Origin of the sequence: Rouxiella sp. WC2420, from assembly GCF_041200025.1 — a bacterium.
Lineage (GTDB): Bacteria > Pseudomonadota > Gammaproteobacteria > Enterobacterales > Enterobacteriaceae > Rouxiella.
In genome coordinates this window covers 3,726,921-3,957,606 of sequence record NZ_CP165628.1, presented here as the reverse complement: position 1 = coordinate 3,957,606, position 230,686 = coordinate 3,726,921, and the positions used below count along the sequence as shown (strand labels likewise).

Sequence of the window (230,686 nt, the reverse complement as noted above, 5' to 3'; positions counted from 1 at the left end):
GCCGCCTTCGCTAACCCCGGTCACTTACTTGTGTAAGCTCCCGGGGATTAGCTCAGTTGCTGCCTTGTTACACCGCGAAATCTACAAGGTATTGAATACCTATATCTTTCACGCTCTAACTTCGTACGCCGCCTTCGCTAACCCCGGTCACTTACTTGTGTAAGCTCCCGGGGATTAGCTCAGTTGCTGCCTTCCTGCACCGCGAAATCTACAAGGTATTGAATACCTATATCTTTCATGCTCTAACTTCGTACGCCGCCTTCGCTAACCCCGGTCACTTACTTGTGTAAGCTCCCGGGGATTAGCGTGGTGTGCCGTGAAAGGTATGGGTAGAAGGGCCAAGAAGTGGTAGACTTCGCGCCCCGACTTAATCAGTGACTGCTTCTATGACCGACATCAAACCAAAAGATCCCCTTCACGGCGTTACGCTGGAAAAACTACTCACCGAGTTGGTGGAAAATTTTGGCTGGCTCGCGCTGGCGGGGCAGGTGAATATCAACTGTTTCAAGAGTGATCCCAGCATTAAGTCCAGCCTCAAGTTTTTACGCCGGACGCCGTGGGCACGCAAAGAAGTTGAAACGCTGTATCTGGATTTTGTCGAGGGATTGCTAAAGCCGGATATGAGCCCGATGAGTAAAAGACGCACCGCGCCTGCATCTGCGGGTAAGCCTGCTGCGGGTAAAAAAGTCAGCAGCGCCAAACCTGCTGCCGACAGTCCGTGGAACAATCATCCGCTGCTTAAAAAAGACGATGCTGATAAAGCGTAGGTTCTCATTAAATGGAGCCTGGGCGCGGTGGTGAAATCACCAAAGCGCCTGAAAAAATACCAGCCGCATCACTATTATTTTGTGTGTTTGACCTTACCCCATGCGCTGAAGCGCTTCTTCCAGCGCCATTCTCAGCAGCTCTCTGTCGTGACGATAGGGCACGTCCAGTGCTTCAAGCGGTCGTTGGATAATCAATCTGCTGCTGGCCTCACCAAGATGAGTACCAGGCCCGACGATAGCGGCAGTGATTGCCGGTCGGCCAATCTGCTTTTCTATCATATTCAGCTTGTCTTGCAGATTCAGCGACGCGGCAGCCGGGCTTAACTCTTTGCCGAGATTGCTGACATAAACTATGTGCGCTCGGCTGCGGCGCAGTTCGGTGGTCAAATCTTTCAGTAGCAGCAACGGCATCAGGCTGGTAAAGAAGCTGCCCGGTCCGATGACAATTAAATCCGCCTCGGCAATTGCATCCAATGCCTCTTTTGTTGCGCTGACATGTGGCTCAAGCATTAACTGACGCGGTATTGTGCAAAGCTTGTCGACCGCCACTTCGCCATGAATCAAATTACCTTCAACATCAATGGCCGCCAGATCCACCGGATCTTCCGACATCGGGATCAGTTCGGCGTCGACTTTAAGTAAACGACGAACCAGATTCATCGCTTCAAGTGGGCGCACGCTGAGGCTATCGAGTGCGCGGAGGATAAGATTCCCCAGATTATGGCCATCCAGCTCGCCGCTGCCGCTAAAGCGGTATTCAAACATCGCCGACGCCACGCTGGGTTCGGTGATAAGCTGGTTAAGGCAGTTACGCATATCTCCCCAGGCGATACCGCCGACCGAGCGGCGAATTCTTCCCGTCGATCCACCATTATCAGTGGTGGTAACAATCCCGGTAAGCCGTGATCCCAATGTCGACAGCGAGGACATTACCCGCCCCAGTCCGTGGCCGCCGCCTAACGCGACTACCCTATCTAAATCAGCCAACGCCCTATTGCGCATAATTCCTCTTCATCCTTGACGCCAAAGCTGGGTTACTTTGCTTTATCTTCCCCGCTTACATACTGATGTAATTCACGGGAATGCTAAATCTTGCCGCTTTATGTGACGTCAATATTTCGGTAATTGTCATGGTCTGGCGTTTTAGACACTAACGACAACAACGTGATAACTGATTCGACCGTTAAGGCCTTTGATTTGTTCCAACCTTTAAATACTGGAACCTAAGGCAATAAGATGCGTTATATGTATCAATGTAAAAAATAGTTTCTGAAACAATTTTACCTAATTTTTCGTTAAGTTGTTATCAATCATATCGCTGAGATCGTTAAGTAAAAGGCGCTTGATTTTATGGGTTATTTTGAAGCTATTTAACGAAAAATTCGTTGTATATCCATATACATAGCGAAGAAGCTCCTTGGCGTTAAGGTTTTTACGGCGCTACAATAGTATTCAACCGCGTTCTTGTAGGCTTTGGCTGACAAGAATTGAACTCCTAGCCTTGGTACCTAAGTTTTTTGCCGCCGCGCTTTCTGTTGCTGGCAATAAATACGGTGCCCTGGCCGTGGCTTTACGTCACCAGGGTGCAGGGTAGAAATGCCCGCATCTTCCCGTATTTGGAAAGGTGTTAACAAGGTGCAACAACTAACTGACGCATTTGCGCGCAAGTTCTATTACTTGCGCCTATCGATCACTGACGTGTGCAATTTCCGTTGCACGTATTGCCTGCCCGACGGCTATAAACCTCATGGTCACAACAATAAAAGCTTCCTGTCACTCGACGAAATTCGCCGAGTCAGCCGCGCTTTTGCCCATCTTGGCACTGAAAAAGTTCGTTTAACCGGCGGCGAACCTTCGCTGCGTCGCGATTTTGCCGAAATCATCGCTGCCGTTCGCGAAAATCCCCAGATTCGCCAACTTGCCGTGACCACAAACGGGTATCGCATGGCGCGTGACGTCAAAACCTGGCTTGACGCGGGGTTGACGGCAATCAATGTCAGTGTTGACAGTCTGGATGCGCGTCAGTTCCACGCCATCACCGGGCAAGACAAATTTCGCGAAGTGATGAACGGTATTGATGCTGCCTTTGAGGCGGGTTTCGCCAAGGTGAAAGTCAACGCCGTACTGATGCGCGACATCAATCATGCCAGCCTGCACACCTTCCTTCACTGGATCAAAGATCGTCCGATTCAGCTACGCTTTATCGAGCTGATGGAGACCGGCGAGGGCGGCAGTCTATTCCGCAAACATCACATTTCCGGTGAAGTAATCCGCCAACAGCTGGTTCAACAGGGCTGGACATTAATGGGCCGCAGCCGCAGCGACGGCCCGGCGCAGGTCTTTACCCATCCTGATTATCTCGGTGAAATCGGCCTGATTATGCCTTACGAAAAAGATTTCTGCGCAAGTTGCAATCGCCTGCGGGTGTCTGCTCTGGGCAATCTGCACCTGTGCCTGTTCGGTGAGCAGGGGATTCCATTGCGAGATCTGTTGGCTGATGATTTGCAGCAGGATGAGTTGATGACGCGGATTCAGGGAGGGTTGAGCCTTAAAAAGCAGACTCACTTCCTGCATGACGGCAATACCGGTATCACCCAGAATCTTTCATTTATTGGCGGCTAAACGCCCAGGAAAACCCCGTTATGAGCAAAGGTAGCAGCGAATTTATCGCCATTTCAGTCGCCATTTTGACCGTGTCCGACAGCCGTACCGAAGCGGAAGACAGTTCTGGGGAATACTTGCGTGAGGCGGCCATTGAAGCCGGGCATCATGTTGTCGACCGTCAGGTAACCAAAGATAATCTGTATCAGATCCGCGCAATTGTATCCCAGTGGATCGCCGACGAGCAGATTGGCGCGGTGCTGGTGAACGGAGGCACAGGATTCACTACCGGTGACCATACTCCGGAGGCGCTGAAACCCTTGTTCGATCGCGAAGTTGAAGGTTTTGGCGAGCTGTTCCGCATGGTTTCCTATGAAGATATCGGCACCGCAACGATTCAGTCACGCGCGCTGGCCGGCATGGCCAATCAGACAGTGATTTTTGCCGTGCCTGGCTCGACCAATGCCTGCAAGCTGGCTTGGGAACATATTATTTCGTCCCAGCTTGATGCGCGTAATCGTCCTTGCAACTTTATTTCTCACGTAAAAAAGTAAAACCAAATTATGTCTACACTGACGCATATTAATGCCTCCGGCGACGCTCACATGGTTGACGTGTCCGGCAAAGCCGAAACTGTTCGCGAAGCGCGCGCCGAAGCGTTTGTCTCGATGGCAGCCAGCACGCTGGAGATGATTATCAAAGGCGATCACCACAAGGGTGACGTGTTTGCCACCGCGCGTATTGCCGGTATTCAGGCTGCTAAAAAGACCTGGGATCTGATTCCGTTGTGCCATCCTCTGCTGTTGACCAAGGTTGAAGTCAAGCTGGAAGCGCAGCCGGAATTTCATCGCGTGCGCATCGAAAGCCTGTGTCGTCTGTCAGGCAAGACCGGCGTGGAAATGGAAGCCTTAACCGCCGCCTCTGTTGCCGCGTTGACTATCTATGACATGTGCAAAGCGGTGCAGAAAGATATGGTTCTCGGCCCTATCCGTCTGCTGGAAAAAAGCGGCGGTAAATCCGGCGACTTCAAGGCGGAACAATGATCGATATTTTGTTCTTTGCACAGGTTCGTGAGCTAATTGGCACTGGCAGCCTGCAGATTCCCGCCGAATTTTCCAACGTGGAAACCTTGCGTCAGGCACTGTCGCAGCGCGGCGATCGCTGGGCGCTGGCGCTGGAGTCAGGCAAACTGCTGGTGGCAGTGAATCAGACTTTGGTTGAACCTAATCACCCGATTAAGGCTGGTGATGAAATTGCCTTTTTCCCACCGGTAACCGGAGGCTAATTGATGCAGGCGACACGAATCGTGGTTGATGCGGCGCCGTTTAGCGTCGGGGAAGAATACCAGTGGTTGGCTCAGTTAGACTCTGACGGCGCGGTGGTGACCTTTACCGGCAAAGTGCGGAATCACAATCTTGGCGACAGCGTTAGCGCGCTGACGTTAGAGCATTATCCTGGAATGACGGAAAATGCGTTGGCTGAGATTGTCGAAGAGGCGCGTCAGCGTTGGCCATTACAGCGAGTGAGCATTTACCACCGTGTCGGCGCGTTATTTCCCGGTGATGAGATAGTATTTGTCGGCGTGACGAGTGCTCATCGCGGTATGGCGTTCGATGCCACAGAATTTATCATGGATTATCTCAAAACTCGCGCGCCGTTCTGGAAACGTGAAGCCACTGAGCAGGGCGATCGATGGGTTGAATCTAGAGAGTCTGATAAAACCGCCGCCAGTCGCTGGTCCTCTCCTTCCTCTTCGTCCTAGGCACTGTAGCGGCGTTGGCTTCACTCGTTCGCCCGAATCATTGACTTGAGTAAGCTCATCGGGACTCGCTCCTTTTGCCGCCTTGCTACAGCACCTATGACTTTGAGGAGCACGGGTTTGCCGCCAGGCACCTTAGCGGTGTTGGCTTCACTCGTTCGCCCGAATCATTGACTTGATTAAGCTCATCGGGACTTTCGCTCCTTTTGCCGCCTTGCTATAGCACCTATGACTTTGAGGAGCACGGGTTTGCCGCCAGGCACTGTAGCGGCGTTGGTTTCACTCGTTCGCCCGAATCATTGACTTTAGTAAGCTCATCGGGACTTTCGCTGCTTTGTAAACCAACTGTTTACTGGTAACAGCTGTAACACCCAGCGGCTGGAATTTATGATAGTCTTAGGTTACCGGTAGGCTGCATGTTCAGCCTTGTTTTTGCCCTCCATGTAAGAGGTAAGCATCATGGATCGATATCCACGCTCTAATGGTTCAATCGTTGAACGCGCAAACAGCGGTATCCAGGCCTATATGGCTCAGGTATACGGCTGGATGACCTGTGGCTTGCTGCTGACGGCTTTCGTGGCCTGGTACGCGTCACGCTCACCTGCAATCCTCGGTTTTATCTTCTCAAGCCAAATTACCTTCTTCGGCCTGATTATTTTACAGCTAGGTTTGGTTTTCGTTATTTCCGGTATGGTCAATCGCCTGAACGGCACCGTCGCGACAGGGCTGTTTATGCTCTATTCCGCGCTGACCGGGTTGACAATCTCAAGTATTTTTATCGTTTATACCGGCTCTTCGATTGCGGCGACCTTTGTGGTTGCTGGCGGTATGTTCGGGGCGATGAGCCTTTATGGTTACACCACCAAACGCGATTTAAGCCGCATGGGCAGCCTGCTGTTTATGGCGCTGATCGGTATTGTGCTGGCGTCGGTGGTGAACATCTGGCTGAAAAGCTCGGCGTTGATGTGGGCAGTAACTTATATCGGTGTCGTGGTATTCGTTGGTCTGACCGCGTATGACACGCAGAAGCTGAAAAATATGGGTGAGCAGTTGTCGGTGAATGATAAAGACAACTTCCGCAAATATTCCATTGTCGGAGCGCTGACCCTGTATCTCGATTTTATCAACCTGTTCCTGATGCTGCTGCGTATTTTCGGCAACAGAAGATAAGTTGATTTTAAGCCCTAACCCTAGTTTTCATGGGTAAGGGTCCAGAAGAGGGAGCTGCAAGCACGATGCCTGCCGCTCCTTTTTTTTGACCCGTATTTTATACGCTAATTTTTAAAGCTATTTATTTCACCAGATAGTCAAGCGCCAGCTCTACCGGCTGTGTTGCTCGGGTGTCCCATTGGCGAACCATCAATGGCAGCAGCCCGGTATAGCGGCCGGAAGGTAAGTGGGTGTTGTCTTGTCGTAAAGCATAAACGCTGCCGCTGGTGAAGTTATTCACTCCTGGTCGTGCTTTTTTACATGCCGAGCTGTTCATCGGCGTCCAATTTCCTCGCGCCGAGACCACAACGGTGCAGCTGTTGATCAACCCTGCGCGTAAATTAAGTACGAATTTTTTACCGGTTTTTTGATTGACCACCTCTGCCACCAGCGGGGTCATTCCCGCGTAATCCCCGTCCTGAAAAATGTTATCAATCGGAGTCTCTGCCAGCGGGCCTTCACCAGGACGTACCGCGGTGATTCCGCTGCGGAAATTGTCCGTCTCGATGAGCTTAACCAGCGCGTTCTCGCCGGTTGATCTCAGCGTTTTTTTCACCACGGTATGCTTTTGATTGAAGGGAGATTTCTGCGGTTGGTAATGGCTATATTGATAATGCAGCATCTGATTGGCAATCAGCTTGCCATTGCTCTTGACCGCGATAGGCAACCAGCTGACCACGCTGTTGTCTTGAGGAACACTGGCGGCATTTTCCTGTGGGTCGATCCAGACTCTCAGCGTGGTGGCACCAGACTTGCTGCAGGTTTTTTCAAGATTACTGACATCGCAGGCGTTTTGCTGAGCCAGCCGGAAGATGACAGGCACCTCTTTGCCCAGATTATCCTGCGCTACTGATTTCAGTAGCGAATATCCAGACTTATGGGTGAACTTGCGCCCTTCGACCAGAGGGGAAAAGCTGAGTTTGCTGGCTTTGAAACTCAAGGTTTGTGGCGAGGCAAATGCTGCAAAATCGCGGTAATCTTTTTTGACATGCCCGGTACCTATTACAGCAGTTTCAGGCTCGATTACCATGTTTTGGACATGGGACAGAATATAGTCGCCGCGTATGCCTTCAGATCCTCGATCTTCTCCAAGCCGAGCGTTCATTCCTACAACTTTGTCATCCAGCATTGAGAATAATGGGGATCCAGAGTTACCCCCAGCTGATTCGCAGTTTGATGCATAGTTGTCAGGTCCAAAATCAGATGAGCGATTAATAGTACAATCTTTCCCTTTATAATCGACAAGCATGGCCCTTTTTTCTCGCTGTACCGGGTCTGGAAGGAGATTGCCATCTGGATCTGTGTGAAAAACATCTTCTTTATACAAGCCGTGGCCAATCAGGCTAACGCGTTCATTAATCGGGTGACGAGCCGATAGCGCCAGTCCGCCAAAAATCGGTTTAATGGCGGCTTCGCGATATTCCAGAGGATCAAGCCTCAATAAAGACCAATCGTGTTCCATGCCGGTAGCACTGGTTGCCAGCAGGCGGTCGAGTTTTATTTTGATAATCTCGGTCAATGTGGCTGTGGGGTCAGATTTAGGCTCACACTCTTTAGTTTGATAATTAAACCACATTGATTGACCTGGAATGAGCCCGACTTTTTCTTCAGGCTTCCCGCCTACAACGTGGTGATTGGTGATCACTGCATTACCGGTACCCAGTAACCAGCCGGTTCCGCCATTAAACTTTTTGGTGACCAGCATGCCTATAGCATCACTGAGTTGGTAGAGTTCTGGATGACTGTTTTTGAGGCAGGAAACCGAGCGGCGGTGAGAGAAATCCATCTCGCTGTGAATTTTTGGGGGAAGGCTCACTGCATAACCGGCAAGAATGGCGCTGTCGCCTTTGCCGGGCGTTGCTCCCTGTGGGTAGACAACCCGGACTATCGCGGTGTCGCCATTAATCGCCACGGCATTAAAGAAGCCGTAACGTTTGAATATCGCAGCCAGTTCCTGTGAGGTATAGCGATGGGCCTCGCTGCGCGACGGGGAAGAAACTTCCAACACGGCGCCCTGACTCAATGAAATTTTACTAAAGGTCAGAGTTATCGTGGTGCCTTCCATGTGCCTGACTGACGCCTGCGCCGCGTTATCGGCCGCCAGTTCTTTCACCAGATCGCGGGGTGCGAGCGGTTTATCTTCCACGGCATAAGCCGTTGTCTGCTTGCTGGCCGGGCTCGCTAAAGAGGGCGGGTGTGCGATCGCCTGACCCGAGGTCAGCGCCAATACAATCGCTGTGGGAATTGCCTTCATCATCCAGTTATTTTTCATCTTAAACTCCTTTTAAAAACAAGGTAATAGTCGTTATTCGGTTGCCCGGAACTTTGCCTGAGAACAACGACTGTTTTTATGCTCGAGACCTGTTTTTGATAAAAGGGAGAAAAGTTGTTTTTGATTAACTCCTGGCATTAAGAAAGGCGATAAAGATGACATTTATTAAGTATAAAAAAAGGGCCCGTCAGGCCCTTTAGAATTCACTATTATTGCTGTTACTTTATTCGCACGCCGGTGGTTGGCACTTTTCTAAAACTCCACCAAACCTGCGCCGCATTTAACAGTACGAGAATGGCGGTGACCAGAAACACCCAGCGGAAACCGAGCATTGCCGAGACGCCGGAACCAATTAACGGACCCGCAACGTTACCCAGGTACATAAATGACTGGTTATATCCAAAGATGCGGCCTGTCACCTGATCGCTGCTGTATTTTACCAAAAGCGCCTGAACCGCGGGCATTAATGCTCCATCGCCGAATCCTAGCAGGAAACGCAGAATGCCTAGCTGCACAGGGGTGGTGATGGTTGCCATAAAGCAGAACAGAATAAAACAGAACACCAGCGCGGCGATCAGCACCCGATGTGCGCCGATGCGATCGCCAAGCTTGCCGAGCTTGGGGGCGGCAAGCAGAGCAGAAATCCCCGGCACCGCCGCGATCACGCCGCTGATAAACGCGATGTTGTCGCTGTTGCCGGAAAGATTGCGAATAAACAGGGTCAGAATCGGGCTGATGGAACCATTCGCCAGCTGAATCATCATGGTGGTGACAAACAGACTTATCATTAGCATCGGATAAGGCAGCGAGCTGAATACTGCTTTTCCGCTGAGGCGATTGGCTTTAGATATCGGGACCACGCGTTCTTTAATCAGAAACAGGGTGATCAGGAAGCTGATAAACAGCAGCCCGGCGGTGACGAAAAATACCATCCGCAGTCCAAGATGGTCGGCCATAAAACCGCCCAGTAAAGGGCCGATAATCACCCCGGCAACTTGTCCGGTAGACAGTGTTCCCAGCGCCCACCCGCTTTTATCGCGCGGTACCTGTGAGGCGACCAGCGCCATGGCATTGGGGATATAGCCGGAGGTTAGACCCATCAGGGTGCGAAAGATAAACAACTGCCAGACGTTTTGCGCAAAGCCCTGTAAAACCATGACAATTGCCATGCCCAACGCGGCGCGCAGCAGCATCAGCTTGCGGCCTTTACGATCGGCCAGGCTTCCCCACAGTGGTGCAACGCAGGCAGAAACCAGGAAAGTGCCGCTAAACACTACGCCAGACCAGATGCTCAGCGCTTCGTGGTCGTGGACGCCCAGTTGTTCAACATACAGCGGAAGAAAAGGGAGGATTTCACTCATCGCCAGACCAGTAAAGAAGCAGCCAAGCCATACAGAGATTAAATTAAGTTTCCAGGTTTCCATTTTGACGGCGATGCCTTAGGGATGAAATAGTTAACCATGGGAATCATAGCAAGCTAATCCTTTCGACGACGTATTAAAAGTGGCGTGTTTTCATTGAAAAGCCAATTTTACGATGCTGTATCAGGCAGAGGCGATTATGCCGAACAAAATATCGTGCTTATCGATTTACTCCGACTCATTTACAGCTTGAATCATATAAATGCGCGCGTTGACAGGTTATCTGTTAGAATCCTCGCAACTGGCGCACTGCAGTTTGTGCCGAATCCTCGTGGTAATGCCTCATTTGCCTCGTCTGATCATCCACTCTTGAAACTGCACCGAACCTGTTCGGGTTAGAGTGGATTGGAGTTTTTCCCTATATGTCATTTGATTCTCTCGGCCTGAGTGCCGACATTCTGCGTGCTGTTGAAGAGCAGGGCTATACCTCACCTACGCCTATTCAACAGCAGGCAATTCCTGTTGTGCTGCAGGGCCGTGATTTGATGGCAAGCGCACAAACCGGTACTGGTAAGACCGCTGGTTTTACTCTGCCTGTTTTGCAATTGCTTCTTAACACGAGCGTTCCGATTCAGGGACGTCGCCCGGTTCGTGCGCTGATCCTGACTCCAACCCGCGAATTGGCGGCACAGATCGGCGAAAACGTGACGGCTTACAGTAAACACCTGAAGCTGCGTTCGCTGGTGGTGTTTGGTGGTGTGAGCATCAATCCACAAATGATGAAACTGCGTGGTGGTGTCGATATTCTTATCGCGACACCAGGTCGCCTGCTGGATCTGGAACACCAGAGAGCCGTTGATTTATCTCAGGTTGAAATTCTGGTTCTGGACGAAGCCGACCGCATGCTCGACATGGGCTTTATTCACGATATCCGTCGCGTACTGGCTAAACTTCCGGCCAAGCGCCAGAACCTGCTGTTCTCCGCAACCTTCTCCGACGAAATCAAAGGGCTGGCCAGTAAATTGCTGACTAACCCGGCTTCTGTTGAAGTTGCGCGTCGCAACACCGCTTCTGCACAGATTGAACAAAGCGTGCATTTCGTTGACAAGCGTCGTAAAAGAGAGCTGCTGTCACAAATGATTGGCACCGGCAACTGGCAACAAGTGTTGGTCTTCACCCGCACCAAGCACGGCGCCAACCATTTGGCTGAACTGCTGAACAAAGATGGCATCACTGCCGCTGCGATTCACGGTAATAAAAGCCAGGGCGCTCGTACTCGCGCATTGGCCGATTTCAAAGCCGGCGGCATTCGCGTATTGGTGGCGACTGATATCGCTGCTCGTGGTCTGGACATCGACCAACTGCCGCACGTTGTTAACTATGAGCTGCCAAACGTGCCGGAAGATTATGTGCATCGCATCGGTCGTACCGGTCGCGCAGAATCTACCGGTGAAGCGATTTCACTGGTTTGCGTAGACGAACACAAACTGCTGCGTGATATCGAACGTTTGCTGAAGCGCGAAATTCCACGTATTGCACTGCCAGGCTATGAGCCGGACCCTTCTATCAAAGCTGAGCCGATCGTTAACGGTCGTCAGGGCAGCGGTGGCGGTCGTGGTGCTCCACGTCAGGGCGGCGGCGGTCAACGTTCTGGCGCTCCGCGTCAGGGTGGCAACGGTCAGCGCAGCGGCAACGGTTCAGGCGAAAGCCGTCCAGCACGTCCAAGTCGTGGCAGCGCGGCCAATGCGGGCCAGCGTCGTTCAGGCGCGAATGCTTCTTCAGCAGGGCGCAGCCGTAAGCCTTCAGGCGAATAATTCAGCCTACCGATGATTGGGTTAACTTGATGCCCTATCTGGTGATCTGAAGATTGAAGCCCTCTCTCGAGAGGGCTTTTTTGTGCCTGTGGATTTGCAAAATAATTAGAGCCAAATCCGATAGGCGCAGCGCCTGGCGCCTTGCAGGATATGCTCGGTGCGCTCCACGTTGGCGTCCAGAGTTTGGCTAAATACTTCACGTTCCGCCCGACAAAATCCCTGACAGGTAGTTGCAGCCGCGCAAATCGGGCAGTGATTTTCTATCAGCAGATAGCTGTCGTCCTGCTGTTTTTCCCATCCTGCCATATAGCCTTCGCGCGTGCGGATCGCTGCCAGTCGGCCGAGTTTTTCCTCAAGCGAATCCGCACCCTGCATCGCCTGCTGATAAATTTTCAATGTTTCAGCCTCTCGGATTGAAATCAGCTGATTCAGTGCATCTTCGCCCAGCGAGGAGCGGATCATTCTGAGCAGTTGAACGGTTAAATCGGCATGCGTATCAGGAAAACGGGCATGTCCCGCGTCGGTGAGTACCCAGTACTGCGCGGGCCGTCCCACGCCTTGCGTTATAGCCTTATTTTCGACCAGTCCTTCTTTTGCCAGCTTCACAAATTGCTGCCGCATGGCTTCGCCAGTGGTGCCGAGGATCTTGCCCGCGTCACTGGCCTGCAGTTCGCCACGGGTTTTAAGCAGCATCAATAGCCGCTCGGATACACTCTGTTTTACACTCTCTGAATTTTCCAAGTCTTTGCTTGACATATTGGTTGTTCGGGTCCTAGATTAAGCAGGAATTATTATTCCAAGTGAAAACTTGTTTTAATGTAGGCTAATCACCCCGGGAGTGCAATCCCGCTGTGATGATCGATGAAAAGGATGCCAGCAATGTCAGAAAGTCACAGTGGATGGGGCAGTTTATTTACTGCCGAGAATCGAGGCAGCGCAATTACCTTGAGCACCGGCGTCGCGCTTTATGCCACCAACAGTTATATCGTGATCACAATCTTGCCGTCGGTGGTGCTGGATATCGGCGGAATGGCCTGGTACGCCTGGAATACCACGCTGTTTGTGATAAGTGCCATTATGGGCTCGGCGTTGTCTGCGCGATTGCTGAATAAATCTGGGCCACGCTGGGCCTATCTCAACGCGACGGCAATTTTTATGCTTGGCGCAGCTATCTGCACCGTGGCGCCTTCGATGCCAATACTGCTGTTGGGCAGGGCGATACAGGGTCTAGGCGGAGGATTTTTGTTTGCACTTTCGTATGCAATGGTCAATCTGGTGTTTCGGGAAGAGCTTTGGCCGCGAGCGATGGCGCTGATATCGGCAATGTGGGGGGTTGCTACGCTGGTAGGGCCTGCGGTCGGTGGGATATTTGCCGAGCTGCACGCCTGGCGCTATGCCTTTGGCCTATTGTTACCGGTTACCCTGTTGTTTGCGGTGTTGGTATGGAAAAGCCTGCCTGCTCGCCAGCATAAACCGGCCCCAGCCGAACCTCTGCCGCGATTACAGCTGGTGCTGCTCGCAAGTGCAGTACTGGCTATCTCGGCGGGCAGCCTGTCGCCGCACGGGTGGGTCAATTTTTCAGGGATTGCCGCGGCCATTGTGCTGGTGCTGTGGCTACGAAAAAGAGAATTCAGTCGCTCTGTACGCCTGTTGCCGCGCAACGCCCTGTCATTCACATCTCCGCTGTGCGCGCTGTTTGCCACCATGTCATTGTTGATGATTGGCATGGGCTACGACATTTATGTGCCGTATTTGCTGCAACATCTGCATGGGCAAACGCCTCTATTGGCGGGTTACATCACAGCCGCTGCCGCCGCTGGATGGACTGTCGGCGAAATGTGGAGCGCCGCCTGGAGCGGTAAACGAGCTTCGGCAGCGATCAAGGCCGGACCGTTGATCATGTTGCTGAGCTTGCTTTGTCTGCTGGTTTCGCTGCCGCTAACGGTTGGCGCAGCCTGGCTGCACATGAGCGGTATCGTGATAGGGCTGAGCTTGCTGGGCTTTGCGACCGGACTTGGCTGGCCGCACCTGCTGACTCGCGTTTTGCAGCAAGCCGAGGCACAGGATAAAGAAAAGGCCGGAGCATCGATTAGCGTGGTGCAATCCTTTTCTGCGGCAATGGGCACCGCGCTGGCGGGAACCGTCGCCAACCTTGCCGGAATCAACTCGGTGGGGGGAGTGCAGGGAGCAAGCCAGGCTGCATTGTGGCTATCGCTGATGTTTTTACTCGCCCCTCTGGCCGCAATAATCACCGCGCGACGGGCCACGCGAGAACAACCGGTGCGAACCCAGCAAGAAAGCCTCAACTATAAGTAAGCTGGCCATTGCCTTGGCGAGCCGTTCGCCCGTATGATTGCGCGTCATTTTTAAGGGTAGAACGGCTATGCGAGTATTATTGGCTCCGATGGAAGGCGTATTAGATCCGTTGGTGCGCGAGCTTTTGAGCGAAGTTAACGATTACGACCTTTGTATCACCGAGTTTTTAAGGGTGGTCGATATGCTGCTGCCGGTAAAGTCGTTTTATCGCCTCTGCCCCGAACTGTTAAATAATAGCCGCACGCCTTCGGGCACACGGGTTCGCGTCCAACTGCTGGGGCAATATCCGCAGTGGCTGGCGGAAAACGCTGCCCGCGCTGTCGAGCTGGGTTCCTGGGGCGTTGACCTCAACTGTGGTTGCCCGTCGAAGACGGTTAACGGCAGCGGAGGAGGGGCAACTTTGTTGAAAGATCCCGAGCTTATTTACCAAGGTGCGAAGGCCATGCGCGAGGCGGTTCCTGCGGACTTACCCGTGACAGTTAAAATACGTCTGGGCTGGGACTCTCTGGCACAAACGCTGGAAATTACCGACGCGGTGCAACAGGCGGGCGCTACCGAGCTTACCGTCCATGGGCGTACCAAGGAAGACGGTTATAAAGCCGAGCGAATTAACTGGCAGGCGATTGGAGAGATCCGTCAACGGCTTAGCATTCCGGTGATCGCCAATGGTGAGATTTGGGATTATGCGAGCGCACAAAACTGCATGCAGGTTACCGGCTGTGATTCAGTGATGATCGGGCGCGGAGCACTTAACGTGCCGAATCTGAGTCGAGTAGTGAAATACAACGAGCCGAAAATGCCTTGGCCCGACGTCATTACCTTACTCAAGAAATATACCTATCTGGAAAAGCAGGGTGACACAGGTTTATATCACGTAGCCCGTATCAAACAGTGGCTAGGATATTTACGTAAAGAATATTCCGAGGCGACTGAGGTATTTACTCAAGTTCGCGCACTCAATACTTCCAAAGATATTTCGTTAGCCATTCAGGCATTATAAATTTAGGCCACCCTCGGGTGGTCTTTTTATTGGTGTTGTGAATATATAAAATACTAATCAATTACAGTAAATATCAATATTTTAAATTCCTTAATATTTTAATCTCATCATGAGATTTTTATTTTACTCTGTTAACGTTTCATCTTCGGATTAATAACCCAAGGATGAGGTGATGACGCGACGTCTGGCAAAAATGGGCGATAAAACCACCCATGGACATATAATTAGCGCCTCCTCAAGCGTTTACGATGAAATGAAGGCGCTGGTCCGCACTGGAGATAAAGCCTGGTGCCAAGAATGCAAAGGCAGCTTTCAAATTGTCGGGACATATTCCGGCTGGATAGATGAATACATGCTGGTAGGAAATGGGGATCGCGTTGCCTGTCGATGCAAAAGCAATCAAGTTTGGGCGACGTCCGGCTATAGGGGAGACAGTCAGGCTGCGGCTCGTGCTGTGCCTGTTCCACAAAAAGAAGCCGCGCCGCTGCAACATGCGCAAGCGGCAAAAAAATCCCCGCAAGTTGTTGAGCAAGTTTCATCGCCACCGCAGCCACTGCCGCTGCCCGCGAGGATCTATGAAACTCAGCGCCAGATGGACGACTACGATGCGGACGATATGCGCTATGGTGATTTAACCGAGGAGCAACTAAAAAAAGATTTTGGATTAATTCACATCTCGCCGCATGTTGATCCGTTTGAAGGGGTGAAGTTTATTCCCTATGGTTCGCATCCTTCTCCCTATCCTATTGCATCGGCCAGGCAAAGTATCAGTCTGGAAACCAGCGCCGAAATGCTTTTTGACGAGTTTAGAAGTTTGTCTGACATGTTCTCGTGGACCGGTGAGTATAAAGGATTGATACGAAAAATGATTACCCATATGCAGTATGGCGATGGTAAACCTTTTTCGGATCCGTTATTGGATAAGGCTATGAAGGAACAGATTTTAAATGATAAATCGGAAGGGAGTACATTATTAAAGATTAAGGAAGTGCTGTCAGAAAATATAACCGCTACCAATAATTACTACCCATTAACAGCCAGGTTTAAATTTAAAGAAGCAATTAATAGAGATGCTAAGCTTCCTATGTTTGACGATGCAATCGACCGTATAAATGGTTTAGGAATAAGCGTGCATGACACGTGGGCAACGCATATTACTTTACAGTCTTTGCAGATTAATGGCGATAACTTTGAGGCAGAGGTTCACTATCATATTCAAGACCATTTTGGGCTGGACAACGAAGATATTAGGCACTGGCTTTATCAAAACGTGAGCATATTCTCCATATGGTTTATTCTCCAGCGTTGGGATAGATTTGCATTCAGGCCTTTTGTTACAGAAATAAATGTGATGGTAAAAATAAAAGGAATTAGAGGTGAGTAAATTAAAAAAACTATTATTAATTTTTGTAATTGCTTTTCTTTGCCTAATTTGGAGGATAACACGGCCGGTAGAAATTATTGCTGTGCACGATGGAAATACTTTATTGGTTAAAAATTTCCCATTGTTTAAATATCAACAAATTTCATGGTGGGAAAATAATAAAAAAAATATTCACGAGAAATACAAAATACCTTCATTATACAATGATGGATCTTATATGGTATTTATCTTGAATTATGGAGAAGGGTATAGAGTTGATAGAAATACCGATCAGGATTCAGATCTACTTTGTTTTGAAGATATGAAAGTCGCTGCCAACTGTATTGAAAAAGATCCTCTTTTCATGGTTCATAGAGCATCTGCTTCAAGAGTCTATTATCATTAAGATTTCTAAAACGGGTTCACAGATAAAAAGACCAGCTTTCTACAACAACCCTTTCATTAGATAAATTAATTCAGTGATAAACGCACAAGAGGCAAAAAATGAAGAAAATGAAAGTTTTAGCAGCAATTATTATGATTTCATTTTTGTGTCTAATATGGAAATTTACACGGCCGGTGGAAATTATTGCTGTGCACGATAGAAATACTTTGCTGGTTAAAAATTTTCCATTGTTTAAATATCAACAAATTTCATGGTGGGAAAATAATGAGAAAAAAATTTATGAAAAATATAAAATCCCTTCACCTGATGCCTATGGCCAATACATGGTGTTTGTTTTGAATTTTGGGAAAGGGTATAGAATTGACAGATGGGTTGATCAAGATTCGAATTTACTTTGTTTTGAAGATATGAAAGTAGCGGCCAACTGTATTGAAAAGGATCCTCTTTTTAGGGTTGATAGAACATATATGTCAAAAATCTATTACTACTAATTTTTCTCTAACCGTTTAAGAAATAAATGTTAATGCTCCGCAAAGTATCATAAAAGTAATTCTATAAAATTTTGAAGTGCGTCTTGAGTGGCATACAGGATGTGCAGCCTAGCTTACTTTAATTATCACTCTTAGAATCGTAGTGACTTGTCCCATTATCCGATAGTTTATGAAGGAAAAATTTATTACCGGTAATTTCTACAAGTTGATTGATAAAGTTAATAACCAGCAAGAGGGCTGCTTCTAAATGGAGTTTATTACAGCTTAATCAAAAGGAAAGGATGATGACACGACGTCTGGCAAAAATGGGCGATAAAACCACCCATGGACATATAATTAGCGCCTCCTCAAGCGTTTACGATGAAATGAAGGCGCTGGTCCGCACTGGAGATAAAGCCTGGTGCCAAGAATGCAAAGGCAGCTTTCAAATTGTCGGGACATATTCCGGCTGGATAGATGAATACATGCTGGTAGGAAATGGGGATCGCGTTGCCTGTCGATGCAAAAGCAATCAAGTTTGGGCGACGTCCGGCTATAGGGGAGACAGTCAGGCTGCGGCTCGTGCTGTGCCTGTTCCACAAAAAGAAGCCGCGCCGCTGCAACATGCGCAAGCAGCGAAAAAATCCCCGCAAGCTGTTGAGCCAGTTTCATCGCCACCACAGCCGCTGCCGCTCCCCGCGAGGATCTATGAAACTCAGCGCCAGATGGACGACTACGATGCCGACGATATGCGCTATGGTGATTTGACCGAGGAGCAACTAAAAAAAGATTTTGGGTTAATTAACATCTCGCCGCATGTTGATCCGTTTGAAGGGGTGAAGTTTATTCCCTATGGTTCGCATCCTTCTCCGTATCCTATTGCATCGGCCAAGCAAAGTATCAGTCTGGAAACCAGCGCCGAAATGCTTTTTGACGAGTTTAGAAGTTTATCTGATATGTTCTCGTGGACCGGTGAATATAAAGGATTGGTACGGAAAATGATTACCCATATGCAGTATGGCGATGGAAAACCTTTTTCAGACCCGTTATTGAATAAGGCTATGAAGGAACAGATTTTAAATGATAAATCGGAAGGGAGTACATTATTAAAGATTAGGGAAGTTTTAACCAACGGCATTGATTATGAAAAAGGTTTTTATCCAGCCGAAGCCAAATGGATATTTATAAAGAAAATAAATGAACAAACAAACCTGCCAAAATTTAACAATTATTTAAATTACATAAATGGATTAGTGATCAGTGTTCATGATATTTGGTCAGCTCATATTACGTTAGAATCATTGACAGTAACTGGAAAAAAATTTCATGCAGTAATTGATTATCGTATCCAAGATCATTTTGGTCTAGATAACACTGACATAAATCATTGGATTTATAATAAAGTAAATATTTTTAATATTTGGTTTGTTTTACAACGCAGTAGCAAATTTGGTTTCAAGCCTTTCATTACTGAAATAAATATTAAAGTGGATGTTTATGGTGAAAAGGATGTTTAAATTCAAGACTGTTGTAATTCTTATAGTTATACTGTTTTATTCTTTTATATGGAAGGTTGGACAACCTGTAGAAATTGTTGCTACCCATAATAAGAGTGTGATTTTAGTTAATAACTTCCCTTTCTTTAAAAGTTGGCAGATTAATTGGTGGGAAATTAATAAAGAAAAAATACATAAAAAATATGGAATTCCAGAAACCTACAGAGATGGAAGTTTTGGTGTTGTAATTCATGATTTCGGTAATGGCTACCGTGAAGATCGGTGGATTGATCAGGATTCTGACCTACTTTGTTTTGATGATATGCAAATGAAAAAAAATTGCATTAAGAAAAAAATTCTTATGACCATAAATAAGTATAAAGAAAGTAAAATATATTACAGGTAAATTTTTATATTTTAATTAACCCCAGTAAATACACCAAATTCATCAGATTTAAGAGTGTAAAATAATACATGTAAAAACATCTTTGAAAAAAATCACCTTTTTATAAATGTTAAATTGGAGGTAAATAGTGAAAATAAGATTGAGATTTGCGTTTATTTCACTATCGAACTATATAAATTTATTACATTACTTGACAGTTAGTTCGGCCTAGAGATATTTTTGCTATTCATTAGTGATTACCTTATTTTTAAAATGGTTCTCATTTTTAAAAATAGGAAAGATCTTGATGGTAAAGAAATTATGGAATACCGGTTGTAAATAAAAACGGAAACTGTAGTTTTTTTTATTTTGGTATTAGTGATGGGTTTAGGATTGATAGTGGTTAGGATCAAGATTTTAATCTGCTCAGCTTTGAGGGGTTGAAAGAAAAACATAATTGTATCGATCAAGATTCTCTTCATAATTTTTTTGGTGCTCCAAATGCAAAGCTGTATTATAGGTGATTTTTAACTAAATCCATTATCGTATCCAAGACCATTTTGGTCTCGATAACGATGATATAAGGCACTGGCTTTATAGCAAAGTAAATATATTTAATCTAAGGTTTGTACTTCAACGCTGGGATAAATATGCAGTCAAACCTTTCATTACTGAAATTAACGTCGTTGTAAAAATACAAGGGGTAAGACATGAAAAAAATTAAAGTTGCTGCAGCAATCAGTTTAATTGCTGTTTCTCTTATAGTATGGAGAATAAGTCGGCCGGTGGAAATTATCGCTGTGCATGACGGAGATACTTTATTGGTTAAAAATTTCCCATTGTTTAAATACCAACAAATTTCATGGTGGGAAAATAATAAAAAAAATATTTACGAGAAATACAAAATACCTTCATTATACAATGATGGATCTTATATGGTATTTATCTTGAATTATGGAGAAGGGTATAGAGTTGATAGAAATACCGATCAGGACTCCAATCTACTTTGTTTTGAAGATATGAAAGTAGCTGCCAACTGTATTGAAAAGGATCCTCTTTTCATGGTTCATAGAGCATCTGCTTCAAGAGTCTATTACCATTGAAGCATTTTCAATACCGCTTAAGACAAAAATGCCCAATGCTCAGCACCAGGCGTTTAAAGTATAAATCTGACCGGCCCCATATTAGGCCAGTCATTCTACACGGTTTAGAAGTGCGTATTGATCGACATATAGGCTGTGCGACCCGACTCGTTGTAAGTATATGCTCCAGCACCGTAAAGATATGCACCAGTAGTAGTGTTCCCTGTTGTCTGCGCATTGCCTTCGCGGAAGTGGCGTTTATCCAGCAAGTTATCGATTCCCGCCGTGATATCGACGTACTTATTCACGGTATAAGTCGTGCTTAAACCAAATAGCGCGTAAGGACTGACTGCCCAGGTTTCGGAACCCGTAGCGTCGTCGCCTTTATAATTATATTTTTTAGGTTTTTGTTTACCGTACCAGGTCATGGTCCCGCTCACTGACCAATTTTCTCGAACCTGCCAATCTACCGTCGAATTAATCGTGAATTTGGGGATTACCGACAAATAGTCATTGGTGGTCTTATTCTTGTTCTCAATATTATAGGTGAAGTTATTTTGCATGGTTATGTTCTGGCTAATCGGGAAATTAAATGTTCCCTCAATACCTTGGACCACCGATTTCGGCACGTTTTCCCATTTATAAACATCTGAGGTCCCGTTTGAATATTCCGCCGAATAACCCGCCTCAATCTTGTTGTGATAATCATTGCGATAGTAAGTCAGACCGGCCTGAACATCTTGGTGATGATATTCAATACCGATCTCCTTGTTGACGCTGGTCTCGGCTTTAAGATTTTTATTACCCTGTAGGTAACAAGAACCGGCGCTGGCGTAACAGCCTTGCCCGTTGCTGTAGAGTAAATAGTTAGGGTTAGTCTGATAAAGGTTAGGCGCTTTATAAGCTCGGGCAATACCCATTTTTAAGGTGAAATCACTGCCCAGACCTTGAGACAGGTTCAGTGATGGACTGAAGTTTTTGCCGGTAATGCTTTGATAATCAAAACGCAGTCCCGGCGTCACGGTGGTTGAGTCGGTGACTTCAATATTGTCTTCGGTGAACAGTGAATAGATATTTGCAGATGAGTAAGGGCTGCGGCCGGTGCTGCTCAGGCCTTCTACCGTTCCGCCTTGCGCGGTTTGTGTATCGGAGATCGGGTCTTTCATCGTTTGATGATTCCACTCGGCCCCGAAGGTGGCAGTCTGGTGGAAATAAAGCTCAAGCGGGATATTAACCTCGGTGTGCGCGTTTACGTCACTGAGATCAATGGTCGAATACCCTTGATTAGTCGTGCTAAAAATCCCCTCGGTGCCACCGGCAAGACCTTCATTTAGGCGTTTGTTGCGGGTGCGTTCGTACTGGATATAGTTGGAGGTGGTTACGCCATTGTCCCATGCACCGGTGTGCTTCAGGTTCAGGGTTTGACGATATAACACGTTGGTTTCTTTGCCATAGTTTGCGCTGACCAGCGCATTGGTGTTGGTGTTCTGTGTATCTCCCGCGTAGAGATTTCCCTGACGGCTAAATCCGGCAGAAAGCTCTAAAGACTGCATGGGCATAAATTCCCAACGCAGGACGCCGTTAATGTCTTTATTAATTACGCCTTCACGACCCGCGGGGACACTGGAGGCATAAGTGCCGGTGCGCGGGGCTTCGTGGCTGGCATTGATGTTTTGCGCATCGGCCTGAGTTTTAGACCAGCCGCCGTAAAGCTTAAAGGTCAGGTTGTCGGTGATACCGCCAGAGAGACTGGCGTTAGAACGCTTGGTTGCGCCTTCGCTTTTATGTTCTGGAGCATTGAAATAGGTATTGAACGAGCCGTGCAGATCCTGGGTAGTCGGCTTGGTGATGATGTTGATTACACCGCCCGCAGCACCACTGCCATAACGCGCCGCTGCGGGCCCGCGGATCACCTGAATGCTTTGCACCATTTCAGGTGGAACCCAATCGGTGTCACCTCGGCTGTCACGCTCGCCGCGCCAGCCGTAGCGCACCGCATTTTTACTGCTTACCGGCATACCGTCGATCAACACCATGGTATTTTCTGGGCCCATGCCGCGAATATCAATCTGGCGATTGTTGCCGCGCTGGCCGCTGGTTGAGTTACCGGTCAGATTCACTCCCGGCATGGTACGGATAATCTCAGAAAGATCGCGTGCGGGTGGGTGCTTTTTGATTTCATCTTCAGTGATTACTGAAACACCTGGCGCCTGCAAGGTCTGCTGCTTCGCGGTTACGGTAATGGTATCGCCAGGCTCTTGATCTTGTTTATTTTTCTTGGCAGCTGCAGGGTTTGATTCACTGTCTTTGATGCTACTGATTTGTTCGGCTTGAGATATTGATGGTAAGAGCACGCTAAAAGAGGTCACTGAAAATAGCGTCACCTTGGTATAAAACAGGATATTTTTCATAATAATAGCAGACCATTCCGTTGCTTATAATTAGTGCGGCTGTGTTAAAAATTAAATTTATAGGGATGAATTTTTTTTGCGCATGAGAATGCTATCAATAATGATTATCGTTATCAATGAAATGTTATGTAGAGTTTTGAGTGTTTTAGATACGAAATGAGAAATCTAAATGAAAATTTGTGTAACTAGTTGTGTTTTTCTGAGGGCGTTGGTTTCTTTTTTAATAGAAATTTACAGCTAGGGCAGTGAAAATTACACTGCCCCAATTTTGCAAGAAGAGGGGTGAGATTAATGAGTGGAAGTTTGCGGTTCGATTGGGCTTTCTGAAACTGCGTTAATTTTTTCCAGTGATTTACCTTTGGTTGTTGCGCCAAAGATAACCACGATCAACACGCCGGTCAGCAAAATCGTGGTCGTCATGGTAAATACGCCTGCAAAACCCAACGAGGCCGAAAATACCCCGATGATAGTCGGTGCCATGATGCTGCCAATACGGCCAAAGGCGCTGGCAAAACCGCAGCCTGTTGCGCGAATAGCAGTAGGGAAGCTCTCTGGCGTGTAAGCATACAAGCCGGCATAGGCGCCATTCAGAAAGAATGACAACACCGCAGCGGATGTAATGATCGACACATGGCTGCCCGATTGGCTAAGAAACCAGGCGCTGATCGCACCGCCTATCAAATACAGCGCGATGGTGTGCTTGCGATCCAATCGATCGGAAAGCAACGCCGCCGAGAAATACCCCGGAATTTGCGCGATATAAATGATAATCGAAAATTCAAAACTCTTGGTTATCGTGAAGCCTTTGGCAATCAGTAGCGATGGGATCCAGGCAAAGAATCCGTAATAGCAGAAAGTCACCACAAACCAGATCAGCCAGATTACAATAGTTTGCTTGCGCATCGAGGCAGTAAACATCATGCCGACAGACTGTAAGAATCCTAGTGGCGCACTACGCGTTTCAACCTCGGCGGCTGCCGTCGAGAAGGGGATGGCAGGCAGAGGTCGCCCAGTCGAACGTTCAACTTTTTTCTCCAGCGTGGCAATGACTTGCTCGGCTTCTTTGACTCGACCGCGATTAAGCAGAAAGCGCGGCGATTCCGGTAGACTACGACGCCACCACAGTAGCATCAGGATCGGCAGTGCGGTCATGACCTGCGCCCAGCGCCAACCTTCATCAAATGAAGGCACAATAAAGCGACCGATCAGCGCTGCACCTACAAATCCAAACGAGAAAAAGCCCGCCAAAGCGCCGATAAACCAGCCGCGTTTTTTAGGTGGGATAAATTCGCTCAGATAAGGGGCGATAATAACGCTTTCTGCGCCGACGCCGACCCCTGCCAATACGCGGGCAATCAGGAAGCTCGGGTAGTTAGGGGCTATGGCGGCAAATATCGTCATCACACAGTAAATGGCCAAAGCCCAGCACATCACGGATTTGCGGCCAATGCGGTCACCGAGATATCCGGCCATTAGCGCGCCAAACAATACTCCAATTGGCGTGGCGGATCCTACCAGGCCAAGCTCGGCGCTGCTAAGGCCCCAGACGGCGTGAACGGCGGGCATTAAAAAGGCGATAATGGCGATATCCATGCCGTCAAAGGTGTAGCCAAGGCCGCCGATGAACAGCAGGAAATAATGGGGCGCGCTCAAGGGTAAGCGGTCTAAACGTTGTAACAATGACATAGTGGCGATCTCACGGGTAGGAGGGGACTGCCTGTACAAGGCAGCCGAAGCTGCCCTGATGCCTTAATTGCAAAAGATTAGTGCGACAATAAACCGCTATCTTTAACCACTTCACCCTGACGAATAATCAGCGGTATATGTTTTCCCTGGCCGCTGAGTAAACGGATATCGCTGAGCGGACAGCCGTCGATCACAATCAGGTCTGCACTGGCACCCACTTCCAGACAGCCAATTTCACCCTCCATCCGCAGCAGTTTTGCCGCCAGACTGGTTGCGCTGCGGATCACTTCCTGAGTTGGCAGTACCCGAGATCGGATCTCGAACTCTTCTGACTGATGCACGTGCATATCACCCAGCAGATCACTGCCATAGGCCATTGGCAGTCGAGCTTCATACATGATTTTCAGGCTATCAAGGCCTGCGAGACGGACGTCGTCGATTTTAGCTATCGAGTCAGGCTGTAAACCGTACTGCGCGCCTTCAAGTTTTAACATTTCATAAGTGACCAGCGTCGGGCAGGCCATCGCGCCTTTCGCCGCTGCGTGGGCGGCGGTAGCCGGTGTGATCAAGTTGCAGTGTTCGAGAGAAAGTACCCCGGCATCTACCGCGCGACGAATGGCTTCATCGGTGTAAAGGTGGGCGCTGACATAGGTCTTTGCGTTGCTGGCTTCTTCAACGACGGCCTCTAGCTCAGACACCGAGAAGCTCAAAAATTCAATAGGATCGCTAGGTGACGAGACGCCACCGTTTGCCATTATCTTGATGAACTGGGCACCGCCTTTAATCTCTTCACGCGCGGCGCTGCGAACTTCATCGACGCCGTTACAGACACGTCCCAGGGCACCCAGTTTGTCGGCATAGAAATCAACATTGCGACGATCAAAACGGCCGCGATAGTCGGTGTGCCCGCCGGTTTGTGACAGTGCTTTGCCGCAGACCACCAAACGCGGGCCATTGATCAGTCCCTCTTCCTGTGCCTGTTTCAGGCCATAGTCCGCGCCGCCGACGTCACGGACAGTGGTAAAACCGCGCATCAGCATTTCGTTCATCAGTTTTGAGGCACGAGCAGTGACCAGTGAATCAGGCAAAAGGGCATTGACGCCGAGGTTGGCGCTGCTGGCGACGACGTGCACGTGGCAGTCGATTAATCCTGGCATCAGCGTCTTGCCCGCCAGATCGATAACGATTGCGTCAGTGGCGTCGATAGTGTCTGCCGAGACCGCAGCAATGCGCCCGTCGCGGATCAACAATTGATGATTTTTTAAAGGCTGATCGGCATTGCCGTCGACCAGATTGGCATTGATAAAAAGGATTGCGTTAGTTGAGGATGTCATAGTCTTAGCGCTCTCGCCTATCTTGGGGTTGTGATTAAATAACTGAAAAATATCTAATATTATTTTTTTAATTGCCTGCTTATTCTATGAACAGGCTTTTGCAGCATCGGTTATCTGTTTGAAATAATGAAATGAAAAAGGCGCATGCCGCCATGCGTCAGAGGAATGAGGAGACACGGCAAAATTAAACATGCGTTATTGATATTATCGCTTGAGCATTTTTTGCTGATATAAAGGTGTCTGGACGCAATTTAACCATGAGACGAGCAGTGACTATCGTTAACTATATCTCCCGTCGTTACCTGACAACATTTGCTTCGCTGTTGCTGATTGCCGTAAGCGGTTTATGGAATCCATTACCTGCGGCATTGGCTGCGATTCAACCGATTGCAGCCCCGGCAATGACCATCGTAAAGCCGGTAATCGACTGTGCCGATCTGGCCAATGTTGACCTCTCGGCTATTGGCGGAGCAGGCAGCAAAATCATGTCAGTCAGGGAAGTGGTTAAAGGCGATATTTTTTGCGAAGTTAAAGGTCTGCTCAAGCCAACCATCAATTTCACCGTTTTATTGCCGATTAACAGCTGGAGTCAAAGATACTTACAGGTGGGCTGCGGCGGGCTGTGTGGGCGAGTATTGCTGCAGCTAGACGGCGCGGCAGGATGCAGGCCGCTTGAAACTAGCGGCTTTGTCATTGCCGCAACCGATATGGGCCACGTCACTGGCGAGGCAAACTTCGGCAATAATCCGCAAAAAAGACGCGACTTTGCCTATCGCAGCGTACATCTCACCAGCGTTGCGACCAAACAGCTTATTACGACTTACTATGGACGAGCAGCGGCTTACTCTTATTTCAGCGGGTGTTCTGACGGGGGGCGTGAAGCATTAGTCGAGGCGCAACGTTATCCCCACGATTTCAACGGGATTATCGCGGGTGCGCCGGTTAACAACTTTCAGGTGCACAAAGCGTTGGATCACGGCTGGGAAGCGGTTTCCAATACCGATGCCAGCGGTAATGCCATCATTACCGCGCAACTTTTGCCGCTGATTCACCAGGCAGTCTTGCAGCAGTGTGATGCACAGGATGGTCAAAAAGACGGCCTGATTGCTGACCCGCAAAGCTGTCATTTTGATCCGTCGGTATTGAGCTGTGCCGATCTCAGCGCGGATAATATTGCCGGTGAAGACTGCCTGTCGGAACTGCAAATTAGTGTGCTGCGCAAAATTTATGGCGGCCCGCGAGATAGTGTTACTGGTCAGCGCTTGACGGCGGGCGGCCCATTGCCGGGCTCAGAGCTTGGATGGGCAGGACTCTTTGTGCCGAGGAAAACTGGCGATCTGAATTACAGTCAGGGGGTGGCGCTGTCGACGTTGAAATATCTTAATTATGAGAAAAATCCACCGGCTAGTTTCACGCTGAAAGATTTGAAGTTCAATCAACAGACGCTGGCCGAGCTGATTAAGCTGCATCCGTTGTACGATTCCAGCAACTCCAGCCTGCAGGCGTTTTATGCTGCGGGCGGCAAACTGATTCTATGGCACGGCTGGGCCGACCCAAGTATCACTCCACTTAACACGTTGGCCTATCACCTCGCAATCGGGCAAACCATGGGCACAGTCGAGCGTGATAAATTCGAACGCCTTTATATGCTGCCCGGTGTATATCATTGCTCCACCGGGCCTGGGCCTAGCCAGATTGATTTCCTGACGCCGATGCTTGAATGGGTTGAACAGGGCAAGGCACCCGATGCGCTGGTTTCCTATCAAACGGTGCCGGGGCAGAAAAGCAAAATTGTCACCAAGGCTTTGCAAGGGGATATGCGTCTCGAATACGTTGCCGAAGGTGCGCCTTCAAGACCGGTTTTCCCCTATCCAGACTACGCGGTTTACAGTGGTAGAGGAGATGAGGGGCAGGCGGCGAGCTATTTGCGAAAACGACTGGCGACCGTGCCGACCCGCTATCCGTGGTTGGGTGATAAAATGTTTACGCCATATCAGGTGATGAATTAAGGGGCTGAAAAGGTGAAAGGCCCTCGTACTCAAGCAACCAACGTTTAAACAGTTTTGTGGCGCGGTTTTCGTGGCGTTGCTGCGGCGTAACCAGATAAAAGCCGCCGCCCTGTTGTGCCGATGCCGCACAGGCGCGAACCAGACTGCCCTGTTTCAAGGGGCGATCGATAATGCGCTTCCAGGCCAACGCAATGCCAACCCCTTGAATTGCCAGCTCAATCAGCGGAGGGTAATGATTAACGCGTAAGGTGTTGCTTAAGTTAATGGGCGGCAATCCGTTGAGGTCCAGCCATTCCTGCCAGCCAATCCACTGGCGCTGTGCATCTTCAAGAACCAGTAAGGTTTCCTGCGCTAACTCCTGCGGTGAAAAGGCTTCTTTACCTGCAAGATATTCTGGTGAACACACCGGGAATATCTCCTCGTCAAACAAACGAATAGTATCAAAATGAATAATATTGCTTTGCTTGAGGTAATACATTCCAACGTCAAATTCAAAGCTGGAGAGGGTGCTAATACCGTCGCGCATAATCAGGTTAAAACGAATATCGGGATAAGCCTGACGAAAAGCGCTAAGCCGCTCGGGGATCCAAAATTGCGCAATGCCGGATGAGCAGGCGAGATTAATCTCATTCTCTCCTGCGTGCTTCATCACTCTGGCAGTTGCGTCTGCGCACTCTTCCAGCAGGTAGCGCACCCGATGCAGATAACGCTCACCGGCGGTGGTCAAAACCAGTCCGTTGTGTTGCCGCAGCATCAGGGTTCGCCCCAAAGACTGTTCGAGTGTGGCTATCTGCCTGCTGACTGCGCTTTGAGTCAGGTTGAGTTCTTCGCCGGCACGGGTAAAACTTCCCAGTCGAACGGTGGCTTCGAAGGCGACCAGAGTATGTAAAGGAGGAAGGGGGGATAACGCCATATTACTGTTCTTTTTATTGTGCAAACATGATTGGTAATATGAGCAAGATGATTTAACCGGTCAATCTCTCTGGCTGTTCCTGCCAGTAGATTTTCTTATACTTGCGTGTGGAGTCTACGTTGTTGAGGTTGGTGCAGTCGCTATGAAAGTGTTCACTTACCCGCAAACGCAGGGCACATCTGATGCAATAACTATCTTGTGACAGACTTTGTCACAAATGCGCCCAGTAAATCCGAGTGCGCGGAGCATTTTACTCCCTTATAATTCGCCAGCAGTATTCGCCGTTATATTAATGACAACTTTTTTAAATACAGAGCAATGCATGTGAAAATCCGTCTTTTGGTACTGAGCTTTTTAGCCCTCAATGCAAGCATGATGATGCCTGTCGATGCCATGGCTGGCAGCAAGACGCCGGTTGTCGCTCCTTTAGTTCAAATCGCTTCTGGCAGTGCCATGGTGGTTGATCTCAAAACCCATGAAGTGATTTATTCGCGCGATCCCGATCAGGTCAGGCCGATTGCCTCCCTGACAAAACTGATGACGGCGATGGTGACTCTTGATGCCAAGCAGCCGCTCGATGAAGTGATCTCGGTTGATATCCATAATACTCCCGAGATGCGCGGCGTGTTTTCCCGCGTCAAAGTAAACAGTGAAATTACTCGCCGCCAGATGATCCAGCTGGCTTTAATGTCTTCTGAAAACCGTGCCGCGGCCAGTCTGGCTGCACACTATCCGGGTGGTTACGACGCGTTTATTCGTGCGATGAATGCCAAGGCGAAAGCGTTGGGGATGACGCACACTCATTACGTTGAGCCGACCGGTCTTTCCATTAATAACGTATCTACGGCGCGTGATTTGACTCGCCTGCTGATGGCAACCCGAATGTATCCGCTGATCGGTGAGCTGAGCACCACTCAGGAAAAAACGGCAGTGTTTAGCCATCCGGCCTACGCGCTACCGTTTCGCAATACCAATCATCTGATCATGAATAATAAGTGGGATATTCAGGTGACCAAGACCGGTTATACCGATGAGGCGGGGCATTGTCTCGCGATGCGTACCGTAATTAACGGTAAGCCGGTAACGCTGGTGGTATTGGACGCGTTCGGCAAGTTTACCGCTTTTGCCGATGCTTCAAGGCTGCGTACCTGGATGGAAACGGGCAAGAGCGTGCCGGTGCCGCAAATAGCTAAAGTTTATCGCAAAGAGAAAGACCAGCGACGCACTGAGCCCACAGTAGAGCAGGCCACCGACTAATAGAAGACAGGTCGAAATATCCACCCGGCAGAGCCCAACGCCGGGTGGATATTTTCTGAGAAAAACAGGTAGAGGTAATCAGAGAGGAAACGTTAGAAGATAAGTTTAAATACGCCCGTTATGGTCAGCAGACCAACGATAAAGATAATGGCAATAATCCATAGAAAGATTTTCATATTTTCTCCTTGAGTAGGTACGCCGCAGAATAAGCATCGCTAATTCAATGATATTCATTACTCAAGTATAGTTCCTGTCTGTAAAAATTCCTTTCAAGCCACAAATTTACGCGACATCACTTCAGGCCGTTTCAGGTGACATTGCCGCGCGCAGCCCACACTGCGGGCTGGTCAACGGGATCCCAAATTGCGTGAGATTCGCCGCTCCTGCCATCGAAGCCTGGGCTAGCACTACCACTTCGGCACCATTTTGATAAGCCTTGTCTGCGGCAGCGGCAATCAGTTGCAAATATCCGGCGCTGTTCCCCTGTTTGAAACGCTCCCAGGCCTCGGCGACCCATGAAAAACTGATATCAGCCTCTCTCTCGCCCTGAACGTCAGCAAACAGCTTTAAGGTGGGGCCTTTTGTCGTCTCAACGGCATACAGCACGGAAATGTGCCCCTCTGCGGCCAGCGCGGTTTCAGCCAATGCCAGGTCGACGCGCAGCATACGCACCGACGTCTGTTTTGCCGCATCTTCCGCCGCCGGGCCTAACGTCGAGCAGGTCAACAAAACCACCTCGGCGTCTTCGGCAAGCTGCAGGAGAGTCTCAACCGTTTGCTGACGGATACTTTGTGTCAAACCTCCCGCCATCTCGCAAGCCTGCAATAAATCCTCTCTGACATGATGGCGAAGATACTCCGCAGGAATATTCAGCTCGACCGCCGCAGCTTTAAATACGGCAATATTGCTTTCGGCGGTGTGCAGTAAATGGATCCTCATGAGCGCTCCCTGAAAGTCGTTTTATTAAATGTAATGTGCCTCACAAAGGTAATCGATTTTTCCCCGTGGAAGTGGTTTTTTTGTCAGTTAATGCTATCCCTTTTTATAGGGGTTTAAGACCGCTCAAGTCAGATGTATTATTTGGTTCGTTTAATGGCGCAGTAAAATAAAGGTCTTTTGTTTAAGTGCCGTTTAAATACCCCGATATTGCCTGTTTTGTGCACTTCCGAGCTGTAAACAAATGTTATTTACTATGAGCGCATTTTTCGTGGTTATTAATTAATTGAATTTAAAGTATTTTTTAATGTACCGCTTGGTACGAAATTAATTACTTTCAGCTAACATCTCCGTATAATCTTTTTCACATTTTTCGGGCCCTTTTTTAGGTCCCGGCATTTACTCGTCATGTAATGTGCGTAACCAGGAGAAATATCGTGAAACGCAGACATTTTCTGACTTCCCTCGGTGTGTTGTTAGTCAGCACAGCCCTGAAAGTCAAAGCAAAAATCATCTCAGGCGGAATGCCATGGGTTGTCCATGCCGTCAGGCCACCTAAGCCGGTTGTTGCCGGTGGCTGGTTGTTCTTCAATCCGCTGGAGGTCGCGACGATAGAAGCTATCGCCGATCGCATAATTCCTGCAGATGAGCTGAGCATTGGCGGTAAAGAGGCTGGATGTGCGGTGTTTCTTGACCGCCAGTTAGCCGGTGATTACGGCAGCGCGGTTAGCGTTTATCGCCTTGGCCGTTTTGTTGAGGATGGTTTACCGCAGGCGGGCCCACAGTATAAAGACGTCCCTTCAGAACGTTATCGCCTGGGTCTGGCCTCAATCAATGAAGCTTCAAAAGCACGTTACAGCGGCAAAACATTCAGTGAGCTGACCGCAGAGCAGCAGGATGATTTTCTGAGCAAAATAGAAACCGGTGACGTTCCTCTGGCTGGTGTCAACGGCAAATTCTTCTTTGCCCAGCTGATCCAGAACATGCGTGAAGGCTTCTTTGCCGACCCGATTTATGGCGGCAACAAGGATATGGCGAGCTGGAAAATGCTTGGCTTCCCGGGTGCGCAATATGACTTCCGAGACGTGATCGACCGTCGTGGTGAAGACCTGCACATCATCCCTGTGAGCATGGTCAGTAACTACAAAAAATCATAAAAAGCCGGTCATCGAGCGGGCATTAGATTCACCTGGAGAGAATTTATGAGCAAAGTAAGAGAGAAGGTCGACGCGGTTATCGTCGGTCTCGGTTGGGCAGGTTCGTTGATGGCTAACGAACTGACACAGGCTGGTTTAAACGTTGTCGCAATTGAGCGTGGCTCCTGGCGCGATACCAGCACCGATTTCCCAACCACTATCGATACCGACGAACTCCGTTTCATCAGCCGTCGTGCAATTTTGCAGCCGACCGCTGTCGAAACCATGACCTTCCGTAATAACCCGATTCAACAAGCATTGCCGCTGCGTGAGTTCAATACTTATCAGTTCGGTATGAACGTTGGCGGTGCTGGTACGCACTGGAATGCCATGACCTGGCGCTTCCTGCCGAACGACTTCCAGACCTATTCCAATACTGTAGAACGTTATGGTAAGCACAAGTTCCTGGAAGGCATGCAGGTGCAGGACTGGGGCGTCACCTATAACGATCTCGAACCGTTCTATGACAAATTCGAACGTTTTGCCGGTACTTCAGGCAAAGCCGGTAATATCAAAGGCGAGAAAATCGACGGTGGTAACGTCTTCGAAGGTCCGCGCAGCCGTGATTATCCCCTGCCTGCACTGAAGCGTACTCAGCTGTCGATGATTTTCGACAAGGCGACCCGCGAGATGGGCCTGCACCCATTTGCAGTGCCTGCCGGTAACACTTCTGGCGCGTATACCAACACGCTGGGCATCAACATGGCGCCGTGCACCTACTGCGGTTATTGCGAATTCTTCGGCTGTGGTAACTGGTCCAAGAGCAGCCCAAATGCCTGTATCTTGCCTGCGGTAATGCAGCGTCCAAACTTCTCGGTGATCACTGATTCTGAAGTACTGCGCGTTAACAAAGCGGCAGACGGTAAAACCGCGACCGGCGTAACCTTTATCGGCAGCGACGGCGTAGAATGGGAACAACCAGCAGATATCGTGGTTATCTCGGCTTATCAATTCGATAACGTCCGCCTGATGTTGCTTTCCGGCATTGGCCAACCTTACAACCATGCAACCGGTGAAGGTGTGGTAGGCCGTAACTACGCCTATCAAACGATTTCGGGTGCTGGCGTATTCTTCGAAAACGAAAATCTTAACCCATTCATCGGCGCGGGCGCTTTGGCGCAGGCGGTTGATGATTACAACAGTGATAACTTTGACCACACCAACCACGATTTCATCGGCGGCGGCGTGGCACTGGTTCACTCCACCAACGGTCGTCCAATCACCTTGTCAGGCGCGGTCCCTCCGGGCACACCAAAGTGGGGTTCCAAGTGGAAGCAGGCAGCCAAAGACAGCTACCAGAACTACAACTCTGTTTATGTGATGGGCAACAGCTATCCACATCGCGACGTGTTCCTCGATCTGGATCCAGAATATAAAGACCGTCACGGCCAGCCTCTGCTGCGTGTGACCTTTGACTGGATTGAAAACGACAAGCGTTCCGGTAAATTCATGGCCGACCGTTCAGTTGAAATCGGTCACGCAATGGGCGCTAAAACCGTGGTTCGTCAAGAACCTACCGCTGCACCATTCTCTCCGATGGATAACCTGTCATCGCACACAACCGGCGGTGCATGTATGGGCGATGATCCGAAAACCAGCGCGGTTAACCGTTATCTGCAAAGCTGGGATGTGCACAATGTCTTCGTATGTGGCGCATCGGCATTTGCCAACAACGGCGGTTACAATCCGACCGGTACCGTTGGCGCACTGACCCTGTGGGCGGCTGAGGCTATCAAGACTCAGTATCTGAAATCTCCTGGTCCATTGGTGAGGGTGTAAGCATGGGCGTTAAGAAGACGATAGCTTCGGTAGTTGGCGTTGTTGCTGTGGTTGGACTGGGATTTGTCGGTTATAAAACCTGGCACAACGCCCATCAAACTTACTCTTTCCAGGCACCGGTTTCTACCGGCATGACGGGTCAAACGGCTATCGAACGCGGTAAGTATCTGGCGCAGGCCGGTGACTGTGTGGCCTGTCATACGGCACCGGGCGGCAAACCGTTCGCTGGTGGATTGGGGCTGAGCACGCCGTTTGGTGTGATTTATGCAACCAACATTACTCCGGATAAAGATACCGGGATTGGTGGCTGGACCGATCAGCAGTTTATGGATGCAGTGCGAAAAGGTAAGGGCGTTCACGGAGAGAATCTGTATCCGGCGATGCCTTACAACGTTTATACCCAGGTAAGCGATGCCGATCTGAAAGATCTGAAAGCCTATCTGGATAGCGTGCCTGCGGTGCATTACGACGGTCCTAAAACCGACCTGCCATTCCCGTATAACATCCGCCTGATGATGTTTGGCTGGAACCTGCTGTTCCTGGATAACGCACCGTTCAAAGCCGATCCTAAACAGTCGGATCAGTGGAATCGCGGCGCATATCTGGTTGAAGGACTGGGTCACTGTACTTCGTGTCACACTGCTAAAAACCTGCTGGGCGCTGATAACTTTGGCGTTCACCTGCAAGGGTCGCAGCTCGAAGGCTGGCTGGCTCCGGAAATCACCGGTAATACCCGTCAGGGCGTTGGCGCGTGGAGTAACGATGAGTTGGTAGATTACCTGAAAACCGGTGCTAACGACAAAACCGTGGCAGCAGGCCCAATGGCTGAAGCGGTACACAACTCTCTACAACACCTGAACAAGCAGGATCTGACGGCAATTGCTGTTTATCTGAAGAGCTTGCCGGGCAGCAAAGACGAGACCCAGACGCTGGTTAACACTCAGGACGTAATGGCGCGAGGTAAAGACATCTACCTGAGCAACTGCGCGGCCTGCCACCAGTCTAACGGTGAAGGCGTGCGCAACATGGTGCCAGCACTGAAGGGAAATAACGCATTGCAGGCCGAAGCTCCAACCAACGTGTTGCACGTTATTATGGTTGGCGCGCAGGGCGCAGCAACGGACAGCAACCCAACCAGCGCAGCAATGCCTGAGTTTGGCTGGAAGCTGACCGACCAGCAGGCGGCGGATGTCAGCACCTACGTGCGTAACAGCTGGGGCAACGCGGCTCCAATGGTTACTGCAGAGCAGGCGGCGGACGCGCGCAAACTGCTTAAAGGTGATGCAGCACTGCAAAATCCAGCAACTAAGTAAACGCTGGAACATAATGGAAAGGCTCCCGAGGGAGCCTTTTTTATTGAAAAAAAACGGGTGCTTAAGAATCTACGCCAACAACGTTCAACAGACGGGAGCGAACCCCCGCCGTTGAGTCGCATTATCTCACAGTATCGCAAGATAATAATGCCGCAACCTCCCACAATCCATTCTTGATACTTATTTCACAAAGCGATTTCTCGGTTATTGCCGCGTGCAATATCCATGAAGTACAAATTGCGATAACTATCAGAACAGCTGCTATAGGTTTATAAGGCATTAGTGCCTCCTTCTACTTGTTTTTAAGTAAAAAAGGCGCTACCTTTACGTTCTTGGGTGTAAAGATGGCGCCCCGAATTAACTAATAATTATTCGGGGCTCTTCTCTTTCTGGTCTTTACAAACTCATCCATTCTTGCAACAGATAATCCGTTATTAGAATAGTTAATAAAACATGCTCAGACCTGATCGATTCTGAGCACCCGCACGAAGTGTATCAGCCTTTTAAAAGCGCACCCAGGAAAATAACAATAAAATCATAAGTTTAGTTTTAATTAATGTGATTTTTTTATATATTTTAATTTCGAGGTTAAAAAATAGGATTTAAAAAAATAAAAATCCTTCTTTCAAGTTAAAAGATGTTTTTTAATTCCATAAATATAATTATCGATTTAAGTAATTCATCTGCCTTAATGCCTCGTCTAGTTTTTTTGCTCCATAAGTCAATTATCTTAGATAAATTTTTGTCTTGATGTTTTAATAATTAGAAAAGTGTCAGCCTCATGGATTGAAGCCAAGCTTCCAAAATTTTTAATCTGCTTTATAAATAGATTAAGTATAAAATTAGTAAAATAACTCATTAAACTTAGTTGGAGTTTGGAGTTTGGAGTTTGGAGTTTGGAGTTTGGAGTTTGGAGTTTGGACGGGCAAGCCATAAATTGATGTTGAGTCATGCGATTTTTTTGTCTGACTTGGTGTAAACCGCCTAAATGATTAGTATTTTCCCACTCAGCTTCCACTTTTAGAAAACATTTTTCCCACAGCTCGCACCTATACCACGACAGGCTATACTTGTTTATAAGGTCGCCACCTTTTTATCTCTGTCGCAAGTGAGAATTTACAGAGCGAAAGGATTTAAACGGGCCGCTGTAGGCGACTGGCAGCGGGCAAGGGGGTGTATCATGGTAAATCATGTCTGGGGACTAATGTCTCATCCAGGTCCCGAACTGCAACGCATTCAACGTGAACATGAAACGGTTTCGCACGTCTATTCTCATCATGTCCTGCTGATGGCAGCCATTCCCGTGGTGTGTTCATTTATAGGCACAACGCAGATCGGATGGAATTTAGGTGATGGGCAAAATATGCAAATCTCCTTGCTCACATCAGCATCTATCGCCGTAGCTTTTTATGTATTAATCCTTTGTGCCGTAGCGCTAATGGGCCGAATCATCTATTGGATGGCGCGTAGGTACGAAAGTCGGCCCAGTCTGAACAGCTGTATCGTGTTCGCGGGCTATGTGGCAACACCGATGTTTCTCAGCGGACTCGTCGCGTTGTATCCACTGGTCTGGCTGTGCCTGTTTGTCGGGCTGATAGGCCTGTGTTACAGCGGTTATCTGCTGTATCTCGGGATCCCCAACTTTCTGGAAATTGACCATCGCGAAGGCTTCCTGTTCTCCAGCTCAACGCTGGCTATGGGGGTTCTGGTGCTAGAGTTTCTACTGGCGCTGACGGTTATCATGTGGGGATATGGTTCACGGCTTTTCTAAATGAGGACAAATTATTAACGCATTAACTGAAGCTCTATAAATCCCCGTCCGGTACTCGCCAGTCGGGGATTTTTTTATCCTGCGATTTAGCCCTGCCAATCTTTTAACTTGCTGGTTTTACCAATTCCAGGATTAAAACTGTTGGTGGGATCGGCCTGCTGATAAAACTCTCGCAGATGCGATTTGGCCATATAGAGATGGCCGACATTGTGTTCTGCCGGATACTCGGCCCCTTTGGCATCAAGGATTTCCAGCATTTTGTGCTTCAGAGCCTTGCTGTCTGCGCCTTTCTTGACAATATAATCCTGATGGAAAACGTGACACATAAAATGCCCATAATAGAGTTTTGCCACCAGTTGCTGGTCAATCTCTGGCGGAAGAACCTCAAACCAGTCGCGATCGTTGCGGCGCAGGGCAATATCCAGCGCCAGAATATCCTCTACCTCTTTATCATGAACCGCGTGATAACGAACCGCTGCTCCTGCCGCCGCAAAGCGATGCAGAAATGCTTTCTTGCCCTCGTCTGCACTACAGACAAAAAAGTCGCCGTCGCGGTCGGCAAAAAAGTGGGTCAAAAAGTTTTGTGCTTCTTCGATACCCGCGCCAGACATTTTCAACAACAGGTGGTGTTCATAGCGATCACGATATTTTTTCATTCGCGGCGGCAGATGATTGGGCAAGGCCCGGCTCAGGCACTGCATCACGCGATCGCTAAAGTTTGACGGCAAAAACGGCACTTTATTGGCTTTAGCGTCAAACTTTCCTTTAGCCGTGAACATGTCCGGCATTTTATCGGTGCCGAGTTTATCGATCATGATAAAAGTGTCTTTACCGTAAACCTCGGTGATATCAAAGATATCGCGATGCATATATTCACCGGCAACCGGCAGGTTATTGAATTCAGAAAGAATACTGCGGCGCAAATCGGTCAATACTGCAGTATTGTCGGTTCCGATATAGAAAACCTGCTGCTGTGCTTCCGCCTCGAAGGTATCTAGCCTGACGGCAAAGATGGCGCGTTTTCCTGCGCAGCCCGAAGCCTCATACAAGCGGCGATGGTCAGCATTAAAGCGCGAGGGGGTATCGGCATCAACGTCGCGCACCCTCTCGGCATATTCATGGTCAGAGGCTTTCAACTCACTGTATTCGATATCAGCCTCTGTATATTCTGCATTCTCAAGACGAGTCAGGATCTCCTGCGGAGAATTGCCAAGGTGAATACCTAGATGATTAATAAGCTCGAGATTGCCCTGCAGGTTTATTTGCGCGTAGAGCGCCATTTCAGTGTAGGCCGGACCACGTTTTATCAGCGAACCGCCAGAGTTATTACAGACTCCGCCAACTACCGATGCGCCAATGCACGAGGAGCCAATCACGGAATGCGGTTCTCGTCCCAACGGTTTCAGACGTTTTTCCAGCTCATATAAAGTACTGCCCGGGAAACCGATTATCTGCTTGCCCTCATTAATTACCTGAATACCATTTAGCTTAAGGGTGCTGAAAATAACGATGTCACGGTCATAACCCTCCCCGCTGGGTGTCGAGCCTTCAGTCAGCCCAGTATTGGCTGCCTGCATAATAACGATTTTATCGGCCTCGACGCAGGCCTGCAGTAATTGCCATTGTTGCAGCAACGTTTGCGGAAATACCACGGCCAGTGCTTTTCCACCACCAGAACGGAATCCTTTACGGTAGCGTTCGGTTTGACTTTCCGAGGTCAGGACATGGCGATTACCTACAATCGACTTGAGTTTTTCCAGAAATGCGCTGTTATCGGCTGGCGTTGACTGTTGCTGAAATTTCATTCTGCCTCCCTGTCATTATTGTCGGCACTCGGGCCGCTATCTGCCATTAATCATAGGCGTTGTTTCTACATTAGGCAGTAAGCATGCCCGATATCAATATTTTAAGGTCATCTTTCAGCCATCAAAGCATCATTAATCTGTCACAGAAGTCGCGCTTAATGGACGACAGAATCTGTAAGCAACCGGAGACAGCATAATGGCGCAAGCTCAACTTAAGCTGGCACAGGCTGAATATCCTCAGGCCCAGCCACAGCATCAGAATAAAGTGTTAGACGTGAAAGGTCTGGTTAAGTCCTACAAATCCGGGACGCGCGTACTTAATGATATTAATTTCGAACTGCATGCCGGCGAATTTGTTGCGGTAATTGGTCGCTCGGGCGCGGGTAAATCAACTTTATTGCACGTACTTAATGGAACTATTCCTCTAAGTGAGGGCAGCGTTGTTTGCCATTATGACGGCGGAGACAAACAAGAGCTGGCAGGTTTGACCGGCAAGGCCCTGCGTCGTTGGCGGGCTGGTTGTGGCATGATTTTTCAGGATTTCTGTCTGGTACCTCGTCTAGACGTTTTAACTAACGTGCTACTGGGTCGTCTGAGCCAGACATCAACCCTGAAGTCTTTTTTTAACCAGTTTGATGACGAAGACCGTGCTCGCGCCATTTCTTTGCTCGAATGGCTCAACATGCTGCCGCACGCTCTGCAACGCGCCGAGAATCTGTCGGGCGGCCAGATGCAGCGCGTGGCTATCTGCCGTGCGCTGATGCAAAACCCGAGAATTTTGCTGGCCGATGAGCCGGTTGCCTCGCTGGATCCGAAAAATACTCAGCGAATTATGAATGCTCTGAAAAAAGTTAGTGAAGATAACATTGCCGTGATGGTGAATTTGCACTCGGTTGAGCTAGTAAAAGATTTCTGTACCCGAGTGATTGGTATTGCCCACGGCGAAATTATTTATGACGGACATCCAGATTATCTAACCGATTCTATTTTACACAAACTCTATGGCGAAGAAAGTGAAGCGGTAAACGCATAATTCACCCAACTATAAAAGGTTAATAATAAATGAAGAAGCTATTACGTCTGGCGGTATTTGTTGCAGGGTCAATGGCAGCAATGAATAGTATGGCCGCAGATGCACCAAAAGAATTAAATCTGGGGATTCTTGGTGGCCAGAATGCCACACAGCAAATCGGCGATAATATGTGTGTAAAGCAGTTCTTTGATAAAGAGCTGAATGTCGATACCAAATTACGTAATTCGTCTGACTACTCTGGAGTTATTCAAGGGCTGCTGGGTGGGAAAGTCGATATGGTATTAAGCATGTCACCTTCTTCTTATGCCTCGGTTTATTTAAATAATCCAAAAGCGGTGAGCATTGAAGGTATTCTGGTCGATGATACCGACCAGTCACGTGGTTACCACTCGGTAGTGCTGGTTAAAGCTGACAGTAAGTATAAAAAAGTTGAAGACCTTAAAGGCACCGCATTTGGCTTTGCCGATCCGGATTCAACGTCGGGTTACCTTATCCCGAATGCCGCCTTCAAGAAAATGTTTGGCGGCACGACTGACGATCAGTACAACCATTTCTTCTCAAGTACCACTTTCTCTGGCGGCCACGAGCAAGATATTCTTGGCGTGCTGAATGGCCAGTTTGCCGGTGCAGTAGCCTGGTCATCAATGATTGGCGATCCGTCAACGGGGTATACCTCGGGTGCTTTTGGCCGCATGATGCGCATGGACCATCCAGACCTGATGAAGCAAATCCGCATCATTTGGGAGTCACCATTGATCCCGAACGGTCCAATTCTGGTCAGCAACTCTTTACCCGCCGATTTTAAAGCTAAAGTCGTGGCGGCTATCAATAAGCTGGATAAAGAAGATCACGCCTGCTTTGTCAAAGCCGTGGGTGGCAACCAGCACATTGGCCCTGCGAGTATCGCTGATTATCAACAGATCATCGATATGAAAAGAGAGCTTACTCAAGGTAGTCGCTAATATCCTTTATCTTTAAGCCGCTAAGGTGTTGGCTTCTTTATTCGCCCCGGTCACTTATTTAATGTAGTTACCGGGGACTCGTTTAGTCGCCGCCTTCTGGCTACCTGTAATCCATGGGATATAGGCAATAACTTATCTGCTCATATCTTAATAAGATTAACTTAAGTAGTGATAATAACTTTCTCCGCCATTAACTTGTGGAAGCCTTATTTTGAATACAGAATTTCACCATTATTACCAGCAAATACGCAGCAAGCAAAAACGTGAGGCGCTGATATGGTCTGGCTTGATGTTGGTCCTTTATTTATGGGCGGGGAGTATTTCCGAGCTTAATCTAAAAACTATTATTGTCAACGCGCCGCATTTCTTCGATTACATCGGTCAGACTGTGCCGACATTACATTGGGACGTTCTGTTTGCCGATGGCCATACTAAAGGCTCTTTTGCTTACTGGGGCTATCGCCTTAATATTCAGTTACCGCTGATTTGGGAAACCATCCAGCTGGCTTTTTCTTCGACAATTCTGTCGACCTTATTATCCGTGGTGCTGGCATTTATCGCCGCTAACAATACGGATTCGCCAAAATGGCTTAAATTTAGCGTGCGAACCTTTGTTGCTTTCTTGCGTACCATGCCAGAGCTTGCCTGGGCGGTGATGTGTGTAATGGCGTTTGGGATTGGTGCGATTCCCGGTTTTATTGCCCTGACTCTGCACACAGTTGGCAGTCTGACCAAACTGTTTTATGAATCGATTGAAACTGCTTCAGACAAACCGGTGCGTGGTTTAAAAGCCTGCGGTGCGGGCCGTTTGCAAAGAATGCGCTATGCGCTTTGGCCACAGGTGCAGCCAATATTTCTCTCTTACAGCTTTATGCGTCTTGAAATCAACTTCCGCCAGTCAACTATCCTTGGTCTGGTCGGGGCCGGTGGAATAGGGCAGGAACTGATGACCTCAATCAAGCTGGACCGGTACGATCAGGTTAGCATGACCTTATTGCTGATTATTCTGGTGGTGTCGATTATGGATTACGCCTCCGGCAAACTGCGCAAGCGCGTCGTAGAAGGAACATTCTGATGCTGACAGATTCGTTGAATACCGCAGCGGTGGAAAGCATGAAACAGCAACATCCGCATCTTTTTGCTGCCCAGCGGCGTTATCTGCGTTCTCTGGCGATTGCAGTATCCGCTATCGTGCTTTATTACCTGTTTTTCTTCCACTTTTACGGCATTGCCTTGCCACAGTTTGCTCGAGGCTGTGCAGATATTGGCCAATACTTCTTGCGGATGTTTGTCTGGCAGAACTTCTCCCAGTGGCCACTGATGTATTACTTCACGCAAATCGCTATCACCTTGGCAATTGTATTTGCCGGCACTGTCACCGCCTCATTTTTGGCACTGCCACTGTCTTTCCTGGCGGCTCGCAATGTGATGTCGACTCCAGTGTTACGACCTATCTCACTGATAATTCGCCGTATTATGGATGTTCTTCGCGGGCTGGACATGGCTATATGGGGCTTGATTTTTGTTCGTGCCGTAGGCATGGGGCCGCTGGCGGGTGTGCTGGCTATTATCATGCAGGACTTGGGTTTACTGGGTAAGCTGTTTGCCGAAGGGCATGAAGCGGTTGAGCGATCTCCAAGTCGAGGATTACGCGCGCTGGGGGCCAATCCATTGCAAACTCATCGTTTTGGGATTTTTACTCAATCTTTTCCCACCTTTTTGGCGTTGTCGTTGTATCAGATTGAATCTAATACCCGTTCTGCGGCGGTGCTGGGATTTGTCGGCGCGGGTGGGGTAGGCCTGGTGTATGCCGAGAATATGCGCCTGTGGAACTGGGACGTAGTGATGTTCATCACTCTGATTCTGGTGGTTATCGTGATGGCCATGGATAAAATATCATCGATGCTGCGGGCAAAATATATTGTTGGCAAAGAGATTGATTTATACAAATCCGAGGAAACAAAGCGTCCAAAAATGGAGTTGTTTCGCGGTGAGCAGGATTAGAATTTTATAAAAGAGATGCTGCTGATAAAAGGGATTTTGGATGGGGGAGTTACTAAAAAATGCAGTCTTTCACTCCCCCGGAACTCCCCGACCGAGGGGGAGTTAATCAGATAAATATTAAGATTTTTCGGCCAGTACGACCAATTTTTGGTTCACAAATTCTTTAATACCCAGATCGGAAAGCTCGCGGCCAAAACCTGAACGTTTAACTCCACCAAACGGAAGCTCGGGCGCGGTGTTAGTCAGCGAGTTAACATAAACCATCCCGGTTTCAATCTGCGTTGCCAGTTTGCGCGCGCGTTTTAGGTCACGAGTAAACAGGGCACCCCCCAGGCCATAGTGTGAATCATTGGCCAGTTTCACCAACTCCTCATCATTTTTAACCACGTAGAACTGCGCGACCGGTCCGAAAAACTCTTCGAAATATGCCGGATTATCACGAGTGATGCCGGTCAAAATGGTCGCAGGATAGAAATTACCCGGATTGTTGCCGATAGGCTCGCCACCAAGATGCAGCTTGGCACCGTGTTTAACCGCCTCTTTCACCTGCTTGGTCAGGATTTTCAGCGCGTCAGCAGAAGAAAGCGGACCCAGCGTAGTTTTGCTATCCAACGGGTCGCCAATTTTCAGCTCACTTAAATGCTGGGTGAATTTTCTGAGGAATTCATCCGCCACTTTTTCATTGACGATAAAGCGTTTCGCCGCGGTACAAACCTGGCCCGCGTTGGCAACGCGCGCTTGCGCACCCACTTTGGCTGCCAGGTCGATATCGGCATCTTCCAACACGGCGAAAATATCGTTACCGCCCAACTCGAGCGTGGATTTTTTAAGCTTGCCTGCTGCTCTTGATGCCACAGCAGCACCGGCTTTTTCAGAACCGGTCAAAGCCACACCCTGTACGCGGTCGTCATCAATGATTTCTGATACCTGATCGGAAGAGATAAACAGGTTGGTATAAGCCCCTTTTGGCGCGCCTGCTTCAGTAATCAGTTTCTCAAAGGTTTCTGCGCTATGAGGGACGATGCTGGCGTGCTTGACCAATACACTGTTACCCGCTGCGAGATTAGGTGCCAGTACGCGGATCAACTGATAGAACGGGAAGTTCCAGGGTTCAACCGCCATAATCACCCCTATTGGTGAATTTTCGACCCACGCTTCACCCAGGCTAGATTTGTACGGCACGGGTTTCAGAAACTCTTCGGCGTTTTCCGCATAGTATTTGGCAATGTCGGCAGTCAGTTGAACCTCGGCACGGCTTTGCTCGATCAGTTTACCCATTTCGGTACTGATACCTTGAGCAAGTTCTTCAACTCGCGAGGAAATAATCTGCGACAGTTTATGCAAGACTTGCAGACGAGGTTGGATATCGCCCTGAGCCCATGTGGATTTATACAACTGGTGAGCCGTTTCCAAAGCCTGTTCAACCTGATGATCATTATGAGTTTGATATTCTTTGATGAGCTTGTTGTTGAAAGGATTGATAGTTTGATAAGGCATGAATTGCTCCTTGTTTTGCTGCTCGGAGACACAGAAAAAGGTTAACTCTCCGAACATGAATTGAGGTGCGTTATTCAGCATTTGCTGCGGCTGAATATTAAGCATAGTCAAACTACTGCGTATTTTTGAGCTTTAGCTGCGGTTTACATAACTTTTCGTTATTAAAATTCCTATTTCTAACCGTTTGCCCGCTTTCTTAATCTATGGAACGCATTAGGCAATTGATCGCCAAGCCATTCACTTCTATTCTGGAATCCCCGTTTTGCACGAGACTAAGATGAAATTATCAGCTATTCCGTTTTGTACTACCGATTGGAGCACGATTGAGCCGACTCGACACGCGGGTGAAAATGGCGAAGCCCTGTGGCGTACTCAGCATTTTGGCGACGAAACCCAACCTATTCGGGTGCGCATTGTCGAATATTCGGCAGGCTATCTGGCCGATCACTGGTGTGAGAAAGGGCATGTCCTGTTCTGTCTCGAAGGTGAGTTGCATACCGTGCTCGACGATGGCCGCAAATTTGTTTTAACGCCGGGCATGAGCTATCAGGTCGCGGATCACGCCGAAGCGCATCAATCATCAACCCCAATCGGCGCAAAATTGTTCATCGTTGATTAAAAGCAGTCTGTGAGGAGTAGAAATTGAGTAAATTACGCGTGGGTATCATTTTTGGCGGCAAATCATCAGAACATGAGGTGTCATTGCAATCCGCCCGCAATATCGTTGATGCCTTAGATCAGCAACGTTTCGACGTCACTCTGCTGGGAATCGATAAACAGGGTGAATGGCATATTAACGATGCCAGTAATTATCTGCTCAACGCTGAAGATCCTGCGCTGATTGCCCTGAATCGCTCAAACCAGCAGGTAGCGCTGGTGCCCGGTCTGGAAAAAAATCAGCTGATTGATACTCAGGATGCGCATGCCATGTCGCAGCTTGATGTCATTTTCCCGATTGTTCACGGCACGCTGGGTGAAGACGGTTCATTGCAGGGACTGCTGAGGATGGCCAATATCCCTTATGTCGGTTCCGGGGTACTTGGCTCGGCGGTGTGTATGGATAAGGACGTGACGAAACGGCTGCTGCGTGATGCCGGACTTAACGTTGCGCCTTTTGTTACCCTCACTCGCCGCACGCGGGCGCAAACCAGTTTTGACCATGTGGTGGAACAACTCGGGTTGCCGCTGTTTATAAAACCGGCTAATCAGGGGTCGTCAGTAGGCGTTAGTAAGGTCAAGAGCCGTGATTCTTACGAACAGGCCTTAGACAGCGCGTTTAGTTATGATCACAAAGTATTGGTCGAATCGGCGATTAAAGGTCGAGAGATCGAATGTGCGGTATTAGGTAATGATTTTCCTAAGGCCAGTACCTGCGGTGAGGTGATCCTGCACGATGAATTTTATTCCTACGACACTAAGTATATAAATGAGCAAGGCGCGTCAGTTGCTATTCCTGCCAATATTGCTACTGAAATTAACGACAAAATTCGCGCTATCGCCATTCAGGCTTATCAGGCACTGGAATGTCGCGGTATGGCGCGGGTAGACGTATTCCTCACCGAAGAGGGGGAGGTGGTAATAAATGAAATCAACACACTGCCTGGCTTTACCAATATCAGTATGTATCCCAAGCTATGGGCAGCCAGCGGTCTGGATTATACCGCGCTGATTACTGAATTAATTGAGTTGGCGATTGAACAGCATCAGTTAGACAGTGGCTTAAAAAGCTCGTCTAGCTAAGGTATTTAAACCTCTTGACCGGCATGAATAAAAGCTGGGATTGTAAATTGCAGACACGAAAAAGGCGGCAAACGCCGCCTCTTCAGCTTTATTACTTATGGTACTAAAACTGTATAACTTATTTATAAATTTCTGCGGTACCAAACAGGTGATTGTCACCACCGGCAGCTACGATGCGGTAAGAACTGGCACCTTCCTGAGCGGCTTTGGCAGCCAATTTACCCTGCAGAGAGCTTAAATCATTACCGTTAGTTGTAGCACTCACTGTACCGATACTTTGTGCGTTAACGGGAGCAGAGGTTACTTCAGTAGCAGCAAAAGTTGCGAATGAAGCAGTAGTCAGTGCGATCACTGCAAAAGCTTTTGTCAGGTTTTTCATAATATTTGTCCTATATGTCGTTGTTGTCTAATTTCAGTGACGGTATTTTTTACCGCTCGCTTGAGAAATTAGAACCTTAATACTGTCCGATTTATCAGGTCTCGCACTAACGTGTAATGACCTTGATAGTTACCCTTACTTCCTACAATTCACTTCAGTCACTTCAAATCATTCAAATGTATTGGCGATAACGTCAACCTTATTTGTAGATCTCAGCGGTACCATACATGTGGTTTTCACCACCGGCAGAGATGATGCGGTAAGAACTTGCACCTTCCTGAGCTGCTTTGGCAGCCAATTTACCCTGCAATGCACTCAGGTTGCTGTCGTTAGTTGAAGCACTAACAGTACCCAGAGTTTGCGAATCATTTGGCGCCATATTCACTTCTGTAGCGGCGAAAGTCGCGAATGAAGCGGTAGTAAGTGCGATAACAGCAAATGCTTTAGTCAGGTTTTTCATGGTCTTATTTCCTATTCTTGTTTAGTTCAGTCTTGATATTCAGGAGGACGATATTTGTTATCGTTCGTTAACTAAATACTAAGCCTTGAGACTGTTTGATGCAAGATGTTTATTTAATAATCGTTAACTAATTGTGCTGATCGATTTATTGCTAACGCTTATTTGTAAATTTCTGCAGTACCGTACAGATGGTTTTCACCACCGGCAGAGATGATGCGGTATGAACTTGCACCTTCCTGCGAGGCTTTGGCAGCCAGTTTGCCTTGCAGCGAGCTGAGGTCACCGCCGTTTACAGAGGCGCTAACAACACCGGCACTCTGTGAACCCGCTGGCGCCATGTTGACTTCGGTAGCAGCGAAAGTAGCGAATGAAGCGGTAGTCAGGGCGATAACGGCAAATGCTTTAGTCAGGTTTTTCATGATTGCTTCCTCATTAATTTGTTTTCCGAAATCATCACTTATCGACTTCGGTGATTAATTCTTGTTCGTCGTTATTAATTAACGTTCGATAAGTTAATGATAGAGGCAGATCGGTTTCTGTGCAATCTGTTTTTATATTAATCGTTAACTAATTGTGCTGATCGTTAAAACGAGGATCTGAAAGGGGGCATTTTAGAAATGAAAAAGGCGACCAAAGTCGCCTCTTCTTCACACTACTTATATCGATGACACAACAGATATTATCTATATAACAACATAAATTTGTTCAGAAAATTATTTATAGATTTCTGCGGTACCGTAAACATGGTCTTCACCACCGGTAGAGATGATGCGATATGAACTTGCACCTTCCTGATCGGCTTTAGCCGCCAATTTATCCTGCATGGTACCTAAGTCACCGTTATTTGCCGATGCGCTTACCATACCCACGCTGTGTTGGCCTGCGGGAGCTGCATCAACTTCTGTAGCTGCAAAAGTGGCAAATGAAGCGGTAGTCAGTGCGATCACTGCAAAAGCTTTAGTCAGGTTTTTCATGATTTAGTCCTATTAGTCGTTGTTGCTTAATTTTCAGTGACGACATGAGTGCCGTTCGCATTATGAAATTAAGCGGATTTACTGTCCGATGCCTATCGTCGGGGCTTTTGCCTCTTCGAAAGGTCTTAACCCTTACTACTTAACTTATGTCATTAATGACATACGTTATTAATTGCTACGCCAGATGAGTCTTAAACTGTAGCGCCAAGCTTATTTATAGATTTCTGCAGTACCGTACATGTGGTTTTCACCGCCGGCAGAAATAATACGATAAGAACTTGCACCTTCCTGAGCAGCTTTAGCAGCCAGTTTGTCTTGCAAAGTACCCAAGTCACTATTGTTGGTTGAAGCACTCACCATACCTGCGCTTTGTTGACCTACTGGTGCAGAATTAACTTCCGTGGCAGCAAAGGTAGCGAATGAAGCAGTAGTCAGTGCGATAACGGCAAAAGCTTTAGTCAGGTTTTTCATGATTTTTACTCCTACTCTTTTAAGTTCACTGTAATTTTCAAGGGGACGATATTTGTTATCGTTCGTTAACTAAATAGTAGTCCCTGATTCCGTATGCTGCAAGTTGTTTATTTAATAATCGTTAACTAATTGTGCTGGCTGAGTTGTTATTTATAAATTTCTGCGGTGCCATAAAGATGATTTTCACCACCGGCAGAAATGATGCGATAAGAACTTGCACCTTCTTTAGCCGCTTTTGCAGCCAGTTTGCCTTGCAGCGTAGTCAGGTCATCGCCGTTTGTGGATGCGCTTACCACACCGACGCTTTGTGCGCCTGCCGGAGCAGAGTTCACTTCAGTAGCTGCGAAAGTAGCAAATGACGCGGTGGTCAAGGCGATAACAGCAATAGCTTTAGTCAGGTTTTTCATGATTGCTTCCTCATTATCTTGTTTGCCGAATTTGATGCTTATCAAACCCGGATAAATTTTCTTGTTCGTCGTTAACCTGAAATGTTTATTAGTTAACGTTCGATAAGTAAATGATAGGAGCTGTTCGCAATCTGTGCAATATGTTTTTATATTAATCGTTAACTAATTGTGCGGATCGCTGATTGAGCAGGGAAAGTGAGTAGATCAAAACTTATTTATACAGCTCGGCGGTACCATGAAGCTGGTTGGCTCCTGTGGCAGAAATAATACGAAAAGACGTGGCTCCGGCTTCCTCTGCTTTGGCATTGAGATTACGTTCAAGGTTTGAAAGGTCATTGCTCGCGGTTGCGGACACTTCGCCGATTTTCTGCGCGTTAGTCGGTGCTTGAATAACTTCAGTTGCAGCCAGGCTCGAAAATGATGAGGTAGCCAGCGCTAACGCGGTAAAAATCATGCTTAAGATTTTCATGTTCGGTATTCCTGATAATGGATAAATGCGAATTAAATGGTGATTCACAAATAAATTAACACTCGATAATTAAATGTTATTCATATCCGGTCGCTATAGCAATTTATTTTTATATCGATTGTTAACTAAATGTGCTGTAGCACGCTAACTCCCAGAAGTAGTGGGAGATTTCCGCAGGTTAGCCACCTGAAGATGTTCACCAGTAATGCTGGGTGATCTGTTATTTCAAGTGATTCTAAAGATTGCACTCTGAATGAGTGAAGAAGAGTAAAATCTGACAGGCATGTTTGTAAGATATTAAATCACATTGCTTTTTTCATTAATCTGCAATGGTTATTCAATATAGTCATTCGAAAATGTTTCTATAAAAGTTTATTTTAATACCTACTAATAAATTCTTGAGCTATGGGGGGGAGGGTGTTAAAAAAGAAGGCAGCCCAAATGCACTGCCTTTGCTTTTTTAAAGCCTGTTCATCTTCAGAAAGGCTTACCGCCAGCTAGCGGTGGCTTTAACGGGATGCATTTACCAAGGATTAATAGTAAATGGCTGATGGCGCGTTACGAGCCGCATTGGGGGCTGGTGGAATGGTCGGTGAACTCGTAATACCAGGCTGTAGCGGTTTACGATTCAAGGTGCCATGTGGCGGTTGGACAACATTGCTGTCGCCAGTCACATTGACCATTGCGATTTCCTGAGTCTGTGCAGGCATCATGTAAGTCTGCTGTGCGGCAACATTAGCAACCGGCACAGCGGTCAATGCCAGTACTGCAAGAACTAATTTGATGTTTCTCATGATGTTATGTCCTGGGTGACTATTTTATAGCTGGGTCGATATCCGTAGGGAGTGATTTACTTATCGCTCGATAATTAAATATTAATCTCTACTGGACTTCTTCGCAACTATTTTTAATAATGATCGTTAAGATATTTTGACAACCATAATCACAATGGTGATGAAAGGAGGGTGTATGAGCACTGAACAGACGGCACTAGTCCGTAAAAGTCGTGGTCGCCCAAAACAGTTCGATCGTGGAACTGCTCTGAGTAAAGCGCTAAATCTGTTCTGGCGTCACGGCTATGAAGCAACATCGTTAGCAGACTTGGTTGAAGCAACTGGCGCCAAAGCCCCTACCTTGTATGCTGAATTTGGCAACAAAGAGGGTTTGTTTCGCGCGGCTGTAGAGCATTATCTGGCAACCTTTTATGAAAAAAGTTTGTGTTTGCTGAGTCGGTCAGACCTGTCTGTTGAACAGACTATCGAGCAGTATCTGCGAACCACGGCAGAGATGTTCACTGACTGCGACACCCCGAACGGCTGCTTTATTATTAGCGCTGCCTCAGGAATGTCTGCCGCATCGCAGGAAATATCCGAGATGTTGCGCTCGCGCCACTTGTCTCAGGAACGCACGCTGTTTGAATTTTTCGAGAAGAAAAAACTCACGGGTGAATTCCCTGGCGATACTGACAGTTCGCTGTTGGCAAAATATGTCGCCACCACCGTTCAGGGAATGTCTGTGCAGGCTCGTGATGGGGCCAGCAATGAACAGCTGGATGCCGTTATTGATATGTTGATGTATGTATGGCCACAGCTACGTACTGTTCCAATGGCTAAGACCGTTGCACACTAAAAACTCTTTGAGAATCAGGTGCCATGGCATTAGCCGAAGTGGTTAGAAATAAGATTGAGCGCCAGGTATTAAGCATTTCTGGCCTGGCGCTGGGAGGAATAGACTTTGAACAGCCTCTTGGTGATGTCGGGCTTTTTGGCCCTGACAGCGTAGTGTGGCGTGTTCATGGCGATTTCTCGAGCATGCTGTGTGGTGGCGTCAGTGCCTTGCTGCTACAAATGCTTCATCCTCTTGCTCTGGCGGGCGTGTGGGACCATTCGAACTTTCGCCAGGACATGCTTGGACGTTTACGACGTACCAGCCAATTCGTTTCAGGAACCACCTTTGCCTCGTTGGCCGATGCTGAAAAGCTTATCGAGCGCGTAAAATCCATTCATTTAAACGTCACTGGCCAGGATGCTCGCGGGCAACCTTACGCAGCCAGCGATCCAGAATTGCTGGTCTGGGTACACGTCGCTGAATCCTATAGTTTTCTCCAATCCTATCTTCGCTATCGCAACCCCAGTTTAAGTCTGGCCGAACAGGATCAATACTACCTTGAAGTTGCTCGCGTTGTTGAAGGTTTGGGCGGCGAAAACGTGCCCACCAACGTACAGCAGATCAACGCCTATTTAGAAAATATTCGCCCTTTATTACGCTGCGACGAAAGAACTCTAGAAGTGGTGAGACTGCTGAAAAATGCCCCGGCACCCAGTAAAATTGCGGTGCCGGTCGGCAAACTGATGGTCTGGGCAGGCATCGAACTCTTACCGCAGTGGGCGCAAGATCAGTTGGGGATTAAAATCTCGCCATTGACCCGTAAGGGGATTGAGTTTTCCATGCATCGGGTGGCTAAAGTACTGCGCTGGGCAGTGCGCAATGGTTCCTGGAGCAGGGCGATGCGGCGCGTAGGACGATTGCCCTAACGCCGCAGGTGTACGCTTTAAGACGGCATGTGCGGATAGACGCCCGGACCAATCGGCAGCCCCAACAGATACCAGACCACCAGCATTAACAGCCAAACGATGAAAAATACCACCGGATACGGCAGCACCAGCGAGTAGTAGGTGCCAAGCTGCGCATTCTTGTTGTAACGTTGCAGGAATCCCAGGAACAGCGGCAAAAACGGCGACATCGGGGCCAACGGCAGCACAGAAGAATCGGCGATACGGAACACGATTTGTGCAAAGGCCGGATGAAAGCCGAGTAGCATAAACATTGGAATGAAGATCGGTGCCAGTATTGACCAGATAGCCGATCCGCTGGCGATAAACATGCACAGCAGTGCCGACAGGAAAATCAGCCCGACGAACGCCGGTATGCCAGTCATCCCCAGTTTTTCAAGAACATCGGTCAAGCCGATCGCCATAAATTTGCCCATATTGCTCCAGTTAAAAAACGCCACAAACTGGGACAGCGGGAAAACCATCACGATAAAACCTGCCATGCCTTTCATTGGGTCGACTAACAGATTCGGAATGTCACTTTGCGATTTGATCTGTTTAGTTACCAATCCATAAGGGATTGAGACCACGAAGAAAAACAAAATAATCAGCGGCACGATACCCATAATGAACGGCGACGGAACAATGCCGTGAGTATGCGGATTGCGCAGCGGTGCAGATTCCGGCACCACCAGCAAAGCCACCAGCGCGATAAAGATTACAGCCGCAATCCCGCTGGCCGCCAAACCACGATTCTGCTGCGGGCTCAACTTCTTCATCTGCTCGTTGCGTTCGCCCTCATAAGCTGGCAGCCGCGGTTCAACAAACTTGTCGGTAAGAATACCGCCGACCAAAGTCAGTAAAATCACCGAGGCGGCCATAAAGTACCAGTTATCCACCACGCTGACCTGTACCGCCGGGTTAATCACTTTTGCGGCTTCCGAGCTAAGGCCGGAAAGCAATACGTCAGTGGTCACTATCAGCAAGTTAGCCGTAAATCCGCAACCGACACCGGCGATAGCAGCCAGCAAACCGGCAACCGGGTGGCGTCCTACGGCAAGAAAAATCAGCGCGCCCAACGGTGGCATCACCACAAGTGCCGCATCGGAAGAAATATGGCTAAAGAAAGCGATAAAGATAACCAGATAGCTGGCATAGCGGGCGCTAACACCGGCCGCCATTTTATACATCAGGCTCTGCAACAGGCCGACGCGCTCGGCAAGGCCCGCGCCTAGCACCAGTGCCAGAATGGATCCCAGTGGTGCAAAGCCGCTAAAATTCTTTACTACGTTGGGCAAAATCCACTGTATTCCCTCGACGCTGAGTAGATTTTTAACGTGGATAATCTCGCCATTGGTCGGATTGACCGCGGTAATATTGAGCCAGGATATCGCGGCGCTGCTTAACATCAGCAGCACTATTAGATAGACAAACAGTAAAAATGGATTGGGGATTTTATTCCCTACGCGCTCAACCCAGCCGAAGAAGCCGCCTGGGCTGTGATGATGTTCCTGTGCTTCAATACTCATAAAACCCCTCGTCGAAAATAGTCGTCATTGAATTCCGCCGGTCATGCCGTGCGGTTTTATTATTTTTTATACCCAGCGGCGAGATTGAACGAAGCTCGGCGCTGGGTAGTCGATCTTTTTAACGTGTTTTACTTTAAAGGTGAAGGTTTAATCCCCTCCGGGATTGGGCAATGATAAGGACGACGGTTTCGAGCGGCGCGATGCTCCTGTTGACAGGCTTCCAGCAGCGCCGGTTCACTGAGCAGGGCAATCGCGGTTGAACCCATCACTTTTGCGGCCAGACACATACCCTTGTGTGCCAGAGAAGTTCTGCCCTGCGAGACGATTTGCCAAGTGTGCAGCGGCGAGCCAACCACGAAGCACGGGCTGAAACACTGCGCGGTGGGCACCAGCCAACTGACGTCGCCGACGTCGGTGGAACCATAAAGAATATTGTCGTTGGCGCAATAGGGCGCGACAGAATCGGTCAACGGTGATTTGCGCAGTGTTTCTGCAAACTCACGCCCCGCAGTGCCGCCCGTTTTTGCCATACTGTTCAGGCTATTATCAATATCCTGATCGTTCAAGGTAGCATAAATTGATTGCGCAAAGGCTCGCTCTTCTGCCGTGTAGTCTGGCGTGCCAAAGGCTTGCACGTACTGGTACATCAGAGATTCAAGCTCGCGGTTCGGCGCGTAGTTAGAGCAGGCTTTATCGAAACGCAGGGTCATTTTGGTGCCCGTCATCAGCGCCGCGCCTTTGGCAATATCAATCACCCGCTCAAAAATAGCCTGTGCCTGATCCAGCTGCGGCGCGCGAACCAGATAAAGTACTTCTGCATCGGCCTGCACCACATTTGGCGAAATACCTCCGGCATTGGTTACCGCATAATGGACTCGTGCTTCCTGAATAATGTGCTCGCGCAGGAAATTGGCGCCAGTGTTCATCAGGGTTAACGCATCCAGCGCGCTGCGGCCCAAATGCGGCGCAGCAGCAGCGTGAGAAGCCGCGCCTTTAAAATGAAACGCCGCCTGAATATTGGCAAGTGTCGGGTTGCTGAACATGCCGCTAAAAGTTTCCGGATGCCAGGTTAGTGCCGCGTCAACGTCGTCGAACAGGCCCTCGCGCGCCATAAAGGTTTTACCCGAGCCGCCTTCCTCGCCGGGACAGCCATAAAATCTTACCGTACCCGCGATGCCTTCTCTTTCCAGCCAGGCTTTCACTGCCAGCGCGCCGCCCAAAGCCGCCGTGCCCAGCAGATTATGGCCGCAGCCGTGGCCATTACCGTTTTCTTCCAGCGGCTCGGCATAGTCACAACCGGCCTGTTGACTCAGGCCCGCCAGCGCGTCGAATTCTCCCAGCAGGGCGATCACCGGTTTACCCGCACCCGTGCTGGCGATAAATGCCGTTTCCATGCCGCCGACGCCGCGTTGCATCTGAAAACCGCTGGCTTGCAGTTTGTCGGCCAACAGGGCTGAGGAATGAGACTCTTCAAAACGCGTTTCCGGATGATCCCAGATTTCGTTACTGATCGCCGAAAGTGCGTCTCGCTGGTTGTCGATAAAATCATTGATAAAACTGATCACAGGTTTTGAGGCAGACATATTCACTCCTTGTTGAAAGAGGCAATGTTAAGCGCCAGCGCGGCCAGCGTTTTAATCCCCTGAGTCATGACTTGTTCGTCAAAATCGAATTTTTCGTTGTGGTGACCCGCGCTGAGATCGGTGCCGAAAATAACATAAGACGCTTCACCGCCCAGCGATTTCACCCGTTCCATCATGTAAGTGGCATCTTCCGAACCGGCTGCGCCTTCCTGACGGTCAATAATTTCCTCAAACAGACCCAGTTTTTGTGCCTGTTGATGAATGTAATTGACCCATGCGGCAGTAGGTTTGCTGCTTTGCGCCGCGCCCATCAGTTTGGTTTCAAACTGCACTTGGTACATTTCTGCCGCGCCGGAAATCACCTTCAGCGCCTGCTGGTAGATAAATTCGTTAACCTCATTAGTCGCGCCGCGCGTTTCGACCTTCATCATGGCGCTGGAAGGCACCACGTTACGACCCGTACCCGCCTGCAACACGCCAACATTGATCCTCGAGCTGCCCGCGCTGTGTCGTGGCAAGGCATGCAGGCCGAGAGTTGCCTGGGCCGCAGCCAGCAAAGCATTGCGACCCTGTTCTGGATTGCCGCCTGCATGAGCCGCAACGCCGGTGAAAGTCACGTCGAGTTTGGTGGTCGCCATAAATGTATCATTGCCACAAACGATATGATTGGCGGGAACGCCGGTGCCGATGTGTACGGCGGTGAAGAAGTCGACGTCATCTACCACACCCGCGGCGACCATTGATTTCGCGCCGCGCGTGCCTTCTTCGGCAGGCTGGAAAATGATTTTAACGGTGCCGCAAAGCTGGTCGCGGATTTCCATTAGCAGCTGCGCCAGACCTAATCCAATCGTGGTGTGGCCGTCGTGGCCGCAGGCGTGCATCATGCCGCCGTTCAAAGAGGCAAAACCTTCGCGGAATGGGCGATGCTGGTCGTTGAGTACTTCATTAAGGTCCAGTGCATCCATATCAACGCGATAACCTATCACCGGCCCCGGTTTACCGGTCACCAGCGTGGCTACTACACCGGTAAAACCACCTGAAAAATGCGGCATCCAGCGGGCAATGGCTCCTTGTTCCAATGCACGCTTTTCGTGCTGCTTCAAAACTTCGGCAGACGGTAAGCCCATGCGCGAATCCGCATCGATCACTTCACGGCCTAATTGCAGCTGATAACCCAATTCACTAAGGCGTTCGGCGACCAGCGTCGAGGTGCGAAACTCCAGCCAGCCTGACTCCGCGTACTTATGCAGGTCGCGGCGGCGCTGTTGAAGCGCGGGAAAAATGTGGTCAACGCGCTCGGCAAGCTTGTGCAATGAGGAAATTTCGCCTGCTTCTGATGTCTTTAAAGCCATGATGAGATCCTTTTTTCTCGCGGTAATAGCGGTTTTTTTCAAAGGTGAGATGTGACACTTTGATTTCAATGTACACAAAGCAACCATGGCGTATAAGATGCCAAAATCTTTTTGGTGATAATCAGGGGTTATCAATCAGAGCATGTCTTCATCAATAAAAATGCATCAGCTACGCGCCTTCGTGGCCGTTAGCCGCCAGGGCAGCATTCGTGCCGCAAGCCGATTTTTAAGTTTGTCGCAGCCAGCCTTGACCAAGTCGATAAAAGAGCTGGAAGACAGCCTTGGCGCACAGCTGTTTATCCGCCGGCGTCAAGGGGTAACGTTGACCGAATGCGGTGAGATTTTTTTCAAGCGTGCCAGCCTGATACTCGAGGAATTACGGGTCGCGCAGGACGATATAGCTCAACGTTTGGGCGCCACCAGTGGACAGGTAAATATCGGCATTGGTGCCAGTATCGCGCGGACTATCATGCCTGAGGTGATCGATCGTTTTCATCGCGAGTTCCCTGACGTCAAAGTCAGGATCGCCGAAGGGCAGCTGGTGTCGATGATCCCTGAATTGAGGCAGGGTGAATTGGACTTTACTATCAATACTTATTATCAAAGTGCCTATGATAACGAACTGTTATATGAAAAACTTATGGATAAGGAGTATCGCGTGGTGTGTCGGCGCGGCCATCCGCTTGAAAAGGCGCGCACCATAAAAGAGTTGCTGCACTGTGACTGGACCTTGCCGACGCCGCGTGGCAGCTATTACAAACTACTCGGCGAGATGTTTAGCGAGCTGGAGGTGGAGCCGAAAATCAGCGTGGTCTGTGAAACCTTTATGTCATGCACCAGCCTGCTGGCCAAAACCAATTTTCTGTCGGTGCTGTCGGTTGATATCATCAATGATCCGCTGATGGGGCAGAGTCTGGTTGCACTGGATTTAGATCTGCCATTGCCAAAAGCGACCTTCCACCTTATTCAGAGAAAGGACTCGACGCTGTCGCCGATGGCTGCTCAATTGGCGCAACTATTCCGGCTCTATTGTCGTTAATCAACCTCGGCCCGGTAAAATGGCTATAAATCGTGGTATTAACCGCGTATTCCCTGAGTTTTGGGATTTTTGCCCGTTATGTTAGCGCACAAGACGTTCTACACTTTATCTCAAAGAGAATAAGAAGCGGCTTAATCCTATTGAGGTAACATGCGCCAGTCAGAAATACTCGCCAAAGTCAGCAACGATAAACAGACTCTGATTGCGATGGTCGAACAGGACGATCGCGTCGTTTATCTTTATATTTATGCGCGTGAAGATCTGCGCGATCGTTTCCCAAGGATGCGCGGTTGTTGGGTCAGAAATCTTTCTCCGGCCCCGACACAGGACGATAATCAGGCGCTGGAACAAGGCCTGCCTCCGATGCTCGCCGCACAGTATTGCCGCAGCCTGGAGGCCGAGGCACCGCTGGATCCCGCCGGGATTCAGATTCTATGGAATGAAAGCGATGACGGCGCGGCGCTGTGGTATCACGGGCTGTTGCTGGCGGTGATCCCCGGCTGGAGCCTGTATATCGATCACTCCGTCAGCTATTCGGCTGGCTGTATTCAGCAAAACTCTCTGACTTTTCCGCTGGGCTCCGCTTCAACCAACACCCAGTACGCACTGGCGGATAAAACTCGTCAATTCTGGCGCGATTGGGCACAGGAAGAGCATAATCCGTGGCCGAAAATCCAGCGTAACTTCACAACCTGCTATGAGCAGCGCTTTGGTCCGGCGGTAAAATATTACGCCATCGATCAAGGGACCTGGCCACCGATGGCGATTTCCCAGCATGAGGATGATCACAATTATTATTTCTTTACCCTAGGCATGAGCATTCGACCGATGCCGCAGATTGAGCTGATTTTTAACGACGAAGCCGAGCATCATCGTCGTATCGAGCTGGCGTTTGCGGTAGGCAAGGAATATGTCGATGAAGCCAATGCGGTGCAGATGGCCAGCGCGATGTCTAACTATGCGCAGCTGCCATGGACCACGCTGAGCTGGCTGGGGGAAGGGCATACGCTGCTTTCGCCGGTGGCACCGCTGGGTTATGAGGGGCATGTGATCTCCACCGCGCTTGGCGATTCGCTGGGTAAATTTCAGCTGCCGCGCTGTTATGGTGACCCGGTTAATCTGCTGTGGATTAGCCCGATTGTCGCCACCGAAGTTGAATTTGCCCAAAGCCGCCCTAACGGGGGCAATGAGCTGGTGGCTCTGCTAAGGGAAGCGGGCATCGGGCCTGTTTTCGCACCACGCGCGACGGTGGTTTAAGCCGCGAAACGAAAATTGCAGGACGCCAATGCCTTGCCTGATAGCTGATATTCTGTGAGTCAGCGTTTAGACTTTTTTTTCAAAATCTTCGGCGTCGACGTCATAACCAGACGGTTCCCAACGGATAGCCAGCAGGATAAGAACGCCCACCAGCGGTGCCAGGCCGATCGCCCAAAACACTTTGGTACCCAACGCGGCGGTCAGTACCGGGAACAGAAACAGTGAAGCAGTCGAGCTGACACGCGAAACAACCTGGCTCAGGCCGACACCGGTCCCACGCAGCGAAGTTGGGTAGCTCAGCGAGGCGTAAGTCATTGAGTGTGAACCCGGTCCGATACCCTGACCAAACAGGAACAATGCCAGCATCGAAATTGAGATAGCGGCCTCTGCGCTGTCTGCTGGACGGCCAACCAGCGCCAGGCCAATCATCGCAATCAGCTGGAAGGCGTACCCGACGACAGTCATATTCCATGCGCCAATCTTCGAGACAAAACGTACCGCCAGCAGGCCGCCGACAAATGCGAAGCACAGATTAAGGCCCAGCGAGAACAGAATAGTGCTAATCACCGACTGTTTCAGGAAGGTCGAAAGGATAACCGGCAAGCCAAAAGCCACGGCGTTGTAAGCAAACGGCGAAGCGACGGACATCACGCTGACCAGCAGAGTTCGCTTGAAATAAACGCCTTTCCACAGTTGGCCATAGTTGCTCCATGCCGCTTTGCGCACTGCTGGCTGAGCTTGTTGGTCGGCGTCAGCTGCCACTTCAACGTTGATATTGTATGAACGACGCAGGATAGCGGCAGCGCCTTTCAAATCACCCTGATTGGCGGTCCAAACCGGTGATTCATTCATATAACGATGGCGGATAGCAATGATTAATATTGCCGGAACGGCACCGAAGCCGAGAATCAAACGCCATAACAGGCCGGTATCTTCCGCAGGTAACACGGCATAAAGTAGCAGCACCAACAGGTAGGAAATACTGATTGCGGCATACCAGGTCGGGCACCACATCGCCACCCGCGACGCTTTGTTACCGCGCCCGGAAAGCTTGGAAAACTCGGCCAGGAAGGCCATCGCCACCGGCAGGTCAATGCCTACGCCGACGCCCATCACAAATCGTGAGCCGCCAAGTACCCATTCATTCGGGGCAAAGGCACAGGCCAGCGCGGCGATAACAAAGAAGAACATATCGGCCATAAAGACCCGATAACGACCAATTTTGTCAGTCAGATAGCCGCCAAACAGCGCGCCAACGATTGCGCCAAGTGTAATCGCCGAAGCGACCAGACCGGCACCCGAAGGAGTGAGGCCAAATTGGCGAGTGATGTCTTTCATGCCGAAAGCTAAACCACCGAGATCATAGGCGTCGAGGAAAACGCCACCCAGTGCAATAGCGACGACAATGCGAGCATCGCTGAGTTTGGTTGCGCCCTGATTAACCAGACGAGTGATATCCGACGCAGAACGGATGAGCGTCGGTTGGTCACCGGCGCTTGACGTGTTGTACCCTGATGAGGCGGCGGTAGAAGCCGCAATAGTGTCAGACATTTTTTTAATTACGCTTTTTAATAAAAAAAGCAGTATAGACGTCCAGACAGCCAAGCTTCAAGCGCAAATTAGTTATTGTTCAAAATAAAAAACTTTAAATGTTGCAACCAAAAACAACACCAATTGCCGAAGAGTTACTCCCAAATCAGCACTGCCTTGATTACGTTACCGTTATGAGCATCCTTCACGGCGCGATTGATGTCGTCGAAATCGTAATAAGTTATCAACTGTTCAATGGGGAACCGCCCCTGTTGCCAGTATTCGACAAGTTTGGGGATAAAGTCCTGCGCAACGGAATCTCCCTGGATAACGCTAATAGCTTTACGACCACGGGTAAAAGTTTCCCCGGCTGAACCGGTCAAGCGCACCAGCGTGCCACCTTCTTTCAACACTTCCTGAGCCAACTCGTCGAGATGCCTGATCCCGGTGGTATCAATCACGTAATCAAGATGCGGGCATAAAGTCTCAAGATAGTTTTCCTGATCTGAATTGATGCTTTCAGTCGCTCCCAATCTTACCGCCAGAGCAAGACGGGCTGGGTCGCGATCGACTGCGATAATGGTTTTAGCTCCGGCGATTTTAGCGGCCATAATCGCAGCTAGCCCAACTGCGCCAGTACCCATCACCATTAGGCTCTCACCCGGTTGAACGTTTAAGGTATTTAATACAGTTCCCGCACCGGTTTGCAGACCACATCCCAAAGGGGCCAGCAGGTTAAGCGGCAGGCCAGGATCGACCTTTACCAGATTCTGCTCTGTTACCAGGCAGTAATCTGCAAACGCGGACTGACCAAAAAAATGACCATCAATGCCTTCAGGGTAAGCGCTGCTACCGTCAAGGCGTTGAAAGCCAAAGTTTAACTGTGAGAAATGTTCGCAGTTATAGGGATGATGCTCTTCGCATGGGGAGCATTTACCGCAGGACTGATAAGACAACACCACGTGGTCGCCGGGTTTGACGCGAGTTACCGCGCTGCCGACCTGTTCGACGATGCCAGCGCCTTCGTGTCCCAAAACTGCGCCTTCAGTCATAAATCCCAAATCAGTATGGCAAATACCGCAGGCCACAATTCTCACCCCGACTTCGTATTCAAGCGGGGCTTTGAGCTCGAATTTTCTAAAATTTAAGTGATGATGGCCGTTAACCACAGCGGCGTGAGTGATTCTTGGTTGGGTGATATTGCTCATATCTGCCTCTCTTCACGATTAAAAGCCGCATTATTGCGGCGTGATTATCAATGCGGAACAATTCAGCGAAGTTTTAGTAAAGCTAAGCACTTAAAGTAATTTCACTCCCTGCCAGGCGACTGGTTTTATGGCTGGCACATTTTGTGCTCTCTGCAAAAATTGAACTATCCTTGTAACACCCTCATTTTATGAACAGATTCTGCTTTTTTTACATTGATCTCAGCCGAACTTTACCCAAATAAGAGGAAAAAACATGGCGCGCCCAACAGGAAATGCTCGTTTAAGAAGTATAGCTGCCGCAACGGCGTTGGCCGTGGTAACTACCTTCAGTTTATCCGCTCACGCAGCCGACAGCGTGAAGGTTGGCTCAAAAATCGATACTGAAGGGTCGTTATTGGGAAATATTATTGTTCAGGTACTAGAGGCAAACGGCATCGAGACCACCAATAAACTTCAGTTGGGCAATACCAAAGTGTTGCGCGGGGCAATCACCGCCGGAGAAATTGATATCTACCCGGAATATACCGGCAACGGCGCGTTTTTCTTCTCGGATGAGAAAGATCCCGCGTGGAAAAATGCTCGACAGGGCTATGAGAAAGTCAAAAAGCTCGATTACGATCAGAATAAAATTGTTTGGCTAGACCCATCACCGGCCAACAACACTTGGACTATTGCGGTACGCCAGGATGTTGCCAAAGCCAATCATCTGCAAACTCTGGCCGATCTCGGCAAGTGGATTAACGGCGGCGGAGATTTTAAACTGGCCGCCTCGGCTGAATTTATCGAGCGCCCCGATGCTCTCCCTGCGTTTGAAAACGCCTATGGCTTCAAGTTAAATCAAAACCAGCTGCTGTCGTTGGCCGGTGGTGACACTGCCGTAACGATTAAAGCCGCTGCCGAGAAAACCTCGGGCGTCAATGCGGCAATGGCATACGGCACCGATGGTCCGGTCGCAGCATTAGGTCTGCAAACTTTGCAGGATCCGCAAGGCGTACAGCCGATTTACGCCCCTACGCCGATTATTCGTGAAGCAGTTTTGAAAGAATATCCGCAGATCCCTGCGCTGCTAAAACCAGTATTTGCCTCTCTGGACGGGCCGACGCTGCAAAAACTCAATGCGCAGATTGCCGTAGGTGGTGCCGATGCCAAGAAGGTTGCTGCTAAGTATTTGCAGAGCAAGAATTTTATCAAAAATACTCGTCGTCCTTGAAGCTGCAACATCGTTGGCTGCGCTCATACACCCAAATCACTGACTTGAGTCAGCTCATTGGGATGCATTCACTGGCCGCCTTGTTGCAACGTCAATGACCTAGAGTATTTTCACTGATGGTTCTTGAATCGAATATTTCCATTGGGGGAGTGGCCTTGAAGCTGCAACATCGTTGGCTGCGCTCATACACCTAATCACTGACTTGAGTCAGCTCATTGGGATGCATTTACTGGCCGCCTTGTTGCAACGTCAATGACCTAGAGCATTTGCATGGATGGTTCTTGAATCGAATATTTCCATTGGGGGAGTGGTTTGAGCCGGGTAGTTAAAACCAAGTTAATTAAAAATCGCGTGCTGCTGACGCTGATGGTGCTGCTGATTATTGCCGGGGCGAGTTTAGCTTTCATTACCCATGCGCCGAATCGGCTAATTTCGGGAACAGGTATTCCACTGCAAAACTTGCTGCAAGGGCCTGCGGTGCTGTTGCTGGTGCCTTTGATTTTGCTATTGATAATGTCTTTTATTGCTCCTTCACGACCTGTTTATTTACTGGTTATGTTGCTGGCAGAACTGCTGCTTGCCGCGCTGGTGGCACTGTCAGGCCATGCGGCATTCAAAATGACCGGTGGCGATGAAGACAGTCTGGCGCGAATTTCTTTCGGCGGCGGATTTTGGGCCTGTTGCGCCTTGTCGCTGCTGATTGCCTCGGATGCCATCAGCCGCCTAACCGCTAATCACAGCTGGCGTGTTCTATTAAACCTGCAACTGGTTATTCCGATTGTGTTACTGATGATCACTGGCCAGCTGTCGCAGCTTTCTCTATTAAAAGAGTATGACAACCGATCGGACGTCTTCGATGACGCGCTGTGGCAGCATCTCGGCTTATTGGTTGGCACGCTGATCCCGGCGATTCTGATTGGTCTGCCGCTGGGCATTTTTTGTAGCCGCTCGCCGCGCTGGCAGCCTTCGATCCTTTCAGTATTGAATATTATTCAAACGTTGCCTTCTATTGCGCTATTTGGACTGTTACTGGCACCGCTTGCAGGACTGGCGAAAGCCGTTCCATGGCTGGCGAATCATGGCGTGAGCGGGATAGGCGCGGCACCGGCCATTATCGCCTTGGTGCTTTATTCGCTATTACCACTGGTGCGCAGTGTGATTGCCGGAATGAACTCGGTAGCGCCGAGCGTTATCGAGTCGGCCACGGGCATGGGCCTCAGCCGTTTACAGGTGTTTTATAAAGTACAAATCCCAATTGCCTTGCCGGTTATTTTGTCGGGTATCCGCATTGTGGCGGTGCAAACCGTGGGCATGGCTATGGTGGCAGCACTGATTGGAGCCGGAGGACTGGGGGCTGTCATGTTCCAGGGGTTATTGAGCAGTGCGCTGGATTTGGTATTGCTCGGGGTGATCCCTGTGGTGTTGATGGCGGTAATCATCGATGGAATATTTAAATTTTTAGTCTCAATTCTGGAGACCTCGCGCAGATGATTAATTTTTCTCAAGTCAGCAAACATTTTGCCGGTAAAGCCGTGGTGCAGGATCTCAATTTGCATATTGCCAAAGGTGAGTTCACCGTGCTGATAGGCACTTCCGGCTCGGGCAAATCAACCACGCTGAAAATGATCAACCGCCTGGTGGAACACGATCAGGGGCAGATTACCTTTGCCGATGAGCCTATCGAGAAATTCCGTGCCGAAGATCTGCGCCGCCGGATGGGCTATGCAATTCAGTCGATCGGGCTTTTTCCGCACTGGACGGTAGAGCAGAATATTGCCACCGTGCCGCAATTGTTGAAATGGCCGCAGGCAAAAATTCGCGATCGGGTTACCGAGTTAATGGAGCTGCTGCATCTGGAACCTCAGCAGTTTCGCAAACGTTACCCGCACCAGCTTTCCGGCGGTCAGCAGCAGCGGGTCGGCGTGGCACGTGCTTTGGCCTCTGATCCGGAAGTGTTGTTGATGGACGAACCCTTTGGCGCGCTGGACCCGGTAACCCGAGCGGCGTTACAGCATGAAATTGCCCGTATTCATCAGCTTTCTGGCCGCACTATCGTGCTGGTTACTCATGATATCGACGAGGCGCTAAGCCTGGCCGACCGTATCGTGTTACTCAACGACGGGCAGATCGTGCAACAGGGCACGCCGCTGGAATTGCTAACCCGTCCGGCAACGCCGTTTGTGGCAGACTTTTTTGGCCGCAGCGATAGCGGTATCAAACTGCTTTCCCTTTTCCTGGTCGGGGAGCGAACGCGTAAAGGCGAATTTGCTACAGGTGAACCTGTGCCCGCTGCAATGACCCTACGCGAGGCTTTGTCGGTGTTTATTGCTCGTCATACCCAGCGATTGCCGGTGGTGGATGAGCATCAGCAGCCGCTGGGTGTTTTGCACTTTGATGATCTTTTGAACACGAGGGCCGAATCGTGAGCCACCTTGAGCATCATGCTAAAAAAAAGGGTCGTGCAGTTTGGCTGCGCGCTCTGTGCGACCCTTTGCCGTGGGTGATTTTGGTGTTTCTTGCTCTGATTTTTGGCATGAGTTCATTAGGCTGGTTATTTCACTGGCTGTTCCCGGATCTCGACCGCCCAGTGTATCTGCAAGACAGCTTTGCCCGTCTGGTTTGGGCGCATTTGCTGCTGGTAGGCGCATCAAGCCTGATTGCGGTAGTCATCGGCATGCTGGCGGGGATTGGCGTTACGCGAGCTGCAGGTAAGGAGTTTCGCGCACTGGTTGAAACGCTGGTCGCTATGGGGCAAACCTTTCCGCCGGTAGCCGTCCTGGCCATCGCAGTGCCGGTGATGGGATTCAGTGAAAAGCCGGCGATTATCGCGCTGGTGCTTTATGGCTTGTTACCCATCTTGCAGGGGACCATCGCCGGGATTGAATCGGTTCCCGCTTCGGCCCGTGAAATTGCCCAGGGGGTCGGCATGAGCCGTTGGCAAATCCTGACTCGCGTCGAGTTGCCGCTGGCTGCGCCAGTGATCCTTTCAGGCATTCGCACCTCGGTGATTATCAATATTGGTACCGCCGCAATTGCATCAACGGTCGGTACACAAAGCCTCGGCTCGCCTATTATTATCGGCTTGAGCGGATTTAACACTGCCTATGTTTTACAGGGTGCAATCGTAGTTGCGCTGCTGGCTATTATTGTGGATATGGCTTTTGAGCGCTGGAGCCGTCGTTTGCAAAACTGGCAGCCTCCAGCTCAAGGTTAATTTATTTTAAGTTAACGACTAATCAATTAAGCAACGTGAGATAATTGACTGGATAATAGCAGATCCTGATTTTTCACCGACATAATATGAATCGCATTTAATAAAGTCTGCTGAATTTTTTCTGCAGCAGCAATAATATTATCGCAAGGCGTGACAATATTATTTGGCAGGGAGAAGGATTTTTCTAACAGATCTTTATTTAATGTTTTTAACCTCGGTGCGGGTATCGGTTTGAATAAAGGCTGAGGAGCCGGTAATGGTTGCAGAGAAAGTCGAGGCGCTGGAATCGGTTTGCTGATCTGATTTTTATTACTTGTTTCGATAAGTGCTGGCCTAAATCCTCGTAAAAGCTCAGAATGCTTGTCGGAAGAGGCTAGAGAATCTCTGGGCGTGGTGCCTAGAAATTCGGCTGGAAGTGCTTTTCTCTTGGCTGATGCCAGGCTGTCGGGGCTAATAAAACGTTTTTTTTTATAGTCTGTTCTGATGGCGTTTGGCTTGGGCATTCTGGTAACTTAATTTTTAAGTTCATAACCATTCGCGGGGAAAGCAAGGGTTCCTGAGTTTGTTCAAAATAATTTTTATAATCAAATGACTGTTGGTTGAACACTTTGTTTTGAGTGTTGACGATTCCTTTTAATTTATTAATGATTTCATTTTTATTATTGGGTTTTTGTAATTCCGGCTCTTGGGTTATTGGCCTAATGAAAGTAATTTCCTGAGTCTTCATGATAATATCCATTTTTATATGTCAGAGCGGGAATTGTAGAATAAAAAAAAGAATATTAAAAATACAGTTCTTATATAAATAAATGGAAATACATTTGTGAAACTCATGAAAGGCTCAGGCAACAGAAAATCAGAGAAAATGCCTCGGTTTTACGAGTAAACCCCGCCTGCCGACACGCGCTGGTTGAAACAGCAACACTCAGAGCAGGAGGGGGCAGGTTCAGGAAGCCGTAGAAGATTGCGCCGGGGCGGGAGTAGGCACGCTGGCTGGCATTTTGACAGGTTCTTCAATAACAATGGCATAGCCTGCGACCATCACACCACCGATACCGCCAATGGCCATCAGAACGAACAGGGCGATAAACAGTTTTTTACTCAAAGTTTTCATCTTTTGCCAAGCTTTTTAAAAAATAGACGGTAAGTATAAAACTTTTACCTCGCATCACACAGCCATAATTTGTGCGAAAGCTCCGCAAAAAATACATTTTCACTACATGCTGAAACTTTTCCTTCACTTTTTATCTCATTAGCACGCTTTAACTTGCTCAATACACCAGCAATGGCGTTAACTACTGTCCTCTAGATTTTAAGCTATAAGTAAATTTTATGTCTCGTTCAGCCTTGCGTTCGCTTTTACCGGTTATTGCCGCCATGTTTGCGCTGTATTTCATTTGGGGATCGACCTATCTGGTGATCCGCATCGGGGTAGAAAGCTGGCCGCCGATGATGATGGCCGGGCTGCGCTTCTTTGTCGCCGGAGTCATTATGTTTACTTTCCTGCAGTTGCGCGGCCATAAAGTCCCTTCTATGAAAGAATGGCTGGCGGCGGGATTGATTGGCGTCCTGTTGTTGACCGTGGGTAACGGCCTGGTGACGGTGGCCGAGCATCTTGACGTGCCGTCTGGAATTGCGGCTGTCATGGTGGCGACCGTGCCTTTATTTACGCTGTGCTTTAGCCGAATTTTTGGCATGCCCAATAGCCGACTGGAGTGGACTGGCGTTGCCATCGGCCTGCTGGGCATTGTGTTGCTCAACACCGGCAGCAATCTGAGCGGCAATCCGTGGGGCGCATTGTTGATCCTGCTGGCTTCTTTGAGCTGGGCGTTTGGCTCGGTGCTGTCGGCTCGCGTCAAGCTGCCAAAAGGGTTGATGGCCGGTGCAGCGGAGATGATTATTGCCGGAGTGGTGCTGCTGATTGCCAGTCGTATTAGCGGCGAGCAACTGACGCAAACGCCTTCGCCAGCCGGTTTTGCTGCGCTGGCCTATTTGGTGGTAATGGGGTCAATGATTGCTATCAGCGCCTACATGTTTTTACTCAAAACGGTAAGGCCAGCCATTGCGACCAGCTATGCCTATGTCAATCCTGTCGTGGCGGTTCTGTTAGGCATCGGTTTTGCCGGTGAGTCGCTTTCGCTGGTGGAATGGCTGGCGCTTGGCGTGATCCTTAGCGCTGTATTGCTGGTCACCCTTGGGCGTTTAGTATTCAAACCCAAAACCGCCGGGCTGGAAAAAGTGAAAGTTTAAGATTTAGCCTCCCGCGTTGGCAGGAGGCTGAATTCAAGGCCAGCAGTTGTTTCTGCAAGTATTGCTTTTAAATCTATCCAACTGTTTATCTGGCTACTTTTCTCAATTTATTCTTTTTCAAAGAACAGCGTCACCCTGGCAACTTGAATGCCGAATTTGGTCAGCGAAGTCACGTTCATCAGATGGCGATCGTCTTGCTTGAACAGCCAGTCATCAAAGGTCAGGCGGTAGGTTTTACCGCTGGCCTTGATATCCATCACGTAGTTCCAGTTAAACGCGTTACCCTGTGAATGACCGATCGCGACGCCAATAATATCCCCTGCGGTGCCCTGATAGCTGCCGTCAGCCAGGCGACGAATGTGCCACACTCGGGTCTGCTTCTCGCCGTCGTTGTAGGTAAAGTCTTCGTGCAAGGTTAAGGTATCTGCCACCACGTCTCCGCGAATCTGCACCGAGAAACGTCGTGTCTGTTTATTGCTATAGTCCTGAATCATCCCCCATGCCTGACTGTTGCCCTGAAAATAGCTGAAGATATCCAGCTGCGGCTCAGTGCCTTTGTAGTCATCGATTTTGGCGCTGCAACCGGCAAGTAGCATGGCGATTGCCAGCAGCATATAACGAGTATAAACCTTGAAATTCAGCATGGTAACTCCTGTTTAACGTGCTCCGGTCAGCCCTTTGCGCAGCTGAGGATATTGGGTGGAAGGGGATAACCAGATAGCTAAAAAAGCGTCGCGAAACGAGCGATCAAATCGCGCGCCAATCGGCGAAGGTGAACTCACACCGTCGGCCTGGAAATAAAACTGCCCACCCTGTGAGTCGGCGACAAAAGTGATTTCGTTACCCGATTTAACGTCGGGCCAAATCTTCTGCACTTGCTCAAGCCATTGGTGCTGATTGGCTTCATCGAGCAGTCCCAACGCTTTCCATTGGTCTGATGTGGCTTTGACCAAATCTTTATTACTGATATCGCGCAAATAGCTGATGATCAGCGCCTGTGGCCAGACATTGGGTTGATATTTTCCGGAAGGAGTGCGCAACTGAGAATTATAAACGTCGAAAAACGCCCAGGTTAATTTGGCTGAACCGGTTTGCGGCCAACCGGACCACTGCGCTGCCTGAGCCAAAGGTATAAGGCACAGGCTGGTAGTCAGCAGTAAAACAGAGAGAAAAATCGCTTTCATCATCACCTCTTATTCACGTTGACGGCCAAGCACTGGCAGGCTTATCAGCGGCAGATAGCAGGCCCAGCCCAGCGCCAGCAAGGAAAATACCCACAGCGGTGACGCGACCAGCTGCATTGCATCAAGACGCATCCCGATGTAATAAGCCAAAGGACCGCTCACCGCGCCGAGTGGGATCATCCACGCCCAGCTCAGCGAAATATGGCTGCAAAACCACAGCCACCAGGCGCTAAAGCTCAACCACAGCGCCATCATCCACAGCGGAACCCCGCTGATATCAGTGAAGGCAAATAGCCCGCTGGCACACCACAGCGAATCCATGGCGATCCCCAACAGGCAGGCGATAACTACCCATTTTCGCCTGCGAGACGGGGTAAAAAACAGCATCACCAGCGCGCCGATTACCAGCAAAAGCTCCACGCTCTCCTGGCCCCAAACCGCCAGAGTCCACCACAGGTCGAACCCCAGCGTCAGCAGCCAGAAGCGCAGCGTTTTCATGCACGGCGCTCGGCAACCAGTTGTACGGTGCTGATTGTTCGTGCGCGGAACCCTGCCTCGCAGTAGCACAGGTAAAATACCCACAGCCGACGAAAACGCTCGTCGGTGTACTGGGCATTTTGCATGTTCCAGTATCTCAGAACGCGCTCGCGCCATTCGTGCAGCGTGCGGGCGTAGTCATTGCCAATATCAAACAAATCTCTCACTACCAGCCCGGTATGGCGGGTCATGCTTTCGGTCATTGCATTAATAGACGGCAGAAAGCCGCCCGGAAAAACGTAGCGCTGAATAAAGTCCACATTACGGCTGTAATGTTCATAGCGCTGATCGGCAATAGTGATTGCTTGCAGCGCCATGCGTCCACGGGGTTTAAGCAGAGCATTGCAGCGTTTGAAGAAGGTCGGCAGATAGCGTTTACCCACCGCTTCGATCATTTCTATTGAAACTAATTTGTCGTACTGACCGCGCAGGGCACGATAATCTTCAAATAGCACAGTGACTTGTGTACTCAGACCGGCTTTCTCGATACGCCGGGTGGCAAAATCAAACTGCTCGCGAGAAATAGTGGTTGTAGTTACCTTGCAACCGTATTCCCGCGCGGCAAATTCTGCCATCGCGCCCCATCCGGTGCCAATTTCCAACAGATGATCTTCCGCGCGCAGCTCGAGCTGGTCGCAAAGGCGGCGCATTTTAGCCTGTTGCGCCTCTTCCAGCGTCATATGCGGACCCTGGAACCAGGCTGAGGAATACAGCATGTTTTCATCCAGAAAGCCCTGATAAAAATCATTGCCGAGATCGTAATGGGCAGAGATATTCTTGCGCGCCTGGCTCGGACTGTTGCGACGCAAAAAATGCAACACGCTGTTTACTGGGGAAGTCAGCCAGCTGAAACGCGCCTCGATTTTATCAACCAGCACCAGATTTTCCGCCAACAGTTGCAGCACAACGGTGAGATTAGGCGTAGTCCAGTCGCCGTCGATATAGCTTTCTCCCGCCGCAATACTGCCGCCAAGCAGTACTCTTCGATAGACGCGCAAATCATGAATTTCGATTTGCCCCTGCAAAGGCGCAGTGTCGTCACCGAAAAACATCGGTTCGTTATCAAATTCTTGCAAAGTCAGCCCTGCACCGCGCAATTGCTTCAGCATCCTGAGCAACAGCGTACGCGATCCCTTGCGACGACGGCTGCCCGCGTGTTGGGCAAGTCGCAAATCAGGTGAATTCATGGTCAATCCTTATCAGCGGGAGGATGTGAATAAATTGGCGCGCGTTTTAACCACAATCTCACCGCCTGCCAGTAAATAGTTACTGCGGTTTTAACCGTCATCAAAGGAAAACGCCTAAGCTGCTTACGCAGGTTTTGGCGGGTTAACGGCTGAAAAACCAGTGTCAACGTGGCATCGAACTCCCTTTCCTGGCGGTGGGTTTCAATATGCACACGCAGATGTTTACCCGGTGGGGTCAGCTGCCAGTGATAAATCATGTCCATCGGATTAAAAGGTGAAACGTGAAACGCCTTTTCTGTGGTCTGCGAGCCATCCGGTAGTACGGCGTAGGTATGGCGCTCGTCCCAAGGCGTGTTGCGAACTTCGGCCAGCATCCAGCATAAAACGTCATTTTTATCATAAAGATAGTAAAAATTAACCGGATTAAAGTAGATGCCGAAATAGCGTAGCTGGGTAAGCAACATCACGCGGCCCTCTAAATTGTCGCCAGTCAGCGCCAAAATTCGCTGCTGGGCGGTGGTTTTAATATCACCACCACCCAGATAGTCGCTGCGTTTAAAGGTCGCCGAGGAAAAATGCTCAAGGCTGATCCCGTGTGCAGGCAGCTGATCTATTTCATCGAGGTCGATCAACGCCATAAAAATGCCGTAATCAAAATGGTGGTCGATGGGTTTAAATCGCCGATGGCGCACGCCGCCTACATACAGTGCGCTGTTCATGCCGCGTCCTTTGCCAGCAGCTGGTCTACAACTTCTTCGGCGCTTCTTACGCCATCTTCGTGAAAGCCGTTGTGCCAGTAAGCGCCGCAGAACCAGCTGCGATTATGACCGTTGATCAAACCGCGATTCTGTTGCGCCGCAAAGCTGGCAAGGTTTAATACCGGATGCCAATATTCGGCCTTGAACAGAATTTTGCTTTCATCAATGGGCGTCATCGGGTTTAGCGACACACAGAATGTTTCATCCGATTGGATACCCTGCAAAATGTTCATGTTGTAAGTCACGCTGGCTTTGCGTTCGTTTATCAACGCCGCAGAACTGCTGTTTTTGCCAACCTCCTCCAGGCCCGCTGGCAGGCGATAGTTCCAGCTCGCCCAGGCGCGTCGATGGTTGGGCAAATGATTAATATCGGTATGTAAAATGACATCATTTGACTGATAAGGGATCCCGCCGAGCACCTGTTTTTCGTCATCGGTTGGGAAGGGCAGCAGCCTCAATGCCTGATCGGAATGGCAGGCGAAGATCACTTGATCGAAGGTCTCACTCCCCAGCGTAGACTCAATAGTGACGGCATCCTCAGCGCGGGTTACGGATAATACCGGCGTGTTGGTCAGCAATTTTACGCTAGCGGGCAACTGTTGTTGCATGCGGCGAATATATTCGCGCGAGCCGCCGGGGACCACCATCCACTGTGGCCGATTGGCGACATCCAGCAGGCCGTGATTGTCAAAAAAGCGTAGAAACATCGACAGTGGAAACTTGCTCATATCATCGAGGGATGAGGACCAGATCGCAGCCCCCATCGGCAAGACGTAATGCAAGGCAAAATAGTCGGAAAATCCGTTTTGGTGCAATAAATCTGCCAGCGTCTCTTCCTGACCCTGCGGCTGCTGTAAACGATGCTTGCACAGGGCGTTAAAGCGCAGGATTTCACGAATAAATCGCCAGAATTTGGGTTTGAAAAGGTTGCGGCGCTGGGCAAACAAGGTGTTCAATGTATGGCCGTTATATTCCAGTTTGCTGTCAGGATTGTGGACGGAAAAACTCATTTCCGTCGGTTGCCCGATAATGCCCAGTTGCGCGAGCAGGGCGATAAAGCGCGGATAAGTTTTCTGGTTATAAACAATAAATCCGGTATCAATTGCGTAATCACGCTGGCCGAGTTTGATATCAACTGTTGCGGTGTGTCCGCCTAGTGTTGCATTTGCTTCAAAAACAGTAATTTCGCACGCCGGCTGCCGTTGAGACAGCATCCACGCACTGCTAAGACCTGAAATACCACTGCCGATAATGGCAACTTTCATAGGCGAATCACCTTACCAATCGCTTAGCCAAAAGCCGTAGCAGGCTTTGCGGTAACACTGAAATAAAGCGCAACACCCAGGCGAACAGCGGCGGAAAAGCGATTTCGCTTGCGCCACGCGCTAGACCTTTTCGAATAAATTCGGATGATTTTTCCACGGTTATCATCATTGGCATGGGAAAATCGTTGCTGTCGGTCAACGGTGTTTTTACAAAACCGGGCATGACCAGCGACAGCGCGATACCGCGCGGGGCGAGGTCCAGCGACAGACTGCGACAGAAGTAGGCCAGAGCCGCTTTAGATGCGCCGTAGGCCTCCGCACGCGGCAGCGGGACCAGCGAGGCGGTAGAGCCAACCAGCGCAATACGCGTTCCGGTCGCCATTCCGGGCAGCAGGGCATCAAGGCAATTAATCGGACCCATCAGGTTGGTCGTCATGACTCTCAAGACTTTATCAGCCTCGACCACGCCGTTATCGAGATACTCACAGGTTCCCGCGCAAAGAATCGCAAGATCGGCCTGCACCCATGCCAGCGCCTGACGGGTGTCTTCAAGATTAGTAATATCAAAGGTCAGGATACTAATTTGCTCCGAGGCGGCGGCGAGGGCTTCCAGACGTTCGACATTGCGGCCACAGGCGGTGACTTTCCACCCTTCAGCGGCATAGTCCAGTGCCAGCTGTTTGCCAATGCCCGAGCTTGCGCCAGTGATTAGAACGTGTTTCATGGCGCTAACCTCGACTTGACGGCCCTTACAACACTACCCAACAGCGGAATATGCTCGTAAAGCATTGCGCCCATGTCATAGAAATCACGTTGATAGATCACTCGATTTTCGCTAAAACGCAAATGACTGGTGCCGTCGAGAGTCAACTCCTGGCCCTTTCTTAGCCGTGGATGGGCATAGGTCATCCGCCAGAACAGCACGGCTTCATCATCCTGAGTCAGGGTTTGCTGAATATCGAAACGGCAGTATTCTGTCTGAGCCAGCAACTGCTCGAAATAGTGTTTGAGGGCGGGCAGGCCCTCATGACGGCCAACGGGGTCAACTAACACCGTTTGCGAATGGTAAATATCGGGAAGTTGGGAAAGGCTTGCGGAGTCCATATTGCGATAAAACGCCTTCAGCCCTTCAAGAGTTGCCAAATGGGCTGTGGGGGTCTCAGATGAATAATCAGGTGAGGTATTTATCATGCGGATCTCCTTCCTCTGCAGAATGTGCTGCCGACTCCTCATCCGCAGCGGATTGCAACAGCATGGCTGCGCTACCCAGAAGCTCAACCGGTAAGCCTACCTGCTGCCAGTTAAGATATTTGCTGTAATGCGCACGGGTCATTCGGCCCTCGGCCCACAGCAGAATCCGCTCGGCTTTAACATTTTCAAAATGCGGATCGGCTAAAGGCTCGGGAAGCAAGTCAATGTGTTTACCCTGGTGACTGAGCACGATGGCCTCAAGCCACAGCTCGGTGCGGTCAATTTCTCCCCATCCAGCCAGCAACACTTTAACGCCCGGTTTTTTTCGGGCTGCGGCCATGCTCATCACGGCGTGTTCGATCAGAATGCCATCCAGCACTCCAAGCAGGTAAGAGGTAGAGATATTGGCCGACAGGCGAGTTCTTAATGGCCTTACAACATGATTGATAAGGTTTTCAGCAGGATATTCACGGCCTAGCTCCAGAATAAGCTGGCGTACTTTCTGCGTTTTATCTTCCTGCAGCACTAATAATAATTTTTGTTCAATTTGCACCCAGCCGTTGGCCACCGGGGCTTCATTACCTTCCAATAACGCTTTAACCTGACTGACCTGCACGCCGCGATTTATCCAGCCAATGATTGTGCGAATTGTCTCTAGGTCATTATCGTCAAATAAGCGGTGCCCACCCTCGGTACGCTGAGGTTTAAGCAGGCCGTATCGACGCTGCCATGCGCGCAGTGTTACTGGGTTAATGCCACAAATGCGTGCGACCTCGCCGATGCTGTACAAAGACATAAAATTTTCCGATCAATAACAGAGCTTTTAATTACTTTAGTCCTTCATTATCAACTTGTACAAGATAATTGTGTTTGTACAAGTTGAGATTGTTAACTTTGCTTAAATTTCGCTAAAAATTTAATCCATTTGTGGTTGTCTCAATTTAGGGATATATTCTCGTAATTGGGATTTTTGGTTAAGGTCATACCAATGAACGATGAGCAAAAATTGGCGCAAAGGCTTTCGGCACTCCGCGTTGCCCAAGACTGGTCGCTGGAAATGCTGGCTGAAAAGACGGGAATCAGCCGCGCCACGCTGTCACGTATCGAGCGAGCGGAGACTAGCCCAACAGCCGCTCTATTGGGAAAGCTTAGCGCGGCTTATGGTTTACCCACTTCAAGATTGCTAATGGATTTAGAAGATAATCCGGCTGAACTGATACGCCACGGGCATCAGTCTGTATGGCGCGACACCCGCACCGGTTTCGAGCGGCGGGCCATTTCTCCGCCTGCAAGGGATTTTCAGGCCGAATTTATGTCGGGTCGACTAAAGGCGGGGGCCAGAATTCACTACGATGCACCGCCGGTGTTCGGCCTTGAGCAGCATGTCTGGCTTATTTCGGGAGTGTTGGAACTTACGCTTGACCAGCAGCAGTATCGTCTGGAGGCCGGGGACTGTCTGCGCTTTCATCTTTTTGGCAGTTCAACCTTTTATGTACCGGGACCGGAAGATGCCCATTACAGCATTGTGATTTGTCGTCCCTGATAACAAGGAATTAAAACGTGATAACGATCAGTGAATTGAAAAATGAGCCGCACTCGCAGGACTTTTCACAGGCAGATTTGCTCAGCCTTAGCGACACGCTAGAAGCCTGCGTGAAATTGGGCGCCAGCGTAGGCTTTATTCTACCGTTTGGTCAGGCCGAGGCTTTGGCATTTTGGCATAAACTTTTGCCAGCCTTTGCTGCCGGTGAAAGGCGCATTCTGGTAGCACGTCTTCATGGACGAATTGTAGGCACAGTGCAGTTAGTGGTCGATATGCCCGGCAACGGCCAGCATCGCGCCGACGTAGTTAAGTTGCTGGTGCATCCCGATGCCAGAAGGCAGGGAGTCGCGTGCAGGCTGATGCAAACAGCCGAAAAGCTGGCCCGCAGCCTGAATAAAACCTTGTTAGTGCTCGATACAGTTACTGACAGCGATGCTCAAACTTTGTATCAATCACTGGGCTACGAGTTATGCGGCACGATTCCGGGATATGCGCTTTCAACGGAAGGGATTTATGAGAGTACGAGTGTGATGTATAAATCTATAAGAGTGCAGGATTAGATTTGGAATCTGAGGATAATGTTTTTAATTTTAAATTTGTTATTAAATTCAAATTATTAAGTTCAAGTTCAAGTTCAAGTTCATGCGCTTCGCTTACTGGGCTGCGGCCCAGACGCGCCTCAAAGGTGGCCCTGGGCCGCCACCCTTGAGAATCCCGGGCCCTTTTCCCTCGCGACCAGATCAGTGCAAAAAAAGGAGATCGTTTCAGTTACCCCCGCGCGTGGCGTTGGCCACGGCCCTGCGGGCTGCCTTCACTCAGTCGGGAGCCAAAAACGTCTCCCTTTCCTTCGCTCAGCGTAGGCCTGAGGCCGCCAATAGCAGTTAAAAAGAAAAACCGGCAACTCTACGGCGGTCAAAAGCCGATCTCAGAAAGATAGATCTCTTAGGTTTGTTCAAGACTAAATATAACTTTGGATTTCGTTTCTGAATTAATAAAACCGATATTCACAGAATGTCACCTTCAAAAGAAAGTTTTTGTCAGAAGAAAGGCCTTTTGACCTCAGCTTAGGTTGCCGATTTTTCTTTAATAGCCCTGATTGGCGGTCTCGGGGCGACGCTGAGGGAGGGAGAAAGACGTTTTTGGCTTTCGAACGAACGAGGGGACCGCGCAGCGGCGCGACCAACGCCACAAACGGGAGTCACTGAAACGAACTCATCGTCTGGTGCCGTACAGACAAGCAACACCAAGGGGGCGCGGAGATGCAAGAGGGCTCGCCCTGGAGACCTCTTGCCCGGTTCCGGCACTGCCGGTTAAATGCTCATTGAATTTAGTGAACCGGAAAAACTCCTCGGAGTTTATCGGCCGTAAAAAGCCCGTGCGCAGCATCTAAAGCCCGTGCGCAGCACCCAAAACGCGGAGATGCAAGAGGGCTCGCCCTGGAGACCTCTTGCCCGGTTCCGGCGCGGCTGGTTAAATGACCATTGAAATGAGTGAACCGGAAAAACTCCTCAGAGTTTATCGGCCTTAAAAGTTGATCGCGACCAAAGCCACACTTGATGCTGCGCACGGCCTTTAGCTTAACTTCAAATTCAACTTCAACTTCAACTTCAACTTCATGCGCTTCGCTTACTGGGCTGCGGCCCAGACGCGCCTCAAAGGTGGCACTGGGCCGCCACCCTTGAGAATCCCGGGCCCTTTTCCCTCGCGACCAGATCAGTGGAAAAAAAAGGAGATCGTTTCAGTTACCCCCGCGCGTGGCGTTGGCCACGGCCCTGCTGGCTGCCTTCACTCAGTCGGGAGCCAAAAGCGTCTCCCTTTCCTTCGCTCAGCGTAGGCCCGAGGCCGCCAATAGCAGCTAAAAAGAAAAACCGGCAACTCCACGGCGGTCAAAAGCCGATCTCACAAAGATAGGTCTCTTAGGTTTGTTCGAGACTAAATATAACTTTTGATTTCGTTTCTGAATTAATAAAACCGATGTTCGCAGAATGTCACCTTCAAAAGAAAATTTTTGCCAGAAGAAAGGTCTTTTGATCTCAGCTTAGGTTGCCGGTTTTTCTTAGATAGACCGAATTGGCGGTCTCGGGGCGGCGCTGAGCGAGGGAGAAAGACGTTTTTGGCTTTCGAACGAACGAGGGGACCGCGCAGCGGCGCGACCAACGCCACACACGGTGGCAACTGAAACAAACTCATCGTCTGGTGCCGTACATGTAAACAACACTAAAAGGCACGGGATTCCAAAGGGTATTTGCTCTGGAATACCCTTTGGGCGTGTCTGGGGCGCAACCCAGTAAGCGAAGCGCATGAACTTGAACTTGAATTTAAGAACTTGAACTTAAGCCATGCGCAGCATTAAACAAGGCAAGCCGCCGGTTATATGCCCATTGTATTTTTCGAACCGGAAAAACTTCTCAGTGCTTATTGACCTTAAGAAGTTGACCTCAAATTGCCTTTAGATTCCACATCTAAACCAACCCCACGGCGCGTATAGGGCGCAACCCAGTAAGCAAAGCGCATGTTCTACTTATCGAAGTTATTATCCATTCCCCTATATTTTAAATCCTTACCATTCAGTTCAGTGCATACATCTTCTGCATTAATATTATGTGAGTACCCAGCACCATACATTGCCTTTGAATAATTCATTATTTTTTCTTTAGTTTTACGTTCGTTATTAATTCGCTTTAACTGTATCTCTGAGGTGATTATGGCCTTGATATTGTTTAGTGTGCTGATTTTTTCTTCAATTGTATGTAATCCATCAGGCAGCAGGTTTTGGTTAAGTAGTAATGTTCTCATTCTATTAGTGATCAAATTTCTCTGGATTCGTGACAAGCAATAAGTATTATTTATCCTATTTATTAATTGATTAATGTTTATATTTTCTTTTTTCACTAATTCATTAATACTTGCTATTCTTATATTACACTCACTAAATTTAGTTACTTTATCTAGATTGCTAGAAATCTGTTCCTGCAAAGCAAATATGTTTCTATTGCTACTTGTTAGTTGATTGACAAGTGTACTAACCTCAGTCTCCAGTTTTTTGATTTCACTGCGGTTTTCAAGATAAACCTCTGGCAGTCTTCTCCCCGACATACTATTACAATATGGTTTCATATCATTATGTATTTCTTTGATTCTAGGGAATAAGTTTTGAATTAGCTTTTCCTCCAATATGGTCAGATTAATTGGAGCAAGCAAAGAGGGGGTTTTTAATTTATGACAATTATGATAAAGAATTTCTTCCTGCATTGTTGCATTATTAACTCCTGAAGATGAGACGGCATTATTACTTTTCAGTATGACTTGAGCATTATTATAAACAAGAGAAATAGAAGATAAAAAACCAATTAATTTAACTACATTTTGTGAAAGAGTTGCCATAGTTCCGTTTAAGGTAGGGCTAAAAAATATTTTCATGTATTCTTCGTCTGTTAATTAAAATCAGTGCGGGAATGCTGGGCGTTAGTGCAAGGATAGGGTAAAGGAAATTACAACCTTAAACCATCGGCTAAATAACACCGTTCAACATTGATCACATTTTTAGACTTTATTAAAGGTTATGTCGAAAATATCCTACAAATTTGAGAGGGTAAGGGTAACCGGTTTTTATATGGCAGAGGGAGTCTGTCGTAATATCATAAAAAGTTATGGGCGAAGCACATGAAGTTGAAGTCATGAAATTGAAATCATAAAGTTAAGCCAGGTGCAGCACCCTAATCACTACACAGTCACTACACAGTCACTACACAGTCACTACACAGTCACTACACAGTCACTACACAGTCACTACACAGTATAATGGTTTGGAATCTAAAAATTGCCTTTAGATTCCAAATTGAAATTACAAAACCTTGATGCAGGTTACTTCCCATTCCACGCTTTTAAAGCGTCGTCTCTGACTTTCAGCTTTTGCTCAGGCGTTAGCTGGTTGTAATTCGGGGCCAGGCCACTTTCCCAGTCGCCGTAATACGGGTTTGGCAGCACGATAAATTGAGTGCCAAACAGGTTATGGTTGCTGGCGACAAAGTTGCGGCGCTCGGCATTGCCTTTGTGATAAGTGGCAGCGCCAAAGTCATTGAGATTATCGCCAATGTACAACACGATGTTGTAACCCTCGTTTTTAATCTCATCAAATCGAGCCTGTTTATTTGAGGTCGCGGTGTTTAAACGCAGCGTTTTTTCGGTCACGTTCGGGAAACCGAGGCGTTGAAGATTAGCGACTGTCGCAGCGTAGTCATTCTGAGCGCGGTTAGAAACATAGAACATCGTGCCGCCATGGCTATCCACATATTGGGCAAAACTAACGGCACCTGGGATGGCTTTTGCCTGTTCCGCATGAGTCCATCGTGACCAACTTTTATCATCAAACGGCTTATTGGCCTTGACCTGCCACGCACTGTAGGCGCTGTTGTCGATCATGGTTTCATCCAGGTCAACCACGACGGCTTTTTGTTTACCGGTCAGAGACTGTGCTTTGTCAAAGGCGTAGGTTGCGGTGGTAAATGCCTGATAGGCCAGAGCCTGATATTCACCCGACTGCTGGAACCAGTTTAGCGCCATTACCGACTGATCGTTTAATTGTGCGTTGGCGTCTGATTTTGTTTGCTGTGCACAACCGGTCAGTGCCAGAAAAACCAGGGCACTCGTGCCGTACAGCGAGGCTTTCTTCATCATTATCGTTATCATCCTGTGATGGGGAAATTAAGAAGTTTGTTGCTCCCAGGCGTGGGTCAGAAAAACTTTAGCAGATTCAGCGGGCTGGAAAAGTACTTACGAACAGATTTTTGACGTGGATAAGCTTTTCATATGACAAAAAAAGCCGGGGGATGAGCCCGGCGAAGGTAAAATGAAATGATATTGATGCAAGGTCTTATTATTAGAACTGGTAAACCAGGCCTACGGCAACCACGTCGTCATTATTTAGGCCCAATTTATTATCGTTGCTAAGACGGTTGATTTTATAATCAACAAAAGTTGACATGTTCTTGTTGAAATAATAGGTCGTGCCCACGTCAATATATTTAATCAGGTCGGCATCGCCCACGCCTTCAATATCTTTTGCCTTGGTCTGAACATAGCCAAGAGAAGGGCGCAGACCCCAGTCAAACTGATATTGTGCAACGGCTTCGAAGGTCTGAGTTTTATCAGCATAACCACTGACTGCGGAATTAGTCAGGCTCGATACGCCAGCTGGAACAGAAATTCCCACCATACGTTCGGTCTGAGCATAGATAGCCGCTAAATAAACGCCGTTATTGTCATATTTCAGGCCGGCATTCCAGGCGTTGGCTTTGTCACCTTTTCCCAGAGTAGAATTAGCTTGCGTATTGGTGCGATCGGAAGAGGTATACGCACCCCCCGCGCTGATACCTGCACCGATATCATAGGTTGCAGAAACTGCGTATCCATCGCCATTAGAGGTTGAAGCAGTACGCGAGCTGCTGTCATCATTTTTGCCCTGATATTGCAGAGCCAGGTTCAGCCCGTCAATCAGGCCAAAAAAGTTGCGGTTGCGGTAAGTCGCCATGCCGTTGCCGCGCCCCGTCATAAAGCGGTCGGCTTTGGTATAACCATCACCACCAAATTCCGGGAACATATCGGTCCAGCCTGCCACGTCGTAGAGCACGCCGTAATTACGGCCATAGTCGAAAGAACCGTATTGGCTAAATTTCAAACCAGCGAAACCGATTCGTGTTTTGGTGCCAGTGCTGGTTCCCTGTGCCTCAGAAACGTTATCTGCAACCTGATATTCCCATTGGCCATATCCGGTCATCAGATCGTTTATTTTTGTTTGGCCTTTAAATCCAAAACGTACATAACTCTGATCGCCGTCACTGCTGCTGGCATCAGAAAAATAATGTTCGGCCTTCACTTTCCCATAAAAGTCGAGTTTATTTCCGTCTTTATTATAAATTTCTGCTGCGTGTGCGCCTGAGGCAATTAATAATGATGGGATTAATATTGCCAAAATATTACGTTTCATTTTCAACCCTGTTTTGGTAACAACAATTTTAATTAAAGGACGCTAGTCATCATCAATGCTGTTATTTCCATCTATGAGTGGAAGTTTTTACAGCGAGAGTTTTTTACCTTATTAATGTGATCAATTTATGACATTGAAATAGGAAGGTGCTTTTTTAACTCAATGATTTTAATAAGCTAGCTAATAATGGCGGTAGCTATTTAATTTGCGGCTGACGTAGGCGGGCGAGTGTGGGACAATAGCGAGAACCTATGAAAATGATAAGAGATGCATGGCGCTGTCCTCCGCAGTAAAAGATCAGATAAGCCAGTGGTACAAAGCCCTGCAGCAGCAAATCCCGGATTTTATCTCCCGTGCCCCTCAGCGTCAGATGATTGCCGAGGTCGCAAAGGCATTTACCAGTGATTCAGCCCGACACCTCGCTATCGAGGCGCCCACTGGCGTAGGGAAAACCCTGTCGTATCTCATTCCCGGAATTGCCGTCAGCCGGGCAGAAGAAAAGCCTTTGGTGGTCAGCACCGCCAACGTTGCGCTTCAGGATCAGATCTTCAGTAAAGATCTGCCGCTGCTTAAGAAAATCATCCCCGACCTCAAATTTACCGGGGCGTTTGGCCGTGGGCGCTATGTTTGCCCGCGCAACTTGTCGATGATGAGCACTGAAAATGCGCAGGGCGATCTCGGCCTGTTTTTAGGCGATGAACTCGCACCCTCCAGCGGCGAAGAGCAGCAGTTCTGTTCAACGCTTGAGAAGGCGCTAAGTCGCTATGAGTGGGACGGGCTGCGCGACCATTATAAACAAACGATTCAGGACCCGCTTTGGCAAAAACTCAGCACGGATAAAGCCAACTGCTTGGGGAGAAACTGTCATTATTTCCGAGAATGCCCGTATTTTGTGGCGCGCAAAGAGATTGAAAGTGCTGATGTGGTGGTGACCAACCACGCGCTGGTGATGGCTGCGCTGGAGTCTGAATCAGTATTACCCAATGCCAAAGACTTACTATTGGTGCTCGACGAGGGCCATCATTTGCCCGACGTGGCGCGCGATGCTCTTGAGGTCGATGCCGAAATCACGGCGGTGTGGAACCATTTGCAACTGGACAATTTTGTCCGCCAGTTTGAGCAATGCCTGGCGCTGTTCACGCCAAAGAATCCGCCACCGTTGGCTAATGCCGAGCGCCTGCATAACCATACCGCCGAAATGCGCGAACTGTTGCAGTTGATTGAGCAGCAGGTTAATCAGTTTTTACCGCCCGACGAGCCAGAGGCTGAATATCGTTTCGAAATGGGCATTTTGCCCGCAGATCTCACCGAGCTTTGCGCCCGCCAGTTCAAGCTCACGGATGCATTGCGCGGTTTAGCCGAATTTATGCTTAACGATCTCAGTGAAAAAACCGGCAAGCATGATGTGTTGCGCCTGCATCGTGCCATTTTGCAGATGAGTCGAATGCTCGGTTATCTGGAAACCATGACCAAACTTTGGCGTCTGGCGGCGTTAGATAAAGCCTCCAATGCGCCGATTGGCAAATGGGTGACGCGCGAATATTTCGATAATCAGAGCCATCTGGTGTTTCACTGTGTCGGGATCCGCGTCAGCGAACAGCTGGAGAAAATGCTATGGCGAAAAGTGCCGCACGTGGTGATGACCTCGGCAACGCTGCGTTCATTGAATAGTTTTTCACGTATTCAGGAGATGAGCGGCCTCAATGAAAGGGCGGGTGACGTGTTTATCAGCCTCGATTCGCCGTTCAATCACGTCGAGCAGGGAAAGATTGTTATTCCGCAGATGCGCAGCGAGCCGTTAATGGCCAACGAAGCGCAGCATATTCAGGAAATGAGCGATTTCTTCCGCGCTGAACTGGCAACAGAAAAACATCGCGGCATGCTGGTACTGTTTGCCAGTAATCGCGCACTGCAGCAATTTGTCGAGCTGATGCCGGATCTGCGATTAACCTTGCTGGTGCAAGGCGATCAGCCGCGCTATCGACTGGTTGAAGAGCACCGTCAGCGCGTCGAGGCCGGAAAGGTCAGCGTCCTTATTGGCTTGCAGTCCTTTGCCGAAGGGTTGGATCTCAAAGGTGACCTGCTCACGCAGGTGCATATCCACAAGATTGCTTTCCCGCCTATCGACAGTCCGGTGATCCTCACCGAAGGCGAGTGGTTAAAAACGCTGAAACGCTACCCTTTTGAAGTGCAGAGCTTGCCTAGCGCCTCGTTCAATCTGATCCAGCAAGTAGGGCGATTGATCCGCAGTCATGAGTGTCGCGGTGAAATCGTGATTTATGACCGCCGTTTGATCACCAAAAACTATGGTTCTCGACTACTGGCCGCGCTGCCGGTTTTCCCTATCGAACAGCGCGAAATGCCAGAGCCTGGTTTCGGAAAATATATTCCGTTAACCAAAACCAAAGTGGTCAAAGCGCGTCGTAAACGTTAGTCCTGCTTTCCTTATCTGCGATGTAACGGCAAGGTTTCTCCCCGCCATTGGCTGAGTTATGCTGGTGTTATTCGCAGGTGAGGAAAGAACAATGGATTTCACAAAAGTTATTAAAGAAGTCGGACGCGGTAAAAATCATGCCCGCGATCTCGACAGGGAACAGGCTTTAGAGCTGTACCGTTTAATGTTGGCAGGTGAAGTGCCTGATTTGCAGCTCGGTGGTTTGTTAATTGCCTTTCGTATCAAGGGCGAAGCAGAGCAGGAGATGCTGGGCTTTTACCAGGCAATGGAAGAGCAGACTCTCAGGCTGCAAGCGCCCGCCGAGCGCCCGATGCCGGTGGTCATTCCCAGCTATAATGGCGCGCGTAAGCAGGCTAACCTGACCCCGCTGCTGGCAATTTTGCTGCACCGGCTTGGTTTGCCGGTGATTGTTCACGGTGTGACTTCAGATCCGGGCCGCATCACTAGTTATGAAATTTTCCAGGCATTGGGTATTAAAGCCGCTGATTGCGCCGAGCAAGCGCAGGCCATGCTCAATGAAGGTCGCGGTCCGGTGTTTATCCCGGTTTCGATACTTTGCCCACCGATCGACCAGCAGTTACAGCTACGCTGGCAGATGGGGGTGCGGAACAGCAGCCATACCCTTGCCAAGCTGGCAACGCCGTTTATTGATCAACCTGCGCTGAGATTGGCCAGTGTCTCTCATCCTGAATATATCCAGCGAGTATCCTCTTTCTTCCAAGACGTTGGCGGGCTCGCTCTGCTCTCGCAGGGAACTGAGGGCGAAGTGTACGCTAACCCGCTACGCAGCGCGCCAGTTCATCTTATTGGTCACGGTGAACAGAAAATCTTGCTCGAACGGCAGGAGTTCAGTGCGCAAAATCTGCCAGCTGCCAAAGATGCACAAACCACCGCAGATTGGATTCAAGACTGTCTTGAAGCAAAAGTCGCCGTCCCACAGGCCATTTTGCATCAGCTCGCCTGTTGTCTGGTTGCTACCGAACTTGCGCCAGATATGGCAGAAGCCCTCATGCTGGTCGAGCAGCTTTTTTAGCGGCTGGACTGTCGACAGACATTAGGTCTGAACTTACACTCTAAGCATAATTTCTTTTACTTTCAGCCAAGAAGGACGCTATGAAACAGTCACAGGAATATTTCACCGCACTGAATCACGACTATCTGAAGGTACACAAAACGAAAGAAGAGCTGTTCTGGCAGAACTATATGGGCACCGGAGACCACGATGTTTCCGATAGATTTTCCAATGCTGAAACGGTTTTTAAACGTTTTATTTCCAATCCGGCTCGATTGGCAGAACTGCGTGATCATATTGCAACCGTTGAGGCTGAGCCAAAAAGCGAGGCACAGCAACAATTGCTGACCGGCCTGCGTGGCTGGTATCGCTTTTTTGACTGCAATGCGATTGAAGATCCGCAAGCTCAGGCGCTGCTCGAAGAGATAATTCAGGCAGAGTCGACGCTTTACGGCAAACGCAAGCTGCACAAACTGATGCACACCAACAGCAAGGGCGAGCTGGTCAATGCCTCACTCGGCGAGCTGCTGACCAATCAGGCCACCAATGAAAACGAAGAGTATCGTCGCAGTTCGCAAATCGCCCTGCGTGAGTTAGAGCAGTGGCTGCTCGTTAACGGTTTTCCTGAACTTATCGCCCTGCGTAACCGCTTTGCGCGCCAGCAGGGGTATCGCAACTACTTTGATTACAAAGTAAATAAAACCGAGCAGATGAGCCCCGAGCAACTGTTTGCCATCCTCGACCGTTTTGAGGAGCAGACTCGCGAAGCCAACGTGCGCAGCTTGAATGAGCTGGTGGATCGTGCAGGCGACGGCGCGCTGATGCCATGGAATATTCGCTATGCCAGTGCTGGAGATGTCACACGTCAGCTGGACCCCTATTTTCCGTTTGCTGACTCGCTAAGCCGCTGGATCAACAGCTTTAAGCGCCTGCACATTGGATTCAACGGGGCAGAAATGCAGCTCGATTTGCTGGTGCGCGAAGGTAAATACGAGAATGGTTTTATGCATGGACCGGTACCGCCGTTTGTCGATCAGGGCAAATGGGTTCCGGCGGTGATTAACTTTACCAGCCTCGCGAAACCGGATCAGGTGGGCAGTGGCGCAACGGGTTTAGCGACCTTGTTCCATGAGGGCGGCCATGCTGCACATTTCGCCAACATTCGTCAAAATGCGCCTTGTTTCTCGATGGAGTTCCCTCCGACTTCAATGGCTTATGCGGAAACACAGTCGATGTTTTGCGATAGCCTGCTTGACGATGCCGATTGGTTGAAACGCTATGCCAAAAATGAGCAGGGTGAGTCGGTGCCGGATGCGCTGATTCAGGAAAGCATTGCGGCGCGCCAGCCGATGCGGGCATTCAACGAACGCCATATTCTGCTGATGCCGTATTTTGAATGGCAGCTTTATCAATGGCCTGAAGAGAAATGTACGCCTGAAGCTATCACTGCATTGGCTCGTGATGTTGAAACCCATATTCTTGGTGTTGCAGGCAGCCCAAGGCCGACGCTGGCGGTGCCACATTTGCTGTCGCTAGAATCTGCCTGTTCTTATCAGGGCTATTTATTGGCACTGATGGCGGTGGAGCAAACTCGTGCCTTCTTCCTTAAGCGTGATGGTTATCTGACTGACAATGCGGCGATTGGACCGGATCTGGCAAAACATTATTGGACGCCGGGTAACAGCGTGAGTCACGACGAAACGCTGCGTAGCTTGACTGGCGAAGGATTTAATCCTGATTATTTGGCCGAGGCCTGCAACCAGACGGTTGAAAGTGCGTGGCAGGACGCTCAGGAGGTCATTGCTCAGGCCGCTACTCGTGAGCAAACGGCAGCTGATTTTGATCTCAACGTGCATATTAAAGTGGTAGACGGCAAACGCGTGCTGGCTGATAACGCCGAAGGCGATGATGCAATGTGCCAAGACTTCGCTGATTTTGTCGAGCAAACCTATTTACGTCGATAAGTTATAACGTCGATACTAAATGACATCGATAAAATATGGACTAAATAACGGTTAACATGATATCTCCCCTCTTATCGGTAACGCGATAAGAGGTTTTTTTGTACTTATCCCGGCTTAAAATCTTTTCCAATCTCACTTTTCTTACATAGAAACTCATAATTAGCCTTAAACCTCATTATTGATTTTGTGATACTTGCTGATTGGTATGCTTTTAACTCCAATGCTAATTTTTATCCAGCCCGATTCGGTCCTTGATTATTTCGAAGAGGCCGCAGGTTCTGAATTTTAACAATTAACCAGTGGAGTAGTAAATGAACGTACCGGAAACAGCATATGGTATGAGAATTGACAAGGTTGCGGATGTGAAACTTGTCAGTGACTTTAAAATAGAGTTTCTCGATAGAAGCACGGCACAAGTCGCTAGCATCCATGCCAACAAGAGTAACCAAGTAGGCATTAAGCTGAGTCTTAATATTTTTATTGGTGATGACAATAAACAGCCTGCCAACATTACAGAAAAGGAGTTATTGCACTGCCTGAGCTTGTATGATGTCGCCAGTGATAAGGAACTCTTGTTTAAATCTCATGATGATTCTGGATTGAGTTATACCAATGATAAAAACTCCTACAGTAAAGCGGTAGATTATTCAGGTTTGCAGGTTTACCAAGGTAATGATCCAACTGCTGAAGAGTTGAAATATACTCACAGTATCGTTTTTTATGTTATGGCTAATGACTTTAAAACTTTCGATATATATGCTCGACTCAGTAATTTAAACGTAAATGTTTATCCAGAATCTTATGTTGATACGAGTGGCAACATTAAAGATTTCCCAAAAGTAACGTTGGCAATTAACGCCATTATAGCTATTGATTACAGTGATAAGAACATGTGGCAGATGCCCACTGAAGACAAACACTGGATCGATACGGATCAAATGCCAATTAAATGGTTGGCGATGAGTAGTGGAACCGATTACGCATCGTGCTCTTATGCCTCATCATTAATTGAAAGTGCGAAGTATCATACTGATAACCGTTATGAAATTGTAGATTTTAAAGTAACTGGAGAATCAGTCCCTTCTATGTCTGGGCAATGCAGTGCTCTGATTGGCTGGACAGGATCGTCAAATTATGACATTTACGGTTGTTGGGTTGAGCCTAAATTAACAGCGCCAGGTGCTCAAACAAGAGCAATTGGTTATGAGGGTCATAATGTTATTAATACTTCTGGTCATCTGGGTGTAAGTACATCTTATTGGATTGATACCACAAATAATGAATTTATCAGTAATCAGTATCTAAATGGCTGTGATAAAAAAGGCATTACTATATATTTCTTTAACATTAAAGTTCATGTTGGTGATGCGTATAAATCCTACTGGGATGATGAAATTTATAAAGCCTCAGTCACGGTGACGGATGCTTTTGGCAACTCTGGCGTCGTAGATATTTGCTTCGAGAACGAAAATTATAAATATTATATTTCTTGAGGTAGATGTGAATTTTCAAGTGTTTATATTCCTAAGCGTTTCCTTGGGATATTAACATTAATTCTGTAAAAACTTCCTTAAACTGGTTTTTTAGATCCATGTGTTTTATTGAGGTCATATAACACACTTAAAAATGAGTGAGCGGATTTAGTTATCAAATTTATGGTTATTATAACGATGTTCGTATTGAATTTTACTCACAAATATGTAAACGAGGAGAATTAACATGGATGATCAAAAAACGCTTTTTGGTTCAAAAGTTCACAGCATTTCAGATGTAACATTTGTTAGTGATTTCAAAATAGAGTTCCTGGACAGAACTGCAGCACAGGTGGCGACTATTCATGCTAATAAGCAAAATCAAGTAGGTGTAAAAATAAGTCTTAATATGTTTGTTGGGGACTCGAATAAATAGCCGGCTAATTTTGCACCCGAAGAGTTATTGCACTGTTTATGCTTGTATGACGTAGCAAGTGGCAAAGAATTGCTGTTTAAAGCCTATGATAATTCAAGCTTGAGTTATACCGATGTTAAGACAAAATATTGTAAAGCAGTAAATTATACTGATTCACATGTTTAGTGACAAAAGTCTGTGGGAAGTACCTACTAATTTGAACTGGATTGATCACAATTCGCTTGATTTTCATTGGGACTCAGGTTCTACACGAACTAGCATCGCTCCTTGTACCTATGCTCCAATGCTAATCAGAAGCCAAAAGTATATTAGCGATTCTCGCTATGAATTGGTGGATTTTAAAGTGAAAGGCGAAACCAGTAAAAACCTGAGGGCGAATGCAGTGCCTGGATTGGTTGGAAAGGGAAAGGCTATGATACTTACGGTTGGTGGGTTGAACCTGTAGTGAGAACCCCAGATCCCTCGGCTGACGCAATAGGAACTGATTATCCGATACGTTTAACGACCAATAATTGGACCGGTATCAATACATGGTATACATCTCAGCCTAAAGGGGAAAAGTTAATTAAGTCAAGCCTATTAAAAGGTAAGGATGCACGCGGAATTACTCTCTATGTTTATAATATTCAGCCACGTGAAACTGACTTGGTCAAACGTGATTGGAGCGATAATATTAATAATGCCTATATAACTGTCACTGATGCTTTTGGTAATTCAGGGGAAGTTGTTATTGCTTTTCATGATACAGGCTACACGCCCTATATTGTTTAATATTCGAGAGGTTTTTTTAAGTTTATAGACTGCGATTCCATAATGTTTAAAGGGATGCATCATGGACGACCAAAAAAGTAGATATTAAAAAGCATAACAAGGCTTCTGAAATTAACTTTATTAATAACCTGAAAATAGAATTTCTTGAGAAGACCTATGCCACGAGTGCAGCAATACTCGGCAATAAAAGAAATTAGGTGGCTATCAAGTGTAGCTTTTGGTGACTCCGGGGCGGTTAAAATTCATTTTAAAGGCGAGCATTAAGGAGTTAAAGTTTTCTGAGGGTCGCTGTTTTACGGTCTATAGATAATATAGTTATTTTATTACAATGCCTTCATTTAAAAGTGAGGGCAATAAATTCTGATATACCTGTGGGGATCTTGAATTATGAGTGAAGGGAACACTATATTTACCCAGGCATTTAACTTTGTGAGTGCCGCGCAAGGGCGAGTTGACCCTCGTACCGGGATATTTCTTTTTAATTTCCCACTGGAAAATTTAGCCGGTAATGATAAACGCGGTCCATTCCTTGATATGACCCTGCGTTATTCGCCGATGCTGACTGAAAACCTGTTCGGATTGGGCGTTGGCGTAATTTTGGGGCTTTCATCCTATGACAGTCTAAGTAAAGTGCTGACCTTGAGTACTGGTGAAATGTATAAGGTTGATGAGTTTGCTAAATCTTTGACTATTCGCCAGAATAAACTCGACAATATCAGGATTAAAAAATACACCGAAGGATCAGATACTTTTTATCGTATTGTTCACAAATCTGGGCAATGTGAATACCTGACGACAAACAATGGTGCTTCAACGCTTAATTTACCTCGATTTATAGAGTCGCCACTGGGCAGCCGTTTAAAACTAAAATGGAATGGTCATAATCAATTATTGAGTGTAACGGATGATGATAACATTTGTCTGTGCAAACTAAGTTATCAATCAAATCCAGATAATGTTTCTATAACATTATTTCCGGAGAAAAAAGACAGTGTTGAACTAATGCTTTCTTTTACCACCGCCAGTGGCTCTCAGTATTTGCATAATATCGAAAACACCAGTCTGAAAAATAATTTGAAATGGAGTCTGAATTACAGCTGGGATGACGACAAACTGCGAATGTTTGGCAAGTGCATATTGAAAGAGGTGACTGCTCCCACCGGTCTCACCGAGCAGGCTCTCTATGATCCTCAGGCAATGCGGGTAAACCATCAATTTGGCACCGAATTTGTACCGGCGGTGATTCGGTTAATTACTTCTCCCGGTTACGGCCAGCCTGACATGACGGTTAACTACAGTTATACCGGCAATAACTATTTAGGTGGAACACTGCAGTATGGCCAATTTGATGCCGGTAATGATTATATCTACAGTTTTCCTAACGATTACATCTATGGTTCAATCGAGACGCAAAAAGCACCAGAAGGCCAGCAAGACAAGATAATTCAGCGAACTTATAACAGTTACCATCTTCAAACTATTGAAAAAATTGCCTGTGGTGATTGTATTACTTCGCAAACAACTAAATATTTTCTTAAAGAAAATTTCGACTTTGAGAAGCAGCCTTCTGTACTACAGATGCCGCAAAAAGTGACTAAAGTGTGGCAGAAAGGTGGCGAGCTGAAAGCACCGGAAGTCACCGAGTACGACTACGACAAGGACGCTAAGGGCGATTATTCAAACAGTGGAAATTTAGTTAGTCAGAAAGCCCCTGATGGCACTGTCATCACTCATGTCTACTATTCTTGCGAAGGCGAAGAAGGCTGCCCGGCTGATGCTTTTGGTTTTCGCCGTTATATCAAGAGCACCACAATTACCCCGCCTAAAACCAGTTATGCTGATGAACCCGTTTCATGTACTGAATATCGCTATCAGAAATTTACACCCCTGGCTGGCAGCGCAGTTTCCTACGCGGTGTTGAAAGAGTCTGAAACGCTAAAGATTAACGGGACATCGAAATTTCGCGAGCAATTAATCTATCACACCCAGGCCGGGGTTAATTTTGGTCGTGTAAAAAGCAAACTGCGTACACGATATTCGACCCATGGTAAAACTTTCAGCGTGAAACAAACTCTCTCGATGGAGGCGCAAGGTGAGACGCTGATACAAAGCGTTAAAAACCAGATGCTGAGTGAAGATGGCATTACTCCGTTGTTTACCACTGAAAGTAGCAGCAAACTTTGTCGTCACAGCGGGCATCTATTGTCGGAAACCGACGTGGCAGGCAACACGGTAGCCTACGCCTATGATGCATTAGGCCGCATCCTTTCTCAGACACACCATCCTGATAAACCCGCATATACTTCAACGGAAACTTATAGTTATACGCTTCCCGAGCGTCTTAAAAACCAGCCTGCCAGCACGATTCATACTGATGTTCTTGGCAATAAAATGCGCGTGGATTACGACGGTCTTGGGCGTGAAATCACACAATGGGTGATTGACCGTGATTCAAAAAGTATGGTTTCAGAGCAGTCAGACGCCTGGCAGTTGGTCAGTACCAACCATTACGACAAGTTTGGCGCGGTCTTTAAAGTCACTGGGAGAGACATCCTCAATCCAGGGTCGCAAACGCCACAAATCCTTGAATCAAACCAGGTTGTAACTCAGGATAACTGGGGGCAAAGCTATTCGACTACCGGGCAAGATGGCGTAATCCATTACAACATTACCGATCCGATTGCACTCAGCACGACTAGCTGGAGTAGCAGTCAGAATGGCAGGCAAATGACCGGCAAGCAGGTAACTCATTTCAGCGAAACTCATCATCCGCTGCAAACGGAAATTTTTTTAATTCAAGGAAATCAATATAGTACCCAGTCTCAATCATGGGATGGGGTGGGGAGATTGCGTAAATCCACTGATGCGCTGTTGCGTAGCACTCTCTTTAACTATGACGAAGAGGATCGTGTTATTTCGACTTCTTTGAGCGATGGCTCGAAAATCAGTAAAACCTATGCTCCTTTTTCCACAGGTAAACTGGTGACTCAAATCAGCGTGACGGATAAGAACGGCAAAGAGACTGTTCTCGGCACCCAGAAATTCGACCGTCTCGGGCGTTTGCTAGAAACGACCAGCGGCGGTCGAACCAGTGTAATGACCTATACCCATGCCTGGCAAACTCGCCCAACATCGGTAAAAGGGCCAGATGGTGTCGTCACGCGTACGGTCAGCGATCCTAATTTGGGGGATGCGGTGACTCATCTTTATGCCGGTGAAGGCGCTGGCGCGGTCACGCAATCTTTTGACTATCATCTCCCAACGGCAATGATGACCAAAGCCACGGAAAATAATTCATCAAATCGTTGGTTAACCTATCCTTCAGGTCGTATGAAGTCTGAAATGTCGATTATTCACGGCGGCACAGAAAAATCAGTTGGCTATCAATATTCATTGGCCGGTGCGGTCGAGAAGGATAGCGATATTGAAAATGTTAGCCGACAGCGTAAATTTGGCATTTCGGGGACCTCTACCGGTCAGCTTTTGGAAGTGAGTGACTCAGAACTCAAAGTCACCCCTCATTACGATGAGTTTCAGAGGGTTACTGGCTGGGAAGTCGTAGAAATAAGCAAGAAACACACATTGACTACCTCTTTGACATTTGATGATTTCGGGCGTGAAACGGCGAGAGTTGTGGCGCATAGCAACGGTGAAACTTATCACATCAAGCAGAACTGGAATGTTAATAGCCAGCTGGAGAGCCGCACTCGCCTGCGTGGCAGCGAAGTGTTATGTAACGAAACCTATCTCTACGACTCGCGTAATCGCCTGGTAACTTACAAAGCTGGTCCGCTAGAAGGCCAACTGCCAAAAGATGCCTATGGTAATGCGTTTACTCGCCAGGATTTCACCTTTGACGTATTGGGTAACATCACTACCTGCACCACAATGCTTAAAAATGGCAGTCAAAATGTGGCTACTTATCATTTTGAAAACAGTAAAGATCCTTGTCAGTTGACCTCAGTTACCAACAGTTTGAGTGCGAAGGAATATCCTGCAAAAATCGCGCTGACCTATGATGCTGCAGGTCGTATGATCTTGGATGAAGCGGGCCGAAAACTTTCCTACGATGCATTGGGCCGTTTGCAAAGTGTTGCAGGTGAAAAAGGCAGTGGCCGTTATGGCTACAATGCTCAGAACGTATTGAGCTGGCAAATTGTGGATAAAACCAAGCAGTTACATCGTTTATATTATCGTAGTAACAAATTGGTCAATGAGTGGATGAGCCCTGAAGGGCGGTCGCAAAGTGACACCAAAGATAGTCGTGTGCGTCTGGTTTACGCTGCGGGCAGCAATGTTGCTCAGATTAACCATGAGGGTGATAAGCAAACCACGTCACTTATCGGTACCGACAGTAAAAACTCTATAATGACTGCCAATGAAGAAGGCAAGACTCGCGAGTATCGCTATACCGCTTATGGCACGCAGGCAGCAGAAAAGAAGTAATTATCGGCAAAAGAGAACCGGGCATGTCGCCCGGTTTTTATCACTTATTTAAGTCACAAGACTAACGGGCGTCGGGGCGTACCAGGTCAAAACGCAAATCTTCAGAGATAGAATAGTAGGCCGACGGACCACCGGCACGTAAAACCGGCTCGGCCAACGCCGTCTGATAAATTCCCTCTTCATTAAGTAAATGGCGGGCAATATGTACCGCAACCACTTCTCCAAGTACCAGCCAGGTATCGATTTTCTCACCTGATGCGCCTTGCAACTGAATACATTGTGAAAGTTTACACTCAAAATTTACCGGACTTTCGGCGACGCGATCGGCGGCAACAATGCTGCCGGCTATTGGCGTCAGGCCCGAAAATTCAAACTCATCGCGACCATGTTCTAGCGAGGCCGAACTTTCATTCATTTTCACCGCCAGGCTACGGGTGGTCAGATTCCAGACAAACTCCCCTGTTTCAACGATATTAGCCACGCTGTCTTTCCAGCCACTGCTGGCGAAACCAATGATTGGTGGTCGATAATTAAAGCAGTTGAAGAAACTGTAGGGAGCAAGATTTCTCTGGCCTTTGGCGTTGCGCGAGGCTATCCAGCCAATTGGCCTTGGCCCGACTATCGCGTTAAGCGGATCGTGTGGCAAGCCATGTCCTTTGGCGGGTTCATAGAAATAGCGATCGTCAGAGCTCATAATTCACCTTTTGGGCCGAATATTTTTCACTCATTAACTATTTGCAGACCAGCCAATGAGACGTTTTCAATAGCTTAGCCAAGATTGACTGGATTTACAGTGGCCTTCTGTGTGATGCCGACAGTCAATGGCGACGGTTTGTGTTATCTTACGCGGCAGAATTTTTCCCGACGCGGGTGCTATTTTAACCAGCTTATGTGGTCGGGTAAGCTTAACATTGATATTGGAGAGTCATTAAGGTGGAAAGAAAGAAAGCGATTCCGCAGGATAAAAAGATAGTTTTCCCGCAGGAAAAAAGCGGGCTTCACGCGCGAAATCGCCATCGTAGCCGCTATGATTTTCCTGCCCTGATTGCCAGCAGTCCCGAATTAGAAGCCTTTGTTGCTGAAAACAAATGGGGTGATTTGTCGATCGATTTTGCCGATCCTCAGGCAGTCAAGGCGCTGAACCGTGCGCTGTTACGCCATTTCTATCAGATTGAAAACTGGGATATTCCGGCAGATTATCTGTGTCCGCCGATCCCGGGTCGTGCAGACTATATTCACCACTTGGCAGATCTGCTGGCGACCAGCAACGGCGGCGAGATCCCACAGGGCAAAAACGTCGCCATTCTGGATATCGGCGTGGGTGCGAACTGTATTTACCCGATAATTGGCCTGCGTGAATACGGCTGGCGCTTTACCGCCAGTGAAATTGATGAGGTTTCAATGGCTGCTGCGAAAAAAATCGTCGCCACTAACCCGCTATTAACCAATCAGGTGCGTTTCCGTTTGCAGGCTAAACCGCCGCGCATTTTTGACACGATTATTCGCCACGACGAGCGTTATGACGCGGTTATCTGTAATCCGCCGTTCCACGCCTCGGCGGAAGAAGCGGCGGCAGGAAGCCAGCGCAAGCGCGATAATCTGGGCCTGAATCGCCGTGGAGATAAATCAGAACTTAACTTCGGCGGTCAACATAACGAATTGTGGTGTGAAGGCGGCGAAGAGGCATTTGTAGAGCGCATGGTTGAAGAAAGCGCAGTTAAAGCAAATAACTGCCTGTGGTTCACGGTGCTGATTTCCAAAAAAACGACCTTGCCGTTGATATACGATGCTCTTGAAGAAGCCGGCGCGACCAATGTGCGTACCGTTGAAATGGCACAGGGGCAGAAAGTCAGCCGCTTTGTAGCCTGGACTTTCCTGACACCGTCACAGCAAAAAGCCTGGGCGGGTAAGCGTTGGGCATAAATTAATTTTGAAAATCTAATAATTACCCCAGATTAATTAATATTTTTCTGGGGTTTTTTATGCCATTTGTGAAAAAAAGCCGCCAGAGAGCAGCTTTACAGATAGCTTACAACATTACTCATGCCAAGTTTTAAGGTCAGTCAGAATTTTTACTCTGCAACGTCTAATTTAGAGCCTTCTTTTTTTAAATAATAAGTAAGGATATCGTCGCAATTGATATTCGCAGACGACTTGTAAATCCAGTATCCCATCAAAAACTCCACCCCTAAAATGCTTTTAATGTTCATTTTTTTAGCGTACGAAGAGCAAAAGAAATCTTCAGATATAATGGCGAGGCTTTTTCCTGAAAGTACCGACTCAACTCTTGCTAAAAAACAATCATTAATAATTATACCGCCGGTAAAACCTTGTTCTTCAAGAGAGCTAAGATAATTATTGATGCCGTAGTATTTCATTAAGCGTGAACTTTGGATAAAAGGCAGTTTTTTGTAATTATCGTTATCATCCAAATTGATTTCTTTTGAAACTAGATTCATAGTGGCTGAGACTTTCTTTACGAATTGAAGCTTGCCGTCATCATTTATAGGACTGCTGGATATGACAATATCAGGGGAGCTATTTGATGTATAAGAAGAAACTATATTTGAATTATGTGAAAGATAGTCGGATAAAGAGTAAATGTGCATACAAGGTAAATTATTTACAATGATTTCACGTGTTTTTCTGACATTTTTATTTTTTGAAAAGCTCAGCAGTAAGTCATAAGCCTGAAGTGTTTTTTGATAAAAGTCACTCCCTTTTTCTGTTAGCTTCATCCCCGCATTACTTCGGGTGAAAAGGCTAATCCCCAGTTCACTTTCCAACAGCTTTATTTGCCGACTCAATGGCGGGGGGGTGGTATAAAGTTTCTCAGCTGCTTTCGCTATTGTCCCTTCCTGGACAGTTACAATAAATGATTTTAATCGTTTACTAATCATTGTTTAAACCTCATGCGTTGTAATGTCCTGAAATTTTACACAAACAAAAAGAATAATTTTTAAAACAAAGATGCTGTCGCTGCATTTTTTTTATGGGTTTATTTAAATAAAAAATCCACTTATTTCATACGAATAAATTTAGATGGTGGTTTTATATTGAGCGATGATTGTTTTATTAGCTTTTTCAATTTATTAATTGTTAATCAAATAATTAATTTGCTTTATATTTACTGGCTAATTATGAATCGTGCTTTCAATTGTGGATGATGCTATTGCAAGGTTTATCACTTTTGGCCTTAGAGAAGGGTAAATATGGCATAAATATTTATAATCTTACATTTCAATTGTTAGAATATGAGCAACACTAATTGAAATATCACGAATTTGATGTGAGTGGCATTGTGTCTATGCAATAAGAATGTTGCACAAAATATAATTTCATTAATTGGAAAATACTTATGACTATTCTTTATGACGCAAGCGTTGACTCCTCAATCACTAATTATTATGGCACCCTCGTTATATCTAATATCCGTAACGATGATGGCTCGGCGGTTAATGCAGAATCCTTTTTGTCTTTTCATTTTATTGCACCCGTACCTGCGAGCACGGCATTACAGATTAGTACTGTGCCCTGGGTGGGATTCAGCAGTGAGGTTAAAAATCAACCTATTGATGATAAGAATGTTTCTATAATGATTACTTTAAAGCCTGCATCTGGCCAAAAATTTTCTATATCAGAAAAAGATCATATTACTATTCCTTTTGAAGCACCAAATGCTACGACGTCAATTCTGCCTGACATGCTTCCGGCTTGTTGTAAAAAAATAAATATCATCGCGGATGATTTTCCCAAAACTGAAGGAACAATTATCTTTAATTGTGCTACTTCACCGGATACGAAAAAACTGAATAATTTAAGGCCTATATTAAAATTAAGTTATGGGGAAATTATCCGTAACTTTGAATTAAACCCAGGAAAAGAGCAGCAGGCCAGCTTACTATCTGGTAGGTATGCAATAGAAGGTCAAACCCTCGAAAATGAGGATGGTACCGCTGTTGTTTCAGTTGTTGCTACTCCTAATTTGGCAGATGTTATTGTTGGAGAACTATCACAGGTCGATGTCACTTTTGGGAAGGTAAATTATTTCAGCGCAGTAGACTTCAAAATTGAACAAGTGGAAGAAGTGGGTAACGAAAAAATACATGTAACCCTTAAAACAAGAGATCAAACATATAATTTTGATACAGCAGCCGGAAAGTTGACTGATGTTCGATACATCAGTCCTGAAGGTGATTTATCCACACATATTACCCCTTTTAAACTCAATAATAAAAAAATCTCGTTTAATGTTCCAACATTGAAACTAAACAGTAATCTGATTAGCCATGTTATTACGCATGATATGATGGAGTGCACTGACGTAAAACAAACCTCTTTACAAAAATTGAGCATCAAAGTGAGTACCAAAATCGACATTGAGAAGAAAATCACTGTCCGATTGTTATCAGATGAAATGAATTACGTCCAGGATATTGAAGTTAATAATAAAACTATCATATTTCCTTTAGCGGTGATGCCGGGCTCCTACCAAGTGATTATCGAAAACTTTATTGATAATAAAGTATTGTATGTCGTTAAAAGTTATGAGTCACTGGTCGTAAGCAGTACTTCTGAAAACATACTTAACATTAAAATAAAACCTTCGGCTAATTTATCAGTACGTGGTTTTCCTGACTATCTCTCCTTTGGCGGGTGTGTTACGTTTGAAGGCAATAATAAAGACTTACTGGTTCATGCGCGCACCTCTTCAATATTTAAATATGCAGGTACTGGCGGAGATGGCAACCCTAATGAGTTTCTTGCCAAGGATGATGCTACCGTCAATTCGATTAATTTAGCGCGCACCATAGAAAATGAATTACCTGCTGACGGAAATGTATTACCCGTCATGATCTCCTACACAGTGCAATTATCCGGCGGTGGTATATCGGGTCTTAGTAACAAAGATGCTCATATGCACTGTTTTGGTAATTTTATTTTGGCATTAACTACGGCGCAAAATAAACAGGATGCTGCACATCCCGTACCAGCCGGTTTTATTGTAAATCCTGATTTTCTCGGTGAGTGCCAAAAAAACAAAATTACCAGAGAAACCCCAATGCCTGTTCGCAGTCCGTTGGGCGATGCGCTAAAGCACTGGAATATCGATTTGGCAATCCCTGAAGCTATTGAAGATAATGTGGGGGGGTATATTCAAAGCGTTAACTGGTTGGCTTGCACCATTGCTCCATCAGTTACGTTTGGTTGGCAAATTAATCTTTGGGGAGTCGGAAGTTCTATATGGATCTATGATAATAAAGGTTCTATGACGCCACAAAAAGCAGGGAAGGATACCGCAGATTACCTTAAATCCTTGCAGGTCTATAGTGGGGATTATTGCCCGGATTTCTTGGCTATTGACCGCTATGAGGCTGATGACTTAACTATTCGCTCTTATGTTAATAGCTATTGCTATGGCCCGCATGAATGGCGTCGATTCTATGATTTTTGTGCTGAAGTTAGCGAACAGCTTAACTGCCCTGTAATGCCTTGGCAAATTCCTGCCAGCCGCACGCCTTTAAAAACAGATTATGTGACCGATAATTTTGAGGAGCAGCATTGGGGCTCTAGCGCTAACTACTTGTTTGGCGATGCCGCGCTTGGCTCTGACGTAAAAAATATTCACCCGACGATTCTTGAGTTTGACTTTCACAAATATGCTCCGGCCACTGCGGCACAGGTAGGCGCAACGCCTGAGCACATGTATACGCGCAAAGGCAAATTCGACGTCTCTGAACCTGGTTATAAAGATTTTGCAAAACAGGGAATTTTCGCCGTTCTGCTAGGTGGCGGCTGTACGTTGGGTATTGTTCCACCATTAAGTTGTACCGCCGCTGATACTGCTTGGGTGGGTGACAGGCTAAATGCTTACCGCGATCAACCACTAACTTTCAGTGACACATTAAAATAAATTTTATAAATAATTGAATAAATCAGAGGCAGAGAACCGCAGTTTATTTGCCTCTGGTTTAATGGTGGAAAAGTGCAAGTATGATTTTAAAATTAAGGGGTGAGTATTTTAAATTCAGGTCGGGAAATTCCTGTCGGCTAACGGGGTAATAAAGTGAACCATACGTTTATTATGATATTAAATCATATGTTATCTTATTTAAATTTACATTTAATGTCTAGATTCGGTGTTGCTATGGGGGCATCGACTGGGGCAATTTACTATGTGTATACAGGGAAGTTTCAATCCAAGTCAAGAAAGATAACTTTATTTATAATTTCGTTTATGTTTGGCGTTATATCAGCGGAGTTTGCGGCCAATTTCCTTTCGGCAATAACCCCAAGTTCTGTTGTCGCTGAAACGTCCTTTGGTGCCATGATTTCCGCCGCGCTGTGTATGAAAATATTAAAAGCCATCGGCAATAACATCAACGATTTTGTTTCTCTTTTTAAGAAGAGTTGAGATTTTCACAAATAAAAATATCAATTATAAAAGATGAGTTTATACGCTAATGGTTTCTTAATTTTATTAATATCGTCCGGTTTTTTGAATGGCTCGATTTAATCATATATAGCTTCCTTCATTTTTTGTAAGTTGTGTTCCACTTTTTGAAATATACGCATTGACACAATAGGGTTAGTTTAAACACGCCACGGCAGAGAGTTGAATATGTCTGTTGGTAAATAAAATACTATCTAAGAATATAAAAGAGAATAGATTAAATGAACGATAAAGTAGTTAACAGTTTACTGATTCAAAAAGATGTGCATACAGAAAAAGCGTATGAAATGGATAACTTTGATCCTAAAACCCAGGTTGGTAATTACAGCTATACTTCAAGTCGAGTCATGAAACATGTTTATAATAAATACCAGGTTCAGGGTAAACCTAAAGTCTTTGGCTATTATACTGACTGGTCACAATATGATGGTCGATTAGATAACAAGTTCGATAAAGGTGATCGTGGCGCAGGATATGATCTGGCTAATTTATCTCCAACGGCTTTTGATAAAATCATTTTTGGTTTTATCGGTATTCTGGGCGATCAGGGAGAGAAGAAAAACGCAATTAACGCTGCGGCTTCACAACAAAATAAAAACAAGTTTGAGCCTCTATTTTTAGACCCTTGGGGAGATTTCCAATCTTACCGTAACTGCGACCAGCCTGAGGATTGGCGACCAATTGACATTGCCACTGTGACACAGGAAGACACTAAGGGAATACTTGGCGGGTTGCGTGATTTCCAGCAAAAAGCCAAAAAACTGGGTCATGAGCTGGCTCTTTCCATGAGTATTGGCGGCTGGACGATGAGCAATATATTTCACGAACTCGCCGCTAGCTCACAAAGTCGTAAAATTTTTGCTCTCGGGGTGGTCAAGCTGTTTAAACAGTTCCCCATGTTCAGCGAAATTGATATTGACTGGGAATACCCTAATGACAAAGGTAATGAGAATCCCTTTGGCCCGGAAGATGGAGATAACTATGTTGTGTTAATTAAAGAACTGCGTGAGCAGTTAGATTCAGCTGGCCGTTCTGACGTTAAAATTAGTATTGCGGCTGCAGCAGTCGTGACAAAAATTGCTCATTCTAAAATTAAAGAATTACTGGCCGTTGGTCTGTATGGCATCAATCTGATGACCTACGATTTCTTTGGCACACCGTGGGCGCTGGAATTAAACCATCATACTAACCTGATGCCAAAAGAGCCTGAAGGCGATTCTGTCGATACAGTTATTAATTATCTTATCGCGCAGGGTATTCCTTCTGAGCGGATTAATATTGGCTATGCTGGATATTCGCGTAATGCTAAAAATGCCGAAATTGAGAGTTTTTCGCCGCTGAAGGGTTTATATGATACCCAAAAAACGCCAACGACGGGAACCCTGGAATCGGGAAGTACAGTTTGGGCAGATATACTTTATAACTATCTGGATCTTGAAGAGCAATGTGGTCGTAACGGCTTTAATGTCTATACCGATCAAATTGCTGATGCCGATTATCTCTATAGCCCGGAGAGCAAACTGTTTTTGTCCATCGATACCCCACGTACAGTAAAAGCCAAGGGTGAGTATGTTGTGAAACATAACCTGGGGGCTATTTTTACCTGGACAATCGATCAGGACAACGGTCTGCTGGTTAATGCCGCAAGAGAAGGAATGGGCTGCAAGATTGAAACACAAGTCATTGATATGAAGCCTTTCTATTTCGAGGGCATCAATGTTGATGCCAAAAATGGCAAAGATGACCCCGATCAGACTGATGAAACAGAAAAAACCAATCATGCGCCTAAAGGGCATATTGCTCTGCGAGTGACTTCAGGATCGGTTGTGCAATTATCAGCGCAGGCCTCTAGCGATGAAGATGGCGATAAGTTGTCTTATCAATGGACTCTGCCAGCGGGCATTGTCAGCGCTGATACCAAAGCAGACGTTATTGAAATCAAAGCGCCTGAAGTTTCCGCGGCAACTGATTTTTCTTTTGAGCTGGTAGTAAAAGATGCAAAAGGCGCAGCGGCAGAAAAGCAATACTTCGTTCTTACCGTAGTTAAATCGCAAAATGTGAAACCTGACCCAACGCCTAAAGATTATCCGGCATGGGTAGTGAGCGGCCATATTTACAGTAAAGGTGACAAAGTCATTTATGCGGGAGTTAAATATATTTGTATCAATCCGCATACTTCTAACTCAGGCTGGATACCGGGGGTTGCGATTACATTGTGGAATGAAACAGTGTAATTACTGAAAACTGTCGAGTACTGGCACTAGAGCCCTAAAACCTCTAACTTATTGATGATAAATGCTAAAAGGCCTCTTTCGAGGCCTTTTTTCTTAGGAAACGTGCTGCAGGAATTCGCGTAAACGATCGCTTGGCGGGTTGGCAATCAACTCGGCCGGAGGACCATCCTCGGCGATGCGGCCTTTATCAATGAAGATCAGGCGCGACGCCACTTTCTCGGCAAAGCCGACTTCATGGGTCACAATAACCATTGTCATGCCTTCTTCCGCGAGATCTTTCATGACGGTCAGCACTTCATGACGCAGTTCTGGATCCAGCGCCGAGGTTGGCTCATCAAACAGCATCAGCTTAGGTTTGACTGCCAGCGCACGGGCAATCGCCACGCGCTGCTGTTGGCCGCCAGAAAGCTCGGAAGGGTAGTGGTGCGCTCTTTCAGAAAGGCCCACTTTAGCCAGCAGCTCTTTTGCCAGTTTTTGTGCGTCATCCTTGCTCGCACCGCGCACGCGAATCGGGCCAAAGGCGACGTTTTCAAGTGCAGTCATGTGTGGGAACAGATGGAATTGCTGGAAAACCATGCCCGCTTCCTGACGAATAAGGCGCTCATCGACTTTAGGGTCGTTAACCTTCAGCCCATCGACTATCAAGTCACCGGAAGTGATTTCTTCCAGCTTGTTGATGCAGCGCAGCAGGGTAGATTTACCTGAGCCTGAAGGGCCGATAATGACCACGACTTCGCCCTGTTTGATGTTCAGGTCGATATTATGTAACACCTGGGTTTTGCCAAAGTGTTTGGAAACGTTTTTAAATTCAATCATAAAATTTTCAGTTTGCGTTCTAAGCGGCGCATCGCAAAGCTCAGTGCCAGCGTGATGATCAGATAGATAACGGCAACAGCACTCCAGATCTCCATCGCGCGGAAGTTACCGGCAATGATTTCCTGACCTTCACGAGTAAGTTCCGCTACGCCGATAACAATAAACAGCGAGGTATCTTTGATACTGACGATCCATTGGTTACCCAACGGTGGCAACATGCGGCGCAGGGCCAAAGGCATGATGATGTAACGCAGCGTTGCACGACGGGAAAGCCCCAACGCCAGGCCAGCTTCGTTAAAGCCACGGTTGATAGACTGCACGGCCCCGCGAGTAATCTCGGCAATATAGGCACCGGAGTTGATAATGATAGTTACCACGGCAGCGGTAAAGGGATCGATACGCAATCCGCTGATCATCATTGGCAAGGCAAAATAGATAAACATTACCTGAACAACAATTGGAGTACCGCGAATAAGCTCGATGAATACCAGAGCAATATTACGGCTGATCATTCCACCAAATGCGCGCGCGAAGCCCGCAGTGACGCCGATAATTACGCCGCCCACTAAACCCAGGATAGAAATCCACAGGGTCATCTTGGCGCCTTCAAGAAGGATAGGAAGAGCGGCCCAAACAACGCTCCAGTCAAACTGCATGGATTAATCTCCTGATAAACAAAAACAAGCCGACCCTGGCGAAATTCACTCAGGGCCGGTGATATAGTTTCTAACGTTGACGGTAGGCTCTATATCGCAATACTTCGATTATTTAGGTTCTGCATCGAACCATTTTTTATAGATAGCTGCATAAGTGCCGTTGGCGCGCAGAGTTTTCAGCGCGGCGTTAACTTTGTCACGCATTGGGCTGCCTTTCGGGAAGGCAATACCGTAGTCCTGACCTGCAACAGCCGGCCCTACAGTTTTGAAGTTACCGTGACCGGCAGTTTTGATGTAGTACTGAATGTTTGGTGCATCGAACAATACTGCGTCAGCACGGCCTGTACCCAATTCCATGTAGGCGCTGTCGATATTCGGGAACTGGCGAACGTCTTTAGGTTTCAGGTTAGAAGCAATGTAGTTGACAGAGCTGGTGCCGCTCTTGACTGCAATCACTTTACCGTTTAAGTCAGCGGTACTTTTGATGTCTTTATTGCTTGACTGCACCATGGTGATCAAACCGCTGGTATAATAACCATCAGAGAAATCAACAGCCTGCGCACGCTGTGGGGTAATGGTGATACCAGCCAGAGCCAAGTCGATGTTTTTGGTCTGCAAAGCCGGGATGATACCGTCAAAGTCCATAGGCTTGAGGGTATAAGAAACTTTCATTTCTTTTGCCAGTGCAGCCCAAAGGTCGATATCAAAACCAACGTATTTGTCGCCCTGTTTAAATTCGAAAGGAACGAATGCGGTATCTGTAGCAACGATAAGTTTTTCTTGTGCTGCGTGTGAGCTTACTGCAAAGGCCAGCGTCAGTGCGGCCAGAGAAACCTTTAACATCGACTTCATAAGTGCAATTCCTTTAATTGTCTATGGGAATACATACCCTTTTATAGTTACGTGGGGTGATAAGCAAAAGTTATACCACATTTTCACATATCTTTAAATTCAATGGGTTAGTTTCCTGTTGGCGGCATGAAATGGTAAAGTACACCGCGTATTGCACCTTTATGGTGCTGGTTGTTTTCGCAAAGATCCTTTATGGTGCGAAACGCTAGGCTAAACTAATTTTTGTCTCAAAACTGCGCATTTATTAACATTTTTAAACATTTAGTGCGCATTTCTGCTAACAAATATCCTTGCAAAGACGATTTATCGCCATTTTCTGGGGCGGGCAGTGTGCGTTAAAACGAGGCGTAGGGCAATGTGGGGAATTAATGCTCGAAATTGGTGCGGTTAAGTGGAGATTATGCTAATTGAAAGGTGAAAAAAATGGGAAGCCTAAGCTTCCCATTGATTGTTGATGATTATTTCAAACAGTGATCATCAAAAACCGTCGCAGTTAAACTATTCGATATTCGCTTCGATAAACCACAGGAATTTATCGAGATCACGCGAAGCGGCTGTGAATATATCAGCAGTATCTTCGTCTTCCACCTGAGTAATCGCTTTACGCGTATCGTTGGCCACGATGGCATAGCGTTCGGCCAGTGCTTTCAGATGTTCCTGTACAGAGTGAATATTGGTTGGATAACTTTTCAATGGCGTTTTATCGTTAACCACTTGCACGGTACCCAATGCTGTACCACCCAGCTGAATCACACGTTCTGCGATGGTATCCTGGTGGTCAGTGATGGCAGTACGGAAACCATCCAACATTTCATGCACGCCAATAAAGTTGGCTCCGCGCATGTTCCAGTGAGCCTGTTTGGTGATAAGGGACAGATCCACAAATTCCACTACCAGCTTGTTCAAAACCTTAATGGTTTCCAGCTTGGTGCTTTCGTCAACATCATTGCGTGTATAAAGAAGCTCTGAAGATTTCGTTTTTACCAGTTTAGCGGTACTCATCATTAATATCCTCTTCAGTGAGTAGTTAGTATTTTGTTCACGGAAATAAGTATAGCAAGCTTTGGCGATAACGCAGGAAAATATTACCTATCAATCCTATAGCCTAGAACTAATAACGTTCAATGGCATTTTTGTTAAGTCAATATTTACTGCCCTCATCGCTACGAAATTTTAAACTTTGTAAACCCATTCCCATATGGTTAATAAATAACTTAAGGGTTGAAGTGGTAAATATCAACCTTTGGCCAAGAAATTATTTTCATTTTTTTGATTTAAAAGGAGTTTTTTGTTGTAAGAAAATCCTGTAATAATCCATTAATCTAAATGGTATTTATTTTTATTGGCATTTAAATTCATGAAATTTTTATTATTAAGACTATTCTGTAGTTTTGATGAATAATTATTCTAATAATAGGCGGATGTTGTGCAGGTTTTTTAAAGGAGAGCCGAGGCCCTCCTTTATATAAGGTATTAACTAAAGTGTAAGGTATTAATCAAAGTGTTATGCGACCGCTATATAACACGTCGCCGGTCGGTTGCCCTGTCGGCGAGCCTCCTTTAGGCTCCAGGCTTATCGCCAATGTCGAACCGCCATTCGCCTGCATATCATTAAGCGCCAGCGCTGTCGGTGCTTCACTGCTCACGAGTCCCAGAGATTTTGGTTTACCCCCTGCCGGTATTACCCACAGTTCCAGACTGCGATCGCTGGCGACCTGAGCCGCATGCAATGGGGTAATAGTTAACTGATGGGAAGTGTTGCTCGCCATGACAACCCATTGGCCAGCTGAGGGTGTTGCTCCGCTATTGGCCAGTACGGCAACTGGGGTTGTCGCTGTATTTTTCAAACCGGAGGTTTCCCACAGCTTAGGTACGAGCAGCACTGCAGCCAGACAAGCCGCGACCGCCCAGCCAATGTAGGCACGGTTAAAGCGGGAGCGTGATTTTTGGCTCGCTAAAGAATGCTCTAACGTCGGCTCAAGCGGCAACGGTTTGGGTGGCAACTGGAGCTGAATTCGTTTCCAAACTGACTCGGGCGGCACTACAGGGTCAAGATGGTTATCCAACTGGGCAAAGGCTTCCTGCCAGCGAGCAACTTCTGCTGCCAGCTCCGGGTCTTGCAACATCTGCTGTTCAAACTGCAGGCGTGCTGATCCGCGAAGCGTTCCCAGTGCATATTCTGCCGACAGCGCGGCGCGATACTCGCGTCTGTTTTTCATAGGCCCACGCAGCTCTTTAAGTGTTCCAGGGCGCGACGGATCCAACTTTTTATCGTGCCAAGAGGTTGTTGCAAGTGGTCGGAAACTTCGCCATGCGAGAGTCCCTGGTAGTAAGCTAACACCAGGCTTTGCCTTTGTTCGGAGGGTAAATGCCCCAGACATTCCGCCAATTTTTTCGCGTCGCTGTCCTGTTGCAGACGGCGAAGCGGTTGACTGTATTCATCACTTAAACTTTCCTCTGCTCCTTCTTCCAGCTCCAGCAGCTGATTGTCACTGCCGCGCATCCAGTCAATCGAGCGGTTACGCACAATGTGCGTCAGCCAGGTCATCGGTGAACTGAGCAAAGGATTATAGGTAGATGCCCGGTTCCAGGCAGTTATATAGCTATCGTGCAGGACTTCTTCGGCCCAGGCATGTCGGCGCAGCATGCGCAATGCAACCGCAAAGAGGCGAGGGGAGGTTAAACGGTAAAGTTGCTCAAAAGCCTGACGGTCCCCTTTAGCCATGGCCTGCATCAGTTGCTTATGCAGTTCACCATCGCCGGGTGGATTTTCAAAGGCGCTGTCTTTCATTCGTTCTTCCTGAATACTAGAGAATGCAGCACACCGGCGGTACTGCATTCCCCCGGCAGTATTCCAACGGGAATACCGCTTATTATTATAGGAGACTGAATTTACTTAGGCATTAATACTGTATCGATAACATCGATAACACCGTTACTTTGATTTACGTCATAAGTGCTGATATTGGCGATGTCGCCTTTAGCATCTTTTAATTGAATATTGTGTGGGCCATTACTCATCAGCCATAGTGCCTGGCCGTTTACCGTTTTAAGTTCTGCGTGGCCGCCACCTTTTTTCAGCAATTTTTCTAAATCTTTCATTTCATATTTACCGGCCACTACGTGATAAGTCAGGATGCTGGTCAGCATTGCCTTGTTTTCAGGTTTGACCAGGCTGTCTACGGTACCCGCGGGTAATTTGGCGAAGGCGGCGTTGGTTGGCGCAAATACGGTGAAAGGACCTTTGCCGGAAAGTGTATCAACCAGGCCTGCGGCTTTCACAGCGGCAACCAGCGTGGTGTGATCTTTAGAATTGACGGCGTTCTCAACGATATTTTTTGACGGGTACATTGCAGCGCCACCCACCATGGTGGTGTTATCTGACATCATTGCCGCCATTGACGCGGTGCTGAACAAAATTGAAGCACACAGAGCGGTACGGATAAATGTTTTCATGATGTAATCCTTTAAGGTTGAGTCGGTAAGATGTTTGCCTGACATCAATACATACGAATCAACCCTGCGTTTTGGATGCAAAAAAGATCGAAATATATGAACTATTTTCGATCTTTTTTGCAATCTCATGATTTCATTATCTTAGTTACGCAAAGGTTTACTGCGGATCAACTTTAATAGCGCGAATTTTGTTCTTCTTCTGCACGGTCAGCGTAGAACCCGCCGAAGCCGCGATAATGGCGACCAGCGCCAGCCATTGTGTCGGGGTTAGAATTTCGTCAAGAAACAAAATGCCGGAAAATGCCGCCATCGCGGGTTCCATGCTCATTAACGTGCCAAAAGTCTTGGCCGGTAGCCGAGTCAGCGCCATCATTTCCAGCGAGTATGGCAGGGCGGAGCTGAGCAGGGCGATACCCAGACCGATAGGCAGAATTTCCAGGCTAAACAGCCCACTGTGCGCCTGCATGATACCTATGGGGCAGAATATCAATGCGCCAATGGTTGAACCCAGGGCAGCTGTTCCAGGACCATAGCTGCTGCCAGCACGTTGACCCGCCAGAATATAAACCGCCCAGCAAGCGCCCGCTATCAATGCAAAGCAGGCCCCGGTTAGATCAATGCCTGAAACGCTGTGTCCAATTGGCAGCAGGAACCATAATCCGACTACCGCCAGCAGCACCCAGACAAAATCAACGGGCTTGCGCGAGGAGAACATCGCCACCGCCAGCGGCCCGGTAAATTCCAAACCCACTGCGATTCCCAACGGCACCGTGCGAATTGCCAAATAGAAGGTATAATTCATACAACCCAGCGCCAGCCCGTAAATAAGCAGCGAGCGAATATTGCCGCCGCGCATCTGCAGGCGCCAGGGTTTGAAGTAAGCCAATAGAATAATTGATCCCATGCCGAGGCGCAGCGCCGTCACTCCCTGAGAACCAACCAGAGGGAATAAAGACTTCGCCAAAGCGGCTCCTCCCTGTAAAGAGAGCATAGCTATGAGGATCATCGCGACGGCAATCAGCGGATGGTGAACTTTTACAGAACTGAGCGCAGTCTCTTCAAGCGCTGAAGAACCTGTCTGGTTTTCTAAAGAATTATTTTTCAAAGATTCTGTGTCCATACATGGTAAAGAGAGCAAATCAACGCCGTCATTGTACTGGCAAGACAAAATCTTTGGAGTATTAGTGTGGGCAGATTGTAAAAAAAATTGGTGACTAAGGCCAAACTCGGACAATTTTACTCAGTAAGTGATGAATATTTATCCAAATAATTAAGAATTATCTGCTAATATGAAAAAGTTCAATAAGTTTGTCTTATAATTTTTAGTCAATAAAGTCGTTAAATTATAACAAGTTAAGTGGTGTTGGAAACTATCTGTTACACCATTTGATGCATTGGACATCTTATTCGAGGCAGAGTTTCACGGAACTTTTTGTTATATTTTAATGGTGAAGGTTAATTTGGTTCCCTTTTTTGAGGTGGTTATGAAAAAAATTGCATGTCTTTCCGCATTAGCTTGCGTAGTAGCTTTAAGCACTTCAACTGCGTTTGCGGTTGATAACACCAGCACTGTTTCTGTAGGTTATGCACAGGGTGATGCGCAAGGTGTTGTGAACAAAGCGAAAGGTTTCAACTTGAAATACCGCTACGAGTTCGAAAGCACCCCATGGGGCGTTGTTGGCTCCCTGACCTATCTTAACAAATCACATTCACCTGTTGAGAATGACTACCAGAAAGGTGAGTACTACGGCGTAACCGTAGGTCCATCTTACCGTATCAACGACTGGGTCAGTGCTTATGGCTTAGTGGGTATGGGTGTTGGTAAATTCGAACAGGTTGGTAATGCTTCTTCTATCGACCGTGAAAAAAATCGTCACACTGACGGTGGCGTAGCTTACGGCGCTGGTCTGCAGTTCAACCCAATCGAAAACGTTGCACTGGACTTCTCTTACGAGCAGAGCCGTGTTAAAAACGTTGACATTGGTACTTGGATCGCTGGTGTTGGTTACCGCTTCTAATTGCCGAAACTTGATGGTCTTAAGTTATAATAATACCGACCATCCAGCTTCGAAAAAAAACCGCCTTCAGGGGCGGTTTTTCTATTCTGGCGTTCTATGATTTCTGTTCTGGACAGTCTTGAAACCGCCTTTTAAATCCCGCTATACCAGTTATAACCCTGATCTTCCCAATATCCACCCGGATAATTATCTGTGACAAAAATCGCTCCGATGTGTTTGGCATTCTTAAAACCGAGCTTGGTGGGCATTCTCAGGCGCAAAGGATAGCCAAAGTCCGGTGGCAGCGGTTTACCGCCAAAATCGAGCGCCAATATGGTTTGTGGATGCAAAGCCGTGGCCATATCGATGCTGGAATAGTAGCGGTCGTCACATTTGAAACCGACATATTTGCAGTTCAGGTCGGCGCCGATGTTTTCCAGAAAAGTTTTCAGCGGCACGCCGCTCCACTGCCCAATTGCGCTCCATCCTTCAATACAGATAAGTCGAGTGATCTGACTGCTTTGCGGTAAGCGCTGCAGCTGCTCCAGCGTCCATGGCGCCTTCTTTTGCACATTGCCCGAGACTTCCAGCCGATAGTTGGGAATATCGATTTCCGGAACGTTATATTCGGGATAATAAGCATTGAAGCGAAACGGTTTGGTAATTTGGTCTGCTGAATAAGTTTGTGCCAGCTTTTGCCCGCTGAACAGCCATCCCTGAACCCGATCATTCCAGCGCGACATGGCCCATAACACTTTATCGACTTCATCGCCGTCTTGCATGTTACAGCCGGTAAGCATGGAAACTGCGCCAAGAGTCAGGCCGGATTTAATCATCAGACGGCGTTGAATATTAACCAACTGTTTGCGTTGATCCGGCTCGAGGATGATTTTTGGACGCTTTTTTTCATCAGTCATCGGCGCTGTCTCCTGGTTTATTTGCCACGGCTTTGCCGCCGGTAATCATGGCAGGCAAGGTTTTAGGCACCAGTAACACCATGACAACGTGAACAATAACGAACAGCATAATGCCGCTCATCGCAAAAAAATGAACGTAACGGGCAATGGTAAAGCCACCCATCAGATAAACGAGTCCGCTGAACTGCACCGGTTTCCAGATTGACAGCCCAGAAAGCACCAGCAACAGCCCCAATAGCAGGACGCCAACATACATCAGCTTTTGCACCGCATTGTATTGGTTTGATTTATGCGACAAACGCAGGCGCAAAGCGCCGACAAAATCATGCCATACGGAGGAGGGAGTAAACGGAAAAAATCGTTGTTTAAAGTGACCGCTAAACAGCCCCCAGAGAACATAAAACAGCCCATTGGCTGCCAATACCCACATCACCGCCAGATGCCAACCAATGTTGCCACCCAGCCAGCCGCCCAGCGTGGCGCTTTGCGGGAAAGTAAAACTGAAAATGGGGTCGGCGTTATAAATACCCCAACCGCTCATCACCATGCCAATCATCACCAGCAGATTGACCCAATGACAAACTCTCACCGGCCAGGGATGGATTCTTTTTTTACGCATCAGAGTGTCCTTGGAGGGAGGTCAGCTTCGATCCGCCCTGAAACGCAGACACGTGAGGGAGGCGGACCGAAGCTGTTAATCATAACTAGTTATCAATGACAAAAGCCAAATTACATCGGTGGGGTTACGCCATCTTTACCGGCTGCAATACCGCGAGCTGCCAGTGCGCCCTGCGCATCTTTAACCGGGAACAGAACGATGTGAGCACCCGCTTTCAGCAGGCTACGATCGCCCGGCGCCAGCAGAACTACTGGAACATTATCTGGAACGATTACCGTTTTTTCGCCGTTCTGATATTTAACGGTCAGGGTGCGGCCATTGCTGTTAACCAGCTTGCCGACGGTGCCGTTAGTCATGGTGTTGATTTTGCCATCGGCAGATTCAAACGGGTTAAAGCCTTCGCCGCTGCCGCGCAGGCTTGGTGCGAAAACGTGAACTTCCAGCGCTTTCAGCGTGCCGTTGGCCTGAGGAACTGCCGCAGTACCGATAAAGCTGTCTGCCTTGATATCAGTGAGTTTGCCTTCGGTAACCTGAGTGATTTTAGTCTGGTCAGTCAATTTAACGTCCAGCTTGTCGCCAGAGCGGGTGGTCAGAACCAGAGACGTTGGCGTCACTGAGTCGATAGTGCCACGAGTAGGTTTGATAACGTTGCTGGCATCTGCTGCGAAAGCACCGCTGGTCATCAGCAGCGAAGATAAAAGCAGACCGGCAAGGCGTGAGGACTTAATCATATTACTCTCCAAATTTTCGTATGAGAAACTGACAGGAAGTCAAAGCTCGTTCCATCGAGGAAAGAGCAGGTAATGCATCACCCAAGAAAAACAGCTACTTGGTTTAACTCTGTTTACTAATAATAGTAAGAGTGAACGACAAACAGGGACCTGCTGATGACAAGTTGATGACAATATTGTCATCAAAGGTTTCTGACAGAACTGATAGACTTTATTAAGAATAGCAGTGAACAGAGGCACTAATGCGGATACTGGTTATCGAAGACGACGTCAGCACTGGCGATTACCTGAAAAAGGGGCTGAGTGAGGCGGGTTATCGCGTAGATTTGGCGCGAAACGGTGCCGACGGATTGTTTATGGCGCTGGAAGAGGGCTATGACGCGATTATCCTCGACGTGATGCTGCCTGGGCTAAACGGCTGGCAGGTGATGGAAGTGTTGCGCAAGAAAAGCGCAGTACCGGTGCTGTTTCTCACTGCTCGCGATGAAGTGCAGGATAGGATCCGCGGCCTTGAGCTGGGCGCTGACGATTATCTGGTGAAGCCTTTTTCATTCACCGAGCTGATGCTTCGCGTGCGTACCCTGCTGCGACGCGGTACGGTGCGTGAGTCCGACACTTATTCGCTGGCTGACCTGCATCTTGATGTCCTGAGGCGTAAAGTGACGCGTCAGGAAACGGTTATCCCATTAACAAACAAAGAATTTATGCTGCTTCATTTATTAATGCGCCGCGAGGGCGAAGTGCTGTCGCGCACCATGATTGCTTCACAGGTTTGGGATATGAACTTTGATAGCGACACCAACGTGGTTGATGTGGCGGTGAAACGCCTGCGCGGTAAAATTGACCGTCCTTATGATGTGAAATTGATCCATACCGTTCGCGGTATCGGCTATGTCTGCGAAGTACGTGATTATGAGTAAACCGACTTTTTCACTAACCCTGCGTTCAACCTTGCTGTTTGCCTTGATAGCCGCTCTGGTGGTCAGCAGCGTAGGTTTTTATCTCTATTACGCGATGGAAAAAGAGATGGTGCGCCGTGCCGACTATCAGGTTGCGGGTCGTGTGCAGTATTTCCGTCAACTGCTGGGTAACAGCTTTCCTTTGACGCAGCTGACGCAAAATCCTGGATTATTCGAAAACATGCTTGGCAACGAGCAGGATATTTTGCGCTTTAAACTGGTGGGGCAGTCACCGATCATCAATGTTAATCCCGGTCATATCGTGTTGCCTGAGGTCGCTGCTGTCGCTGATGGCCAGGATCTCACTTTACAAAGTGTTCATCATATTTTGGCTATGGATGATATACCGGTGCGCTATGCCGCAGCCGACGTGCGGATGAGAAATGGCCAAACTGTGGAGATTCTGGCAGGGCATTACATGGCTGGGGAAACTCGGATGCTGGTGGCTTTTCGCTGGGAAATTATTGCCTCGGTGCTGTTGGCCTATGTGCTGATTGCCGGGCTGGGCTATATCGTTATCCGTCGCGGGCTGCGGCCGTTGCAGAAAATGGCGCAGGAAGCTGCCGAAATTCACCCGACCAGTTTATCTACCCGATTGAGCGAAGAAGGAGCACCGCTGGAATTGCAGCAGCTTATTCACTCATTCAACGAGATGCTGGACAGACTGGCGGAGGGTTATCAGCGGCTTAACCAGTTTTCTGCCGATCTGGCCCACGAGATCCGCACGCCGGTAGGCGCATTGATGGGGCATTGCCAGGTTGCGCTTTATCAGACTCGTAGCACCGAAGAATACGAAACGCTGCTGGCTAATAATATGGGCGAGCTGGAGCGCATTTCACGGATGGTGGAAAATATTCTGTTTCTTGCGCGCGCTTCCCATGCCCGCTCAGTGCTGACTATCACGCCATTGTCGATGGCGAATGAAACGCTGCGCGTGGTTGACTATTTTGAAGGTCTGGCCGAGGAGCGGGGGATTCGGTTGCACTGCCAGGGCGAGGGCGTGGTGTTTGCCGATGCGCTGCTTTTCCAGCGTGCCTTGAGTAATCTGGTTGCCAATGCCATCAATTACGGTAACGAAAACAGTGAGGTACAGGTTTCGGTGGATCATCAGCCGGACAGTAGTTTGGTAAATGTCGACAACGCCGGCCCAGCCATTCCAGCCGACAAGCTTGATAAACTGTTTGACCGTTTCTATCGCGCCGACCCTTCTCGCAGCGAAGGCGGAAGTTCAAACGGGCTGGGATTATCTATCGTTCAGGCTATTATGGCGCTGCATCATGGTAGCGTTCAGGTTAGTTCACTGGCCGGCGGTAAAACGCGTTTTACTCTTTCGTTTCCGCGTCAGCAAAACTAATTTAGTTAAAACATACAAAATAATTGTTTTTTTGTGCTTATTTATCTCATTGATATATAGGTTTTTCGTAAAGTTCGTAACATTATTTTGTTTTAGTCATGAACAGAAGCAGAATGATTCTGTAATCCTAGGGTCTGATAGAGTAATCCGTTGTCTTTTTGTGCTCTCTGGGCAATGACTTCGGAATGAGCGAGTTGTATTCGCTATCAAATCCTTAAAAGAGTCATTACTGATTGATGTATAAATTAAAAGCACTAATACAACAGAAGATTTCACTTTTTATTGCGTTATACCTGGGAATAATACTTAACCTACCTATTTTCTATCGTCGTTTTCATCAAGTCCATTACGCCAATACCCAGGCACTAATGGTTGAGATGATTGCCGCATTTGCTCTGGTTTACTTCATTACCACGCTTGTGTCCTTAACCGGCAAAACTTTCTATCGGATATTAATGAGTTTTGTCGTGGTCGGCTCGCTCGCCGCTGGCTACTATATGATTGTTTTTAATGTCGATATTGGCTACGGTATTCTCGCATCAGCCCTGGCCTTTGACTCTATAGACCTTTCGAAAGAGTCGGTAGGCTCTCACTTTTTCCTCTGGACCCTTATCGGCAGTCTAATCCCGCTTATTGTACTGTGGGGCGGCAAAATGCCCGGTTCTGCCTTGCGTGAGACTACCTGGCAAAAACTGCTGTTCAAAGGAGGACTGCTGCTTGTTAGTGGTCTGGCTTGTTTGATGCCATTGAAGTGGATGGAGCACAAGCAAGAGGCCCATGATCGCCTTGATAATCGCATGATGGCGAGTTATGGCGGGGTGGTTGCCGCAACCTATTCGCCATCCAACTGGCTTTCTGCACTGGGACTTTTTGCCTATAGCGCTTACAGCCAATCTGAAGACACGAAAAATCTGTTCGATCCGGCAAAACATTTCACCTATGTTCCGCCCAAAGACGTTAAAGATTTGTATGTCGTATTTGTCATTGGTGAAAGTGCCCGGCGCGACCACATGGGTCTGTATGGTTATGCGCGGGACAATACTCCCAACCTCGATAAAGAAAAAAATCTGGCCGCGCTGCAAGGTTATTCTTGTGATACAGCAACCAAGCTTTCCCTGCGTTGTATGTTTGTACGAATGGGAGGGACTCAGGATAATCCGGAACGCACTTTGAAAGAGATGAACGTTTTCTCGTTACTTAAAAAACAAGGATTCAGCTCAGACCTCTATTCCATGCAAAGCGAGGCCTGGTTTTACAACAAAACCAATGCTGATTCTTACTCTTTACGGGAAACTATTGGTTCCGAAAAGCGCAATACCGGTAAACCCGTTGACGATATTTTGCTAATTAATGAGATGAAAGACTCTATCGCCAATCATCCTGATGGCAAGCATCTCATCATTCTGCATACCAAAGGCTCGCACTATCTTTATTCTGAACGATATCCGCGCAGTTTTGCCCGCTACCAGCCGGAGTGTATGGGGATAGATAATTCCTGTTCTACGCAAGCGATGATCAATTCTTATGACAACTCGCTGCTTTATACCGACTATTTCCTCGAGCAGGTGCTGAATCAACTACGCGATAAAAATGCTGTCGTATTTTATGCTGCTGACCATGGGGAATCCGTATCGAAAAATATGCATTTCCACGGAACACCACGCGATCGTGCGCCTATCGAGCAGAGAGAAGTGCCGATCATGGTATGGGCTTCAGACAAGTTTTTGGCTAACGATCAGAATCGTCAGGGTTTTGCACAGCTACAACTGATGGCGAAGAATAAAACACCGGCCTATCATGAGAAACTTTTCGACAGTATATTAGGTTGTATAGGCTATTCCTCACCTGATGGCGGCGTGGTGGATCAGCATAATTGGTGTCATGTGCAAACAACGGGATCAAATTGAGAAGAATAAATGGATAATGCACGTCTTGTGGTAGCGATTCTCACGCTGATTATGACGTTATTAACCCTATTGCCTCTATCGCGTAACCAGCGTTGGTGGGTCAGAGTTTGGGATTTCCCGCGCCTGCAAATGGCGGTGTTATCGGTGATTTTTTTAATTCTGGAGCTGTGTTTCCTGCCCGGCGGTGGGCCTTTGGCGTGGATTATCGTGCTGTTGGCGCTTGGCTGTACTCTTTATCAAAGCTGGTGGATTTTCCCGTACACAGGGCTGGCAAAAATTCAGGTCAAAAAGACACCGCACACCACGCATTCTCGTATCAAACTCATCAACTGCAATGTGTTGATGACTAATCGCAATACGGCAAAGTTACTGAAGATTATTGAAAAAAATCAGCCGGATATTGTGGTGCTGCTGGAAACTGATTTGTGGTGGGAACAGCAAATGTCTCCGCTGGAGGCGAATTATTCATACACTCTCAAATGTCCGCTGGAAAATCTCTATGGTATGCACGTTTATTCGCGCTTGCCGCTGATTGAGTCGAAAATTCAGTATCTGGTAGCAGAGGGGATCCCTTCGATGCATTTTCGAGTGCGTTTGCAGGGGGGCGAGGAAATTGTGATGCATTGCTTGCATCCGATGCCGCCTAGCCCTACGGAAGATGACGAATCCACCAACCGCGATGGCGAGCTCATTGCGGTTGGCCATACGGCGGCGCGGGCAACGTATCCCACTATTGTTACTGGCGATCTTAACGATGTGGCCTGGTCGCGCACTACACGTTTATTTATGAAAATCAGTGGTCTGCTGGACCCGCGCCGTGGCCGAGGGATGTTTAACACTTTCCACGCCAGTTATCCGGTGCTCCGCTGGCCGCTGGATCACGTTTTTCACAGTAAAGAATTCACTCTAATCGACCTGAAACGCCTTGAGCCGATGGGTTCGGATCACTTCCCGATCATGGTGGAGCTAGCGCTAAATCCGCAGGAAGGAAAGACGCAGCAAAAGCTTGAGATAGAGCAGGGCGACATAGAGGAAGCTCGTGAAAAAATGGAAAACGCGGGGATTAAAAGCCGGGATGTTCATCAAGCTGAATTCTGTTAGACCGAACAGAGTGCGGTTTTAGATTTGGAATCTAAAGGCAACTTTTTTGTGCTGCGCACGGCTTGTGTACTGCGCATGGGCTTTAGGTGCTGCGCACGGGCTTTTTAAGGTCAATGATCACCGAGGAGTTTTTCCGGTTCACTAATTTTAATGGATATTTAACCGGCCGCGCCGGAACCGGGCAAGAGGTCTCCAGGGCGAGCCCTCTTGCATCTCCGCGCCCTTTGGTGTCGCTTGCCTGTACGGCACCAGACGATGAGTTTGTTTCAGTTGCCACCGTGTGTGGCGTTGGTCGCGCCGCTGCGCGGTCCCCTCGTTCGTTCGAAAGCCAAAAACGTCTTTCTCCCTCGCTCAGCGCCGCCCCGAGACCGCCAATTCGGTCTATCTAAGAAAAACCGGCAACCTAAGCTGAGATCAAAAGACCTTTCTTCTGGCAAAAATTTTCTTTTGAAGGTGACATTCTGCGAACATCGGTTTTATTAATTCAGAAACGAAATCAAAAGTTATATTTAGTCTCGAACAAACCTAAGAGACCTATCTTTGTGAGATCGGCTTTTGACCGCCGTTGAGTTGCCGGTTTTTCTTTTTAGCTGCCATTGGCGGCCTCAGGCCTACGCTGAGCGAAGGAAAGGGAGACGCTTTTGGCTCCCGACTGAGTGAAGGCAGCCCGCAGGGCCGTGGCCAACGCCACGCACGGGAGCTGCTGAAACGATCTACTTTTTTTTGCACCAATCTGGTCACAAGAAAAGGGGCCGGGGATTCTTAAGGGTGGCGGCCCAAGGGCCACCCTTGAGGCGGTCTGGGTCGCAGCCCAGTAAGCGCAGCGCATGAAGTTAAAGTTGAATTTGAAGTTAAGCTAAAGGCCATGCGCAGCATTAAGCGTAGCGTTGACCGCCGTAGAGTTGCCGGTTTTTCTTTTTAGCTGCTATTGGCGGCCTCAGGCCTACGCTGAGCGAAGGAAAGGGAGACGCTTTTGGCTCCCGACTGAGTGAAGGCCGCCCGCAGGGCCGTGGCCAACGCCACGCACGAAGGCTTCTGAAACGATCTACTTTTTTTGCACCAATCTGGTCGCGAGAAAAGGGGCCGGGGATTCTTAAGGGTGGCGGTCCAAGGGCCACCCTTAAGGCGGTCTGGGCCGCAGCCCAGTAAGCGAAGCGCATGAATTTGAAGTTGAAGTTGAAGTTGAATTTGAAGTTAAGCTAAAGGCCATGCGCAGCATTAAGCGTAGCGTTGACCGCCGTAGAGTTGCCGGTTTTTCTTTTTAGCTGCTATTGGCGGCCTCGGGCCTACGCTGAGCGAAGGAAAGGGAGACGCTTTTGGCTCCCGACTGAGTGAAGGCAGCCCGCAGGGCCGTGGCCAACGCCACGCACGGAGGCTGCTGAAACGATCTACTTTTTTTGCACCAATCTGGTCACGAGAAAAGGGGCCCGGGATTCTTAAGGGTAGCGGCCCAAGGGCCACCCTTGAGGCGGTCTGGGCCGCAGCCCAGTAAGCGAAGCGCATGAAGTTCATGAAGTTAAAGTTGAATTTGAATTTGAAGTTAAGCTAAAGGCCATGCGCAGCATCAAGCGTAGCGTTGACCGCCGTAGAGTTGCCGGTTTTTCTTTTTAGCTGCCATTGGCGGCCTCAGGCCTACGCTGAGCGAAGGAAAGGGAGACGCTTTTGGCTCCCGACTGAGTGAAGGCAGCCCGCAGGGCCGTGGCCAACGCCACGCACGAAGGCTTCTGAAACGATCTACTTTTTTTGCACCAATCTGGTCACAAGAAAAGGGGCCGGGGATTCTTAAGGGTGGCGGCCCAAGGGCCACCCTTAAGGCGGTCTGGGCCGCAGCCCAGTAAGCGAAGCGCATAGATTTTAAGTTAAAAGCTGTGCGCTGCACCTAAAGCTATCCGCAGCACACCAGCCCGTGCGGCGCACAAACCCTCTTTAAAGCGCCCCCGAGTCGCTACTCGGGAAACGTCAGAGTATTCCCCGGGGCTTCCCGATTAATATGCAGGAAGTTCAGGTGTCGCTCGTACTGGTCGAGGATATCGTTGATCACCTGATGCTTGGTAAAGTCCATCAGATCGTTACCCTGTGTCCCTTCGAGCAGGAAGGTTTCCAGGCGGTAATAGTGCGATTTCCCCGAGCGAGCACGATAAGTAAAGCCCGGCACGGCATAGCGCTGTGGCCAAATCTGATAGATAAAGTTCTGCTCCTCGCCCAGCTTGACCAATAACTCCAGATGATTGAGCTTTTCATCTTCCAGCGCTTGCGCCTCAGAGAATTCAACCTTGGCGCCGCGCAGTTCAAGCTCATTTGCGACTTCCTGCATTGCCGGGCGACAGACAATATCGAGCATTTTCTGCGTGTGCGTGGTGCCCGGGAAATTCATCACTCGTGACAGACGCTGCTTCCAGTTCAGCGCCGCATCTCCGGTTGACGGCGTGGCGGGTGCATAGTTCTGCTGCGTACTGGCGCGGCGGAAATCCTCAAGGCGCAGCGACTTGTACAGCCCGGCCATCACAAAGAAGATCACAAAACTAAACGGCAGGCCCATGATCACCGTGGTGTTCTGCAATGCCGAAACACCGTCGGTCATCAGCATCCCCAAAGTCAGAACCCCGATGGTCACCGACCAGAAAATGCGCAGCCAGTTTGGCGCATCATTATTGATGTCGACCAGCTTGGAGGTGAAATTACCCAGCACCAGTGAACCCGAATCCGCTGAAGTGACATAGAACAGCAAGCCGGTAATAGTTGCCACCGAGGCGCTAAGAGTGAAGCCAGGGTATTGTGCCAGCAGGCTGTAAACGCCGCGCTCAGGGTGAGCAATCACTTCATTGGCGAATGCCAGATTACCATGCAGGATCTGGTAAAGCGCGCTGTTGCCGAAAATCGACAGCCAGAATAGCGTGAACACAAATGGAATAATCAGCGTACCCAATACGAACTGACGGATGGTTCTGCCACGAGAGATACGCGCCAGAAACAGCCCGACAAACGGCGACCAGGCAACCCACCAGGCCCAGAAGAACAGAGTCCAGCTGTTCATCCACTGCGTTGGTCGATCAAACGCAAAGGTGTTTAGTGTCATGCCCATAAAGCGATTTATGTAGTCGCCAATATTCAGCACCAGAGCATTGAGCAGAAATTCAGTATTGCCGAAGAACAGCAGGAACAGGATCAGACCCAGCGCCAACAGGACGTTCAGCTCCGAAAGGATGCGGATGCCTTTGTTCACGCCAGAGGTCACAGAAACCGTAGCCATAATCACCGACAGCAGAATCAACGCCGCCTGTACCCCCAGACTTTCTGGAATATGGAACAAGACTTTCAGGCCGTAGTTAAGCTGCACCACCCCAATACCCAAGGTGGTTGCGATGCCAAAGATGGTGCCGACTACTGCCGCAATATCTACGCTGTGACCGATCGGACCATAGATCTTCTTGCCAAAAATCGGATACAGCGCGGAGCGGATAGTCAACGGCAGGTTATAGCGGTAGCTGAAATAACCCAATGCAATGCCCATCAAGGCGTACATCGACCAGCCGGTGAGGCCGTAGTGGAACAGTGTCCAAACCATCGCCTGCCTGGCCGCAGCAATGTTCTGCCCCTGACCTTCGGGCGGCAGCATATATTGCGTCACGGGTTCGGCCACTGAAAAGAACATCAGGTCGATGCCGATACCGGCGGCAAACAGCATCGATGCCCAGCTCATCATCGAGAATTCAGGTTTCGACTGTTCTGGCCCGAGTTTGATCGAGCCAAAGCGCGAGGCGGCGATAAACACCACAAATACAATGTATAAGGTGGCGGCGAGCATGTAATACCAACCGAAAGTGGCCGATACCCATTCCAGCGCCACGCCAATTGCTTTTCCAGAGATATCGGTAAAGAAAATGGTCATCAGCGTAAAGGCCAGAATCAATCCTGCCGAGGTAAAAAACACCACCTTGTTTAGCGAGTCTTTAGGTTTATCCGAAAGTTCGATAGAAGCCATCGTTTTCCCGTTTTATCAGAAGTAAAAAAAAACAAAAAACAGGTAAGCGATTGGACGCAAAAGCAGCGCGCCTTAGCGCATATCAAGAACACCGAGGACTGCTTTTGCATCGGCAAAATATTTGTCCTGACAGGAGATCCGCTGAGTACACTGGCTATAAATTCCAATCACTACCAAAAAGTAAGCTTAGGGAAATAATTCCTTAAACTTATTGTTTTTCAATCAATTGATAACTTTTTTAAGCACTTTTTTGCCCAAACTGGTTACCAACCGGTAATAAAATATATGCATTTTTTATTGAACGTTCAATCAAAAAAAAGTTTAATAGGGGCAGTTACGGCGTTCATTAACATTGAAACAGCCCGCAAAATGGCCGTTTCGAAACGCCTTTTTCAGGAGTGGAGTCCATGCCTAAAGTTGGAATGCAGCCGATTCGGCGACAGCAGTTGATTGACGCGACGCTGGCCGCCGTGAATGAAGTTGGCATGCACGATGCCTCGATTGCCCAGATTGCTCGTCGGGCGGGCGTATCGAACGGCATTATCAGTCACTATTTTCGTGACAAAAATGGCCTGCTTGAGGCGACGATGCGTTATTTGCTCAGTCACCTTGGCGACAGCGTCAAGCAAAGGCTTGCTACCTTAAACGATGATTCGCCGACTGCGCGGCTGCGGGCGATTGCCCAAGCCAACTTTGATGAAGGGCAAACCAACGATCCGGCGATGAAAACCTGGCTGGCGTTTTGGGCCACGAGCATGCATCACCCGCAGCTGTATCGTTTACAGCAGGTGAATAGCAGAAGGCTCTACTCGAATCTTTGCGTCGAATTTCGACGTTTTTTACCTCATCACGAGGCGCGTCTGGCAGCGAAAGGCCTGGCAGGTCTGATTGATGGTTTGTGGTTGCGCAGCGCGCTGAGTCACGAAGCATTCGATCGCCAGGAGGCGTTATTAATTACGCATCGTTATATCGAATCGCTGGCGCAGACTGCCGCCCGTTAGAACACTGAAAAGCCTGCACAAGTTGCTTGCTTTCATACAGGAGAATTTATGTCCCGCTTTGGCATGCAAAAACTTTATATCGACGGTCGCTATCAGGACAGCACCGGCGGTGAAACTTTTCCGGCCATTAATCCGGCCAACGGTGAAACTCTGGCCGAGGTAGCCTCGGCAACTCGCGAAGATCTCGACCGTGCGGTTGTGGCTGCGCAGAAGGGGCAAAAAATCTGGGCCACGATGACCGCGATGCAACGTTCCCGCATCCTGCGCAAGGCCGTGGATATCCTGCGTGATCGTAATGACGAACTGGCGCAAATTGAAACGCTGGATACCGGTAAGCCGCTGTCTGAAACCACCGCCGTAGATATTGTGACCGGTGCCGACGTACTGGAGTATTACGCGGGTCTGATCCCGGCGATTGAAGGTCAGCAGATCCCACTGCGTGACAGCGCGTTTGTTTACACTCGTCGCGAACCGTTGGGCGTCGTTGCAGGCATTGGTGCGTGGAACTATCCGATACAAATCGCACTGTGGAAATCCGCGCCAGCGCTGGCTGCAGGTAACGCAATGATCTTCAAGCCAAGCGAGGTCACGTCGTTAACCGCATTGAAACTGGCTGAAATTTACACCGCAGCCGGTGTGCCAGATGGCGTGTTCAGTGTGTTGACCGGCAAGGGCGCTGAAATCGGTCAATATCTGACCGAACATCCCGGTATTGCCAAAATTTCCTTCACGGGTGGCGTCGTGACCGGCAAGAAAGTCATGGCCAGCGCCTCGGCGTCCACGCTGAAAGAAGTAACCATGGAGTTGGGGGGTAAATCACCCCTCATCATTTTCCCGGATGCCGATTTAGATAAGGCCGCCGACATCGCGATGATGGCTAACTTTTACAGCTCTGGACAGGTGTGTACCAACGGCACCCGCGTTTTTGTACCGAAAACACGGCAGGGCGAATTCGAAGCCAAAATTCTTGAGCGTGTCAAGCGCATCAAGCTGGGTCAGCCGACCGATGAAGCCGTGAACTTTGGGCCTCTGGTGAGCTTTGCCCACATGGAAACCGTGCTGCGCTTTATCGATAGCGGCAAACGTGAAGGCGCACGTCTGCTGATTGGCGGCGAACGCGTAACCAGCGGCGAATACGGCAAAGGCGCTTTTGTCGCGCCGACGGTGTTTACTGACTGCCGCGATGAGATGGAAATCGTCCGCGAAGAGATTTTCGGACCGGTGATGAGCATCCTGACTTACGAAAGCGAAGAAGAAGTGATTCGTCGCGCCAATGATACCGATTATGGTCTGGCCGCCGGTCTGGTCACTCGCGACCTCAACACGGCGCATCGCGTTATTCATCAGCTTGAAGCCGGTATTTGCTGGATCAATACCTGGGGCGAATCGGCGGCAGAAATGCCGGTTGGCGGCTACAAGCATTCAGGCGTCGGTCGTGAAAACGGCGTCAGCACGCTTGAACATTACACACAAATCAAATCCGTGCAGGTTGAGCTGGGCGAATTTAGTTCGGTGTTTTAACCGCCGACTGCTAGAGGAGATTTTTATGGATTACGATTACATTATTATTGGTGCGGGTTCTGCCGGCAACGTGTTAGCGACCCGACTCACCGAAGACAGCAGCGTCAGCGTGCTGTTGCTCGAAGCGGGCGGTCCGGATTACCGTGCCGATTTCCGTACCCAGATGCCTGCTGCATTGGCATTTCCATTGCAGGGGCGTCGCTATAATTGGGCCTATGAAACCGACCCCGAGCCACATATGGACAACCGCCGCATGGAGTGTGGCCGTGGTAAAGGTCTGGGCGGCTCTTCATTGATCAACGGCATGTGCTACATCCGTGGCAACGCGATGGATTTCGACAATTGGGCCACCGCGCCGGGGCTTGAAAACTGGAGCTATCTCGACTGCCTGCCTTATTTCCGCAAGGCAGAAACCCGTGATATTGGCGGTAATGATTTCCACGGCGATAACGGCCCGGTTAGCGTCACCACCCCGAAAGCCGGCAACAATCCGCTGTTCCACGCGATGATTGAAGCAGGCGTTCAGGCGGGTTATCCGCGCACTGACGACCTCAATGGTTATCAGCAGGAAGGATTTGGCCCGATGGACCGCACCGTGACGCCAAAAGGTCGCCGTGCGAGTACCGCTCGTGGTTATCTGGATCAGGCTAAACCGCGCGCCAATCTGACTATCGTCACTCACGCCACCACCGACCGCATTCTGTTTGATGGCAAGAAAGCCGTGGGCGTCAACTATATGAAAGGCGACGATATCAAGCTGATTGAAGCTCAGGCAAAACGCGAGGTTCTGCTGTGTGGTGGAGCGATTGCTTCTCCACAGATTCTGCAACGCTCGGGCGTGGGTCCAGCAGCATTGTTGAATTCGTTGGATATTCCTGTAGTACACGATTTGCCGGGCGTGGGCGAAAATTTGCAGGACCATCTGGAGATGTATTTGCAGTACAGCTGTACTCAGCCGATTTCGCTTTATCCGGCGTTGCAATGGTTTAATCAGCCGAAAATTGGTGCCGAATGGTTGTTTAATGGCACTGGCGTTGGTGCCAGCAACCAGTTTGAGGCCGGTGGTTTTATCCGCAGCCGCGAAGAGTTTACCTGGCCGAACATTCAGTATCATTTCCTGCCGGTAGCGATTAATTACAACGGCAGTAATGGTGTAAAAGAACACGGCTTCCAGGCGCACGTGGGTTCTATGCGTTCGCCAAGCCGCGGTCGCGTGCAGGTAAAATCGAAAGATCCACGCCAGCATCCGAGTATTCTGTTCAACTACATGTCTAGCGAACAGGACTGGCATGAGTTCCGCGATGCTATCCGCATTACCCGTGAAATCATGGCTCAGCCGGCGCTGGACCCTTATCGTGGCCGCGAAATCAGTCCGGGTATCCAGGTGCAGACCGACGAACAGCTGGATGCGTTTATTCGCGAACATGCTGAAACCGCGTTCCATCCATCCTGTAGCTGTAAAATGGGCAGCGACGAGATGGCCGTGGTTGACGGGCAAGGGCGCGTTCACGGCTTGCAGAATCTTCGCGTAGTTGATGCTTCAATTATGCCGCAAATCATTACTGGCAACCTGAACGCGACTACCATCATGATTGCCGAGAAAATTGCTGATGTTATTCGTGGTCGCCAGCCGCTGCCACGCAGCACCACCGAGTATTATCAGGCCAACGGCGCTCCGGTGCGCGGCGAGCCGCTGAAGGCGAGTAACAGTAAAACTGTTTAAGTATAAATTTACGCTCTAGGCAGTTAAGACGTGATTAAAGGGGATAATCTTCGGATTATCCCCTTTTTTTGCCTTCTCACTGGAGGAGCCAAAAGCATAAGCATAGAAAGCAAAAGCATAAGAACGTGAAATTTATGTGACATCGATCACATAAAGTGTGTATGAAAATGAAACTGAAATTGACAAATGTTGACCGAGTCGATAATTAAGAGACAACATTTACGCCGTATACAGAATTTTCCGATGTGACGTTTATTTGAACGTGCGATTTCCGGAATGTGTCGGCTTGTTAGCAGGGTCGTTTTTATACACAAATATCTCCCCACGCCAGGGAGTTGCTTTCCTTTTGCTTCTGGTAACCCATGAAAACTAAAATTTTACTGGCAGGTGCACTTCTCCTTTCTTCTTACAGTGCGCAAACGCTTGCTGACGATCTCAAGGATCAATACGTTTCCGACTGGTGGCATCAAAGCGTTAACGTGGTTGGCAGCTACCACACGCGTTTTGGACCACATGAAAACAATGACTTATATCTTGAGTACGAAGCCTTTGCGCATAAAGACTGGTTCGACTTCTACGGTTATGTCGATGTGCCAAAATTCTTCGGTGTAGGTAACGGCAACGACAACGGCATCTGGGACAGAAAAGTAGGTTCTCCAGTATTTACCGAGATCGAACCGCGTTTCTCTATCGATAAACTGACCGGCAAAGATCTGAGCATCGGCCCGATCAAGCAGTGGTATTTCGCCAACAACTATATTTACGATCAGGGCCCTAACAACGCCAACCGCCAGAATACTTGGTACATGGGCCTGGGTACCGACATCGATACTCACACGCCGTTAAACCTGTCTCTGAATATTTATAAAAAATATCAATGGCAAAACTATGGTGCTGCCAATGAAAACAAATGGGACGGTTACCGTTTCAAAGTGAAATACTTCTTGCCGTTAGGTGAAATGTGGGGCGGGAAAGTCAGCTATATCGGCTTTACCAACTTCGACTGGGGTTCACATCTGGCCGATCACGAGAACTACGCACGAACCAACCATTCGATAGCTTCCAGCCACATTTTGGCGCTGAACTATGCGCACTGGCATTACTCGCTGGTGGCGCGTTACTTCCACAACGGCGGACAATGGGCCGATGGCACCCAGTTGAACTTCGGTGACGGCGATTTCACCGTCAAATCAACCGGTTTTGGCTACTACGCAGTGATCGGTTATAGCTTCTGATACTTTGTATTAAGCGGCTTCCTTAAGGCTTTATAAACCTCGGTTGCATAGCCTGTCAGCCTGGGCCTCTGCCTTTCTATTGCGCTGTCTCGTTGGATAGCGCAATAATTCACCAAAACTTCGCACGATCTCTTGGCCGGTTTATGGCATAATGCGCGCCAAATCACACTTATACTCTTTATCTTTCAAGTTGCAGATGCGTTGGCTGCTTTCTTTCACGCTAGTCACTTACCTTGGTAAGCTCGTGGGGATTCGTTGAGTTGCCGCCTTCCTGCATCATGAAAGCTATAGATTATATTGAATCCAATTAAACTTAAGAGCGAGCTCTGTGCTAAGTACTTACAACATCACCATGCAATTCGGCAGCAAGCCGCTATTTGAAAATATTAACGTCAAGTTTGGCGGCGGAAACCGTTATGGTTTGATCGGCGCGAACGGCTGCGGTAAATCGACCTTTATGAAAATCCTCGGTGGCGATTTAGTGCCATCGGGCGGTAACGTCGTGCTTGATCCCAACGAACGTTTGGGTAAGCTGCGTCAGGATCAGTTCGCCTTCGAAAAATATAGCGTGCTTGATACCGTTATTATGGGCCACGCAGAGCTGTGGGCTGTAAAAGAAGAGCGCGACAGCATCTACGCAATGGCCGACATGAGCGAAGAAGACGGCTACAAAGTCGCTGACCTTGAAGTTGCTTACGGTGAAATGGACGGCTACAGTGCTGAATCCCGTGCTGGTGAGCTTCTGCTGGGTGTAGGTATCCCGGTTGAGCAGCATTACGGCCCGATGAGCGAAATTGCTCCCGGCTTCAAACTGCGCGTATTGTTGGCGCAGGCGCTGTTCTCCGATCCAGAGATCCTGCTGCTCGACGAACCAACCAACAACCTCGACATCGATACTATTCGCTGGCTCGAGCAGGTGCTGAACGAGCGTAACAGCACCATGATCATTATTTCGCATGACCGTCACTTCCTGAACATGGTCTGTACTCACATGGCTGACCTGGATTACGGCGAACTGCGCGTTTACCCAGGCAACTATGACGAATACATGACGGCGGCAACGCAGGCTCGTGATCTTCTGAATGCTAATAACGCCAAGAAAAAAGCTCAGATCGCCGAGCTGCAATCTTTCGTTAGCCGCTTCAGCGCCAACGCCTCCAAATCCAAGCAGGCAACTTCTCGCGCCAAGAAAATTGATAAAATCCAGCTGGATGAAGTCAAGGCTTCAAGCCGTCAGAATCCTTATATGCGTTTCGAGCAGGATAAAAAACTGTTCCGTAATGCGCTGGAAGTGGACAAGATTACTAAAGGTTTCGACAACGGCCCGCTGTTCAAAGGCTTCAGCCTGATGCTGGAAGTGGGTGAGAAAGTGGCGATTCTGGGTGCAAACGGCGTCGGTAAAACCACCATGCTGAAAACGCTGGTAGGCGATTCGCTGCCCGATGCCGGTACCGTAAAATGGTCTGAAAACTGCAAGATTGGCTACTACGCGCAGGATCACGAGTACGAGTTCGACGAAACGATGAACGTATTCGACTGGATGAGCCAGTGGAAATCGGAAAAAGACGACGAGCAGGCCGTGCGCGGTGTTCTGGGGCGTTTGCTGTTTGGTCAGGACGACATCAAGAAAAAAGTTAAAGTGCTTTCTGGTGGCGAAAAGGGCCGTATGCTCTTTGGTAAACTGATGATGCAGTGTCCAAACATTCTGATAATGGATGAACCTACCAACCACCTGGATATGGAATCCATCGAATCGCTGAACATGGCGCTGGAAATGTATGAAGGCACGCTGATCTTCGTTTCCCACGACCGTGAGTTCGTGAGTTCTTTGGCGAGCCGAATCATCGAGATCACGCCGAACAAAATCACTGATTTCACCGGTAATTACGAAGATTACCTGCGCAGCCAGGGCATCAATAGCTAAGCGTTTCAAGCTGATTCTGTAAAGCTAGTTTTTTGAAATAATTAAACGCTAGTTTTTTGAAATAAATAGAAAAAAAGCCGGTTTTGATAACCGGCTTTTTTAATGCTTTAAATCAGCGATAGGGACTAAGCTGATTTGCCACAAACCTCGCAATGCGGATTTTTCGCCAACCTCATTTCACGAAATTGCAGCGTCATGGCGTCATACATCAGCAATCTGCCGCTTTTAATTTCCCCGAAGCCCGCCAGCAGCTTGATGGCTTCCATAGACTGCAAACTGCCGATAGTGCCCACTAACGGTGCCATAACTCCAGCCTCCACGCAGCTAAGCGCCTGCTCGCGAAACAGCCGACTCAGGCAGCGATAGCAAGGTTCATCGTCTTGGTAGGTGAAAACGCTGATTTGCCCTTCCATGCGGATTGCCGCGCCAGAAACCAGCGGTTTTTTCAGCGTAAAGCAGGCTTTATTGAGCTGGTTGCGCGTTTCGACGTTATCGGTGCAATCGAGCACGATGTCGCATTCGTCGATTAGCTTCAAAAGTTGCTCGGCATCGAGTTGATGATCGACGGTATTAAGAATGACGTGGGGATTAATCGCTGCCAGCGCGATGGCTGCTGAGTCGACTTTTTTTATGCCGATACGCGCATCGCTGTGCAAGATTTGGCGTTGCAGATTAGAAAGCGAAACGGTGTCGAAATCGAGCAGGGTAAGCGCGCCAACCCCCGCCGCGGCCAGATACTGCGCGGCGGCGCATCCCAGCCCACCGAGACCCACCACCAGCGCATGACTGGCTTTAAGCTTTTCCTGCCCGTCGAAATCAAAACCGCGCAGCACAATCTGCCGGTTGTAGCGCAGGGTTTCCGCATCGCTTAGCTCTGGCAGTGTCATCGGTTTATCCTTTTAACAAGGCATTGAATGGCTCAACGTCGACCCATTCGCCCACCGCTACGTCGCCGCGCTCGCGCTCCAGCACCACGAAGCCGTTAGCCAGGCTGTAGGAACTGAACACGTGTGAACCTTGAGAGCCCGTGGTTCGAGCTTCAAGTTCGCCCTGCGCGTTATGCACAAACACCGCGCGCTGAAAATCGAGACGACCAGGCGTTTTTTTAAAGTTGCTCGCCGCTCTGGCTCGCAGGCGCGGCGGCAAGCGCCAGTCAGTGTGTGAAGAAAGGCGGGCGATCAACGGTTGCACCAACTGATAAAAAGTCAGCACGGCTGAAACTGGATTGCCGGGTAAACCGCAGAACCACGCGTTATTCAATTTACCAAAGGCGAAAGGTTTACCCGGTTTAATTGCCAGCTTCCAAAAGCCAATCTGGCCGATTTCATCGAGCATCGACTTAGTGTAATCAGCCTCGCCGACTGAGACACCACCGCTGCTGATAACCAGGTCAGCATAATTGTCGGCCTGTTGGAAAGCCTGGCGTAGCGCTGCCGGATCGTCGCGGATAATGCCTAAATCCAACACTTCACAACCTAATTGATCGAGCATCAGGTGAACCGCAAAGCGGTTAGTGTCGTAAATTTGGCCTTCTTCTAATGGCGTGCCGACCGGCTGTAACTCGTCACCAGTGGAAAATACCGCCACTTTGAGACGGCGATTCACTTCGACTTTCTCAACTCCCAAAGAAGCCAGCAGCGGCAGTTCAGCGACACCCAGTCGCACGCCGGCGGCTAAAACCTCCTGCCCCTGACGGATATCGTCGCCGATAAGACGAATATTTTGACCTTTTTCAACCGGCACAGTGAAACGCACGCCCGCATCGGTTTTCTCCGCTTCTTCCTGCATGATTACCGCGTCTGCGCCGGAGGGCACGGGCGCACCGGTCATGATGCGGATGCAGCTTCCGGCAGGCCATTCACCGTTGAAAGGCGCGCCAGCAAAGGCTTTACCGGCCACGGTGAATACGGCATCTTCGCGATATTCCGCACTGCGAATGGCATACCCGTCCATAGCCGAATTATCAAACGGAGGCACATATACCGGAGAACGCACCGCGCTGGCGGTGATGCGGCCTGCGGATTCGGTAAGTGGCAGCCATTCAGTTTTTGCCTGAGTTAATGGCGAGGTCTGCGAGAGCATTTTGTTCAGCGCTTCTTGTAGCGAAATCAGGCCAGAGGTAAACGTGTTTTCCATCATTAAACCCTTTTATTACCGGCTGAGAAGGGGCATAAGGCGAGCCGGTTGATGGTGAGAAATATCCTTTGATTATGCCAGAGAAAGCCCTGCGCGCCCAAACGAACGGCCAACGAAAAGCACTCAGTGACGTGAACGTTTCTAAATGTTTAAGCGATCTTTAAGATCTGAATAGCAGCAGATCAGCAATCTTAAGCTTAAAAAGTTCTTAAAATCTTCTAAAAGAATGAGATCGATCGCATAAATGATCCTGCAATCGGCGTATTATTACTGGCCCTTGTGTGATGGGTGTCACATAAAATTGTCTTTTGCGTCTGGAGTTGCATCGTGATGAAAAAAAACCGCCATCAGGCCATCCTGAAATTGGTGGATCAACATGAGGTAGTTCAGGTTAATGAGTTAGCGCTTTGGTTAGAGGTGAGTCTGGAAACAATTCGCCGTGACCTCAACGAAATGCAAGACAAAGGATTGATTCAACGCCGCCATGGTAGGGCACGTCGCGTTGATCCACCGCCTTCCTATGGCTGGATCAATAGCTTGCAGCGCGTCTCTCATAGTTGAGCCCCTCAATATCAAGAAGGAAAATCAGCGCCGCTGGTTTTCCTTTTTTTCGTTTTATCCGCCGTCGGTTATTCATTCCTGCGCGTTATTTTCTATAAATAATCTAAGCAATTAGCCTCGTCAAGATGGACTTAATTTTCAGCTTTACATACTCTGCACGGCTAAATATAGTCGAAATCCTGGACTATTCTTTAGGCGGCCTTAGTGGCACATGAGCGAAAAAATGACCATATCTCAAACTGTAGTGATAGGCGGAACACCTGATTCAACGTCACCGGTGGCGGTAATTGCTATTCATGGTGGCGCTGGGGCGATAACTCGCCAGGCAATGAGCGCCGAAAAAGAGCGTCTTTATTTACAGGCGCTGGAAGAGATCGTCAGCAGCGGGCAGGCAATTTTGGCAGCGGGTGGCAGCGCGGTTGACGCAGTGACCGAGGCGGTTCGCCTGCTGGAAGAGTGTCCGTTTTTCAACGCCGGAACCGGCGCGGTATTTACCCACCAGGGCACTCACGAACTCGATGCCTGTATTATGGATGGCCGCACACTGGATTCCGGCGCTGTCAGCTGCGTCAGTCACATCCGCAATCCGATTTTGACCGCCCGTAAAGTGATGGAACAGAGCGCGCACGTAATGTTTACCGGCGCAGGCGCGGAATCGTTTGCGCGTGAGCACGGGCAAGAAATGGTGTCGGCAGATTATTTCTTCACTCAGGACCGTTTCGATCAACTGCAACGCGCTCTGAAAACTGATGGCGTCATGCTTGATCATGACGGAGCGAGCTTAAATGCCAATATTTCTGACGATCCTTTAGATCCAGATCGCAAATTTGGCACTGTTGGTGCCGTTGCATTGGATCTTATGGGTAATCTGGCTGCTGCGACTTCAACCGGCGGCATGACCAATAAACAGGCTGGCCGTGTTGGCGATACGCCAATTATCGGCGCAGGCTGCTATGCCAGCAATAAAACGGTCGCAGTCTCCAGCACCGGCACTGGTGAAGTATTTATGCGCACAGTCGCGGCCTATGATGTCGCCGCGCTGATTGAGTACGCAGGACTTACACTCGAACAGGCCACCGATAAAGTGGTAATGGAAAAGCTGGTGGCGCTGGAAGGCTCGGGTGGCATGATAGCCATCGACCGTTTCGGCAATGTACGCCTGCCGTTTAACAGCGAAGGTATGTATCGCGGTTTTGCCTACGTTGGCAAAGCGCCAGAAGTGGCAATTTATCGTTAACATCTGAAGTTATTGCTAATCAGCAGGCGAGTTTCAAGAAATTCAGGGAGAAGTACATGGTTAAGGAGTCGTGATGAGTCAGACAATTTCCCCCGAGCACGCGTTTTCGGCACCGACAATGCTTGACGATCAAGTGCTGTCGGTGCGCAGTCTCAGCGTTCGTTTCGAGCACGAGGGGCAGGCGATTGAGGCAGTGCGTCATCTCGACTTTGAGGTAAAACGCGGTGAGACGCTGGCGATCGTCGGGGAATCAGGCTCCGGGAAATCCGTCACCTCACTGGCATTGATGCGCCTGGTGGAGCAGGGTGGTGGCCAGGTTCATCAGGGAAAAATCGATTTTAGGCGTCGTAACGGGCAGATTGTTGACCTGACTGCCGCCCGCCAGTCCGAGATGCGCAAGCTGCGCGGTGCGGATATGGCAATGATTTTTCAGGAGCCGATGACCTCGCTTAACCCGGTGTTTCCGGTCGGCGAACAGATTGCCGAATCTATCCGTCTGCATCAGGGCAAAAACCATGCCGCCGCGCGTGCAGAAGCTTTGCGCATGCTTGAGCTGGTGCGCATTCCCGAAGCGCAAAATATTCTTGATAGTTACCCGCATCAGCTTTCCGGCGGGATGCGCCAGAGAGTGATGATTGCGATGGCGCTGTCGTGTAAACCGGCGCTGCTGATTGCCGATGAGCCGACCACCGCGCTGGACGTCACCATTCAGGCGCAAATTCTGCAACTGATCCGCGTGCTGCAGCAAGAGATGCAGATGGCGGTGATTTTCATTACTCACGATATGGGCGTGGTGGCCGAAATCGCCGACCGTGTGCTGGTGATGTATAAAGGTGAAAGTGTTGAGAGCGGTGAAGTGGGTCGCGTATTTGCCGCGCCGCAACATCCCTACACCCGCGCGTTGCTCGCTGCGGTGCCAAAACTTGGCGCAATGAAAGGCACTCAGCTACCCGCTCGTTTCCCGCTGTTAAATACCGAAGTCAACGATCAGCCCGTTGATGACTCCTCCTTAATTCAAAATACTTTAACTTTAGGTGCCGCTCCTATCTTGCAGGTGCGCAGTCTGGTGACTCGTTTCCCGTTACGCAGTGGCCTGTTTAATCGTATAAACCGCTATGTGCACGCGGTGGAAAAGGTGAGCTTCGATATCTATCCCGGAGAAACTCTGGCGCTGGTTGGAGAATCCGGTTGCGGCAAATCTACCACTGGGCGTTCATTGCTCAGGCTGGTCGAAAGCCAGAGTGGTTCAGTTATTTTTAACGGCAAAACTGTGTTCGATGGCGAACATACCGGGCAGCTTTCCAGTTCTGCGCTACAACATCTTCGACGTGATATTCAGTTTATTTTTCAAGATCCTTACGCCTCCCTCGATCCGCGCCTCACGGTGGGATATTCCATCATGGAACCCCTGCTGGTCCATAAAATTGGCAGTCGTGAACAGGCAAAAGAGCGGGTTTCATGGCTGTTGGAGAAAGTTGGGCTATTGCCGGAGCACGCCGAGCGTTATCCGCATGAATTTTCAGGCGGTCAGCGTCAGCGGATCTGTATTGCCCGCGCATTGGCACTGAATCCTAAAGTAGTGATTGCCGATGAGTCGGTGTCGGCGCTGGATGTTTCGATACAGGCGCAGATCGTCAATCTACTGATGGATCTGCAGAAAGAATTTGGCATCGCGTTTCTGTTTATCTCGCACGACATGGCGGTAGTAGAAAGGATAAGCCATCGTGTCGCGGTTATGTATCTCGGGCAAATTGTCGAGATCGGGCCACGGGCGGCGGTGTTTGAAAATCCGCAGCATCCCTACACCCGCAAGCTTATGGCTGCGGTGCCAGTGGCGGACCCGCAACATCGACGTGTTGAACAGGCGCTGCTGGTGGATGAAATCCCAAGTCCGATCCGAGCGATCGGCGATGAGCCTATTATTGCACCGCTGGTGAAAGTGTCTGAGGGGCATTACGTTGCTCGTCATGCTATTGCCGGCGTTTATTAAGGAGCGCCCAACTTACAGGGAGCTTTATCTACAGGGTCTAAGGAAAAGGAAATCAGTATGAAGCAGAAAATGATGCGCAGAGCCGTTCTGGCGACGGTAATGCTTAGCGCAATGGCTTCCGGTTCAGTCTGGGCAGCGAAGGATGTCGTGATTGCAGTTGGTTCAAACTTCACCTCACTGGACCCGTATGACGCCAACGACACGCTCTCTCAGGCGGTAGCAAAATCGTTTTATCAGGGCCTGTTCGGTTTTGACAAAGACATGAAGCTGGTTAACGTGCTGGCCGACAGCTACTCCGTGAGCCAGGATGGCCTTACTTACACTATCAAGCTGCATCCGGGGATCAAATTCCAGGATGGCACCGATTTTAATGCGGCAGCGGTAAAAGTTAACCTCGATCGCGCCAGCAATCCTGACAGCCATCTCAAACGTTACAACCTGTTCAAGATGATTGCCAAAACCGAGGTGATTGACGCTGATACCGTCAAGATCACTCTGAAAGCGCCATTCTCAGCCTTTATTAATAATCTTGCACACCCTTCTGCGGTGATGATCTCACCTGCGGCGCTGGGGAAATATGGCAAAGACATTGGTTTCCATCCGGTCGGAACAGGCCCTTATACGCTGGAACAGTGGAATCAGACTGATTTCGTGAAAGTGAAGAAGTTTGACGGCTACTGGAAAAAAGGCGAGCCAAAACTGGACACCATCACCTGGCGGCCAGTGGTTGATAACAATACCCGTGCTGCAATGTTGCAAACCGGTGAGGCCGATTTAGCGTATCCGGTGCCTTATGAGCAGGCGGCTTTGCTGGAAAAAAACAGCAAATTGAATCTGGTGACTTCGCCATCAATTTTGCAGCGTTACATCAGTTTCAACATTACCCAAAAGCCTTTTGATAATCTAAAAGTCCGTCAGGCTATCAACTATGCCATTAACAAACAGGCGCTGATTAAAGTGGCGTTTGCCGGTTACGCGGTGCCTGCTGAAGGGCCATTGCCGACCAGTATCGAATATTCTGCAAAATATCAGCCATGGCCTTACGATCCGGCCAAGGCCCGAGAGTTGCTGAAAGAGGCGGGTTATCCAAACGGCTTCACTACTACGCTGTGGTCGTCACACAATTCCAGCACCGCGCAGAAAGTCATTCAGTTCGCACAGCAGCAGCTGGCGCAGGTAGGGATTAAAGTCACTGTGACTGCTTTTGATGCCGCGCAGCGTGCCGCTCAGGTTGAGAACGTCGGCCAGAAAGAGTCGGGCCTGCGGATGTTCTACACTGGCTGGTCGGCCTCTACCGGTGAAGCTGACTGGGCACTAACGCCGCTGTTTGCTACTCAATCTGCACCACCAAAGCAGTTCAATACTGCGTTCTATAGCAATCCGCAGGTCGATAAAGATTTGAGCGATGCGCTGAACACGACTGATAAATCAGCGAAGGACAAGCTGTATAAAGACGCGCAGGACCGTATCTGGGCCGATGCCCCCTGGGCTTTCCTGGCAACCGAGCGCCTGCTGTCAGCCAGTAATAAGCGCCTGACCGGCTTCTACGTGATGCCCGATACTTCATTCAACTTTGATAATGCAGACGTGAAATAGCCCTTACTCATCGTCCGATTGGATTTCATCTACGGGTGGCAATGCACTCACTCCGATACTTGCTCTGGTAAGCCTTGGAGTGAGTGTCGGCAGCCAGGGGCGATGGCGTTTTAAAACGTCGATGGGACAACGTGTGGATAGAATATCTAATGAAAAATCCTGATTAATTATGCTCAATTATTTTTTAAAGCGACTGCTCGGCCTAATCCCGACGCTGCTGATTGTTGCTGTGCTGGTGTTTTTATTCGTCCATCTACTGCCGGGCGACCCTGCACGCATGCTGGCCGGGCAAGATGCCGATCAGAGCGTGGTGAATATGGTGCGTCAGGATCTTGGCCTTGATAAACCTCTTTGGCAGCAGTTTCTGATTTTCTTCGAGCACGCACTGCGTGGTGATTTTGGGCAGTCGATGGTCTCGAAACGACCGGTGATCGATGAAATCAGCTCGCGTTTTATGCCGACGTTATATCTCACGCTGACCAGCATGCTGTGGTCGGTGATTTTTGGACTGATTATTGGCGTGGTATCTGCGGTATGGCGCAACCGCTGGCCTGACAGTTTGGGCATGGCGCTCGCCGTATCGGGAATTTCGTTCCCGGCGTTTGCTCTGGGCATGTTGCTGATGCAGATTTTTTCCGTACAACTTGGCTGGCTGCCAACTATTGGCGCGGATGGCTGGCGCAACTACATTTTGCCCTCGATCACCCTTGGCGCAGCGGTGGCCTCAATCATGGCTCGTTTTACCAGAGCCTCCTTCGTCGAGGTGATGCAGGAAGATTACATGCGCACCGCGCGGGCAAAAGGCGTGCGTGAATCTGTGGTGGTCGTTAAACACGGGCTGCGTAACGCGATGATTCCGGTAGTCACCATGATGGGATTGCAGTTCGGATTTTTGCTTGGTGGTTCGATTGTTGTCGAAAAAGTGTTCAACTGGCCGGGCTTGGGCCGTTTGCTTATCGACTCGGTAGAAATGCGCGATTATCCGGTGATTCAGGCCGAAGTATTGCTGTTTTCGCTGGAGTTTATCCTTATCAACCTGTTGGTCGACATGCTGTATGCGGTCATCAATCCTTCAATTCGATACAAGTGAGTAAGCGCATGAAAAACTGGCGACGCAAAGCCGCGCTGGCATCCATGCCACTGGTCACACAGGAAAAGGTAAGCAGTAAGCCGGTACGCACGCCGTGGCGCGCTTTTTGGCGACGTTTTCGCAAGCAGCATATTGCGCTGGTCGCCGGCATATTTGTTGTTCTGTTGATTGGCGCAGCAATATTGGCGCCATGGCTGGTGCCGTTCGATCCTGAAAACTACTTTGATTATGACCGCTTGAATGAAGGGCCTTCGCTGCTGCATTGGTTGGGCGTTGATTCTTTGGGGCGGGATATTTTTAGCCGTATTCTGATGGGCGCGAGGATCTCGCTGGCGGCCGGGGTGTTATCGGTTATCCTCGGCGCGGCGATTGGCACAGTGCTGGGGCTGATGGCCGGTTTCTATGAAGGCTGGTGGGACAGGGTAACCATGCGCGTCTGTGACGTGCTGTTTGCCTTTCCGGGTATTTTGCTGGCAATTGCCGTGGTTGCTGTAATGGGAAATGGCATGGCGAACGTTGTTGTCGCAGTGGCGATTTTTAGTATTCCGGCCTTCGCTCGCTTGGTGCGGGCCAATACGCTGGTATTGAAAAATCTCACCTATATTGAGTCGGCGCGCAGTATTGGCGCTTCGGACATGACTATTCTGTTCCGCCATATTCTGCCCGGCACGCTGTCATCGGTGGTGGTGTATTTCACCATGCGCATCGGCACCTCAATCATTACTGCCGCAAGCCTGTCGTTCCTGGGCATGGGCGCGCAGCCGCCAACGCCGGAGTGGGGCGCAATGCTCAACGAAGCTCGTGCGGACATGGTTACTGCTCCTCACGAGGCTATTTTCCCCAGTCTGGCGATATTTTTAACCGTGTTGGCGTTTAATTTATTGGGGGACGGATTAAGGGATGCCCTGGATCCTAAGCTTAAAAGCTAGGTTTTTATATTGCTGCACAAGGTTTAACTTCAAAATTCAACTTCATGCGCAGCGCACGGGCTTTAGGTGCTGCGCACAGGCTTTTTAAGGTCAATGATCACCGAGGCGTTTTTCCGGTTCACGAATTTCAATGGTCAATTAACCGGCAGTGCCGGAACCGGGCAAGAGGTCTCCAGGGCGAGCCCTCTTGCATCTCCGCGCCCTTTGGGTGTCGTTTGCCTGTACGGCACCAGACGATGAGTTCGTTTCAGTTGCCACCGAGTGTGGCGTTGGTCGCGCCGCTGCGCGGTCCCCTCGTTCGTTCGAAAGCCAAAAGCGTCTTTCTCCCTCGCTCAGCGCCGGCCCGAAACCGCCAATTCGGTCTATTAAAGAAAAATTGGCAACCTGACCTTAGGTCCAAAAACCTTCCATCCGGCATAAAGTCAAAAATCCATCGCTCTTACCCATTATTTTTCCTTTGCCGTTGTGAGTTTTATTTAAAAAAGGAAGGAGCGGTTTTCCCTAGGGGCTAATATTGGCGCACTCCGTGACGGCGCTGAGTGAGAGGAAGGAGACGTTTTTGGCTCCTGACCGAGCGAAGGAATGGCGGAGCCACGCGGCAACGCGCCACACAGAGGAGTGACTGGAAAGAGCTACAAACTTGAGAACCGTTTTATTCAACGGCGACAAGGGCCCGGAATTCTTAAGGGTGGCGGCCCAAGGGCCACCCTTGAGGCGGTCTGGGCCGCAGCCCAGTAAGCGCAGCGCATGAAGTTGAAGTTGAAGTTAAGCCATGCAAAGCATCAAGTGTGGCATTGATCGCGATTAACTTCTAAGGCCATTAAATTCCGAGGAGTTTTTCCGGTTCACTCATTTCAATGGTCAATTAGCCGGCAGCGCCGGAACCGGGCAAGAGGTCTCCAGGGCGAGCCCTCTTGCATCTCCGCGCCCTTTGGGTGTCGCTTGCCTGTACGGCACCAGACGATGAGTTCGTTTCAGTTGCCATTGTGTGTGGCGTTGGTCGCGCCGCTGCGCGGTCCCCTCGTTCGTTCGAAAGCCAAAAACGTCTTTCTCCCTCCCTCAGCGCCGCCCCGAGACCGCCAATCAGGGCTATTAAAGAAAAATCGGCAACCTGACCTTAGGTCCAAAAACTTTCCATCCGGCATAAAGTCAAAAATCCATCGCTCTTACCCATTATTTTTCCTTTGCCGTTGTGAGTTTTATTTAAAAAAGGAGGGAGCGGTTTTCCCTAGGGGCTAATATTGGCGCACTCCGTGACGGCGCTGAGTGAGAGGAAGGAGACGTTTTTGGCTCCTGACCGAGCGAAGGAATGGCGGAGCCACGCGGCAACGCGCCACACAGAGGAGTGACTGGAAAGAGCTACAAACTTGAGAACCGTTTTATTCAACGGCGACAAGGGCCCGGAATTCTTAAGGGTGGCGGCCCAAGGGCCACCCTTGAGGCGGTCTGGGCCGCAGCCCAGTAAGCGCAGCGCATGAAGTTAAAGTTGAATTTGAAGTTAAGCTAAAGGCCATGCGCAGCATCAGGCGTAGCGTTGACCGCCGTAGAGTTGCCGGTTTTTCTTTTTAGCTACTATTGGCGGCCTCAGGCCTACGCTGAGCGAAGGAAAGGGAGACGCTTTTGGCTCCCGACTGAGTGAAGGCAGCCCGCAGGGCCGTGGCCAACGCCACGCACCGAGGCTTCTGAAAAGATCTACTTTTTTTGCACCAATCTGGTCACGAGAAAAGGGGCCGGGGATTCTTAAGGGTGGCGGCCCAAGGGCCACCCTTGAGGCGGTCTGGGCCGCAGCCCAGTAAGCGCAGCGCATGAAGTTGAATTTGAATTTGAAGTTAAGCCATGCGCAGCATTAAGGGCCATGCGCAGCATTAAAGGCCGTGCGCAGCACACAAGCCAGTGCGCAGCACAAAAAAGTTGCCTTTAGATTGCCAATCTAAAACCGCTAAGGGAGCGGTCTATCCCAAATTCCCGGCATGGAAACGCAGGTGATCCTCAATAAAGCTCGCGATAGTGAAATAGCTATGGTCATAACCAGGCTGTACACGCAGCTGCAGCGGCCAGTCGCGCTGACGGGCCAGTTCGGCGAGCTTGGCCGGTTGTAGCTGGTCGGCGAGGAACTGATCATTGTCGCCCTGATCGACCAAAATAGGAAAAGTCGCCTGATCTGCCGGATAAACACTCAGCAAATGGCAGCTGTCATACTGTAACCATTGACTCTCGTCGTCGCCGAGATAGGCGCTAAACGCCTTGCGACCCCAAGCTACCTGACATGGATTAACAATGGGTGCAAAAGCAGAAGCGGAGTGGAAACGCTGGGGATTGCGTAAGGCCAGCATCAATGCGCCGTGTCCGCCCATCGAGTGACCCATAATCGACTGGCGATCGCTGATATTGAAGTGTTCCTGCAGCAGTAGCGGAAGCTCATCGATAACGTAGTCGTACATTCGATAATGAGCTGCCCATGGTGACTGGGTCGCATTTAAGTAAAAACCAGCGCCCTGGCCTAAATCGTAACCTTCGTCGTTGGCGACATCTTCACCGCGCGGGCTGGTATCCGGCATCACCAAAACGAGCCCTAATTCTGCAGCAATGCGCTGTGCGCCTGCTTTGGTTGTGAAGTTTTCATCGTTGCAGGTCAGGCCCGATAGCCAATAAACCACCGGAGGCGGATTGTCATCACGCGGCGGCGGCAGGTAGATGCTGAAGGTGGTGCTGCTTTGCAAACTGCTGGAGAAGTGACGATAACGCTGTTGCCAGCCGTCGAACATCCGGTGTTCTTCCAGAAGTTCTATTGATGTGCTCATCTGTTGCTCCTTTAGAGTTTTATAATTAATGCGCTAAATTCACAGAGCCATTCAGCTCCAAAATCAGTTCCTGCAATGCCCTTACGTTAGGCCCAAAAGCATCGCGCCGCCAAAACAGCCAAGTAGTGCTGGCGGAGAATTTCTCATTTAAATCATGTACTTGCACGCGTTCTTTGCCCTGCATTTGATCCAGCAGACTGCGCGGCAGCATGGCAATACCCGCCCCGCTGGCGACGCAGGCGACCATGGAGTGATATGACTGAATCTCCATGGTGCTGTTGGCGTGAAATCCGGCATGCCTCATCCAGTTCTCTAAACGTTGACGATAAGAGCAGCTGGGACGAAACGCAAATACCGTGTGTCCCGGTCGGCCAGGAAGGGTGACCATTGGGTCTTCTCCCAGCGGGGAGATGAGTACCAACCGTTCCTGGAAAGCCACGCAGCCGGTTAAATCTTCATCGTCAATTGGACCTTCAGCCAGACCTGCGGCCAGTTTTCCAGAACGGACGCTGTCGATGGTTTCGCCCGACGGTGCGGTGTTCAGCGAAAGTGCAACCTGTGGATGACGCTGATGATAAGCCGCAAGCAGAGCAGGAAGGCGTGTCGCTGCCGAGCTTTCCATTGCGCCCAGCTCGAATTGCCCAGCAGGTTCACCGGCATGGGTTAAAGCCAGCGCTTCTTCACTCAACGCCAGAATTCGTTTAGCGTAACTCAAAAAGTTGTAGCCAATAGCTGAAAGCCGTAGTCGCTGTTTTTCGCGGATAAACAAATCAGTGCCCAGCTCTTGTTCAAGCTGGCGCAGGCGGGTGGTCAAGTTAGACGGCACGCGGTGGAGCTGTTGTGCTGCACGCGCTACCGAGCCGGTTTCTGCCACACAGCAAAACATTCGTAACTGGGTAAGATCCATAATTTATTCTCTTATCGTAACGAAGTTTGTTTGTATTATTCACTATTCGTGATTCTAACTTTAGGTCATCATGATTAACAGAATTTTTAACGCACGAGAATTTTGAGCCGTGCGAATAACCACAGACTTTTCTGGAGTGAGTATGGCATTTCGTGTAGCACTGACCGGCTTTTTGGCCTTTGTAGTGGCATTGGGAATAGGGCGTTTTGCGTTCACTCCCCAGGTTCCGTTGATGATCGCGGAACATCAGTTTACGTTGACCGGTGCTGGATTAGTGGCAGCATTTAACTATCTTGGTTACCTGTTTGGTGCCTATGACGCGATGAAATCCACCCGTCACGTTGAACGCCGCCTGTGGATTGGCGTTTGGGGAGCGGTGGTGCTGACGTTGCTTTCTGCCGTGGTCACTGGCGAAATCTGGCATTCTGTCATCCGCTTTGTGATTGGCTGGACCAGCGGTTGGGCGATGGTGTTGATTTCGGCCTGGTGCAACGAGCGATTGGCACACTATGGCCGCCCGGCGATGAGCGCTGCGGTGTTTGCTGGCCCCGGTGCGGGAATTTTCCTCAGCGGTATTGTTGCTGCCGCCATTCACAGTCTGGCGCTGAGCGCTGCCGTAGCCTGGGCAGTTTATGGTGGATTAGCGCTGATTCTGGTGCTGCTTATTACCCGCAATTTTCCTCGCGCCGGTGAGCTGCACCGCGCCAATGTATCGACGACTCCGTTAATCCTGACTCCTGACCTCAAAAGGTTGGTGCTGTGTTACAGCCTGGCAGGCTTTGGTTATATCCTTCCTGCGACATTTTTCTCACAGATGGCCAACGCTCGTTTTCCCGATAGTCTGTTCGCACAGTTTGTCTGGCCGGTGTTTGGCGGCGCGTCAATGATCGGCATTGTTATCGGTATCATGACCCGACACTGCCTGAAAACGCATCAGCGTCTGGCGTTGACGCTATGGATGCAGGGAATTGGCGTACTCTGTTCAGAAATTGTTCCCGGTGTTAACGGGCTGATTATCGGCGCTTTGCTAACCGGTGGCGGGTTCCTGTGTGTGGTTCAGCTGGCGTTACAGTACAGCCGCGAGCTGGCACCCAACCATGCACGTTACATGGCAGGTTTACTCACCACCGGTTATGCCGTCGGGCAATTGATGGGACCCCTGCTATCGGCGGTTTCCACCTCGCTGACTCATCGACTTGAGCCCGCACTTTATGTGGCTATGGCCGGATTCTGGCTCGCCGGAGCACTGGTCATCAAACGCAGTCGATAACTTCGAGCTATTTCAGCCATCATGAAGAGCAATCACTGGATTCTGCGGGCGGACTCAACTACAGTAAGCCACCTCATTTTGGTGTGATCTGCATCAAGGTGATATCAACTGCTGGAGAAAGAAGAAAATGGCAACATTGAGTAAAGAAGCTGTATTGGTTCATGAGGCGTTAATGGCCCGTGGTCTTGAAACCCCGCTGCGTGAAGAGCCGTCTTTAGACGCCGATACCCGCAAACAGCGGATTAAAGAGCATATGACCGGTATCATGCAGCTGCTCAATCTTGACCTGAATGACGATAGTCTGGCTGAAACCCCGACGCGCATCGCCAAGATGTATGTCGATGAGATTTTCTCCGGCCTCGACTACGCCAACTTCCCGAAAATCACCGTTATCACTAACAAGATGAAGGTCGACGAGATGATTTCGGTGCGTGATATCACGCTGACCAGCACCTGTGAGCACCATTTTGTCACTATCGATGGTAAAGCGACGGTGGCTTACATCCCTAAAGACGCGGTGATTGGTTTGTCCAAAATCAACCGTATCGTGCAGTTCTTCTCGCAGCGTCCACAGGTGCAGGAACGTTTGACTCAGCAGATCCTGATTGCTCTGCAAACCCTGCTTGGCACCAAAGACGTTGCAGTGTCTATCGATGCAGTTCACTACTGTGTGAAAGCGCGCGGTATCCGTGATGCGACCAGCGCGACCACGACGACCTCCCTGGGCGGCCTGTTTAAAACCAGCCAGAATACCCGTCAGGAGTTCTTGCGCACAGTACGTCATAACTGATAGCTGCGTTGATAAAATCGCTATACTGTACAGTATTGGCTCGAAGCCAATTTTCAGGGCAAACGCCTCGAAGAGCCCCAGGGCCTCTCGAGGCGTTTGCTTTTGTATCCCTGCGACAGGACGTTATTGATGCGCCCACGTATTGCTACCCTTGATTTTGCCCGTGGCATCGCCATTTTCGGCATCCTTCTTCTTAATATCAGCTCGTTTGGCCTGCCCAAGGCCGCTTACCTGAATCCTGCCTATGCTGGGCAACCTTCTGGCGTTGATGCCTGGACGTGGGCCGTGCTTGACGTGCTAGCGCAAGGGAAATTCCTGATGATGTTTGCCATGCTGTTCGGCGCGGGGTTGCATTTGCTGTTACCGCGCGGCAAGGCCTGGATCCAGTCTCGACTTTCGCTGTTGCTGCTGTGCGGGTTGATCCACGCGGTGTTTTTCTGGGATGGCGACATTTTGCTTTCTTATGGCCTGATAGGGCTGGTGTTTTGGCGGCTGGTGCGCGAGGCGAAAAGCAATCAAACACTGTTTCGAACCGGCGTGATGTTATATCTCATGGGCGTGGCGATTCTGTTAATGCTTGGCCTGATTTCTAAACCTGATCCCGGCAGCTTCTGGAATCCTGGTTATGCCGAGTTGCAGTACGAGCAGTTTTGGCGCTTCAAAGGCGGCATTGAGGCAATCAATAATCGGCTGGACTTACTGTCGTCGAGCCTGATTTCAGTGGCCGTGCAATATGGCTGGGAATTGGGCGGTGCAATGTTGATGGGCGCGAGCCTGATGCGCAGCGGCTGGTTGAAAGGGCAGTTTAACGTTCGCCATTATCTTGGCGTAGCGGCAGTATTGTTACCGCTTTCATGGATCATTCAGATCCCGGCGGTGGCCATTGCCTGGCACACTGGTTGGGACTATCGTTGGAGCGGTTTTTATTTACAGGCCCCGCGTGAAATAGGCGCGCTGATGCAAGCCATGGGTTATCTGGCGCTGTGCTATGGCTGCTGGCCATGGCTGGTGAAGCAGCGTTGGGCTCTGTGGATGTCGCAAGTGGGGCGAATGGCGCTGACCAACTACCTACTGCAAACGCTGATTTGCGATTTTTTCTTTAATACACTTCATTTTTATCAACATTTCAATCGGTTGCAGTTATTGGCGCTGGTTCCCGCTGTCTGGCTGATAAACCTGACCGTCACGCTGTGCTGGTTGCACTATTTCCGTCAGGGGCCGATGGAATGGCTGTGGCGTCAGTTGACTGCCAAGGCCGCTGGAGAACCTGCCAATAGCGGCCGATGACGCAGATTGTGTGAGGATGCGACAAAAGTTGCAAAATTGTATGTAAACGTTTTCTGAGCTGTGACGAGACTCACGCTGGTTTGTCGTCAAAGTGTTTAGGATAGCGGTCGTGCAGAGTAAGCCGATCGCTTAACTAAAACAGGAAACAACCATGATCACTGTACTTTCTCTTTCGCTAGACTTTCTCTCTTCTGCCCGGGGTTCATCTCTTCCTAGCTGCCGTCGGCCTCTGTTCACGACCTGCGGAGCGACCTATGGTTACCATTCGTGATGTTGCCAAACTGGCCGGCGTGTCTGTTGCCACGGTTTCCAGAGTCTTGAATAATCCCGCTATTGCCAGTAAAGAGGCGCGAGAACAGGTGCTTAGCGCGGTCAAGGTGCTGGGCTATCGGCCAAACGCCAATGCGCAGGCACTGGCAACTCAAAGCAGCGATACCATTGGCGTAGTGGTCATGGATGTCTCCGATCCGTTCTTCGGTGCATTGGTCAAAGCGGTTGATACCGTGGCCCAGCAGCACAATAAATATGTGCTGATTGGCAACAGTTACCATCAGGCCGAAAAAGAACGTCACGCGATTGAAGTCCTGATCCGCCAGCGCTGTAACGCATTGATCGTACATGCTAAAGCGTTGGGAGATGCCGAGCTGGCACTGTTTATGGATCAAGTTCCCGGCATGGTACTGATCAACCGTGTGGTAAGCGGTTACGAACACCGTTGTGTGTCGCTGGAAAACGTCGTTGGTGCCGAGATTGCAACTAAACTGCTTATATCTCAAGGGCATCAGCGTATCGGCTATATAGGTTCCAGCCATGCTATTGCCGATGAAACCCAGCGTTTTGCAGGCTACGTAACCGCCATGAAGCAGGCACGTCACGACCAAACCTTGCCACCGGACAGCTGGCGCGCGGAAGGCTCTCCCGATTTACAAGGCGGTGAGGCGGCAATGGTCGAGCTGTTGGGGAGAAATTTGAACCTCAGCGCGGTGTTCGCCTACAACGATTCTATGGCCGCCGGTGCTCTGGCGGTATTGAAAGAAAACGGTATTCGCATTCCCAGCGAATTTTCATTGGTCGGATTCGATGATATTCCCATCGCTCGTTATACCAGTCCGAAGCTGACCACCGTGCGCTATCCGATCATCTCCATGGCCACGCTGGCGACCGAGCTGGCGCTTCAGGGAGCAGCCAATCAGCTATCTGCCGGAGTTTCCCACTGTTTTATGCCTACGCTGGTAAGGCGTCATTCTGTAGCGCCATGGCAAAGTGTGGCACCCGTCACTCCCTGAGAATTTAATCTGATGTAACCGTTTTCAATCTGTGAGAACTTTCACAGTTTATTAACATCGCACCTATTATGATTCAGGCGTTTTCAGGATGATTCTATCTGTTTCATTTTGATTGATACACAGCACAAATAAATAACAAAAGTGATGATTGGCAGTTCAGGAAGATCTTCGTCAAGGAAGGCGGGTATCTGGCAAAAATGTCGATTTAAAAGATATTGGACAGACACCAAATTCTGTACCCCCCTACACAAAACCGGAGATACAAATGAATAAGAAGGCTTTCACCCTGGCTACTCTGGCTGCCTGCATGATGTTTGGCACTGCCGCTCATGCTGCTGATACCCGTATCGGTGTCACTATCTATAAATACGATGACAATTTCATGTCTGGCCTGCGCAAAGATCTCGAGAAAGATGCGAAAGCGGCGCCAAATATTCAGCTGCTGATGAATGACTCGCAGAATGACCAGTCCAAGCAAAACGATCAGGTTGACGTGTTGATTGCCAAGGGCGTAAAAGCTTTGGCTATTAACCTGGTAGACCCGGCTGCTGCTCCTGTGATTATCGAGAAAGCCCGCGGTGCAGGTATTCCGGTTGTGTTCTTTAACAAAGAACCTTCACGCAAAGACCTGGATAGCTACGACAAAGTGTATTACGTCGGTACCGATTCTAAAGAATCTGGTGTGATCCAGGGGCAACTGATTGCCAAACACTGGAAAGCCAATCCGTCATGGGATCTGAATAAAGACGGTATCATTCAGTATGTGCTGTTGAAAGGCGAACCAGGCCATCCTGATGCTGAAGCTCGTACCACTTATGTGGTTAAAACGCTGAACGATCAAGGCATTAAAACCCAACAGCTGCAGCTTGATACCGCAATGTGGGATACCGCTCAAGCGAAGGATAAAACCGACGCCTGGTTCTCAGGCCCAAATGCCAACAAGATTGAAGTCGTAATCGCCAACAACGATGCGATGGCAATGGGTGCAGTAGAAGCCTTGAAAGCTCACAACAAATCCGCCATTCCAGTATTCGGTATCGATGCCCTGCCAGAAGCGTTGGCGCTGGTGAAATCAGGTGCGATGGCCGGTACCGTGTTGAACGATGCAGACAACCAGGCAAAAGCGACTTTTGATCTGGCCAAAAACCTGGCAGAAGGTAAACCAGCTGCAGACGGCACTCAATGGAAAATCGTTGATAAAGTGGTACGCGTTGCCTATAAGCCAGTTGATAAAGATAATCTTAGTGATTTCGTCAAATAATTTGTCGTACTTGCCGCCTCGCTACATCGTCAATGATTGAGAGTTTTTGTTTTAAGCGAGTATTGCAGCCAACACTATTTTGACCTGAAGTACGGATATAAAAGAAGTGGGAAGGTTAGTCGGCTAAGAAGCTAAAAGCAGTGGCATGTTTTAAGCAAGTCTTACGAGCTGGTTAAGTAAATATACTTTGCGTTATGTCGCTTAGGTCAGCCGGTCAGGAAATATCTGACCGGCGATTTTAATCTTTAGCCCGGTTTCATTTAATTAGGTAGCGCTATGGCCGATCTTAATACGGAACAGCCCCGCGAGTGGCTGCTGGAAATGAGTGGAATTAATAAATCATTTCCGGGCGTAAAGGCGTTAGACAATGTGAATTTAAAAGTGCGCCCACATTCCATTCATGCATTGATGGGTGAGAATGGCGCGGGTAAATCTACATTATTAAAATGCCTGTTTGGTATTTATAGTAAAGACTCAGGGACCATTCTTTTTCAGGGTAAGGAAGTTAATTTTAAAAGCTCGAAAGAGGCGTTAGAGCAGGGTGTATCGATGGTTCACCAGGAATTGAACCTGGTGTTGCAGCGTACGGTAATGGATAACATGTGGCTCGGCCGTTATCCAACGAAAGGTTTTTTTGTCGATCAGGACAAAATGTATCAAGACACCAAAGCAATTTTTGATGAGCTTGATATTGATATAGACCCGCGTGAAAAATGCGGAAAGTTATCTGTGTCGCAAATGCAGATGATTGAAATCGCCAAGGCTTTTTCGTATAACGCGAAAATTGTAATTATGGATGAACCGACCTCTTCTCTGACCGAGAAAGAGGTTAATCACCTGTTTACCATTATTCGTAAACTGAAAGATCGCGGCTGTGGAATTGTCTATATTTCTCACAAGATGGAAGAGATTTTCCAGCTGTGCGATGACATTACCATCCTGCGCGATGGCCAGTGGATTGTGTCACAGTCCCTTGAGGGCCTGGACATGGACAAGATCATCTCGATGATGGTCGGTCGTTCATTGAGTCAACGTTTCCCGGATCGTTTAAACACGCCGGGAGAGGTGATTTTGGAGGTGCGTGGCCTGACATCTTTGCGTCAGCCGTCGATTCGCGACATCTCTTTTGACCTGCACAAGGGTGAAATCCTGGGTATTGCCGGGCTGGTGGGCGCCAAGCGCACCGACATCGTTGAAACACTGTTTGGTATCCGTGAAAAGGTGCAAGGGACTATTAAGCTGCACGGCAAAAAAATAAATAACCACAGTGCCAATGAAGCCATCAACCACGGTTTTGCTCTGGTGACCGAAGAACGTCGTTCAACCGGTATATACGCTTATCTGGATATCGGCTTTAACTCGTTAATTTCGAATATTCGTAGTTATAAAAATAAAATAGGTCTACTTGATAATAATCGCATGAAAAGTGATACCCAATGGGTTATCGATTCTATGCGCGTTAAAACTCCGGGACATAAGACCAGTATTGGATCGCTGTCCGGCGGTAATCAGCAAAAAGTCATTATTGGACGCTGGTTGTTAACTCAGCCAGAAATATTGATGTTGGATGAACCTACGCGCGGCATTGACGTTGGAGCTAAGTTCGAAATCTATCAATTAATGACTGAACTGGCCAAGAAAGATAAAGGGATTATTATTATCTCTTCTGAAATGCCGGAATTATTAGGTATTACCGACCGAATTTTGGTTATGAGCAATGGACAGGTTGCGGGTATTGTTGAAACAAAAAATACTTCGCAGAATGAAATTCTACGCCTTGCATCCTTGCACCTCTAATTTCTAAGGGTTCTTATTATGAATGCATTAAATAAGAAAAGCATGCTCACTTATTTTAAAGAGGGCGGGATTTATGTTGTACTGTTTGTGTTGTTGGCAATTATTATATTCCAGGATCCGACTTTCCTGAGCCTGATTAACCTGGGCAACATCCTTACCCAATCGTCTGTGCGCGTAATTATTGCACTCGGCGTGGCTGGGTTGATTGTAACTCAGGGCACCGATCTCTCCGCAGGTCGTCAGGTAGGGCTTTCGGCAGTCGTAGCCGCGACCATGCTGCAAGGTATGGACAACGTCAACAAGGTATTTCCGCATCTGGAAGTAGTGCCAATTCCGCTGGTGATCCTTGCCGTATGCCTGATTGGTGCGGTGATTGGTCTGGTCAACGGGATTATTATTGCCTATCTCAACGTAACGCCATTTATTACGACTTTAGGCACCATGATTATCGTCTACGGTATTAACTCGCTGTATTACGATTATGTGGGCGCGTCGCCAATTGCCGGATTTGATTCCCACTTCTCGCAGTTTGCCCAAGGGTTTATTACTCTTGGCGGCCTAAAGCTGTCTTATATTACCTTCTACGCGATTATTGCTATCGCCTTTGTATGGGTATTGTGGAATAAGACTCGCTTTGGCAAAAACATTTTTGCCATCGGTGGTAATCCTGAAGCAGCCAAGGTTTCCGGCGTTAACGTTCCGCTAAATCTGATAATGATCTACGCATTGTCCGGGGTGTTTTATGCCTTTGGCGGGATGCTCGAAGCAGGGCGCATCGGCAGCGCGACCAACAACCTTGGTTTTATGTATGAATTAGACGCAATTGCAGCCTGCGTTGTCGGTGGGGTTTCATTCGCCGGTGGTGTCGGTTCTGTAGCAGGCGTGGTAACCGGGGTGCTGATCTTTACTGTAATCAACTACGGTTTGACCTACATCGGTGTTAATCCTTACTGGCAGTATATTATCAAAGGCGGAATTATCATCTTCGCCGTGGCTCTGGATTCTCTGAAATACGCCAAGAAGAAGTAAGTTAAAACTTAACCTAAGAAGTTTACCTAAAGTCATTGTTCCGGTTTCAATGGCGGAGGGTAATACAGAAGCCTTTAATAGCAGGGTACAGGATTGTACTCTGCTTTTTTTTGCCCATTATTTACGAGCAGGGGGAATAACAGGATCTTTCGTGCTGCTGTCGGGCAATGGCAAAAATTCAGGTTTACCGAGCAAATCCGGGATTGCCGGGGCTTCGGGGTCCAGGCTCTTGTCGGGTACTGCAACGCGCTTTTTCTTCAGGGTCGCTTTCTTCTCCGCTGCCAGCATATGTTGCAGGGTGACCACTTGTTCTGGCGTAACCGCTGGATAACCTTGAGCATCTTCCGGAATATGATGCACAGCCGGAATGGGTATAAGCGGCCCCAGGAAACGCGGCTGGCGGTTAAGAATGTAAAGATCATTCAAGGCACCCAGACGGGCAAAAATCTCACGCACGCGAACGGTGAGAATGTCCTTCGGCGACGGAACGGCAAAACACTGCGCCTGAATGCCCATATGTAAGGCAATAAACAGCGCGCGTTCGCAGTGGAATCTTTGGGTGATGATCAGAAAATCGTTGGTATCGAAGACCTTGCGAGTGCGCACAATAGAATCCAGTGTGCGAAATCCTGCATAATCAAGCACGATGTCACTGGAAGGGATCCCCGCAGCCATCAAGTCACGGCGCATGGTCATCGGTTCGTTATAACTTTGCAGTGCGTTGTCGCCGCTGAGCAGCAAATATTTTACCTTGCCGCTGTTATAGGCATTAATCGCGCCCTGAATGCGGTAAAGATAATACTGATTGATTACGCCGGTGCGATAATATTTGGCGGTGCCGAGCACTACGCCAACCTGCCGATGGGGCAACTGCTGCACTTCATCGTAAATGTAATCTTTGGTTTTCCAGCTGATCCAGCGGTCAAGCCCAATAGCGACAATCAGCATCAGGACTACGATGCCGATAAAGCTCACTATTAGCCGCTTAATCATGGTATTGCCTTAAAGTCATAGTAATGATGCAGAGGGTTCAAGGCTACTTTACCTGCGGGGATGAAGCAATAAGCTGAGGCTTAAACGAGGGTGCTTGCTGTGTTTTTAAGCGAAATCCGCCACGACTGATGCCGGATTTCGCTTTGACTGTTAGAACGACGTACGTTTATAGCTACGATACTGCGGAGCCCAGAAGTTGTGCTCGATGGCTTTCGACAGTGCGTCTTCAGTAGTGACCTGTGCTACGCCCTCAATCTGCGCCATTTTCGCGACTTCCATAGCGATGCATTTCGATACACCCTGGATATCATTGACGTCGGGCAGCAAAGAACCCACGCCATCTGTTGCCAGCGGCGAACACTCTGCCAGCGCGCGACTTGCCGCCATCAGCATGCCGTCGGTTACCTGTTTGGCTCCAGAAGCAATCACAGCCAGGCCAATACCCGGGAAAATATACGAGTTATTGCACTGAGCTATTGGGTAAACTTTGTCTTTGTAAGTTACCGGCGCAAACGGACTGCCCGTTGCCACCAGCGCGGCGCCGTCGGTCCAGGTGATAATATCGGCAGGATGCGCTTCTACACGTGAGGTCGGATTGGTCAATGGCATGACGATCGGACGTTCGCAGTGCTTGTACATTTCACGAATAATTTCTTCAGTAAACAAACCTGGCTGTCCAGAGACGCCGATCAGTACGGTCGGTTTAGCATGACGCACAACTTCGAGCAGGGAAATATTGTCGCTGTCGACGTCCCAGCCTTCGAGTTTTTCCGTTTTCTGTACCAGCAGGCTCTGGAAATCCAGCAGGTTAGTCAGCTTGTCGGTGAGCAAGCCAAAACGATCAACCATGAAGATGCGCGCGCGGGCTTCCTCTTCGCTGAGTCCTTCGGATTTCATCTGTGCAACGATTTGTTCGGCGATACCACAGCCAGCAGAACCCGCGCCCAAGAAGGTTACAGTCTGGTCACGCAGTCGGCTTCCGGCCGCGTGGCTGGCTGCCAACAGGCTGCCCACGGTGACCGCAGCAGTGCCCTGAATATCATCGTTAAAGCAGCATAGCTCTTCGCGATAGCGCTTGAGCAGCGGCATAGCGTTCTTTTGTGCAAAATCTTCAAATTGCAAAAGCACATTGGGGAAGCGAACTTTCACTGCCTGAATAAATTGATCAACAAAGTCGGAGTATTCTTCGCCGGTAATTCGCGGGTGTCGCCATCCCATATACAGCGGATCGTTAAGCAGTTGCGGGTTGTTGGTCCCGGCATCCAGCACTACTGGCAGCGTGTAGGCCGGGCTAATCCCGCCACAGGCGGTATAAAGTGACAGCTTGCCGATAGGAATGCCCATGCCGCCGATGCCCTGATCGCCAAGGCCAAGAATGCGTTCGCCGTCGGTAACCACAATCACTTTTACGTGCTGTTTGGTGGCGTTTTGCAGCATGTCATCGATGTGTTCGCGATTTGGATAGGCGATAAACAAGCCACGGGCGCGACGATAAATCTCGGAGAAATGCTCACAGGCTTCACCCACGGTCGGGGTGTAAATCACGGGCATCATCTCGCTTAAATGTTCATCAATCAGGCGATAAAACAGGGTTTCGTTGGTGTCCTGAATATTGCGCAAATAAATGTGTTTATCGATATCGGTTTTGAAATCCTGAAACTGGCGATAGGCACGAGCGGCCTGTTCTTCAATGGTTTCAACCGTTTCAGGCAGCAGGCCGTGCAGGTTGAAATTGGCACGCTCCTCTTGGCTAAACGCGCTGCCTTTGTTCAATAACGGGAATTCCAACAGGATCGGGCCTGCGTGAGGAATATACAGCGGACGCTTACTTTCGTATTCAAGTTCCATTAATTTTTACTCTTCTGGTCTTGGTAGGGGACAGGTGAAGCAAAAGGTCTGAGCAAAGGTCACATTGTTTTTAAAATATGTGTGACAAGGACTTTAGCAGAGGTGAAAGCTCTAACTCAATTTTTTCACAATAATGGGGAGCTGCGTTGATAAACCGTTAATCAATGGAGGAAATGGGAGCCAAGAAATTATGGCCCCTTATTATGAAGGAAATACGAGTGCGGTAATGGAAGGTTAGATTTCGACGTGCTGTAACTGCAAACAGCCCAATGCCGCGAGCGTGGCGCGGGTGGCATCGTGTTGGCTGACCAGCGGATCGTGGCTTTCGACTAGCACGGCCTGTTTAATTCGGGTGCAGTCCTCTCCGCTTAGATTAAGCACGATCAACGCAGCCTGTAAGGGTGGCAAACTTGGGTTAAAGGCGGCGTTTTCAGCATAGCGGCCGGTAAATACCTGACCGCTAAAGCTTTCCAGCGCGATACCGCTATGCGACTGGCTGTAAGGAGCATGGCTCTGATTACAGGCCGTTAGCGCCTGCTGAACCAGCGGAGCGGCGTTGGCAAGCTGATAGCCGTGGTCCACGTCGTCCATCAGCAGTGTCTCAATGGCTAAATCACGCGGGCCGAAGGAATAGGGTAAATACTCGCCGAGGCTGGCAACGGCGCGATCTGGCAGATGGATCTCCAGTTCAGTCCCGCTGTTAAGTTCATTCATAAACTGGCGACAGTGGCCGCAAGGGGTGTAATTAACGGTGATCGACTCCAGCCGTTTTTCTCCGCGCATCCAGGCATGAGTCACGGCAGACTGCTCGGCATGAACGGTTTGCTGCATCGAGGCGCCGCGAAACTCCATATTGGCTCCAAAATACAGGTTACCGCTGACGCCGCGCGCCACGGCACCCACGTAAAATTTGGAAATAGGGGCCACTGAGCAGGCAGCGGCCAGAGGCAGCAACGCAAAAGCTAATGCGGTGTCATCAAGACCAGTTTGCGATTTAATCAGGCTCACCTGCTCGGAGCGCAACATCGCGGGGAAGTCGTCATCACTGAGTATCGGCTCAAGGGCTGATTGCAGATTGGCGGGCAGGCCGGCATAAGCAGCGACAAAACGAGTGTGCATTGAGACATCCTTGATAGCATTACGGAAAGTTATTTTACGAGGCTTTATACGAATTTTGTGTGACTAGCATCACTTTATTTGTGCAATAAATGTAATAAGTATCAGCGATGCGAGATATCTCGCAGGTTTATGGATCTTTCAACCTGTTTTGCGAGTTCATCAGATTGTTCAAATCCGATACAAACATCAGGCTATTCATCGAGAGTACTGAAGTAACGAAGTTGAAGGAGACAAGGCGCGAAATCGAGAGATATTTTTCCGCGCCTTAAAATGACAGCGATTAGTTACGTCTTTCAAACGCCAGCGCGCGACGTTCAATCAGGCGCATCATCAGCGTGAGCAAACCATTGACACAAAGATAAACTACCCCCGCAGCCCCGAACACCATCACATCATAAGTGCGGCCATACATCAGCTGGCTGTGGCCCATGATATCCATCAGTGTAATGGTGTAAGCCAGCGAGGTACTTTTGAACACCAGCACCACTTCATTGGAGTAGGAAGACAGTGCGCGTTTAAAAGCAAAAGGCAGCAAAATGCGCAGCGACGCTTTTCGCGACATCCCCAAAGCCTGGCAAGATTCCCACTGACCGCCCGGAATCGCTCTTACTGCACCGGTAAACAGCTGGGTGGTATAGGCTGCGCTATTAAACGCCAATGCAAACATCGCACACAGCCAGGGTTGTGACAGCATTTCCCACAACCACGGGATAGTGCGGATTGACGGGAACTGCCCCGGACCGTAATAAATCAGGAAGATTTGCACCAGCAGCGGCGTGCCGGTAAACAACGTAATGTAAGCGCGTACTATCGGGCTTAACACCGGCACTTTTAGCGTCAGTACAATAGTAAACAGCAGCGAAAGCAGCAGCGCGACAATCAGCGCGGCTACGGTCAGCGTCAGGCTAGTTTGCAGGCCTTGCAAAACTTCAGGCATATATTGCCACATCAGGAAGCGCTCCGATCAAATCGGGTGGTACGGAGTTCGATGCGTTTTATGACGAACTGACTAAACAAGGTCACTACCAGATAGATAGCCGCCGCGGTCATGTACCAGGTAAACGGCTCCTGAGTGCGGGTGGCAATACTCTTGGTTTGCAGCATCAGGTCATTGACGCTAATCAGTGAAACGAGTGCGGTGTCTTTGAGTAGCACCAGCCATTGATTGCCGAGGCCAGGCAGTGCGTGACGCCACATCTGCGGCATAATCAGCCGGAAGAAAATGGCTACTTTAGTCATTCCCAGCGCCTGACCGGATTCCCATTGACCATGAGGAACCGCTTTTAACGCACCGCGCAACGTTTGCGAGGCGTAGGCAGAATAAAGCAGAGACAGTGCAATCACACCACAGACAAACGGGCTGACTTCAAAATTATCGACTGGCAGTTTAACGGGGATCTGGAACAGATACAGATTGATGTCAAAGCCGTCGGACAGTGTTAGCAGCAGTTGTGAGGAGCCGAAATAGATGAACAGCACCACCAGAATTTCTGGTAGGCCGCGTAAAATTGTCACCCAGGCAGTGCCCAGCCAGCTTAGCGGTTTCCACGGGGATGACTCCCACACGGCAAACAGCATTGCCAGAAACAGGCCCAGGATCAATGCACAAATGGCAAGGCCGACGGTCATACCGGCGGCGCTTAGCAGAGGTTGAAATTCAATCATCGCTATTCAGATTATTGCGTAAACCATTTGGTATACAGCGCTTTGTAAGTGCCGTCTTGTCTGACTTTCGCCAGCGCATCGTTCATTTTTCCCAACAATTCGGTATTGTTCTGACGCACCGCGATGCCTAAACCGCTGCCAAAGTAGCTCTGGTCGGTAATTTTGTCGCCGACTGTACCGAGGCCTGGGTTTTGCTTCAGGAATTCCTGTACTACGGCAGTATCGCCGAATACGGCATCAAGACGACCATTTTTCAGGTCCAGCACTGCATTTTGATAGCTGTCGTAAGGCACAGCAGTGATTTCAGGATGCTTGTCCAGCAGGTATTTCTGATGGGTAGTGCCGTTCTGGATACCTACGCGTTTGCCTTTCAGAGAAGCCAAATCGGTAAACTTACCTTTCTGAGCAAAGAAAATAGCGGAGTTGTCATAGTAAGCGTTAGTGAAAGAAACCTGCTTCAGACGCTCGGCGGTGATGTCCATGCCTGAAATAACCGCGTCGGTGCGGCGGAATTTAAGGCTTGGGATCAGGCTGTCAAAAGACTGATTGGTAAAGGTGCAGGTGGCCTGCATTTGTTTACACATAGCATTTGCCAGGTCGATGTCGAAGCCCTGGATCTTGTTGTTTGAATCAACAAATTCAAACGGCGCATAACCGGCTTCAGTGGCGAAACGAATGGTTTCTGCCGCGCTGGCGGATAAGCTGATACTGGCTAAAACAGCCGCAATAATAAGCTTTTTCATTGCAAACGACTCCATCATATAATCTTAAGGGGGCTAATCAATGTGATAAATAGCTGGCAAACTCTTGGGTTTGCGGCTGCGCGAAGCAGTTGGCATCACCTTGCTCGACGATACGGCCATTTTCCATGTACACCACGCGAGTAGCGGTTTTACGCGCAACTTCGACTTCATGGGTCACGATAACCTGCGTAATCCCGGTATCGGCCAGCTCACGGATAATGCTGACAATTTGTGCGGTAATTTCCGGATCAAGCGCGGCTGTGGGTTCATCAAACAGCAGCACCTGTGGCTCCATCATCAACGCACGGGCGATGGCAACGCGCTGCTGCTGACCGCCGGATAAATGCAGTGGGTAGCGGTTAGCGAAGTCTTTGAGTCGCAAGCGAGTCAGCAGCTTCTCGGCCCGCGCCATAGCGGCATCTTTGCTTAAGCCGAGCACGCGGCACGGAGCTTCAAGCAGGTTGTCGAGCACGGTGCGATGCGGCCAAAGATTGTATTGCTGGAAAACCATGCCGACGTTTTGACGCAGTTCGCGGATCGCTTTTTCGTCCGGCTTCTTTTGGAAGTCGAATTGATTACCGGCGATCTGCAGCGTGCCGGAGCGCGGCATTTCCAGCAGGTTAAGCACACGCAGAAGCGAGCTTTTACCCGCGCCGCTTGGCCCGAGCAGCACCAGCGTTTCACCCGCAGGGCAGTCGAGCTGTATGTCAAAGAGTGCCTGGTGGACTCCGTAGAAGCAGTTAATACTGTTTAGTTGAATACTCATGCGCAAATACTGAATAGCCATTAATGCCGCAGAGGGTACCCTCTGTAGCATAGTTATGCAACAAAGGAGCTGAGAATTTTATTTGTGTGCGGCCTGAATCCTAAAGTTAGCATAAGATATGGTTACCAGAGTGTTACATTTCGCTTATTTCAATACTTTTTACTTCAACCATTATACTGTCCGTAATCGGTGGCTGGCCAATGCAGGGAAGGGCGATAAAGATGTTATTTCCAATAGGGTTACACAGATTTAGTGTGTTTGCCGGGCTGTTGCTGGTGGCTGGCTGTCAGGTAACGGCTCCTGTTAAGGAACAGCATAACTATGTGCTTGAAACCACTCGGCAGGCGCAGGGGGCCGATCAGCGTATTCGTTTTTTAGTGATTCATTACACCGCCGAGGATTTTCACACGGCATTAAATACGCTGACCGATGAACACGTAAGCGCACACTATCTGATTCCAGCCAGACCTCCTCTGGTCCACGGGCAGCCGGTGGCCTGGCAGCTGGTGCCTGAGTCTCTGCGCGCATGGCATGCCGGTGCCAGTGAATGGCAGGGCAGAAACAATTTGAATGACACTTCTATTGGTATCGAGCTGGAAAATAAAGGCTATACCCGCAGGATGCTGGAACAGCGTTTTTATCCGTTCCCCAAGGCGCAAATAACCCTGCTAACCTCGCTGAGTCAGGACATCGTAAAACGCTATCAAATCAAACCACAAGATGTGGTGGCGCACGGTGATATCGCGCCGCAGCGCAAGGAAGACCCAGGTCCGTTATTCCCTTGGCAACAGTTGGCTGAAAACGGTGTTGGTGCCTGGCCACAGGCGTCGCGGGTGAAGACGTTATTGCACGGGCGTGATCCGCAGCAGCCGGTTCCAATGGAGGAATTATTGAGCAAACTGGCGCGTTATGGGTATCCGGTGTCAACCAATATGACGCCGCAGCAGCAGCGTCGCGTGGTTGTAGCCTTCCAGATGCATTTCAGGCAGAGTGATTATCGTGGTAATGCGGATGCTGAAAGTGAGGCTATTGTGGAGGCGCTGCTTGAGCAATACCCTTCGTCATAAGCACTGTCACCGGGCTGGATGAGTTTACCAACCCGAAACATCAACTTGCCCAAGCTCATCGAGATACCTTCTCCGGCGGCCTTGTTACATCACCAATGACATAGAATATAGGCTTTTACGTTAATTCGAATGGCCGATAATTCCCTGCTGCTGTTGAAGAGTACCGTGGTCTTTCAGCCAGATGGCAGTGCGGCGGATGCCCTCGTCGAGAGAAACAATCGGGCTATAGCCGAGTTCGGTTTTGGCGCGATGAATATCCAGCGTGACGTCAAAGTTAAGTTTGGCCACGCTATAGTGAGTAAACATCGGCTCGCGGTGTTGCTTGCGGCCAAGTTTTTCCATGCCGCGCGCCATCATGTCCAGCAGAGGGTAGGGCACCGAGCGAATACGATATTTAACGTCCAGTCCGCCCATTAGCTCCTCTAGCAGCGTTTTTAACGGCCTTGGCTGCATATTAGTGATGTTATAGGCGCGCCCGGATTCATGATTTTGACTCTCGGTCGCCAGCCACATTGCATGTGATACGTTTTCGACGTAAGTCATATCAACCAGTGCCTCACCGCCGCGTGGCAGCATCAGCGTGCCGTGTTTGATCATCTGCAATAGTCTCGGCAACAGCACATTATCGTGTGGGCCAAAAATACCCTGCGGGCGTAAAATCGTAAAATGGGTTTGCGGATTGGACAGCGCCAACGTGGTGATCACCTGCTCCGCAGCCGCTTTGCTGCGGGCAAACTGGTTGGCAAAGCGAGCGGGCCTGAAATCTTCTTTGATATCGCGATGGTGATGAAAATCGAAATAAATCGCTGGCGAAGACAGATGTACGAAGTTCTCAACACCGTAGGCTGCCGCCCATTCGCCGAGACGACGAGTAGCGCGAACGTTGGCCAACTGGAAATCTTGCTCGCTGCCCCAGGGCGCGCTCAGGCCAGAACAGTGCCACAGGGTGTCAACATCGGCGAGCAGCACTTTCGCCTCGGCGGATACCAGGTTAGTCAAATCGGCATGAATAAACTCCGCACCCAGCTTCTCCAGTAAGGGCCCCATTGCCGCATTGCGGCCGGTAGCCCTGACTTTGAGTCCTTTCTTACACAGATATTCCACTGCGTTGCGGCCTGGACCACTGGTTGCACCGGTAACCAATACCTTCATATGTATCCAAATTCTATAAAAATGTCGTTGCCGGGAGCCTGAACGTTGCTCCTGATAAATAGGTCGCCATTCTTTCTTGAATTTCTATGCTATGCAATCAGAAACAGGGAAAGTTGTGAGGCTCCCCGGTGCGTTTGCCTGCAAAATAACCCGGCTGCTTTTTCAGTGACCGCGCCGGTCTTTCTGACGCGCAAGGCTGGCAATTCGTTTCGCCATGCCGCGAAAAACAAACAGATGGGCAGGCATCATTGCATACCAGTAACAAAGACCGCGTGCTCCGGCCGGATGCCACCATGAGGCGATCTCCAGACTGCGCCTTTCACCATGATCTTTCAGTGTAAATGTTAGCCGCCCCAGGCCAGGCGCCCGCATGCCAAACAGCAGCGTCAGCGATTTATCTGGCACCAGGCTTATCACTTTCCAGCCATCAATGTTGTCACCAACCGCAAGCCGGGCAGTTGCAGGCCGCCCCGAAGGGGTTTTATTTCCCAACATCCGATCGATTCTTGCCCGTAACCGCCACAGGCCTTGAGCATAGAAGAAACCTTCCTCACCGCCCAATTGTTGAATCACGTGCCACAGCGCCTTGATTGAAGCTGACGTTTCCAGTCGAAAATTCACTTCTTTCGGATAAAAAGCATAGCCTGGACGCCAGCGGCGATGCGCATCGGCATCATTGGCCCATTCCGGCGTGTTTAGCACCGCGTCTTCTTCCTGAGCCAGCGTCTGGGTAATTGCATCATCTATCGTGGTCAACTCTAGCGGCACGAGCTCGCGCAAGGTGTCACTATCGGGCGGCAGGTCTTGTTTAACGCCTTGAATCAATGACTTGACCAGCGTGCTGGGTACCGAGGTCAGCAGTCCGAGAAATGCGACGGTCAACAGTTGTGTAGGAAGGGGAACCGGCACCAGCCAGCGTCGCTTATTGCTCAGAGCCATAAAGCGCTCCATCAGCTGACGATAGCTGAGGTATTCAGGCCCTGCGGCATCAAAGATTTGGTGCTGCGCCGAGGGAGCAATACCAATTAACCCGCCGAGATAATGCATCAGGTCGTTAAGCGCAATCGGCGCAGAGTGCTTCCTCACCCAGCTCGGAGGTGTTAGCACCGGCAGGTTGTAAATCATATCGCGCATCAGCTCGAAGGCAGCAGAGCCAGGGCCGATGACAATCCCCGCGCGCAGCTCGGTAACGGGTATGCTACCCATGCGAAACAGATCGCCGGTCAGTTTACTGGCCTGTAATTGCAGTGAAGAGTCATGCTCTGGCTGCATCGAACCCAAATAAATAATTTGCCTGATTGATGAGTCTTTTAACGCCAGCAGTGTGTTTTGTGCCGCCTGACGCTCTTTCTCGAACAGGTCTTCGGCATCGCTCATGGCGTGAACCAGATAAACCAGGACGTCAGCATCGGCGAATGCATCGCGCAGGCTGGCGTTATGATAAACGTCAGCGAAGCAGCAGCGTACCCCTGGCCATTTCTGCGCAACCAGCACGTCTCTGCGCCGGGAGGCAGCGGTGACCTTGTATCCCTGCTGATTCAGGTGGGATACAAGGTGTTGGCCGATATACCCGCTTGCGCCAAGAACTACGACGCGAGTGTCTGCGTTGAGTGTAGGCATCTTCCATTTTGCTCGTTCAAAGTGACAAAAAAATAGCCCGCAGGCGAAGAGCGGCGTCCTTGCTCTCGCGCAAACCTGCAGGCCGTGGATTAGCCCGGATTACGTAAAAAACGCTGCCATAGTTCGACAACTTTTTCCAGATCCTGACGGCTAATGTTGATGTGAGTAATTAACCGTGTCACCGGACCAGAGCTGATTAACACCCCTTGCTCTCGCATCCAGTTACCCAATTTCGCAGCCTGTTCAGCGGACTGGCGGACATAAAGAATATTGGTCTGAGCACCCGGTGCAACAATATCGAGACCGATGTCGCGCAGCTGTTGCTCCAGCCAACGAGCATTATCGTGATCTTCTTGCAGGCGTTGAACATTGTTTTCCAATGCATAAATGCCTGCTGCCGCCAGAATACCTGACTGACGCATGCCGCCTCCGGTCATTTTTCTCCAGCGATTGGCGCGCAGCATGTACTCTTTACTACCGCACAGCAGCGAGCCAATTGGCGCGCCAAGACCTTTGGACAGGCAAATGGTCAGCGTATCGCAATACTGTGTGATTTCGCTTAGCGGCACGTCTAATGACACGGCGGCATTCATGACTCTTGCGCCATCGATGTGCAGAGCCAAACCTTTTTCACGCGTGAATTCAAAGGCCTGCTTGAGATAAGCTAAAGGCAGAACCTTGCCGCTGTGGGTGTTTTCAAGGCTTAGCAGGCGTGTACGGGCAAAGTGAATATCATCAGGCTTAATTGCTGCGGCGACTTTATCCAGGGGAATAGAGCCGTCATCGGCCATGTCCAGCGGCTGTGGCTGAATGCTGCCGAGCACCGCGGCGCCGCCTGCTTCGTACATATAATTATGCGCTTTTTGGCCGACAATGTATTCATCCCCGCGCTGACAATGAGACAGCAGCGCAACCAGATTGGCCTGGGTTCCAGTGGGGAAAAACAGCGCGGCTTCTTTGCCGGTCAGCTCGCAGGCTAGAGCCTGCAAGGCATTAACCGTAGGGTCGTCGCCGTAAACATCATCGCCTACCTCGGCCTGGTACATGGCCTGACGCATAGCTTCGCCTGGGCGCGTAACGGTGTCACTGCGTAAATCGATCAACGTTGCTTCCTCTTTATTGGCCTTGAAAAGCAGGGGCGTTGGTCGCCCCTGGTGGAATGTCTCCTCCACTATATACCTCTAAAATGCCAAAATGCAGAGCGGTTTCCTCAACGTAACCAGTTGGTTTTAGCTAAATCAACGACCTCGTCACCTCGACCGTTAATAATCGCCCGCAGCATGTAGAGGCTGAAACCTTTGGCCTGTTCCATTTTTATTGTCGGCGGCATCGCCAGCTCTTCCGTGTTGGTGATGACATCTATAAGTACCGGGCCGTCATGGGCAAAGGCCTCTTGCAGCGCTGCATCAACCTGAGAGGCTTTTTCAACGCGGATGCCTTTAATCCCGGTCGCTTCGGCGATGGCAGCAAAATCAGGGTTTTTCAGCTCGGTGCCGTCGGTCAGATAGCCGCCGGATTTCATCTCCATTGCCACGAAACCTAAGGAACTATTGTTGAAAATAACCAGCTTGATGGGCAGTTTGTGCTGGGCAATAGACAGAAAATCGCCCATTAGCATGGCAAAGCCGCCATCGCCGCACATCGCGATCACTTGGCGACTGCGGTCAATAGCCTGCGCGCCGATAGCCTGGGGCATGGCGTTAGCCATTGAGCCATGGTTAAACGACCCCAGCAGGCGGCGTTTGCCGTTCATTTTTAAATAACGGCAGGCCCAAACGGTAGGGGTGCCGACGTCACAGGTAAATATGGCGTTTTCATCGGCAAACTTACTGATCTGCTTAGCTAAATATTGTGGATGGATAGGCTGTTTGTCATTCATCGTCGCTAAATCGTCAAGACCTTTGCGCGCTTCTTGATAGTGTTTCAGCGCCTTATCGAGGAAACTGGTGTCGGTTTTGGCCTTGAGGCCGGGAAGCAGTGCAGAAAGAGTGGTTTTAATGTCGCCTACCAGCGCGACATCAACGTGGCAATGCGAGCCGATGCTGCCTGGGTTGATATCAATTTGAATGATTTTCGCATCGGTTGGGTAGAAGGCGCGGTAAGGGAATTGCGTGCCCAGCAGGACCAGCGTGTCGGCGTTGAGCATGGCGTGGTAGCCCGATGAAAAGCCAATCAGGCCAGTCATGCCAACGTCATAGGGGTTGTCCCATTCAATATGTTCTTTGCCGCGCAGCGCATGCACGATTGGGGCTTTCAGCGTTTCGGCGAGTTTAACCACTTCCTGATGCGCTCCGGCGCAGCCGCTGCCGCACATCAAGGTGATATTACTCGAGTTGTTTAACAGCTCGGCCAGTTTTTCCAGCTCCGAGCGAGGCGGTTGAACCAAAGGCAATTGAGGAGGATACCACTGGGTGCTTGCCTCTTCAGGGGCTGGTTTCAATGCTACGTCGCCCGGCAGTACGATGACCGATACGCCTTTGTTCAGAATGGCTTTGCGCATGGCAATTGCCAGCACTTGTGGCAGCTGTTCAGGGTTACTGATCAGTTCACAGTAATGGCTGCACTCGCGAAACAGTTCGGTAGGGTGCGTTTCCTGAAAATAGTTGCTGCCAATTTCACTGGAAGGAATATGTGCAGCGATGGCAACCACGGGAACGTGATTACGATGGCAGTCGTAAAGTCCATTAATCAGGTGCAGGTTTCCAGGGCCGCAAGAACCGGCACAAACCGCGAGTTCCCCGGTGATTTGTGCTTCTGCACCTGCCGCAAACGCCGCGACTTCTTCGTGGCGGGTGCCGATCCACTCGATTGTGCCCATGCGATTCAGGCTGTCGCTAAGGCCGTTGAGAGAGTCGCCGGTCACGCCCCAAATTCTTTTTACGCCAGCTTCTTCGAACGTTTTTGCAATAAATGCCGCAACGGTTTGTTTCATCAATCCCTCCGGTGTTTTTTGATTTTCTTACCGCATAAAAAGTTTGCTGCGGTTTTATATAAATTTAAAACGACTGGGGGTAAGCATAGTTCATAACTGATTTACGAAGAGAAAAGTGCCATCAGTATTGGAGCCAACAGGCTTAGCAGGAAGCCGTGAACCACCGCAGGCGGCACCATGTCGATACCGCCACTACGTTGGAGTACGGGTAGGGTAAAGTCCATTGACGTCGCTCCACACAGCCCTAGAGCCGAAGAACGACTGCTGCGCACCAGAGACGGGATAAGCATGATGGCGCACAGTTCGCGTGCCAAATCATTAAAAAAGGCGGCGCTACCAATGACCGGGCCAAAAGAATCGGTTAACACGATGCCAGAAAGCGAATACCAGCCGTATCCGGACGCCATCGCCAGGCCTGTTTTTAGTGGTAATCCTAAAATACAGGCGGCAAGCAAACCGCCACCGAGCGAGGCGATGCATACCACTGTAGCTACCATCACCCCGCGCCGGTTGAGGATAATCTGGCGCAACGTCAGGCTGCTGTTACCCAGCTGAATACCAACAATCACAAGCAGTAAAATTAGCGCGGCTTCACTGGCCTCGCTGGCATAGGTTAGCCAGTGCCATTGAGTCAGGCCAAGCAAGAAACCAACCACCACCACGCCGCACAGCCGCAGCGAATCTAATGCCATACGCCATCTTGAGGTCAAAACTTCCTGACGATGCAAAGATTTCCACGGCTTGCGACGTTCAAGCAGTCGCAGCGCCAGCAGGTTAAAAGCAAAGATGCAGACGAAAAATATCGAGGCGTATTCAAAAATCATTAGCAGGTTGCTGCTGAGATTGTCCAGAAATGCCAGACTGACCCCCATCACAAACAGGATGACGTAGACCATCCAGCTCAGTAACTGGTCGACGGTGCGCAGCAAACGCCGATTTTTGACCGGAATAAGATAGCCGAGGATCAGTGGCACAAGAATAATCAGCAGACCTGAGTACATATTAAAGGGAGTCCATTCAAAAAAACGATAATAAACGTGCCACAACCTAGCGAAAACCTATGCAGGAGTAAAGGTCTGAGAGTAAGCAGGGTCTTTCGCTATTGACTCTTGACCAATGCGCCTGTTTGTCGTCATGCTCAGAACAGGAATCAGACCATAATAAAAGCTGCACGGGAGGTGCCAATGTATCTGGAGCATATTGATATTGTCGGGTTCCGGGGGATCAACCGACTCTCCCTGACTCTGACGCAACCAGACCGCCGCGGTGTGGCGCTTAACTCGCTCAATGCAGATAATGGGCTGACCCATCTGGGAACCATCAACACTAATACCGTGCTGTTGGGGGAGAACGCCTGGGGTAAGTCCAGCCTGCTTGATGCGCTGACCCTGCTGCTGTCACCAGAACCAGATCTCTACTGTTTTCAGGAGCAGGATTTCCATTTCCCGGCCGGTGAAAAACAGGATAAGCAGCGTTACCTGCACGTGGTCTTCACCTTCTGTGAAAATCAGCCCGGCAATCATATGTCGCCGCGCTTTAATCCGCTGTCGCCACTTTGGGTTCGCTGCGATGACCGTTTAAATCGTATCTATTATCGTCTGGAAGGCGAGATGGATGACGATGGCAGCGTAGCAACCTGGCGATCTTTCCTTTCTGCCAACGGTGAGCCGCTGGCTTTGACCACTATCGATCCGCTGGCCAAAGCATTGATCAAGCTTCATCCGGTTTTGCGTCTGCGCGATGCGCGCTTTGTCCGCCGGATCCGCAAAGAAGATCTCTCGCCGCAGCTGCAACAAGATGCCGGAACCATGGCTCGACAGCTTGATGACCTGACCCGCGCGCTGATTCATAATCCACAGGCGCTGACCAACGCCGAGTTGCGGCAAGGGTTGGCGGCGATGCAGCAGCTGCTGGAACATTACTTTGGAATGAACAGTTTTATCAGCGACACACCCGGCATTGGCAGCGCAACGGCGGGCGACAACAGTGCGGAGGAACGGAAACGAAACAAAAAATCCTGGCAGCAGAAGCGCCATGGCCGTAATGAAAGTCGCCAGGCGTGGCGTTCGCTGAATAATATCAATCAGATGATCGCCGAGCCCAACAGCCGCAGTATGAGAGTGATGCTACTGGCAATGTTTTCGACGTTATTGCAGGCTAAAGGTTCGGTGGCACTGCATCCTGATGCTCGCCCGCTTTTACTGATTGAAGATCCGGAAACGCGTCTGCATCCGATTATGTTATCAGTTGCCTGGGGACTGCTGGAGCAGCTTCCGCTACAGCGTATTACTACTACCAATTCTGGGGATCTGCTCTCGCTGGTGCCTGTTGAGCAAATCTGTCGTCTGGTCAGAGAATCCGGCAAGGTGGCGGCCTACAGTATTGGGCCACAGGGTATGTCTTCAGAAGACAGTCGCCGTATTGCCTTCCATATTCGCTACAGCCGACCTTCATCGCTGTTTGCCCGCTGCTGGTTGCTGGTGGAGGGTGAAACGGAAGTGTGGCTGCTCAATCAGCTTGCCCGCCAGTGTAACTATAATTTTGAGTCTGAGGGTATCAAGGTGATCGAGTTTGCCCAAAGCGGGCTGAAACCGTTGCTGCGCTTTGCCCGTCAGATGGGTATTGAATGGCACGTGTTGGTCGATGGCGATGAGGCAGGGCGAAAATATGCCGCGACGGTCGCAAGTCTGGTTGAAAATCATGAGGATATTTTGCGCGATAGGTTGACTGCTTTGCCTGCGCTGGATATTGAAACTTATCTTTATCGCAATGGTTTCGAGGATGTTTATCGTCGCGCCGCGGGAACGCCAGAGGGCACGCCGATTTCTCCACGGCACATTATTGAAAAGGCGGTGCAGCGTAATTCGAAACCCGATCTGGCCATTGAGGTAGCAATGTCAGCCGCTACGCGGGGGCTCAGTTCAGTACCAACCGAGCTAAAACAAATGTTTTCGCGCGTAGCCTGGCTCGCCCGTGGGCGTGCCGACTGATACTCTACGTGTTTGAAGCTGCCACTTGGTTGGCTGCGCGGGTTCCCCTGAATCACTGACCTGAGTCAGCTCATCGGGATTCACGCACTTGCCGCCTTGTTGCAGCGCCAATTACATAGAATATCGATTTGGGATAACAGAATACTTAGTTAAATCTGTTGCGGATCTGCGTTTCCATCTCATCCAGCAACTGGTAGCGGCGGCGGTATTCTGCGCGCTTTTTACTCGCGATGTCGTCCAGCGAGCGGTGTTTGACCTGCGCGGGAAAATGGAAATACCCGTTGGGATGCTGATGAGCTCCCAACGTTTCCCAGAAAGAGTCATAGTCGGCAAAAATAGACTTTTTGCGCTTACTGTAGCGCGGGTTGGCATAAATATGTGTTTGATTACCCACAGCAAAGACTTGCTGCATATTCATCTTTTCTGCAAAAAGCAGTACGGCTTCCATTAATACTCTTTTCGGAAAAAGACCGTGGCAGGCTTTTGTCGCTTGTTGAATCCTGGTGTGATCAATATTTTGGCTTGGGCCCTGAATTGCGCCAATAAATAATGTAGAAAGCCCCTGAAAATTAATTAATGCAAAAGTGACATTAGCCAGCGGCTCGTCATTTTCATCAAGAAATCTAAGGGTAATTTCACCTTCTTTATCGAGATGCAGCGAAGAATTCATGCTAATTGAGTAAGTTGCTTCGTCTTTACCTAAAAATGAAGCCAGCTTGAAGTGTTCTCTCTCAAGGTGCCCTAACTGCATTGCCAGTGGCATGCGTTCTCGAATGAATCGATAGTGATCGCACAGACCACTGGCGTGCTGTTCGCGAAGCATATTCACCGCTAGATAGGTGCGATGCACTTTGCACGGCAGAGTAGGCTGTGCATGCAGAATTTCATTTCGCATTGGGTTTGAAGCCAGCTCGTTCATGACCTTTAACGTTGCTTTAGGGAACATCAGGCTACGGATCATAAACTTAAGTCTATAGGCAGGCTTTTGCCACATTCTTCCCGGTTTATTTTTCCCGGTTACCAACGACGAGATCAGCGCAAGGCCAGACTGCGGTTTCGCGCCTGAAGCAGGGTAGCTAAGAATTGACATATTGAGAGACCATAAGAGACATTGACACCATATTAGTTGCAGGATCTTAAACCTTGTAACAACAGGATTGTGAGTAAATTAAGAAGATTGTGAAGTGAAACCAGAATTTTAAATTAACGGAAAAGTCTGATTTCTAATGAAGAGATAAATAAAGTTAAATTTTTTTTACATCAAGGCTTGAAGAGATACTCTTTCTCCCCCATAAATAAAATACCAGCCAACGAGCGACTGGTATTTTATAAAGTTTGCATGATTGTTTGCTGTTATCACCTGGGGTTGAGTTTGGTCGTCAGGCGACCACTTCAGTTTCCACTGGAATGATAATGCTGGCATGGTTTCCTTTGGGTCCCTCATGAACGTCATAACTGACCTGTTGCCCGGCTTTTAGCGTCCGATAACCCTCCATTTTAATGGTGGAGTAATGTGCGAAGATGTCTTCGCCGCCGCCGACAGGACAGATGAAACCAAAGCCTTTAGCATTATTGAACCATTTAACAGTACCCGTCTCCATGCTCTCATATCCCTCTCATGACTATGGTGGTAGTAATAAAGAGTTAAAGCCTGCACCACAAAATCAAAATATTGTGGGGTTTTAGGCGTATTACCGTTGGAAAATACGCAAAAAATGATGATGTGCCGCAGCTCATCCGGCTTATAAATTTACACTCTAGTGTATTAGTCTAAGACGTCAAGAGATGGCTATTTGTCTGGGGCAGGTAGATAACCAAAGTTTGAAGCAGGTAACGATATTGAGATTTTTTAGGCCTATTTTACGGCAGATAGCCTGCTAAATGGCGCAGTTTATGTCCTGCGGCATGGAAGTCTAAAAAATGGTAAAATAACTGGAGTAATCTGGTGACCCGAGACGAGATGCAACGTGATACATCTTTCGCAAGGTGTCGGATCAAACTGTTTCTAACAAATTTCTAGATGCAAAGGGTAGCGGACAGGCAATGGGCGACAATCAGGATTGGCAAAATTTTGAACATTTGGCGGCAGATAAACAAAAGGAAGAGCTAAAACCGCCATCTATGTATAAAGTTATATTAAACAACGACGATTACACTCCAATGGAATTTGTGATTGACGTGCTGCAAAAGTTCTTTTCTTATGATATTGAACGTGCAACGCAACTGATGCTTACAGTGCACTATAAAGGCAAGGCCGTTTGCGGGATCTATACTGCAGAAGTTGCTGAAACCAAAGTCGCACATGTGAATAGCTACGCTAAGGAGAACGAGCATCCGTTGCTGTGTACGCTGGAAAAAGCCTGATTAAGGCAATCTATTTGGGAGGTGCCTATGCTCAATCAAGAACTTGAACTCAGTCTCAATATGGCTTTCGCAAGAGCCCGCGAGCACCGGCATGAGTTTATGACCGTCGAGCACCTGCTGTTGGCGTTGCTGAGCAACCCGGCAGCTCGTGAAGCGCTTGAGGCCTGTACGGTCGATTTAGTGGCCTTACGTCAGGAATTGGAAGCCTTCATCGAACAGACCACACCCACTTTACCCGCTAGCGAAGAAGAGCGTGATACCCAGCCTACGTTGAGTTTCCAACGTGTGTTGCAACGCGCTGTTTTCCATGTGCAGTCTTCAGGCCGAAGTGAAGTTTCCGGCGCGAACGTGCTGGTTGCCATCTTTAGTGAACAGGAATCTCAGGCTGCTTATCTGCTGCGTAAGCATGATGTCAGCCGCCTTGACGTGGTGAACTTTATCTCCCACGGTACGCGTAAAGACGAAGCGAGCCAGGCTCCGAACAATGCGGAGAACCCGGTTAACGAAGAGCAGTCGGCAGGGGAAGATCGTATGGAGAACTTCACCACAAATCTCAACCAATTGGCGCGCGTTGGTGGCATTGACCCGCTGATTGGCCGTGATAAAGAATTGGAACGTGCTATTCAGGTGCTGTGCCGTCGCCGTAAAAACAACCCGCTGCTGGTGGGTGAGTCCGGTGTCGGTAAAACAGCTATCGCCGAGGGCCTCGCCTGGCGTATTGAACAGGGCGATGTGCCTGAAATCATGGCCGACTGTACGCTCTATTCTTTAGACATTGGCTCACTGCTTGCGGGTACTAAATACCGCGGCGACTTCGAAAAACGTTTTAAATCGTTGCTGAAACAGCTGGAACAGGACAAAAACAGCATTCTGTTTATCGATGAGATCCACACGATCATTGGTGCAGGTGCGGCGTCCGGTGGCCAGGTTGATGCGGCTAATTTGATCAAACCGCTGCTTTCCAGCGGCAAGATCCGCGTAATTGGTTCAACTACTTATCAGGAGTTCAGCAGTATCTTCGAGAAGGATCGTGCGCTTGCGCGTCGTTTCCAGAAAATTGATATTACCGAGCCATCTCCTGAAGAAACAGTGCAGATCATCAATGGTCTGAAAACCAAATACGAAGCGCATCACGACGTACGTTATACCGCGAAAGCGGTGCGTGCAGCGGTTGAGCTGTCGGTAAAATACATCAACGATCGTCACCTGCCTGATAAGGCAATCGACGTGATTGACGAAGCGGGTGCGCGCGCTCGACTGATGCCGGTCAGCAAACGCAAGAAAACGGTTAACGTCAGCGATATCGAAAGCGTAGTTGCTCGAATTGCCCGTATTCCAGAGAAAACCGTGTCAGCCACCGACCGTGACGTGCTGAAAAACCTCGGCGATCGCCTGAAAATGCTGGTATTCGGACAGGACAATGCTGTTGAAGCTTTGACTGAAGCGATCAAAATGAGCCGTGCTGGCCTGAGTCAGGACCGCAAACCTGTTGGTTCGTTCCTGTTCGCGGGTCCAACTGGCGTCGGTAAAACCGAGGTAACGGTTCAGTTGGCAAAAGCGCTGGATATCGAACTGCTGCGTTTTGATATGTCGGAATACATGGAGCGTCACACCGTGAGCCGCTTGATCGGTGCTCCTCCAGGTTATGTTGGTTTTGATCAGGGCGGTTTGTTGACTGATGCCGTAATCAAGCATCCGCACTCCGTAGTGCTGCTCGATGAAATCGAGAAAGCCCACCCAGATGTCTTTAACCTGCTGTTGCAGGTAATGGATAACGGGACTCTGACCGACAACAACGGCCGTAAAGCCGACTTCCGTAATGTGATACTGGTAATGACCACCAATGCCGGTGTGCGTGAGACAGAGCGTAAATCGATTGGTCTTATCCATCAGGACAACAGCCCTGATGCGATGGAAGAGATCAAGAAAGTGTTTACCCCTGAGTTCCGTAACCGCCTGGACAACGTGATTTGGTTTAATCATCTGTCTCCTGAGGTTATCCAGCAGGTTGTCGATAAATTCATCGTCGAACTGCAGGCTCAGCTGGATGCGAAAGGCGTGTCGCTTGAAGTTAGCGATGAAGCGCGCGACTGGCTGTCAGTTAAAGGTTACGATCGTGCAATGGGCGCTCGTCCAATGACGCGTATCGTGCAGGAAAATCTGAAGAAACCGTTGGCTAATGAACTGCTGTTTGGTTCGCTGGTCGATGGAGGTTCAGTTTCCGTAGCTTTGGATAAAGTGGCCGATAAACTGACCTATCACTTTATGAGTGCGCAGAAGATCAAAGAAGAGGGTGCGGTGCACTAATCTTTTGATTTGAAGTGTTAAAATAGAAAAAGGCGATGTTAAAACATCGCCTTTTTTACATCGGTAAATCCGTATTATCTTCTGAAGCAGCTTTAGGCGCTAAATAGCGGAAACCACAAAACGCCCTTGCCACGTATCATTTCTGACTGTGGAAGAGCGAAATGGGTAACCTCAGGTATCGCGGGATGAATCAGCGATGAGTGAGCCTATCAGCGGCTACGGAAGACAATGCGGCCTTTGCTCAGGTCGTACGGGGTCAGCTCTACAGTGACTTTGTCGCCCGTCAGGATGCGGATATAGTTCTTGCGCATTTTACCGGAGATGTGTGCGGTTACCACGTGTCCGTTTTCTAATTCAACGCGGAACATGGTGTTTGGCAACGTGTCCAATACGGTGCCCTGCATTTCAATGTTGTCTTCTTTGGCCATCGAATCCTCTAGGTGTTACTACCATAGTTTTTAACCGGCAAGATAATGCCGAAAAACCCACATTATGTAAAGAATTGTTGGCGTTTTCCGCACACATTCCCTATTCCTTCAGGAGGGATGGCAAATCAACGTCATGTGGGGGTAAGTCTTGTGGCAACCAGCATTCCGGTGGCAACGTGAGTTGCGAAAGTCGGGATAACTGCTGCAAAAATTGGCGGCGGGGGATCTCTCTCGCACCCAGCGACGCAGTGTGAGGGTTGATCACCTGACAGTCAACCAGTTCTCCCCCCTGAGCGGTAAAATATTGGCAAAAAACCATGATTGCGCACTTGGATGCGTTGATACGACGGCTGAACATCGACTCGCCGCAAAATAGTCCACCTATCGCCACGCCGTACATTCCACCGACCAGTTCGCCTTTGGACCAGACCTCGATCGAATGTGCATGACCCTGCCGATGCAGCGCAAGATAGCCTTTTTGCACCAATGGGCCAATCCAGGTTCCACCTTCGCGGTCTTCGGCACAGGCCGAGATGACCTGTCCAAACGCCCGGTTCAGGGTGTAGCAGTAGTCTGATTGGCGTAGAAAACGTCTCAGGCTGCGGCTGATGTGACGCTCTTGCGGAACCAGAATCGCTCGTGGATCGGGCGACCACCAGAGGATTTCTTCTCCGGGTTCAAACCACGGAAAAATGCCGCCTGCATAGGCCGAAAGCAGGCGCGTGGGGGAGAGGTCACCGCCAATCGCCAGCAAGCCGTTGGGTTGGCGCAGCGCGGTCTCTGGGTCGGGAAAGCGAATTGAATTGGCAGAAAGCTGCACCAGGCGCATAAAAAGTCTCAATCAAAAAAAGTTTCAGAATGATGATTATAGCCGTGCCGGCGACGCCGCTATTTTCCCATCAGACATGATGCAGACACGATCCATTTTATCGATACCCGTGAGGCGATGAGTTATCATTAGCAAGGTTTTGTTTTTACAGTAACTGTCGAGCAAGGCCAGAATATGGCGTTCAGTTTCGGTATCCAAACCTTCCGTAGGCTCATCCAGTATCCACAGCGGAGCATCATGTAGCAGCGCCCGCGCCAATCCGAGACGCCGTTGCTCCCCGCCGGAAAGCTGCCTGCCGCCCTCGCCAAGCCATGCATTCAGCCCTGTATCTTCAAGCAAACTGCCCAATTCTACCAGGCGTAATACCTCAGACAGCTTTTCATCGCTGCTTTGCGGAGCTGCCAGCAGGAGATTGTCGCGTAAAGTGCTGTTAAATATGTGCACTCGCTGACTCAGAACCGTCACCATGCTGCGCAAGCTTGATTCTTGATAATCTACTAACGAAACCCCGTTAAGCTGAATACGGCCCTCCTGAGGGTCCCACGCGCGGGTCAGTAACTGAGCCAGTGTCGATTTGCCACAGCCGGTTTTACCCAGCAAGGCAATATGCTCGCCGCGCTGGATCTCCAGACTGACTTCTTGCAACACTGGCTGGGGTTGTCCGGGATAGGTAAAACTCACATCTTGAATCGATATGAAAGCTATCGTTTCACCCCCAGGACCTTTGTCGGGGAAGGTGACGACGGGGCGCTGGCTGATAATCTGCGTCACGCGACCCGCAGAGGCCATGACCTGTCCAAGATGCTGGAAGGCTCCGGCGACTGGCCCCAAAGCTTCAAAGGCCGCCAATGGGGTAAAGACAAACAGTGCCAGCAAAGCACCGGGGGCAGGTAAACTGCCAACACCCCCCGATGCCAGCCATAACAGTAGGCACAGGGTCAAACCCGAAGTGGCAATCACCAAGGCCTGTGACAGGCCGGAGAGTTTCGCCTGCTGCTGCTGGCGGTCAAGCCAGCGTCGTTCGATTTCATCCAGCGTTTTGCGGCTCTGTGCTTCGGCACCGAAAATCACCAGCTCCGACTGACCCTGCAACCAGCCGCCTAGCTGGGCGCGATATTCTCCGCGCAGCTGCGTCAGGCCACGGCCAATAGGCTGACCCGCGCGATAGAAAATTACCGGCAGCAGCACCAGCAGTGTCAGCATAATGCCGCCGAGCGTGAGCGCTAACTTCACATCGACAAAACTCAACCCAAGGGTGACTGCGACAATGACCACCAGCGCTGAAATTAGTGGCGAAATAACGCGCAGGTAAAGATGGTCAAGGGTATCTACATCGGCGACCAGTCGATTAAGAATTTCGGCTTTTTGGAAACCGGCCAGCCCACCGGGAGACAGCGGCAAAAGTTTGCTGAAAGTGAATACTCGCAAATGTGCCAGCACGCGGAAGGTCGCGTCGTGACTGACAACTCGCTCGGCATAGCGCCCTGCGGTGCGGAAAATGGCCGCTCCACGCACTCCGGCGGCGGGCAGCATATAGTTGAAAGTATAAAGCCCCGCCAGACCTGCCAGAGAGGCTGCAGCCAGGAACCAGCCAGATAATGCCAGCAAACCAATACTTGCCAGCAAGGTCACAATGGCAAGCACAATACCCAGCGCCATGAGCAGCCAGTGTCGGCGATAAAGTGCTAAATACGGTAACAGGATTTTCATAGCGGCAGATCCCTGTCTCGTTGGGCGTGCAAGCGGGCAAAATGCCCCGACTGTGCCAGCAATTGTTGATAACTGCCTTTCTCTACCAGCAGCCCGTGGTCCATGACCCAAACTTCGTCATATTTCTCAGTGGCTTCCAGCCGATGAGTGACCAATAGAGTGCTTTGTTTTTTGGCAGCGCTATTTAGCGTGCTCATCACCCGCTGCTCGCTTTCGGCATCGAGGCTGGCCGTTGGTTCATCCAGCAACAGCAGCAAGCAGGGAGAAAGCAGGGCGCGAGCGACGGCTACACGCTGTGCCTGCCCGACCGACAGGCGAGCTGCATCTTCACCTATCAAGGTGTCGATGCCTTCAGGCAGCAGGGGCAGAAACTCGCTGACAAAAGATTGTTCCATAACCTGATTCAACTCCGCGTCACTGGCATTAGGCTGACTCAACAAAATGTTCTGTCGTAGCGTAGGCTCGGTGAGCTGCGGATTTTGCCCCACCCAGCTGATTTGCTGTCGCCATTCGGTCATTAACGTGTCTTTAAGCTCTTGTCCGTTGACTTTCAATTGGCCCTGATAAGGCAAAAAGCCCAGCAAGGCATTGAGCAGCGAGCTTTTACCGGCTCCGCTCAGTCCGACAATTGCCACGCTTTTTCCCGCGGTCAGCTCAAAATTCAGCGGTCCGGCAAGGCGCTGGCCCTGTGGCGACATAATTTGCAGATTAGTGGCGGTTATCGTGACAGTTTCACAGGTTGCAAAATGTTCGGTTCCGCTGACCGGCTGTTCAGCTTCAACGGTTAAAAACTCTACCAGACTCTCGGCCGCACCTACCGCTTGCGCTTTGGCGTGATAAAACACCCCTAAATCACGCAGTGGCTGAAAGAATTCAGGGGCCAGAATCAGCACCAGAAAACCGGCAAATAACGTGACAGGCGTACCGTAATGGCCAAAATTAAGCTCGCCAAGATAAGAGAAACCAAAATAAACCGCGACGACGGCAATCGAGATAGAGGCAAAAAATTCAAGCACGGCAGAAGAGAGAAACGCTAACCGTAAAACTTCCATGGTACGGGCGCGGAAGTTTTCAGTAGAATCCTTGATTTGCTTGATTTCAGCATCGGCACGATAAAACAGTCGCAGAGTATCAAGACCGCGCAAGCTGTCGAGGAACTGGCCGCTTAATCGAGCCAAAGCCTGGAAGTTACGCCGATTGGCATCAGCCGCTCCCATGCCGACCAGCGCCATAAAAATAGGGATCAGTGGAGCGGTGGCGAGAAGGATAATTCCGGCAGCCCAGTTAATCGGGAAGATGCTTACCAGGATCAGCAAGGGAATGATCCCCGCCAGAGAGATTTGCGGCAGGTAGCGGGCGTAATAATCCTGCATATCCTCAATTTGTTCGAGGATAAGCGTGGCCCAGCTTCCCGCAGGTTTGCCCTTAATCCACGCCGGGCCAAGCAGGTGCAGGCGATCCAGCACTAACTTGCGCATTTCCTCACGGATTACTCGGCCACAAATAAATCCGACTTGTTCTCGTAGCCAGGTCACCGCGGCGCGTAGGGCAAAGGTCAAGGCCAGAAGCAGGAAGCTTTGCAACAGAGTGTCGCGCGGTGCGTGGTTGACTATCAGGTTATGCAGCAGGCCGGCCAGCAACCAGGCCTGAGCAAGAATGAGCAGACCGGAGATAAGGCCAAGCATCATGGAGAGGCGAGTCCAGCGTTTGGCGCGCAAGCTTTCTTGCTTGAGCCAGCGGATTAATTCTTGTTGCCGTGTTTTGTTCATCCCAGTTTTGTTCATCCCAGGTTAGCCGAATGCAGAACGCATAAGCCGAAAAAGCATCGCTGAGGATGCAATTGTCAGTTGTTGCCATGTCAGGCGGAAAGCCCGCATATTCTACAGGGTCTTTTCCGCGATGAACACTCCGACTGTTACAAATAACTGCGTATAATACAAACAAAAAAGGCGACCCAAAGGTCGCCTTTATCTTTAACAGATCAGATAGTTAACATTGACTGCTGCTGTTTAACATTACTTGAAATTAGCTTCAGCCAGTCCGTCAAGATAACGTTCTGCATCCAGTGCTGCCATACAGCCCGTTCCGGCAGAGGTAATTGCCTGACGATATACGTGGTCCATAACGTCACCGGCGGCAAACACGCCCGGAATGCTGGTCTGGGTTGCATTACCCTGAATACCGGACTGCACCTTGATATAGCCATTTTCCAGGGCTAGTTGACCCTCGAAAATGCCGGTGTTCGGGCTATGTCCGATGGCGATAAACATGCCCGCAACGTCCAGCTTGTTCAGCTCATCGTTGTTGGTGTCACGCAGGTTGGCACCGGTTACGCCCATTTCATCACCCAAAACTTCATCGAGAGTTTTGTTGGTGTGCAATACGATTTTGCCGCTGGCCGCTTTCTCGTTCAGGCGGTCAATCAAGATTTTTTCGGCACGGAAGTTCTCACGACGGTGGATCAGATGGACTTCAGAGGCGATGTTGGCCAGATAAAGCGCTTCTTCCACTGCTGTGTTACCGCCGCCGACGACAGCCACTTTCTGATTGCGGTAGAAGAAACCGTCACAGGTTGCGCAGGCTGAAACGCCACGGCCTTTGAACGCCTCTTCTGAAGGCAGACCCAAATAACGTGCAGATGCGCCGGTGGCGATAATCAATGCGTCACAGGTGTATTCTTCGCTATCACCAAACAGGCGGAACGGGCGGGTTTGCAGGTCAACGCGATTAATATGATCAAAAACGATTTCAGTATTAAATTTAACCGCGTGCTCGTGCATACGATCCATCAGGCCAGGACCGGTTAAACCTTCCGGATCTCCCGGCCAGTTTTCAACTTCAGTCGTGGTGGTCAGCTGACCGCCTTTCTCGATACCGGTGATTAAAACCGGCTTAAGGTTGGCGCGGGCAGCATAGACTGCAGCGGTATAACCCGCAGGGCCAGAACCTAAAATCAACAATTTACTATGTTTAACTGTACCCATAAGGAATTCATCTCCGTGATGCAAACTACGTCATGGTAGGGATTGTAGGGAAAAAGGCCGCGTAAAAAAAGCATACTCAGATGTTGTTAGCGATTTGTCTGATAGTTTTTGCCTGAAATCACGGGTAAAAATGATTCCTGTCTGAGTTTGTCATCTGCTTTTGTTATTGTTCAATCCGAAAAGACAGCGAAAAAGGACGTTCACGGATTTCAATCTGGAATGTTCTTCTGATTTTGCTTCTTTTACTTTGACAATCCGCTGTGCATTTGCGAAAACATCTAGGTAAGAAGAAATTATACGCCTGTAGGTGCCTCAAATTTACACAATGTGCTACCGCTTTACCCGTTCCTGGTTCGCATTGTTCATTTTTAAGACACAGACAATCAGCAATTTAGGTTTTATTATGCCTAATTAGTTACTTAGCGTTATTTCTTTTTCGGCTTCACTAAAAAAAATTCGTTTTCTTCTGACAGGGGCAAGACGTCTTAAAGTGGGTCGCTACAACCTTAAAAAAACAGGTCTTCGCTTAGGATACACCCTTATACATTGAAGTTGGTTAGGGTATGGCAAGTGCAGGGAAGGACATCAGAGAGATAATAATAATGGTAGATAACAAGAAACGTCCGGGAAAAGATCTCGACCGTATTGACCGTAACATTCTTAATGAGCTGCAAAAGGATGGCCGGATCTCTAACGTCGAGCTTTCCAAACGTGTAGGTTTGTCACCTACACCATGTCTGGAACGCGTTCGTCGTCTTGAACGCCAGAATTTCATTCATGGCTACACTGCTTTGCTTAATCCTCATTATCTGGATGCTTCATTGCTGGTGTTTGTTGAGATTACCCTCAACCGTGGCGCACCGGACGTGTTTGAGCAATTCAATGCGGCAGTACAAAAACTAGAAGATATTCAGGAGTGTCACTTGGTTTCCGGGGACTTCGACTACTTGTTGAAAACCCGTGTACCTGATATGTCTGCTTACCGTAAACTGCTGGGCGAAACGCTTCTTCGTTTACCGGGTGTTAACGACACTCGTACCTACGTGGTAATGGAAGAAGTGAAACAGACTAACCGCCTGGTAATTAAAACCCGGTAAGTAAAAGGTACAGGTGCAAAACCTAATTTATTTAGCTACACTCCTGTGTATCCATACAGCCTTGGCGCCGGGCTTCATTCCCGGCGCTAGCGCTATTTCAGTTCACAGGAACCTGGAGAGCCTTTCTTGAGCCAGGAATATACAGAAGATAAAGACGTTACCTTGAAAAAACTCAGCGGTGGCCGCCGTATTCTGGAGGCCGTGCTGGTTGTGGTAGCCGTTTTCGCCATTTATTTGATGGCAGCACTGCTTAGTTTCAATCCGTCCGATCCAAGCTGGTCACAAACCTCTTGGCATGGTCCTATCCATAATTTGGGTGGCGGCGTCGGGGCCTGGATGGCCGATACAATATTCTTCATCTTTGGTGTGTTGGGATATGCCATTCCTCCAATCATGCTTTGCCTTTGCTGGGCCTCTTTCCGCCAGCGAGACAATCAGGATTACATTGACTATTTCACCCTGTCGCTGCGTTTGATAGGGACGCTGGCGCTCATCCTCACCTCGTGTGGACTGGCGTCGCTCAATATTGACGACCTTTATTACTTCGCTTCTGGCGGCGTGATAGGCAGTCTTCTGGGCACGGCGATGACCCCATGGTTCAACAACATTGGCGCAACGCTGCTACTGCTTTGCGTCTGGGCGGCAGGTTTGACCCTGTTCACCGGTTGGTCATGGCTCACTATCGCTGAAAAGATTGGTGGTACGATTTTGGGTGCTACCACCTTTATGACCAACCGTTCGCGACGTGATGATGATTACGACTACGAGTATGACGAGCGTGAAGAACACGACGATACATTGCTCAATGACAAGCATCATGAAGAGCAAAAGAGCGAGCATACTCCAGCAGACCCTGCTCGGCTGGCAACGGCGGCGACAGCAATAGTTTCAGCAGCGGCAATGGCCGACGAGGATGACGACGTCCTGTTTTCTGCCTCTTCGATCAACGATAAAGCCCAGGCACAAACATCGGCTGTTGCCGAAGTTCACCCTGAATTGCCTGCCGCAGGCGAATCTGTTGCACCGGTGAATCCGTTGTCTCAGGGACATGTTGATGCGCAAACAGCGGCTCAGCCTATTGCGCCAGCCGCTGCGCCAATACAGCCAGCAACGCCGCCGCTTTATAGTTTTGAAGTTCCGCAAGAAACCCCTGCGCCCCGCACGGTTCAGCCAGCAGCTTCTGCGCAGACTCGTCGTTACGATGAGCCACAGCTGGGCGACTGGAATCAGGTAACTGAACCTCAACATCACGATCGTTCACCGTTCGATTTTAGCGCTGCGCCAGAAGTCAGCAGCGTTGCGGCAACCGCCGCGTTGGCAACGGGTCTGGCTCAGGCCGGTAAATCAGCTGCTGCCGAAGCAGGCAATACCTTTATGCCGGCTTTCAGCGCCGTGAGTGATGAAAATCCGCAAATCAAGAAAGGCTTTGGCCCGGAATTGCCGCGCCCCAACCCTGTGAAGCTGCCTACCCGCCGCGAACTGGCGTCTTATGGCATCAAGCTACCTTCTCAGCGTATTGCCGAGCAACAAGAGCAAGAGGCGGCTCGTCTGGCACGTGAGACCCAGTCTCAGCATCAGATCGAAAGTGACTCTGCCGAAGATGAGGAAGCACTGCAACAGGCTGCATTAAGGCAGGCATGGGTTGATCAGCAAAACCAGCGCTATGGTGAAACGGTTGAACAGGCAGAGCCGGTAGAAGACGAAGAGGATGCGTTGCTTCAGGCACAGCTGCGCCAGCAGTTTGCCGCACGTGAGCAAGCGCGTTATCAACCCGTCGAGGCGGAGGAATCTCAGCCGTATCAGGAAACGCATTATCAGCAATCTGCGCCTGCCCATCAGCTGCCGCAGGAGGCTCAGTCGTTATCTGGCCAGAATATCAGCACTCATGACGCCTTCAATTTCTCTCCGATGGCCGATTTGATTGATGATACGCCTGTTGAACCGTTGTTTACGCTTTCACCGCAGGTTGAAGAGTCAAAACAACCCGCAGCTTACAGCCAACACGCGCCATCGGCCCCTGTTAACGAGCCGCAGTATGCTGCCGAGCCTCAGCAATATGCCGCTGAATCGCAGCCGCAGCCCGAGCCCGTGAAATCGCCAATGGATAGCCTGATCCATCCGGCGCTGATGCGTAATGAAATGCCGGTCAATAGGCCAACTACGCCGTTGCCAAGTCTGGATCTCCTGACTTCGGCACCTGCAACGGAAGAGCCAGTTGACATGTTTGCCCTCGAGCAAACGGCGCAGCTGATTGAAGCTCGGCTGAACGATTACCGTATCAAGGCCGAAGTGGTAGACAAGCTTCCGGGGCCGGTAATTACGCGTTTTGAACTGGATCTGGCGCCGGGTGTTAAAGCTGCCCGCATTTCCAATCTGTCACGCGACCTGGCGCGATCGCTGTCCACTGTAGCGGTGCGTATCGTCGAGGTCATTCCTGGCAAGCCTTATGTCGGCCTTGAGCTGCCTAATAAAAAGCGTCAGACAGTTTATCTGCGGGAAGTGCTCGACTGTCCTCAGTTCAAAAACGATCCTTCCCCACTTACCGTAGTGCTGGGTAAAGATATCTCCGGTCAACCTGTGGTGGCAGATTTGGCAAAAATGCCTCACTTGCTGGTCGCGGGTACTACCGGTTCGGGTAAATCAGTCGGCGTTAATGCCATGATCCTGAGCATGTTGTATAAGGCTACGCCGGAAGACGTGCGCTTTATCATGATCGACCCGAAAATGCTTGAACTGTCAGTATATGAAGGTATTCCGCATCTGTTGACTGAAGTCGTTACCGACATGAAAGACGCCGCCAATGCGTTGCGCTGGTGTGTCGGTGAGATGGAACGTCGCTATAAGCTGATGTCTGCCCTTGGCGTGCGTAACCTTGCCGGTTACAACGAGAAAATCAAGGAAGCGGAAGATATGGGTTGGCCAATCCCGGACCCATTCTGGAAACCGAGCGACAGCATGGGCCATGAGCCGAGGAAGCTGGGTAAAGAGCCGTTTATCGTGGTGCTGGTGGATGAATTTGCCGACCTGATGATGACTGTCGGTAAAAAAGTTGAAGAACTGATTGCCCGCCTGGCACAAAAGGCGCGTGCAGCTGGTATTCACTTGGTGCTGGCAACTCAGCGTCCTTCGGTAGACGTCATTACAGGCTTGATCAAGGCTAACATTCCGACCCGTATTGCCTTTACTGTTTCGAGCAAGATTGATTCGAGAACTATCCTCGATCAGGGCGGCGCGGAGTCCTTGCTGGGAATGGGTGACATGCTTTATATGGCGCCTAACTCCTCGATTCCGATCCGCGTTCACGGAGCTTTTGTGCGCGATCAGGAAGTTCACGCGGTCGTTCAGGATTGGAAAGCGCGCGGCCGTCCTCAGTATATCGACAGCATTATCAAGGGCGGTGAAGAGGGCGAAGGCGGCAGTTCAGGTCTTGAAGAGGGTGAAGAGCTGGATCCGTTATTCGATCAGGCCGTGGAATTTGTGGTTGAGAAACGTCGTGCATCAATCTCCGGCGTTCAGCGCCAGTTCCGCATTGGCTATAACCGTGCGGCACGTATCGTTGAACAAATGGAGGCACAGTCTATCGTGAGCACGCCGGGTCACAACGGCAACCGCGAAGTACTTGCACCACCGCCTCACGAGAGTTGAGGGGGTAGAACAAGGGCCGCAAATGCGGCCCTTGGCAATTCTGCTATTCCGTTTTGCAGCGTAGACCCGCCTGTTAGTCGCGTTTGCAAAGAATCGTAAAAGCGTTAATTCTCAGACGATTGAGCTATCGGTGAGCCAATAGGTTCAGCTAAAGTTTAGCTCTGGGGTTGTTTTCCCGCTTATTCCCCCAATTGTTGGGAGAGGTCGTCTGTTCGCAATGGATTTTGAGGTAACAATAACAATGAAAAAATTATTAGCTGTAGGCTGTTTATTGACCGCGTTTATTTCAGGATCTGTATTGGCGGATGCCAGCAGCGATTTAAAGAGCCGTCTCGGTAAGCTGAACACCTTCCATGCCAGCTTTACGCAAACAGTAACCGGCGACGACGGTTCCAACGTTCAGCAAGGCGAAGGGCAGCTGTGGGTGAAGCGTCCTAACTTGTTTAACTGGCACATGACGTCGCCGGATGAAAGCATTCTGGTGTCTGACGGCAAAACGCTGTGGTTCTACAATCCATTTGTTGAGCAAGTGACGGCAACCTGGCTGAAAAACGCAACGGGTAACACACCATTTATGCTGATTACCCGCAACGACAGCAGCGACTGGGCCAAATATAACGTTACCCAGAAAGGCGATGATTTTAACCTGACGCCTAAATCAGCAACCGGCAATCTCAAGCAGTTTGCGATTACTGTAACCTCAAGCGGCACCATCAAAAGCTTCACTGCCGTTGAGCAAGACGGCCAACGCAGCGCCTACGCCCTTAAAGGCGAGCAGAATGCCTCGGTTGATGATGCTAAATTCAAATTCACTCCGCCTAAAGGCGTGACGCTAGACGATCAACGTCAGTGAGGACTTAGTGAGCAATCTGTCACTCGATTTTTCCCACAATGAGTTTCAGCCACTGGCTGCCAGAATGCGGCCAGTGACGTTAGCTGAATACATCGGCCAGCAGCATCTGTTGGCTCCGGGTAAGCCTTTGCCTCGCGCTATCGAGGCGGGGCAACTGCACTCCATGATCCTGTGGGGGCCACCGGGAACGGGAAAAACAACATTGGCAGAGCTCATTGGCCGTTATGCCGATGCCGATGTCGAACGCATATCCGCGGTGACTTCCGGAATTAAAGAAATCCGCGAAGCCATTGAGCGTGCCCGCCAGAATCGCAATGCGGGTCGACGCACGATTCTGTTTGTCGATGAAGTACACCGCTTCAACAAAAGCCAGCAGGATGCTTTTCTGCCGCACATTGAAGACGGCACCATTACTTTTATCGGCGCAACTACCGAAAATCCAAGTTTTGAGCTGAACTCGGCGCTGCTATCCCGAGCCCGCGTTTATCTGCTCAAGGGATTAACGGCGGACGACATCGAGAAAGTCATCGATCAGGCGATGAACAACGCCGATCGCGGTTATGCCGATCAAAATATCCGTATTTCTCCGCAGACTCGGCGCATGTTGGCCGAGTTGGTCAACGGCGACGCCCGTCGTGCATTGAATAGCATCGAAATGATGGCAGATATGGCGGAGACCGATGAGCAGGGAGTCAGAGTGCTGACTACTGAGCTGCTCAATGAAATCTCCGGCGAACGCAGCGCACGCTTTGATAATAAAGGCGATCGCTATTACGACTTGATATCTGCGCTGCACAAATCAGTACGTGGTTCTGCTCCTGATGCGGCGCTTTACTGGTATGCACGGATTATTACCGCCGGTGGCGATCCGCTGTATGTTGCAAGGCGTTTGCTGGCCATTGCATCCGAAGACGTGGGCAATGCCGATCCGCGCGCGATGCAAATTGCCATAGCGGCTTGGGACTGTTTTACCCGCGTTGGGCCAGCAGAGGGCGAGAGGGCGATTGCCCAGGCCATCGTTTATCTGGCCTGTGCGCCCAAAAGCAACGCTGTTTACACAGCTTTCAAAGCTGCGATGCGCGATGCCAAAGAGCAAACCGATTACGACGTGCCTGAGCATTTACGCAATGCGCCAACCAAGCTAATGAAAGAAATGGGGCTGGGTGCAGAATATCGCTATGCCCATGACGAACCCAACGCCTATGCGGCGGGAGAGAACTATTTTCCCCCTGAAATGGCAAAAACGCAGTACTATTATCCGACCGCACGGGGTATGGAAGGAAAAATCGGTGAAAAGCTGGCGTGGTTGACTGAACAAGATCAAAATAGCCCGACAAAACGCTACCGATAAATTTGCTCTTGCGGTAAGGTTACCACTGATAACTCTTTGACATGCTGCCATTTCAGGCTGCGTGTGTCATCAAAATTTTATTTAATTCAACACGACAGGATTAGCATGCTCGATCCCAATCTGCTGCGTAATGAGCTAGACGCAGTTGCAGAAAAACTCGCTCGCAGAGGTTTTAAACTCGATGTAGAAACATTGCGCGCTCAAGAAGAACGTCGCAAAGTACTGCAAGTAGAAACGGAAAATCTTCAGGCTGAAAGGAATGCACGATCTAAATCGATCGGTGCGGCCAAAGCTCGCGGTGAAGACATCGATGCCTTGCGTCAGGAAGTTAACGAGCTGGGTGACAAGCTGAGCGCAGCCAAGGCTGAATTGGAAACGCTGCTGGACGAAATGAATAAAATCACTCAGGCGCTTCCGAACTTGCCTGATGATTGCGTTCCTGTCGGTAAAGACGATAGCGAAAACCAGGAAGTTAGCCGTTGGGGCGAACCGCGTCAGTTCGATTTTGAAGTGCGCGACCACGTTTCTCTGGGCGAACTGGCCGGCGGCCTTGATTTTGCTGCCGGCGTCAAGCTGACCGGCGCACGCTTCGTGGTTATGCAGGGGCAAGTTGCCCGCATGCATCGCGCGCTCTCACAGTTCATGCTCGATCTGCACACTGAGCAGCACGGCTATATCGAAACAGCAGTGCCTTATCTGGTTAACCAGGATTCACTGTTTGGTACCGGTCAGTTGCCGAAATTTGGTGAAGATCTGTTCCATACCAAGCCACTGGGCGAAGAAGCGGGCAGCAGCAACTATGCACTGATCCCAACTGCCGAAGTCCCTTTGACCAACCTGGTGCGTGACGAAATTCTTGAAGAAGAATCTCTGCCGCTGAAAATGACCGCGCATACCCCTTGTTTCCGCTCAGAAGCCGGTTCTTACGGCCGTGACACCCGTGGCCTGATCCGTATGCATCAGTTCGACAAAGTCGAGATGGTACAAATCGTTCGCCCTGAAGATTCCATGCAGGCGTTGGAAGAGCTGACAGGCCACGCCGAGAAAGTGCTGCAGTTGCTGAACTTGCCATACCGTAAAATGCTGCTTTGTACCGGTGATATGGGTGCTGGCTCTTGCAAAACTTACGATCTGGAAGTGTGGTTGCCAGCGCAAAACACCTATCGTGAAATTTCTTCCTGTTCAAATATGTGGGATTTCCAGGCTCGTCGTATGCAGGCTCGCTGCCGTGCAAAAAACGAGAAGAAGCCTCGCCTGGTTCATACTTTGAACGGTTCTGGTTTAGCGGTAGGCCGTACTCTGGTTGCGGTGCTGGAAAACTACCAGCAGGCTGACGGCAGTATCGTGGTGCCAGAAGTTCTGCGCCCATACATGCGTGGTCAGGAAGTTATTGGTTAAGCCGGTAATTATTTGGAAATAAGAGCGATGTTCTCATCAGTCGTTTAATTTCCCAATAATCATCAAGGTCGAACGTTAAGGCGTTCGGCCTTTTTTGTACCCTTTTGGGGCTTATAGCCATCGGCGATATTTTTTAATCGAACGTCTTGTTTTAAAGCTGTTTTTTCAAGTTTTCCTATCCAAATTTAAAATAAATTCCTTAATAATCATCTTGATAGAAAATCTTCGGTCGAGCCGTGATTTTCTTCATTCAGACGATTGATTAGTTATTTAAATCATCGAAATACAGATTGTGCGGCGGCTCGATTTCGCCAGATTGACTTTTTTATTGCCAGTGGCATGATGCGCGCAATTTCCTAGCATTTCTGGTCGCTCAATCCCTATGTCTGCGTATTCTCGCCCGGTGCTGTTGCTGCTCTGCGGCCTTTTGCTGTTGACCGTATCAATTGCGGTTTTGAGCACCCTCGTCCCTTTATGGTTGACGCACGAAACCCTGCCTACCTGGAAAGTGGGGCTGGTAAGCTCTTCTTATTACGCCGGTAATTTAGTAGGGACATTGATTGCAGGTCGAATCATCAAGCGCTTTGGCTTTAATCTCAGCTACCAACTTTCTTGCATCTTGTTTGCCGTTGCGACCGCAGGATTGACACTCTCAATGAGCTTTATGGGATGGGTCAGCTGGCGATTTATGGCCGGTATCGGCTGTGCGCTGATTTGGGTGGTGGTTGAGAGTGCGTTGCTGCGTAGTGGAACGGTGAAAAACCGTGGGCAGCTGTTGGCTGCTTACATGATTGTTTATTATATCGGCACTGTTATGGGCCAGTTGCTCCTCGGTAAAGTCTCCACCGAATTGTTTAGCGTTATTCCGTGGGTCACAGGGCTGATTGTTATCGCTATGCTGCCGCTGTTATTTGCGCACATTGCTAATCAAGACAGCGAATTGCCAACTCTTTCAGTGTGGCCGATGTTCAAACGGCGTAGTGCACGCCTTGGAATCAACGGCTGCGTAATTTCCGGTATTGTGCTGGGTTCGCTTTACGGCTTGATGCCGCTGTTTCTGGCGCACCGTGGACTGAGCGATGCAGATGTGGGTTACTGGATGGCGTTATTGGTCAGCTCCGGGATTATAGGCCAATGGCCGGTAGGGCGACTTGCCGACCGCTATGGTCGTTTGATGGTGCTGCGTGTGCAAGTGTTCGTGATTATTCTCGGCAGTATCGCAATGCTTGCAGGTTATGCAATGGCACCGGCTCTGTTCGTGCTGGGTTGTGCCGGTTTTACGCTGTATCCGGTAGCAATGTCCTGGGCCTGTGAAAAGGTTAGCTCGGACGAGTTGGTGGCGATGAATCAGACATTGCTGATGAGCTATACCATTGGCAGTCTGGCGGGGCCATCAATGACCGCGATGCTGATGCAGAATTACACCGACCGGGTGTTGTTTGTGATGATCGCCGCCGTGGCGCTGGTTTATCTGGTAATGTTATTGCGCAAAGCGGATCAACAATCTACACCTGTTGCCACTGCCTGATAACGATACCCTTCGTACTTGAAGCCGCAACTGTGTTGGCTACGCTCGCTCGCCCCAGTCACTTACTGATGTAAGCTCCCGGGGATTCGTCTCGCTTGCCGCCTTGTTGCAGCTCCAATTACTTTGGGTATCTGCGAAAAGCTAAAGACTCGACCATACTTAATTTACCGATGTATCAATACATTACTGTGTGGCCATAGCTTTCCAAGATCCCCTTCACCTTATCCATGATCTCTTTGCTCGGCGGGTTAACGCCCTCGAGGCCGTACTCTTCGCCCATCGCTATCCATTTATGCTTGCCAAGCTCGTGATAGGGCAGCAGCTCGATTTTTTCGATATTTGCCATATCTTTGGTGAATTCGCCGAGCATGTGGACCGAGTGTTCATCATCTGACCAACCGGGCACGACTACGTAACGGATCCAGGTGCGTTTGTTGCGTTCGGCCAGATAGCGGGCGAAATCCAGCGTGCGGTGGTTGGATACGCCGACCAGTTTTTCGTGGATATCATCATTGAGCTGTTTCAGGTCAAGCATTACCAGGTCGGTGGCGTCGATCAGTTCATCGATTACCGGATCATAACGACGCACAAAACCGTTGGTGTCTAAACAGGTTGTAATGCCTTCTGCCTGACAGGCGCGAAACCAGTCGCGCACAAATTCGGCCTGCAAGACAGCCTCTCCGCCTGAAGCGGTAACGCCGCCTCCCGACGCTTTCATATAATGACGATAGGTCACGATCTCTTTCATCAGATCTTCGACGCTGACCTCTTTGCCACCGTGCAGATCCCAGGTGTCGCGATTGTGGCAGTACATACAACGCATCAGACAGCCCTGAAAGAACACGATATAACGTATGCCGGGACCGTCAACGGTACCGCAGGATTCATATGAGTGAATGCGACCTTGGATTGACATTGCAGGTGTTCTCCATAGTCCCAGGACTCCTTCTCGTGGAGTCTTGAAAAAGCAGCTGGCAAAAGGCCCTACCGGAGTAGAGCCTTGATAGTAATGACGATTAACTCTAAAACTGGTTACATGGATTTAGTAAAGGTTCGGGTAATAACGTCCTGCTGCTGCTCTTTGGTCAGCGAGTTAAAGCGCACGGCATAGCCGGAAACGCGGATGGTCAGCTGTGGATATTTTTCAGGATCTTCCATCGCTTCAAGCAGCATCTCGCGGTTCATCACATTGACGTTAAGGTGCTGGCCGCCCTCGATGGCATCTTCATGATGGAAGTAACCGTCCATCAGTCCAGCCAGATTGGCTTTGCGTACGTTATCGTCTTTACCCAGCGCGTTTGGCACGATGGAGAAAGTATATGAAATACCGTCTTTGGCGTAGGCAAACGGCAGTTTAGCCACTGAGGTCAGAGAGGCAACGGCGCCTTTCTGGTCACGGCCATGCATCGGGTTGGCGCCTGGTCCAAATGGTGCACCGGCACGGCGACCGTCTGGAGTGTTACCTGTTTTCTTACCGTACACCACGTTTGAGGTGATGGTAAGCACTGACTGGGTAGCCACCGCGTCGCGATAGGTTGGCAGTTTCTGAATTTTCTTCATGAAACGTTCGACCAGGTCGCAGGCAATATCGTCAACCCGCGCATCGTTGTTACCGAACTGTGGATATTCGCCTTCGATTTTGAAATCAACGGCCAGGCCATCTTCATCACGGATAGTGCTGACTTTGGCGTATTTAATCGCAGACAGTGAGTCGGCAGCTACCGATAAACCGGCTATACCACAAGCCATAGTGCGATAAACATCGCGATCGTGCAGCGCCATCAGTGAAGCTTCGTAGCTGTATTTATCGTGCATAAAGTGAATGACATTCAACGCAGTTACATACTGTTTGGCCAGCCAATCCATAAAGTGATCCATACGTTCCATCACTTTATCGTAGTCCAGCACTTCATCCATCATTGGCGCTTCTTTAGGGCCAACCTGGATTTTCATCTTCTCGTCAACACCGCCATTGATGGCGTAGAGCATGGTTTTTGCCAGGTTGGCTCGCGCGCCGAAGAATTGCATCTGTTTGCCGACAATCATCGGGCTCACGCAGCAGGCAATGGCGTAATCATCATTGTTAAAGTCCGGACGCATCAGATCGTCATTTTCATACTGAATTGATGAAGTATCGATGGAGACTTTAGCCGCGTATTTCTTGAAGTTTACCGGCAGCTTTTCTGACCACAAAATGGTCATGTTTGGCTCTGGGGAAGGCCCCATAGTGTATAGAGTGTTCAGGAAGCGGAAGCTGTTTTTAGTCACCAGCGTGCGGCCATCGACGCCCATACCGGCGATAGATTCTGTCGCCCAGATTGGGTCACCCGAGAACAACTCGTCGTATTCTGGAGTACGCAGGAAACGCACCATGCGCAGTTTCATTACCAGATGGTCAATTAATTCCTGTGCTTGTTCTTCATTCAGTTTGCCGGCTTTGATATCGCGTTCGATGAATATGTCGAGGAAGGTCGATACGCGACCGAATGACATTGCTGCACCGTTTTGTGATTTCACCGCCGCCAGATAGCCGAAGTATGTCCACTGCACGGCTTCTTGAGCAGTGCTTGCAGGGCCCGAAATGTCGAAACCGTATTTGGCCGCCATTTGTTTGATTTGGCCCAGCGCACGATGCTGTTCAGAGATTTCTTCGCGCAGCTGAATGGTCATCGACAAATCTTCGCCGTTTTCCAGTCGTGATTGCAGGGATTGGAATTGCGCGTATTTGTCGGCCATCAAGTAGTCGATGCCGTAAAGCGCGACGCGGCGATAGTCACCGATAATACGGCCACGGCCATAGGCATCAGGTAAACCGGTCAAAACGCCAGATTTACGGCAGTTCAGGATGTCTTTGGTGTAAACATCAAATACGCCCTGATTATGAGTTTTGCGATATTCAGTAAAGGTTTTTTTCAGCTGCGGGTCGAGTTCGCGGCCATAAACCTGACACGAACCCTCAACCATTTTGATGCCGCCGAAAGGAATAATGGCGCGTTTTAATGGCGCATCGGTCTGCAAACCAACAATGGTTTCCAGCGATTTATTGATATAACCGGCATCGTGCGAGGTAATTGTCGAGGCAAGGTCGGTATCGAAATCAACAGGCGCTTTAGTCGCGTTTTCCTGCTTGATGCCTACCATCACGCTGTCCCACAGAGTCGTCGTCGCCGTAGTGGCGCCTGCTAAAAATGATTCATCGCCCTCGTAAGGGGAGTAGTTTTTCTGAATAAAGTCACGTACGTTGACTTCAGTCTGCCACTCGCCAGCGCTAAAATTCTGCCATGCAGTGGTCAATTTCTCATTGAGCTTAGACATGTTGCACCTACCTCTAATTTAATTTCCCAAAATCTAAATTTCACGACCGGCAGCGTTAATGTTGCTGAGCTTGCCCATCGCGCAGATAAATAACCCAATAGGTCAGACCCACCAGCAAGCCGCCACCGATGATGTTACCAATCGTCACCGGGACCAGATTGGCAGTGACAAATTGTAAAATATTCAGGTCGGCAAACTTTTCCGGCGCACTGCCAACGGCTTGCCAAAACTCGGGAGCAGCGAAATTTTTGATAACAATCCCGAGTGGGATCATGAACATGTTGGCAATGCTGTGCTCGAAGCCGCAGGCAACAAACATAGCAACCGGCAGAATCATGGCGAACATTTTGTCCATCAGGCTTCGTCCGGAGTAACTCATCCAGACCGCCAGACAAACCATCAGATTGGCGAGGATCCCAAGACAAACGGCCTCGACAAAAGTGTGATGCATTTTATGATCGGCAGTTTGCAGGACGTTCAATCCCCATTGGCCGTTATCAGTCATCGCCATGCCGGAAAGCCAAATCAGCGCCACAAAAAACAGGGCACCCACCAGATTGCCGATATAGACGTTGGCCCAGTTACGCGCCAGCTGTCCCCACGTAATTCGACCGCTGGCTTTGGCAATAACGGTTAGCACGGTGGAGGTAAACAAGTCTGCACCGCAGACCACCACCAGCATTAGCCCCAGAGAGAAACAAATACCCCCCACCAGCTTTGCCAGTCCGAAAGGAATGGTCGAAGTGCCAGTTGTCGAGGTGATATAAAACACGAAGGCGATTGAAATAAATACGCCGGCAGTAATCGCCAGGAAGAAAGTTTTTATAGGTTGTTTGGTAGCTTTATACACACCTGCATCTTCAGCGACTTTAGCCGTTGCCGCTGGTAATAATAAATTGAAAGGGTTATCAGCGTTCACATTAACTCTCTTATCGGGGTTATGTACTGCAAGACAGATACTAGCAAGATAGTTTAGTTGAGTTATTGATTTGGATCATGAGAGGGGTTAACAAGCAAAAAGATAAAAAGGCGAAAGGGTCAATAAGCGATTAATTATTTGATAAGTAACATAAAAATATTTTTTAAGATTTATATTAAAAGTTTACCAGCTTGCCATTCCCAACGGGCTGTCCGTTGATATTTATGAAGTAATGTTGGAGCGGTGTGGAAATTATGAAAATAAAAAATAGCGTTATTTAACAATTAAAAAGTCTATCTTGGTGAAATATATCCAATGTTAAATTTAATTTTCCGCTATTTAACTCTGGAATATCAGGAGAGTCAAACCAGATAAAATGCCTTTATTTCCTTCTGCCATAAAGGATTGAATCAAAAAGGTTATTTAACATGGAAAGCGAGAATAAAAAAACCGGCAGTTTCCCACCGGTTTTTTAGTAAATACAAATCCTAAGCGGCGCTAATTATGCTTTTGACCAGTGACGACGTTTGGCCGCCTGCAATTTTTCATAGGCTGCCAGCAGCCCCTGATGAGCAGGCAAGGCTTTAAGATCTGCATCAACGGCAAACAAACCGTGGAAACGCTCTTCGCCGCTAATAGCCGCAGAGGCACGCTCAACGGCTTCCTGACCGTACATTTTAACGAATGCGCCATAGTACTGAGAGGCTTCGCGCTCGGGCTCCAGCGCCAGTTGCAGCAGAGTTTGCAGGCAACGGTAATAGTTATTGCGCTCGTCGCTGTACACGGAGGAATTGAACTCGTGTGCCCACTCGGCCCAGGTCAGAGCCTGATCCATATCACCACCGGCCAGCGCCAGCATTGATTTCAGTTCGCCGACGCGCAGCGTAGACCAGCCGTTATCCTTGCCGCTGGCGATGCCCAGCAGTTCGCGGACGCGGGTGAAGTCGTCCAGACCTTCGTCATCCAGTTGAGTGATCATTTCCAGATACTCTTCCGGGGCGAATTCAGTGTCTGGCAAGGCCAGAATTTGCTCGCGCAGGTGGGCGCCCATGCTGTTATTGGCCAGCAGCAGGTCTTCCGCCGGGTAAATATCGGACATGCCCGGAACGATAATACGGCACGCGTAAACGTCAAGATGTTCGTAATCGGCGATATAAACTTCGGCGTCTTCCTTATCGAAAATAGCCATCAGAGTCGCGAACTCTTCTTCGGTGCTGCCGCTGAAGCTCCAGTCTGCAAACTCGAAGTCAGCGTCCTGCTTGAACAGATCCCAACAGATAAGGCCGCTTGAATCGATAAAGTGAGTTTCCAGGTTAGCGTGCTCGGCAACTTCTTCGTCGTCGAAGGTTGGCGCAGTAAACACGTCCAGATCTTTCAGGCTACGACCCTGCAGCAGCTCGGTCACGGTGCGCTCAAGCGCCACGCCAAAGTCTGGGTGAGCACCAAAAGAGGCAAAACAGGTACCGTTGGCCGGATTGAAGAGTACAACGCAAATCACCGGATAGTTGCCACCCAGAGAAGCATCATAAGAAAGGATTGGGAAACCTTCTTCTTCCAGCTTGGCAATGGCTTCCACCACGCCTGGATAGCGCGCCAGCACGTCGGCCGGAATTTCTGGCAGGCTGATTGACTCGGCGATGATGCGATTTTTAACGTAACGTTCGAAAACTTCGGAAAGGCCCTGAACGCGCGCTTCGTTGGCGGTGTTACCCGCTGACATGCCGTTGGAAACATACAGGTTGCCGATAATGTTCATCGGGATATAAACGGTTTGCTGGTCTGACTGACGCGTAAACGGCAGGGCGCAGATCCCACGATCCGCATTGCCGGATTGCAGATCGATCAAATCGCCGCCGGTTAGCTCTTTCTCTTCGTCGTAAAACGCGTGCAGGCGCTCATCGAGGATGCCCGCTGGCAGGCTGTTATCTGCCGGGATTGGGAACCATTTTTCATTCGGATAGTGAACGAATTCGCCGTTGGCAATCTCTTTGCCCAGATAGAAATCGGCGAAGAAATAGTTGGTGGACAGACGTTCGAAGTATTCTCCAAGCGCCGAGGCCAATGCCGCTTTTTTACTGGCTCCCTTGCCGTTGGTAAAGCACAGCGGGCAATCGCGATCGCGAATGTGTACGGACCAGACGTGTGGGACCGGATTCAGCCACGAGGCCTCTTCAATATTGAAGCCGAGATCGGTAAGTTTCTGCTGAAAACGGGAGATGGAGTCTTCCAGCGCCGCGTCTTTGCCAGGGATAAAAGTTTGCGTCATTGAGTTCACTTTTGTGCGTTCTAAAAACGCGCAATGATACGGGTTTTTTGGCTTCAGCTCCATGTATTCGTGCCGCTAAGAAAAAAGAATATCAGCGCTGGCGACATGAATTTTATTACTGATTATTAATCTGTGGCGAATAACAATTGCAGCAGGTGGAGACCAGTGATAAAACCGATTAACTGGTTGTTGATAATGCCCATCGCGTTATTGTGGCTGTCAATCAATGACACAACTGGCTTTCAAGTAGCTATCTAAAAGAAGTGGTGAGGGGAAATGACTCAGGTTTACAATTTTAGCTCAGGCCCGGCGATGATCCCGGCTGAAGTGTTACGTCGTGCCGAACAAGAACTCTGCAACTGGCACGGCCTCGGTACCTCGGTGATGGAAATCAGTCACCGTAGCAAGGAGTTTATCCAGGTAGCCGAAGAGTCCGAAAAGGATATTCGTGACCTGATGAATATCCCCTCGAACTATAAAGTCCTGTTCTGTCACGGTGGCGCGCGCGCGCAGTTTGCCGCAATCCCGATGAACCTGCTGGGCGATAAATCTACCGCAGACTACATCGACGGCGGTTATTGGGCACACAGCGCAGTGAAAGAAGCGCAAAAATATTGCACGCCGAACGTTATTGATATCACTACTACTATCGGTGACAAGCGCGGCCTGCTGCCAATGAGCGAGTGGAAACTGAGCCAGGACGCGGCCTATGTTCACTATTGCCCGAACGAAACTATCGATGGTCTGGCGATTGATGAACTGCCTGATTTTGGCGACAAAGTGGTTATCGCCGACTTCTCGTCCACCATTCTGTCAAGCCAGATTGATGTTAGCCGCTTTGGCGTGATTTACGCTGGCGCGCAAAAGAACATCGGACCTGCTGGCCTGACGTTGGTTATCGTGCGTGAAGACCTGCTTGGCAAGGCGCGCAAAGAGCTGCCGTCAATTCTCGACTACACCGTGCTGGCCGAAAACGAATCTATGTTCAACACGCCGCCAACTTTCGCCTGGTACCTGTCTGGTATGGTATTTAAATGGCTGAAGGAACAGGGTGGCATTGCTGAAATCGAAAAACGCAACAAAGCGAAAGCTGAGTTGCTGTACAAAACTATCGATAGCAGCAACTTCTACCGCAACCAGGTAGCCGACGCCAACCGTTCACGCATGAATATTCCATTCCAGCTGGCAAATCCTGCTCTGGATGAAGTATTCCTGAAAGAATCACTGGCAGCCGGTCTGCATGCCCTCAAGGGCCACCGCGTAGTTGGCGGAATGCGCGCCTCTATCTATAATGCCATGCCGCTGGAAGGCGTTCAGGCGTTGACTGCGTTTATGAATGACTTTGAAAAACGTCACGGTTAATTCCGCGCAAAGCTAACTGTTTGATTTGCATTTTTATTATTAGAAATGTTGGTGATTAAACATAACCCCGGTCAATGATCCGGGGTTATGTTTTTTGAAAGATTAACGAAGACCTTTTCCGATTTGTGGGGACCCTGTGGAAGCTTTAACTATTCAGCCTGTTGCGCATGTCAACGGCACAATTAATTTACCCGGTTCAAAAAGCGTCTCGAACCGTGCACTTTTACTGGCCGCTTTTGCCAAAGGCACGACTCGACTGACCAATCTGCTGGACAGTGACGATGTTCGCCATATGCTCAACGCCCTGACCGCTCTGGGTGTCACGCATCGCCTGTCGGCTGACCGCACCCTTTGCGAAATTGACGGTTTAGGCGGGATTTTCCCGAAAGCCGATAATCTGGAACTGTTTCTGGGCAATGCCGGTACAGCAATGCGCCCGCTGGCAGCCGCGTTATGCCTGGGTCAACAAGATGTAGTATTGACCGGCGAGCCGCGCATGAAAGAGCGCCCAATCGGCCATCTCGTTGACGCTTTGCGTCTCGGTGGCGCGCAGATCGACTATCTCGAGCAAGAAGACTACCCGCCATTGCGCCTGCGCGGTGGCTTCAAAGGCGGTGAAATCAGTGTTGATGGCAGCGTATCCAGCCAATTCCTGACCGCGCTGCTGATGACTGCACCGTTGGCGGAAAATGACACTATTATTCGTATCAAGGGTGATTTAGTTTCAAAACCTTATATCGATATTACCCTGAATCTGATGAAAAGCTTTGGCGTGGTCGTAGTCAATGAAGACTATCAGCAGTTTCGCGTGCAGGCCAGGCAGAGCTATCTTTCGCCGGGTAATTACCTGGTCGAGGGCGATGCCTCTTCCGCCTCTTATTTCCTGGCGGCTGCGGCTATCAAGGGTGGCACGGTTCGCGTAACCGGTATTGGTAAAAACAGCATGCAGGGCGATATTCGTTTTGCCGACGTGCTGGAGAAAATGGGCGCGACGGTCAACTGGTCTGAAGATTATATCGAGTGTACTCGCGGTGAATTGCATGGCATCGACATGGATATGAATCATATTCCCGATGCAGCCATGACTATTGCTACCGCGGCGCTGTTTGCTCAGGGCCCTACAACGCTGCGCAACATTTATAACTGGCGCGTGAAGGAAACCGATCGTCTGGCGGCAATGGCGATCGAACTGCGTAAAGTCGGTGCCACGGTGGAAGAGGGCGAAGATTACATTAGTATCGTCCCGCCAACTTCACTGACCTTTGCGGAAATTGGCACCTATAATGACCACCGCATGGCAATGTGTTTCTCGCTGGTGGCGTTATCTGATACCCCGGTTACCATTCTCGATCCGAAATGCACCGCCAAGACCTTCCCTGATTATTTTGAACGCCTGGCTTCATTGAGCACACCGGTTTAAGGTTTTATACCTCGCGTGATCAAAACGGACATTACGGGTGTCCGTTTTTTTCTTTTTCACCGTCATCTTGCTGTCGCTGTGCTTAAATAATCTCTGTCTCATAGGTTTACTGTCTGTTTCACCGTGAAGTTGATTAGCTTTACCGCGATCGGTAGCTTATTTTCTTTAACACGCTGAAGTGGGTTAACAGTTCGGCCAAAGGCAGCGTATAATGCTGCACCTGAATTAACCCCGTTGGTTAATGATGAGGGGATTTCCCCACCGAAAGGAGAGAGAAATGACGGCTATGACCTCGTCTATAACCCCAGTGATAACGGTCGATGGGCCTAGCGGTGCCGGTAAGGGCACCCTATGCAAGGCTCTCGCCGAGGCGTTTGGATGGCACTTGCTGGATTCCGGTGCAATTTATCGTGTCTTAGCCCTGGCTGCGCTGCATCACCAGGTTGATATCGTCTCGGAAGAGGCTCTGGTGCCGCTGGCTGCGCATCTTGATGTTCGTTTTGTAGCAAACAACGGTCATCTCAATGTCATTTTGGAAGGTGAGGATGTCACCCATGAGATCCGCACTGAAGCCGTAGGCAATACCGCATCACAAGCCGCTGCTTTCCCGCGCGTACGCGAGGCCCTGCTTCGCAGACAGCGCGCTTTTAAAGAGAAGCCTGGCCTGATTGCCGATGGCCGGGACATGGGCACTGTGGTGTTTCCGGAAGCCCCTGTGAAGATTTTTCTTGATGCCAGCCCGGAAGAACGAGCAAACAGAAGAATGCTACAGTTGCAGGAAAAGGGCTTTAGTGTTAACTTTGAACGTCTTTTAGCCGAGATAAAAGAGCGGGATGACCGTGACCGTAATCGGCCTATAGCGCCTCTGATACCTGCGCAAGATGCATTAATGCTGGATTCAACCAGTATGTCCATCGATACAGTTATCGAGAAAGCGTTGGCTTATGCCACTGAAATTTTAGGATTGCCGTTGCAACAAAAACGGTGATCCCTGCAAATATCTGGTGCTACTCCACTCTTTTTTGTGAAGAATCAGGAGGTAGTGCCAGTTTTTGCTACAGTTTTTTTTAACCTCGCGGCCAGGACGGTAGTGGGGCATTTGAAACAACCCCATCCAGCATGAAGCCAGATGGACGTTAAACTTAAGAAACTAAAGATTATCAATATGACTGAATCTTTTGCTCAACTCTTTGAAGAATCCTTAAAAACAATCGAAACCCGTCCGGGTTCAATCGTTCGTGGTGTTGTTGTGTCTATCGACAAAGACGTCGTACTGGTTGACGCCGGTCTGAAGTCTGAGTCTGCTATTCCAGCAGAGCAGTTCAAAAACGCACAGGGCGAACTGGAAATCCAGGTAGGCGACGAAGTTGACGTTGCACTTGACGCTGTTGAAGACGGCTTCGGTGAAACTCTGCTGTCCCGTGAGAAAGCTAAGCGTCATGAAGCATGGCTGATGCTGGAAAAAGCTTACGAAGAAGCTGCAACTGTTACCGGTGTTATCAACGGTAAAGTTAAAGGCGGTTTCACCGTAGAGCTGAACGGTATTCGTGCGTTCCTGCCAGGTTCACTGGTTGACGTGCGTCCTGTTCGCGACACTCTGCACCTCGAAGGCAAAGATCTTGAGTTCAAAGTCATCAAGCTGGACCAGAAGCGCAACAACGTTGTTGTTTCTCGTCGTGCAGTGATTGAGTCTGAGAACAGCGCCGAGCGCGATCAACTGCTGGAAAACCTGCAGGAAGGCATGGAAGTTAAAGGTATCGTTAAGAACCTCACTGACTACGGCGCCTTCGTTGATCTGGGCGGTGTTGACGGCCTGCTGCACATCACCGATATGGCTTGGAAGCGCGTTAAGCACCCAAGCGAGATCGTGAATGTTGGCGACGAAATCACTGTTAAAGTTCTGAAATTCGACCGTGAGCGTACTCGTGTTTCCCTGGGCTTGAAACAGCTGGGCGAAGATCCATGGGTTGCTATCGCTAAACGTTACCCAGAAAGCACCAAGCTGACTGGTCGTGTAACCAACCTGACTGATTACGGCTGCTTCGTAGAAATCGAAGAAGGCGTTGAAGGTCTGGTTCACGTGTCCGAAATGGACTGGACCAACAAAAACATCCACCCATCCAAAGTTGTTAACGTTGGTGACGTAGTGGAAGTTATGGTTCTGGACATCGACGAAGAACGTCGTCGTATCTCCCTGGGTCTGAAGCAGTGTAAAGCTAACCCATGGCAGCAGTTTGCAGAAACTCACAACAAGAACGACCGCGTTGAAGGCAAAATCAAGTCAATCACTGACTTCGGTATCTTCATCGGTCTGGATGGCGGCATCGACGGCCTGGTTCACCTGTCTGACATCTCCTGGAACGTTGCAGGCGAAGAAGCAGTACGTGAATACAAAAAAGGCGACGAAATCGCAGCTGTTGTTCTGCAAGTTGATGCAGAGCGTGAGCGCATCTCCCTTGGCGTGAAGCAACTGGCAGAAGACCCGTTCAATAACTACCTGTCTGTAAACAAGAAAGGTACTATTGTTACTGGTAAAGTCACTGCAGTTGACGCTAAAGGTGCTACAGTTGAATTAGCAGGCGGCGTAGAAGGTTACCTGCGTGCTTCTGAAGCTTCTCGCGACCGTATTGAAGACGCAACTCTGGTTCTGAACGTTGGTGATGAAGTTGAAGCTAAATTCACTGGTGTTGACCGTAAGAACCGTGTTGTAAGCCTGTCCGTCCGTGCTAAGGACGAAGCAGACGAGAAAGATGCAATCGCCGTGGTTAACAACAAACCAGACGAAACCAACTTCTCTAACGCTATGGCTGAAGCGTTCAAAGCGGCAAAAGGCGAGTAATAACGGGACGCAGCTCTTATTAAATTAAGAGCTGTTTCTATAACGGTAGTTTAGCTGCAAAGCTTGGAGGTTATATGACCAAGTCTGAACTTATTGAAAGACTTGCTGGCCAGCACTCTCATGTCCCGGCGAAAGCCGTTGAGGATGCCGTGAAAGAGATGCTTGAACATATGGCTGCAACCTTAGCTGATGGAGAACGCATCGAAATCCGCGGGTTTGGCAGTTTTTCTCTTCACTACCGTGCTCCGCGCGTGGGACGCAACCCTAAAACGGGCGACAAAGTTGAGTTGGACGGCAAGTACGTTCCTCACTTCAAGCCAGGTAAAGAGTTGCGCGACCGTGCGAACATTTATGGCTAAGGACTCGTCCTTAATATGAATGTATGCCTATAGCGAACAAAACGGTGCCTTAACGGGCACCGTTTTTTTTGGGCTGTGACTTGCCGAACCCCTCTAACTGCAACAAGTTTGATAATCGACTTTTTGTTCTGCGTGACATCTCGCAACCTTCTATTTTGTTGATTGAACCCACTTCCTATCTCGACAACAATCCTTTCTCGCCGGACTTGCACGCTCGTAAATCTTTCGAGGAAAGGAATGATCACTATCACCCTGACACAGGCCGCGTTGGCTTTAGTCGCCGGTATCTTGCCTTTGACGGTGCTACCCGCTTTACCCGGACTCTATTCTGGCATTGCGCTGTTTGTTATCGCCTGTATTGCGGGGAGCTTACCCTATCATTTTAGCAAGCTGCTGAGCGTGGCCCTGTTAGGCCTGCTTTGGGCAACTTTTAATGCCCAGCAGATTTTGCAGCAAACCAGCGCCCTTGTCGGCAACCGCCAGCAGGTTGTTGCTACAGTCAGCAGTTCATATTTGCAGAAAGAAGAATCACATAAAGTCGTTCTAACTTTAAAAGAAGTAAACGGGCAACGGATTTTTCCACCTCTTACGGTCAAAGTTTCTAGTGATAGTTTCCCTGGTGGGTACTGCGCCGGGCAGAACTGGCTTTTGACGATGAGTTTGAGGCCGGTACACAGCCAGCTGAATCTGGCTAGTTTCGATTCTCAGCGCTGGGCTGTGGCAAATCGGCAAACGCTTCGTGGGAGTATTCGCTCGGCAGGGCTGTTGTCTGGTGAATGTTCTATTCGTCAGGAGAAAATTAATGTCGCTTCCGGGCAACTTGCTGGCCTGGAGAATATGCCAGTACTACTGGCGCTGGCCTTTGGCGAGCGTGGCTTAATTGACCAAAAGACCCTTCAGCTATTCAAGGTCACCGGAACGGCACATCTGATGGCGATTTCCGGGCTGCATATTGGTGTCGCCGCGCTAATAGGCTGGTTATCGGCTCGCGGATTGCAGTTTCTTCTGCCACTGCGGCTCATTGACTACCGTTTTCCGATCCTCCTGAGTTGGCTGGCAATGGCCTATTATACTTGGCTATCGGGTCTGAATCCTCCTGCAATGCGCGCAGCGCTCGCAATTACACTGTGGCTGGTATTACGCTTGTGCAAGGTGCGTAGCGATCCTTGGCAAGTCTGGAGCTGGGGCGTGGCATTGTTGATGGTAAGTGACCCCCTTGGCATTCTTTCCGACAGTTTCTGGCTATCGTGCTTTGCGGTAGCCGGGCTGATTTTCTGGTTTCAATGGGCACCTTTACCCAGCCGCTATTCTCGGCACTGGTATTGGGCCTGGGTTCGATGGGGACATCTTCAGGCGGGTATGACCTTTTTGCTCTTACCGATGCAAATAGGGCTGTTTCACGGTTTAAGCAGCGCATCTTTTGTAGCTAACCTTTGGGCAGTACCTATTGTCTCTTTGTTCACTGTTCCACTGGTGCTGCTGGCACTGTTCCTGAACCATTTCCCCTATGATTTAGCTCAGCCCTTGATAGACCTGCTTTGGTTATTGGCCGACCATAGCCTCAAATGGGTCGTTGCAGGTTTACAAAGGGTTGAACATTACTGGTTGCCCTTGGGTGAAACTTCGGTTGCGCTAAGTTTTAGTGGCTGGATAGCGGTGATCGTCTGGCGAATGGGGTGGTTCAAAACGCATTATACGAGCGTGATGGCTATATGCGGTCTAATGTTGCTCTGGCGGCAAACGACGAATAAAGAGAATTGGCGGCTTGATATGCTCGATGTTGGTCACGGACTGGCAATTTTAATCGAAAAGAACGGTCGCGGAGTTCTTTATGACACTGGCAATCGCTGGGAAGGGGGATCGCAAGCTCAAATGCAGATCCTGCCTTACCTGCAGTGGCGAAATATCGATTTGGATCAAATTATTGTCAGCCATAGCCATATGGATCATCACGGCGGCACCGAGCTAGTCAAGGCCGCTTTTCCCGCTGCCATTGTACGTTCATCTTTTATCGGTAACCGGCCTTGTATAAAGGGGCAGATCTGGCATTGGCAAAGTCTACGTTTTGAAGTTCTATGGCCTTTGACTTTGAAGGAATATGCGAATAATAACGACAGCTGCGTGATAAAAGTCAGTGACGGCAGATTTAGCGTGCTGCTCAGCGGTGATATCGAGAAAGAAGCCGAGATGCAGCTAGTCAGAGAGAATAGAAAAAATTTGCGAGTAAATTTATTGCAAGTTCCCCATCATGGTAGCAACACTTCATCTATTGGACCTTTCCTGCGCGCTACAGGTGCCGAGGTTGCAATAGCCTCAGCTGCCCGTTTTAATGTATGGCGCTTACCGGCTGAAAAAATTAAGCAGCGCTATCGGAAAAATGGCGTAATCTGGCGCGACACTGCGCGTTCCGGTCAGTTAAGTGCATTTTTTTTCAACAATCATTGGGTTGTGAAAGGTCTACGCGAGCAATTAATGCCGCGTTGGTACCATCAGTGGTTTGGTGTTAGGGGAGATAATGAGTAGAATAGGCCGCTGTTTATTTCGCTGCTGGTTAATTGCATGATGAATGATAAAGATCTCTCCACCTGGCAGACCTTCCGTCGCCTTTGGCCGATGATCACACCTTTTCGAACCGGGCTTATTGCCGCCGCAATTGCGCTGGTAGTCAACGCTGCCGGTGACACCCTCATGCTATCGCTGCTTAAGCCGCTCCTGGATGATGGTTTTGGTAAAACTGACCGTTCCGTGTTGCTATGGATGCCGCTGGTGATTATTGGACTGATGCTCGTGCGTGGCGTCAGTAGTTATATCTCGAGTTATTGTATTTCCTGGGTTTCCGGCAAGGTTGTGATGCAAATGCGTCGTCGCCTGTTCGGCCACATGATGAGAATGCCGGTGGCGTTCTTTGACCAACAGTCCACCGGGACCTTGCTGTCGCGCATTACTTACGACTCCGAGCAGGTTGCATCGTCTTCTTCCAGCGCCCTGGTTACCGTGGTGCGTGAGGGGGCCTCGATTATCGGCCTGTTTATTATGATGTTCTATTACAGCTGGCAGTTGTCGGTGATCCTGGTTGTTATCGCGCCGATCGTTTCTACCGTGATCCGCGTGGTATCCAAGCGTTTCCGTAATATCAGCAAAAATATGCAGAACACTATGGGTCAGGTAACCACCAGTGCCGAGCAGATGCTGAAAGGCCATAAAGAAGTATTGATCTTCGGCGGTCAGGCTATCGAAACCGAGCGTTTTGATAACGTCAGCAACCACATGCGTCGCCAGGGGATGCGCCTGGTGTCAGCATCTTCTATTTCTGACCCGATTATTCAGCTGATTGCTTCATTGGCCCTGGCTTTCGTGCTTTATGCTGCCAGTTTCCCATCGGTTATGGAAACGCTGACAGCCGGTACCATTACTGTGGTCTTCTCTTCGATGATTGCGCTGATGCGTCCGTTAAAATCACTGACTAACGTCAACGCCCAGTTCCAGCGCGGTATGGCTGCTTGCCAGACGTTGTTCCATATTCTGGATTTAGAACAGGAAAAAGACGAAGGGAAACGTGTAGTTGAACGCGCCAAGGGCGACATTGCTTTCAAAAATGTCACCTTCAGCTATGGCAGCAGTGAAAAACCGGCTCTGCGAGACATTTCTTTTGAAATCCCCGCAGGTAAAACGGTGGCGCTTGTCGGGCGCTCCGGTTCTGGTAAATCGACAATCGCCAATCTGATGACGCGTTTTTATGATATTCAACAGGGTGAGATTTTGCTCGACGGCCATGACTTGCGTGAATATACCTTGTCATCACTGCGCGATCAGGTCGCCTTGGTTTCGCAAAACGTTCACCTGTTTAATGACACCATTGCCAACAATATCGCCTACGCACGCACTGAAAAGTACAGCCGTGAGGAAGTGATTAAAGCAGCGACCATGGCACATGCGATGGATTTCATCAGCAAGATGGAAAATGGCATTGATACTGTGATCGGCGAAAACGGCGTGCTGCTTTCAGGGGGGCAACGCCAGCGTATTGCGATTGCGCGTGCACTGTTACGTGACTCGCCGGTACTGATTCTCGACGAGGCGACTTCGGCGCTGGATACCGAGTCTGAACGCGCAATTCAGTCTGCATTGGATGAACTGCAAAAAAACCGTACTTCATTAGTGATTGCTCACCGCCTCTCAACCATCGAGAAGGCCGATCAAATCCTCGTTGTCGAAGATGGCAAAGTTGTTGAACGCGGTGCCCATGCAGACCTCCTCGCCGAGCGCGGAGTCTATGCCCAGCTTCATCGGATGCAATTTGGCCAATGATTGAGCGTATCTGGTCAGGTCAATCCGCATTGTATCGGCTGTTGCTTCCGCTGAGCTGGCTGTACGGATTGATCACGCTGGTACTACGTTTTTGCTATAAAAAGGGCTGGAAGAAAAGCTGGCGAGCACCGGTACCGGTAGTCATCGTCGGTAACCTTACTGTCGGGGGTAACGGCAAAACGCCAGTAGTTATCTGGTTGGTCGAGCAGTTACAACAGAAGGGGCTAAGCGTAGGCGTAGTTTCTCGCGGCTACGGCGGTAAGGCTGACAGCTATCCTTTAGTTCTTGATAACACTACTACTACCGCAAAGGCGGGGGATGAACCGGTGCTGATTTATCAACGCACCGGCGCCCCGGTTGCCGTCTCGCCATTGCGTTCAGATGCTGTTAAAGCGCTGCTTGCCGCCACGCCGATTGATATCATTATTACCGATGACGGTTTACAGCATTATGCCTTGCAGCGGGATTTCGAAATTGTAGTCATTGATGGTGCCCGTCGTTTCGGTAACGGCCATTGGATCCCTGCTGGCCCAATGCGCGAGCGGGCATCCAGATTACGTAGCGTTGATGCGGTTATAGTGAACGGCAGCAATCAAGAGCAGGGCAGTGAGACATTGATGCAATTGCAGCCGGGTTTGGCTGTAAATTTATTGACTGGCGAAAAGCGTGCTGCAAACACATTGCAAAACGTGGTTGCCATGGCAGGCATTGGCCACCCGCCACGGTTTTTTGCCACTCTGAATCAGCTTGGTGTGGTTATCGATAAAGAGGTGTCTTTTGCCGATCATCAGGCCTATCAGGCTGCGCAACTCACGGCATTAAGCAACGGCCAGCAAACATTGCTGATGACAGAAAAAGATGCCGTTAAGTGTCGTAGTTTTGCTCAGAAAAACTGGTGGTATCTTCCTGTCGATGCTCATCTTTCCGAGCCAGGGGCTACAGCTTTACTTGAGAAAATCAGCGCGATTGTCATTAAAAATAGCTAATCGGGAGGGAATTGTTTCAAAGCGAAAGAAATTAAATTAGTAATTACTTTGATCTTTAAGGAATAATTTCTAAACTTTTGCTTTATCAAGAATAACCCCCGACGAAAACTTGACCATCATCACGTTTTATGAGTTAATAAGACACAGCCTATGAAGTTGAAAGGCTATTTATGAGACAGTATCGTTAGCATCCCTCCAGTAGTTCACTGATTTGTGTGTTAACCCTAAAAATTAGTTGTTCCTCCCAAATACGTTATCTCCTTTGTGACTCACTTTTGTTGACTTTAACAAACTGATTCACTAAAAAGTCTGATTCCGCAATAAGACGAAACTTCTGAACATCTCCCATAAGTAACTTTCTTGATCATAGTCAATAAGTCCGTGGATCATAGCTAATATGCCACTGGCAGAACTTGATGAATTGCGCTTTGTGAACTATGTTTGATACGTGTTGTCAAATTTAACGAACACAAAGAGATGCGTCGATTTATCGTTAAGAATACCCTCCCTGACGGCGGGTTAAAAATGTGCTCATTAGAGGTTTATATAAGAATAACTTTAGAATGGGCCAGCGCATCCGAACAATAATAAAAAAGCGTTGTAATGGATGCCCGAAAAAAGGAAATAAATAATATGATGTTAAAAATGGGTCTAGTGAAATGGTTTAATCAGGCTAAAGGCTACGGTTTCATTTCTCCACTCGATGGCACTTCCGAAATTTACGTTAGCCGCAATTCTATTGCGACACGTACTAAATCTCTTAATGCCGGTCAAAGCGTAGAATTTACTATTTATAATAGTTCTTCTCATGGCCCAGCGGCCGCAGACGTTATTGCTTTCTAAGCTGACTTCTTCCGCTAGCCAATAGTCATCACCACCTTAGCGTGATGACAAATCAGCGTGGTGAATTTTACCCTCTGATAAAAATATGATATCGATATCCGTACACAGGTTAAACGCGCTGCTTTCTCCAAATAATTGAAATCAGGCTCGGCCAGCAAACACGGATATCGATATGCCCACAAACAGCATTTCTCTTTCTGCCGCTCGCACGATTCATCTTGCTGCTCAGCAATTGCAACACCCCCATAAAACTCAATCTACCCCGCAAGATGTCATTACTTCTATCCAGCGCATGGCGTTACTGCAAATCGATACCATTAGCGTGGTTGCGCGCAGCCCGTATCTGGTTCTTTTTAGTCGTCTGGGTAACTATCCTTCCGAATGGCTTGAGTCTGCTCTCGCCGACCGCAAAATATTTGAGTATTGGGCTCATGAAGCCTGTTTTATTCCGATTGAAGACTATCGCCTGCTGCGTCACAAGATGTTGAATCCACATAATATGGGCTGGAAATTTAATCCGACATGGTTTGCCGAGCATGAAACCGATATTCAGGCGCTGCTGCAGCTCATTGCTGAAAAAGGCCCGGTGAGATCTGCCGACTTTACTGCCGACAAGCGTGGAAGCAGCGGATGGTGGGACTGGAAACCGCATAAGCGCCATCTGGAAACACTGTTTACCAGCGGTGAGTTGATGGTGGCGGAGCGCCGTAATTTTCATCGCGTTTACGATCTCCGAAAAAATATTTTGCCGGAATGGGATGACGTCACACAGGCACTGGACCAGCAGAGCGCCGAGTTTGAAATGCTCTGTCGATCCGCTGAGGCGTTGGGTATCTTCAGAATTGAATGGTTAGCTGATTATTATCGACTCAAACGAGTTAACGGCAAACAATTGGCCATCAAGTTGCAGGAGGAAGGGGTAATAAAGCCTGTGCAAGTCGAAGGCTTTGCCGAGCCGTTATTTGTTCACCAATCAAGTTATAAATTGCTGGAAGAAGCGTTGACGCGAAAAATTACCTCTACTTTGACCACGCTGCTTTCTCCTTTTGATCCCGTAGTTTGGGATCGAAAAAGAGCGCTGGAGCTGTTTAATTTTGATTACCGGATTGAATGCTATACCCCCGAGGCCAAGCGAAAATACGGTTATTTCACCTTACCAATCCTCAATCGTGGAGAAATCATCGGCCGCACAGATGCCAAGATGCATCGTAAAACGGGCATCCTGGAAATAAAAAGCCTGCATATTGAACCCGGCGTCAAGATCGGATCGCGCCGATCTCGCGATATTCGCCAGGCAATTAGCCGTTTTGGTTGCTGGCAGGGGGCGAGCCAGGTGATCGTGGGCAATATTCCACAGGTGCTTCTTGAGAATTGGGGTGAGGGCTGGGATCTGACGGAATAATATTCTGCTGAACGGGACTATGAATTGAAAACGGCTGCATTCGGCAGCCGTTTATCTGTCTCTCAACCAGATTAATTACTGTAGTTGGCAAACATAGCGATGATTTTATGGAAAAGTTTCATTTCTTCACTCTTGAATGGCAGTTTTATGTGATGTTGCTCACAAAAAAATCATACGCCTGCTCTTGAGTTTTCGCAATATTCACTCAAAAACTTCTTCCGTCAGGATAGTTAACGGCAGGTAGTCGCTGTGCTATTCTCTGTCACCATAATGGCTTACCTGCTGTCGGCTTTTCGATACAGAGTGAGTGCTCTTTTACGCCTCACGGAGGAATTATGGACCATCGTTTACTTGAAATTGTTGCTTGCCCAGTCTGCAACGGAAAATTGTACTTTAATAAAGAATCTCAGGAACTTGTCTGTAAAGCCGATGGTTTGGCTTACCCGGTTCGTGATGGTATTCCGGTGCTGCTCGAAGTTGAAGCCCGTTCATTGTCTGCCGACGAGATCCATCCATGAGTTTTGTTGCCATTATTCCAGCTCGCTATGCGTCGAGCCGCCTGCCGGGTAAACCGCTGGCCGACATTAATGGCAAGCCAATGATAGTGCACGTGATGGAGCGCGCTCGAGAATCGGGAGCCAAACGCGTGATTGTGGCGACCGACCATCCTGACGTTAAAATCGCGGTTGAGTTGGCGGGTGGTGAAGTTTGCATGACCCGTCCCGATCACCAGTCAGGTACCGAGCGGCTGGCAGAGGTTATCGAGCTGTGTGGTTTTGCCGACGATGAAATTATCGTTAATGTGCAGGGCGATGAGCCATTAATACCGCCGGTAATCGTGCGTCAGGTCGCTGACAACCTCGCCCGGTGCGCTGCAGGCATGGCGACTTTGGCGGTACCGATTACCGACGCGGAAGAAGCGTTTAACCCTAATGCAGTCAAGGTGGTAATGGATGCTCAGGGCTTTGCGCTGTATTTTTCTCGTGCAGCCATTCCTTGGGATCGTGAACGTTTTGCCGTTTCAAAAGAAATCATCGGTGATGCCTTCCTGCGCCACATCGGAATTTACGCCTATCGCGCCGGTTTTATTCGCCGTTACGTGGCATGGGAGCCGAGCCAGCTTGAGAAGATTGAGCTATTGGAGCAGTTGCGCGTGCTGTGGTATGGCGAGAAGATCCACGTTGCCGTAGCGAAGGCTATACCTTCTGTAGGCGTTGATACTCCAGAAGATTTGCAGCGCGTGCGCGATTTTTTTACCAATAAATAATCTTTTCTGAACTGCTTTATGTACCGTTCTTCCCTGAACGGTACAATATTCTGCCGAAATAAATCCCCGTTGTTAATTTCCCGTGCTGGTGGGCTGAGGGTCGCTTCCTGACACTTTGTCGGTGATGAATTGCCAGACTCTCCCGACAAACTCGTACCAGAAACGTTCGCTATGCACTAAATACAGTGGCTGAGGGATGACTCTCTCCCAAGGTTCCATCGGCGAGTCGATAGCCATTTGATTGGCCGGACCCGGAATTGGCGAAAGTCCCTGCTGGTGGAAAAACTCCATTGCGCGCGGCAAATGATTCGCTGATGTCACTAAAACGAAAGGCTGATGTCCAATGCGTTTTGCCACCTCTTTTGCTTCGGCACGAGTATCCAGAGGCTGGTCGAGAATAATAATATCTTTGGCCGGAACGCCCAGGCTTTCTGCTGTCAACGCGCCCACTTCAGCGTTACTTTTCGGATTAGTAAACGCTGCTGCGCCGGTGAAAATCATCTTGGAACCTGGATTCATCAGATAAATCCTGACACCCTCAGTGAGACGCGGTAACTGGTTATCAATCAGATTCGAACTCGGCGCCCATTTGGGGTTATAAGTATAGCCACCACCCAGCACCACTACATAGTCGACTGGACCCTGACCGTGATAGGTATCATAAGTATTTTCAAACTGTCGTAGCAGGCTATCAGCAACAGGTTGCAGGCTTAGCAGCCCAAGACATAGCCAACTGAATAAAAAAATAACTTTCCCTGTTTTTTGTCTGCGGGTGAACCACAGTAAAAACAGTGCCAACGCCATCAGAGACAACAAAAAGGGCAGAGGCATCAGGAGACTGCCTACAATCTTTTTCAGGATAAAAAGCATCGGTTTTTACTTCCTTTTGGGTGAAAAAACGCCATCCGGCCGAGATTCTCGGTCAGGATGATTTATTCTAGGTCAGGCTGTGCCAAAATAGCAGATTAAGCGGTTCTTCCATACCCGGTCAACTTAATGGCGCGATGCCAATCAATAAGGGTAATACCCAGGGTAAAAGCAAACAATTGAGCAAGAAAAAACGTATCGAGGTAGAACAACCATCACCTCAGGGCCGTAACTTCGATGATATGGCAGAAAAATTTTCGCGCAATATCTATGGGACGACGAAAGGGCAGATTCGTCAGGCTGTCCTCGGACAAGACCTGCGACAGCTTTTAACCGAGCTTCCCCAACGCCCTTTGCGTATACTTGACGCCGGCGGCGGCGAAGGTCAGATGGCCTGCGAATTGGCCGCTTTAGGACATCAGGTATTGTTGTGCGATCTTTCAGGTGAGATGATCAAGCGGGCGAAGGCCGCGGCCGCCGAAAAAGGTGTGAGCGACAACATGCAATTTGTACAATGTCCGGCTCAGGACGTTGCGCAGTATTTGGAACAGCCGGTTGATCTGATATTGTTTCATGCTGTAATCGAATGGCTGGCGGAACCTCAACAGGCACTTCAGGCCTTGAACGACTGTCTGTTGCCCGGCGGCGCTATATCTTTGATGTTTTATAACGTCAATGGTTTACTGATGCGCCACATGGTGTTGGGGAATTTTGGCCATGTCGAAGCAGGGTTACCCAAAATAAAAAAAAGCTCGTTGCTCCCCGATTACCCGCTGGAACCCAATCAGGTTTACCAGTGGCTAGAAGAGATGGGATTGCAGATTACCGGCAAAACCGGTGTAAGAGTGTTTCACGATTATCTGCGAAACAGGCAACAGCATAAGCAGGATTTTGACGAGCTTCTGGCGCTGGAACAGCGTTATTGCCGACAGGAGCCTTTTGTTAGTTTGGGGCGTTATATTCACGTGATGGCGCACAAACCCGATCGGAAGGACGAATTATGAGTGAATTTTCCCAGACTGTCCCTGAACTGGTCGCCTGGGCACGTAAAAATGATTTCTCAATTTCATTGCCGACGGAGCGACTCGCCTTTCTTCTGGCGATTGCCACGTTAAACGGCGAGCGTCTTGATGGAGAAATGAGCGAGGGCGAACTGATTGATGCTTTTCGCCACGTCAGCAAAGGGTTTGAGCAAACCAACGAGACGATTGCCGTACGTGCCAACAACGCCATCAATGACATGGTGCGTCAACGATTGATCAACCGTTTTGTCAGTGAACTGGCTGACGGCAACGCAATTTATCGTTTAACACCGCTTGGGATTGGCATTACCGATTACTATATTCGCCAGCGTGAGTTTTCCACGCTGCGACTGTCAATGCAGTTATCGATTGTTGCTCAGGAACTAAAACGCGCAGCGGATGCGGCCGATGAAGGTGGCGATGAGTTCCACTGGCATCGCAATGTGTTTGCCCCTCTGAAATACTCCGTGGCTGAAATTTTTGACAGCATCGACATGACCCAACGCATCATGGACGAGCAGCAGCAAGGTGTGAAAGACGACATCGCGGCGCTGCTCAGCAAAGACTGGCGTGCGGCAATTTCCAGCTGTGAACTATTGCTGTCTGAAACGTCGGGAACTTTGCGCGAGCTTCAGGATACGCTGGAAGCTGCGGGCGATCTGCTGCAAGCCCACCTGTTGCGGATTCAGGACGCGACCATGACCGGTCCGGAAGATCTTGGCTTTATAGACAAGCTGGTTTATGACCTGCAAAACAAGCTGGACCGAATTACCAGCTGGGGTCAACAGGCAATCGATCTCTGGATTGGCTACGACCGCCACGTACACAAGTTTATTCGTACTGCCATCGACATGGACAAAAATCGCGTGTTCGCCCAGCGCCTTCGCCTCTCGGTGCAAAACTATTTTGATAATCCGTGGACACTCACCTTTGCCAATGCCGATCGACTTCTTGACATGCGCGACGAAGAGCTGGCACTGCGAAGTGACGAAGTGACCGGCGAACTGCCGGCGAATCTCGAGTTTGAAGAGTTTAGTGAAATCCGCGAACAGCTTGCGGCGCTGATTGAAAAAGCCTTGCTGATTTATCAGCAAGATAAAGTGCCGCTGAATCTGGGACTGGTGATGCGCGACTATCTCGAACAGTATCCACGCGTGCGCCATTTTGACGTGGCGCGAATTATGGTCGACCAGGCAGTACGCCTTGGTGTGGCTGAAGCAGATTTTTCAGGGTTGCCAGCACAGTGGCAGGCAATCAATGATTACGGAGCCAAGGTGCAGGCCCATGTCATCGACAAATATTGAACAAATAATGCCAGCAAAGCTGGCACAGGCGTTGGCTAATTCTCTGTTCCCGGCTCTCGACAGTCAGCTTCGTTCTGGCCGTCATATCGGAATTGATGAATTGGATAACCACGCTTTCCTGATGGATTATCAGGACGAAATCGAACAATTTTACAGCCGTTACAGCGTTGAGTTGATCCGCGCACCGGAAGGCTTCTTCTATCTGCGCCCGCGTTCAACCACGCTTATCCCACGTTCAGTATTGTCTGAGCTGGACATGATGGTAGGTAAAATTCTTTGTTATCTGTACCTTAGCCCGGAACGTCTGGCGCATGAAGGCATTTTTACTCAACAAGAGTTATATGATGAATTGCTGAGTCTGGCTGATGAAAGCAAACTGCTGAAGTATGTCAACCAGCGTTCTACGGGTTCAGATCTCGATAGACAAAAACTTCAGGAAAAAGTAAGAACTTCACTCAACCGTTTACGCCGACTTGGCATGGTTTATTTCATAGGTGCCGACAGCACCAAATTCAGAATCACCGAAGCCGTGTTTCGCTTTGGAGCAGATGTGCGCAGCGGTGATGATGCCCGCGAAGCGCAGCTGCGAATGATCCGTGACGGCGAAGCGATGCCAATTGAAAACAGCCTGTTGCTCAATGATGAAAATGACGAGAGCGAAGCGCAGGCAGACAATGGGCCAGAAGGTGCAGAGGATGAACACGAATGATTGAACGCGGTAAATTTCGCTCGCTGACGCTGGTTAACTGGAACGGTTTTTTTGCCCGCACCTTTGACCTCGATGCGCTGGTGACCACGCTGTCCGGTGGTAACGGAGCCGGTAAGTCAACCACCATGGCCGCGTTTGTCACGGCGCTTATCCCTGATTTAACCCTGCTGCACTTTCGTAACACCACCGAAGCAGGGGCAACCTCAGGTTCCCGCGACAGAGGTCTACACGGCAAGCTGCGCGCCGGGGTGTGTTATTCGACCCTCGACGTGGTTAACTCGCGCCACCAGCGCGTGATTGTTGGCGTGCGCCTGCAGCAAATTGCCGGACGCGATCGCAAGGTTGATATCAAACCTTTCACCATTCAGGGGTTGCCAACCGCGGTTCAACCAACGGAAATTCTTACCGAAACCGTGGGCGAGCGCCAGGCGCGCGTGCTGTCTCTGCAAGAGTTGAAAGAGCGCGTAGAAGAGATGGAAGGAGTGCAGTTCAAGCAGTTTAACTCCATTACCGACTATCACTCGCTGATGTTTGACTTGGGTGTGATCCCACGTCGCCTGCGCTCGGCTGCGGATCGCAGCAAATTTTATCGCCTGATTGAGGCCTCGCTGTACGGCGGGATCTCCAGCGCCATTACCCGATCGCTGCGTGACTATTTGTTACCGGAAAACAGCGGCGTGCGAAAGGCATTCCAGGATATGGAAGCCGCACTGCGTGAAAACCGCATGACGCTGGAAGCAATACGCGTTACGCAGTCTGACCGTGACCTGTTCAAGCATCTGATTTCAGAAGCAACTTCATACGTAGCCGCCGACTACATGCGCCACGCCAATGAGCGTCGTATTCATCTCGACGGCGCGTTGGTACTGCGTAATGAACTCCTGAGCAGTCGTAAACAGCTGGCCGGTGAACAATATCGCCACGTCGAAATGGCGCGCGAGCTTGCAGAGCAAAGTGGATCGCAGAGCGATCTTGAAACTGATTATCAGGCCGCCAGCGATCACCTGAATCTGGTGCAGACCGCGATGCGCCAGCAGGAAAAAATCGAACGTTATCAGTCTGATCTGGAAGAGCTGACCTATCGCCTTGAAGAGCAGAATGAAGTCGTTGCCGAATCTAGCGAGCTGCACGCCGAGCACGAAGCCCGTGCCGAAGCCGCCGAGCTTGAAGTGGATGAGCTTAAAAGTCAGTTGGCCGACTACCAGCAGGCACTCGACGTTCAACAGACCCGTGCTATTCAGTATCAGCAAGCGTTGCAGGCTATCGAGCGTGCCCGCGAGCTGTGCCAGCTGCCAGATTTGAGTATCGCCAATAGCGAAGACTGGCTTGAAACCTTCCACGGACGTGAACAGGAAGCGACTGATATCCTGTTGCAGCTCGAGCAGAAAATGAGTGTGGCGCAGGCCGCACACAGCCAGTTTGAAAACGCTTATCAGCTGGTGGTGAAAATCGCAGGTGAAGTTAGCCGCAGTGAAGCCTGGCAGACTGCCCGCGAACTGCTGCGCGATTGGTCTTCCCAGCAGCATCAGTCTGAACGCGTTGAGCCGCTGCGCATGCGTTTGACCGAGCTGGAAGGGCGTTTGCGCGAGCAGCAAGACGCCGAGCGCCAGCTGCAAGAATTCTGCAAACGCACTGGGCAGGACGTGCAGCCTGAAGATCTCGATGAACTTCAGCGCGAACTCGACGTGCAGATCGAAGAGTTGTCGGTGACCGTTTCGCAAGCCGGCGAACGTCGCATGGAAATGCGCCAGGAGCTGGAACAGATACAGGCACGTATTCGCGAGCTGACTACCCGCGCCCCAGTGTGGCTGGCTGCGCAGGATGCCCTGAGCCAACTAAGCGAACAGAGCAAAGAGCCGCTGGAAAGTAGCCAGCAGGTGACCGAGTTCATGCAGCAGCTGCTGGAAACCGAGCGCGATACCACGGTTGAACGCGACCAGGTCGCTGCCCGCAAACGCAAGATTGAAGGGCAGATCACTCGCCTGAGCCAGCCGAGCGGCGCTGAGGATCCGCGCATGATTGCACTGGCCGAGCGTTTTGGCGGTGTGCTGCTGTCCGAAATTTATGACGACGTAACCATTGACGATGCGCCTTACTTCTCCGCGCTGTATGGCCCGTCGCGTCATGCGATCGTGGTTCCTGACCTGTCGCGCATCCGCGATCAGCTAGACGGCCTCGATGACTGCCCGGAAGACCTTTACCTGGTTGAGGGCGATCCGCAGTCATTTGATGACAGCGTATTTGCGGTCGAAGAGATGCAAAAAGCGGTGCTGGTGAAAACCGGCGATCGTCAATGGCGTTATTCCCACTTCCCTGAGGTGCCGCTGTTTGGCCGTGCCGCGCGTGAAAATCGCCTGGAAGTGTTAAATAAAGAACGTGAAACGCTGTCAGAACGCTATGCCAACCTGTCGTTCGACGTACAAAAAATTCAGCGTTTGCATCAGGCATTCAGTCGCTTTATCGGCAGCCATCTTGCGGTAGCTTTTGATTCCGATCCTGAAGCAGACATCCGCTCACTGAGTGGCCGTCGCGGCGAGCTTGAACGCGCTTTGAGTGCTCACGAAGGTCAGAATCAGCAGCAACGCCAGCAGTATGAACAGTCGAAAGAAGCTGCGGCTTTACTGAACAAGCTGCAACCGCGCGTTGGCCTGCTGTGTGATGAAACACTCACTGATCGCGTGGAAGAGCTTCGCGACGAGCTGGACGAAGCCCAGGACTCTGCGCGCTTTATTCAGCAGCACGGTGTTTCGTTAGGCAAGCTGGAGCCGCTGGTTTCCGTGCTGCAAAGCGACCCGGAGCAACACGAGCAGTTAAAGGAAGATTACGCACAGGCGCAGCACGCTCAGCGTCTGGCCAAGCAGCAGGCGTTTTCCTTGACGGAGGTGGTTCAGCGTCGCGCGCACTTCAGCTATACCGACTCTGCCGGCATGTTGACCGAAAACTCGGATCTCAACGACAAGCTGCGTAACCGTTTAGAAAGTGCCGAAGCGGAGCGCAGCCGTGCCCGTGAACAGGTGCGTCAGCATCAAACTCAGCTGACTCAATACAGCCAGCTTCTGGCCTCGTTGAAAAGCTCGTTCGAAGCCAAGCGCGACATGCTCAAAGAGCTTGGGCAAGAGCTGCAGGACATTGGTGTTCCAGCCGATCCAAACGCTGAGGCCCGTTCCCGCGCTCGTCGTGACGAACTGCATCAGATGCTGAGCACCAACCGTGCGCGCTGCAACCAGCTGGAAAAACAGATTACCTTCTGCGAAGCCGAGATGGACAATTTGCAGAAGAAATTGCGCAAGCTTGAGCGTGATTATCACCAGAGCCGTGAGCACGTAGTCACAGCGAAGGCTGGCTGGTGTGCGGTGATGCGTTTGGTGAAAGACAACGGCGTCGAACGTCGCCTTCATCGCCGCGAGCTGGCCTATATGGACGGCGACGAGCTGCGTTCTATGTCGGATAAATCACTGGGCGCGCTGCGTCTGGCCGTTTCAGACAACGAACATCTTCGCGATGTGCTGCGTCTGTCGGAAGATCCGAAACGTCCTGAGCGTAAAATTCAGTTCTACATTGCGGTTTATCAGCATCTGCGCGAACGTATTCGTCAGGATATTATTCGTACCGACGATCCGGTAGAGGCCATCGAACAGATGGAAATCGAGCTGGGCCGTCTGACCGAAGAGCTGACTGCACGCGAACAGCAGCTGGCAATCAGCTCGAAAAGCGTGGCCAATATTATCCGTAAAACCATCCAGCGCGAGCAGAACCGTATTCGCCAGCTGAATCAGGGATTACAGGCTGTGGCCTTTGGACAGGTGAAAAGTGTTCGTTTGAATGTAAACGTTCGCGAGGCGCATGCCGGGCTGCTGGACGTATTGTCAGAACAGCAAGAGCAACATCAGGACTTGTTCACCAGCAATCGTCTGACCTTCTCAGAAGCGTTGGCGAAACTCTATCAGCGCCTCAATCCGCAGATTGATATGGGCCAACGCACGCCGCAGACCATCGGCGAAGAGTTGCTGGACTACCGCAACTATCTCGAGATGGAAGTGGAAGTTAACCGTGGCTCCGACGGCTGGCTGCGCGCAGAGAGTGGCGCGCTGTCGACCGGTGAGGCGATCGGTACCGGTATGTCTATTCTGGTGATGGTAGTACAGAGCTGGGAAGACGAGTCCAGCCGTCTGCGCGGCAAGGACATTTCCCCTTGTCGCCTGCTGTTCCTCGATGAAGCCGCGCGTCTGGATGCCAAATCCATCGCTACGCTGTTCGAGCTGTGCGACAGATTGCAGATGCAGTTAATTATTGCAGCGCCGGAAAATATCAGTCCCGAGAAAGGCACCACCTACAAGCTGGTACGTAAGGTGTTCCAGAATACTGAACACGTACACGTAGTGGGGCTGCGCGGATTTGCCGCCGAGCTTCCAGCGGTGGAAAATTCGGCGGCAGATATTGCTGCTGAAGGCTGATTACCTACGCTGAAGCCTGAAAGCCATATTTAGTTGCAAATTAGTCAGCTTAAAATATTGCTCATTTTAAAGCCTCAACCGAATACTATTGGTTGGGGCTTTTGTTTTTTTTCAAAAAAATAGGCCACAAATATCAGCAAAAGTTGCAATAAATAGATGATTGCCGATTTTTTACTCATTTAATAGATTAAAAACTATAAAGCGCAACACAAGGCTTTAATTTGTACAGCCGCTAACATAGAGTCTCCTTATGAATGAGGAGGCAATTATCTTGTCGGCCTGAGCAATTTAAAATTCTGTCTATATACTTAATCTATGGGCAGTTTCCGGCAGTAATTTTATGTTATTCAAGTGAGGCAGGGGATGATGCTTAAGCGTAATGAGTCTCTGAGGGTGCTGCTGGCGGGGAGTTTGTTGGCTGCCAGTATTGCCCCATTAACCCAGAGCTATGCGGCAATGCCGACAATGCCGGTGAGAACCACCACGCTTTCCAGCGTGCAAAGTATGAATCACCTGCAGGCTGAGCTGCCGATTGGGGTTAAGCCGCTGTATCTTTCCACTTTGTCCTCGCTCTATGCGGCCAACCATATGCAGGCAATGTGGCAGGACAGGGACGCCGTGCATCAATTCCAGCAGCAGCTGGCAGAGGTGGCGATCTCCGGTATTCAGCCGCAGTTTACTCAATGGGTGAGATGGCTGACCGATCCAAGCATCAAAGGCATGGCCCGCGATGTCGTGCTGTCCGACGCGATGATAGGCTACCTGCAATTTACCAGCGGAGTTGAGGTCAACGGCAGTAACTGGCTGTACAGTAATACTCCTTATAAAATGACTACGCCGCCGCTGACAGTCATCAATCAGTGGCAGCTTGCGGTGCGCCACGGGACGACGGCCCATTACGTGACGACGCTGGAGCCGCAGCATCCGCAGTACAAGAAAATGCATGCTGCGTTGAAGACTTTGCTGGCCGATAGTCAAACCTGGCCGCAAATGACGAGTCGCGTTAGTCTGCGTCCTGGACAGGTCAGCGACGACGTGCCGGTACTGCGCCAAATCCTGGCTCGCAGTGCTTCAATGATTGACGTAACTGATAATTCGACCCCGGCTCCAACTGCAGAAACTATCGCCCAGAATCCGACCAATAATAATGTCGAGGATTTCTCTGTCGATGAGACAGCTGATAAAACTCAGAAACCGACCCCGGCAGTCAGTCCTTCAGCGACCTCGGTACAAGACGTTTTGCCGACACCGACTCCTGATTCAACTCAGACGCCAGCCACACAGACAGGTTCTGCGCCGATTGTGACTGTGTCTGATAACATTTATACCCCTCAGCTGGTGGACGCGGTTAAGCGATTCCAGAAATGGCAGGGGCTGGAGGCTGACGGTATCATTGGCCCCGGCACTCGTCAGTGGCTGAATGCATCGCCGCGACTGCGTGCCACTTTGCTGGCGTTGAATATTCAGCGACTGCGGATTCTGCCGGGTGATGTCAGCACCGGCATCATGGTCAATATTCCGAACTATTCGCTGAAATACTATCTTAACGGCAGTGAAGTCTTGGCTTCCCGAGTGATTGTCGGCAGGCCAAGCCGCAAGACGCCGTTGATGAGTAGCGTCTTGAGTAACGTGGTGCTGAACCCGCCGTGGAATGTGCCAACCACTTTGGTGCGTGAAGATATCGTACCTAAAGTGATGCGTGACCCGAGCTATTTGCAAAAACATGGCTTCCAGCTGTTATCTGGTTGGAGCAATGATGCGGAAGTGATTGATCCTTCAACCATCAACTGGAGCATGGTATCACCGGACCACTTCCCGTACCGCGTTCGCCAGGAAGCTGGTTCGATGAGCGCGCTGGGTCGTTACAAATTCAATATGCCAAGCTCGGACGCAATCTATCTTCACGATACGCCAAATCACAATCTGTTCCAGCGCGATGCGCGTGCTCTAAGCTCTGGCTGTGTGCGTGTCAATAAAGCTTCCGAGCTGGCAAATATGCTGCTGCAGGATACGGGTTGGAATGACGCAAGGATCTCTTCAACTGTGCAGGGTGGCAGCACGACATTTGTGCCGATTCGCCATCGCATACCGGTAAAATTGTTCTATCTGACAGCTTGGGTCGCGGAAGATGGTAAGCCTCAATTCCGTACAGATATTTACAATTATGATTCCACAGTGAGATCTGGCGCACAAATCCTGACACAGGCAGAAAAATTGCTTTAATAAATGCAGTAAATTTAACCTGATAAGTGTCTGAAAGACTGACTCGAAATGATTGAATTGGGTGTTATAGGCGATTATGACTGCCTGTACGCCCGGTTGACTCACCAATTCGGTGCGGTTATGGTTGCCAGGGGCCAAGATTTGGCCCTGCGTAATAACCTTCTTTTTTGACATAGCTATCGGGTAATTGACTGTTCATGGACCAAATAGACAAAATTCGTCGTAAATGGCTCGCACTTGGTGGTGCGGCCATGGGCGCAGCGATGCTTCCCCGTGAAGCATTTGCCATGCTTGCCACACCAAGACCCCGTGTTTTGGTGATTAACAACCTCCACACTGGTGAAACCCTCAAAACCGAGTTTTTTGACGGCAAGAAATACAACAGGGATGAGTTGACGCGACTAAATCATTTGTTCCGCGATTATCGCGCTGGCGGCCAGGTCACAAAAATCGATCCTCAACTGTTTGATCACCTCTATCGCTTGCAGGTTGCCCTGGGTACCAATAAGCCGGTACAGCTGGTTTCCGGCTATCGGACCTTAGCGACCAACAATATGTTGCGCAAGCCAGGCAGCGGCGTTGCAAAACACAGTTACCACACGCTGGGAAAGGCCATGGATTTCCATATTCAGGGCGTTGATTTGGCAAATATCCGCAAAGCGGCGTTAAAAATGCGGATGGGTGGTGTAGGATATTATCCACGAAGTGACTTTGTGCACATTGATACCGGACCAAACCGAACCTGGTCCTGATCTTGTGCAAAAATCAGGAAAAAATCATAGTCTTCGTCCTTGAAACTATTGTCAGAAAATAAGTTTTCATCCTAATGAAGTGGTTTAGGCCATTAATTCGCATCGAGAACTGAGGCAATGCTGTAGTTTAGGGGCGAGGGTTATGCGTGGAGAGCCAATGAAATATCATATCATCCCGGTCACGGCATTCAGCCAGAACTGTTCAGTTATCTATTGTCCCCAAACTCAGCAGGCCGCAGTAGTTGATCCCGGCGGTGACGCCGAAAAAATCATCAAAGAAGTCAGCTCGTTGGGTGTGACTGTGACCCAGGTTTTGCTGACCCATGGGCACCTTGATCACGTAGGGGCCGCCGCTGAGATTGCCGCGCATTATCAGGTGCCAATTATTGGCCCGCATAAAGAAGATGCCTTCTTGCTGGAGTCTCTGCCACAGCAGGCAAGGATGTTTGGGCTGGAGGATTGCGCAGCTTTCACGCCAAATCAGTGGCTTGCCGAGGGCGACGTGGTCAAGGTCGGCGAAGAAACTCTGTCTGTTCTTGAATGTCCTGGGCATACTCCGGGTCATATCGTGTTTATCAACGATGCTGCTAGATTCGCTGTCTCAGGGGATGTGATTTTCAGGGGCGGAGTGGGGCGCAGCGATTTTCCACGCGGCAGTCATGAAGATTTAATTAACTCGATCAAAACCAAACTGCTGCCTCTGGGCGATGACATTGTGTTTCTGCCGGGACACGGCCCAATGTCCAATCTAGGCTATGAAAGAAAGACGAATCCGTTCCTGCAGGATGAGCAGCCAGTCTGGTAAAGATTACCCTTAACAATTGAACTGCACTTGCGCGCGCAAACCGCTTAACTGTGTAAGCTCATTCTCAAGCCTGCTGCACTAATGACTTTGCAGAAATTTGTGACTAAAAAAGCCAGCGGGCGATTAACCGGCTGGCTTTTTATTGCTGCTATATCAATAGCTTATAAAACGGCGGCAATGGCTTCACACAGTAGCGCCATGTTGTCCAGCGTGATGCCGGCAACATTGATACGACCAGAATTCACCGCGTAAACACCAAATTCTGAACGCAGGCGCAGAACCTGATCTTTGCTCAGTCCGCTGAACGAGAACATACCGTTCTGTTCAATGATAAAGCTGAAATCCTGGCTGGCGCCTTTCTGCTGCAAAGTAGTGACAAACAGCTCGCGCATGCGGTGAATACGCTGGCGCATATCGCTTAACTCTTGTTCCCACTGCGCACGCAGCGCGGGGTTGCCAAGAATAGTAGCGACTACCGCAGCACCATGCGCCGGTGGGTTGGAGTAGTTGGTGCGAATTACCGATTTCACCTGACTGAAAGCGCGATCGGCAGTTTCAGCGTCGGCAGTTACCAGAGTGAAAGCACCTACGCGCTCGTTATACAGGCCAAAGTTTTTCGAGAACGAGCTGGCAACCAGCAGTTCATGATGTTTGGCAGCAAAGATTCGCAGACCTTGTGCGTCTTCCTCTAGCCCCTTTGCGAAGCCCTGATAGGCGAAGTCGAACAGCGGCAGCCAACCGTTAGCTACGGAAAGTTCTGCCAGTTGTTGCCATTGCGCCACGGTAGGGTCGATACCGGTCGGGTTATGGCAGCAGCCGTGGAACAACACGATATCGCCCGCTTTGGCTTCGCTCAGGCTTTTCAACATGCCGTCAAAATCTAAAGCGTGCTTTTCGGCGTCATAATAATTGTATTCTGCAACTTCCAGGCCAGCGGAAGAAAATACGCCAACGTGGTTTGGCCAGCTTGGATTGCTTATCCAAACGCGTTTGGCGTCGGTCTGGGTGGCAACGAAATCAGCGGCGATACGCAGTGCTCCAGTGCCGCCAGGAGTCTGAGCAGTACGCGCACGCTTGTCGCGAATCAGGGCGCTATCGGCACCAAACAGCAGTTCTTGCGTGCAGTGGGCGAAGTCCGGCAAACCATCGATGCTCAGATAAGTTTTAGTGGTTTCATTCTCCAGCAAGAATTGTTCGGCTTTTTTTACACTGGCGAGAACCGGTGTCTTACCTGTTTCGTCTTTATATACACCAATCCCCAGGTTAATTTTGTCCTGACGAGCGTCAGCGCGGAAAAGATCGGTAAGACCCAGGATAGGATCAGCGGGTGCGGCAGTGATTTTTTCAAACATTGGGTGACTTCCATGGCCTGTTATTAACAGAAATAGGTGTTCAGGTTACCGTCTGAATAGGTCTTTGCCAACCGTTTGCGGCAAAAAGAAAGCAGAGTTGTGAGCGGTCTGTCAGCATTAATTTTACTGATAACGGGTTTTAATTTTCATGATAAAAATAAGTCTGCTAAGGAATCGCACAATCCGGTAAAGGTTTTAACCAAGAAAGGTATTTAATAGCTTTAGACAATAAAAAAGCAGGGCCAAAGCCCTGCTTGATTTGTATCGTTGAATACGACTTAAGCTAGATTAGAACTGGTAAACCAGACCAACAGCAACGATGTCGTCATTCGCCAGACCCAGTGGGTTGTCTTTCTTCAACTGGTTGATTTTGTAGTCAACATAGGTAGACATGTTTTTGTTGAAGTAGTAAGTCGCGCCAACGTCGTAGTATTTGTACAGGTTAGCTGAGCCGATACCTTCGATATCTTTGCCTTTAGACTGAACATAGGCGATAGAAGGGCGCAGGCCAAAGTCGAACTGGTACTGAGCGATAACTTCTGTGGTGATCGCTTTGTTGGCGAAGCCTTGCAGATCGTCGCTCACATCAATGCGGGCTGCATCGCGAGTTTCGGTGTAGAGAGCAGCGATGTAGATGTTGTTGGCATCATACTTAACTGCAGTACCCCAGCTTTTAGCTTTGTTTTTACCGTTGCCGTAAACCAAGTCTTTCTGGCCATCGGTACGGTTGGACTCAGACCAAGAACCTACGATGCCCAGGCCGATTGAAGAGGTGTAAGAGGTTGACAGCGCATAGCCGTCACCGTTTCCACGCAGAATGTCGCCGTTGTCACGGTCGTTTTTGCCCTGGTACTGAACGGCGAAGTCCCAACCGTCTACCAGACCAAAGAAGTTGTTGTTACGGTAAGTTGCTACGCCGGTAGAACGACCAGACAAGTAACCGTCCGAGTAACCAGAGTCGCCGCCGTATTCAGGCATCATATCGGTCCAGCCGATAGTGTCGTACATCAGACCGTAGTTACGACCGTAGTCGAAAGAACCGTATTCATTAAATTTCAGACCAGCGAAGCCCAGACGGGTTTTGTTGCCGCTTTGCGCGTCAGAACCTTCCGAATTATTAGCCTGAATGTTGTATTCCCACTGGCCGTAACCGGTGATGTTGTCATTGATTTTGGTTTCGCCTTTGAAGCCGAAACGCACGTATGACTGATCGCCATCGCTGCCGTCATCGTTAGAGAAATAATGCAATCCGTCGACTTTACCGTACAGATCCAGCTTATTGCCGTCTTTATTATAGATTTCGGCTGCATTAGCTGCGCCAGCAGCTAACAAGGCTGGAATTACCACTGCAAGAATGTTGCGCTTCATCATTTATTATTACCCTCATTGGAGTTATTTGGACACCTTGCCACTGCCTACAATATGTTACGGAACTATTGTTGAAAGTTTGGTGTCTCCTGTATCTGAACGCAGTGTTCCATTGAGGGTGCGCTTAATCTACATCGAAAATGCTACTAAACACCTAAATATGTTTCAGTAAGAAAATTTGTGTTACAAAATATTAAATTTACGGAACTTTGTGACAGGGATCTTGGTTTAAAAATAGCTAAGGCCAGCATTGCTGGCCTTAAATTTGTATCAAAACTTGTTTAATTAATAACTTTTAATTAATTAGAAGGTTGCACTGCGTGGAGTACGTGGGAAAGGAATGACATCGCGCACGTTTTGTACACCAGTAACGTAAGCAACCAGTCGCTCGAAACCGAGGCCAAAGCCTGAATGTGGCACGGTGCCGTAGCGACGCAGATCGCGATACCACCAGTAATCTTCTTTATTAAGCCCCATCTCTTCCAAACGAGCATCCAGAACATCCAGGCGTTCTTCACGCTGAGAACCGCCGATTATCTCGCCAATTCCCGGTGCCAATACGTCCATCGCGGCGACGGTTTTGCCGTCTTCGTTCATACGCATGTAAAACGCTTTGATATCTTTAGGGTAATTTTTAACCACTACCGGCGCTTTGAAATGTTGCTCTGCAAGGTAACGTTCGTGCTCTGAAGAGAGATCTACGCCCCATGAGACGTCATTTTCGAATTTTTTACCTGAATCGATCAGAATTTTTACAGCGTCGGTATAGTCGACCTGTGCGAAATCGGAAGTTACAAATCGTTCAAGGCGTGAAATAGCATCTTTGTCTACGCGTTCGGCGAAGAAGGCCAGATCGTCGGCTCTTTCGTCCAAAACTGCCTGGAAAACATACTTCAGCATGTTTTCGGCCAGTGCAGCGATGTCATCCAGAGTTGCAAAGGCAACTTCCGGCTCCACCATCCAGAACTCGGCCAGATGGCGGCTGGTGTTGGAGTTTTCAGCGCGGAAGGTCGGGCCGAAGGTGTAAATCTTCGACAGCGCACAGGCGTAAGATTCGCCATTCAGCTGGCCCGATACGGTCAGGAACGCTTCTTTGCCGAAGAAATCCTCGTTGAAGTCGATCTCGCCCTTGTCGGTACGCGGCAGGTTTTGCAGATCTAACGTTGAAACACGGAACATCTCACCGGCGCCTTCTGTATCAGAAGCGGTGATCAGTGGGGTCGATACCCAGAAGTAGCCGTTTTCATGATAGAAACGGTGAATTGCCTGCGACAGGGTGTTACGAACGCGCGCCACGGCACCAATCAGGTTGGTACGTGGGCGCAGGTGAGCAACTTCGCGCAGATATTCGATGCTGTGGCGTTTGGCCGCCATCGGATAGGTGTCAGGATCGTCAACCCAGCCGACCACCTTGATAGCCGTTGCCTGCAGCTCAAAACTCTGGCCTTCGCCAGGCGATGCCACAACGGTTCCAGTCACTTCTACAGAACAGCCAGTAGTCAGGCGCAATACTTCATCCTGATAATTAGGCAAAGAATTATTTACGACGGCCTGTAACGGATTAAAGCAGGAGCCGTCATATACGGCGAGGAAGGAGATGCCAGCTTTTGAATCTCTCCGGGTACGTACCCAACCGCGTACGGTGACTTCACTGTCAACCGCAGCACGGCCTTGCAGTACGTCGACTACAGGCGCAACGCTCATAGATTTCTCTCTTAAATAGTTCTGATGATACCGATGGTTTTAAATTCGATTTTAAAAACCTGCTAGAAAGCCACACACCTTTTTAAAAAGGGTTTTGCTATGTTACTTAGGGTTTTTCAGGACACAAGCAGAAATCACCCATTGACCGCAACATTTGTGCCCTTGCAGCGATAACTTTGAGCATGACAAAACGAGAGAGGGTAAAAGTGGTGAAAAAGTGGCTTATTCAGTTTCTGTTTCTATATATAAAGGAATCAAGCAGACGGGTGGGTAATGATGGAAAAATTCTGCAGCGGTTGTTGGCGGGTAAATGTTGGCGGGTAAAAAGCCGGAGTCCACATTTCCCCCCACTTTTATAACTGAATCCCAGATTTAGCGCAGGCTTCATAAGCAGGGGGAGGGCAGGCATCGGTGAGGAGAGAAGCCGAGCTGCCTTGGGCAAAACAAATCAGGACGCTTTCTTTATCAGCGGTAAATCGAAAGCTTTGCGCAATGCCTGCACAAAGGCTTTATCCTGACAGATGGTTTTACCCGGACTGTCGGAAAGTTTAGCCACCGGCTTACCGTTGCACTGCACCAGCTTGATGACGATGTTCAGCGGTTTAACCTGCGGAATGTTACAGGTCAAACGGGTGCCGATGCCAAATATCAGATTGACTCGCTTATGGAAGCGACGATACAAATCCAACGCTTTATCAAGGTCCAGATTATCGGAGAACACTAAAGTTTTAGTCAGCGGATCGATGCCAAGCTTTTCATAGTGAGCCACGGCTTTCTCGCCCCATTCAAACGGGTCTCCAGAATCGTGGCGCAGTCCCTGATAGGCATTCGCGAATTTGCTGCCAAAATCACGCAGAAATGCATCCATAGTAATGCAGTCAGTGAGCGCAATACCGAGCTGGTCAGGATATTCATCCAGCCAGGCCTGCAACGCTGCACGTTGACTGTTGGCCAGCACCGCGCTCAGCTGCTGATGCGCCTGGAACCATTCGTGCGCCTGAGTCCCCACCGGATTAAGTTGCAACTTATGGGCTAAATCGTAGTTGCTGGTCCCCACCAGATAAGGGAATTCTGCTTTCAAGGTACTGACAATGGCTCGCTGCACCGTGCCTGAAAAACGACGACGGGTGCCAAAATCCATCAGCTTGAAAGCCGATATGTCGATGTCCGCCGATGCCTGCTTAAACTTCAGCAAATTTTTCCGCAGCTGGGCAACCGCCATTTCCGGCGTGACGTCAGGCGAGCGATGCTGATGCACCACTTCACTTATCACTGCCAGCAACGGCACTTCCCACATAATCACTTCCCGCCATGGACCCGCGATACGAATGTGCAGATGCCCGTGACGGTCGGAAACCTCGACATGCGCCGGGTTATAACGGAACGATCGCAGCCATTGCAGGTAATCCGACTTGAAAAATGGCAGGCCCGAGAGATAGGCAAACTCTTCTTCGGTCAGTGCCAGCTCGCTCATCAGCTCAATCTGGTGGCGGATTTCATCCGCATATTCGCCCAGTAATTCGTCACCACGGCAACGGAACTCGGCTACAACATGACTATTAGCATATCGATGATAGACCGCCTGCTGCATGTGGAGCTTATAGGCATCGGTATCTAACAGCGAAGTCAAAATCGGGGAGGCGAATGAGGTCATACGCGCAACATCCTCGTCAGAAGCAACAAACCTTACTCTTCGTCCTGGAAACTGCAGCGGCGTTAGCTGCGCTCACTCACCCGAATCACTGATCTGTGTCAGCTCATCGGGATTCGGCTCGCTTGCTGCCTTGCTGCCGCTCCAATGACATAGAGTAATAAAAGTTAGTTAGTGGCCTGAATAAAAGCGGCAAAGTTCGAGAAGTATACCGCATTATCAAGTCAATGAACCCACATCTCAGCACAATCCCCCGCCTGAGGTCGAGGGCTAAACGTGCCTTGTTCAGGATACTAAACACGAGTTTCCGATAAATATTAACAAAGTAATAACCCGTTAGTTATTAATGTTTTTCACTTAATTTTCATGAAATACATGGAGTTGATCACATTTGTAGCGGCGGTAAACTTATGCTGGAGCGGAAGTCGGAATTGACGACAGGCGAAATTATTTAATTGCGGTGTTAACGTAAATAGCACTAAAAAGTTAAAAAAAAGTGAAATGTAAGCTGAAATATTTTTTAGCTTTTAATGGCGCTTTTGACTGTTTCGTCTAAAAGCTCGCCTGTTGCAGCTATCAGCCCGCTAGCAGTCTGGGAATTTTCACCTTCTGTGATAAAGTTTATTTAACCCGCGTCACGCGTATCCTCCTGTAAAACGCCAAAAGGTTCTTTTATGACTGACCAGCTGCAAACAGAACAACAGACCGACGCACTATCACAACCGCAGGTAAAATATCGCCATGATTACCTTGCGCCAGATTACACCATTACTGATATCGACCTCGATTTCGACCTTGATGCGCAGACGACGACCGTCACCGCCGTTAGCCAGATCAAACGTCTTGGCGCTGAAGGTGCGGCCCTGGTATTAAACGGTGAAGATCTTACTCTGATCAGCCTGCGCGTTAACGGCCAGGACTGGCCAAACTACCAGCTGCGCGAGAATACGCTGGTGATTAACGGCCTGCCGGAGTCCTTCGAGCTGTCAGTGGTCAACGAAATCCATCCGGCTAAAAATACCGCGCTGGAAGGGCTTTACCTTTCAGGTGAAGCCCTTTGTACTCAGTGTGAAGCCGAAGGGTTCCGCCACATTACCTATTATCTGGACCGTCCAGACGTTCTTGCACGTTTCAGCACCCGTATCGTCGCCGATAAAGCGCTTTATCCTTATTTACTTTCAAACGGCAACCGCATTGACGGCGGAGATCTTGAAGGCGGTCGTCACTGGATAAAATGGCAAGATCCGTTCCCGAAACCTTGCTACCTGTTTGCTGTCGTTGCCGGTGATTTTGACGTGCTGCGCGACAAGTTTGTGACGCGCTCGGGCCGTGACATCGCACTGGAAATCTTTGTCGATCGCGGCAATCTTGATCGTGCCGACTGGGCAATGGAATCATTGAAGCAGTCGATGAAGTGGGACGAAACGCGCTTTAATCTGGAATACGATCTCGACATCTTTATGATCGTGGCGGTAGATTTCTTCAACATGGGCGCGATGGAAAACAAAGGTCTTAACGTATTTAACTCTAAATACGTGCTGGCCAAGGCAGAAACCGCCACCGATAAAGACTATCTCGGCATTGAAGCGGTTATCGGCCACGAATATTTCCATAACTGGACCGGCAACCGTGTGACCTGCCGCGACTGGTTCCAGTTGAGCCTCAAAGAAGGTCTGACGGTGTTCCGCGATCAGGAGTTTAGCTCTGATCTGGGTTCTCGTTCGGTCAACCGAATTGATAACGTGCGCGTAATGCGTGGCGCTCAGTTCTCGGAAGATGCCAGCCCGATGGCGCACCCGATCCGCCCTGAAAAAGTTATTGAAATGAATAACTTCTACACGCTGACGGTATACGAAAAGGGTTCTGAAGTTATTCGCATGCTGCATACCCTGCTGGGCGAACAACAGTTCCAGGCGGGTATCGCGCTGTATTTTGAGCGGCATGACGGCAGCGCAGCAACCTGTGACGATTTTGTACAGGCGATGGAAGATGCCTCTAATGTCGATCTGTCGCTGTTCCGCCGCTGGTACAGTCAATCCGGTACGCCAGTCCTCACCGTGCGCGATGACTATGACGTCGAAAAGCAGACTTATACTTTGACTGTTAGCCAGAAAACGCCGCCGACGCCGGATCAGACCGAGAAGCTGCCTTTGCATATCCCGCTGGATATCGAGCTTTACGACCCGCAAGGCGGGGTGATTGCGCTGAAACAGCATGGCCAGAAAGTCAGCAACGTGCTTAACGTGACCGAAGCCGAGCAGACTTTCGTATTTGAAGATGTCGAATATCAGCCGATCCCTTCTTTGCTGCGCGAATTCTCTGCGCCGGTGAAGCTGGACTATAAATATGGTGATCA

The 230,686-nt window shown here is 49.4% G+C and carries 187 protein-coding genes, 2 pseudogenes and 1 riboswitch (1 of these 190 running past the window's edge); of the genes and pseudogenes, 104 read left to right on the top strand and 85 right to left on the bottom strand.

Translation table 11 applies throughout. The features are described 5' to 3' along the window. Positions 1–386: 386 nt before the first annotated feature. Positions 387–767, top strand: coding sequence for a VF530 family DNA-binding protein (locus AB3G37_RS18310; RefSeq protein ID WP_369788725.1), 381 nt, complete (start codon positions 387–389; stop codon positions 765–767). A 93-nt stretch (positions 768–860) separates the two neighbouring features. Here the strand turns inward: AB3G37_RS18310 and yvcK are convergent, their stop codons facing one another. Then, positions 861–1,769 carry a uridine diphosphate-N-acetylglucosamine-binding protein YvcK gene (gene yvcK / locus AB3G37_RS18305; RefSeq protein ID WP_369788724.1) on the bottom strand — a complete coding sequence of 303 codons (909 nt, stop codon included), beginning with the start codon at positions 1,767–1,769 and terminating at the stop codon, positions 861–863. A 478-nt stretch (positions 1,770–2,247) separates the two neighbouring features. Beyond that, positions 2,248–2,410: riboswitch (molybdenum cofactor riboswitch) on the top strand. Here yvcK and moaA point away from each other — a divergent pair. The 6 genes from moaA to AB3G37_RS18275 all read left to right on the top strand — a co-directional run bounded on the left by moaA (position 2,403) and on the right by AB3G37_RS18275 (position 6,297). After that, entirely contained in the window at positions 2,403–3,389 is a 987-nt protein-coding gene (moaA, locus tag AB3G37_RS18300) for a GTP 3',8-cyclase MoaA (RefSeq protein WP_369788723.1), read from the top strand. Its footprint overlaps the riboswitch before it by 8 nt. 20 nt (positions 3,390–3,409) lie before the next feature. Further along, positions 3,410–3,922, top strand: coding sequence for a molybdenum cofactor biosynthesis protein B (moaB, locus tag AB3G37_RS18295; RefSeq protein WP_369788722.1), 513 nt, complete (start codon positions 3,410–3,412; stop codon positions 3,920–3,922). A gap of 9 nt (positions 3,923–3,931) precedes the next feature. Then, positions 3,932–4,411 carry a cyclic pyranopterin monophosphate synthase MoaC gene (gene moaC, locus AB3G37_RS18290; protein WP_009637613.1) on the top strand — a complete coding sequence of 160 codons (480 nt, stop codon included), beginning with the start codon at positions 3,932–3,934 and terminating at the stop codon, positions 4,409–4,411. Continuing rightward, positions 4,408–4,653 (top strand): molybdopterin synthase sulfur carrier subunit, encoded by a 246-nt coding sequence (gene moaD, locus AB3G37_RS18285; RefSeq protein WP_369788721.1) that lies wholly within the window; start codon positions 4,408–4,410, stop codon positions 4,651–4,653. The genes moaC and moaD overlap by 4 nt, the downstream gene beginning before the upstream one ends. A gap of 3 nt (positions 4,654–4,656) precedes the next feature. Next, positions 4,657–5,130 (top strand): molybdopterin synthase catalytic subunit MoaE, encoded by a 474-nt coding sequence (gene moaE / locus AB3G37_RS18280; protein WP_369788720.1) that lies wholly within the window; start codon positions 4,657–4,659, stop codon positions 5,128–5,130. Positions 5,131–5,586: 456 nt separating this feature from the next. Further along, positions 5,587–6,297, top strand: a complete 711-nt coding sequence (locus AB3G37_RS18275; protein WP_009637616.1) for a Bax inhibitor-1/YccA family protein — start codon at positions 5,587–5,589, stop codon at positions 6,295–6,297. A 121-nt stretch (positions 6,298–6,418) separates the two neighbouring features. On the opposite strand, the gene AB3G37_RS18270 is transcribed toward AB3G37_RS18275, so the two are convergent. Next, a complete protein-coding gene (locus AB3G37_RS18270) occupies positions 6,419–8,608 on the bottom strand; it encodes a serine protease (protein ID WP_369788719.1) in 2,190 nt (729 codons plus the stop codon). A 218-nt stretch (positions 8,609–8,826) separates the two neighbouring features. Next, a complete protein-coding gene (locus AB3G37_RS18265) occupies positions 8,827–10,032 on the bottom strand; it encodes a multidrug efflux MFS transporter (protein WP_009637618.1) in 1,206 nt (401 codons plus the stop codon). 359 nt (positions 10,033–10,391) lie between these two features. Between AB3G37_RS18265 and rhlE the strand changes: the two genes are divergently transcribed. Next, complete coding sequence (gene rhlE / locus AB3G37_RS18260) at positions 10,392–11,783, top strand: ATP-dependent RNA helicase RhlE (protein WP_369788718.1); 1,392 nt, start codon at positions 10,392–10,394, stop codon at positions 11,781–11,783. Between the two features lie 105 nt (positions 11,784–11,888). Here the strand turns inward: rhlE and AB3G37_RS18255 are convergent, their stop codons facing one another. Then, the gene (locus AB3G37_RS18255; RefSeq protein ID WP_369788717.1) at positions 11,889–12,539 is read right to left on the bottom strand and encodes a helix-turn-helix transcriptional regulator; all 651 of its coding nucleotides are present in this window, start codon (positions 12,537–12,539) and stop codon (positions 11,889–11,891) included. A gap of 123 nt (positions 12,540–12,662) precedes the next feature. Here AB3G37_RS18255 and AB3G37_RS18250 point away from each other — a divergent pair, with 123 nt between their 5' ends. The 9 genes from AB3G37_RS18250 to AB3G37_RS18210 all read left to right on the top strand — a co-directional run bounded on the left by AB3G37_RS18250 (position 12,663) and on the right by AB3G37_RS18210 (position 20,322). Continuing rightward, positions 12,663–14,099 carry an MFS transporter gene (locus tag AB3G37_RS18250; RefSeq protein WP_369788716.1) on the top strand — a complete coding sequence of 479 codons (1,437 nt, stop codon included), beginning with the start codon at positions 12,663–12,665 and terminating at the stop codon, positions 14,097–14,099. Positions 14,100–14,166: 67 nt separating this feature from the next. After that, positions 14,167–15,099: a tRNA dihydrouridine(16) synthase DusC gene (gene dusC, locus AB3G37_RS18245; RefSeq protein ID WP_369788715.1), complete on the top strand. Its 933-nt coding sequence runs from the start codon at positions 14,167–14,169 to the stop codon at positions 15,097–15,099. A 172-nt stretch (positions 15,100–15,271) separates the two neighbouring features. Continuing rightward, positions 15,272–16,483: a PAAR domain-containing protein gene (locus AB3G37_RS18240; RefSeq protein ID WP_369788714.1), complete on the top strand. Its 1,212-nt coding sequence runs from the start codon at positions 15,272–15,274 to the stop codon at positions 16,481–16,483. Further along, on the top strand, positions 16,476–16,868 hold the full coding sequence (locus AB3G37_RS18235) for a DUF943 family protein (RefSeq protein WP_369788713.1): 393 nt from the start codon (positions 16,476–16,478) through the stop codon (positions 16,866–16,868). The genes AB3G37_RS18240 and AB3G37_RS18235 overlap by 8 nt, the downstream gene beginning before the upstream one ends. Positions 16,869–16,966: 98 nt before the next feature. Further along, positions 16,967–17,359, top strand: a complete 393-nt coding sequence (locus tag AB3G37_RS18230) for a DUF943 family protein (RefSeq protein WP_369788712.1) — start codon at positions 16,967–16,969, stop codon at positions 17,357–17,359. A gap of 281 nt (positions 17,360–17,640) precedes the next feature. Next, complete coding sequence (locus AB3G37_RS18225; RefSeq protein ID WP_369788711.1) at positions 17,641–18,855, top strand: PAAR domain-containing protein; 1,215 nt, start codon at positions 17,641–17,643, stop codon at positions 18,853–18,855. Continuing rightward, entirely contained in the window at positions 18,848–19,240 is a 393-nt protein-coding gene (locus AB3G37_RS18220) for a DUF943 family protein (RefSeq protein WP_369788710.1), read from the top strand. Before AB3G37_RS18225 ends, AB3G37_RS18220 begins: the two co-directional genes overlap by 8 nt. A 514-nt stretch (positions 19,241–19,754) precedes the next feature. Beyond that, complete coding sequence (locus AB3G37_RS18215; protein WP_369790992.1) at positions 19,755–19,943, top strand: DUF3289 family protein; 189 nt, start codon at positions 19,755–19,757, stop codon at positions 19,941–19,943. Beyond that, a complete protein-coding gene (locus tag AB3G37_RS18210) occupies positions 19,930–20,322 on the top strand; it encodes a DUF943 family protein (protein ID WP_369788709.1) in 393 nt (130 codons plus the stop codon). Before AB3G37_RS18215 ends, AB3G37_RS18210 begins: the two co-directional genes overlap by 14 nt. A 104-nt stretch (positions 20,323–20,426) precedes the next feature. Here the strand turns inward: AB3G37_RS18210 and AB3G37_RS18205 are convergent, their stop codons facing one another. From AB3G37_RS18205 to AB3G37_RS18195, 3 genes are all read right to left on the bottom strand, one after another. Beyond that, positions 20,427–22,712, bottom strand: a complete 2,286-nt coding sequence (locus tag AB3G37_RS18205; protein WP_369788708.1) for a TonB-dependent siderophore receptor — start codon at positions 22,710–22,712, stop codon at positions 20,427–20,429. A 288-nt stretch (positions 22,713–23,000) separates the two neighbouring features. After that, positions 23,001–24,398, bottom strand: coding sequence for an MFS transporter (locus tag AB3G37_RS18200; RefSeq protein ID WP_369788707.1), 1,398 nt, complete (start codon positions 24,396–24,398; stop codon positions 23,001–23,003). Between the two features lie 77 nt (positions 24,399–24,475). Further along, on the bottom strand, positions 24,476–25,732 hold the full coding sequence (locus AB3G37_RS18195) for an amidohydrolase family protein (RefSeq protein ID WP_369788706.1): 1,257 nt from the start codon (positions 25,730–25,732) through the stop codon (positions 24,476–24,478). Between the two features lie 257 nt (positions 25,733–25,989). On the opposite strand from AB3G37_RS18195, the gene AB3G37_RS18190 reads away from it, so the two are divergent. Further along, a complete protein-coding gene (locus tag AB3G37_RS18190) occupies positions 25,990–27,741 on the top strand; it encodes a tannase/feruloyl esterase family alpha/beta hydrolase (RefSeq protein WP_202799597.1) in 1,752 nt (583 codons plus the stop codon). On the opposite strand, the gene AB3G37_RS18185 is transcribed toward AB3G37_RS18190, so the two are convergent. Further along, the gene (locus tag AB3G37_RS18185) at positions 27,716–28,654 is read right to left on the bottom strand and encodes a LysR substrate-binding domain-containing protein (RefSeq protein ID WP_369788705.1); all 939 of its coding nucleotides are present in this window, start codon (positions 28,652–28,654) and stop codon (positions 27,716–27,718) included. The two genes, AB3G37_RS18190 and AB3G37_RS18185, sit on opposite strands and share 26 nt — an antisense overlap. Positions 28,655–28,972: 318 nt before the next feature. Between AB3G37_RS18185 and pbpG the strand changes: the two genes are divergently transcribed. Continuing rightward, positions 28,973–29,911 carry a D-alanyl-D-alanine endopeptidase gene (pbpG, locus tag AB3G37_RS18180; protein WP_037378743.1) on the top strand — a complete coding sequence of 313 codons (939 nt, stop codon included), beginning with the start codon at positions 28,973–28,975 and terminating at the stop codon, positions 29,909–29,911. A gap of 297 nt (positions 29,912–30,208) precedes the next feature. Here pbpG and AB3G37_RS18175 read toward each other — a convergent pair whose 3' ends face one another. Next, positions 30,209–30,850, bottom strand: a complete 642-nt coding sequence (locus tag AB3G37_RS18175; protein WP_369788704.1) for an aspartate/glutamate racemase family protein — start codon at positions 30,848–30,850, stop codon at positions 30,209–30,211. Between the two features lie 434 nt (positions 30,851–31,284). On the opposite strand from AB3G37_RS18175, the gene AB3G37_RS18170 reads away from it, so the two are divergent. Genes AB3G37_RS18170 through AB3G37_RS18160 form a run of 3 tightly spaced genes read left to right on the top strand, consistent with a single transcriptional unit; the run spans position 31,285 to position 35,135 of the window. Continuing rightward, positions 31,285–32,004, top strand: coding sequence for a gluconate 2-dehydrogenase subunit 3 family protein (locus AB3G37_RS18170; protein ID WP_369788703.1), 720 nt, complete (start codon positions 31,285–31,287; stop codon positions 32,002–32,004). Positions 32,005–32,049: 45 nt separating this feature from the next. Then, positions 32,050–33,822: a GMC family oxidoreductase gene (locus tag AB3G37_RS18165; protein WP_009637638.1), complete on the top strand. Its 1,773-nt coding sequence runs from the start codon at positions 32,050–32,052 to the stop codon at positions 33,820–33,822. 2 nt (positions 33,823–33,824) lie between these two features. Further along, positions 33,825–35,135: a cytochrome c gene (locus AB3G37_RS18160; RefSeq protein ID WP_369788702.1), complete on the top strand. Its 1,311-nt coding sequence runs from the start codon at positions 33,825–33,827 to the stop codon at positions 35,133–35,135. A 121-nt stretch (positions 35,136–35,256) separates the two neighbouring features. Here AB3G37_RS18160 and AB3G37_RS18155 read toward each other — a convergent pair whose 3' ends face one another. Continuing rightward, complete coding sequence (locus tag AB3G37_RS18155) at positions 35,257–35,415, bottom strand: Hok/Gef family protein (RefSeq protein WP_369788701.1); 159 nt, start codon at positions 35,413–35,415, stop codon at positions 35,257–35,259. Between the two features lie 900 nt (positions 35,416–36,315). Between AB3G37_RS18155 and AB3G37_RS18150 the strand changes: the two genes are divergently transcribed. Next, on the top strand, positions 36,316–36,906 hold the full coding sequence (locus AB3G37_RS18150; RefSeq protein ID WP_009637641.1) for a Yip1 family protein: 591 nt from the start codon (positions 36,316–36,318) through the stop codon (positions 36,904–36,906). Between the two features lie 86 nt (positions 36,907–36,992). Here AB3G37_RS18150 and dld read toward each other — a convergent pair whose 3' ends face one another. Further along, positions 36,993–38,711, bottom strand: coding sequence for a D-lactate dehydrogenase (gene dld / locus AB3G37_RS18145; RefSeq protein ID WP_369788700.1), 1,719 nt, complete (start codon positions 38,709–38,711; stop codon positions 36,993–36,995). A gap of 196 nt (positions 38,712–38,907) precedes the next feature. Here dld and phnC point away from each other — a divergent pair, with 196 nt between their 5' ends. The 4 genes from phnC to phnE (AB3G37_RS18125) all read left to right on the top strand — a co-directional run bounded on the left by phnC (position 38,908) and on the right by phnE (AB3G37_RS18125) (position 42,710). Then, positions 38,908–39,744: a phosphonate ABC transporter ATP-binding protein gene (gene phnC / locus AB3G37_RS18140; protein ID WP_009637643.1), complete on the top strand. Its 837-nt coding sequence runs from the start codon at positions 38,908–38,910 to the stop codon at positions 39,742–39,744. A 29-nt stretch (positions 39,745–39,773) separates the two neighbouring features. Beyond that, positions 39,774–40,706, top strand: coding sequence for a phosphonate ABC transporter substrate-binding protein (phnD, locus tag AB3G37_RS18135; RefSeq protein WP_009637644.1), 933 nt, complete (start codon positions 39,774–39,776; stop codon positions 40,704–40,706). Between the two features lie 211 nt (positions 40,707–40,917). Beyond that, positions 40,918–41,781: a phosphonate ABC transporter, permease protein PhnE gene (gene phnE / locus AB3G37_RS18130; RefSeq protein ID WP_009637645.1), complete on the top strand. Its 864-nt coding sequence runs from the start codon at positions 40,918–40,920 to the stop codon at positions 41,779–41,781. Beyond that, positions 41,781–42,710: a phosphonate ABC transporter, permease protein PhnE gene (gene phnE / locus AB3G37_RS18125; protein WP_369788699.1), complete on the top strand. Its 930-nt coding sequence runs from the start codon at positions 41,781–41,783 to the stop codon at positions 42,708–42,710. Before phnE (AB3G37_RS18130) ends, phnE (AB3G37_RS18125) begins: the two co-directional genes overlap by 1 nt. A 117-nt stretch (positions 42,711–42,827) precedes the next feature. On the opposite strand, the gene AB3G37_RS18120 is transcribed toward phnE (AB3G37_RS18125), so the two are convergent. Then, positions 42,828–44,207, bottom strand: a complete 1,380-nt coding sequence (locus AB3G37_RS18120) for an NAD-dependent succinate-semialdehyde dehydrogenase (RefSeq protein WP_369788698.1) — start codon at positions 44,205–44,207, stop codon at positions 42,828–42,830. A gap of 277 nt (positions 44,208–44,484) precedes the next feature. On the opposite strand from AB3G37_RS18120, the gene AB3G37_RS18115 reads away from it, so the two are divergent. Then, positions 44,485–44,826: a DHCW motif cupin fold protein gene (locus tag AB3G37_RS18115; protein WP_369788697.1), complete on the top strand. Its 342-nt coding sequence runs from the start codon at positions 44,485–44,487 to the stop codon at positions 44,824–44,826. A gap of 23 nt (positions 44,827–44,849) precedes the next feature. Continuing rightward, the gene (gene ddlA / locus AB3G37_RS18110) at positions 44,850–45,947 is read left to right on the top strand and encodes a D-alanine--D-alanine ligase (RefSeq protein ID WP_369788696.1); all 1,098 of its coding nucleotides are present in this window, start codon (positions 44,850–44,852) and stop codon (positions 45,945–45,947) included. A 118-nt stretch (positions 45,948–46,065) separates the two neighbouring features. Here ddlA and AB3G37_RS18105 read toward each other — a convergent pair whose 3' ends face one another. From AB3G37_RS18105 to AB3G37_RS18070, 8 genes are all read right to left on the bottom strand, one after another. After that, positions 46,066–46,326, bottom strand: coding sequence for a YdgH/BhsA/McbA-like domain containing protein (locus AB3G37_RS18105; protein WP_009637650.1), 261 nt, complete (start codon positions 46,324–46,326; stop codon positions 46,066–46,068). A gap of 199 nt (positions 46,327–46,525) precedes the next feature. Next, positions 46,526–46,786: a YdgH/BhsA/McbA-like domain containing protein gene (locus AB3G37_RS18100; protein WP_009637651.1), complete on the bottom strand. Its 261-nt coding sequence runs from the start codon at positions 46,784–46,786 to the stop codon at positions 46,526–46,528. A gap of 158 nt (positions 46,787–46,944) precedes the next feature. After that, positions 46,945–47,205 (bottom strand): YdgH/BhsA/McbA-like domain containing protein, encoded by a 261-nt coding sequence (locus tag AB3G37_RS18095; RefSeq protein ID WP_369788695.1) that lies wholly within the window; start codon positions 47,203–47,205, stop codon positions 46,945–46,947. Positions 47,206–47,499: 294 nt separating this feature from the next. Beyond that, positions 47,500–47,760, bottom strand: coding sequence for a YdgH/BhsA/McbA-like domain containing protein (locus AB3G37_RS18090; RefSeq protein ID WP_369788694.1), 261 nt, complete (start codon positions 47,758–47,760; stop codon positions 47,500–47,502). A 210-nt stretch (positions 47,761–47,970) separates the two neighbouring features. Next, entirely contained in the window at positions 47,971–48,231 is a 261-nt protein-coding gene (locus AB3G37_RS18085) for a YdgH/BhsA/McbA-like domain containing protein (protein WP_369788693.1), read from the bottom strand. 146 nt (positions 48,232–48,377) lie between these two features. Continuing rightward, positions 48,378–48,638 (bottom strand): YdgH/BhsA/McbA-like domain containing protein, encoded by a 261-nt coding sequence (locus AB3G37_RS18080; RefSeq protein WP_369788692.1) that lies wholly within the window; start codon positions 48,636–48,638, stop codon positions 48,378–48,380. A gap of 211 nt (positions 48,639–48,849) precedes the next feature. Continuing rightward, entirely contained in the window at positions 48,850–49,107 is a 258-nt protein-coding gene (locus tag AB3G37_RS18075) for a DUF1471 domain-containing protein (RefSeq protein ID WP_369788691.1), read from the bottom strand. A gap of 533 nt (positions 49,108–49,640) precedes the next feature. After that, a complete protein-coding gene (locus tag AB3G37_RS18070; RefSeq protein ID WP_369788690.1) occupies positions 49,641–49,901 on the bottom strand; it encodes a hypothetical protein in 261 nt (86 codons plus the stop codon). A 175-nt stretch (positions 49,902–50,076) separates the two neighbouring features. On the opposite strand from AB3G37_RS18070, the gene AB3G37_RS18065 reads away from it, so the two are divergent. Further along, entirely contained in the window at positions 50,077–50,736 is a 660-nt protein-coding gene (locus AB3G37_RS18065; RefSeq protein WP_009637658.1) for a TetR/AcrR family transcriptional regulator, read from the top strand. 23 nt (positions 50,737–50,759) lie between these two features. Then, positions 50,760–51,641 carry an oxygenase MpaB family protein gene (locus tag AB3G37_RS18060; protein WP_369788689.1) on the top strand — a complete coding sequence of 294 codons (882 nt, stop codon included), beginning with the start codon at positions 50,760–50,762 and terminating at the stop codon, positions 51,639–51,641. Positions 51,642–51,658: 17 nt separating this feature from the next. On the opposite strand, the gene abgT is transcribed toward AB3G37_RS18060, so the two are convergent. The 3 genes from abgT to AB3G37_RS18045 form a co-directional block, all read right to left on the bottom strand. Beyond that, positions 51,659–53,188: a p-aminobenzoyl-glutamate transporter gene (gene abgT, locus AB3G37_RS18055; protein ID WP_009637660.1), complete on the bottom strand. Its 1,530-nt coding sequence runs from the start codon at positions 53,186–53,188 to the stop codon at positions 51,659–51,661. Between the two features lie 128 nt (positions 53,189–53,316). Then, a complete protein-coding gene (locus AB3G37_RS18050) occupies positions 53,317–54,771 on the bottom strand; it encodes a M20 family metallopeptidase (protein WP_369788688.1) in 1,455 nt (484 codons plus the stop codon). A gap of 2 nt (positions 54,772–54,773) precedes the next feature. Then, a complete protein-coding gene (locus AB3G37_RS18045; RefSeq protein WP_369788687.1) occupies positions 54,774–56,123 on the bottom strand; it encodes a M20 family metallo-hydrolase in 1,350 nt (449 codons plus the stop codon). Between the two features lie 142 nt (positions 56,124–56,265). Here AB3G37_RS18045 and AB3G37_RS18040 point away from each other — a divergent pair, with 142 nt between their 5' ends. Next, positions 56,266–57,162 carry a LysR family transcriptional regulator gene (locus AB3G37_RS18040; RefSeq protein WP_009637663.1) on the top strand — a complete coding sequence of 299 codons (897 nt, stop codon included), beginning with the start codon at positions 56,266–56,268 and terminating at the stop codon, positions 57,160–57,162. Between the two features lie 150 nt (positions 57,163–57,312). After that, positions 57,313–58,419, top strand: coding sequence for a suppressor of fused domain protein (locus tag AB3G37_RS18035; RefSeq protein ID WP_009637664.1), 1,107 nt, complete (start codon positions 57,313–57,315; stop codon positions 58,417–58,419). Between the two features lie 66 nt (positions 58,420–58,485). Here AB3G37_RS18035 and AB3G37_RS18030 read toward each other — a convergent pair whose 3' ends face one another. Both AB3G37_RS18030 and AB3G37_RS18025 read right to left on the bottom strand, forming a co-directional pair. Continuing rightward, complete coding sequence (locus tag AB3G37_RS18030) at positions 58,486–59,970, bottom strand: MFS transporter (protein ID WP_369788686.1); 1,485 nt, start codon at positions 59,968–59,970, stop codon at positions 58,486–58,488. 134 nt (positions 59,971–60,104) lie between these two features. Then, complete coding sequence (locus AB3G37_RS18025) at positions 60,105–61,157, bottom strand: NAD(P)-dependent alcohol dehydrogenase (protein WP_369788685.1); 1,053 nt, start codon at positions 61,155–61,157, stop codon at positions 60,105–60,107. Between the two features lie 253 nt (positions 61,158–61,410). Between AB3G37_RS18025 and AB3G37_RS18020 the strand changes: the two genes are divergently transcribed. The 4 genes from AB3G37_RS18020 (at position 61,411) to AB3G37_RS18005 (ending at position 65,581) form a co-directional block, all read left to right on the top strand. Then, a complete protein-coding gene (locus tag AB3G37_RS18020) occupies positions 61,411–62,367 on the top strand; it encodes an ABC transporter substrate-binding protein (protein ID WP_369788684.1) in 957 nt (318 codons plus the stop codon). Positions 62,368–62,733: 366 nt separating this feature from the next. Beyond that, positions 62,734–63,858, top strand: coding sequence for an ABC transporter permease (locus AB3G37_RS18015; protein WP_369790991.1), 1,125 nt, complete (start codon positions 62,734–62,736; stop codon positions 63,856–63,858). After that, complete coding sequence (locus AB3G37_RS18010; protein WP_009637669.1) at positions 63,855–64,793, top strand: ABC transporter ATP-binding protein; 939 nt, start codon at positions 63,855–63,857, stop codon at positions 64,791–64,793. The genes AB3G37_RS18015 and AB3G37_RS18010 overlap by 4 nt, the downstream gene beginning before the upstream one ends. Continuing rightward, a complete protein-coding gene (locus AB3G37_RS18005; RefSeq protein WP_369788683.1) occupies positions 64,790–65,581 on the top strand; it encodes an ABC transporter permease in 792 nt (263 codons plus the stop codon). The genes AB3G37_RS18010 and AB3G37_RS18005 overlap by 4 nt, the downstream gene beginning before the upstream one ends. Positions 65,582–65,607: 26 nt before the next feature. Here AB3G37_RS18005 and AB3G37_RS18000 read toward each other — a convergent pair whose 3' ends face one another. Next, on the bottom strand, positions 65,608–66,084 hold the full coding sequence (locus AB3G37_RS18000) for a hypothetical protein (RefSeq protein ID WP_369788682.1): 477 nt from the start codon (positions 66,082–66,084) through the stop codon (positions 65,608–65,610). 512 nt (positions 66,085–66,596) lie between these two features. Continuing rightward, positions 66,597–66,695, bottom strand: a pseudogene (locus AB3G37_RS17995) (hypothetical protein); the annotation flags it as partial. 218 nt (positions 66,696–66,913) lie between these two features. Here AB3G37_RS17995 and yedA point away from each other — a divergent pair. Next, complete coding sequence (gene yedA, locus AB3G37_RS17990) at positions 66,914–67,831, top strand: drug/metabolite exporter YedA (RefSeq protein ID WP_369788681.1); 918 nt, start codon at positions 66,914–66,916, stop codon at positions 67,829–67,831. Between the two features lie 107 nt (positions 67,832–67,938). Here the strand turns inward: yedA and AB3G37_RS17985 are convergent, their stop codons facing one another. The 9 genes from AB3G37_RS17985 to AB3G37_RS17945 form a co-directional block, all read right to left on the bottom strand. Further along, on the bottom strand, positions 67,939–68,475 hold the full coding sequence (locus tag AB3G37_RS17985; protein ID WP_009637674.1) for a DUF3833 domain-containing protein: 537 nt from the start codon (positions 68,473–68,475) through the stop codon (positions 67,939–67,941). Positions 68,476–68,487: 12 nt separating this feature from the next. Beyond that, entirely contained in the window at positions 68,488–69,018 is a 531-nt protein-coding gene (locus tag AB3G37_RS17980; protein WP_369788680.1) for a hypothetical protein, read from the bottom strand. A 6-nt stretch (positions 69,019–69,024) separates the two neighbouring features. Next, positions 69,025–69,513, bottom strand: a complete 489-nt coding sequence (locus tag AB3G37_RS17975; protein ID WP_369788679.1) for a DUF2878 domain-containing protein — start codon at positions 69,511–69,513, stop codon at positions 69,025–69,027. Continuing rightward, positions 69,510–70,661 carry a class I SAM-dependent methyltransferase gene (locus AB3G37_RS17970; RefSeq protein WP_369790990.1) on the bottom strand — a complete coding sequence of 384 codons (1,152 nt, stop codon included), beginning with the start codon at positions 70,659–70,661 and terminating at the stop codon, positions 69,510–69,512. Before AB3G37_RS17970 ends, AB3G37_RS17975 begins: the two co-directional genes overlap by 4 nt. A gap of 80 nt (positions 70,662–70,741) precedes the next feature. After that, positions 70,742–71,458 carry a DUF1365 domain-containing protein gene (locus tag AB3G37_RS17965; RefSeq protein ID WP_369788678.1) on the bottom strand — a complete coding sequence of 239 codons (717 nt, stop codon included), beginning with the start codon at positions 71,456–71,458 and terminating at the stop codon, positions 70,742–70,744. Further along, entirely contained in the window at positions 71,455–72,762 is a 1,308-nt protein-coding gene (locus tag AB3G37_RS17960) for an NAD(P)/FAD-dependent oxidoreductase (protein ID WP_369788677.1), read from the bottom strand. Before AB3G37_RS17960 ends, AB3G37_RS17965 begins: the two co-directional genes overlap by 4 nt. 7 nt (positions 72,763–72,769) lie before the next feature. Further along, the gene (locus AB3G37_RS17955) at positions 72,770–73,486 is read right to left on the bottom strand and encodes an SDR family NAD(P)-dependent oxidoreductase (RefSeq protein WP_369788676.1); all 717 of its coding nucleotides are present in this window, start codon (positions 73,484–73,486) and stop codon (positions 72,770–72,772) included. Continuing rightward, on the bottom strand, positions 73,483–73,953 hold the full coding sequence (locus AB3G37_RS17950; RefSeq protein ID WP_369788675.1) for a nuclear transport factor 2 family protein: 471 nt from the start codon (positions 73,951–73,953) through the stop codon (positions 73,483–73,485). Before AB3G37_RS17950 ends, AB3G37_RS17955 begins: the two co-directional genes overlap by 4 nt. Next, positions 73,934–74,749 (bottom strand): MerR family transcriptional regulator, encoded by an 816-nt coding sequence (locus AB3G37_RS17945; protein ID WP_369788674.1) that lies wholly within the window; start codon positions 74,747–74,749, stop codon positions 73,934–73,936. Before AB3G37_RS17945 ends, AB3G37_RS17950 begins: the two co-directional genes overlap by 20 nt. A gap of 192 nt (positions 74,750–74,941) precedes the next feature. Between AB3G37_RS17945 and AB3G37_RS17940 the strand changes: the two genes are divergently transcribed. Together AB3G37_RS17940 and AB3G37_RS17935 are read left to right on the top strand one after the other, a co-directional pair. Continuing rightward, entirely contained in the window at positions 74,942–75,496 is a 555-nt protein-coding gene (locus tag AB3G37_RS17940) for a helix-turn-helix domain-containing protein (RefSeq protein ID WP_009637682.1), read from the top strand. 17 nt (positions 75,497–75,513) lie between these two features. Further along, positions 75,514–76,056 carry a GNAT family N-acetyltransferase gene (locus AB3G37_RS17935; protein WP_369788673.1) on the top strand — a complete coding sequence of 181 codons (543 nt, stop codon included), beginning with the start codon at positions 75,514–75,516 and terminating at the stop codon, positions 76,054–76,056. A gap of 1,957 nt (positions 76,057–78,013) precedes the next feature. Here AB3G37_RS17935 and AB3G37_RS17930 read toward each other — a convergent pair. The 3 genes from AB3G37_RS17930 to ompC all read right to left on the bottom strand — a co-directional run bounded on the left by AB3G37_RS17930 (position 78,014) and on the right by ompC (position 81,482). Next, positions 78,014–78,916 (bottom strand): hypothetical protein, encoded by a 903-nt coding sequence (locus AB3G37_RS17930; RefSeq protein WP_369788672.1) that lies wholly within the window; start codon positions 78,914–78,916, stop codon positions 78,014–78,016. 444 nt (positions 78,917–79,360) lie between these two features. Next, on the bottom strand, positions 79,361–80,170 hold the full coding sequence (locus AB3G37_RS17925) for a 5'-nucleotidase, lipoprotein e(P4) family (protein WP_369790989.1): 810 nt from the start codon (positions 80,168–80,170) through the stop codon (positions 79,361–79,363). A 205-nt stretch (positions 80,171–80,375) separates the two neighbouring features. Further along, positions 80,376–81,482, bottom strand: coding sequence for a porin OmpC (ompC, locus tag AB3G37_RS17920; RefSeq protein ID WP_369788671.1), 1,107 nt, complete (start codon positions 81,480–81,482; stop codon positions 80,376–80,378). Between the two features lie 271 nt (positions 81,483–81,753). Here ompC and dinG point away from each other — a divergent pair, with 271 nt between their 5' ends. The 7 genes from dinG (at position 81,754) to AB3G37_RS17885 (ending at position 94,038) form a co-directional block, all read left to right on the top strand. Next, positions 81,754–83,916, top strand: coding sequence for an ATP-dependent DNA helicase DinG (gene dinG, locus AB3G37_RS17915; RefSeq protein ID WP_369788670.1), 2,163 nt, complete (start codon positions 81,754–81,756; stop codon positions 83,914–83,916). Positions 83,917–84,007: 91 nt separating this feature from the next. Next, the gene (ybiB, locus tag AB3G37_RS17910) at positions 84,008–84,970 is read left to right on the top strand and encodes a DNA-binding protein YbiB (protein ID WP_369788669.1); all 963 of its coding nucleotides are present in this window, start codon (positions 84,008–84,010) and stop codon (positions 84,968–84,970) included. 80 nt (positions 84,971–85,050) lie between these two features. Further along, complete coding sequence (locus tag AB3G37_RS17905; RefSeq protein WP_009638215.1) at positions 85,051–86,913, top strand: M3 family metallopeptidase; 1,863 nt, start codon at positions 85,051–85,053, stop codon at positions 86,911–86,913. A gap of 311 nt (positions 86,914–87,224) precedes the next feature. Then, positions 87,225–88,406: a hypothetical protein gene (locus AB3G37_RS17900; RefSeq protein WP_369788668.1), complete on the top strand. Its 1,182-nt coding sequence runs from the start codon at positions 87,225–87,227 to the stop codon at positions 88,404–88,406. Positions 88,407–88,632: 226 nt separating this feature from the next. Next, entirely contained in the window at positions 88,633–88,821 is a 189-nt protein-coding gene (locus tag AB3G37_RS17895) for a hypothetical protein (protein WP_369788667.1), read from the top strand. Positions 88,822–89,265: 444 nt separating this feature from the next. After that, entirely contained in the window at positions 89,266–89,592 is a 327-nt protein-coding gene (locus AB3G37_RS17890; protein ID WP_369788666.1) for a hypothetical protein, read from the top strand. A 387-nt stretch (positions 89,593–89,979) separates the two neighbouring features. Further along, the gene (locus AB3G37_RS17885; protein WP_369788665.1) at positions 89,980–94,038 is read left to right on the top strand and encodes an RHS repeat domain-containing protein; all 4,059 of its coding nucleotides are present in this window, start codon (positions 89,980–89,982) and stop codon (positions 94,036–94,038) included. Between the two features lie 61 nt (positions 94,039–94,099). Here the strand turns inward: AB3G37_RS17885 and AB3G37_RS17880 are convergent, their stop codons facing one another. After that, a complete protein-coding gene (locus AB3G37_RS17880) occupies positions 94,100–94,732 on the bottom strand; it encodes a flavin reductase family protein (protein WP_369788664.1) in 633 nt (210 codons plus the stop codon). Positions 94,733–94,971: 239 nt separating this feature from the next. On the opposite strand from AB3G37_RS17880, the gene rlmF reads away from it, so the two are divergent. After that, positions 94,972–95,961: a 23S rRNA (adenine(1618)-N(6))-methyltransferase RlmF gene (rlmF, locus tag AB3G37_RS17875; RefSeq protein WP_369788663.1), complete on the top strand. Its 990-nt coding sequence runs from the start codon at positions 94,972–94,974 to the stop codon at positions 95,959–95,961. Between the two features lie 149 nt (positions 95,962–96,110). On the opposite strand, the gene AB3G37_RS17870 is transcribed toward rlmF, so the two are convergent. Then, positions 96,111–96,938 (bottom strand): LysR family transcriptional regulator, encoded by an 828-nt coding sequence (locus tag AB3G37_RS17870; protein ID WP_369788662.1) that lies wholly within the window; start codon positions 96,936–96,938, stop codon positions 96,111–96,113. Positions 96,939–97,396: 458 nt separating this feature from the next. Here AB3G37_RS17870 and AB3G37_RS17865 point away from each other — a divergent pair, with 458 nt between their 5' ends. The 3 genes from AB3G37_RS17865 (at position 97,397) to AB3G37_RS17855 (ending at position 102,726) form a co-directional block, all read left to right on the top strand. Next, positions 97,397–99,952 (top strand): hypothetical protein, encoded by a 2,556-nt coding sequence (locus AB3G37_RS17865; RefSeq protein WP_369788661.1) that lies wholly within the window; start codon positions 97,397–97,399, stop codon positions 99,950–99,952. Between the two features lie 153 nt (positions 99,953–100,105). Continuing rightward, entirely contained in the window at positions 100,106–100,453 is a 348-nt protein-coding gene (locus AB3G37_RS17860) for a putative holin (RefSeq protein ID WP_369788660.1), read from the top strand. 260 nt (positions 100,454–100,713) lie between these two features. Then, positions 100,714–102,726: a glycosyl hydrolase family 18 protein gene (locus AB3G37_RS17855; RefSeq protein ID WP_369788659.1), complete on the top strand. Its 2,013-nt coding sequence runs from the start codon at positions 100,714–100,716 to the stop codon at positions 102,724–102,726. A gap of 93 nt (positions 102,727–102,819) precedes the next feature. Here AB3G37_RS17855 and glnQ read toward each other — a convergent pair whose 3' ends face one another. The 8 genes from glnQ to rhtA all read right to left on the bottom strand — a co-directional run bounded on the left by glnQ (position 102,820) and on the right by rhtA (position 109,512). Further along, positions 102,820–103,542, bottom strand: coding sequence for a glutamine ABC transporter ATP-binding protein GlnQ (glnQ, locus tag AB3G37_RS17850; RefSeq protein WP_369788658.1), 723 nt, complete (start codon positions 103,540–103,542; stop codon positions 102,820–102,822). Next, a complete protein-coding gene (gene glnP / locus AB3G37_RS17845; protein ID WP_009638228.1) occupies positions 103,539–104,198 on the bottom strand; it encodes a glutamine ABC transporter permease GlnP in 660 nt (219 codons plus the stop codon). Before glnP ends, glnQ begins: the two co-directional genes overlap by 4 nt. A gap of 108 nt (positions 104,199–104,306) precedes the next feature. Next, positions 104,307–105,050 (bottom strand): glutamine ABC transporter substrate-binding protein GlnH, encoded by a 744-nt coding sequence (gene glnH / locus AB3G37_RS17840; protein ID WP_009638229.1) that lies wholly within the window; start codon positions 105,048–105,050, stop codon positions 104,307–104,309. A 498-nt stretch (positions 105,051–105,548) separates the two neighbouring features. Then, complete coding sequence (gene dps / locus AB3G37_RS17835; RefSeq protein ID WP_009638230.1) at positions 105,549–106,052, bottom strand: DNA starvation/stationary phase protection protein Dps; 504 nt, start codon at positions 106,050–106,052, stop codon at positions 105,549–105,551. A gap of 494 nt (positions 106,053–106,546) precedes the next feature. Then, positions 106,547–107,269 (bottom strand): anti-sigma factor domain-containing protein, encoded by a 723-nt coding sequence (locus AB3G37_RS17830; protein ID WP_369788657.1) that lies wholly within the window; start codon positions 107,267–107,269, stop codon positions 106,547–106,549. After that, positions 107,266–107,841: a sigma-70 family RNA polymerase sigma factor gene (locus AB3G37_RS17825; protein WP_009638232.1), complete on the bottom strand. Its 576-nt coding sequence runs from the start codon at positions 107,839–107,841 to the stop codon at positions 107,266–107,268. The genes AB3G37_RS17830 and AB3G37_RS17825 overlap by 4 nt, the downstream gene beginning before the upstream one ends. A gap of 101 nt (positions 107,842–107,942) precedes the next feature. Continuing rightward, the gene (locus tag AB3G37_RS17820; RefSeq protein ID WP_009638233.1) at positions 107,943–108,506 is read right to left on the bottom strand and encodes a fasciclin domain-containing protein; all 564 of its coding nucleotides are present in this window, start codon (positions 108,504–108,506) and stop codon (positions 107,943–107,945) included. Positions 108,507–108,663: 157 nt separating this feature from the next. Then, positions 108,664–109,512 (bottom strand): threonine/homoserine exporter RhtA, encoded by an 849-nt coding sequence (gene rhtA, locus AB3G37_RS17815; protein WP_237713113.1) that lies wholly within the window; start codon positions 109,510–109,512, stop codon positions 108,664–108,666. Between the two features lie 478 nt (positions 109,513–109,990). On the opposite strand from rhtA, the gene ompX reads away from it, so the two are divergent. After that, complete coding sequence (gene ompX, locus AB3G37_RS17810; RefSeq protein WP_009638235.1) at positions 109,991–110,524, top strand: outer membrane protein OmpX; 534 nt, start codon at positions 109,991–109,993, stop codon at positions 110,522–110,524. Positions 110,525–110,655: 131 nt separating this feature from the next. On the opposite strand, the gene AB3G37_RS17805 is transcribed toward ompX, so the two are convergent. The 3 genes from AB3G37_RS17805 to AB3G37_RS17795 all read right to left on the bottom strand — a co-directional run bounded on the left by AB3G37_RS17805 (position 110,656) and on the right by AB3G37_RS17795 (position 112,770). Next, positions 110,656–111,420, bottom strand: coding sequence for a molybdopterin-dependent oxidoreductase (locus AB3G37_RS17805; RefSeq protein ID WP_009638236.1), 765 nt, complete (start codon positions 111,418–111,420; stop codon positions 110,656–110,658). Further along, positions 111,413–112,039, bottom strand: a complete 627-nt coding sequence (locus AB3G37_RS17800; RefSeq protein WP_369788656.1) for a cytochrome b/b6 domain-containing protein — start codon at positions 112,037–112,039, stop codon at positions 111,413–111,415. Before AB3G37_RS17800 ends, AB3G37_RS17805 begins: the two co-directional genes overlap by 8 nt. Positions 112,040–112,149: 110 nt before the next feature. Next, positions 112,150–112,770 carry a hypothetical protein gene (locus AB3G37_RS17795; RefSeq protein ID WP_009638238.1) on the bottom strand — a complete coding sequence of 207 codons (621 nt, stop codon included), beginning with the start codon at positions 112,768–112,770 and terminating at the stop codon, positions 112,150–112,152. A 242-nt stretch (positions 112,771–113,012) separates the two neighbouring features. Here AB3G37_RS17795 and AB3G37_RS17790 point away from each other — a divergent pair, with 242 nt between their 5' ends. The 4 genes from AB3G37_RS17790 (at position 113,013) to AB3G37_RS17775 (ending at position 118,091) form a co-directional block, all read left to right on the top strand. After that, positions 113,013–113,690, top strand: coding sequence for a heavy metal response regulator transcription factor (locus tag AB3G37_RS17790; protein WP_369788655.1), 678 nt, complete (start codon positions 113,013–113,015; stop codon positions 113,688–113,690). Further along, the gene (locus AB3G37_RS17785) at positions 113,683–115,083 is read left to right on the top strand and encodes a heavy metal sensor histidine kinase (RefSeq protein ID WP_369790988.1); all 1,401 of its coding nucleotides are present in this window, start codon (positions 113,683–113,685) and stop codon (positions 115,081–115,083) included. The genes AB3G37_RS17790 and AB3G37_RS17785 overlap by 8 nt, the downstream gene beginning before the upstream one ends. Positions 115,084–115,319: 236 nt before the next feature. Beyond that, positions 115,320–116,990: a kdo(2)-lipid A phosphoethanolamine 7''-transferase gene (gene eptB / locus AB3G37_RS17780; RefSeq protein WP_369788654.1), complete on the top strand. Its 1,671-nt coding sequence runs from the start codon at positions 115,320–115,322 to the stop codon at positions 116,988–116,990. 9 nt (positions 116,991–116,999) lie between these two features. Next, complete coding sequence (locus tag AB3G37_RS17775; RefSeq protein ID WP_369788653.1) at positions 117,000–118,091, top strand: endonuclease/exonuclease/phosphatase family protein; 1,092 nt, start codon at positions 117,000–117,002, stop codon at positions 118,089–118,091. 1,945 nt (positions 118,092–120,036) lie between these two features. Here the strand turns inward: AB3G37_RS17775 and AB3G37_RS17770 are convergent. After that, positions 120,037–122,073: a choline transporter gene (locus tag AB3G37_RS17770; RefSeq protein ID WP_009638244.1), complete on the bottom strand. Its 2,037-nt coding sequence runs from the start codon at positions 122,071–122,073 to the stop codon at positions 120,037–120,039. 407 nt (positions 122,074–122,480) lie between these two features. Here AB3G37_RS17770 and betI point away from each other — a divergent pair, with 407 nt between their 5' ends. From betI to AB3G37_RS17745, 5 genes are all read left to right on the top strand, one after another. Next, positions 122,481–123,074 carry a transcriptional regulator BetI gene (gene betI, locus AB3G37_RS17765; RefSeq protein ID WP_009638245.1) on the top strand — a complete coding sequence of 198 codons (594 nt, stop codon included), beginning with the start codon at positions 122,481–122,483 and terminating at the stop codon, positions 123,072–123,074. 48 nt (positions 123,075–123,122) lie between these two features. After that, the gene (betB, locus tag AB3G37_RS17760) at positions 123,123–124,595 is read left to right on the top strand and encodes a betaine-aldehyde dehydrogenase (protein WP_369788652.1); all 1,473 of its coding nucleotides are present in this window, start codon (positions 123,123–123,125) and stop codon (positions 124,593–124,595) included. A 25-nt stretch (positions 124,596–124,620) separates the two neighbouring features. Continuing rightward, a complete protein-coding gene (betA, locus tag AB3G37_RS17755; protein ID WP_369788651.1) occupies positions 124,621–126,318 on the top strand; it encodes a choline dehydrogenase in 1,698 nt (565 codons plus the stop codon). 362 nt (positions 126,319–126,680) lie between these two features. Then, positions 126,681–127,553, top strand: a complete 873-nt coding sequence (locus AB3G37_RS17750) for a nucleoside-specific channel-forming protein Tsx (protein WP_369788650.1) — start codon at positions 126,681–126,683, stop codon at positions 127,551–127,553. Positions 127,554–127,881: 328 nt separating this feature from the next. Beyond that, positions 127,882–129,477: an ABC-F family ATPase gene (locus tag AB3G37_RS17745; protein ID WP_009638249.1), complete on the top strand. Its 1,596-nt coding sequence runs from the start codon at positions 127,882–127,884 to the stop codon at positions 129,475–129,477. Positions 129,478–129,602: 125 nt separating this feature from the next. On the opposite strand, the gene moeB is transcribed toward AB3G37_RS17745, so the two are convergent. Both moeB and moeA read right to left on the bottom strand, forming a co-directional pair. After that, a complete protein-coding gene (gene moeB, locus AB3G37_RS17740) occupies positions 129,603–130,364 on the bottom strand; it encodes a molybdopterin-synthase adenylyltransferase MoeB (protein WP_369788649.1) in 762 nt (253 codons plus the stop codon). A gap of 4 nt (positions 130,365–130,368) precedes the next feature. Beyond that, positions 130,369–131,613, bottom strand: coding sequence for a molybdopterin molybdotransferase MoeA (gene moeA / locus AB3G37_RS17735; protein WP_369790987.1), 1,245 nt, complete (start codon positions 131,611–131,613; stop codon positions 130,369–130,371). 330 nt (positions 131,614–131,943) lie between these two features. Here moeA and AB3G37_RS17730 point away from each other — a divergent pair, with 330 nt between their 5' ends. The 6 genes from AB3G37_RS17730 to gsiD all read left to right on the top strand — a co-directional run bounded on the left by AB3G37_RS17730 (position 131,944) and on the right by gsiD (position 139,016). After that, on the top strand, positions 131,944–132,174 hold the full coding sequence (locus AB3G37_RS17730; RefSeq protein WP_009638252.1) for a DeoR family transcriptional regulator: 231 nt from the start codon (positions 131,944–131,946) through the stop codon (positions 132,172–132,174). Positions 132,175–132,397: 223 nt separating this feature from the next. Further along, the gene (locus AB3G37_RS17725; protein ID WP_050956180.1) at positions 132,398–133,411 is read left to right on the top strand and encodes an isoaspartyl peptidase/L-asparaginase family protein; all 1,014 of its coding nucleotides are present in this window, start codon (positions 132,398–132,400) and stop codon (positions 133,409–133,411) included. A 73-nt stretch (positions 133,412–133,484) separates the two neighbouring features. Then, positions 133,485–135,401, top strand: coding sequence for a glutathione ABC transporter ATP-binding protein GsiA (gene gsiA / locus AB3G37_RS17720; RefSeq protein WP_369788648.1), 1,917 nt, complete (start codon positions 133,485–133,487; stop codon positions 135,399–135,401). Positions 135,402–135,458: 57 nt separating this feature from the next. After that, the gene (gsiB, locus tag AB3G37_RS17715) at positions 135,459–136,997 is read left to right on the top strand and encodes a glutathione ABC transporter substrate-binding protein GsiB (RefSeq protein WP_369788647.1); all 1,539 of its coding nucleotides are present in this window, start codon (positions 135,459–135,461) and stop codon (positions 136,995–136,997) included. 169 nt (positions 136,998–137,166) lie between these two features. Next, positions 137,167–138,087, top strand: coding sequence for a glutathione ABC transporter permease GsiC (gsiC, locus tag AB3G37_RS17710; protein ID WP_369788646.1), 921 nt, complete (start codon positions 137,167–137,169; stop codon positions 138,085–138,087). Positions 138,088–138,095: 8 nt separating this feature from the next. After that, a complete protein-coding gene (gene gsiD / locus AB3G37_RS17705) occupies positions 138,096–139,016 on the top strand; it encodes a glutathione ABC transporter permease GsiD (RefSeq protein ID WP_369788645.1) in 921 nt (306 codons plus the stop codon). A 1,952-nt stretch (positions 139,017–140,968) separates the two neighbouring features. Here gsiD and fghA read toward each other — a convergent pair. Together fghA and AB3G37_RS17695 are read right to left on the bottom strand one after the other, a co-directional pair. Then, the gene (fghA, locus tag AB3G37_RS17700; RefSeq protein ID WP_009636687.1) at positions 140,969–141,817 is read right to left on the bottom strand and encodes an S-formylglutathione hydrolase; all 849 of its coding nucleotides are present in this window, start codon (positions 141,815–141,817) and stop codon (positions 140,969–140,971) included. A gap of 25 nt (positions 141,818–141,842) precedes the next feature. Then, complete coding sequence (locus AB3G37_RS17695; RefSeq protein WP_369788644.1) at positions 141,843–142,724, bottom strand: LysR substrate-binding domain-containing protein; 882 nt, start codon at positions 142,722–142,724, stop codon at positions 141,843–141,845. Between the two features lie 142 nt (positions 142,725–142,866). On the opposite strand from AB3G37_RS17695, the gene AB3G37_RS17690 reads away from it, so the two are divergent. From AB3G37_RS17690 to mglC, 7 genes are all read left to right on the top strand, one after another. Beyond that, positions 142,867–143,994 carry a YbfB/YjiJ family MFS transporter gene (locus AB3G37_RS17690; RefSeq protein ID WP_369788643.1) on the top strand — a complete coding sequence of 376 codons (1,128 nt, stop codon included), beginning with the start codon at positions 142,867–142,869 and terminating at the stop codon, positions 143,992–143,994. Between the two features lie 127 nt (positions 143,995–144,121). Next, positions 144,122–144,784: a GTP cyclohydrolase I FolE gene (gene folE / locus AB3G37_RS17685; protein WP_009636684.1), complete on the top strand. Its 663-nt coding sequence runs from the start codon at positions 144,122–144,124 to the stop codon at positions 144,782–144,784. Between the two features lie 129 nt (positions 144,785–144,913). Next, positions 144,914–146,071 carry a DUF418 domain-containing protein YeiB gene (gene yeiB, locus AB3G37_RS17680; RefSeq protein WP_369788642.1) on the top strand — a complete coding sequence of 386 codons (1,158 nt, stop codon included), beginning with the start codon at positions 144,914–144,916 and terminating at the stop codon, positions 146,069–146,071. Positions 146,072–146,325: 254 nt separating this feature from the next. Beyond that, entirely contained in the window at positions 146,326–147,357 is a 1,032-nt protein-coding gene (gene galS / locus AB3G37_RS17675; protein WP_009636682.1) for an HTH-type transcriptional regulator GalS, read from the top strand. 265 nt (positions 147,358–147,622) lie between these two features. Continuing rightward, positions 147,623–148,618, top strand: coding sequence for a galactose/glucose ABC transporter substrate-binding protein MglB (mglB, locus tag AB3G37_RS17670; RefSeq protein ID WP_009636681.1), 996 nt, complete (start codon positions 147,623–147,625; stop codon positions 148,616–148,618). A 276-nt stretch (positions 148,619–148,894) separates the two neighbouring features. Further along, a complete protein-coding gene (gene mglA / locus AB3G37_RS17665; protein WP_009636680.1) occupies positions 148,895–150,415 on the top strand; it encodes a galactose/methyl galactoside ABC transporter ATP-binding protein MglA in 1,521 nt (506 codons plus the stop codon). A gap of 18 nt (positions 150,416–150,433) precedes the next feature. Further along, positions 150,434–151,444 (top strand): galactose/methyl galactoside ABC transporter permease MglC, encoded by a 1,011-nt coding sequence (mglC, locus tag AB3G37_RS17660; RefSeq protein ID WP_009636679.1) that lies wholly within the window; start codon positions 150,434–150,436, stop codon positions 151,442–151,444. A 117-nt stretch (positions 151,445–151,561) separates the two neighbouring features. On the opposite strand, the gene sanA is transcribed toward mglC, so the two are convergent. The 7 genes from sanA to artP form a co-directional block, all read right to left on the bottom strand. Then, positions 151,562–152,437, bottom strand: coding sequence for an outer membrane permeability protein SanA (gene sanA / locus AB3G37_RS17655; RefSeq protein WP_369788641.1), 876 nt, complete (start codon positions 152,435–152,437; stop codon positions 151,562–151,564). A 150-nt stretch (positions 152,438–152,587) separates the two neighbouring features. Continuing rightward, complete coding sequence (locus AB3G37_RS17650) at positions 152,588–154,285, bottom strand: NAD-dependent malic enzyme (protein ID WP_369788640.1); 1,698 nt, start codon at positions 154,283–154,285, stop codon at positions 152,588–152,590. Positions 154,286–154,519: 234 nt separating this feature from the next. Beyond that, positions 154,520–155,404, bottom strand: a complete 885-nt coding sequence (cdd, locus tag AB3G37_RS17645; RefSeq protein ID WP_369788639.1) for a cytidine deaminase — start codon at positions 155,402–155,404, stop codon at positions 154,520–154,522. A gap of 280 nt (positions 155,405–155,684) precedes the next feature. Continuing rightward, positions 155,685–156,353 (bottom strand): arginine ABC transporter permease ArtM, encoded by a 669-nt coding sequence (gene artM, locus AB3G37_RS17640; RefSeq protein ID WP_369788638.1) that lies wholly within the window; start codon positions 156,351–156,353, stop codon positions 155,685–155,687. After that, complete coding sequence (artQ, locus tag AB3G37_RS17635) at positions 156,353–157,069, bottom strand: arginine ABC transporter permease ArtQ (RefSeq protein WP_009636674.1); 717 nt, start codon at positions 157,067–157,069, stop codon at positions 156,353–156,355. Before artQ ends, artM begins: the two co-directional genes overlap by 1 nt. A gap of 11 nt (positions 157,070–157,080) precedes the next feature. Then, positions 157,081–157,812, bottom strand: coding sequence for an arginine ABC transporter substrate-binding protein (artJ, locus tag AB3G37_RS17630; protein WP_009636673.1), 732 nt, complete (start codon positions 157,810–157,812; stop codon positions 157,081–157,083). Between the two features lie 37 nt (positions 157,813–157,849). Then, on the bottom strand, positions 157,850–158,578 hold the full coding sequence (artP, locus tag AB3G37_RS17625) for an arginine ABC transporter ATP-binding protein ArtP (protein ID WP_009636672.1): 729 nt from the start codon (positions 158,576–158,578) through the stop codon (positions 157,850–157,852). A 221-nt stretch (positions 158,579–158,799) separates the two neighbouring features. On the opposite strand from artP, the gene AB3G37_RS17620 reads away from it, so the two are divergent. Further along, complete coding sequence (locus AB3G37_RS17620) at positions 158,800–159,645, top strand: N-acetylmuramoyl-L-alanine amidase (RefSeq protein ID WP_369788637.1); 846 nt, start codon at positions 158,800–158,802, stop codon at positions 159,643–159,645. 120 nt (positions 159,646–159,765) lie between these two features. Here the strand turns inward: AB3G37_RS17620 and AB3G37_RS17615 are convergent, their stop codons facing one another. The 5 genes from AB3G37_RS17615 to AB3G37_RS17595 form a co-directional block, all read right to left on the bottom strand. Further along, a complete protein-coding gene (locus AB3G37_RS17615) occupies positions 159,766–160,797 on the bottom strand; it encodes an NAD-dependent epimerase/dehydratase family protein (protein ID WP_369788636.1) in 1,032 nt (343 codons plus the stop codon). A 162-nt stretch (positions 160,798–160,959) separates the two neighbouring features. Next, on the bottom strand, positions 160,960–162,417 hold the full coding sequence (locus tag AB3G37_RS17610; RefSeq protein ID WP_369788635.1) for a DUF2867 domain-containing protein: 1,458 nt from the start codon (positions 162,415–162,417) through the stop codon (positions 160,960–160,962). Positions 162,418–162,506: 89 nt separating this feature from the next. Continuing rightward, positions 162,507–163,475: a low-specificity L-threonine aldolase gene (gene ltaE / locus AB3G37_RS17605; protein WP_237713028.1), complete on the bottom strand. Its 969-nt coding sequence runs from the start codon at positions 163,473–163,475 to the stop codon at positions 162,507–162,509. 152 nt (positions 163,476–163,627) lie between these two features. Continuing rightward, complete coding sequence (poxB, locus tag AB3G37_RS17600) at positions 163,628–165,349, bottom strand: ubiquinone-dependent pyruvate dehydrogenase (RefSeq protein ID WP_009636667.1); 1,722 nt, start codon at positions 165,347–165,349, stop codon at positions 163,628–163,630. 101 nt (positions 165,350–165,450) lie between these two features. Then, entirely contained in the window at positions 165,451–166,350 is a 900-nt protein-coding gene (locus AB3G37_RS17595; RefSeq protein WP_369788634.1) for a lysine exporter LysO family protein, read from the bottom strand. A 183-nt stretch (positions 166,351–166,533) separates the two neighbouring features. Here AB3G37_RS17595 and AB3G37_RS17590 point away from each other — a divergent pair, with 183 nt between their 5' ends. Continuing rightward, complete coding sequence (locus AB3G37_RS17590; RefSeq protein WP_369788633.1) at positions 166,534–168,339, top strand: DUF2813 domain-containing protein; 1,806 nt, start codon at positions 166,534–166,536, stop codon at positions 168,337–168,339. A gap of 145 nt (positions 168,340–168,484) precedes the next feature. Here AB3G37_RS17590 and AB3G37_RS17585 read toward each other — a convergent pair whose 3' ends face one another. Both AB3G37_RS17585 and cspD read right to left on the bottom strand, forming a co-directional pair. Further along, positions 168,485–169,429 (bottom strand): VirK/YbjX family protein, encoded by a 945-nt coding sequence (locus AB3G37_RS17585; RefSeq protein WP_369788632.1) that lies wholly within the window; start codon positions 169,427–169,429, stop codon positions 168,485–168,487. A gap of 289 nt (positions 169,430–169,718) precedes the next feature. Then, positions 169,719–169,940: a cold shock-like protein CspD gene (gene cspD / locus AB3G37_RS17580; RefSeq protein WP_009636663.1), complete on the bottom strand. Its 222-nt coding sequence runs from the start codon at positions 169,938–169,940 to the stop codon at positions 169,719–169,721. Between the two features lie 442 nt (positions 169,941–170,382). On the opposite strand from cspD, the gene clpS reads away from it, so the two are divergent. After that, positions 170,383–170,703: an ATP-dependent Clp protease adapter ClpS gene (gene clpS / locus AB3G37_RS17575; RefSeq protein WP_009636662.1), complete on the top strand. Its 321-nt coding sequence runs from the start codon at positions 170,383–170,385 to the stop codon at positions 170,701–170,703. Between the two features lie 27 nt (positions 170,704–170,730). After that, positions 170,731–173,010 (top strand): ATP-dependent Clp protease ATP-binding subunit ClpA, encoded by a 2,280-nt coding sequence (gene clpA, locus AB3G37_RS17570; RefSeq protein WP_369788631.1) that lies wholly within the window; start codon positions 170,731–170,733, stop codon positions 173,008–173,010. A 209-nt stretch (positions 173,011–173,219) separates the two neighbouring features. Here clpA and infA read toward each other — a convergent pair whose 3' ends face one another. From infA to trxB, 5 genes and pseudogenes are all read right to left on the bottom strand, one after another. After that, positions 173,220–173,438, bottom strand: coding sequence for a translation initiation factor IF-1 (gene infA, locus AB3G37_RS17565; RefSeq protein ID WP_002211347.1), 219 nt, complete (start codon positions 173,436–173,438; stop codon positions 173,220–173,222). Between the two features lie 100 nt (positions 173,439–173,538). Next, complete coding sequence (gene aat / locus AB3G37_RS17560; protein ID WP_369788630.1) at positions 173,539–174,267, bottom strand: leucyl/phenylalanyl-tRNA--protein transferase; 729 nt, start codon at positions 174,265–174,267, stop codon at positions 173,539–173,541. 60 nt (positions 174,268–174,327) lie between these two features. Continuing rightward, positions 174,328–175,977: pseudogene (cydC, locus tag AB3G37_RS17555) on the bottom strand (cysteine/glutathione ABC transporter ATP-binding protein/permease CydC); the annotation flags it as partial. Further along, positions 175,974–177,746, bottom strand: coding sequence for a cysteine/glutathione ABC transporter permease/ATP-binding protein CydD (gene cydD / locus AB3G37_RS17550; protein ID WP_369788629.1), 1,773 nt, complete (start codon positions 177,744–177,746; stop codon positions 175,974–175,976). The gene cydD and the pseudogene cydC, both read right to left, overlap by 4 nt. Before the next feature lie 246 nt (positions 177,747–177,992). Continuing rightward, positions 177,993–178,961: a thioredoxin-disulfide reductase gene (trxB, locus tag AB3G37_RS17545; protein WP_369788628.1), complete on the bottom strand. Its 969-nt coding sequence runs from the start codon at positions 178,959–178,961 to the stop codon at positions 177,993–177,995. A gap of 602 nt (positions 178,962–179,563) precedes the next feature. Here trxB and lrp point away from each other — a divergent pair. The 6 genes from lrp to AB3G37_RS17515 all read left to right on the top strand — a co-directional run bounded on the left by lrp (position 179,564) and on the right by AB3G37_RS17515 (position 188,833). After that, positions 179,564–180,058, top strand: a complete 495-nt coding sequence (gene lrp, locus AB3G37_RS17540) for a leucine-responsive transcriptional regulator Lrp (RefSeq protein WP_009636652.1) — start codon at positions 179,564–179,566, stop codon at positions 180,056–180,058. Positions 180,059–180,184: 126 nt separating this feature from the next. Further along, a complete protein-coding gene (locus tag AB3G37_RS17535; RefSeq protein ID WP_369788627.1) occupies positions 180,185–183,703 on the top strand; it encodes a DNA translocase FtsK 4TM domain-containing protein in 3,519 nt (1,172 codons plus the stop codon). Between the two features lie 241 nt (positions 183,704–183,944). After that, positions 183,945–184,556, top strand: coding sequence for an outer membrane lipoprotein chaperone LolA (gene lolA / locus AB3G37_RS17530; protein ID WP_009636650.1), 612 nt, complete (start codon positions 183,945–183,947; stop codon positions 184,554–184,556). A gap of 7 nt (positions 184,557–184,563) precedes the next feature. Next, the gene (locus tag AB3G37_RS17525) at positions 184,564–185,907 is read left to right on the top strand and encodes a replication-associated recombination protein A (RefSeq protein WP_369788626.1); all 1,344 of its coding nucleotides are present in this window, start codon (positions 184,564–184,566) and stop codon (positions 185,905–185,907) included. A gap of 105 nt (positions 185,908–186,012) precedes the next feature. Next, the gene (gene serS / locus AB3G37_RS17520; RefSeq protein WP_369788625.1) at positions 186,013–187,305 is read left to right on the top strand and encodes a serine--tRNA ligase; all 1,293 of its coding nucleotides are present in this window, start codon (positions 186,013–186,015) and stop codon (positions 187,303–187,305) included. A gap of 382 nt (positions 187,306–187,687) precedes the next feature. Beyond that, positions 187,688–188,833 (top strand): MFS transporter, encoded by a 1,146-nt coding sequence (locus tag AB3G37_RS17515; protein ID WP_369788624.1) that lies wholly within the window; start codon positions 187,688–187,690, stop codon positions 188,831–188,833. Positions 188,834–189,008: 175 nt separating this feature from the next. Here the strand turns inward: AB3G37_RS17515 and pflA are convergent, their stop codons facing one another. The 4 genes from pflA to ycaO form a co-directional block, all read right to left on the bottom strand. Continuing rightward, on the bottom strand, positions 189,009–189,749 hold the full coding sequence (gene pflA, locus AB3G37_RS17510; RefSeq protein WP_009636646.1) for a pyruvate formate lyase 1-activating protein: 741 nt from the start codon (positions 189,747–189,749) through the stop codon (positions 189,009–189,011). Positions 189,750–189,865: 116 nt separating this feature from the next. Next, positions 189,866–192,148 carry a formate C-acetyltransferase gene (gene pflB, locus AB3G37_RS17505; protein WP_369788623.1) on the bottom strand — a complete coding sequence of 761 codons (2,283 nt, stop codon included), beginning with the start codon at positions 192,146–192,148 and terminating at the stop codon, positions 189,866–189,868. Positions 192,149–192,203: 55 nt separating this feature from the next. After that, a complete protein-coding gene (gene focA / locus AB3G37_RS17500) occupies positions 192,204–193,067 on the bottom strand; it encodes a formate transporter FocA (protein ID WP_369788622.1) in 864 nt (287 codons plus the stop codon). A gap of 502 nt (positions 193,068–193,569) precedes the next feature. After that, a complete protein-coding gene (ycaO, locus tag AB3G37_RS17495; RefSeq protein WP_369788621.1) occupies positions 193,570–195,333 on the bottom strand; it encodes a 30S ribosomal protein S12 methylthiotransferase accessory factor YcaO in 1,764 nt (587 codons plus the stop codon). Between the two features lie 276 nt (positions 195,334–195,609). Here ycaO and serC point away from each other — a divergent pair, with 276 nt between their 5' ends. From serC to kdsB, 12 genes are all read left to right on the top strand, one after another. Beyond that, the gene (gene serC, locus AB3G37_RS17490; protein WP_009636642.1) at positions 195,610–196,695 is read left to right on the top strand and encodes a 3-phosphoserine/phosphohydroxythreonine transaminase; all 1,086 of its coding nucleotides are present in this window, start codon (positions 195,610–195,612) and stop codon (positions 196,693–196,695) included. Positions 196,696–196,831: 136 nt separating this feature from the next. After that, positions 196,832–198,115, top strand: coding sequence for a 3-phosphoshikimate 1-carboxyvinyltransferase (gene aroA, locus AB3G37_RS17485; protein ID WP_369788620.1), 1,284 nt, complete (start codon positions 196,832–196,834; stop codon positions 198,113–198,115). Between the two features lie 286 nt (positions 198,116–198,401). After that, positions 198,402–199,103 carry a (d)CMP kinase gene (cmk, locus tag AB3G37_RS17480; RefSeq protein ID WP_037378180.1) on the top strand — a complete coding sequence of 234 codons (702 nt, stop codon included), beginning with the start codon at positions 198,402–198,404 and terminating at the stop codon, positions 199,101–199,103. Between the two features lie 177 nt (positions 199,104–199,280). Continuing rightward, positions 199,281–200,954 carry a 30S ribosomal protein S1 gene (gene rpsA / locus AB3G37_RS17475; RefSeq protein ID WP_009636639.1) on the top strand — a complete coding sequence of 558 codons (1,674 nt, stop codon included), beginning with the start codon at positions 199,281–199,283 and terminating at the stop codon, positions 200,952–200,954. A gap of 74 nt (positions 200,955–201,028) precedes the next feature. Further along, the gene (gene ihfB, locus AB3G37_RS17470) at positions 201,029–201,313 is read left to right on the top strand and encodes an integration host factor subunit beta (protein ID WP_009636638.1); all 285 of its coding nucleotides are present in this window, start codon (positions 201,029–201,031) and stop codon (positions 201,311–201,313) included. Positions 201,314–201,550: 237 nt separating this feature from the next. Next, positions 201,551–203,836, top strand: coding sequence for a ComEC family protein (locus tag AB3G37_RS17465; RefSeq protein WP_369788619.1), 2,286 nt, complete (start codon positions 201,551–201,553; stop codon positions 203,834–203,836). A 36-nt stretch (positions 203,837–203,872) separates the two neighbouring features. Beyond that, a complete protein-coding gene (msbA, locus tag AB3G37_RS17460) occupies positions 203,873–205,621 on the top strand; it encodes a lipid A ABC transporter ATP-binding protein/permease MsbA (RefSeq protein ID WP_009636636.1) in 1,749 nt (582 codons plus the stop codon). Continuing rightward, positions 205,618–206,607 (top strand): tetraacyldisaccharide 4'-kinase, encoded by a 990-nt coding sequence (gene lpxK / locus AB3G37_RS17455; protein WP_009636635.1) that lies wholly within the window; start codon positions 205,618–205,620, stop codon positions 206,605–206,607. The genes msbA and lpxK overlap by 4 nt, the downstream gene beginning before the upstream one ends. 633 nt (positions 206,608–207,240) lie before the next feature. Next, a complete protein-coding gene (locus AB3G37_RS17450) occupies positions 207,241–207,450 on the top strand; it encodes a cold-shock protein (protein WP_009636634.1) in 210 nt (69 codons plus the stop codon). 172 nt (positions 207,451–207,622) lie between these two features. Continuing rightward, a complete protein-coding gene (locus tag AB3G37_RS17445; RefSeq protein WP_369788618.1) occupies positions 207,623–208,852 on the top strand; it encodes a winged helix-turn-helix domain-containing protein in 1,230 nt (409 codons plus the stop codon). Between the two features lie 335 nt (positions 208,853–209,187). Continuing rightward, positions 209,188–209,370: a Trm112 family protein gene (locus AB3G37_RS17440; protein ID WP_009636632.1), complete on the top strand. Its 183-nt coding sequence runs from the start codon at positions 209,188–209,190 to the stop codon at positions 209,368–209,370. After that, entirely contained in the window at positions 209,367–210,119 is a 753-nt protein-coding gene (gene kdsB / locus AB3G37_RS17435) for a 3-deoxy-manno-octulosonate cytidylyltransferase (RefSeq protein ID WP_009636631.1), read from the top strand. Before AB3G37_RS17440 ends, kdsB begins: the two co-directional genes overlap by 4 nt. Before the next feature lie 72 nt (positions 210,120–210,191). Here the strand turns inward: kdsB and elyC are convergent, their stop codons facing one another. Then, positions 210,192–210,989 carry an envelope biogenesis factor ElyC gene (elyC, locus tag AB3G37_RS17430; RefSeq protein ID WP_009636630.1) on the bottom strand — a complete coding sequence of 266 codons (798 nt, stop codon included), beginning with the start codon at positions 210,987–210,989 and terminating at the stop codon, positions 210,192–210,194. A 239-nt stretch (positions 210,990–211,228) separates the two neighbouring features. On the opposite strand from elyC, the gene cmoM reads away from it, so the two are divergent. The 7 genes from cmoM to AB3G37_RS17395 all read left to right on the top strand — a co-directional run bounded on the left by cmoM (position 211,229) and on the right by AB3G37_RS17395 (position 222,255). Continuing rightward, complete coding sequence (gene cmoM / locus AB3G37_RS17425; protein ID WP_037378177.1) at positions 211,229–211,990, top strand: tRNA uridine 5-oxyacetic acid(34) methyltransferase CmoM; 762 nt, start codon at positions 211,229–211,231, stop codon at positions 211,988–211,990. After that, complete coding sequence (mukF, locus tag AB3G37_RS17420; protein WP_369788617.1) at positions 211,987–213,312, top strand: chromosome partition protein MukF; 1,326 nt, start codon at positions 211,987–211,989, stop codon at positions 213,310–213,312. Before cmoM ends, mukF begins: the two co-directional genes overlap by 4 nt. Further along, on the top strand, positions 213,293–214,021 hold the full coding sequence (gene mukE, locus AB3G37_RS17415) for a chromosome partition protein MukE (protein ID WP_369788616.1): 729 nt from the start codon (positions 213,293–213,295) through the stop codon (positions 214,019–214,021). Before mukF ends, mukE begins: the two co-directional genes overlap by 20 nt. Continuing rightward, on the top strand, positions 214,018–218,475 hold the full coding sequence (gene mukB, locus AB3G37_RS17410; RefSeq protein WP_369788615.1) for a chromosome partition protein MukB: 4,458 nt from the start codon (positions 214,018–214,020) through the stop codon (positions 218,473–218,475). Before mukE ends, mukB begins: the two co-directional genes overlap by 4 nt. 363 nt (positions 218,476–218,838) lie before the next feature. After that, positions 218,839–220,698: a L,D-transpeptidase gene (gene ldtD / locus AB3G37_RS17405; RefSeq protein WP_369788614.1), complete on the top strand. Its 1,860-nt coding sequence runs from the start codon at positions 218,839–218,841 to the stop codon at positions 220,696–220,698. A gap of 197 nt (positions 220,699–220,895) precedes the next feature. Beyond that, positions 220,896–221,450 (top strand): YcbK family protein, encoded by a 555-nt coding sequence (locus tag AB3G37_RS17400; protein WP_009636624.1) that lies wholly within the window; start codon positions 220,896–220,898, stop codon positions 221,448–221,450. A gap of 157 nt (positions 221,451–221,607) precedes the next feature. Beyond that, positions 221,608–222,255 carry an MBL fold metallo-hydrolase gene (locus AB3G37_RS17395; protein WP_369788613.1) on the top strand — a complete coding sequence of 216 codons (648 nt, stop codon included), beginning with the start codon at positions 221,608–221,610 and terminating at the stop codon, positions 222,253–222,255. A gap of 161 nt (positions 222,256–222,416) precedes the next feature. Here AB3G37_RS17395 and AB3G37_RS17390 read toward each other — a convergent pair whose 3' ends face one another. The 4 genes from AB3G37_RS17390 to pncB all read right to left on the bottom strand — a co-directional run bounded on the left by AB3G37_RS17390 (position 222,417) and on the right by pncB (position 228,333). Next, positions 222,417–223,607: an amino acid aminotransferase gene (locus AB3G37_RS17390; protein ID WP_369788612.1), complete on the bottom strand. Its 1,191-nt coding sequence runs from the start codon at positions 223,605–223,607 to the stop codon at positions 222,417–222,419. 288 nt (positions 223,608–223,895) lie between these two features. Next, positions 223,896–224,978, bottom strand: a complete 1,083-nt coding sequence (locus tag AB3G37_RS17385) for a porin (RefSeq protein ID WP_009636621.1) — start codon at positions 224,976–224,978, stop codon at positions 223,896–223,898. A 300-nt stretch (positions 224,979–225,278) separates the two neighbouring features. Continuing rightward, positions 225,279–226,679 (bottom strand): asparagine--tRNA ligase, encoded by a 1,401-nt coding sequence (gene asnS, locus AB3G37_RS17380; RefSeq protein ID WP_009636620.1) that lies wholly within the window; start codon positions 226,677–226,679, stop codon positions 225,279–225,281. Between the two features lie 448 nt (positions 226,680–227,127). Continuing rightward, positions 227,128–228,333, bottom strand: coding sequence for a nicotinate phosphoribosyltransferase (pncB, locus tag AB3G37_RS17375; RefSeq protein WP_369788611.1), 1,206 nt, complete (start codon positions 228,331–228,333; stop codon positions 227,128–227,130). A gap of 671 nt (positions 228,334–229,004) precedes the next feature. On the opposite strand from pncB, the gene pepN reads away from it, so the two are divergent. Then, on the top strand, positions 229,005–230,686 hold the 5' portion of the coding sequence (pepN, locus tag AB3G37_RS17370) for an aminopeptidase N (RefSeq protein ID WP_369788610.1). The gene runs 970 nt beyond the window's last position; 1,682 of the gene's 2,652 nt are visible here — the first part of the coding sequence; it begins with the start codon at positions 229,005–229,007; its stop codon lies beyond the right edge, outside the window.

Excerpts from the sequence above, each read along its gene's own strand:
- AB3G37_RS18310 (WP_369788725.1), top strand. The coding sequence starts at position 387 with ATGACCGACATCAAACCAAAAGATCCCCTTCACGGCGTTACGCTGGAA.
- yvcK (WP_369788724.1), bottom strand. The coding sequence starts at position 1,769 with ATGCGCAATAGGGCGTTGGCTGATTTAGATAGGGTAGTCGCGTTAGGC.
- moaB (WP_369788722.1), top strand. The coding sequence starts at position 3,410 with ATGAGCAAAGGTAGCAGCGAATTTATCGCCATTTCAGTCGCCATTTTG.
- moaC (WP_009637613.1), top strand. The coding sequence starts at position 3,932 with ATGTCTACACTGACGCATATTAATGCCTCCGGCGACGCTCACATGGTT.
- moaD (WP_369788721.1), top strand. The coding sequence starts at position 4,408 with ATGATCGATATTTTGTTCTTTGCACAGGTTCGTGAGCTAATTGGCACT.
- moaE (WP_369788720.1), top strand. The coding sequence starts at position 4,657 with ATGCAGGCGACACGAATCGTGGTTGATGCGGCGCCGTTTAGCGTCGGG.
- AB3G37_RS18275 (WP_009637616.1), top strand. The coding sequence starts at position 5,587 with ATGGATCGATATCCACGCTCTAATGGTTCAATCGTTGAACGCGCAAAC.
- AB3G37_RS18270 (WP_369788719.1), bottom strand. The coding sequence starts at position 8,608 with ATGAAAAATAACTGGATGATGAAGGCAATTCCCACAGCGATTGTATTG.
- AB3G37_RS18265 (WP_009637618.1), bottom strand. The coding sequence starts at position 10,032 with ATGGAAACCTGGAAACTTAATTTAATCTCTGTATGGCTTGGCTGCTTC.
- rhlE (WP_369788718.1), top strand. The coding sequence starts at position 10,392 with ATGTCATTTGATTCTCTCGGCCTGAGTGCCGACATTCTGCGTGCTGTT.
- AB3G37_RS18255 (WP_369788717.1), bottom strand. The coding sequence starts at position 12,539 with ATGTCAAGCAAAGACTTGGAAAATTCAGAGAGTGTAAAACAGAGTGTA.
- AB3G37_RS18250 (WP_369788716.1), top strand. The coding sequence starts at position 12,663 with ATGTCAGAAAGTCACAGTGGATGGGGCAGTTTATTTACTGCCGAGAAT.
- dusC (WP_369788715.1), top strand. The coding sequence starts at position 14,167 with ATGCGAGTATTATTGGCTCCGATGGAAGGCGTATTAGATCCGTTGGTG.
- AB3G37_RS18240 (WP_369788714.1), top strand. The coding sequence starts at position 15,272 with ATGACGCGACGTCTGGCAAAAATGGGCGATAAAACCACCCATGGACAT.
- AB3G37_RS18230 (WP_369788712.1), top strand. The coding sequence starts at position 16,967 with ATGAAGAAAATGAAAGTTTTAGCAGCAATTATTATGATTTCATTTTTG.
- AB3G37_RS18225 (WP_369788711.1), top strand. The coding sequence starts at position 17,641 with ATGATGACACGACGTCTGGCAAAAATGGGCGATAAAACCACCCATGGA.
- AB3G37_RS18220 (WP_369788710.1), top strand. The coding sequence starts at position 18,848 with ATGTTTAAATTCAAGACTGTTGTAATTCTTATAGTTATACTGTTTTAT.
- AB3G37_RS18210 (WP_369788709.1), top strand. The coding sequence starts at position 19,930 with ATGAAAAAAATTAAAGTTGCTGCAGCAATCAGTTTAATTGCTGTTTCT.
- AB3G37_RS18205 (WP_369788708.1), bottom strand. The coding sequence starts at position 22,712 with ATGAAAAATATCCTGTTTTATACCAAGGTGACGCTATTTTCAGTGACC.
- AB3G37_RS18200 (WP_369788707.1), bottom strand. The coding sequence starts at position 24,398 with ATGTCATTGTTACAACGTTTAGACCGCTTACCCTTGAGCGCGCCCCAT.
- AB3G37_RS18195 (WP_369788706.1), bottom strand. The coding sequence starts at position 25,732 with ATGACATCCTCAACTAACGCAATCCTTTTTATCAATGCCAATCTGGTC.
- AB3G37_RS18190 (WP_202799597.1), top strand. The coding sequence starts at position 25,990 with ATGAGACGAGCAGTGACTATCGTTAACTATATCTCCCGTCGTTACCTG.
- AB3G37_RS18185 (WP_369788705.1), bottom strand. The coding sequence starts at position 28,654 with ATGGCGTTATCCCCCCTTCCTCCTTTACATACTCTGGTCGCCTTCGAA.
- pbpG (WP_037378743.1), top strand. The coding sequence starts at position 28,973 with ATGCATGTGAAAATCCGTCTTTTGGTACTGAGCTTTTTAGCCCTCAAT.
- AB3G37_RS18175 (WP_369788704.1), bottom strand. The coding sequence starts at position 30,850 with ATGAGGATCCATTTACTGCACACCGCCGAAAGCAATATTGCCGTATTT.
- AB3G37_RS18165 (WP_009637638.1), top strand. The coding sequence starts at position 32,050 with ATGAGCAAAGTAAGAGAGAAGGTCGACGCGGTTATCGTCGGTCTCGGT.
- AB3G37_RS18160 (WP_369788702.1), top strand. The coding sequence starts at position 33,825 with ATGGGCGTTAAGAAGACGATAGCTTCGGTAGTTGGCGTTGTTGCTGTG.
- AB3G37_RS18155 (WP_369788701.1), bottom strand. The coding sequence starts at position 35,415 with ATGCCTTATAAACCTATAGCAGCTGTTCTGATAGTTATCGCAATTTGT.
- AB3G37_RS18150 (WP_009637641.1), top strand. The coding sequence starts at position 36,316 with ATGGTAAATCATGTCTGGGGACTAATGTCTCATCCAGGTCCCGAACTG.
- dld (WP_369788700.1), bottom strand. The coding sequence starts at position 38,711 with ATGAAATTTCAGCAACAGTCAACGCCAGCCGATAACAGCGCATTTCTG.
- phnC (WP_009637643.1), top strand. The coding sequence starts at position 38,908 with ATGGCGCAAGCTCAACTTAAGCTGGCACAGGCTGAATATCCTCAGGCC.
- phnD (WP_009637644.1), top strand. The coding sequence starts at position 39,774 with ATGAAGAAGCTATTACGTCTGGCGGTATTTGTTGCAGGGTCAATGGCA.
- phnE (WP_369788699.1), top strand. The coding sequence starts at position 41,781 with ATGCTGACAGATTCGTTGAATACCGCAGCGGTGGAAAGCATGAAACAG.
- AB3G37_RS18120 (WP_369788698.1), bottom strand. The coding sequence starts at position 44,207 with ATGCCTTATCAAACTATCAATCCTTTCAACAACAAGCTCATCAAAGAA.
- AB3G37_RS18115 (WP_369788697.1), top strand. The coding sequence starts at position 44,485 with ATGAAATTATCAGCTATTCCGTTTTGTACTACCGATTGGAGCACGATT.
- AB3G37_RS18105 (WP_009637650.1), bottom strand. The coding sequence starts at position 46,326 with ATGAAAAACCTGACAAAAGCTTTTGCAGTGATCGCACTGACTACTGCT.
- AB3G37_RS18100 (WP_009637651.1), bottom strand. The coding sequence starts at position 46,786 with ATGAAAAACCTGACTAAAGCATTTGCTGTTATCGCACTTACTACCGCT.
- AB3G37_RS18095 (WP_369788695.1), bottom strand. The coding sequence starts at position 47,205 with ATGAAAAACCTGACTAAAGCATTTGCCGTTATCGCCCTGACTACCGCT.
- AB3G37_RS18090 (WP_369788694.1), bottom strand. The coding sequence starts at position 47,760 with ATGAAAAACCTGACTAAAGCTTTTGCAGTGATCGCACTGACTACCGCT.
- AB3G37_RS18085 (WP_369788693.1), bottom strand. The coding sequence starts at position 48,231 with ATGAAAAACCTGACTAAAGCTTTTGCCGTTATCGCACTGACTACTGCT.
- AB3G37_RS18080 (WP_369788692.1), bottom strand. The coding sequence starts at position 48,638 with ATGAAAAACCTGACTAAAGCTATTGCTGTTATCGCCTTGACCACCGCG.
- AB3G37_RS18075 (WP_369788691.1), bottom strand. The coding sequence starts at position 49,107 with ATGAAAATCTTAAGCATGATTTTTACCGCGTTAGCGCTGGCTACCTCA.
- AB3G37_RS18070 (WP_369788690.1), bottom strand. The coding sequence starts at position 49,901 with ATGAGAAACATCAAATTAGTTCTTGCAGTACTGGCATTGACCGCTGTG.
- AB3G37_RS18065 (WP_009637658.1), top strand. The coding sequence starts at position 50,077 with ATGAGCACTGAACAGACGGCACTAGTCCGTAAAAGTCGTGGTCGCCCA.
- AB3G37_RS18060 (WP_369788689.1), top strand. The coding sequence starts at position 50,760 with ATGGCATTAGCCGAAGTGGTTAGAAATAAGATTGAGCGCCAGGTATTA.
- abgT (WP_009637660.1), bottom strand. The coding sequence starts at position 53,188 with ATGAGTATTGAAGCACAGGAACATCATCACAGCCCAGGCGGCTTCTTC.
- AB3G37_RS18050 (WP_369788688.1), bottom strand. The coding sequence starts at position 54,771 with ATGTCTGCCTCAAAACCTGTGATCAGTTTTATCAATGATTTTATCGAC.
- AB3G37_RS18045 (WP_369788687.1), bottom strand. The coding sequence starts at position 56,123 with ATGGCTTTAAAGACATCAGAAGCAGGCGAAATTTCCTCATTGCACAAG.
- AB3G37_RS18040 (WP_009637663.1), top strand. The coding sequence starts at position 56,266 with ATGTCTTCATCAATAAAAATGCATCAGCTACGCGCCTTCGTGGCCGTT.
- AB3G37_RS18035 (WP_009637664.1), top strand. The coding sequence starts at position 57,313 with ATGCGCCAGTCAGAAATACTCGCCAAAGTCAGCAACGATAAACAGACT.
- AB3G37_RS18030 (WP_369788686.1), bottom strand. The coding sequence starts at position 59,970 with ATGTCTGACACTATTGCGGCTTCTACCGCCGCCTCATCAGGGTACAAC.
- AB3G37_RS18025 (WP_369788685.1), bottom strand. The coding sequence starts at position 61,157 with ATGAGCAATATCACCCAACCAAGAATCACTCACGCCGCTGTGGTTAAC.
- AB3G37_RS18020 (WP_369788684.1), top strand. The coding sequence starts at position 61,411 with ATGGCGCGCCCAACAGGAAATGCTCGTTTAAGAAGTATAGCTGCCGCA.
- AB3G37_RS18015 (WP_369790991.1), top strand. The coding sequence starts at position 62,734 with ATGGTGCTGCTGATTATTGCCGGGGCGAGTTTAGCTTTCATTACCCAT.
- AB3G37_RS18010 (WP_009637669.1), top strand. The coding sequence starts at position 63,855 with ATGATTAATTTTTCTCAAGTCAGCAAACATTTTGCCGGTAAAGCCGTG.
- AB3G37_RS18000 (WP_369788682.1), bottom strand. The coding sequence starts at position 66,084 with ATGCCCAAGCCAAACGCCATCAGAACAGACTATAAAAAAAAACGTTTT.
- yedA (WP_369788681.1), top strand. The coding sequence starts at position 66,914 with ATGTCTCGTTCAGCCTTGCGTTCGCTTTTACCGGTTATTGCCGCCATG.
- AB3G37_RS17985 (WP_009637674.1), bottom strand. The coding sequence starts at position 68,475 with ATGCTGAATTTCAAGGTTTATACTCGTTATATGCTGCTGGCAATCGCC.
- AB3G37_RS17980 (WP_369788680.1), bottom strand. The coding sequence starts at position 69,018 with ATGATGAAAGCGATTTTTCTCTCTGTTTTACTGCTGACTACCAGCCTG.
- AB3G37_RS17975 (WP_369788679.1), bottom strand. The coding sequence starts at position 69,513 with ATGAAAACGCTGCGCTTCTGGCTGCTGACGCTGGGGTTCGACCTGTGG.
- AB3G37_RS17970 (WP_369790990.1), bottom strand. The coding sequence starts at position 70,661 with ATGCTGAAGCAATTGCGCGGTGCAGGGCTGACTTTGCAAGAATTTGAT.
- AB3G37_RS17965 (WP_369788678.1), bottom strand. The coding sequence starts at position 71,458 with ATGAACAGCGCACTGTATGTAGGCGGCGTGCGCCATCGGCGATTTAAA.
- AB3G37_RS17960 (WP_369788677.1), bottom strand. The coding sequence starts at position 72,762 with ATGAAAGTTGCCATTATCGGCAGTGGTATTTCAGGTCTTAGCAGTGCG.
- AB3G37_RS17955 (WP_369788676.1), bottom strand. The coding sequence starts at position 73,486 with ATGAAACACGTTCTAATCACTGGCGCAAGCTCGGGCATTGGCAAACAG.
- AB3G37_RS17950 (WP_369788675.1), bottom strand. The coding sequence starts at position 73,953 with ATGATAAATACCTCACCTGATTATTCATCTGAGACCCCCACAGCCCAT.
- AB3G37_RS17945 (WP_369788674.1), bottom strand. The coding sequence starts at position 74,749 with ATGTCTTTGTACAGCATCGGCGAGGTCGCACGCATTTGTGGCATTAAC.
- AB3G37_RS17940 (WP_009637682.1), top strand. The coding sequence starts at position 74,942 with ATGAACGATGAGCAAAAATTGGCGCAAAGGCTTTCGGCACTCCGCGTT.
- AB3G37_RS17930 (WP_369788672.1), bottom strand. The coding sequence starts at position 78,916 with ATGAAAATATTTTTTAGCCCTACCTTAAACGGAACTATGGCAACTCTT.
- AB3G37_RS17925 (WP_369790989.1), bottom strand. The coding sequence starts at position 80,170 with ATGAAGAAAGCCTCGCTGTACGGCACGAGTGCCCTGGTTTTTCTGGCA.
- ompC (WP_369788671.1), bottom strand. The coding sequence starts at position 81,482 with ATGAAACGTAATATTTTGGCAATATTAATCCCATCATTATTAATTGCC.
- dinG (WP_369788670.1), top strand. The coding sequence starts at position 81,754 with ATGGCGCTGTCCTCCGCAGTAAAAGATCAGATAAGCCAGTGGTACAAA.
- ybiB (WP_369788669.1), top strand. The coding sequence starts at position 84,008 with ATGGATTTCACAAAAGTTATTAAAGAAGTCGGACGCGGTAAAAATCAT.
- AB3G37_RS17905 (WP_009638215.1), top strand. The coding sequence starts at position 85,051 with ATGAAACAGTCACAGGAATATTTCACCGCACTGAATCACGACTATCTG.
- AB3G37_RS17900 (WP_369788668.1), top strand. The coding sequence starts at position 87,225 with ATGAACGTACCGGAAACAGCATATGGTATGAGAATTGACAAGGTTGCG.
- AB3G37_RS17895 (WP_369788667.1), top strand. The coding sequence starts at position 88,633 with ATGGATGATCAAAAAACGCTTTTTGGTTCAAAAGTTCACAGCATTTCA.
- AB3G37_RS17885 (WP_369788665.1), top strand. The coding sequence starts at position 89,980 with ATGAGTGAAGGGAACACTATATTTACCCAGGCATTTAACTTTGTGAGT.
- AB3G37_RS17880 (WP_369788664.1), bottom strand. The coding sequence starts at position 94,732 with ATGAGCTCTGACGATCGCTATTTCTATGAACCCGCCAAAGGACATGGC.
- AB3G37_RS17870 (WP_369788662.1), bottom strand. The coding sequence starts at position 96,938 with ATGATTAGTAAACGATTAAAATCATTTATTGTAACTGTCCAGGAAGGG.
- AB3G37_RS17865 (WP_369788661.1), top strand. The coding sequence starts at position 97,397 with ATGACTATTCTTTATGACGCAAGCGTTGACTCCTCAATCACTAATTAT.
- AB3G37_RS17855 (WP_369788659.1), top strand. The coding sequence starts at position 100,714 with ATGAACGATAAAGTAGTTAACAGTTTACTGATTCAAAAAGATGTGCAT.
- glnQ (WP_369788658.1), bottom strand. The coding sequence starts at position 103,542 with ATGATTGAATTTAAAAACGTTTCCAAACACTTTGGCAAAACCCAGGTG.
- glnP (WP_009638228.1), bottom strand. The coding sequence starts at position 104,198 with ATGCAGTTTGACTGGAGCGTTGTTTGGGCCGCTCTTCCTATCCTTCTT.
- glnH (WP_009638229.1), bottom strand. The coding sequence starts at position 105,050 with ATGAAGTCGATGTTAAAGGTTTCTCTGGCCGCACTGACGCTGGCCTTT.
- dps (WP_009638230.1), bottom strand. The coding sequence starts at position 106,052 with ATGAGTACCGCTAAACTGGTAAAAACGAAATCTTCAGAGCTTCTTTAT.
- AB3G37_RS17830 (WP_369788657.1), bottom strand. The coding sequence starts at position 107,269 with ATGAAAAACAGACGCGAGTATCGCGCCGCGCTGTCGGCAGAATATGCA.
- AB3G37_RS17825 (WP_009638232.1), bottom strand. The coding sequence starts at position 107,841 with ATGAAAGACAGCGCCTTTGAAAATCCACCCGGCGATGGTGAACTGCAT.
- AB3G37_RS17820 (WP_009638233.1), bottom strand. The coding sequence starts at position 108,506 with ATGAAAACATTTATCCGTACCGCTCTGTGTGCTTCAATTTTGTTCAGC.
- rhtA (WP_237713113.1), bottom strand. The coding sequence starts at position 109,512 with ATGATCCTCATAGCTATGCTCTCTTTACAGGGAGGAGCCGCTTTGGCG.
- ompX (WP_009638235.1), top strand. The coding sequence starts at position 109,991 with ATGAAAAAAATTGCATGTCTTTCCGCATTAGCTTGCGTAGTAGCTTTA.
- AB3G37_RS17805 (WP_009638236.1), bottom strand. The coding sequence starts at position 111,420 with ATGACTGATGAAAAAAAGCGTCCAAAAATCATCCTCGAGCCGGATCAA.
- AB3G37_RS17800 (WP_369788656.1), bottom strand. The coding sequence starts at position 112,039 with ATGCGTAAAAAAAGAATCCATCCCTGGCCGGTGAGAGTTTGTCATTGG.
- AB3G37_RS17795 (WP_009638238.1), bottom strand. The coding sequence starts at position 112,770 with ATGATTAAGTCCTCACGCCTTGCCGGTCTGCTTTTATCTTCGCTGCTG.
- AB3G37_RS17790 (WP_369788655.1), top strand. The coding sequence starts at position 113,013 with ATGCGGATACTGGTTATCGAAGACGACGTCAGCACTGGCGATTACCTG.
- AB3G37_RS17785 (WP_369790988.1), top strand. The coding sequence starts at position 113,683 with ATGAGTAAACCGACTTTTTCACTAACCCTGCGTTCAACCTTGCTGTTT.
- eptB (WP_369788654.1), top strand. The coding sequence starts at position 115,320 with ATGTATAAATTAAAAGCACTAATACAACAGAAGATTTCACTTTTTATT.
- AB3G37_RS17775 (WP_369788653.1), top strand. The coding sequence starts at position 117,000 with ATGGATAATGCACGTCTTGTGGTAGCGATTCTCACGCTGATTATGACG.
- AB3G37_RS17770 (WP_009638244.1), bottom strand. The coding sequence starts at position 122,073 with ATGGCTTCTATCGAACTTTCGGATAAACCTAAAGACTCGCTAAACAAG.
- betI (WP_009638245.1), top strand. The coding sequence starts at position 122,481 with ATGCCTAAAGTTGGAATGCAGCCGATTCGGCGACAGCAGTTGATTGAC.
- betB (WP_369788652.1), top strand. The coding sequence starts at position 123,123 with ATGTCCCGCTTTGGCATGCAAAAACTTTATATCGACGGTCGCTATCAG.
- betA (WP_369788651.1), top strand. The coding sequence starts at position 124,621 with ATGGATTACGATTACATTATTATTGGTGCGGGTTCTGCCGGCAACGTG.
- AB3G37_RS17750 (WP_369788650.1), top strand. The coding sequence starts at position 126,681 with ATGAAAACTAAAATTTTACTGGCAGGTGCACTTCTCCTTTCTTCTTAC.
- moeB (WP_369788649.1), bottom strand. The coding sequence starts at position 130,364 with ATGACACTGCCAGAGCTAAGCGATGCGGAAACCCTGCGCTACAACCGG.
- moeA (WP_369790987.1), bottom strand. The coding sequence starts at position 131,613 with ATGGAAAACACGTTTACCTCTGGCCTGATTTCGCTACAAGAAGCGCTG.
- AB3G37_RS17730 (WP_009638252.1), top strand. The coding sequence starts at position 131,944 with ATGAAAAAAAACCGCCATCAGGCCATCCTGAAATTGGTGGATCAACAT.
- AB3G37_RS17725 (WP_050956180.1), top strand. The coding sequence starts at position 132,398 with ATGACCATATCTCAAACTGTAGTGATAGGCGGAACACCTGATTCAACG.
- gsiA (WP_369788648.1), top strand. The coding sequence starts at position 133,485 with ATGAGTCAGACAATTTCCCCCGAGCACGCGTTTTCGGCACCGACAATG.
- gsiB (WP_369788647.1), top strand. The coding sequence starts at position 135,459 with ATGAAGCAGAAAATGATGCGCAGAGCCGTTCTGGCGACGGTAATGCTT.
- gsiC (WP_369788646.1), top strand. The coding sequence starts at position 137,167 with ATGCTCAATTATTTTTTAAAGCGACTGCTCGGCCTAATCCCGACGCTG.
- gsiD (WP_369788645.1), top strand. The coding sequence starts at position 138,096 with ATGAAAAACTGGCGACGCAAAGCCGCGCTGGCATCCATGCCACTGGTC.
- fghA (WP_009636687.1), bottom strand. The coding sequence starts at position 141,817 with ATGAGCACATCAATAGAACTTCTGGAAGAACACCGGATGTTCGACGGC.
- AB3G37_RS17695 (WP_369788644.1), bottom strand. The coding sequence starts at position 142,724 with ATGGATCTTACCCAGTTACGAATGTTTTGCTGTGTGGCAGAAACCGGC.
- AB3G37_RS17690 (WP_369788643.1), top strand. The coding sequence starts at position 142,867 with ATGGCATTTCGTGTAGCACTGACCGGCTTTTTGGCCTTTGTAGTGGCA.
- folE (WP_009636684.1), top strand. The coding sequence starts at position 144,122 with ATGGCAACATTGAGTAAAGAAGCTGTATTGGTTCATGAGGCGTTAATG.
- yeiB (WP_369788642.1), top strand. The coding sequence starts at position 144,914 with ATGCGCCCACGTATTGCTACCCTTGATTTTGCCCGTGGCATCGCCATT.
- galS (WP_009636682.1), top strand. The coding sequence starts at position 146,326 with ATGGTTACCATTCGTGATGTTGCCAAACTGGCCGGCGTGTCTGTTGCC.
- mglB (WP_009636681.1), top strand. The coding sequence starts at position 147,623 with ATGAATAAGAAGGCTTTCACCCTGGCTACTCTGGCTGCCTGCATGATG.
- mglA (WP_009636680.1), top strand. The coding sequence starts at position 148,895 with ATGGCCGATCTTAATACGGAACAGCCCCGCGAGTGGCTGCTGGAAATG.
- mglC (WP_009636679.1), top strand. The coding sequence starts at position 150,434 with ATGAATGCATTAAATAAGAAAAGCATGCTCACTTATTTTAAAGAGGGC.
- sanA (WP_369788641.1), bottom strand. The coding sequence starts at position 152,437 with ATGATTAAGCGGCTAATAGTGAGCTTTATCGGCATCGTAGTCCTGATG.
- AB3G37_RS17650 (WP_369788640.1), bottom strand. The coding sequence starts at position 154,285 with ATGGAACTTGAATACGAAAGTAAGCGTCCGCTGTATATTCCTCACGCA.
- cdd (WP_369788639.1), bottom strand. The coding sequence starts at position 155,404 with ATGCACACTCGTTTTGTCGCTGCTTATGCCGGCCTGCCCGCCAATCTG.
- artM (WP_369788638.1), bottom strand. The coding sequence starts at position 156,353 with ATGTGGCAATATATGCCTGAAGTTTTGCAAGGCCTGCAAACTAGCCTG.
- artQ (WP_009636674.1), bottom strand. The coding sequence starts at position 157,069 with ATGATTGAATTTCAACCTCTGCTAAGCGCCGCCGGTATGACCGTCGGC.
- artJ (WP_009636673.1), bottom strand. The coding sequence starts at position 157,812 with ATGAAAAAGCTTATTATTGCGGCTGTTTTAGCCAGTATCAGCTTATCC.
- artP (WP_009636672.1), bottom strand. The coding sequence starts at position 158,578 with ATGAGTATTCAACTAAACAGTATTAACTGCTTCTACGGAGTCCACCAG.
- AB3G37_RS17620 (WP_369788637.1), top strand. The coding sequence starts at position 158,800 with ATGTTATTTCCAATAGGGTTACACAGATTTAGTGTGTTTGCCGGGCTG.
- AB3G37_RS17615 (WP_369788636.1), bottom strand. The coding sequence starts at position 160,797 with ATGAAGGTATTGGTTACCGGTGCAACCAGTGGTCCAGGCCGCAACGCA.
- AB3G37_RS17610 (WP_369788635.1), bottom strand. The coding sequence starts at position 162,417 with ATGCCTACACTCAACGCAGACACTCGCGTCGTAGTTCTTGGCGCAAGC.
- ltaE (WP_237713028.1), bottom strand. The coding sequence starts at position 163,475 with ATGCGTCAGGCCATGTACCAGGCCGAGGTAGGCGATGATGTTTACGGC.
- poxB (WP_009636667.1), bottom strand. The coding sequence starts at position 165,349 with ATGAAACAAACCGTTGCGGCATTTATTGCAAAAACGTTCGAAGAAGCT.
- AB3G37_RS17595 (WP_369788634.1), bottom strand. The coding sequence starts at position 166,350 with ATGTACTCAGGTCTGCTGATTATTCTTGTGCCACTGATCCTCGGCTAT.
- AB3G37_RS17590 (WP_369788633.1), top strand. The coding sequence starts at position 166,534 with ATGTATCTGGAGCATATTGATATTGTCGGGTTCCGGGGGATCAACCGA.
- AB3G37_RS17585 (WP_369788632.1), bottom strand. The coding sequence starts at position 169,429 with ATGTCAATTCTTAGCTACCCTGCTTCAGGCGCGAAACCGCAGTCTGGC.
- cspD (WP_009636663.1), bottom strand. The coding sequence starts at position 169,940 with ATGGAGACGGGTACTGTTAAATGGTTCAATAATGCTAAAGGCTTTGGT.
- clpS (WP_009636662.1), top strand. The coding sequence starts at position 170,383 with ATGGGCGACAATCAGGATTGGCAAAATTTTGAACATTTGGCGGCAGAT.
- clpA (WP_369788631.1), top strand. The coding sequence starts at position 170,731 with ATGCTCAATCAAGAACTTGAACTCAGTCTCAATATGGCTTTCGCAAGA.
- infA (WP_002211347.1), bottom strand. The coding sequence starts at position 173,438 with ATGGCCAAAGAAGACAACATTGAAATGCAGGGCACCGTATTGGACACG.
- aat (WP_369788630.1), bottom strand. The coding sequence starts at position 174,267 with ATGCGCCTGGTGCAGCTTTCTGCCAATTCAATTCGCTTTCCCGACCCA.
- cydD (WP_369788629.1), bottom strand. The coding sequence starts at position 177,746 with ATGAACAAAACACGGCAACAAGAATTAATCCGCTGGCTCAAGCAAGAA.
- trxB (WP_369788628.1), bottom strand. The coding sequence starts at position 178,961 with ATGGGTACAGTTAAACATAGTAAATTGTTGATTTTAGGTTCTGGCCCT.
- lrp (WP_009636652.1), top strand. The coding sequence starts at position 179,564 with ATGGTAGATAACAAGAAACGTCCGGGAAAAGATCTCGACCGTATTGAC.
- lolA (WP_009636650.1), top strand. The coding sequence starts at position 183,945 with ATGAAAAAATTATTAGCTGTAGGCTGTTTATTGACCGCGTTTATTTCA.
- serS (WP_369788625.1), top strand. The coding sequence starts at position 186,013 with ATGCTCGATCCCAATCTGCTGCGTAATGAGCTAGACGCAGTTGCAGAA.
- AB3G37_RS17515 (WP_369788624.1), top strand. The coding sequence starts at position 187,688 with ATGTCTGCGTATTCTCGCCCGGTGCTGTTGCTGCTCTGCGGCCTTTTG.
- pflA (WP_009636646.1), bottom strand. The coding sequence starts at position 189,749 with ATGTCAATCCAAGGTCGCATTCACTCATATGAATCCTGCGGTACCGTT.
- pflB (WP_369788623.1), bottom strand. The coding sequence starts at position 192,148 with ATGTCTAAGCTCAATGAGAAATTGACCACTGCATGGCAGAATTTTAGC.
- ycaO (WP_369788621.1), bottom strand. The coding sequence starts at position 195,333 with ATGACGCAAACTTTTATCCCTGGCAAAGACGCGGCGCTGGAAGACTCC.
- serC (WP_009636642.1), top strand. The coding sequence starts at position 195,610 with ATGACTCAGGTTTACAATTTTAGCTCAGGCCCGGCGATGATCCCGGCT.
- cmk (WP_037378180.1), top strand. The coding sequence starts at position 198,402 with ATGACCTCGTCTATAACCCCAGTGATAACGGTCGATGGGCCTAGCGGT.
- rpsA (WP_009636639.1), top strand. The coding sequence starts at position 199,281 with ATGACTGAATCTTTTGCTCAACTCTTTGAAGAATCCTTAAAAACAATC.
- ihfB (WP_009636638.1), top strand. The coding sequence starts at position 201,029 with ATGACCAAGTCTGAACTTATTGAAAGACTTGCTGGCCAGCACTCTCAT.
- AB3G37_RS17465 (WP_369788619.1), top strand. The coding sequence starts at position 201,551 with ATGATCACTATCACCCTGACACAGGCCGCGTTGGCTTTAGTCGCCGGT.
- msbA (WP_009636636.1), top strand. The coding sequence starts at position 203,873 with ATGATGAATGATAAAGATCTCTCCACCTGGCAGACCTTCCGTCGCCTT.
- lpxK (WP_009636635.1), top strand. The coding sequence starts at position 205,618 with ATGATTGAGCGTATCTGGTCAGGTCAATCCGCATTGTATCGGCTGTTG.
- AB3G37_RS17450 (WP_009636634.1), top strand. The coding sequence starts at position 207,241 with ATGATGTTAAAAATGGGTCTAGTGAAATGGTTTAATCAGGCTAAAGGC.
- AB3G37_RS17445 (WP_369788618.1), top strand. The coding sequence starts at position 207,623 with ATGCCCACAAACAGCATTTCTCTTTCTGCCGCTCGCACGATTCATCTT.
- AB3G37_RS17440 (WP_009636632.1), top strand. The coding sequence starts at position 209,188 with ATGGACCATCGTTTACTTGAAATTGTTGCTTGCCCAGTCTGCAACGGA.
- kdsB (WP_009636631.1), top strand. The coding sequence starts at position 209,367 with ATGAGTTTTGTTGCCATTATTCCAGCTCGCTATGCGTCGAGCCGCCTG.
- elyC (WP_009636630.1), bottom strand. The coding sequence starts at position 210,989 with ATGCTTTTTATCCTGAAAAAGATTGTAGGCAGTCTCCTGATGCCTCTG.
- cmoM (WP_037378177.1), top strand. The coding sequence starts at position 211,229 with ATGGCAGAAAAATTTTCGCGCAATATCTATGGGACGACGAAAGGGCAG.
- mukF (WP_369788617.1), top strand. The coding sequence starts at position 211,987 with ATGAGTGAATTTTCCCAGACTGTCCCTGAACTGGTCGCCTGGGCACGT.
- mukE (WP_369788616.1), top strand. The coding sequence starts at position 213,293 with ATGTCATCGACAAATATTGAACAAATAATGCCAGCAAAGCTGGCACAG.
- mukB (WP_369788615.1), top strand. The coding sequence starts at position 214,018 with ATGATTGAACGCGGTAAATTTCGCTCGCTGACGCTGGTTAACTGGAAC.
- ldtD (WP_369788614.1), top strand. The coding sequence starts at position 218,839 with ATGATGCTTAAGCGTAATGAGTCTCTGAGGGTGCTGCTGGCGGGGAGT.
- AB3G37_RS17400 (WP_009636624.1), top strand. The coding sequence starts at position 220,896 with ATGGACCAAATAGACAAAATTCGTCGTAAATGGCTCGCACTTGGTGGT.
- AB3G37_RS17395 (WP_369788613.1), top strand. The coding sequence starts at position 221,608 with ATGAAATATCATATCATCCCGGTCACGGCATTCAGCCAGAACTGTTCA.
- AB3G37_RS17390 (WP_369788612.1), bottom strand. The coding sequence starts at position 223,607 with ATGTTTGAAAAAATCACTGCCGCACCCGCTGATCCTATCCTGGGTCTT.
- AB3G37_RS17385 (WP_009636621.1), bottom strand. The coding sequence starts at position 224,978 with ATGATGAAGCGCAACATTCTTGCAGTGGTAATTCCAGCCTTGTTAGCT.
- asnS (WP_009636620.1), bottom strand. The coding sequence starts at position 226,679 with ATGAGCGTTGCGCCTGTAGTCGACGTACTGCAAGGCCGTGCTGCGGTT.
- pncB (WP_369788611.1), bottom strand. The coding sequence starts at position 228,333 with ATGACCTCATTCGCCTCCCCGATTTTGACTTCGCTGTTAGATACCGAT.